This is a genomic window from Telluria sp. ZB4P36 (assembly GCF_059685865.1).
On record NZ_JCASIE010000007.1, the window covers coordinates 1 to 209645 of the forward strand.

Annotated in this window: 194 protein-coding genes, 3 tRNA genes, 1 other RNA gene and 2 pseudogenes; 88 read left to right on the forward strand and 112 right to left on the reverse strand. The window is 66.1% G+C overall.

Annotated features, from left to right (window positions below; all coding sequences use genetic code 11):
* From AC56LK_RS11500 to AC56LK_RS11510, 3 genes are all read right to left on the reverse strand, one after another.
* The coding region (locus tag AC56LK_RS11500; RefSeq protein ID WP_497184649.1) for an IS4 family transposase at positions 1–669 on the reverse strand (669 nt) is incomplete at its 3' end.
* Between the two features lie 147 nt (positions 670–816).
* The gene (locus AC56LK_RS11505; protein ID WP_497184650.1) at positions 817–1254 is read right to left on the reverse strand and encodes a universal stress protein; all 438 of its coding nucleotides are present in this window, start codon (positions 1252–1254) and stop codon (positions 817–819) included.
* A 119-nt stretch (positions 1255–1373) separates the two neighbouring features.
* Positions 1374–2081 (reverse strand): GntR family transcriptional regulator, encoded by a 708-nt coding sequence (locus tag AC56LK_RS11510; protein ID WP_497184651.1) that lies wholly within the window; start codon positions 2079–2081, stop codon positions 1374–1376.
* 180 nt (positions 2082–2261) lie between these two features.
* On the opposite strand from AC56LK_RS11510, the gene AC56LK_RS11515 reads away from it, so the two are divergent.
* Both AC56LK_RS11515 and AC56LK_RS11520 read left to right on the forward strand, forming a co-directional pair.
* Positions 2262–5039, forward strand: a complete 2778-nt coding sequence (locus AC56LK_RS11515) for a glycosyl hydrolase 115 family protein (protein WP_497184652.1) — start codon at positions 2262–2264, stop codon at positions 5037–5039.
* Between the two features lie 25 nt (positions 5040–5064).
* A complete protein-coding gene (locus AC56LK_RS11520; RefSeq protein WP_497184653.1) occupies positions 5065–6444 on the forward strand; it encodes an enolase C-terminal domain-like protein in 1380 nt (459 codons plus the stop codon).
* 7 nt (positions 6445–6451) lie between these two features.
* Here AC56LK_RS11520 and AC56LK_RS11525 read toward each other — a convergent pair whose 3' ends face one another.
* Positions 6452–7933, reverse strand: a complete 1482-nt coding sequence (locus AC56LK_RS11525; protein WP_497184654.1) for an SEL1-like repeat protein — start codon at positions 7931–7933, stop codon at positions 6452–6454.
* Positions 7934–8084: 151 nt separating this feature from the next.
* Positions 8085–8174: transfer RNA gene (locus AC56LK_RS11530), tRNA-Ser, on the reverse strand.
* 152 nt (positions 8175–8326) lie between these two features.
* On the opposite strand from AC56LK_RS11530, the gene AC56LK_RS11535 reads away from it, so the two are divergent.
* Both AC56LK_RS11535 and AC56LK_RS11540 read left to right on the forward strand, forming a co-directional pair.
* Entirely contained in the window at positions 8327–8884 is a 558-nt protein-coding gene (locus AC56LK_RS11535) for a sigma-70 family RNA polymerase sigma factor (RefSeq protein ID WP_497184655.1), read from the forward strand.
* Positions 8881–9573 carry an anti-sigma factor gene (locus tag AC56LK_RS11540; RefSeq protein ID WP_497184656.1) on the forward strand — a complete coding sequence of 231 codons (693 nt, stop codon included), beginning with the start codon at positions 8881–8883 and terminating at the stop codon, positions 9571–9573. Before AC56LK_RS11535 ends, AC56LK_RS11540 begins: the two co-directional genes overlap by 4 nt.
* 3 nt (positions 9574–9576) lie before the next feature.
* Here AC56LK_RS11540 and AC56LK_RS11545 read toward each other — a convergent pair whose 3' ends face one another.
* From AC56LK_RS11545 to AC56LK_RS11565, 5 genes are all read right to left on the reverse strand, one after another.
* Complete coding sequence (locus AC56LK_RS11545; RefSeq protein ID WP_497184657.1) at positions 9577–11211, reverse strand: DUF4394 domain-containing protein; 1635 nt, start codon at positions 11209–11211, stop codon at positions 9577–9579.
* A gap of 346 nt (positions 11212–11557) precedes the next feature.
* A tRNA-Ser gene (locus tag AC56LK_RS11550) sits at positions 11558–11647 on the reverse strand.
* A gap of 105 nt (positions 11648–11752) precedes the next feature.
* Positions 11753–13042 (reverse strand): serine--tRNA ligase, encoded by a 1290-nt coding sequence (serS, locus tag AC56LK_RS11555; RefSeq protein ID WP_497184658.1) that lies wholly within the window; start codon positions 13040–13042, stop codon positions 11753–11755.
* Between the two features lie 86 nt (positions 13043–13128).
* Positions 13129–13326, reverse strand: a complete 198-nt coding sequence (locus AC56LK_RS11560) for a hypothetical protein (protein WP_497184659.1) — start codon at positions 13324–13326, stop codon at positions 13129–13131.
* Between the two features lie 132 nt (positions 13327–13458).
* Complete coding sequence (locus AC56LK_RS11565; RefSeq protein WP_497184660.1) at positions 13459–13965, reverse strand: hypothetical protein; 507 nt, start codon at positions 13963–13965, stop codon at positions 13459–13461.
* Between the two features lie 123 nt (positions 13966–14088).
* Between AC56LK_RS11565 and AC56LK_RS11570 the strand changes: the two genes are divergently transcribed.
* Positions 14089–14445 (forward strand): winged helix-turn-helix domain-containing protein, encoded by a 357-nt coding sequence (locus tag AC56LK_RS11570; RefSeq protein WP_497184661.1) that lies wholly within the window; start codon positions 14089–14091, stop codon positions 14443–14445.
* Here AC56LK_RS11570 and AC56LK_RS11575 read toward each other — a convergent pair.
* The 3 genes from AC56LK_RS11575 to AC56LK_RS11585 all read right to left on the reverse strand — a co-directional run bounded on the left by AC56LK_RS11575 (position 14442) and on the right by AC56LK_RS11585 (position 19003).
* Complete coding sequence (locus AC56LK_RS11575; protein WP_497184662.1) at positions 14442–15743, reverse strand: replication-associated recombination protein A; 1302 nt, start codon at positions 15741–15743, stop codon at positions 14442–14444. The two genes, AC56LK_RS11570 and AC56LK_RS11575, sit on opposite strands and share 4 nt — an antisense overlap.
* Positions 15744–15866: 123 nt before the next feature.
* Entirely contained in the window at positions 15867–16502 is a 636-nt protein-coding gene (gene lolA, locus AC56LK_RS11580; protein WP_497184663.1) for an outer membrane lipoprotein chaperone LolA, read from the reverse strand.
* A gap of 11 nt (positions 16503–16513) precedes the next feature.
* Complete coding sequence (locus AC56LK_RS11585; RefSeq protein WP_497184664.1) at positions 16514–19003, reverse strand: DNA translocase FtsK; 2490 nt, start codon at positions 19001–19003, stop codon at positions 16514–16516.
* A gap of 193 nt (positions 19004–19196) precedes the next feature.
* Between AC56LK_RS11585 and trxB the strand changes: the two genes are divergently transcribed.
* From trxB to AC56LK_RS11610, 5 genes and pseudogenes are all read left to right on the forward strand, one after another.
* Positions 19197–20162: a thioredoxin-disulfide reductase gene (gene trxB / locus AC56LK_RS11590; RefSeq protein WP_497184665.1), complete on the forward strand. Its 966-nt coding sequence runs from the start codon at positions 19197–19199 to the stop codon at positions 20160–20162.
* Between the two features lie 9 nt (positions 20163–20171).
* A complete protein-coding gene (locus AC56LK_RS11595) occupies positions 20172–20840 on the forward strand; it encodes a Smr/MutS family protein (RefSeq protein ID WP_497184666.1) in 669 nt (222 codons plus the stop codon).
* Between the two features lie 112 nt (positions 20841–20952).
* Positions 20953–21096, forward strand: a pseudogene (locus AC56LK_RS11600) (transposase); the annotation flags it as partial.
* 67 nt (positions 21097–21163) lie between these two features.
* Positions 21164–21379 carry a hypothetical protein gene (locus AC56LK_RS11605; RefSeq protein WP_497184835.1) on the forward strand — a complete coding sequence of 72 codons (216 nt, stop codon included), beginning with the start codon at positions 21164–21166 and terminating at the stop codon, positions 21377–21379.
* A gap of 67 nt (positions 21380–21446) precedes the next feature.
* Positions 21447–22052 (forward strand): trimeric intracellular cation channel family protein, encoded by a 606-nt coding sequence (locus AC56LK_RS11610; RefSeq protein ID WP_497184667.1) that lies wholly within the window; start codon positions 21447–21449, stop codon positions 22050–22052.
* 24 nt (positions 22053–22076) lie between these two features.
* On the opposite strand, the gene AC56LK_RS11615 is transcribed toward AC56LK_RS11610, so the two are convergent.
* A complete protein-coding gene (locus tag AC56LK_RS11615) occupies positions 22077–22415 on the reverse strand; it encodes a P-II family nitrogen regulator (RefSeq protein WP_036250489.1) in 339 nt (112 codons plus the stop codon).
* Between the two features lie 40 nt (positions 22416–22455).
* The gene (locus AC56LK_RS11620) at positions 22456–24504 is read right to left on the reverse strand and encodes an NAD(+) synthase (RefSeq protein WP_497184668.1); all 2049 of its coding nucleotides are present in this window, start codon (positions 24502–24504) and stop codon (positions 22456–22458) included.
* A 30-nt stretch (positions 24505–24534) separates the two neighbouring features.
* On the opposite strand from AC56LK_RS11620, the gene AC56LK_RS11625 reads away from it, so the two are divergent.
* Positions 24535–25686 carry a GNAT family N-acetyltransferase gene (locus tag AC56LK_RS11625; RefSeq protein ID WP_497184669.1) on the forward strand — a complete coding sequence of 384 codons (1152 nt, stop codon included), beginning with the start codon at positions 24535–24537 and terminating at the stop codon, positions 25684–25686.
* On the opposite strand, the gene AC56LK_RS11630 is transcribed toward AC56LK_RS11625, so the two are convergent.
* From AC56LK_RS11630 to AC56LK_RS11690, 13 genes are all read right to left on the reverse strand, one after another.
* Positions 25667–26179: a GNAT family N-acetyltransferase gene (locus tag AC56LK_RS11630; protein WP_497184670.1), complete on the reverse strand. Its 513-nt coding sequence runs from the start codon at positions 26177–26179 to the stop codon at positions 25667–25669. The genes AC56LK_RS11625 and AC56LK_RS11630 overlap by 20 nt on opposite strands.
* A 123-nt stretch (positions 26180–26302) precedes the next feature.
* Positions 26303–27091, reverse strand: coding sequence for an RNA-guided endonuclease InsQ/TnpB family protein (locus AC56LK_RS11635; RefSeq protein ID WP_497184671.1), 789 nt, complete (start codon positions 27089–27091; stop codon positions 26303–26305).
* Complete coding sequence (locus AC56LK_RS11640; protein ID WP_497184672.1) at positions 27070–27501, reverse strand: helix-turn-helix domain-containing protein; 432 nt, start codon at positions 27499–27501, stop codon at positions 27070–27072. Before AC56LK_RS11640 ends, AC56LK_RS11635 begins: the two co-directional genes overlap by 22 nt.
* 396 nt (positions 27502–27897) lie before the next feature.
* Positions 27898–28038, reverse strand: coding sequence for a hypothetical protein (locus AC56LK_RS11645; RefSeq protein ID WP_497184673.1), 141 nt, complete (start codon positions 28036–28038; stop codon positions 27898–27900).
* A 115-nt stretch (positions 28039–28153) separates the two neighbouring features.
* On the reverse strand, positions 28154–29083 hold the full coding sequence (locus AC56LK_RS11650; RefSeq protein ID WP_497184674.1) for an ACP S-malonyltransferase: 930 nt from the start codon (positions 29081–29083) through the stop codon (positions 28154–28156).
* 1 nt (position 29084) lies between these two features.
* A complete protein-coding gene (gene mdcB, locus AC56LK_RS11655; RefSeq protein ID WP_497184675.1) occupies positions 29085–29990 on the reverse strand; it encodes a triphosphoribosyl-dephospho-CoA synthase MdcB in 906 nt (301 codons plus the stop codon).
* Positions 29978–30679 carry a malonate decarboxylase holo-[acyl-carrier-protein] synthase gene (mdcG, locus tag AC56LK_RS11660; RefSeq protein WP_497184676.1) on the reverse strand — a complete coding sequence of 234 codons (702 nt, stop codon included), beginning with the start codon at positions 30677–30679 and terminating at the stop codon, positions 29978–29980. Before mdcG ends, mdcB begins: the two co-directional genes overlap by 13 nt.
* Positions 30663–31379: a biotin-independent malonate decarboxylase subunit gamma gene (locus AC56LK_RS11665; RefSeq protein WP_497184677.1), complete on the reverse strand. Its 717-nt coding sequence runs from the start codon at positions 31377–31379 to the stop codon at positions 30663–30665. Before AC56LK_RS11665 ends, mdcG begins: the two co-directional genes overlap by 17 nt.
* Entirely contained in the window at positions 31379–32287 is a 909-nt protein-coding gene (locus tag AC56LK_RS11670; RefSeq protein ID WP_497184678.1) for a biotin-independent malonate decarboxylase subunit beta, read from the reverse strand. The genes AC56LK_RS11665 and AC56LK_RS11670 overlap by 1 nt, the downstream gene beginning before the upstream one ends.
* On the reverse strand, positions 32284–32598 hold the full coding sequence (mdcC, locus tag AC56LK_RS11675) for a malonate decarboxylase acyl carrier protein (protein WP_497184679.1): 315 nt from the start codon (positions 32596–32598) through the stop codon (positions 32284–32286). The genes AC56LK_RS11670 and mdcC overlap by 4 nt, the downstream gene beginning before the upstream one ends.
* A gap of 19 nt (positions 32599–32617) precedes the next feature.
* On the reverse strand, positions 32618–34285 hold the full coding sequence (mdcA, locus tag AC56LK_RS11680) for a malonate decarboxylase subunit alpha (RefSeq protein ID WP_497184680.1): 1668 nt from the start codon (positions 34283–34285) through the stop codon (positions 32618–32620).
* A gap of 28 nt (positions 34286–34313) precedes the next feature.
* On the reverse strand, positions 34314–35747 hold the full coding sequence (locus AC56LK_RS11685) for an SLC13 family permease (protein ID WP_497184681.1): 1434 nt from the start codon (positions 35745–35747) through the stop codon (positions 34314–34316).
* Between the two features lie 222 nt (positions 35748–35969).
* A complete protein-coding gene (locus AC56LK_RS11690; RefSeq protein WP_497184682.1) occupies positions 35970–36884 on the reverse strand; it encodes a LysR family transcriptional regulator in 915 nt (304 codons plus the stop codon).
* Positions 36885–37379: 495 nt separating this feature from the next.
* Here AC56LK_RS11690 and AC56LK_RS11695 point away from each other — a divergent pair, with 495 nt between their 5' ends.
* Together AC56LK_RS11695 and AC56LK_RS11700 are read left to right on the forward strand one after the other, a co-directional pair.
* Positions 37380–38942 carry a DUF4331 domain-containing protein gene (locus tag AC56LK_RS11695; RefSeq protein WP_497184683.1) on the forward strand — a complete coding sequence of 521 codons (1563 nt, stop codon included), beginning with the start codon at positions 37380–37382 and terminating at the stop codon, positions 38940–38942.
* 24 nt (positions 38943–38966) lie between these two features.
* Positions 38967–39542 carry a PEP-CTERM sorting domain-containing protein gene (locus AC56LK_RS11700; RefSeq protein ID WP_497184684.1) on the forward strand — a complete coding sequence of 192 codons (576 nt, stop codon included), beginning with the start codon at positions 38967–38969 and terminating at the stop codon, positions 39540–39542.
* A 74-nt stretch (positions 39543–39616) separates the two neighbouring features.
* On the opposite strand, the gene AC56LK_RS11705 is transcribed toward AC56LK_RS11700, so the two are convergent.
* Positions 39617–40510: a LysR family transcriptional regulator gene (locus AC56LK_RS11705; RefSeq protein ID WP_497184685.1), complete on the reverse strand. Its 894-nt coding sequence runs from the start codon at positions 40508–40510 to the stop codon at positions 39617–39619.
* 274 nt (positions 40511–40784) lie between these two features.
* On the opposite strand from AC56LK_RS11705, the gene AC56LK_RS11710 reads away from it, so the two are divergent.
* The 10 genes from AC56LK_RS11710 (at position 40785) to AC56LK_RS11755 (ending at position 51779) form a co-directional block, all read left to right on the forward strand.
* On the forward strand, positions 40785–43154 hold the full coding sequence (locus AC56LK_RS11710; protein WP_497184686.1) for a TonB-dependent receptor: 2370 nt from the start codon (positions 40785–40787) through the stop codon (positions 43152–43154).
* Between the two features lie 92 nt (positions 43155–43246).
* Entirely contained in the window at positions 43247–44119 is an 873-nt protein-coding gene (locus AC56LK_RS11715; protein ID WP_497184687.1) for an alpha/beta fold hydrolase, read from the forward strand.
* A 21-nt stretch (positions 44120–44140) separates the two neighbouring features.
* The gene (locus AC56LK_RS11720) at positions 44141–45343 is read left to right on the forward strand and encodes a substrate-binding domain-containing protein (RefSeq protein WP_497184688.1); all 1203 of its coding nucleotides are present in this window, start codon (positions 44141–44143) and stop codon (positions 45341–45343) included.
* Position 45344: 1 nt separating this feature from the next.
* Positions 45345–46124 carry an ABC transporter ATP-binding protein gene (locus tag AC56LK_RS11725; RefSeq protein ID WP_497184689.1) on the forward strand — a complete coding sequence of 260 codons (780 nt, stop codon included), beginning with the start codon at positions 45345–45347 and terminating at the stop codon, positions 46122–46124.
* Complete coding sequence (locus AC56LK_RS11730) at positions 46117–46854, forward strand: ABC transporter ATP-binding protein (RefSeq protein WP_497184690.1); 738 nt, start codon at positions 46117–46119, stop codon at positions 46852–46854. The genes AC56LK_RS11725 and AC56LK_RS11730 overlap by 8 nt, the downstream gene beginning before the upstream one ends.
* Positions 46855–46862: 8 nt before the next feature.
* A complete protein-coding gene (locus tag AC56LK_RS11735) occupies positions 46863–47882 on the forward strand; it encodes a branched-chain amino acid ABC transporter permease (protein WP_497184691.1) in 1020 nt (339 codons plus the stop codon).
* A 5-nt stretch (positions 47883–47887) separates the two neighbouring features.
* Positions 47888–48967, forward strand: a complete 1080-nt coding sequence (locus tag AC56LK_RS11740) for a branched-chain amino acid ABC transporter permease (protein WP_497184692.1) — start codon at positions 47888–47890, stop codon at positions 48965–48967.
* A gap of 228 nt (positions 48968–49195) precedes the next feature.
* Positions 49196–49882 carry a choice-of-anchor J domain-containing protein gene (locus AC56LK_RS11745; RefSeq protein WP_497184693.1) on the forward strand — a complete coding sequence of 229 codons (687 nt, stop codon included), beginning with the start codon at positions 49196–49198 and terminating at the stop codon, positions 49880–49882.
* Between the two features lie 27 nt (positions 49883–49909).
* A complete protein-coding gene (locus AC56LK_RS11750) occupies positions 49910–50329 on the forward strand; it encodes a post-PEP-CTERM-1 domain-containing protein (protein ID WP_497184694.1) in 420 nt (139 codons plus the stop codon).
* Positions 50316–51779: a PA domain-containing protein gene (locus AC56LK_RS11755; RefSeq protein ID WP_497184695.1), complete on the forward strand. Its 1464-nt coding sequence runs from the start codon at positions 50316–50318 to the stop codon at positions 51777–51779. The genes AC56LK_RS11750 and AC56LK_RS11755 overlap by 14 nt, the downstream gene beginning before the upstream one ends.
* A gap of 58 nt (positions 51780–51837) precedes the next feature.
* Here the strand turns inward: AC56LK_RS11755 and ppa are convergent, their stop codons facing one another.
* The 5 genes from ppa to hemC form a co-directional block, all read right to left on the reverse strand.
* Positions 51838–52377 (reverse strand): inorganic diphosphatase, encoded by a 540-nt coding sequence (ppa, locus tag AC56LK_RS11760; RefSeq protein ID WP_436106697.1) that lies wholly within the window; start codon positions 52375–52377, stop codon positions 51838–51840.
* 123 nt (positions 52378–52500) lie between these two features.
* The gene (locus tag AC56LK_RS11765; RefSeq protein WP_497184696.1) at positions 52501–53697 is read right to left on the reverse strand and encodes a heme biosynthesis HemY N-terminal domain-containing protein; all 1197 of its coding nucleotides are present in this window, start codon (positions 53695–53697) and stop codon (positions 52501–52503) included.
* A 1-nt stretch (position 53698) separates the two neighbouring features.
* A complete protein-coding gene (locus AC56LK_RS11770; RefSeq protein ID WP_497184697.1) occupies positions 53699–54820 on the reverse strand; it encodes a uroporphyrinogen-III C-methyltransferase in 1122 nt (373 codons plus the stop codon).
* The gene (locus AC56LK_RS11775) at positions 54801–55601 is read right to left on the reverse strand and encodes a uroporphyrinogen-III synthase (protein WP_497184698.1); all 801 of its coding nucleotides are present in this window, start codon (positions 55599–55601) and stop codon (positions 54801–54803) included. Before AC56LK_RS11775 ends, AC56LK_RS11770 begins: the two co-directional genes overlap by 20 nt.
* Positions 55594–56580, reverse strand: coding sequence for a hydroxymethylbilane synthase (gene hemC / locus AC56LK_RS11780; protein WP_497184832.1), 987 nt, complete (start codon positions 56578–56580; stop codon positions 55594–55596). The genes AC56LK_RS11775 and hemC overlap by 8 nt, the downstream gene beginning before the upstream one ends.
* Positions 56581–56759: 179 nt before the next feature.
* On the opposite strand from hemC, the gene ppc reads away from it, so the two are divergent.
* Positions 56760–59567 (forward strand): phosphoenolpyruvate carboxylase, encoded by a 2808-nt coding sequence (ppc, locus tag AC56LK_RS11785; protein WP_497184699.1) that lies wholly within the window; start codon positions 56760–56762, stop codon positions 59565–59567.
* Between the two features lie 48 nt (positions 59568–59615).
* Here the strand turns inward: ppc and AC56LK_RS11790 are convergent, their stop codons facing one another.
* From AC56LK_RS11790 to rpoD, 4 genes are all read right to left on the reverse strand, one after another.
* Positions 59616–61799: a family 10 glycosylhydrolase gene (locus AC56LK_RS11790; RefSeq protein ID WP_497184700.1), complete on the reverse strand. Its 2184-nt coding sequence runs from the start codon at positions 61797–61799 to the stop codon at positions 59616–59618.
* Between the two features lie 232 nt (positions 61800–62031).
* Positions 62032–63636: a methyl-accepting chemotaxis protein gene (locus AC56LK_RS11795; protein ID WP_497184701.1), complete on the reverse strand. Its 1605-nt coding sequence runs from the start codon at positions 63634–63636 to the stop codon at positions 62032–62034.
* Positions 63637–63648: 12 nt separating this feature from the next.
* A complete protein-coding gene (locus AC56LK_RS11800; protein ID WP_497184702.1) occupies positions 63649–64425 on the reverse strand; it encodes a transporter in 777 nt (258 codons plus the stop codon).
* 198 nt (positions 64426–64623) lie between these two features.
* Positions 64624–67329 carry an RNA polymerase sigma factor RpoD gene (gene rpoD, locus AC56LK_RS11805; RefSeq protein ID WP_497184703.1) on the reverse strand — a complete coding sequence of 902 codons (2706 nt, stop codon included), beginning with the start codon at positions 67327–67329 and terminating at the stop codon, positions 64624–64626.
* A 591-nt stretch (positions 67330–67920) separates the two neighbouring features.
* Between rpoD and AC56LK_RS11810 the strand changes: the two genes are divergently transcribed.
* Together AC56LK_RS11810 and AC56LK_RS11815 are read left to right on the forward strand one after the other, a co-directional pair.
* Entirely contained in the window at positions 67921–68436 is a 516-nt protein-coding gene (locus tag AC56LK_RS11810; RefSeq protein WP_497184704.1) for a ProQ/FINO family protein, read from the forward strand.
* Positions 68436–69074 (forward strand): 3'-5' exonuclease, encoded by a 639-nt coding sequence (locus AC56LK_RS11815; protein ID WP_497184705.1) that lies wholly within the window; start codon positions 68436–68438, stop codon positions 69072–69074. The genes AC56LK_RS11810 and AC56LK_RS11815 overlap by 1 nt, the downstream gene beginning before the upstream one ends.
* On the opposite strand, the gene AC56LK_RS11820 is transcribed toward AC56LK_RS11815, so the two are convergent.
* On the reverse strand, positions 69071–69799 hold the full coding sequence (locus tag AC56LK_RS11820; protein ID WP_497184706.1) for a class I SAM-dependent methyltransferase: 729 nt from the start codon (positions 69797–69799) through the stop codon (positions 69071–69073). The two genes, AC56LK_RS11815 and AC56LK_RS11820, sit on opposite strands and share 4 nt — an antisense overlap.
* A 103-nt stretch (positions 69800–69902) precedes the next feature.
* Between AC56LK_RS11820 and AC56LK_RS11825 the strand changes: the two genes are divergently transcribed.
* The 5 genes from AC56LK_RS11825 to AC56LK_RS11845 all read left to right on the forward strand — a co-directional run bounded on the left by AC56LK_RS11825 (position 69903) and on the right by AC56LK_RS11845 (position 76383).
* Positions 69903–70610, forward strand: coding sequence for a c-type cytochrome (locus AC56LK_RS11825; RefSeq protein WP_497184707.1), 708 nt, complete (start codon positions 69903–69905; stop codon positions 70608–70610).
* Entirely contained in the window at positions 70607–71866 is a 1260-nt protein-coding gene (locus AC56LK_RS11830) for a cytochrome c (RefSeq protein WP_497184708.1), read from the forward strand. Before AC56LK_RS11825 ends, AC56LK_RS11830 begins: the two co-directional genes overlap by 4 nt.
* 152 nt (positions 71867–72018) lie before the next feature.
* Positions 72019–74019: a TonB-dependent receptor plug domain-containing protein gene (locus AC56LK_RS11835; RefSeq protein ID WP_497184709.1), complete on the forward strand. Its 2001-nt coding sequence runs from the start codon at positions 72019–72021 to the stop codon at positions 74017–74019.
* Position 74020: 1 nt separating this feature from the next.
* On the forward strand, positions 74021–74521 hold the full coding sequence (locus AC56LK_RS11840) for a YfiR family protein (RefSeq protein WP_497184710.1): 501 nt from the start codon (positions 74021–74023) through the stop codon (positions 74519–74521).
* Entirely contained in the window at positions 74518–76383 is a 1866-nt protein-coding gene (locus tag AC56LK_RS11845) for a putative bifunctional diguanylate cyclase/phosphodiesterase (protein WP_497184711.1), read from the forward strand. The genes AC56LK_RS11840 and AC56LK_RS11845 overlap by 4 nt, the downstream gene beginning before the upstream one ends.
* Here the strand turns inward: AC56LK_RS11845 and AC56LK_RS11850 are convergent.
* Entirely contained in the window at positions 76380–77366 is a 987-nt protein-coding gene (locus AC56LK_RS11850; protein ID WP_497184712.1) for a tripartite tricarboxylate transporter substrate binding protein, read from the reverse strand. The genes AC56LK_RS11845 and AC56LK_RS11850 overlap by 4 nt on opposite strands.
* A 242-nt stretch (positions 77367–77608) precedes the next feature.
* Between AC56LK_RS11850 and AC56LK_RS11855 the strand changes: the two genes are divergently transcribed.
* The 4 genes from AC56LK_RS11855 (at position 77609) to AC56LK_RS11870 (ending at position 82803) form a co-directional block, all read left to right on the forward strand.
* On the forward strand, positions 77609–78301 hold the full coding sequence (locus tag AC56LK_RS11855; RefSeq protein WP_497184713.1) for a response regulator: 693 nt from the start codon (positions 77609–77611) through the stop codon (positions 78299–78301).
* A gap of 13 nt (positions 78302–78314) precedes the next feature.
* Positions 78315–79760 carry a sensor histidine kinase gene (locus tag AC56LK_RS11860; protein WP_497184714.1) on the forward strand — a complete coding sequence of 482 codons (1446 nt, stop codon included), beginning with the start codon at positions 78315–78317 and terminating at the stop codon, positions 79758–79760.
* 98 nt (positions 79761–79858) lie between these two features.
* Positions 79859–81316, forward strand: coding sequence for a CitMHS family transporter (locus tag AC56LK_RS11865; protein ID WP_497184715.1), 1458 nt, complete (start codon positions 79859–79861; stop codon positions 81314–81316).
* Between the two features lie 92 nt (positions 81317–81408).
* Positions 81409–82803, forward strand: a complete 1395-nt coding sequence (locus AC56LK_RS11870; protein ID WP_497184716.1) for a serine hydrolase domain-containing protein — start codon at positions 81409–81411, stop codon at positions 82801–82803.
* A 17-nt stretch (positions 82804–82820) separates the two neighbouring features.
* Here AC56LK_RS11870 and AC56LK_RS11875 read toward each other — a convergent pair whose 3' ends face one another.
* Positions 82821–83714, reverse strand: a complete 894-nt coding sequence (locus AC56LK_RS11875; protein WP_497184717.1) for an EamA family transporter — start codon at positions 83712–83714, stop codon at positions 82821–82823.
* Between the two features lie 158 nt (positions 83715–83872).
* On the opposite strand from AC56LK_RS11875, the gene AC56LK_RS11880 reads away from it, so the two are divergent.
* Positions 83873–84757 (forward strand): LysR family transcriptional regulator, encoded by an 885-nt coding sequence (locus AC56LK_RS11880; RefSeq protein WP_497184718.1) that lies wholly within the window; start codon positions 83873–83875, stop codon positions 84755–84757.
* On the opposite strand, the gene AC56LK_RS11885 is transcribed toward AC56LK_RS11880, so the two are convergent.
* The gene (locus tag AC56LK_RS11885; protein ID WP_497184719.1) at positions 84750–85619 is read right to left on the reverse strand and encodes a PhzF family phenazine biosynthesis protein; all 870 of its coding nucleotides are present in this window, start codon (positions 85617–85619) and stop codon (positions 84750–84752) included. The genes AC56LK_RS11880 and AC56LK_RS11885 overlap by 8 nt on opposite strands.
* A gap of 170 nt (positions 85620–85789) precedes the next feature.
* Between AC56LK_RS11885 and AC56LK_RS11890 the strand changes: the two genes are divergently transcribed.
* On the forward strand, positions 85790–86179 hold the full coding sequence (locus AC56LK_RS11890) for a tautomerase family protein (RefSeq protein ID WP_497184720.1): 390 nt from the start codon (positions 85790–85792) through the stop codon (positions 86177–86179).
* Between the two features lie 35 nt (positions 86180–86214).
* On the opposite strand, the gene AC56LK_RS11895 is transcribed toward AC56LK_RS11890, so the two are convergent.
* Entirely contained in the window at positions 86215–87336 is a 1122-nt protein-coding gene (locus tag AC56LK_RS11895; protein ID WP_497184721.1) for a type IV pilus twitching motility protein PilT, read from the reverse strand.
* An 86-nt stretch (positions 87337–87422) separates the two neighbouring features.
* A complete protein-coding gene (locus AC56LK_RS11900; RefSeq protein ID WP_497184722.1) occupies positions 87423–87896 on the reverse strand; it encodes a DMT family transporter in 474 nt (157 codons plus the stop codon).
* 218 nt (positions 87897–88114) lie between these two features.
* Between AC56LK_RS11900 and AC56LK_RS11905 the strand changes: the two genes are divergently transcribed.
* Positions 88115–88888: a head GIN domain-containing protein gene (locus AC56LK_RS11905; protein WP_497184723.1), complete on the forward strand. Its 774-nt coding sequence runs from the start codon at positions 88115–88117 to the stop codon at positions 88886–88888.
* Between the two features lie 14 nt (positions 88889–88902).
* On the opposite strand, the gene AC56LK_RS11910 is transcribed toward AC56LK_RS11905, so the two are convergent.
* Both AC56LK_RS11910 and AC56LK_RS11915 read right to left on the reverse strand, forming a co-directional pair.
* On the reverse strand, positions 88903–89352 hold the full coding sequence (locus AC56LK_RS11910) for a copper chaperone PCu(A)C (RefSeq protein WP_497184724.1): 450 nt from the start codon (positions 89350–89352) through the stop codon (positions 88903–88905).
* A gap of 37 nt (positions 89353–89389) precedes the next feature.
* Complete coding sequence (locus AC56LK_RS11915; RefSeq protein ID WP_497184725.1) at positions 89390–89932, reverse strand: YaeQ family protein; 543 nt, start codon at positions 89930–89932, stop codon at positions 89390–89392.
* 112 nt (positions 89933–90044) lie between these two features.
* Here AC56LK_RS11915 and AC56LK_RS11920 point away from each other — a divergent pair, with 112 nt between their 5' ends.
* From AC56LK_RS11920 to AC56LK_RS11965, 10 genes are all read left to right on the forward strand, one after another.
* Positions 90045–91076: an NADP-dependent oxidoreductase gene (locus tag AC56LK_RS11920; RefSeq protein WP_497184726.1), complete on the forward strand. Its 1032-nt coding sequence runs from the start codon at positions 90045–90047 to the stop codon at positions 91074–91076.
* Between the two features lie 109 nt (positions 91077–91185).
* Positions 91186–91752 (forward strand): hemerythrin domain-containing protein, encoded by a 567-nt coding sequence (locus AC56LK_RS11925; RefSeq protein ID WP_497184727.1) that lies wholly within the window; start codon positions 91186–91188, stop codon positions 91750–91752.
* 141 nt (positions 91753–91893) lie between these two features.
* Positions 91894–92235, forward strand: coding sequence for a KGG domain-containing protein (locus AC56LK_RS11930; RefSeq protein WP_497184728.1), 342 nt, complete (start codon positions 91894–91896; stop codon positions 92233–92235).
* Positions 92236–92325: 90 nt separating this feature from the next.
* Positions 92326–92880 carry a YgjP-like metallopeptidase domain-containing protein gene (locus tag AC56LK_RS11935; RefSeq protein WP_497184729.1) on the forward strand — a complete coding sequence of 185 codons (555 nt, stop codon included), beginning with the start codon at positions 92326–92328 and terminating at the stop codon, positions 92878–92880.
* A 114-nt stretch (positions 92881–92994) separates the two neighbouring features.
* On the forward strand, positions 92995–94266 hold the full coding sequence (locus tag AC56LK_RS11940) for a hypothetical protein (protein ID WP_497184730.1): 1272 nt from the start codon (positions 92995–92997) through the stop codon (positions 94264–94266).
* An 8-nt stretch (positions 94267–94274) separates the two neighbouring features.
* A complete protein-coding gene (locus AC56LK_RS11945; protein WP_497184731.1) occupies positions 94275–94706 on the forward strand; it encodes a phosphate ABC transporter substrate-binding protein in 432 nt (143 codons plus the stop codon).
* Positions 94707–94711: 5 nt separating this feature from the next.
* Positions 94712–97411, forward strand: coding sequence for a bifunctional diguanylate cyclase/phosphodiesterase (locus AC56LK_RS11950; protein WP_497184732.1), 2700 nt, complete (start codon positions 94712–94714; stop codon positions 97409–97411).
* Positions 97408–98517 carry a GGDEF domain-containing protein gene (locus AC56LK_RS11955; RefSeq protein ID WP_497184733.1) on the forward strand — a complete coding sequence of 370 codons (1110 nt, stop codon included), beginning with the start codon at positions 97408–97410 and terminating at the stop codon, positions 98515–98517. Before AC56LK_RS11950 ends, AC56LK_RS11955 begins: the two co-directional genes overlap by 4 nt.
* Before the next feature lie 109 nt (positions 98518–98626).
* Positions 98627–100474: a glycoside hydrolase family 13 protein gene (locus tag AC56LK_RS11960; protein ID WP_497184734.1), complete on the forward strand. Its 1848-nt coding sequence runs from the start codon at positions 98627–98629 to the stop codon at positions 100472–100474.
* The gene (locus tag AC56LK_RS11965) at positions 100468–101445 is read left to right on the forward strand and encodes a carbohydrate kinase family protein (RefSeq protein WP_497184735.1); all 978 of its coding nucleotides are present in this window, start codon (positions 100468–100470) and stop codon (positions 101443–101445) included. The genes AC56LK_RS11960 and AC56LK_RS11965 overlap by 7 nt, the downstream gene beginning before the upstream one ends.
* On the opposite strand, the gene AC56LK_RS11970 is transcribed toward AC56LK_RS11965, so the two are convergent.
* The 7 genes from AC56LK_RS11970 to AC56LK_RS12000 all read right to left on the reverse strand — a co-directional run bounded on the left by AC56LK_RS11970 (position 101360) and on the right by AC56LK_RS12000 (position 107665).
* The gene (locus AC56LK_RS11970; RefSeq protein ID WP_497184736.1) at positions 101360–102505 is read right to left on the reverse strand and encodes a DUF1501 domain-containing protein; all 1146 of its coding nucleotides are present in this window, start codon (positions 102503–102505) and stop codon (positions 101360–101362) included. The two genes, AC56LK_RS11965 and AC56LK_RS11970, sit on opposite strands and share 86 nt — an antisense overlap.
* Before the next feature lies 1 nt (position 102506).
* Positions 102507–103883, reverse strand: a complete 1377-nt coding sequence (locus tag AC56LK_RS11975) for a DUF1800 domain-containing protein (protein WP_497184737.1) — start codon at positions 103881–103883, stop codon at positions 102507–102509.
* 82 nt (positions 103884–103965) lie between these two features.
* Complete coding sequence (locus tag AC56LK_RS11980; protein ID WP_497184738.1) at positions 103966–104508, reverse strand: LOG family protein; 543 nt, start codon at positions 104506–104508, stop codon at positions 103966–103968.
* A gap of 15 nt (positions 104509–104523) precedes the next feature.
* Positions 104524–105219 (reverse strand): TetR/AcrR family transcriptional regulator, encoded by a 696-nt coding sequence (locus AC56LK_RS11985; RefSeq protein WP_497184739.1) that lies wholly within the window; start codon positions 105217–105219, stop codon positions 104524–104526.
* An 84-nt stretch (positions 105220–105303) separates the two neighbouring features.
* The gene (locus AC56LK_RS11990) at positions 105304–105777 is read right to left on the reverse strand and encodes a phasin family protein (protein WP_497184740.1); all 474 of its coding nucleotides are present in this window, start codon (positions 105775–105777) and stop codon (positions 105304–105306) included.
* A gap of 59 nt (positions 105778–105836) precedes the next feature.
* Positions 105837–106664 carry a response regulator gene (locus AC56LK_RS11995; RefSeq protein ID WP_497184741.1) on the reverse strand — a complete coding sequence of 276 codons (828 nt, stop codon included), beginning with the start codon at positions 106662–106664 and terminating at the stop codon, positions 105837–105839.
* 71 nt (positions 106665–106735) lie between these two features.
* Positions 106736–107665 carry an esterase/lipase family protein gene (locus AC56LK_RS12000; protein ID WP_497184742.1) on the reverse strand — a complete coding sequence of 310 codons (930 nt, stop codon included), beginning with the start codon at positions 107663–107665 and terminating at the stop codon, positions 106736–106738.
* Positions 107666–107927: 262 nt separating this feature from the next.
* Here AC56LK_RS12000 and AC56LK_RS12005 point away from each other — a divergent pair, with 262 nt between their 5' ends.
* The gene (locus AC56LK_RS12005) at positions 107928–108548 is read left to right on the forward strand and encodes a DUF6058 family natural product biosynthesis protein (protein ID WP_497184743.1); all 621 of its coding nucleotides are present in this window, start codon (positions 107928–107930) and stop codon (positions 108546–108548) included.
* A 79-nt stretch (positions 108549–108627) separates the two neighbouring features.
* Here AC56LK_RS12005 and AC56LK_RS12010 read toward each other — a convergent pair whose 3' ends face one another.
* Positions 108628–109389, reverse strand: coding sequence for an RNA methyltransferase (locus AC56LK_RS12010; RefSeq protein WP_497184744.1), 762 nt, complete (start codon positions 109387–109389; stop codon positions 108628–108630).
* A gap of 175 nt (positions 109390–109564) precedes the next feature.
* Here AC56LK_RS12010 and AC56LK_RS12015 point away from each other — a divergent pair, with 175 nt between their 5' ends.
* The 7 genes from AC56LK_RS12015 to AC56LK_RS12045 all read left to right on the forward strand — a co-directional run bounded on the left by AC56LK_RS12015 (position 109565) and on the right by AC56LK_RS12045 (position 115394).
* On the forward strand, positions 109565–110344 hold the full coding sequence (locus tag AC56LK_RS12015) for an inositol monophosphatase family protein (protein ID WP_436108091.1): 780 nt from the start codon (positions 109565–109567) through the stop codon (positions 110342–110344).
* Between the two features lie 245 nt (positions 110345–110589).
* A complete protein-coding gene (locus AC56LK_RS12020) occupies positions 110590–111996 on the forward strand; it encodes a DEAD/DEAH box helicase (protein ID WP_497184745.1) in 1407 nt (468 codons plus the stop codon).
* A 181-nt stretch (positions 111997–112177) separates the two neighbouring features.
* Positions 112178–112648: a MarR family winged helix-turn-helix transcriptional regulator gene (locus tag AC56LK_RS12025; RefSeq protein WP_497184746.1), complete on the forward strand. Its 471-nt coding sequence runs from the start codon at positions 112178–112180 to the stop codon at positions 112646–112648.
* 58 nt (positions 112649–112706) lie between these two features.
* Positions 112707–113513: a hydroxypyruvate isomerase gene (hyi, locus tag AC56LK_RS12030; RefSeq protein WP_497184747.1), complete on the forward strand. Its 807-nt coding sequence runs from the start codon at positions 112707–112709 to the stop codon at positions 113511–113513.
* A 43-nt stretch (positions 113514–113556) separates the two neighbouring features.
* A complete protein-coding gene (locus AC56LK_RS12035; protein ID WP_497184748.1) occupies positions 113557–113922 on the forward strand; it encodes a VOC family protein in 366 nt (121 codons plus the stop codon).
* A gap of 105 nt (positions 113923–114027) precedes the next feature.
* Positions 114028–114885: a hypothetical protein gene (locus AC56LK_RS12040; protein WP_497184749.1), complete on the forward strand. Its 858-nt coding sequence runs from the start codon at positions 114028–114030 to the stop codon at positions 114883–114885.
* Between the two features lie 11 nt (positions 114886–114896).
* On the forward strand, positions 114897–115394 hold the full coding sequence (locus AC56LK_RS12045; RefSeq protein ID WP_497184750.1) for a hypothetical protein: 498 nt from the start codon (positions 114897–114899) through the stop codon (positions 115392–115394).
* Positions 115395–115412: 18 nt separating this feature from the next.
* Here AC56LK_RS12045 and phbB read toward each other — a convergent pair whose 3' ends face one another.
* From phbB to AC56LK_RS12070, 5 genes are all read right to left on the reverse strand, one after another.
* A complete protein-coding gene (gene phbB, locus AC56LK_RS12050; RefSeq protein ID WP_497184751.1) occupies positions 115413–116156 on the reverse strand; it encodes an acetoacetyl-CoA reductase in 744 nt (247 codons plus the stop codon).
* A gap of 121 nt (positions 116157–116277) precedes the next feature.
* Entirely contained in the window at positions 116278–116835 is a 558-nt protein-coding gene (locus AC56LK_RS12055; protein WP_497184752.1) for a hypothetical protein, read from the reverse strand.
* An 85-nt stretch (positions 116836–116920) separates the two neighbouring features.
* Positions 116921–117808 carry a M90 family metallopeptidase gene (locus AC56LK_RS12060; RefSeq protein WP_497184753.1) on the reverse strand — a complete coding sequence of 296 codons (888 nt, stop codon included), beginning with the start codon at positions 117806–117808 and terminating at the stop codon, positions 116921–116923.
* Position 117809: 1 nt separating this feature from the next.
* The gene (locus AC56LK_RS12065) at positions 117810–118577 is read right to left on the reverse strand and encodes a glutathione peroxidase (RefSeq protein WP_497184754.1); all 768 of its coding nucleotides are present in this window, start codon (positions 118575–118577) and stop codon (positions 117810–117812) included.
* Between the two features lie 201 nt (positions 118578–118778).
* Positions 118779–119393, reverse strand: coding sequence for a winged helix-turn-helix domain-containing protein (locus tag AC56LK_RS12070; protein WP_436106760.1), 615 nt, complete (start codon positions 119391–119393; stop codon positions 118779–118781).
* Between the two features lie 408 nt (positions 119394–119801).
* Here AC56LK_RS12070 and AC56LK_RS12075 point away from each other — a divergent pair, with 408 nt between their 5' ends.
* Together AC56LK_RS12075 and AC56LK_RS12080 are read left to right on the forward strand one after the other, a co-directional pair.
* A complete protein-coding gene (locus tag AC56LK_RS12075; RefSeq protein ID WP_497184755.1) occupies positions 119802–120830 on the forward strand; it encodes an OmpA family protein in 1029 nt (342 codons plus the stop codon).
* A 77-nt stretch (positions 120831–120907) separates the two neighbouring features.
* Positions 120908–121858, forward strand: coding sequence for a YihY/virulence factor BrkB family protein (locus AC56LK_RS12080; protein WP_497184756.1), 951 nt, complete (start codon positions 120908–120910; stop codon positions 121856–121858).
* Positions 121859–121998: 140 nt separating this feature from the next.
* Here the strand turns inward: AC56LK_RS12080 and AC56LK_RS12085 are convergent, their stop codons facing one another.
* The 3 genes from AC56LK_RS12085 to AC56LK_RS12095 all read right to left on the reverse strand — a co-directional run bounded on the left by AC56LK_RS12085 (position 121999) and on the right by AC56LK_RS12095 (position 124281).
* Positions 121999–123270: an AI-2E family transporter gene (locus AC56LK_RS12085; protein ID WP_497184757.1), complete on the reverse strand. Its 1272-nt coding sequence runs from the start codon at positions 123268–123270 to the stop codon at positions 121999–122001.
* A 43-nt stretch (positions 123271–123313) separates the two neighbouring features.
* Positions 123314–123631: a BON domain-containing protein gene (locus tag AC56LK_RS12090; protein WP_497184758.1), complete on the reverse strand. Its 318-nt coding sequence runs from the start codon at positions 123629–123631 to the stop codon at positions 123314–123316.
* Positions 123632–123732: 101 nt separating this feature from the next.
* Entirely contained in the window at positions 123733–124281 is a 549-nt protein-coding gene (locus tag AC56LK_RS12095; RefSeq protein WP_497184759.1) for a hypothetical protein, read from the reverse strand.
* 227 nt (positions 124282–124508) lie between these two features.
* On the opposite strand from AC56LK_RS12095, the gene AC56LK_RS12100 reads away from it, so the two are divergent.
* Positions 124509–124973, forward strand: coding sequence for an outer membrane lipoprotein (locus AC56LK_RS12100; protein WP_497184760.1), 465 nt, complete (start codon positions 124509–124511; stop codon positions 124971–124973).
* A 78-nt stretch (positions 124974–125051) separates the two neighbouring features.
* A complete protein-coding gene (locus AC56LK_RS12105) occupies positions 125052–125408 on the forward strand; it encodes a hypothetical protein (RefSeq protein WP_497184761.1) in 357 nt (118 codons plus the stop codon).
* A gap of 18 nt (positions 125409–125426) precedes the next feature.
* On the opposite strand, the gene AC56LK_RS12110 is transcribed toward AC56LK_RS12105, so the two are convergent.
* The 7 genes from AC56LK_RS12110 to AC56LK_RS12140 all read right to left on the reverse strand — a co-directional run bounded on the left by AC56LK_RS12110 (position 125427) and on the right by AC56LK_RS12140 (position 129320).
* On the reverse strand, positions 125427–125966 hold the full coding sequence (locus AC56LK_RS12110) for a hypothetical protein (protein ID WP_497184762.1): 540 nt from the start codon (positions 125964–125966) through the stop codon (positions 125427–125429).
* 169 nt (positions 125967–126135) lie between these two features.
* Positions 126136–126519 (reverse strand): hypothetical protein, encoded by a 384-nt coding sequence (locus AC56LK_RS12115; RefSeq protein WP_497184763.1) that lies wholly within the window; start codon positions 126517–126519, stop codon positions 126136–126138.
* A 24-nt stretch (positions 126520–126543) separates the two neighbouring features.
* On the reverse strand, positions 126544–126930 hold the full coding sequence (locus AC56LK_RS12120) for a phage holin family protein (RefSeq protein WP_497184764.1): 387 nt from the start codon (positions 126928–126930) through the stop codon (positions 126544–126546).
* Positions 126931–126949: 19 nt separating this feature from the next.
* Positions 126950–127303: an ElaB/YgaM/YqjD family protein gene (locus AC56LK_RS12125; protein ID WP_497184765.1), complete on the reverse strand. Its 354-nt coding sequence runs from the start codon at positions 127301–127303 to the stop codon at positions 126950–126952.
* Positions 127304–127345: 42 nt separating this feature from the next.
* Complete coding sequence (locus AC56LK_RS12130; RefSeq protein WP_497184766.1) at positions 127346–127879, reverse strand: ferritin-like domain-containing protein; 534 nt, start codon at positions 127877–127879, stop codon at positions 127346–127348.
* Between the two features lie 25 nt (positions 127880–127904).
* Positions 127905–128846: an OmpA family protein gene (locus AC56LK_RS12135; RefSeq protein ID WP_497184767.1), complete on the reverse strand. Its 942-nt coding sequence runs from the start codon at positions 128844–128846 to the stop codon at positions 127905–127907.
* Positions 128847–128927: 81 nt separating this feature from the next.
* Positions 128928–129320: a DUF4398 domain-containing protein gene (locus AC56LK_RS12140; RefSeq protein ID WP_497184768.1), complete on the reverse strand. Its 393-nt coding sequence runs from the start codon at positions 129318–129320 to the stop codon at positions 128928–128930.
* A 193-nt stretch (positions 129321–129513) separates the two neighbouring features.
* Here AC56LK_RS12140 and AC56LK_RS12145 point away from each other — a divergent pair, with 193 nt between their 5' ends.
* The 3 genes from AC56LK_RS12145 to AC56LK_RS12155 all read left to right on the forward strand — a co-directional run bounded on the left by AC56LK_RS12145 (position 129514) and on the right by AC56LK_RS12155 (position 132248).
* Positions 129514–131589 carry an AsmA family protein gene (locus AC56LK_RS12145; protein WP_497184769.1) on the forward strand — a complete coding sequence of 692 codons (2076 nt, stop codon included), beginning with the start codon at positions 129514–129516 and terminating at the stop codon, positions 131587–131589.
* A gap of 95 nt (positions 131590–131684) precedes the next feature.
* The gene (locus AC56LK_RS12150) at positions 131685–132005 is read left to right on the forward strand and encodes a BON domain-containing protein (protein ID WP_497184770.1); all 321 of its coding nucleotides are present in this window, start codon (positions 131685–131687) and stop codon (positions 132003–132005) included.
* A 21-nt stretch (positions 132006–132026) separates the two neighbouring features.
* Positions 132027–132248, forward strand: coding sequence for a YMGG-like glycine zipper-containing protein (locus tag AC56LK_RS12155; RefSeq protein WP_497184771.1), 222 nt, complete (start codon positions 132027–132029; stop codon positions 132246–132248).
* Between the two features lie 90 nt (positions 132249–132338).
* Here the strand turns inward: AC56LK_RS12155 and AC56LK_RS12160 are convergent, their stop codons facing one another.
* Entirely contained in the window at positions 132339–133067 is a 729-nt protein-coding gene (locus AC56LK_RS12160; RefSeq protein ID WP_497184772.1) for a Crp/Fnr family transcriptional regulator, read from the reverse strand.
* Between the two features lie 219 nt (positions 133068–133286).
* Between AC56LK_RS12160 and AC56LK_RS12165 the strand changes: the two genes are divergently transcribed.
* The 6 genes from AC56LK_RS12165 to AC56LK_RS12190 all read left to right on the forward strand — a co-directional run bounded on the left by AC56LK_RS12165 (position 133287) and on the right by AC56LK_RS12190 (position 139098).
* Positions 133287–134066 carry a glycine zipper 2TM domain-containing protein gene (locus AC56LK_RS12165; RefSeq protein ID WP_497184773.1) on the forward strand — a complete coding sequence of 260 codons (780 nt, stop codon included), beginning with the start codon at positions 133287–133289 and terminating at the stop codon, positions 134064–134066.
* A 184-nt stretch (positions 134067–134250) separates the two neighbouring features.
* Positions 134251–134478 (forward strand): hypothetical protein, encoded by a 228-nt coding sequence (locus AC56LK_RS12170; RefSeq protein ID WP_497184774.1) that lies wholly within the window; start codon positions 134251–134253, stop codon positions 134476–134478.
* Positions 134479–134583: 105 nt separating this feature from the next.
* The gene (locus AC56LK_RS12175) at positions 134584–134730 is read left to right on the forward strand and encodes a lmo0937 family membrane protein (protein WP_020652694.1); all 147 of its coding nucleotides are present in this window, start codon (positions 134584–134586) and stop codon (positions 134728–134730) included.
* Positions 134731–134840: 110 nt separating this feature from the next.
* The gene (locus AC56LK_RS12180) at positions 134841–135509 is read left to right on the forward strand and encodes a YiaD family glycine zipper/OmpA-like lipoprotein (protein WP_497184775.1); all 669 of its coding nucleotides are present in this window, start codon (positions 134841–134843) and stop codon (positions 135507–135509) included.
* A gap of 327 nt (positions 135510–135836) precedes the next feature.
* Positions 135837–138701, forward strand: coding sequence for a TonB-dependent receptor domain-containing protein (locus AC56LK_RS12185; RefSeq protein WP_497184776.1), 2865 nt, complete (start codon positions 135837–135839; stop codon positions 138699–138701).
* Positions 138702–138855: 154 nt separating this feature from the next.
* Positions 138856–139098: an NUDIX hydrolase gene (locus tag AC56LK_RS12190; protein WP_497184777.1), complete on the forward strand. Its 243-nt coding sequence runs from the start codon at positions 138856–138858 to the stop codon at positions 139096–139098.
* Positions 139099–139107: 9 nt separating this feature from the next.
* On the opposite strand, the gene AC56LK_RS12195 is transcribed toward AC56LK_RS12190, so the two are convergent.
* Positions 139108–139944, reverse strand: a complete 837-nt coding sequence (locus AC56LK_RS12195) for a branched-chain amino acid aminotransferase (protein WP_497184778.1) — start codon at positions 139942–139944, stop codon at positions 139108–139110.
* Between the two features lie 126 nt (positions 139945–140070).
* On the opposite strand from AC56LK_RS12195, the gene AC56LK_RS12200 reads away from it, so the two are divergent.
* Positions 140071–142182, forward strand: a complete 2112-nt coding sequence (locus AC56LK_RS12200) for a site-specific recombinase (protein ID WP_497184779.1) — start codon at positions 140071–140073, stop codon at positions 142180–142182.
* The gene (cls, locus tag AC56LK_RS12205; protein WP_497184780.1) at positions 142179–143567 is read left to right on the forward strand and encodes a cardiolipin synthase; all 1389 of its coding nucleotides are present in this window, start codon (positions 142179–142181) and stop codon (positions 143565–143567) included. Before AC56LK_RS12200 ends, cls begins: the two co-directional genes overlap by 4 nt.
* Here cls and AC56LK_RS12210 read toward each other — a convergent pair whose 3' ends face one another.
* Together AC56LK_RS12210 and AC56LK_RS12215 are read right to left on the reverse strand one after the other, a co-directional pair.
* Positions 143568–144404, reverse strand: a complete 837-nt coding sequence (locus AC56LK_RS12210; protein WP_497184781.1) for a metallophosphoesterase family protein — start codon at positions 144402–144404, stop codon at positions 143568–143570. It lies immediately after the preceding gene.
* 37 nt (positions 144405–144441) lie between these two features.
* Positions 144442–145194 carry a phosphatase PAP2 family protein gene (locus tag AC56LK_RS12215; protein ID WP_497184782.1) on the reverse strand — a complete coding sequence of 251 codons (753 nt, stop codon included), beginning with the start codon at positions 145192–145194 and terminating at the stop codon, positions 144442–144444.
* A gap of 142 nt (positions 145195–145336) precedes the next feature.
* Between AC56LK_RS12215 and AC56LK_RS12220 the strand changes: the two genes are divergently transcribed.
* The 3 genes from AC56LK_RS12220 (at position 145337) to AC56LK_RS12230 (ending at position 147827) form a co-directional block, all read left to right on the forward strand.
* Positions 145337–145549, forward strand: coding sequence for a hypothetical protein (locus tag AC56LK_RS12220; protein WP_159695690.1), 213 nt, complete (start codon positions 145337–145339; stop codon positions 145547–145549).
* A 103-nt stretch (positions 145550–145652) separates the two neighbouring features.
* Positions 145653–146666, forward strand: coding sequence for a sulfate ABC transporter substrate-binding protein (locus tag AC56LK_RS12225; RefSeq protein ID WP_497184783.1), 1014 nt, complete (start codon positions 145653–145655; stop codon positions 146664–146666).
* Between the two features lie 138 nt (positions 146667–146804).
* Positions 146805–147827: an SDR family oxidoreductase gene (locus tag AC56LK_RS12230; RefSeq protein WP_497184784.1), complete on the forward strand. Its 1023-nt coding sequence runs from the start codon at positions 146805–146807 to the stop codon at positions 147825–147827.
* On the opposite strand, the gene AC56LK_RS12235 is transcribed toward AC56LK_RS12230, so the two are convergent.
* On the reverse strand, positions 147804–148223 hold the full coding sequence (locus AC56LK_RS12235; protein ID WP_497184785.1) for a hypothetical protein: 420 nt from the start codon (positions 148221–148223) through the stop codon (positions 147804–147806). The genes AC56LK_RS12230 and AC56LK_RS12235 overlap by 24 nt on opposite strands.
* Positions 148224–148311: 88 nt before the next feature.
* The gene (locus AC56LK_RS12240) at positions 148312–149292 is read right to left on the reverse strand and encodes a porin (RefSeq protein ID WP_497184786.1); all 981 of its coding nucleotides are present in this window, start codon (positions 149290–149292) and stop codon (positions 148312–148314) included.
* 406 nt (positions 149293–149698) lie between these two features.
* Here AC56LK_RS12240 and AC56LK_RS12245 point away from each other — a divergent pair.
* Together AC56LK_RS12245 and AC56LK_RS12250 are read left to right on the forward strand one after the other, a co-directional pair.
* Positions 149699–150502, forward strand: a pseudogene (locus tag AC56LK_RS12245) (alpha-amylase family glycosyl hydrolase); the annotation flags it as partial.
* Between the two features lie 37 nt (positions 150503–150539).
* The gene (locus AC56LK_RS12250; RefSeq protein WP_497184787.1) at positions 150540–150809 is read left to right on the forward strand and encodes a hypothetical protein; all 270 of its coding nucleotides are present in this window, start codon (positions 150540–150542) and stop codon (positions 150807–150809) included.
* Between the two features lie 5 nt (positions 150810–150814).
* On the opposite strand, the gene AC56LK_RS12255 is transcribed toward AC56LK_RS12250, so the two are convergent.
* Together AC56LK_RS12255 and AC56LK_RS12260 are read right to left on the reverse strand one after the other, a co-directional pair.
* Positions 150815–151546, reverse strand: coding sequence for a helix-turn-helix domain-containing protein (locus AC56LK_RS12255; RefSeq protein WP_497184788.1), 732 nt, complete (start codon positions 151544–151546; stop codon positions 150815–150817).
* 40 nt (positions 151547–151586) lie between these two features.
* Complete coding sequence (locus AC56LK_RS12260) at positions 151587–153281, reverse strand: diguanylate cyclase domain-containing protein (protein WP_497184789.1); 1695 nt, start codon at positions 153279–153281, stop codon at positions 151587–151589.
* Between the two features lie 220 nt (positions 153282–153501).
* On the opposite strand from AC56LK_RS12260, the gene AC56LK_RS12265 reads away from it, so the two are divergent.
* Positions 153502–154425: a LysR family transcriptional regulator gene (locus AC56LK_RS12265; protein ID WP_497184833.1), complete on the forward strand. Its 924-nt coding sequence runs from the start codon at positions 153502–153504 to the stop codon at positions 154423–154425.
* Here the strand turns inward: AC56LK_RS12265 and AC56LK_RS12270 are convergent.
* The 10 genes from AC56LK_RS12270 to AC56LK_RS12315 form a co-directional block, all read right to left on the reverse strand.
* Complete coding sequence (locus tag AC56LK_RS12270; RefSeq protein WP_497184790.1) at positions 154410–155057, reverse strand: YitT family protein; 648 nt, start codon at positions 155055–155057, stop codon at positions 154410–154412. The genes AC56LK_RS12265 and AC56LK_RS12270 overlap by 16 nt on opposite strands.
* 292 nt (positions 155058–155349) lie before the next feature.
* Entirely contained in the window at positions 155350–157257 is a 1908-nt protein-coding gene (locus AC56LK_RS12275) for a TRAP transporter large permease (RefSeq protein WP_497184791.1), read from the reverse strand.
* Positions 157254–157835 (reverse strand): TRAP transporter small permease subunit, encoded by a 582-nt coding sequence (locus AC56LK_RS12280; protein WP_497184792.1) that lies wholly within the window; start codon positions 157833–157835, stop codon positions 157254–157256. Before AC56LK_RS12280 ends, AC56LK_RS12275 begins: the two co-directional genes overlap by 4 nt.
* A gap of 75 nt (positions 157836–157910) precedes the next feature.
* Positions 157911–159059: a TRAP transporter substrate-binding protein gene (locus AC56LK_RS12285; protein ID WP_497184793.1), complete on the reverse strand. Its 1149-nt coding sequence runs from the start codon at positions 159057–159059 to the stop codon at positions 157911–157913.
* A 487-nt stretch (positions 159060–159546) separates the two neighbouring features.
* On the reverse strand, positions 159547–162045 hold the full coding sequence (locus AC56LK_RS12290) for a hybrid sensor histidine kinase/response regulator (protein WP_497184794.1): 2499 nt from the start codon (positions 162043–162045) through the stop codon (positions 159547–159549).
* A 71-nt stretch (positions 162046–162116) separates the two neighbouring features.
* Positions 162117–163559 carry an HD domain-containing phosphohydrolase gene (locus AC56LK_RS12295; RefSeq protein WP_497184795.1) on the reverse strand — a complete coding sequence of 481 codons (1443 nt, stop codon included), beginning with the start codon at positions 163557–163559 and terminating at the stop codon, positions 162117–162119.
* Between the two features lie 44 nt (positions 163560–163603).
* On the reverse strand, positions 163604–163816 hold the full coding sequence (locus tag AC56LK_RS12300) for a hypothetical protein (protein ID WP_497184796.1): 213 nt from the start codon (positions 163814–163816) through the stop codon (positions 163604–163606).
* A gap of 20 nt (positions 163817–163836) precedes the next feature.
* Entirely contained in the window at positions 163837–165450 is a 1614-nt protein-coding gene (locus AC56LK_RS12305) for a GMC family oxidoreductase (protein ID WP_497184797.1), read from the reverse strand.
* Positions 165451–165471: 21 nt separating this feature from the next.
* Positions 165472–166251, reverse strand: a complete 780-nt coding sequence (locus tag AC56LK_RS12310; protein ID WP_497184798.1) for an SDR family oxidoreductase — start codon at positions 166249–166251, stop codon at positions 165472–165474.
* Positions 166248–166574, reverse strand: a complete 327-nt coding sequence (locus AC56LK_RS12315) for a nuclear transport factor 2 family protein (RefSeq protein WP_497184799.1) — start codon at positions 166572–166574, stop codon at positions 166248–166250. The genes AC56LK_RS12310 and AC56LK_RS12315 overlap by 4 nt, the downstream gene beginning before the upstream one ends.
* Positions 166575–166675: 101 nt before the next feature.
* On the opposite strand from AC56LK_RS12315, the gene AC56LK_RS12320 reads away from it, so the two are divergent.
* Positions 166676–167596 (forward strand): LysR family transcriptional regulator, encoded by a 921-nt coding sequence (locus AC56LK_RS12320; protein WP_497184800.1) that lies wholly within the window; start codon positions 166676–166678, stop codon positions 167594–167596.
* A gap of 14 nt (positions 167597–167610) precedes the next feature.
* On the opposite strand, the gene AC56LK_RS12325 is transcribed toward AC56LK_RS12320, so the two are convergent.
* The 6 genes from AC56LK_RS12325 to AC56LK_RS12350 form a co-directional block, all read right to left on the reverse strand.
* Positions 167611–168390 carry an alpha/beta fold hydrolase gene (locus AC56LK_RS12325; RefSeq protein ID WP_497184801.1) on the reverse strand — a complete coding sequence of 260 codons (780 nt, stop codon included), beginning with the start codon at positions 168388–168390 and terminating at the stop codon, positions 167611–167613.
* A 189-nt stretch (positions 168391–168579) separates the two neighbouring features.
* Complete coding sequence (locus AC56LK_RS12330; protein ID WP_497184802.1) at positions 168580–171018, reverse strand: DUF4214 domain-containing protein; 2439 nt, start codon at positions 171016–171018, stop codon at positions 168580–168582.
* A gap of 266 nt (positions 171019–171284) precedes the next feature.
* On the reverse strand, positions 171285–172076 hold the full coding sequence (locus tag AC56LK_RS12335; protein WP_497184803.1) for a DUF8453 domain-containing protein: 792 nt from the start codon (positions 172074–172076) through the stop codon (positions 171285–171287).
* Between the two features lie 111 nt (positions 172077–172187).
* Entirely contained in the window at positions 172188–172898 is a 711-nt protein-coding gene (locus AC56LK_RS12340; protein ID WP_497184804.1) for a putative phage abortive infection protein, read from the reverse strand.
* Between the two features lie 337 nt (positions 172899–173235).
* Positions 173236–173949: a HEPN domain-containing protein gene (locus AC56LK_RS12345; RefSeq protein ID WP_497184805.1), complete on the reverse strand. Its 714-nt coding sequence runs from the start codon at positions 173947–173949 to the stop codon at positions 173236–173238.
* Between the two features lies 1 nt (position 173950).
* The gene (locus tag AC56LK_RS12350) at positions 173951–175048 is read right to left on the reverse strand and encodes a GmrSD restriction endonuclease domain-containing protein (protein WP_497184806.1); all 1098 of its coding nucleotides are present in this window, start codon (positions 175046–175048) and stop codon (positions 173951–173953) included.
* Positions 175049–175480: 432 nt separating this feature from the next.
* Between AC56LK_RS12350 and AC56LK_RS12355 the strand changes: the two genes are divergently transcribed.
* A complete protein-coding gene (locus AC56LK_RS12355) occupies positions 175481–175837 on the forward strand; it encodes a helix-turn-helix transcriptional regulator (protein ID WP_497184807.1) in 357 nt (118 codons plus the stop codon).
* Here AC56LK_RS12355 and AC56LK_RS12360 read toward each other — a convergent pair.
* Together AC56LK_RS12360 and AC56LK_RS12365 are read right to left on the reverse strand one after the other, a co-directional pair.
* On the reverse strand, positions 175826–176668 hold the full coding sequence (locus AC56LK_RS12360) for a nucleotidyl transferase AbiEii/AbiGii toxin family protein (RefSeq protein WP_497184808.1): 843 nt from the start codon (positions 176666–176668) through the stop codon (positions 175826–175828). The genes AC56LK_RS12355 and AC56LK_RS12360 overlap by 12 nt on opposite strands.
* Positions 176665–177270 (reverse strand): type IV toxin-antitoxin system AbiEi family antitoxin domain-containing protein, encoded by a 606-nt coding sequence (locus tag AC56LK_RS12365; RefSeq protein WP_497184809.1) that lies wholly within the window; start codon positions 177268–177270, stop codon positions 176665–176667. Before AC56LK_RS12365 ends, AC56LK_RS12360 begins: the two co-directional genes overlap by 4 nt.
* 203 nt (positions 177271–177473) lie before the next feature.
* Here AC56LK_RS12365 and AC56LK_RS12370 point away from each other — a divergent pair, with 203 nt between their 5' ends.
* Positions 177474–179210 (forward strand): class I SAM-dependent methyltransferase, encoded by a 1737-nt coding sequence (locus tag AC56LK_RS12370; RefSeq protein ID WP_497184810.1) that lies wholly within the window; start codon positions 177474–177476, stop codon positions 179208–179210.
* A gap of 80 nt (positions 179211–179290) precedes the next feature.
* Here the strand turns inward: AC56LK_RS12370 and AC56LK_RS12375 are convergent, their stop codons facing one another.
* The 6 genes from AC56LK_RS12375 to AC56LK_RS12400 all read right to left on the reverse strand — a co-directional run bounded on the left by AC56LK_RS12375 (position 179291) and on the right by AC56LK_RS12400 (position 186161).
* On the reverse strand, positions 179291–180499 hold the full coding sequence (locus AC56LK_RS12375) for a tyrosine-type recombinase/integrase (RefSeq protein ID WP_497184811.1): 1209 nt from the start codon (positions 180497–180499) through the stop codon (positions 179291–179293).
* Positions 180500–180676: 177 nt separating this feature from the next.
* Positions 180677–180766: transfer RNA gene (locus AC56LK_RS12380), tRNA-Ser, on the reverse strand.
* Between the two features lie 48 nt (positions 180767–180814).
* On the reverse strand, positions 180815–182857 hold the full coding sequence (locus tag AC56LK_RS12385) for a putative bifunctional diguanylate cyclase/phosphodiesterase (RefSeq protein ID WP_497184812.1): 2043 nt from the start codon (positions 182855–182857) through the stop codon (positions 180815–180817).
* 1 nt (position 182858) lies between these two features.
* Positions 182859–184043 carry an EAL and HDOD domain-containing protein gene (locus AC56LK_RS12390; protein WP_497184813.1) on the reverse strand — a complete coding sequence of 395 codons (1185 nt, stop codon included), beginning with the start codon at positions 184041–184043 and terminating at the stop codon, positions 182859–182861.
* A gap of 118 nt (positions 184044–184161) precedes the next feature.
* A complete protein-coding gene (locus AC56LK_RS12395; protein WP_497184814.1) occupies positions 184162–184800 on the reverse strand; it encodes a response regulator transcription factor in 639 nt (212 codons plus the stop codon).
* Positions 184797–186161, reverse strand: a complete 1365-nt coding sequence (locus AC56LK_RS12400; protein WP_497184815.1) for a cache domain-containing protein — start codon at positions 186159–186161, stop codon at positions 184797–184799. The genes AC56LK_RS12395 and AC56LK_RS12400 overlap by 4 nt, the downstream gene beginning before the upstream one ends.
* Before the next feature lie 216 nt (positions 186162–186377).
* Between AC56LK_RS12400 and AC56LK_RS12405 the strand changes: the two genes are divergently transcribed.
* The 4 genes from AC56LK_RS12405 to AC56LK_RS12420 all read left to right on the forward strand — a co-directional run bounded on the left by AC56LK_RS12405 (position 186378) and on the right by AC56LK_RS12420 (position 193882).
* Positions 186378–188444, forward strand: coding sequence for a carbon starvation CstA family protein (locus tag AC56LK_RS12405; protein WP_497184816.1), 2067 nt, complete (start codon positions 186378–186380; stop codon positions 188442–188444).
* Positions 188444–188650, forward strand: a complete 207-nt coding sequence (locus tag AC56LK_RS12410) for a YbdD/YjiX family protein (protein WP_497184817.1) — start codon at positions 188444–188446, stop codon at positions 188648–188650. Before AC56LK_RS12405 ends, AC56LK_RS12410 begins: the two co-directional genes overlap by 1 nt.
* A 179-nt stretch (positions 188651–188829) precedes the next feature.
* Positions 188830–191706 carry a hybrid sensor histidine kinase/response regulator gene (locus AC56LK_RS12415; protein ID WP_497184818.1) on the forward strand — a complete coding sequence of 959 codons (2877 nt, stop codon included), beginning with the start codon at positions 188830–188832 and terminating at the stop codon, positions 191704–191706.
* Between the two features lies 1 nt (position 191707).
* On the forward strand, positions 191708–193882 hold the full coding sequence (locus AC56LK_RS12420) for a putative bifunctional diguanylate cyclase/phosphodiesterase (protein WP_497184819.1): 2175 nt from the start codon (positions 191708–191710) through the stop codon (positions 193880–193882).
* Here the strand turns inward: AC56LK_RS12420 and AC56LK_RS12425 are convergent.
* A complete protein-coding gene (locus AC56LK_RS12425) occupies positions 193839–196271 on the reverse strand; it encodes a penicillin acylase family protein (RefSeq protein WP_497184820.1) in 2433 nt (810 codons plus the stop codon). The two genes, AC56LK_RS12420 and AC56LK_RS12425, sit on opposite strands and share 44 nt — an antisense overlap.
* Positions 196272–196479: 208 nt before the next feature.
* On the opposite strand from AC56LK_RS12425, the gene AC56LK_RS12430 reads away from it, so the two are divergent.
* Positions 196480–196734: a hypothetical protein gene (locus AC56LK_RS12430; protein ID WP_497184821.1), complete on the forward strand. Its 255-nt coding sequence runs from the start codon at positions 196480–196482 to the stop codon at positions 196732–196734.
* Between the two features lies 1 nt (position 196735).
* Here the strand turns inward: AC56LK_RS12430 and AC56LK_RS12435 are convergent, their stop codons facing one another.
* The 8 genes from AC56LK_RS12435 to ubiD form a co-directional block, all read right to left on the reverse strand.
* Positions 196736–197524, reverse strand: a complete 789-nt coding sequence (locus tag AC56LK_RS12435; RefSeq protein ID WP_497184822.1) for a DUF2334 domain-containing protein — start codon at positions 197522–197524, stop codon at positions 196736–196738.
* Positions 197511–198644: a glycosyltransferase gene (locus AC56LK_RS12440; RefSeq protein WP_497184823.1), complete on the reverse strand. Its 1134-nt coding sequence runs from the start codon at positions 198642–198644 to the stop codon at positions 197511–197513. Before AC56LK_RS12440 ends, AC56LK_RS12435 begins: the two co-directional genes overlap by 14 nt.
* Before the next feature lie 103 nt (positions 198645–198747).
* Complete coding sequence (gene recR, locus AC56LK_RS12445) at positions 198748–199338, reverse strand: recombination mediator RecR (protein ID WP_497184824.1); 591 nt, start codon at positions 199336–199338, stop codon at positions 198748–198750.
* Between the two features lie 12 nt (positions 199339–199350).
* Positions 199351–199677 carry a YbaB/EbfC family nucleoid-associated protein gene (locus AC56LK_RS12450; RefSeq protein WP_027866165.1) on the reverse strand — a complete coding sequence of 109 codons (327 nt, stop codon included), beginning with the start codon at positions 199675–199677 and terminating at the stop codon, positions 199351–199353.
* A 43-nt stretch (positions 199678–199720) separates the two neighbouring features.
* Positions 199721–201856, reverse strand: a complete 2136-nt coding sequence (locus tag AC56LK_RS12455; RefSeq protein ID WP_497184825.1) for a DNA polymerase III subunit gamma/tau — start codon at positions 201854–201856, stop codon at positions 199721–199723.
* Positions 201857–201929: 73 nt separating this feature from the next.
* Positions 201930–203384 carry a methyl-accepting chemotaxis protein gene (locus AC56LK_RS12460; RefSeq protein WP_497184826.1) on the reverse strand — a complete coding sequence of 485 codons (1455 nt, stop codon included), beginning with the start codon at positions 203382–203384 and terminating at the stop codon, positions 201930–201932.
* A gap of 193 nt (positions 203385–203577) precedes the next feature.
* Positions 203578–203676: signal recognition particle sRNA small type (gene ffs, locus AC56LK_RS12465), an RNA gene on the reverse strand.
* Between the two features lie 69 nt (positions 203677–203745).
* Complete coding sequence (gene ubiD, locus AC56LK_RS12470; protein ID WP_497184827.1) at positions 203746–205230, reverse strand: 4-hydroxy-3-polyprenylbenzoate decarboxylase; 1485 nt, start codon at positions 205228–205230, stop codon at positions 203746–203748.
* Positions 205231–205804: 574 nt separating this feature from the next.
* On the opposite strand from ubiD, the gene AC56LK_RS12475 reads away from it, so the two are divergent.
* A complete protein-coding gene (locus tag AC56LK_RS12475; RefSeq protein WP_497184828.1) occupies positions 205805–206617 on the forward strand; it encodes a transglycosylase SLT domain-containing protein in 813 nt (270 codons plus the stop codon).
* Positions 206618–206683: 66 nt separating this feature from the next.
* Here AC56LK_RS12475 and AC56LK_RS12480 read toward each other — a convergent pair whose 3' ends face one another.
* Positions 206684–207688, reverse strand: a complete 1005-nt coding sequence (locus AC56LK_RS12480; protein WP_497184829.1) for a helix-turn-helix transcriptional regulator — start codon at positions 207686–207688, stop codon at positions 206684–206686.
* Between the two features lie 193 nt (positions 207689–207881).
* Between AC56LK_RS12480 and AC56LK_RS12485 the strand changes: the two genes are divergently transcribed.
* The gene (locus AC56LK_RS12485; RefSeq protein ID WP_497184830.1) at positions 207882–208949 is read left to right on the forward strand and encodes a DUF4214 domain-containing protein; all 1068 of its coding nucleotides are present in this window, start codon (positions 207882–207884) and stop codon (positions 208947–208949) included.
* A 15-nt stretch (positions 208950–208964) separates the two neighbouring features.
* Entirely contained in the window at positions 208965–209513 is a 549-nt protein-coding gene (locus tag AC56LK_RS12490; RefSeq protein WP_497184831.1) for a DUF4755 domain-containing protein, read from the forward strand.
* 26 nt (positions 209514–209539) lie between these two features.
* Here AC56LK_RS12490 and AC56LK_RS12495 read toward each other — a convergent pair.
* A partial coding sequence (locus AC56LK_RS12495) for a transposase (protein ID WP_497184834.1) occupies positions 209540–209645 on the reverse strand: 106 nt, incomplete at its 5' end.

A 209645-nucleotide genomic window follows, 5' to 3' on the forward strand; every position in this document is an offset into this window, starting at 1 on the left:
AAGGGTTGCCGAGAGATAGGCACGATCGAAGATCGTCAACGATCGATCCGGCACCTTGTGCATCAGTGATTTGGCAAAGCTCAGCTCCGAAATGCCGTAATCACCAAACTCGGCGGCACGGATCAAGTGGGTGTAGGTGTCCATCAAGCAGACTGCGCGTAATTGCGGCCAGGCGCCGTTGCTCTTGTCGTTCGAGCCTCGCCCAAACTTTTCACCGTTGGCTGGTGTGTCAGGCAGCGACCACACCACGCCGTCGACGGCGTAACTGCGCAACCCATGAAACAACCCTTGTTCAGGTATGGCAGTGCTCCCCCAGCAGCTTGCCAGGCGTTCGAACAGCCATGCCATCGGTGCCTCTCCCAAGCGCTCGCGGCCTGCAACCGCGGCACTGGGAACGGGAGCACTAGGCGTCGGCCCATCGGCGAGATCGAGCTGCTGGACGATGTGCCAGATCGGTTCGTTGCGAAACAGGGCCAGGCCGATTACCAGCCACACCATGCGCTCGGCGGGCAAGCGCCGTCGGCGCAATGACACCGTACCGGTCTGTTGCAGAGCTTCGTCGATCCAGGCTGGATCGATCAGGCTGGCGAAGCGCTCGAACTCATGCGGTGTCAGCTCAGCCGTATAGTCCAGGTCAAGTTGGAGAGCCATAATAAAAAACGGATTCATGTTTTGAACATGAATCCGTTTTAGCTCAAGCCACCAAGAGGTCAATGCCTTAAGTGACAGGCATTACCCCGCAGGCCGGCCTTCTGCAGCATGCCTTCGATGAAGCCGATGCCGGTGCCTGCTACGGCCGGCCCTTCCCGTGCTGTGCTAGCGGTGCACCAGCACGGGAATCGCGCTGTGGACCAGCACCTTTTGCGTCTCGCTGCCCAGCAACAATCGCTTCAATCCCCTGCGTCCATGCGAGGCCATGATGATCAGGTCGCACAGGCGGTCGCGCGCGGTGGCGATGATGGCTTCATGCGGCTCGTCCGACACCACCTGCACGCTGCTGCAGGGCACCCCGGCAGCCCGCGCCAGCGCGGCGATCTCGTCCAGCCTGCGCTGCGCCGCCTGGCTGGCGCTTGCCTGGTACTGCTGCCGGGTCTGTTCCAGCATCCCGGTATCGGCAGTGATGGCATGGAAAGCTGGCGTGGCGGTGATGGCGACCAGCTCCGCTCCTGTCTCCCTGGCGAAGTCGATGGCAGCCAGGACGGCGCGCTGCGAGGCCTCCGACCCATCGGTTGGCAATAATATGCGTTTGTACATGGCCGCTCCGGAAGGTGGGACGGCGCCGCACCGCGGCACCGACGATACGCATTAGAGTCTTGCGACAAGCGGCATGTTCCGGTCAGGCGATGGACTTTTCCTGAGGCATGTCAAGCCGATCAGTCTGAACCGGGCGTCCAGTAGTGCGGATATTGCTCGCGCAAGGCGTCGAGTTCCGAGAGCGTGCCGGACAGGTGGCGCCGCAGGGCGGCTTCGGCCGCGGCCGCATCGCCGCGCCCGATCGCGTCGGCGATGTCGGCATGGTCTTTCAATATCGACTCGCTCTTGTTGTTGAGCGGCAAGTGCAGGCGGCGCAGGCGGTCCATGTTGCCGCTGCGGTGGCGCATCAGCCGCCACAGTTCCTCGACGTCGGCAGCAGTATAGAGCTGGCGGTGGAAGGCGTGGTCGACGCGGTTGAAGGACTCGAGGTCGCGCGCCTTCAGTGCCGCCTTCTGCTGGAGCACCAGGCCCTGCAGCGTCTGGCCGAGCGCCGCGTCCTTCTTCTGCGCGAGCGTGCGGACCACTTCGAGTTCGACCGCCAGCCGCAGGAAGTGGGCCTGGCGCGCCGACGCAATGCTGATGCCGCGCACCCGCGTCGCGTGCTGTGGGTAGATGTCGACCAGGCCTTCTTCTTCCAGGCGCATCAGGGCATCACGGATGGGGGTGACGGACAGGTCGAAATGTGCCGACAGTTCGTTGCGCGGCAGTACGGTTCCCGGCTTGAGCATGAGGCTGACGATTTCCTCGCGCAGGTACTCGTAGACCTGGACTGCGGCGTGGCGCGACCGGTCGAGAGTGAACGGTCCGCTGAATACGATGGTTTCCATGTGGTGAAGCCTGAGGCTGACAGTATGATTTTTTTAGAGTTCTCGCGCGGCGCATCAGGGTACCCGGGCAGGACAGGCGCCTGCGATCAGCTTCATGAGCTTTTCCGGATCGGGCAGCCTTACTCCACGCGAACTATCTAGAATGCACTAATACATTAGTCTAGCGCAGAACCAACCTTTATGAACCTTGTTTTTATCGCCATCGGCCTGCTGCTGGCCAGCGGCGCCGTCCAGGCCCGGTCCTTCCCCCTCGACGTGGATGAACGCCTTCCCGTCATCGTCGCCGAGTCCCACCCCACCTTCCGGCTTGCCGGCGACCTGCTGGGCCGCGACCTGCGGGAATTAACGGGGCTGGCGGCCACCCGGACAGACAAGCTCGCGGACTGCCGCGCGCGCTGCATCGTGATCGGCAGCGCCGCGTCGCCGCAGGTCGCGGAGGCGGCGCAGGCGATGGGCGTCGACCTGGCGCCCCTGAACGGCCAGCAGGAACGCTACATCCGGGCCGCCGGCAAACTGGGCGGGCGCGATGTGCTCCTGATTGCCGGCGCCGACCGCCGCGGCGCCGTCTACGGGGTGGTTGACGCGACGCGCGAACTGGGCGTCTCTCCCTGGGAATGGTGGGCCGACGTCAAGCCGGCGCGCCGCAGCGGCCTGGTGCTGGACGGCGCCCGCCGCCTGTCGCCGGCGCCCTCGGTGGCCTGGCGCGGCATCTTCATCAACGACGAGGACTGGGGCCTGCAGCCCTGGGCGGCGAAGACCCATGACCCGGCCAGGGACATCGGCCCGCGTACCTATGCGCGCGTGTTCGAACTGATGTGGCGCCTGAAGGCGAACCTGATCTGGCCGGCGATGCACGACTCGACCCGCGCCTTCTATACGCTGCCGGGCAATGCGCAGGCGGCCGACGACTACGCGATCGCGGTCGGCAGCTCGCACGCCGAACCGATGATGCGCAATAACGTCGGCGAATGGAAGGACGCCTTCGGCGACTTCAACTACTTCAGCAACCGCGCACGCCTGCTCGGCTACTGGCAGGAGCGCATCGACCAGGTCAAGGGCTACGAGAACGTCTACACCCTCGGCCTGCGCGGCAAGCACGATTCGGCCATGGAAGGCGCCACCAGTCCCGCGCACGCCCGCGACACCGTGCAGGAAGTGGTCAAGCTGCAGCGCGACATGTTGGCGCGCAGCCTGGGCAAGCCGGCGGCGCGCATCCCCACCGTGTTCACGATGTACAAGGAGGTGCTGGATTACTACAACGACGGCCTCCAGGTGCCGGACGACGTGGCGCTGGTGTGGCCGGACGATAACTACGGCTACCTGCACCAGCTGGGCACGGCGAAGGAAGGCGCCCGCCCCGGGGGAAACGGCATCTACTACCACATCTCCTACTGGGGGCGCCCGCACGACTACCTGTGGCTGGGCACGACCCATCCGGCCCTGGTGCGCGACCAGCTCGAGCGCGCATGGCAGATGGGGGCGCGGCGCCTGTGGGTGGTCAACGTGGGCGACATCAAGCCCAACGAGTACCTGACCCAGTACTTCCTCGACGCCGCCTTCGACGCGGGCGTACTGCGCCAGGACCCGGCCCGCCACCTGGCCGCCTGGGCCGCCCAGGCCTTCGGCGCCGCACATGGCGAGGAGATCGCCGCCATCCAGCAGGAGTATTACGGGCTGGCCTGGGAGCGCCGCCCGGAATTCATGGGCTGGAGCCAGACCGAACCGACCCGGCCGGTGCGCAGCACCGACTATGTCCGTACCGGCGGCGAGGAAGCCGAGCGGCGCCTGGCGCGCTATGCGGCCCTGGTGGCGAGCGCCGAAGCGCTGGAACAGCGCCTGCCGGCCGGGCTGCGCGACGCTTATTTCCAGCTGGTGCTGTACCCGGTGCGCTCCAGCGCCAGGCTGAACACGCGCATCCTGAAGCTGGACCTGGCCGCCGAATACGCCCGGCAGCAGCGCCCTTCCTCCAACTACCACGTCGGGCTGGCCAGGGAGGCGCATGCGGCGCTGGTGGCCGATACCGCCGCCTATAACGCGCTCGGCAAGGGCAAGTGGGCCCACTTCATGGACATGGCGCCGCGCCGCCTGCCGGTGTTCGCCGAACCCGCCTATCCGACCTGGAGCAAGCTGTCGGTCACGTCCTCGCGCAGCGGCTGCGGCCTGGTCTACCCTGCCCCGCATTCGATGGAGGCGAATGCGCTGGTGCTGCCCGCGGGGCGCAAGGCCAACCGCGCCATCACCCTGGTCAGCTACGGCCGGCAAGACGTCGCCTGGTCGGTCGCCGCCGGCGCCCAAGGCCTGCGTCCGCACCTGCAGGGCGGCAAACTGGATGCGGCCAACGGCTACGAGCAGCGCATCACGCTGGAATACGACGGTGCGGCCAAACCAGTCCTGGCGCTGCAGTGCGGCGACAAGGCGGTGAAACTGAACCTGCAGGTGCAGGCGGCAGGCCAGGCCATGCCGGGCGAACGCGAACGCATCGTCGTCCTGCCGGCCGGCAGCGCGGCAGCCGGCAGCGACTGGGAGCGGCAGCCCGGCCTCGGCACGTCGGGACAGGCCATGCGCGCCCGCCTCGACCTGCCCTCGCGCGACAGTGCGGCTCTCACCAGGGCCACGCCGCTCGAATACCGCTTCCAGACCCGCAGCGAGGGTGGCGCCCTGCTCCGCTTCGTCGCCGTACCGGTGCACGGGCTTAGTTCCGAACACCGGCTGCGCATCGCGGTGCAGCTCGACGACGGCCCGCTGCAGACCTTCGACTACACGACCGTCGGCCGCAGCGACGAATGGAAGCAGAACGTGCTGTCCAACATGGCGGTGCGCACCAGCACCTTCAGCCAGCTCAAGCCCGGCGTGCATGCCCTGCGCGTGTATGCCCTCGATCCGGGCGTCGTACTGGACCGCATCGACGTCGTGATGGACGGCGCCCCGCACTACTACGGCATGCCGCCGTCCGACTGAGCCAGCCCACAACCACTATCCAGCCATGAACACCATGCGTTGCTCCTCGAGCCCCACCATCACCGCCATGCGCGTCATCCCCGTGGCGGGCCGCGACAGCATGCTGCTCAACCTGTGCGGCGCCCATGGCCCCTGGTTCATCCGCAACCTGGTGCTGCTGGAGGCCAGCGACGGCCGCACCGGCATGGGCGAGGTGCCCGGCGGCGACGGCATCCTGAAGGCCTTGCAGAACGCGGTGCCGCTGGTGCTGGGCACCGAGGTGGCCCGTTACCAGCGCACGCTGAATGCCATCCGCGCCAGCAACGGTGCACATGCCGGAACAATGCAGCACCAGGTCAGCTCCGCCGCGGAAGCCGCCGTGCTGCGCCAGCCGCACGAGATCAACCTGCGCCTCGACAACGTGATTACTGCGGTCGAAGCGGCCCTGCTCGACCTGCTGGGCCAGCACCTGGGCGTGCCGGTCTGCGAACTGCTCGGGGCCGGCCAGCAGCGCGACCGGGTGCCGATGCTGGCCTACCTGTTCTACATCGGCGACAGCGGCCGCACCGACCTGGATTACATGCCGCCGCGCGGCGGCGGCGACTGGTACGCCATGCGCCTGCGCGAAGCGCTCACGCCGGAAGCGATCGCGGACCTGGCCGACGCCGCGGCCGAACGCTACGGCTTTCAGGACTTCAAGCTCAAGGGAGGCGTCATGTCGCCGCAGGACGAACTGCTGGCCATCGCCGCGATCAAGCGGCGCCGGCCGGACGCCCGCTGCACCGTCGACCCGAACGGCGCCTGGTCCCTTAGCGAGTCGATCGCGGTCGGCAAGGAGTACGGCCACCTGCTGGCCTATGCCGAGGACCCCTGCGGTGCGGAACAAGGCTATTCGGGCCGCGAGATCATGGCCGAGTTCAAGCGCGCCACCGGGGTGCGCACCGCCACCAACATGGTCGCCACCGACTGGCGCCAGATGGGCCACTCGCACCTGTTGGGCGCGGTCGACATCCCGCTGGCCGACCCGCATTTCTGGACCATGGGGGGCTCGGTGCGCCTGGCCCAGTTGTGCCACGACTGGGGCCTGACCTGGGGCTCGCATTCGAACAACCACTTCGACGTCTCGCTGGCCATGTTCACCCATGCCGCGGCCGCGGCGCCGGGGACCATCACCGCGATCGACACACACTGGATCTGGCAGGAAGGCGCCGAGCGCCTGACGCGCGAGCCGCTGCAGATCGTCGACGGCGCGGTAGCGGTGCCGGACCGGCCGGGCCTCGGCATCGAACCGGACCAGGCCCGGATCGAGGCGGCGCATGCCCTGTACCGGAAAGTGGCCCAGGGCGCGCGCGACGACGCGGTGGCGATGCGCTGCCTGGTGCCGGGCTGGACCTACGATCCGAAGCGGCCGAGCTACGCGCGCTGAGCGACGACTAGCGCGACGGTTTCAGGATGGCCTCGGCCCTGGCGCGGTCCTGGGGCGACAGCTTGCCGTCGATCGCGGCGATGGCCGGGCCGGCGCGCTCGAAGCCGCTGGCCTTGGCGAGGCTGAACCAGACATAGGCCATGCCCAGGTCCTTGTCGCCGCCTTCGCCATTGGTCAGCATGACCGCCAGGTTGAACATGGCCTCGGACTCGCCGCGCATGGCGGCCTGGTTGAACAGCTGGCGCGCGGTGGCGAGGTTCTTCGGCACCTGCTCGCCGGCGTAGAAATACGAGGCCAGCGCGCTCTGCGCTTCGGGCACCAGTTTCAGGGCGGCCTCCTTGTAGTACACGATCGCCTTCTCCTGGCTGACCGGCACCCCTTCACCCAGGTCGTACATGCGGGCCATCGCATACAGGGAGCGTGCATGGCCCGACTTGCCCGCCTGGGCGAACCAGGCGCCCGCCATCTTGATGTCCGGGGCCAGGCCCTCGCCACCGGTGTAGTACAGTTTCGCCAGGTTGAACTGGGCCGGGACGTAGCCTTCTTCCGCCGCTTGCTGGAAGTAGTCACGCGCCTTCTTGCTATCCCGCGGACCGCCGACGCCGGCCTGGGACGCCAGTCCCAGCATATTCAGGGCAGGCACGAAGCCGAAGTCGGCGGCCTTGCCGTACCACTTGCGCGCCGCGGCCGGATCCTTTTTCACGCCGCCGATGCCATGCAGATGGATCCTGGCCAGCAGCAGCGCCGCGTCGATCATGCCGTTCGACGCTTCCGGGTCTTTCGGGTTGAAACGCAGCTTGTCGCGGCGTTCATCGAAGCGTGTGCCGGCAGCCCGGTCGAGCCAGTACAGGGCCTTGTCGGTACTGCGCGGCACGCCCAGGCCTTCCAGGCTCAGCTTGGCCAGCAGGACGGCGGCTTCGGGATAGCCGATCTTGCTGTAGGCGATGTCGAGCTGGGCGGCCGCCTTGTCGTATTCCCTGGCTTCGAGGTGGGCCAGCGCGTTGGCGAAGGACTTGTCCTTGCGGATGATGTGTTCGCGCCCCGAGGCGAACTTGCGGTCGCCGACGGCGCAGGGCCCGGCCGCCACGCTCGAGGCCGCGCCGGTGATGGACGAGGAATCGACCACGTTCGAGGCATCGCCGTAGGGCGCCTTGCTATTGAATTTCTGCAGGGTCGGCGAAGGCATCGGGGTGCCGGTCTCGCTCGTCTCGCCGGGCTCCTGGACTTGTTCGAGCTGCTCGAGGTAGGTGTCCTCATCGTCCTGGGCCGAAAAGTAGGCGCTGTCGAGCGCACATTTCTGCGCCAGGCTTCCCTTGAGGACGCGCCGCTTGGCGGCGAATACCTGCTTGCTTTCCCCGGTGGGAGTCTTGTTGCCGGTGATCTTGACGACCTGGCCGGCCGCTTGCGCTTCGGGGACCGCGGCCGGGGTCTGGGCGGCGGCGGACGACAGGGTGAACAGGATGGCAATGCTGACGCTCGGTTTCAACACGGGGAGATCCTTGCTCGAGAGAGGTGTGGTAGCAAGTGTGCCGTTACTGATAATAAACTTCCATCGATTTTGGGTAGGAATCGGAAGTGATCAGCGGCTTGAGCGATTGCGGAAATGAAAAAGGCTCCCGGTGGGAGCCTTTTTCATTTACTGGCGGAGAGGGTGGGATTCGAACCCACGGTACGGTCACCCGTACGCCTGATTTCGAGTCAGGTACATTCGACCACTCTGCCACCTCTCCTGAATCGGTGCTGCGTGGTCGCGTAAGCGAGGCCGCATTATAGCCGCTGTCTCGCGTTTATGGAAGGTGAAAGCGCTAAAGAATATTGCGCTCCGTGCAGTCATTGTTTTACATTACTATCAACCCATCAAATCCATCAAAACGGAGTCCCGATGAGCACGGCAGGCGAATTCGATTACGAAGCCGCGCTGGCCGGCTGCGCCCGCGGCGAGCAGGCCGCGCTGCGCCGCATCTATGACCGCGACGGCAGCCGGCTGCTGGGCCTTGCGCTGCGCATCGTGCGCCATCGCCAGCTCGCCGAGGACGTCCTGCACGACGCCTTCCTCAACATCTGGACCCGCGCCGCCAGCTTCGACCCGGCACGCGGCGCCGGGCGCGGCTGGATCTACAGCGTGGTGCGCAACCAGGCGCTCAGCCTGGTCCGCAGCGGCGAACGCGAAATCGCCGTCGACGACGAGGTCCTCGACGATCTCGGTGCCGCCGCCGCCCAGGCCGTGGGCATGGACGACACGATCGCCCTGCGCCAGGACCTCGGACGCCTGCACGACTGCCTGGTCGGGCTCGACGCCGCCAAGCGCACCAGCATCCTGTACGCCTACATCGACGGCTGCTCGCACAGCGAGATCGCCGAACGCCTGCAATCGCCGCTCGGTACCGTCAAGGCCTGGATCAAGCGCGGCCTGAGCGCCTTACGGGAGTGCATGGGATGATGGCCGAAGCGAAGCGTGACCCCGAAGAACTGGCCGGCGAATACGTGCTCGGCACCCTGCCCTACGCCCAGCGGCGCGAGGTGGAGAGCGCGCTGCCGCATGATCCGGTGCTGCGCGCGGCAATCGCCGCATGGGAAGCACGGCTGTTGCCGCTGACCCGGCTCGTCGACCCTGAAGAACCATCGCCGCGCCTGTGGCCGCGGATCGAGGCCGCGCTGGCGGCCCAGGCCAGACCCGCTGCTCCGCGGGCGGGCTGGTGGAACCGGCTCGCGCTGTGGCGCGGCGTGGCCGCCGCCGGCTTCGCGGCCGCCGTCGCCATGGCCGTCGTCACCCTGCAGCCCGAGGCGCCGGTGCCGCGCTACATGGTGGTGCTGGCCGCGCCGCAGAACATGTCGCCCGGCTGGGTACTGCAGTCCGCCCGGGACGGCAGGCTGCGGCTGGTCCCCTTGCGCGCCACCGAGGTGCCGGCTGCGCGCTCGCTGCAGTTGTGGACCAAGGCGGACGGCTGGGACAAACCGGTCTCGCTCGGCCTGGTCGAACCGGGCAAGGCGGTCGACGTGCCGCTGCGCGACCTGCCGCCGCTGCAGCCGAACCAGCTGTTCGAGATCACCCTCGAACCGCCGGCCGGCTCGCCGATCGGACGTCCGACCGGCCCGATCCTTTTCATTGGACGGGCGGTCAGGATCTGAGGCCTACCTGAGCGAAATCGCGATGTCGCGCAGGCCCAGGCCGGCGCCGGCCACCGACAGGGCCGGATTCGCGGCTCCCGCAGCCGGCGTCGCCGCGCCCGTCGCCAGGTCCACCCGGTACAGCGAGGATGGGCCGCCGGCCGTCGTGCGCAGCGCAGCCATGGCGATGCCGTTGGCCCCGCCCGCGATGTCGAAGCCGGCGTCGCCCACTGCCGCCACACCCAGCGCCCCCACGTTCACCAGGATGCCGTCGTTCGGCGGATTCTGCAGGGCCAGGCTGTCGCTCTCGATATCGATGTCGAACAACTGGGTCGCTGCCGCGTTCGGGATGCTGTTGGTATAGGCCGCGGCGGTCACCATCGGCATGGCGCCGGCGCGATTGATGGTCCCGTCGGTGGTGGTAGCGCCGGTATCGACATTGATGCGCAAGCTCTGGCCGCGGTCGCTGATGACGCGCAGGCGGTCGGCCACCGGGTTGAAGTCGACCGCGAACATGCTCCCCGTCATGCCGGCATACGGCTGGGTGGTGTCGGCGGCATCAGCGGCCAGGGTCGCCTTGACCGTGGCCACGCCGGTGGCGGCGTCGATCGTCACGATGCGCGCAGCCGAAGTGAGGCCGTACAGCAGGCCGTCACGCGGGCGGATGTCGATGCCCACCAGGGTTTCGTTCGCGTTCAATCCTGCGATCGCCACGTCGCCGCCGAGGACATTGGGCGTGGCGGGCCGGAAGGCCACGATGCGGCCGGCGTCGGTCAGGCCCAGCACGATCGGCGACGGCGTCGCGCGCAGCGCCAATCCGCGCAGGTCCTCGCTCACGCCGAGCGCGCCGGCGGCAGTGGCTGCGTTCGTGGTGGCGGACAGGTTGATCGTATACAGGGTGCGCGCCACGACGGCATAGCCCATGTTGGTGGCGCCGTCGATGTCGAATCCGTTCACGGCGCCGGCATCCACGCCCAGCGCGACCGGCGTGGCCAGGGTGCCGTTGTTCGGAGGGTTCTGCACGTACAGGGTGTCGGTGGCGCTGTCCAGCGCGTACAAAGTGGTACTGCCCGTCCCGGCGAAGGAATTGGTATAGGCCGAGCCCGTGATCGCGCTGGTGGCGGCGCCGCCGTTGATGCCGCCATCGGTCGTGGTGGCGCCGGTATCGACGTTGATGCGCAGGCTCTGCCCGGTATTGCCGACCACGCGCAGGCGGTCGGCCGCCGGGTTGAAGTCGACGCCGAAGTCGGTGCCGGCCAGGGCGGTGTATGGCGCACTGGTGTCGGTGGCGTCGGCGCTGAGCGTGGCCTTGAGGGTAGCGGCGCCGGTCTCGGGGTTGAGGGTATAGATCCGGCCGCTCGTGCCGACCCCGTACAGCAGGCCGTCGGCCGGACGGTAGTCGATGCCGACCAGCTGCTCGCCGGACTGCAGGCCGGTGACGGCAGCCGAGGTGCGGACGGTGCCGGGTGCCTCGCGGTTGAAGGACACGAGGCGGTTGCTGGCGGTGAGGACGACCAGGTCGCCGGCGGTCACGGCGGCCGGCGGCGGGGTCGTGGACGGCGGGGGCAATGCATCGGCCTTATCGCTGCCGCCGCAGGCGGCGAGGATGGCGCTGATGGCGGAGGCAAGGAACAGCCTGGCAAGGGTGTGGTCGGTCATGGTCGCGTCCTATGGCGTGGTGGTTGGAGACTGCTGCCGCCTTCCGGTGCCGGGGCACGGAGCGGATACAGGCACTACGCCGGACGCGGGGGATTGGATGCAGTTTCGTCAAAAATATTTTTTAGACACAGGTGGACGCGCCAGAAATTGGCAGGGCAGTCGCCTTGCGGGTCGCATTTGTTCAGGTCGAGCGCGGGGTAGGACGGGTCGGCGAAGCGGAATCCGTCGGAGAACAGGCTGCCGTTGGTCCGCAAGTCCGCGGCTGCTCAAATGCGCAAGGCCCTCAGGGTCTTGCTCCTCTCCGCCAGCAAATAAAAAGGGCCCCGGTGGGGCCCTTTTTATTTGCTGGCGGAGAGGGTGGGATTCGAACCCACGGTACGGTCACCCGTACGCCTGATTTCGAGTCAGGTACATTCGACCACTCTGCCACCTCTCCTAAATCGGTGTTGCGGTCGCTGCAAGAGACACGCATTATAGCCACGCGCTTGCAAAAACGGAAGAGCAAATTTTTACTGTACGCAAAAATTTGCTCCAATAGAACTTACGCAGTCAGGCGCTCCAGCCCGCCCATGTAGGGACGCAGCACTTCCGGAATCACGACCGAACCATCCGCCTGCTGGTAGTTTTCCAGCACCGCCACCAGGGTGCGGCCCACTGCCAGGCCGGAGCCGTTCAGGGTGTGCAGCAGTTCCGGCTTGCCGGCGGCGTTGCGGAAGCGGGCCTGCATGCGGCGCGCCTGGAAGGCTTCGCAGTTCGACAGCGAGGAGATCTCGCGGTAGGTGTTCTGCGCCGGCAGCCAGACTTCGAGGTCGTAGGTCTTGGCGGCCGAGAAGCCCATGTCGCCGGTACACAGCAGCATGACGCGGTACGGCAGGTCCAGCGAGGTCAGGATGAACTCGGCCTGGCCGACCATCTCTTCCAGCGCGGCATACGAGGCTTCCGGATGCACGACCTGCACCATCTCGACCTTGTCGAACTGGTGCTGGCGGATCATGCCGCGGGTGTCGCGGCCGTAGCTGCCGGCCTCGGAGCGGAAGCACGGGGTGTGTGCGGTCATCTTCAACGGCAGCTGATCGAGCGCCACGATCTCGTCGCGCACCACGTTGGTCAGCGAGACTTCCGAGGTCGGGATCAGGTAGAAATTCTCGCCCTCGCCTTCCGCGCCGCCCTTCTTCACCGAGAACAGGTCGGCTTCGAACTTCGGCAGCTGGCCGGTGCCGCGCAGCGAATCGGCATTGACCATGTACGGGGTGTAGCACTCGGTGTAGCCGTGCCGGCCAGTGTGGGTGTCGAGCATGTACTGGGCCAGCGCGCGGTGCAGGCGCGCCATGCCGCCCTTCATCATCGAGAAGCGCGAACCGGTCAGCTTGGTGGCGGTGTCGAAGTCCAGGCCCAGTTTTTCGCCGATGTCGACGTGGTCCTTCACCTCGAAGTCGACGCTGCGCGGCGTGCCGACCTTGCGCACTTCGACGTTGCCCGATTCGTCGGTACCCTGCGGCGCGCTCTCGTGCGGCAGGTTCGGCAGTGCTTCCATGAAGCGCGCCATGCGTTCCTGCACATCGCCGAGGGCCACTTCGTTGGCCTTCAGTTCGTCGCCCAGGCCGGCCACGTCCGCCATCACGGCGCTGGTGTCCTCGCCTTTGCCCTTCATCATGCCGATCTGCCTGGACAGCGAATTGCGCTTGCCCTGCAGTTCCTCGGTGCGCGTCTGGATCGCTTTGCGCTCCGCTTCGAGGGCGTTGAAGCCGACCACGTCGAGCTGGAACTTGCGGGTCGCCAGGCGCGCGGCGACGGTGTCGATGTCTTTGCGGAGAAGTTGGATGTCAATCATGTCGGGTTGGGCTTGCGTATGTCGAAAACACAATTGTACCAAGCCGACAGCGGTTTTCTCCTGCTTTTACTTGACGAGCTTCTTGATTACTTCAGGCCGGCTTTTTCTGCGACGCTCAGGCGCGGTGCCTTGACGACGACGACGTGGACGGTCGAGTCGATCAGGATTGCCGAATCCTGTTTCACCACGTCGACCGGACGGCCGGCGGCGGTGGCATAGCTGGCGGCCAGGCCCAGTGCGGCGGCGCTCAGGAAGATGGCTTCGAAGTTTTTGCGGATGTTCATGGTGTGCTCCTTGGGGTCAGATGTGATTCGGTATGCTTGAACTTTACCGATCGGACCGAAGCATCGCCATCGGGATGCGATGAAGCGCCGAAAACGCGGGCTGGAATGCGCAAAGCGGGGACCGGGCGCCGCTTAGCGCCGGCCCATCGAGAGCAGCAGCTTGGCCGTGTACAGCACGATCAGCGTGCCCACGAAATCGCCGCTGGCCATGACCAGGAAGCCATGGAGCAGGCCTTCGCGCTGACCCTGCAGCGCGAACCAGAAGTGGTGCAGCGCCGGGCTGGCAATCGAAAACGCGAGCGCGCAGCCGAGCAGGCGCCAGGGGCCGAGGCCGGCGAGCGCGGACCCGATACGGCCGGCGATCAGCAGCCGGTAGGTCAGCCAGGGAGCGAGCGCGGCGAGGATGCCGCCGGCGAAGGAACGGATCGGATCGTCCGGGAAGAAGTAGAAGAAGCAGATGAACCAGGACGCGAACAGGATGCCGAGGGCGCCGGCCTCGGCGAACAACAGCGTGCACAGCAGGCGCACGCCGGCCGGCAGATAGATCCAGCTGATGCCGGCCGCGAATTCGAAACGGGAGAACAGGAGTTCGTTGAGCCCGATGGCGCCGAGGAAAAGGACAGCGGTCCCTGTGGCCATGGCGAACTTCATCTGCATATTGGACATGACCGGAAGCGCGAGCTAGGTTAAGATTTACTACTTTGCAGAAACATTATACCAGTAAATGTTATACCACTTTCATCGCGCATCCGCGGTACAGGCATGAGTAAACCGGCCCGCCCCGCGGACATTTACCTGCGTTTCCTGAATTTGATGGATGCGCTGCGCGCCCTGCCCGCGCTGCCGCCGCTCGACCCGCTCGAGGAGCGCATCCTGGGCGTGGTGGGCCGTGCCCGCCAGCTCGAGGAACGCCTGAGCGTGCGCGACCTGATGGGCCAGGACGAGCTGGGCGCCCCGGCGACCATCCATACCCGCATCAAGTCGATGCGCAGCAAGGGCTGGCTGGTGCTGGCCGACACCGAGGACAGCCGCCGCAAGCAGGTCGACCTGACCCCGGCGGCGCTGGCCTATTTCGATGAAGTCTCGGGGCTGATGCTGAAAGCCACCAAGGAAAACTAGGTGCTGGCCTCGTCGTCGAGGCTGCGCAGGAAGGCCAGCTTCTCGGCGATCTTCGATTCCACCCCGCGCGGCACCGGCTGGTACCAGCCCGGTTCGCGCATCCCCTCCGGCAGGTAGGTCTCGCCGGCCGCATACGCATGCGGCTCGTCGTGGGCGTAGCGGTATGCGTGGCCGTAGCCGAGTTCCTTCATCAGCTTGGTCGGTGCATTGCGCAGGTGGACCGGCACCTCGCGCGACTTGTCCTTCCGGACGAAGGCCATGGCCGCATTGAAGGCGTTGTAGCCGGCATTGCTCTTGGCCGCGATGGCCAGGTAGACCACGGCCTGTCCCAATGCCAGCTCGCCTTCCGGCGACCCGAGGCGCTCGTAGGTGGTCGCGGCGTCGTTCGCGACCTGGAGCGCGCGCGGGTCGGCCAGGCCGATGTCTTCCCACGCCATGCGCACGATACGGCGCGACAGGTACTTGGCGTCGGCGCCGCCGTCCAGCATGCGGCACAGCCAGTACAGCGCCGCATCCGGATGCGAGCCGCGCACCGACTTGTGCAGGGCCGAGATCTGGTCGTAGAAATTGTCGCCGCCCTTGTCGAAACGGCGCGCGTTGAGCGTCAGCGCGTTCTCGACAAACTCCGCGGTGATGGTCGTGATGCCCGAGGTCTCGGCCGAGGTCTTGGTCTGCTCCAGCAGGTTCAGGAAGCGGCGCGCATCGCCATCCGCGTAGCCGACCAGGGTATCGATCGCCACTTCCTCGAAACTCAGGTGCTGCAGTACGCGCGCCGAGGCGCGCTTGAGCAGCTGACGCATCTCGTCGTCGGTCAAGGCCTTCAGCACGTAGACCTGGGAGCGCGACAGCAGCGCCGAGTTGACCTCGAACGAAGGGTTCTCGGTGGTGGCGCCGATCAGGGTCACCAGGCCCGACTCGACGAAGGGCAGCAGCGCATCCTGCTGCGACTTGTTGAAGCGGTGGATCTCGTCGATGAACAGGATGGTGTGCTTGCCCTGCTGCAGATAGTGCTCGGCCTGTTCGACGGCGGCGCGGATATCCTTGACGCCCGACAGCACGGCCGACAGCGCGATGAACTCGCAGTCGAAGGCATAGGCGGTCAGGCGCGCCAGCGTGGTCTTGCCGACGCCGGGCGGACCCCACAGGATCATCGAATGCGGCTTGCCGGACTTGAACACCAGGTTGAGCGGCTTGCCGGGGCCGAGCAGGTGGCTCTGGCCGATGACTTCATCGATGGTGCGCGGACGCAGGGCTTCCGCCAGCGGCGGCGCGGGTTCGGTCTTGAACAGGTCATCCATGACGCGCTCCTGGGAGGGTCAGCGGAAATGGGAAACGAAGAGAATGCTTGTGCATGCGCCTAGTGTAAACGATAGGCGTGCCGGGGGCGGTACGAGGGAAGCTCGTACCGCCCCCGAGAGAATTTACTGGTTGACGACGTCGGCGCCCTTCGGCACTTCGAACCTGAACTGCTGCGCCCCCAGCGCCGGATTACGCTGGAAGCTGGTGAACTTCAGCAGGGACACCTGGCCGAACTGGTCCTTCAGCTCCATCGCCACCGGCACCCCGCCCTTCAGGCCGATGCCGATCTGCTCGAAGGTGGTGTGCTTGGCCTTCGGCACGGCGGTCAGCCATTCGGCGCCGTCGCGTTCACCGGCTTCCGACAGGGTGAAGTTCTTTTCCAGGTCGTTGCTGCCGAACAGGATGGCGGCCGGCGACGAGCCCAGCGCGTTGCCGAGCTTGCGGGTGCTGACCTGGTTCAGGTCCTTGTCGTAGATGTAGAGCGTCTCGCCGTCGGCCTGCAGCAGCTGCTCGTAGGGCTTCTGGTAGGTCCAGATGAACTTGCCGGGGCGGGCAAAGACGAAGCTGCCGCTCGAGACCGGAGCCGCCTTGCCGCTCTTGGACTTGGTGAGCTGCTGCTGGGTGAATTCGCCCTTGGCGGCCTTGGTGCCGGCCACGAAGGATTTGAACTGGTCCAGGGCGCTAGCGTAGGCCGCCCCTGGCATGGCCAGCGTGGCTGCTGCGATGAGTGCTGCGAATCGGTAGGTCGTGAATTGCATGTGCATTCCTCTTATTCGGCGGTCGTGGCAGGCACGAGAATGTCGCGGTTGCCGTTCGACTGCATCGGCGACACCATGCCGTTCTGCTCCATTTGCTCGATCAGGCGGGCAGCGCGGTTGTAGCCGATGCGCAGGTGGCGCTGGACCAGCGAGATCGAGGCCTTGCGGTTCTTGAGCACCACGGCCACGGCCTGGTCGTACAGGGCGTCGGACTCGCCGCCGCCCTCGCCCGCCGGGATGCCCTCTGCATTGCCCTCTTCCAGCGTGCCGCCTTCGAGAATGCCTTCAATATAATTTGGTTCGCCCAGCGACTGCAGATGTTTTACAACTCGATGCACTTCGTCGTCCGAGACGAAGGCGCCGTGCACGCGGATCGGCAGGCCGGTCCCCGGCGGCATGTAGAGCATGTCGCCCATGCCCAGCAGGGTCTCGGCGCCCATCTGGTCGAGAATCGTGCGCGAGTCGATCTTCGACGAGACCTGGAAGGCGATCCGGGTCGGGATGTTCGCCTTGATCAGGCCGGTGATGACGTCGACCGACGGACGCTGGGTGGCCAGAATCAGGTGGATGCCGGCCGCACGCGCCTTCTGGGCGATACGGGCGATCAGTTCTTCCACCTTCTTACCGACGACCATCATCAGGTCGGCCAGCTCGTCGATGATGATGACGATGGTCGGCAGCTTCTCGAGCGGCTCGGGATTGTCCGGCATGATCGAGAACGGGTTCGGGATGTGTTCTTCTCGCTTGGCCGCTTCCATGATCTTGCCGTTGTAGCCGGCCAGGTTACGCACGCCCAGCTTGGACATCAGCTTGTAGCGGCGCTCCATCTCGTTCACCGCCCAGTTCAGGGCGTGGCCGGCCTGGCGCATGTCGGTCACGACCGGCGCCAGCAGGTGCGGGATGCCTTCGTACACCGACATCTCCAGCATCTTCGGGTCGATCAGGATCAGGCGCACGTCGGCCGGGTCGGATTTATACAGGAGCGACAGGATGGTGGCGTTGATGCCGACCGATTTACCCGAACCGGTGGTACCCGCCACCAGCAGGTGGGGCATCTTGGCCAGGTCGGCGCAGACCGGCTTGCCGGCGATGTCCTTGCCCAGGGCGACGGTCAGGGCCGAAGCGCTGTCGCCATACACCTTGGAGCCGACGATCTCCGACAGGCGCACGATCTGGCGCTTCGGGTTCGGCAGCTCGAGCGCCATGTAGTTCTTGCCCGGGATGGTCTCGACCACACGGATCGAGGTCAGGGACAGCGAACGCGCCAGGTCGCGCGCCAGGTTGACGATCTGGCTGCCCTTGACGCCGGTGGCCGGCTCGATCTCGTAGCGGGTCACGACCGGGCCCGGATAGGCGGCGACCACCTTGGCTTCGACGCCGAAGTCGGACAGCTTCTTCTCGATCAGGCGGCTGGTGAATTCCAGGGTTTCGACGGCCACGGTTTCCTGGGCCGGCGGCGCCTCGTCCAGCAGCGCCAGCGGCGGCAGCGGCGAATCGCCGGCCAGCTCGTGGAACAGCGGGGTCTGCATTTCCTTCTGGGCGCGCTCGGATTTCGGCACGCTGGTCATCTGCGGCTCGATCTTGATCGAGGACGCGGCGCTCGCCACCGGCGACGGTGCGGGCATGGCGAGCGAGGCCGGCGTCGACGGCGGCAGAATCACGGGCTCCGGACGCGGCTCCGGACGCGACTCGAGCACCGGCTCGGCCTTGACGATCTGCGGCGGGGCCGGATGCTTCTCGGTGTATTTCTGGCGCTCGTTGACCACCAGTTCGTCGCGCTTGACGGCCGCGGCTTCGCCCTGCTTGCGGTCTTCGTGGTCTTCCATGCGCAGGCGGAACCAGTCGATGCTGTTCTCGACCGACTCGCCGATGCGCTCGGCCACGGCCAGCCAGGACACCTGGAAGAACAGCGAGAAGCCCAGGCCGAACAGCAGCAGGAGCAGCAAGGTCGCGCCGGTGAAACCGAAGGCGACGTGGGCCGAATGGCCGATCAGCTGGCCCAGCACCCCGCCGGCGGCGCGCGGCAGCTCGACGTTCCAGGACCACAGGCGCAGGTATTCGAGGCCCAGGCTGCCGGCCAGCATGATGGCGAAGCCGGTCCAGCGCACGTACATCTCGCCGGCATGCGGCAGGTCGGCCTCGTCCGGCTCGAGCCGGTTGGTCAGGCGGCGCCAGCCCTTCCAGACCCCGCGCAGGAAGATCACGCCCCACCACCAGGCCGAGAAGCCGAAGATGAACAGCAGCAGGTCGGACAGCCAGGCGCCGGCCTTGCCGCCCAGGTTGGCGATCTTGGGGACGGCGTTGGCATGCGACCAGCCCGGGTCGCCCTTGTTGTAACTTAATAATATAAGCACGAAATACAGGAAGGCCACGGCCATGGCCATCCAGCGCGCTTCCGACAGGAGGCGCGACAGCCGGCCAGGCAGGGGCTGGCGGGCGGCCCGCGTGGTTTGTGCGGTGCGGGTATATCCTGAGGTGCTGGCTTGGCTATTCTTGCTCATGCTGGGTACTGCTGAAGTAATCACTATCGACGATCCGCTCATTCTAAGCCATTAACGGCTGGGCTGGCCTACGATTCATGCTCCGGTGCATCATCGTCTATAATCTCATGTTGCAAACGGGTCTTGATTCCTGTGCTACCCGTCCCCAGTTTCCGTCTGTTCATCTGACGATCCATCTTTCTTGAAGCCTTCCATGACTACTTCCAAACACGCCAAAGTCCTGATTCTCGGTTCCGGTCCTGCCGGCTACAGCGCAGCCGTCTACGCCGCGCGCGCCAACCTGAGCCCGATGCTGGTGACCGGCGTCGAACAGGGCGGCCAGCTGATGACCACGACCGATGTCGAGAACTGGCCGGGCGACCCGCTGGGCGTGCAGGGTCCGGAACTGATGCAGCGCCTGCTGCAGCATGCGGAACGCTTCAACACCGAGATCGTGTTCGACCACATCCACACGACATTCCTAGAAGAAAAACCGATCCGCCTGGTCGGCGACGCCCATGAATACACCTGCGACGCCCTGATCATCGCCACGGGCGCCTCCGCCCAGTACCTCGGCCTGCCCTCGGAACAGGCCTTCATGGGCAAGGGCGTGTCGGCGTGCGCCACCTGTGACGGTTTCTTCTACCGCAACCAGGAGGTGGCGGTCATCGGCGGCGGCAATACCGCGGTCGAGGAAGCACTGTATTTGGCCGGCATCGCCTCCAAGGTCACGTTGATCCACCGCCGCGACAAGTTCCGCGCCGAGCCGATCCTGGTCGACCGCCTGATGCACAAGGTCGGCGAAGGCAAGATCGTGTTGGAGCTGAACCACACCCTGGACGAAGTCCTGGGCGACAACAGCGGCGTGACCGGCCTGCGCATCAAGTCGACCGCCGGCGGCGAGTCCAAGGACCTGAGCGTGCACGGCCTGTTCGTGGCGATCGGCCACAAGCCCAACACCGGCATCTTCGAAGGCCAGCTCGAGATGCAGAACGGCTACATCCGGACCAAGTCGGGCCTTGATGGCATGGCGACCGCCACCAGCGTGCCGGGCGTGTTCGCGGCCGGCGACGTGCAGGACCATATCTACCGCCAGGCGATCACCAGCTCGGGCACCGGCTGCATGGCCGCGCTCGACGCGCAGCGCTACCTGGAGGCGCTGGAAGACTCGCCGGCATAAGGGACATCGATGGCGGGGATGAAAGACTTTTCCGAACTGAAGGGCTTGCGCGACAAGCTCAAGGAAGACGAGCGCCTGCGCGCCATCGAGAAGGCCGAGCGCGAGAAGCGCGAGCGTCTTGCCCGCGAACGCGCCGTGGAGTTCCGCGGCGCGATGGAAGGCGTGCACAAGCTGCCGGAATCGGACCGCTACGTCTACCGCCCGGTCTACGTGGCCTCCGACCGCGTCTTCAAGGACCGCACCCCGCGCACCGAGGAAGAAGAAGTCGAAGCCGTCCTGCGCGAATCGCTGTCGGACCTGTTCGACGTCGAGGGCCTGCTCGACGAGGACCCTTCCCTGAGCTACGCCCAGGACGGCGTCGGCCCGGACGTGGTGCGCAAGCTGCGCAGGCGCCACTGGCCGGTGCAGGACGAGCTCGACCTGCACGGCATGAACCGCGACGAGGCGCGCGACGCCCTCACCGATTTCCTGCAGCGCGCCAACCGGCGCGGCGTCCGTTGTGTGCGCATCGTGCACGGCATCGGCTACGGCTCGCCCCAGGGCCAGCCGGTGCTGCGCGGGATCGTCCACAGCTGGCTGGTGCAGAAGAGCGAAGTCGTCGCCTTCTGCGTTGCTGGAAAGAAAGATGGCGGCCACGGTGCGCTGATCGTGCTGCTACGCCCCGCTCTGCTCGAGTAGGGCGGCGCTGCGCCGTGTGCGCATTCGCAGTCGCCGCCTGTCGCGCAAGCTGGAGAGTGCCAAGGTTGCCGCCGGGATCGCGGGCCGGATCCCGAAGGGCGCGCGGCCGCCGGTGTCGCACAACCGGACCACGGCAGGAAAGGCACTGGCGCGCCTGCACGCGCGCATCGCGCGGGTGCGCCACGATTTCCTCCACAAGCTCACTACCCGTCTCTGCCGCGAAAACCAAGCGGTCGTGATCGAGGACTTGAACGTGAAGAGCATGCTCCCCAACGTGCGCCTATCGCGCGCGATCGCCGACACCGGTCGACCTGACCGCACTGGTGGAAGACCTGATGGACGAGGCGCGCGTGGCCTACCCGACGATCCCGTTCCAGCTCACCTGCGACGAAGCGGCCATGGTGAATGCCGGCAGCGGGAGGCTGGGCCTGTACATCGCGCAGCAGATCGTGCGCGAGCACCATGGCGAGATCGCTTATCGCCACGAGGGCAACGAGGTGATCTTCTCGGTGCGCTTGCCGCTGCAGGGCGACACCTGACGTCTGCCCTACCGTAAATGCAGAGCGGCATGGTAGTCTAGCAACAGTCCCCGCTCTTCATTACTGCATGACCCTTATCAAGTTCATCGAAATCATGGCGATCCTGGTCGGCGCCTTCTCGGGCTTCATCGAAGCCCGGCGCAAGCGCATGGACCTGGTGGGTGTCTTCACGGTAGCCTTCATCACCGCTTTCGGCGGCGGTACCCTGCGCGACATCCTGCTCGACCGCCGGCCGCTGTTCTGGGTCATCCACCAGGAATACGCGATCCTGATCTTCGTGCTGGCGCTGGTGGCCTCGCCCCTGATCCGCACCCTGCGCCAGATCGTGTCGGAGCGCCTGATCGTGATCGCCGACGCGGTCGGACTGGGCCTGTTCTCGGTGGCCGGCGTGTCCGCGGCGCTGGCAGCCGGCATGCCGATCTTCATTGCCTCGATGATGGGGGTGATCACCGGGATCTTCGGCGGCGTGCTGCGCGATATCGTGTGCAACGAGGTGCCGATGGTCTTCCGCGACGGGAAGCCCTATGCGATCTGCGCCTTCCTCGGGAACTGGCTGTACCTCCTGATGGGCAAGTACGGCGTCGAGCCCGACTTCGCACTGTGGTCGAGCGCCCTGTTCATCAGCGGGCTGCGGCTGCTGACCTGGAAGTTCGATCTGCGGATGGGGCGCTGAGGCCCCAGCCGCGCTGTCCTGCCTTTACACCGCGTCCGCCCCGGTCTCGCCGGTACGGATACGGATCACCTGCTCGACGTTCTGCACGAAGATCTTGCCGTCGCCGATCTTGCCGGTGCGGGCCGCCTTGATGATGGCGTCGACCACGCCGTCCGCCATGGCGTCATCGACCACCACCTCGATCTTCACCTTCGGCAGGAAGTCCACCACGTATTCGGCGCCGCGATACAGTTCGGTGTGGCCCTTCTGGCGGCCGAAGCCCTTCACTTCGGTGACGGTCAGGCCGGTCACGTTGACCTCGGCCAGCGCTTCGCGCACTTCGTCGAGTTTGAAGGGTTTGATCACGCAGGTAATCTGTTTCATGTTCTTGTCTCTCTAAAAAACAGGGGGCTACGCGCCCCGGTTAGTCCGGAATATTCTTGAGGTCGTCCATCCACACGGTCGCTTCGGAATCCGACGGTGCGCGCCAGTCGCCGCGCGGGGACAGCGAGCCGCCGTTGCCGATCTTCGGCCCGTTCGGCACGCAGGTGCGCTTGAACTGGCTGGTCTTGAAAAAGCGCCACAGGAAGATGCCCAGGTTCTTCTTGATCGCAGCCAGCTCGTACTGGTTGCGTACGTTGGCCGCGTTCGGCCACCTGCCCTGCTCGCGGTCGTGCCAGGCACTCCAGGAGAGGAAGGCCACCTTGCTCGGCTTGAAGCCGTAGCGCAGCGTGTAGTACAAATTAAAATCCTGCAGCTCGTAGGGGCCGATGGTGTTCTCGGTGATCTGGGCCGGCTTGCCGTCCTTGTCCGCGCCCGGCACCAGCTCGGGGCTGATCTCGGTGTCGAGGATCTTGAGCAGCACGTCGGCGCCATTCTCGACCACCGCGCCGGTCTCCGCCACCCAGCGCACCAGGTAGGAGATCAGGGTCTTGGGCACGCTGGCGTTGACGTTGTAGTGCGACATGTGGTCGCCCACGCCGTAGGTGCACCAGCCCAGGGCCAGCTCGGACAGGTCGCCGGTGCCGATCACGATCGCGTTGTGGAAGTTCGCGAGGCGGAACAGGTGGTTGGTGCGCTCGCCCGCCTGCACGTTCTCGAAGGTGATGTCGTATTCCGCCTTGCCTTCCACGTAGGGGTGGCCGAGGTCCTTGAGCATCTGGATGCAGCTCGGGCGGATGTCGATCAGCTGGGCGCTGCAGCCCACTACTGCCATCAGGTCGTTCGCTTGCTTGAGCGTACGTTCACTGGTGGCGAAGCCCGGCATCGTATAAGCGAGGATGTTGGTGCGCGGCAGGCCGAGGCGGTCCATGGCCCGCGCGCAGACCAGCAGCGCATGGGTCGAGTCCAGCCCGCCCGAGACGCCGATGACGACCTTCTTGATGCCGGTGCTCGACAGGCGCTGGATCAGGGCCTGCACCTGGATGTTGTACACCTCGAGGCAGCGCTCGTCGCGGCGCGCGGCGTCGGCCGGCACGTAGGGGAAGCGTTCGACCGTGCGCGCCAGCGGCATCTCGCGGGCCAAGGGCAGCTCGAGCTGGAACTGAACCAGGCGGAACTTCGACACCTCGTCCGCATGGCGGCGCACCGATTGCGCGAAGGTGGTGGCGTGCATGCGCTCGTTCGACAGGCGGTCGAGGTCGACGTCGGCGAAGATCACGTGCGAGTCGTCGCTGAAGCGTTCCGACTCGGCCAGCAGCTCGCCCTTTTCGTAGATCAGCGACTGGCCGTCCCAGGCCATGTCGTTGGTCGATTCGCCGCGGCCGGCCGAGGTGTACAGGTAGGCTGCGAGGCAGCGTGCCGACTGCTGGCTGACCAGCTGGTGGCGGTAGCCGCTTTTCCCCACGACGACGTTCGAGGCCGACAGGTTGACCAGCACCGTGGCGCCGGCCATGGCGGCAAACGAGGACGGCGGGATCGGCACCCAGACGTCTTCGCAGATCTCGACGTGGAAGCGGAACAGCGGCAGGTTCTCGATCTCGAACAGCAGGGCCGGGCCGAAGGGCACGACCGCGCCGAACAGCTCGATCTGGTCGACTGCCGCGCAATCGGCCGCACTGAACTGCCGGGATTCGTAAAACTCGCCATAATTAGGCAGGAAACTCTTGGGCACCACGCCCAGCACGCGGCCATTCGCCACCACCACGGCGCAGTTGAAGAGCTGGTGGTTGACCTTCAGCGGCAGGCCGACGACCAGCGCCAGCGGCAAGGCTGTCGAGGCCTCGATGATCCTGGCCAGGCCGTCGAGGCAGGCGTCGAGCAAGGCGCGCTGGTGGAACAGGTCGTCGCAGCTGTAGGCCGAGATGCCCAGCTCCGGAAAGGCCGCCAGCACGGCGCCCCCGTCGGCGGCCTGGCGCGCCAGGGCCAGGGTCTGCTCGACGTTGAAGGCCGGGTCGGCGATGCGGCAGCGCGGGATGGCCACCGCGACGCGGGCGAAGTGGTGGGTGTAGAGGTTGAAGAATCGCTGGTTCATGGGTGGATCTTTTTAGCGACGGAAGACATTTTGAATTATCGCACGCATATCGTTTCCTCTCTGTCCGAGATTGGCAGGGAGCGCTGGGACGGCCTGGTGAACGCGCAGGACAATCCGACTCCCTTCCTGTCCTACGCCTTCCTGCACGCGCTGCACGAATCCGGCAGCGCGGTGCCGGGAACGGGCTGGCAGCCGCAGTACATCGTTCTGTACGACGGCGAGGAGCTGGCCGCCGCCCTGCCCCTCTACGTCAAGGGCCACTCCTATGGCGAGTACGTGTTCGACTGGGCCTGGGCCGATGCCTACCAGCGGCACGGCCTCGACTATTACCCCAAGCTGCTGTCCGCGATCCCGTTCACGCCGGTCGCGGGGCCGCGCCTGATGGCGGTCGACGCCGCAGCGCGGGCGGCGCTGATCGAGGTGCTGGTGGCCACGCAAGCCGCGGCCGACGTGTCCTCGACCCATGTGCTGTTCCCGCCCGAGGAGCACGCCCACCAGCTGCGGGAAGCCGGCTTCATGCTGCGCAGCGGCGTCCAGTTCCACTGGCTGAACCAGGGCTATGCCAGCTTCGACGAGTTCCTGGCCACGCTCGAGCAGAAGAAGCGCAAGAACATCCGCGCCGAGCGGAGGAAAGTGCGGGAAGCGGGAGTCACTTTACGCCGTGTGCGTGGGCGCGATGCGCTGGACAGCGACTGGGTGCTGTTCAACCGCTGCTACCGCCACACCTACCAAGCGCATCACTCGACGCCCTACCTGAACCTGGATTTCTTCCGGCGCATCGGTACGGCCATGCCGGACAACATCCTGCTCGTCATCGCCTCGCGCGCGGGGCGCGACATCGCGGCCTCGCTGGTGATCCATAACGAGACCACGCTGTTCGGGCGCTACTGGGGCGAACTGGAACACGTGCCCTGCCTGCACTTCGAGGCAGCCTATTACCAGCCGCTCGAGTTCTGCATCGAACAGGGCATCGAGGCCTTCGAGGGCGGCGCCCAGGGCGAGCACAAGATGGCGCGCGGCTTCCTGCCGACCCGCACCTGGTCGGCGCACTGGCTGGCGCATCCTTCGTTTGCCGATGCGATCGAACGCTTCCTGGAGCGCGAGAAAGGCGGGATCGACGACTACATGGATGAGCTGAACGAGCGCAACCCCTTCCGCTCCGCTAGCCCGTCAACTGGCTGAGCGCCGCCTGCAGGCCGCCGGCCGGCAGCACGTAGCGGCCATAGGGTACGCCGTGGATCGGATCGAGGTCGCGGTCGCGCGTGAAGCCCAGGCGGGTGTAGAGGCGCAGCGCCGGCGCCATGATGGGGCTGGTGTGCAGGCCGACCGCCGGCGCGCCGTCGCGGATGGCGCAGCGCAGGCAGGCGGCCACCAGTTGCGGCCCGATGCCGCGGCCGCGGTGGGCAGGGTCGACCACCAGCATCCGGATGAGCGACCAGTCGTCGGGGAAGATCGCACTTCTCGGCTTGCCCGGCCCGACATGCACGACCGCGCCGGCCACCTCTCCGTCGATCTCGGCCACGATCAGGTCAGCCTGGCCGGCCAGGTCCGCCATGCGCGCGAGGCGCTCGCTGAACGTGGGCCAGTCCTCGTAGTCGTGCGCATACTGGTCGAAGGCGGCGCGCGCCACGCGGTTGACGGCGTCGCGGTCGGCCGGCTGGAAGTGTCGGATCATGTGGTCCATCCTATTCGGGTTCTCCTCTGGTCTTGCTTGTGATCGGGACGGCAGGCGAATGAGTATATACCGCTTGCTTCCATTGTTTCATCACCAATTCCGTTCCTCCAGACTTATGCAAAGCTATTCCATACTTAACTTTGCGCTGGATTCCTGCTTCACCGGGGCCGGTTTCGCCTCGCGCTTGCGCGCCAGGCCAGCGCCTTCCCCTCCACAGGCGGACGCGGTGGAACTCACCGCCAAATCTTTCAGGTTGATGGCCGCATTCACGTCGCGGTCGTGTTTCGCGCCGCAGCCCGGACAGGTCCAGTGCCGGACGTCCAGTCCGAGTGTGTCGAGCCGATGCGCGCAGCTGCAGCATAGTTTGCTGCTCGGGTACCAGCGGTCCGCCACGACCACCTGCGCACCACGCCAGGCTGCCTTGTATTCCAGCTGGCGCCGGAACTCATAGGAACCCATGTCGGCGATGGCGCGTGACAACCTCCTGTTGGCCAGCATGCCTTTTACATGCAGGTCCTCAATGCCGATCGTATGGAAGCGTCGCGTGATGCTGGTGGTGAGCTGGTGCAGGCCCTCGCGCCGCACGCTGGCGATCCTGGCATGCAGCCTTGCCAGTTTCATCTTCGCTTTGTGCCGGTTGCGCGAGTTCTTGACCTTGCGTGACAGGCTGCGCGACAGGCGGCGCAGGCGCCCCAGCATTGAGCGCAGCGCCTTCGGGCCTGCAATCGTCTCTCCCGTCGACAGCGTCGCCAGCGACGACACACCCAGGTCGACCCCGACCGCGCCTTGGTTCTCAGCTGGCGGAAGGGATAGGTCAGGAGTATCGACGGTGATGCTGGCGTACCAGTGATCCGCAGTGCGTGAGACGGTGGCCGAAACGATCCTGCCCGTCAAGCGCAGGGCCTCACGCATAGGCACCCACCCGAGTTTGGGGATCCAGAATCTCCTACCTCGACCTGGAACCGGTCGTTGCTGAGCGTAAAACGGTCGTGCTGTCCTTTCCTGCGGAACCGCGGGTAGCGTGCCCGCCGGGCAAAGAAGTTCTTGAAGGCCAGGCCCAGCTGCATGATCGCCAGCTGGGGGGCGTTCTTGGTCACCTCGAGCATCCATGGGAATTGCTGGCGCTTAACGGCATTCAGTTGGCGCCGCAGTGCAGCCTCATTCGGCTTGGGCAGCGACGGGTCGACCTTGCACGCCTCGTACTGCCGCTGCCACTCGGCCAGCGCCCAGTTGTAGGCGAACCGTGCAGTGCCGGCCGCGCGCGCTAGGTACGTGCCCTGTACGTTGTTCGGATCGAGCCTGATGCGGTGGGCAACGAACATTGGATTTCCCTCACATTCATGCCGGCATGGCGGGTAAATTGGTCATATTCCATCAGACCGCTCGATCCCCGGGAAGGTTCACTGCGAGCTGATCGAGCCCGGCTGATTTGCGAACAACCGCTGCGAATTGAATAAATTGAAGCAGTTCTGCGCAAATTCTCCGTCAACTGTTCAAACCCACGCAGGAGAGATTTCGCGCATTTCTCGCCATGGCCGGACAGCTAGAATCGCGGGCTTGCACCTCGCAAGCTACCTATAACGAAAGACCTGAACAACCGGGTCTAAGACGCGCGTTTTCGGCATGCAAAAGGGCCGGATTCGCTCGTCACGAATCCGACCCTTTGCTGGCCAGCCGCGCCGCTTGGGCGGCGCGCCGACGATGTATGTGAGTGCGGCTTAGTTCCAGCCGCCCGCGTTCGAGCGAAACTCGACGTGGAAAGGCTTGGCCAGTTCAGCCTGCTTGCGCAGGACGTTGATGGCGCGGCTGTTGGCGGCGGCCAGCAGCACGCGGGTAGCGGTGTTCAGGAAACTCTTCATGTGCGACTCCTTGTTACGGTTCAGATCGCAATGCGATCCCATGACACCGTTATATAGGCGAGTCGGGTGAATTTCCAATTCCCATCTGCAATACCAGACATGCGTCTGGTGAATGTTATTCGAGACTCCTCCCTAGCCAGGAGCGTATCCCGTCCAGCGTACGGAATTCAGCAACGGAACGGCAAGCGATCTGCGGGTGGCGCGCCTGCAACATGCGCGACAGCGCCGCGCCCGGGCCTAGCTCGAGCGCTACCGTCGCGCCGGCTTCCGCGCAGGAATCCATGCAATCTTTCCAGCGGATCGGCTCGGCGATCTGGCGTGGCAAGTCTGCCATTGCACGCGCGCCATCGTGCACGGGTTCGGCCGAGATGCCGGACAACACCGGGTAACGGAAGGCTGACCAATGCTGGTCTGCCAGCAGCGCGGCAAACGGCGCCACCGCGCCCCGCAGCAGCGGCGTGTGCGAGGCCACCTCGACCGGCAGCACGGTGGCCTTGCCGCCCGCCGCGGCCGCGGCTTCGGCAAGTCCTTCGCCTTCCCCGGCAGGTCCGCCGGCCACCAGGGCGTCGTCGCCGGTGAGGATCGCCGGGTAAAAGCCGAAGCGCTGCAGCAGCGTTTCCACGGTCCCGGGCGGCAAACCGGACAGCGCCACCATGCCCTGGCGCGGCCCGTCCGCCAGGCAGGCGTCCATCATGCGTGCGCGCCCGGCGGCCAGCCTGACCGCGTCAAGGGGATCGAGCGCACCCGCGACGCCGTACGCGGAAAGTTCGCCGATGCTGTAGCCGGCCACCAGCGCGGGCGGCGACGGCAGCTCGCCCAACGCGGTCCACATGGCCAGCGTGGCCGCCACGATCGAGGGCTGGGCTACCCGGTTGGCGAAGCGCTCCGGTCCTTCCAGGGCGGCGCCGAGCAGCCCCGCGAGCATGGGATCGTCGAAGCACCCGTCGAGCATCCGGCTTGCCGCCGGATCGCTGCGCGCCATGTCGAACATGGCCGGGTGCTGGGCACCCTGGCCGGGACACAGGATCACGAGCCGGCCGGCCATGCTATTCCAGCCCTCCGCACACCGACTGCAGCAGGCACACCGCGCCCAGCAGGTCGGCGGCGCCGCCGGGCGACAGGCGCGCCGCGACAAAGCCGCGGTGGCAGGCCAGCGCGCGCGCTTCCCAGTCCGGCGCCGCGCTGCCGCCGCGCGCGATGAAGGCGCGTGCCTGGCGCCGCACCGCCTGCGCGCCGCCAGCGCCGCCGCGGTGGTAGACGTTGGTGTCGCTGATGTGGGCCATCAGGGCGAACAGCGCGTCGATGCGGGCGCGGCGCAGGCCGAGGCCTGCCGCCAGGGCGCGCCGCAGGGCCGGCAGGCCGACGCCGAACACGGACGGGAAGCCGCGCGCGCCTTCCTCGCGTGCGCCGCTGGCGGCATAACGTTCGCGCGCTTCAGTTCCGTGCGACTGCACCTCCACGTCGCCGCTGTGCGCGCCGAGCTCCCTGCCCCAGCAAATCAACAAGGTGGCCTGGATGGCGGCGGGCCGCAAGACCGTGCCCTTGGCCCGGCAGCGGCCGATCGCCGCGCACAGCAGGCCGAGGCAGAAGATCGCGCCGCGGTGGGTATTGATGCCGCCCGTGGCGCGCATCATCCGCGCTTCCGCGGCTATGCCCAGCCCCTTGAGCACGTGGAAAGGCGCGTCCTCCATGCCGGCGCGGGCGATGTCGAAGAAGTAGCGGCGCAGCGCGAACATGCTGCGCATGAAGGTGGCCGCATCCATGTCTGCGTGGCTGCCGTTGTCGACCAGCGATACCAGTCCCGGCTTCGGATACAGCACCAGTTCCGCATACAGGCTGCGCACCGCGAGGCGCGCCAGCTGGCGGCAGAACGGCGTGTCGGTAGCGGCCACGCTTGGCGCCGGGCGCCTACCCAGGCGCGCGGCCGGCCGTACCGCGATCAGTTCAGCCATGCCTGTCCCTCCAGCGTCGCTATCAGTTCGTCCGGCGTGACCAGGGCGATGCGCTCCAGGCCCTTCGCCAGCACCCGCGTGCCCGCCGCGCTGTCGAAGGCGGCGCGCAGTTCTTTCCAGGCCACCGCACGCCCGTCCCCGAACACCACTTCACCGTCGAGCGGCAGCACGGCGGCATGCCGGGCCAGCAGCTCCAGGCCCGCCATCAGCTGCGCGCGGCTCAGGGGGCGCAGCAGCAGGTCGATGTCGGATGCCGGCGTCAGGTAGGGCTGGCCGGTGAGCGCCTCCAGCGCCACCGAGCCATACACGGCCAGCCCGATGCCGGCCTCGGCGGCCTCGGATTCGAGCGCCGCCAGTGCTTGATGCCATTCCGGCGGCACCGCATCGAGTGCGCCGACCAGCGGCAAGGCGCGGGTGCGACGCGTGACGTCGGACAGCTCGACGCGGCAGCCGACCCGCAGTTTGCCTTCGCCTTTGAGATTCCTTCCTGCAGCGGCGCGGCGCGGCGGCAGCGCGAAGCCGATCGCCACTTCGCCGGGCAGGAGATCGGTCTCCGCGCGCCGCACGACCGCCGGCCAGCCGCCCTCGCGCCACAGGTCGAGCGCGTCGACCGCTTCCAGCGGCGCGGCGGCGCGCACCCGGTCCCAGCCGCGGCTGCTCAGCCAGACCAGATCATGACGGGCGAACATGGCTGCCCGTCCTGACCGCTTCCGCGACCGGCTGTGCCATCAGGCGCCCGCCGCGTTCGCGGCCCAGCGCCATGCGCACGTCTTCCACGGGGCTGGCATCCAGCGCCCGCGCCAGTTCGCCCGCCAGGTCCTGCTCCCAGATGCCGTGCAGGCCGCCCATGCGCAGGTAGTTCTCCGGACCCGGCGCGAACACCGGGTTGTCCCTGGCCAGCTCGGTCAGGCGCTCTTCCGGCACCTTGGTGATGCGCGCCATCGCCGGCAGCCCCATCACGCGGATGGTGGCCTCCGGCAGTGCAAAGCAGGCGCTGGCGATCAGGCCGCTCGTGATGAAGCCGCCCGACAGGGCCTGGTCGTACACCAGGCCGACCACGGTATGTCCCTTGCGCCGCGCCAGGTCCACGCACTTGCCGAGATGGGCCATGTAGCTGTTGATGCCCAACATCTCGTCGCGGTGGCGCAGGCGCTGGCCGACGGTGTCGACCAGGATCAGGATCGGGCGGCCCGGATGGTCCTGCACCGTCTTCAGGATCGCCCGGGCCTGGGCCAGCGCGATCTCGATGCCGATCGGGACGTGGCCGGTGGTGCCGATCACGTCGACCGTCCGGCCCTCGACCTGGGCACTGCCGGACAGGAAATTGTCGCGCTCGCCGATCTGAAAACCGCCCGGGAACAGCTGCGCTGCCAGTGTCTGCCATTCCATCATCGTTCTCCCTTGCGCTGTTCCATGCGGTGCAGCGCCGCCAGTTCCAGGAAGGCGACGGCGTCGAGCATCGGCACGCCGGCCGCATCCGGGATGCCGAGCTTGGCCCAGACCTCGACCGGTTCGGCCAAGCCCTCGGCGAGTTCGATGCGGCGCGCCAGCATGTCCTGCTCGGCCAGCAGGTCGTCGAGGGTCAGGCGGCTACCCGCAGTGCGGATCGCGTCGATGGCCCCGATGGCGGCGGCGCGGAAGGCCGCCGTGTCGTCGGGCACCAGCACCTGGCAGTCGCCCATCAGGTAGCGGTGCTTGCCGCCGGTAGTGCGCCAGACCAGGGCGCGGTCGCGCGAGTCGAATTCCTCGACGCCGCTGGCGGTCTCGATCACTTCGGGGCCGGACATCGCCAGCCGTCCTTCTTCCGACATGATCACCGTATTGGCGCAGCGGGCCGAGATGCCCATGCCGCCGAAGCAGCCGTTGGCGCCGCCGACGATCGCCACCACCGGGATGCCGGCCTCGCGCGCATCCAGCATGGCGCGCATCACTTCCGACACTGCGATCAGGCCGGCATTCGCTTCGTGCAGGCGGACCCCGCCCGATTCGAGCAGCAGCAGCACCGCATCGGCCTTTTCGTCGACCGCGCGCCGCAGCATGCCGACCAGCTTGGCGCCGTGCACTTCGCCCACCGCGCCGCCCATGAAGCCACCCTCCTGGGCCGCGCCGAACACCAGCCGGCCGTCCAGGCGCGCGCGTCCGACCACCACGCCGTCATCGAAGGACACGGGCGCATCGAGCTGGGCCAGGTGCGGACTGGCGACACGCGCACTGGGCGGCAGGAATTCCTCGAAGCTGCCGGCATCGAAGATGGCCGGAATGCGCTGGCGCGCCGTCAGTTCCTGGTAGCTGCTCATGGCAATCCTCCCGTCAGCGACTCGACCGCCTGGTCGAGTCGCAGGCTGACCACGGCCGGCGTCGCGCCCATGTCGTTGATGCAGATGCGCGCGTCCGCCAGGCTCCAGCGCTGATGGAAGTCGGCCATCACGGCCTGCCAGGTGGCGCCGAAGCCGACGGCGGCGGTGCGCACCTCGATGTCGCAGGCGCCGTTCAGCGGCGCCGGCTCGATCAGGACCTCGAGGTTGCCCGAGCCGACCACGCCGACCAGCTGGGGCATGCCGGCCAGGGGCCGGGTGCCGCCCTCGAACCTGTATTGAAGCGTTTCCATAGGACTCCTTGTTCCTTGACTACCAGTTCCTGAAGCGTTTCGGCGGATCGTACAGCCCGCCGGATGCGCGCACCAGGCCTTTCATGTTCTTGGCGGCCAGCAGGTCGCGGGTGGCCATGCGCTTGTCGATGCCGAGGTCTTCGGCGCGGCGGATGATGCCGCGGTCGCGCAGGTTTTCGACCATGCGCTTGTCGCGGCCCATGCCCACCGGCGTGTAGCCGGCCACGCCGCGGATCGCCTGTTCGCGTTCTTCGTCGCTGCGGCACAGCAGCAGGTTGGCGATGCCCTCTTCGGTGAGGATGTGGGTGACGTCGTCGCCGTAGATCATCACCGGCGGGATCGCCATGCCGGCCTGTTCGGCCAGCTGCCAGGCGTCCAGCCTTTCGACGAAGGCCGGCGCCATGTGTTCGCGGAAGGTCTCGACCATCTGCACCACCAGCTTTTGCCCGCGCGGGATGGTGTTGCGCCCTTCGCGCGCCTGGCGGCCGGCCTTGAGCCAGGCCGCGCTCGGGTGGCGCCGTCCGCGCGCATCGGCGCCCATGTTCGGGGCGCCGCCGAAGCCGGAGATGCGGCCCAGGGTCGCGGTCGAGGAGTTGCCCTGCAAATCGATCTGCAGGGTCGAGCCGATGAACATGTCGCAGGCATAGTGGCCGGCCGCCTGCGAGAAGGCGCGGTTGCTGCGCATCGAGCCGTCCGGGCCGACGAAGAAGACGTCGGGACGGGCACGGATATAGTTCTCCATGCCCAACTCGGAGCCGAAGGAATGCACCGATTCGACGAAGCCGGCCTCGATCGCCGGGATCAGGGCCGGGTGTGGATTCAGCGCCCAGTGGCGGGCGATCTTGCCCTTCAGGCCGAGCGAGGCGGCGTAGGTCGGCAGCAGCAGCTCGATGGCGGCGGTGTCGAAGCCGATGCCGTGGTTCAGGCGCTCGACTTCGTACTCCGCATAGATGCCCTTGATTGCCATCATCGCCATCAAGACCTGGATTTCCGAGATCTGGGCCGGGTCGCGCGTGAACAGCGGCTCGATGTAGTAGGGCGTAGGCGACTGCACCACGTACTCGACCCAGCCGGACGGGATGTCGACCCGCGGCAGCTTGTCGACCACCTGGTTGACCTGGGCGATCACGATGCCGCTCTTGAAGGCGGTGGCCTCGACGATGGCGGGCGTGTCCTCGGTGTTCGGGCCGGTGTACAGATTGCCCTCGCGGTCGGCCATCTCGGCCGCCACCAGCGCCACGCGCGGGGTCAGGTCGACGAAGTAGCGCGCGAACAGCTCCAGGTAGGTGTGGATCGCCCCGATGTTCAGCTTGCCGGACTGGGCCAGCTTGGCCAGGCGCCCTGCCTGCGGCCCGGAGAAGGAGAAGTCGAGACGCGAGCCGATGCCCTTTTCGAACACGTCGAGGTGCTCGGGCAGCGACAGCACCGACAGCAGCATGTGCAGGTTATTGACGCGTGCCGGATCGACCTTGGTGAGGGCGTTGCCGAGGAAATCGGCCTGCTTCTGGTTGTTCCCTTCCAGGCAGACGCGGTCGCCCGGCTCCAGCACCGCGTGCAGGAGGTCGACGATGTGCGACGCGGCCACCACCTTGCCGCTCAGGGCCGGGCCGAGCGCCGCCCGGGCCCGCGCCAGGCGCTCGCCGCGGTTGCGTTGCTGGGTGGTCCAGCGGCCTTCAACTTCATTCATGTCTTCTCCCAGGGTTGAAACGCGGGACTTACATCACCACGAACAGCAGCCACACCACGACCGGCGCGACCAGGGTGACGATACCGCCATAGATCATCAGCTGTCGCAGGAATACGTCGCGGTCGATGTGCTGGGCACTGGCCAGCACCAGCGCGCCGTTGGTCGAGAACGGGCTGACGTCGACGATGGTGGAGGCGACCGCCATCGCGGCGATGAAGCCGATCGGGTCGACCCCGGTGCCGGAGGCCAGGAAAGGCACGGCCAGCGGGATCAGGGAGCCCAGCACCGCCGTCGAGGACGCGAAGGCCGACACGATGGCGCCCACGAACAGCAGCAGCAAGGCCACCATCAACGGCGAGGTCAGGCTGGCGACGCTGTCGCCGACCCAGGTGATGGTGCCCATCTTCTGCATCACGCCGACATAGGTGCTGACGCCGACGATCAGCATGATCTCGGGCCAGGAGACCTGGCCGATGGCGCGCTTCTGCACCTGCGGCGACAGGATCGAGATCAGGAGGCCGATGCTGATGGCGACGAAGCCGATGTCGAGCTTGTACAGCAGGGTCAGCACGGCCAGGGCGACCAGGCCGACCACGGTGAAGACCTGGTGGAAAGTCGGGCCTTGGTGCAGGCTGCCCTGGGGCAGGCCCGCAACCGCGCCCGCCCCCGCCGCTCCCCCTGCAGGGTCGGTTCCGTTCAGCGCGGCACTGGAGCGCTGGGCGGTCAGCCGCTCTTCGCTGGCCGCTTCGTTCTCGGCATCGCCATAGATTTGCGGACCCTGTGCCGCGACGGCCACCTGGGCACCGAAGGGCGGCACCGGCAGGCCCTCGAAGGAGCCCGACTTCGGCGCCTGCTGGCGCATCAGCTTCATGCCGCCGAAGGCGAAGAACAGCAGCGCCGAGACGGCCAGGTTGACGCCCAGGCTGGTGAAGGCGGTGGTCAGCGGGGAGATCGGCAGCCCGGCCTCCAGCACCACCTTGTTGGTGATGCCGCCGTAGATGCTGATCGGCGAGAAGCCGCCGCCCTGGGCGCCGTGGACCACCATCATGCCCATCATCAGGGGATTGATGTTGTACTTGGCGGCGAAGCCGAGCGCGATCGGGGCGACGATCGCCACCGCCGCCGGGCTGACCGCGCCGACCGAGGTCAGCAGCGCGGTGATGGCGAACATCACCCAGGGAATGGCGGCGATGCGCCCGCCCACGGCGCGCACCGCGAGCCGGACCAGCCAGTCGATGGTGCCGTTGTTCTGGGCCTGGGCGAACAGGAAGGTGATCCCGACCAGGGTCAGGAAGAGTTCGGCGGGAAACCCGGCCATGATGGCCTTGGCCTGCATGCCGGCGACGACCGAGCCGACGAGGAAGGCGCCGACGAAGGCGATGACGCCCATGTTGATGGGCAACGCGGTAGCCAGGACGAACATCAGGGCCAGGACGCAGATTGCGATCATGTGAGAGGACACGGCTTGCTCCTTCAAGACGCGGCGCCGGTATGGTGCGGAACCGCTGGTGATACGTCTCCGAATGCATGCCCTGCCGCCGGTGGACCGCCGTGCCGGGCATGCTCTTTTATTATCTAGTGTGAGACGTAAAGGTAGTCCTGAATCCGGATGCGATCAATTAGGCTCGCCGTCCGATGTTTACTTTGAGCGGAACTATTCGCCGTAAACGTAACCCATCGAGCTTCAAGCCGATCCGTGCTTGAGCATGCGGCAAACCGCCGCCAGCGCCAGCAGGTTCGGGTCGCGTTCGCGTACGCGCAGGAAGCTCAGGCCGATGGTCTGGCGCATGCGGTAGTCGGGCTTCAGGGGAATCAGCTGCACCTTGTCGCCGAAGGCATCGCGCACCCGGCCCGGCAGCAAGGTATAGCCGATACCCGCCGCCACCAGGTTCATCAGTGAGAAGATGTCGCCCACCCGGGTGACGATGGCGGGCGCGAAGCCGGCGATGCGGAAGGCTTCCTGGAAGCCGCCGAAGGTGACGAAGCCGTCGCGCAGGCAGACGAATTTTTCATTGGCGCAATCGCGCAGGTCGACCTCGCTCATGCCGGCATAGGGCGAGCCGTTCGGCGCGGCGAAGAACACCTCGTCCTCGAACAGGGGGATCGATTCGACGTCAGGATCCGGGTCGGGCACGGCGATCAGGGCGGCGTCGATCGCATTCTGCTTGAGCTTGTGCAGCAGGTCGTCGTTCGAGCCGAGCACCAGCTCGGTCTCGAGCTCCTGCTTGCGCAGCTTGATGCCGATGATGACGTTCGGGATGATCCCGGTGGTCAGAGAATACAGCGAGCCGATCTTGAGGTGGTCGGCCGAATAGCCGGCCGCCGAGCGGGTGGCGGCGATCCCGTCCGCCATCAGCCGGATCACGTCGCGGCTGACGCCGGCCAGCACTTGCGCCGCCTCGTTCGGGATCAGGTTGCGTCCCTGCAGGCTGAACAGCTGGCAGCTCATCGCCTCTTCCAGCGAATGCAGGGCCCGGTGCACGCTCACCGCGCTGATGTCGAGCATGCGCGCGGCGGCGTTCAGGTTGCCGCCTTCCATGTAGGCGAGCAGGACCTCGAGCTTGCGGAAGGTTATGTCGTCGCTGATGCGGTTGCGCATGGATTCCCTGAAAGTGGCCGAGTCTGGCGAGGATACGTCCTACTCGGCATGTCGGCAAGCAAGCCGACAGCATTGGCAATTTCAGAAGCCTCATCACGGCCACCAGCCACGCATTCGAGCCATCAGTTATTCACCGGCTGGAACATACTCAATGATTTCTCATTTTTGAATCCGTTCGCCGGAATCCCGCGTACCAGATAAGGCGCATGTTCACCGCAAAAGCACAATCTCGTAGGCAATATACTCAGATTAAATTCAACCACGCATTTCTTTAATTATAGAAATATTTTTATGCTTACACACAGGGTGACTAATGGCCGTCGTATATTCGCCCATTCCGATTTGATTGAATTGTGCACGAAACTAAGCGCTGTAGAATAATTCCACGTTAGCTTGCCAAATTCAGCATTTCGAAGTTGACATTAACGTTCTCGCTGGCAGATGCATGTGCTTAATTGATTTCTGATTCTAAATATTATTCAGAGGAGAATTAACATGGTCACGCAGTTGAAACGTCGGGTTCATCTTCGAAATGTCCTGGCCTCGCTAAGCTGTCCGGTACTCGCCATGCTGGCCGTCATTCCGGCGAATGCATCGAGCCATCGCGAAGCGCCATTCATCACCAGCCAGCCCAAGGTCGACAACACGGACGTCTATGCCTTCAACAGCTATGAGAACGGGCGTTCCGGCTATGTCACTCTGATTGCCAATTACCAGCCTTTGCAGGATGCGTATGGCGCGCCGGAATATTTCAAGATGGATCCCAACGCGATTTACGAGATCCATGTCGACAATAACGGGGATGCCCAGGAAGACCTGACCTTCCAGTTCAAGTTCCAGAACGTCCTCCGGTCGATCGCTTTGCCAATTGGCAACCAAACCGTGCCGATCGCTTTCCCGGCTTCAGGACCGGTAAGCGAGCCGAATGCAAGCTCGCTGAATGTCAATGAAAGATTCACCCTGACCCTGATTCGCGGCGACCGCCGCAGCGGCCTGCCGGCAAGCGTTTCGCGCGTCGGCACCGGCGCGACGACCTTCGACAAGCCGGTCGACAATATCGGCACCAAGACGATCCCGGACTACGCGGCCTATGCGGCCCGGCATGTCTATCCCGTCACGATTCCCGGCTGCTCGACACCGGCCCGGATGTTCGTTGGACAGCGTCAGGAAGGGTTCGCCGTCAACGTCGGGACGATTTTCGACCTGCTGAATGTACCGCTGTCGGTCATTACCGACCCGTCCAAGATCAACGCCGCTCCGAACCCGCTGGCAAGGAAGAACATCACGTCGCTGGCGCTCGAGGTCCACAAGAGCTGCCTGCTCTCCACGCGCACCGCCGACCCGGTGATCGGGGTGTGGGCTTCGGCGAGCGTCCGCCAGAGCCAGCTCGTCAATCCAAACCCTCCACCGGGCTACCAGACGACTGTCAGCTACGGTGGTGCCTTTGTACAGGTATCGCGGCTCGGCATGCCGCTCGTGAACGAAGTCGTCATCGGCCTGCGCGACAAGGACCGATTCAACAGCTCTCTGCCGCGGAACGATGCCCAGTTCGCCGCCTACGTCACGAACCCGACCTTGCCGCGGATAGTCGAGATCGCGCTGGGACTCGCCGCAGGCAGCGCCTCTCCGAGCAACCTGCCGCGCCAGGACCTGGTGACCACCTTCCTGACGGGCATACCGAACGTCAACCGGCCGGTCAACGTGACGCCATCTGAAATGCTGCGCCTGAACACGGCGATCCCCGCCGTGCCCTTCGCCCAACAGAATCGGCTTGGCATTGTGGGCAATGCACTTGCCGGCGGTTCGGACAATGCCGGCTACCCGAACGGACGCCGTCCCAAGGATGATGTGGTCGACATCTCGCTGATCGCGGCAATGGGCGGCCTGTGCGTGGCAAACGGGAACAACAACGCTTTCGGTTTCGGTGCCGAATGCAACCCCGCCAAGGTTCCCCTGGGCGTGACCGCATTCAAGCTGCACGATGCAGTCGACCAGGCGGCCCAGCCTTTCCTGACCGGCTTCCCCTACCTGAACACGCCGCTCCCAGGCGCCCAATAATCCTGTCCGAACGGAGAAACGACAATGCGAAAATTACTGTGTATGCTGGCCGCGATGCTGGCCATGGGCGCAGCGCCGGCCAGCGCCGCCACGATCGACTTCAATACGCCAGGCCTGATCGAGATCGATAACGGCACCGGCCAGGCTACCTACGGCGAGGCGGGCTTCGCGCTCAGGGGCGATGCCGCCGGATTCCTCACGATCGACGGCCTCGGCACTGGCGGGTCGGGCGGGCTGGTGCTGTTCGGCGGGAACTCCATCACCCTCAGCGCGGCGGATGGAACCCTGTTCAACTTCTCTGGCGTGGACGCAGGCCTGTTTGACCCGGGCATGCCGGCGACACTCAGCCTGGTCGGCATCTTCGGCGGCGACACCCAGCTCAACACCATGCTGGCGCTGGGCGAGCTGGCCACCCTGCAGCTGGCGGAGTGGAACGGGTTGAGCGAACTGCGGCTGTCCGCCAGTGCCGATCTGGTCATCGACAACGTGCAGGTCTCGATGGTGCCGGAACCGGACAGCATCGCCATGCTCTTGCTGGGAATTGGCGCACTCTTGGCCCTGCGTTCTAGTCCGGTGCGACGCGCCATCGGCAGGCGCTAGGCTTCCTGCCGGGGCCTCGGCCCCGGCAGCGTATCCGCAGCCGGTCGGCGGCAACGCGACGGGGATCGCCCCCCCTACACGAACAGATCGGGATGGCTTTCCGCGCATTCGCGCAGCAGGTCCCACACGACCTTGACCCGCCGCAGCCGGTACAGGTCGGTCGGCGCCGCCAGCCAAAAGGCGCGCTCGGCCTGGAAGCCGGGCAGCACCCGCACCAGCCGGCCGTTGTCCGGCACCGCGTAGGGCGGGGCCATCATCAAACCCATGCCCAGCGAGGCGGCCTCGAGCTGGGCGGTCATGCCCGAGCAGCACATGCGCCGCCGCGGCGTGAAGCCCAGCTCGTTCAGGTAGGACAGCTCGCGGCTGGCCAGCCGGTCCTGGACGTAATCGACGAAGTCATGGCCGGCCAGGTCGGCCTGGGTGCGGATCGGTGGGCGCCTGGCCAGGTAGTCCGGCGAAGCATACAGGTAGAAGTGAAAGGAGGCCAGCCGGGTCACCATGTAGCGGCCGGTGGTCGGGGCGTCCATGGTGACGCCGAGATCGGCCTCGCGGTTGGCCAGGTTGGCGAAGCTGGGCAGGGCCAGCAGGTCGATCGAGAGGTCGGGGTTCTGCTCCAGCAGCGTGGCCAGCAGCGGCGCCACCACCCGCACCCCGAACACTTCCGGCACGCCCAGCCGCACCACGCCGTGCGCGGCGACCTCGGCCCCGCCGATCTGTTCGGCCGCCGCCAGCGCCGCGCCTTCCATCGCCTCGGCATGCGGCAGCAATGCCTGCCCAACCTCGGTCAGTTCATAACCTTCGCGCGAACGGTCGAACAGGGTCGAGCCGAGCTGCGCCTCGAGACGGTCGATGCGGCGCGCCACGGTCGTGTGCTCCACTTCCAGCCGGCGCGAAGCGCCCGACAGGGTGCCGGCGCGCGCCAGCTCCAGGAAGAAACGCAGGTCGGTCCACTCGGGCAGCGTATTCATCAGGCCACTTGTTCGATATCAAGATGACATATTGTGCACTAGTGCACATTGCCCCTGCAATCATTTGAAGCTTTTTCAATGCGGCAGCGCACAAACGGTGCGTTCTGCATTCCCTCCCCCGTCAGGACACGCACAGCGGCGGTGCAGCGAGCTGTGCATTTTTGCACAAAGGGGTGGGCGATTGTTGACTATCTAACCAAACCCAGGCAAGGCACACTGCTGACCATGCGAAAAACCTGAACGCATGCCGCAATCAAAAAATTAGGAGACATCGATGCGTCTTACCAAAAAGAACCTGCAGCTGTTGAATCGTTCCGCCATTTCCACCGCTGTCCTGCTGGCCATTTATGGGGCTCCGATGGGAGTGGTCCTGGCGCAGGAAAACACCGACACCGCCAGCGGAACCGTCGCCGCCACGTCGACCGAAGACATCAGCAAGGTTGTCGTGACCGCTCGTCGCCGCGCCGAGCTGATCCAGGACGTGCCGGGCGCGGTGACCGCGATCTCCGGCGCCGAGCTGGAAAAGCGTGCGCTTCCCGACCTCACCGCCATCGCCGACATCACCCCGAACACTACCCTGAAAGCCTCGCGCGGTACCAACACCACACTGACCGCCTTCATTCGCGGCGTGGGCCAGCAGGATCCGGTTGCCGGCTACGAGCAAGGCGTCGGCATCTACCTGGACGACATCTACCTGGCCCGTCCACAGGGCGCCCTCACCGACATCTACGACCTCGAGCGCATCGAAGTGCTGCGCGGCCCGCAAGGCACCCTGTATGGCCGCAACACCATCGGAGGCGCGGTCAAGTATGTGACCCGCAAGCTGGCGCCAACGCCCACCTTCGATGCCAAGCTCACGCTCGGCAACTACAGCGAGAAAAACCTGGTGCTGAAGGGAAGCACGCCGATCTCCGACACGTTGCGTATCGGCGCCACCATCGGCACCTTCAATCGCGACGGTTTCGGCCGCAACATCCTGAACGGCCGCGAGAACTACAACAAGGACGTGCTGGCAGGCCGCGTCAGCCTCGAATTCACGCCGAACAGCGACCTCTTCATCCGCTTCGCGACCGACAAGACCCGCGACGATTCCGAAGCGCGCCAGGGCCAGCGCCTGACCCTGGGACCAGCGCCCGGGAATATCCAGCCTGCCGCGGGTGAATACGATACCCGCGCCAACCTGTATTCGGTACGGGGCCACAATCAGCAGGTCACCACCGAGGGCAGCTCGCTGCTGGCCGAATACACGATCGACCCGACCCTGTCGGTCAAGTCGATCACAGCCTACCGTAAGTCGAAGTCTTATGCCCCGATCGACTTCGATTCGCTCGAACAGCCGCTATGGGAAGCGCCGTCCTTCTACAAGGACAACCAGGCCAGCCAGGAATTCCAGCTGACTTACACCGGGAGCAAGCTGCAGGGCGTGGCCGGCGTGTTCTTCATGAGGACCAACGCTTACAACGACTTCGACGTGCTGTACAACGCCGCAGGCGGTCTGTCGCTGCTGACCCACGACGACATCGATTCCAAGACCTGGGCGGTGTTCGCCGACGCCAGCTACAGTCTGACCGATACCTTCAACGTGAGCGTCGGCGGCCGCTTCACCGAAGACGAGCGCCGCGCCGAGATCTTCAAGCGCACCTACCTCGGCCTGGCCGGCTCGCCGCGCCTCGGCAACGCGGGCGCGATCGCCGCCGGTGCGCCGAATACCGACCTCGGCAAGGACCAACTGCAGCGCACCGACAAGAAATTCACCCCGAAACTCGGCTTCGGCTGGAAGTTCGCGCCCGAACACAACCTGTACACCACCTGGTCGAAAGGCTTCAAGGGTGGCATGTTCGACCCGCGCATGGACCTGCTCGCCACCGGCGGCCCGACCAGCGTGGTTTCGCTCGCCAAGCGCCAGGGCGTGGCGCCCGAAGAAGTCAGCAGCATCGAGCTGGGCGTGAAGTCGTCGATGAACGGCGGACGCCTGCAGACCAATGGCGCGGTCTTCTATACCGACTACAAGAACGTGCAGATCCCGGGCTCGATCCCGACCTTCAACGCCAGCGGCCAAGTGAACGGCTTCGCCGGCAGCCTGACGAACGCCGGCAAAGCCAAGATCAAGGGCCTGGAGCTGGAAGCGGTCGCCTACCTCACGAACAACCTGAACCTGAGCGCGATGTACAGCCACATCGACGCCGAGTACAAGGAATGGATCGTGGCCAGCGGCGCCAACCTGGTTAACATCGCGGGCAGCGTCGAGTTCCAGAATACGCCGAAGAATTCGGGCAACATCGCCCTGAACTATGACTGGCCAATGACCGTCATGGGCCGTTCGGGTTCGATGAGCCTGATGAATTCCGCTTCGTACAAGAGCAAGGTGTACCAGACCGAGATTGCCCGTCCTACCGGCGTCGCCAGCCTCAATGCGACCGTCCCGGGCAACCTGATGCTGGCGCAGGACGGCTACGCATTGTGGGATGCGAGCCTGGTGTGGACCAGCAGCGACCGCAAGGTCCAGGTCGGCCTGCACGGCCGTAATCTGACCGACCGCCGCTACAAGACCGCCGGTTACAACTTCTCCGGCTTCTTCAACACCATCACGGCTTTCTACGGCGATCCGCGCACCGTGCGCGCGACCGTGAACGTCAAGTTCTGATCCTCCCCCGCATGGCAAGCCGGGACGCCCACAAGGGCGCCCCGGCTCCCGGCACCACACCCTGGCAGTGACAAGATAATCAAACGGGGCCCATGTCCACTTACTCTGACATCCGCTACGCAAGCGATGACGGCCTGCAGCTGTATGCGCGTGACTACGCATGCAATGCCGCCGAGGCGCGCCAACCGGTTATCTGCATCCACGGCCTGACGCGTAACTCCGCCGACTTCGACGAACTCGCGCCGATCCTCGCCGCCATGGGCCGGCGCACCATCGCGGTCGACGTGCGCGGCCGCGGCCACTCGGCGCGCGACCCGAATCCGGACAACTACAACCCGAACGTCTACGCCGGCGACATCGTCAGGCTGATGGACGAACTGGGGCTGGCGCGCGCGGTCTTCGTCGGCACCTCGATGGGAGGGCTGATCACCATGACCCTGGCGGCGCGCCGGCTCGACCTGGTCGCCGCCGCCATCCTCAACGACATCGGTCCCGTGATGTCGGTACGCGGCCTGCAGCGCATCGCGGGCTATGCAGGCCGCTGCAACGCGGTCGGTTCCTGGGACGAAGCGGCAGGCTACCTGCGCGACATCAACGCCTGCGCCTTCCCCGCCAATTCGGATGAGGAATGGGGCAAGTGGGCGCGCCGCGCGTTTGAACTGAATGATGACGGCCAGCTGGCGCTGCGTTACGATCCGAATATCGCGACCGCGCTCCAGACCGGGAAACTGCGTCCGACTTCGCTGGCCGCGCGCATGGCCTTCCGCCGGCTGGCGCGGCGCCGCCCCACCCTGCTGGTGCGCGGCGCGCTGTCCGACCTGGTCGAGCAGGAACAAGCCGACTGGATGCGCAAGACAGCACCGGAATTGCATTACGCCGAAGTGCCGAACGTCGGCCATGCGCCCATGCTCACCGAGCCGGAAGCGCTGGACGCGATTCGACAGTTCCTGTCCAAGCTACCGTAAAGAGAAACACAAGGAGACCACATGAACCACCTGATCAAGCCCCTGGCCGTGGCGATCGTCGCGGCCTTCGCCGCCGGCGCGGCGCCCACCGCGTACGCACAGGGCAAGGACCTGAAGATCGCCCTCATCGCCGGCAAGACCGGTGCGCTCGAAGCCTATGCCAAGGAAACCGAGACCGGCTTCATGATGGGTCTCGAATACCTCACCGGCGGCACCATGCAGATCAATGGCCGCAAGATCAAGGTCATCGTCAAGGACGACCAGTCCAAGCCGGACCTGGGCCGCACCCTGCTGGCCGAAGCCTACGGCGACGACAAGGTCGACATCGCGGTCGGCACCACCTCGTCGGGCTCGGCCATCGCCATGCTGCCGGTGGCGAAGGAATACAAGAAGGTGCTGATCGTCGAGCCGGCCGTGGCCGATGCGATCACCCAGGAAAAGTGGAACAAGTACATCTTCCGCACCGCGCGCAGCTCGATGCAGGACGCGCTGGCCGCCGCCAGCACCTTCAAGAGCGGCAGCGTGGGCTTCCTGGCCCAGGACTACGCCTTCGGCCGCGACGCCATCGAAGCCGGCAAGGAGGCCCTGAAAACCACCGGCAGCAAGGCGGTGGTCGTGCACGAAGAATATGCCCCGGCCACCACCACCGACTTCACCGCGCCGGCCCAGCGCCTGTTCGACAAGCTGAAGGACAAGCCGCAGCCGCGCGTGCTGCAGATCGTCTGGGCCGGGCCGAACCCGATGAACAAGATCGCCGACATGAAGCCGGAGCGCTTCGGCATCGCGCTGGCCCCGGGCGGCAACATCCTGCCGGTAATGAAGACCTGGAAGAACTTCGCCGGCACCGAAGGCACGATCTATTACTATTACGCCTTCCCGAAGAACAAGATGAACGACTGGCTGGTGACCGAGCACACCAAGCGCTACAAGATGCCGCCCGATATGTTCACCGCCGGCGGCATGGCGGCGGCCGGCGCCGTGCATGCGGCCCTGAGCAAGGCGCCGAATGCGAAGAACGGCGACGAGCTGGTGGCGGCCATGGAGGGCCTGTCCTTCGACACCCCGAAAGGCCGGATGAGCTTCCGCAAGGAAGACCACCAGGCGATCCAGCCGATGTACCACTTCCGCATCAAGAAGGACCAGAAGCACGAATGGGACCTGCTGGAGCTGGTGCGCGAGATTCCGGCATCCGAGCTGCCGCTGCCGGTACGGAACAAGCGCTGACATGACGACACCGAGCACCCAGCCCTCCTTGTCCACCCGCGACCTGACGATCCGCTTCGGCGGCCACGTCGCGGTGAATGCGGTCACGGCGGATTTTTATCCCGGCACCCTGACGGTCATCGTCGGCCCCAACGGGGCCGGCAAGACCACCTACTTCAACCTGGTGTCGGGCCAACTGCCCGCCAGCTCGGGCAGCGTGCTCGTGAACGGCCAGGACGTAACCCGGGCCGGCGCCGCGCGCCGCACCCGGCTCGGGATCGGCCGCGCCTTCCAGCTGACCAATCTGTTCCCGAACCTGACGGTGGCCGAGAACGTGCGGCTGGCGGTGCAGAGCCGCGCCGGCATGGGCCTGAATTTCTTCTCGATCTGGTCCAGCCACAAGGAACTGATCGCGCGCGCCGAGCATTACCTGGAGCGCGTGGCCCTGGTCGGCAAGCGCGACGCCTGGGTGAGCACCCTGTCGCACGGCGACCAGCGCAAGCTGGAGGTGGCGATCCTGCTGGCGCTGGAGCCGGACATCATGATGTTCGACGAGCCGACCGCCGGCATGAGCGTGGACGAAGTGCCGGTGGTGCTCGACCTGATCCATGCGGTCAAGTCCGAGCGCAACAAGACCGTGCTGCTGGTCGAGCACAAGATGGACGTGGTGCGGGCGCTGGCCGACCGCATCATCGTGCTGCACAACGGCACCCTGGTCGCGGACGGCAAGCCCGCTGAAGTCATGCAATCGAAGATCGTACAGGAAGCCTATCTTGGAACACCCGAACCAGCCCATGCCTAATCCGCACGCCGAACCGCTGCTTACATTAAAAGGCGTGCACACCCATATCGGCCAGTACCACATCCTGCAGGGCGTGGACCTGGTGGTGCCGCGCGGCGGCCTGTCCGTCCTGCTGGGCCGCAACGGCGCGGGCAAGACCACGACCCTGCGCACCATCATGGGCCTGTGGAAGGCCAGCGCCGGCACGATCATGTTCGACGGCCGCGACATCAGCAAGATGGCCACGCCCGACATCGCCCGCCTCGGTATCGCCTACGTCCCGGAAAGCATGGCCGTGTTCTCGGACCTGACCGTGCGCGAGAACCTCTACCTGGCCGCCCGCAACGGCCCGCTGGACCAGGTCCGGGTCGACTGGATCTGCGGCTTCTTCCCGGCCCTGAAGAAATTCTGGAACTACCAGGCCGGCAACCTGTCCGGCGGCCAGAAGCAGATGGTGGCGATCGCCCGCGCGATCGTCGAGCCGCGCAAGCTGCTGCTGGTGGACGAACCGACCAAGGGCCTGGCCCCGGCCATCGTCGGCAGCCTGATGGCCGCCTTCCGCGAACTGAAGGACACGAACACCACCATCCTGCTGGTCGAACAGAACTTCAATTTCGTCCGCTCGCTGGGCGACACGGTCGGCGTGATGGACGACGGCCGCGTCGTGCATGCCGGTTCGATGGCCCAGCTTGCCGGCGACGATGAGCTGCAGCAGCGCCTGCTCGGCCTCTCGCTCGATTCACATCAATAGGAACAAGCATGAGCGCAACCGTACCCCTTGCCCAGGACACGCCGCTGCCCAGCGCGCCGCGCGACATCGCGCCGCTGCTGCTGGTGCCGGTGCTGATGCTGGCCATGCTGCCCCTGGTCGGCAGCTTCCCCACCTGGGTCACCCTGACCGTCGCCGGACTGGCGATGGGCATGATGATCTTCATCATGGCCAGCGGCCTGACCCTCGTCTTCGGCCTGATGAGCGTGCTGAACTTCGGCCATGGCGCCTTCGTGTCGGTGGGCGCCTTCTCCGCCACCATGGTCCTGATCCCGATGCGCGGCTGGCTCGAGATGGATTCGCTGATGATCAACCTCGGCGTGCTGGCGCTGGCCGTCACCGTGGCCATGCTGGTCACCGCGCTGATGGGCTGGGCCTTCGAACGGGTGATCATCATGCCGGTCTACGGCCAGCACCTGAAGCAGATCCTGATCACGATGGGCGGCATGATCGTGGCCGAGCAGCTGATTCACGTGATCTGGGGCGCCGAGACCATCGCCCTGCCGCTGCCGACCGCGCTGCGCGGCGCCATCTTCCTGGGCGACGCGGCGATCGAGAAGTACCGGCTGGTCGCGGTGGCGGTCGGCCTGGTGGTCTTCGTCGGCATGTTCCTGACCCTGAACCTCAGCAAGATCGGCCTGCTCATCCGCGCCGGCGTCGAAAACGGCGAGATGGTGGAAAGCCTGGGCTACCGCATCAAGCGCCTGTTCGTCACCGTGTTCGCCGCCGGCTCGGCGCTGGCCGGCCTGGGCGGCGTGCTGTGGGGCCTGTACAAGGAGACGCTGAATGCCGCGATGGGCGGCGAGATCATGGTCATGATCTTCATCGTCATCATCATCGGCGGCCTCGGTTCCGTGGGCGGCTGCTTCATCGGCGCGCTCCTGATGGCACTGGTGACAAACTACGCCGGCTTCCTGGCGCCGAAGGTCGCACTGGTCTCGAACATCATCCTGATGATCGCGATCCTGCTGTGGCGCCCGGCCGGCCTGTACTCGAAAATGCGGGGTTGAACCAGATGCTGCACCGACTTCTTTCCGGCGACCTGCCGCGCAGCCGCACCCTCGCTGCCGCATTGCTCATTATTCTGCTGGGACTGGCCTTCGCGCCCTTCCTGACCACGGGCGCCCGCCCGCTCAATACCGCCGCCACGATCTGCGTCTACATCGTGCTGGTGGCTTCCTATGACCTGCTGCTGGGCTACACGGGCATCGTCTCCTTCGCCCATACCATGTTCTACGGTATCGGCGCCTACGGCGTCGGCCTGGGCCTGTCGCGCGTCGACGATGCCACCTGGAGCGCGGCCCTCGGCGGCCTCGGCCTCGCCCTGCTGCTGGCCCTGGCCCTGGCCCTGGTGGTCGGCCTGTTCGCCCTGCGCGTGCGCGCCATCTTCTACGCCATGATCACGCTGGCCGTCGCGTCCTCGTTCGCCGTGCTGGCCTCGCAGCTGTCCGACTTCACCGGCGGCGAGGACGGCGTCACCTTCAGCGTCCCTGAAGTACTGACGCCCGGCTTCACGCTGGTCGAGAACGAGGTGTTCGGGCGTTCGATCGACGGCAAGTTGCTCAGCTACTACCTGGTGTTCTTCGGCTGCCTGCTGCTGTTCCTGTTCCTGCTGCGCCTGGTTAACTCGCCCTTCGGGCGGGTGCTGCAGGCGATCCGCGAGAACGAGTTCCGCGCCGAGGCCCTGGGCTACCGCACCATGACTTACCGCATCTGGGCCAACTGCCTGGCCGCGCTGGTGGCGGCGCTGGCCGGCGCCCTGATGGCCTTCTGGCTGCGCTACGTCGGTCCCGATACCTCGCTCGGCTTCAAGGTGATGACCGACATCCTGCTGATCGTCGTCATCGGCGGCATGGGCACGATGTACGGCGCGGTGGTGGGCGCGGCGCTGTTCATCATTGCCCAGAACTACCTGCAGGGCTTGATGGCGGCCGGTTCGGAGGCGCTGGCCGGCGTGCCGCTGCTGTCCGCGGCCCTGCATCCGGACCGCTGGATGCTGTGGCTGGGGGTGCTGTTCATCCTGTCGATCTACTTCTTCCCGATCGGGGTCGTGGGCAAGCTAAGGCTGCGCAGTTTCTTGGCGCGGCAGAAGTAAGTCACGCTTCTCAGCAACACCTGGACGGCCTCCCTTTGCGGAGGCCGTTTTCGTTTCCCGATTTAGTTCCCTTCCCGCCCTTGAGCTGGGCCGTCCATCGGCACACCCGCCTTGAATAAAACTCAATGTTTGTTATCTCCTTGCTCATACCATAAAAACAATATGGCCTCGTCGTCAGCCAGGCGCGAGCGGACCATCATTTTTCTGGCTCAGCATTGGAGGGCAATCATGAAACGTCTCATCTCACTCGCCGGCGCGGCGCTCGTCGCGACGGCCACGTGGGCGCCGCTCCCTGCCCACGCGGCCGGCGTCGTCGTGCTCGACGAAGGCTTCGGCAGCCTGGCGAGCCTGTCCGACTGGGCGCAAATCAACCGCAGCATTCCGCCCGGCACCGGCTGGTTCCAGGGCAATACCGACATCTTCCCGGCACAATCCGGCGCCGCCAACTCCTATGCCGGCGTCAACTATCTCAGCGCCGCCAACGGCCTGGGCATGGTCGACAACTGGCTGATCACCCCGACCCTCATGCTGAACGGCCTGAGCACCCTGTCCTTCTTCACCAACCGCGACAGCGAACCCGGCTTCTTCGACCAGCTCGAGGTGCGCTTCAGCTACGGCAGCGGCACCAGTGCCGACGGCTTCGCTACCCTGCTGCTGACCATCGGCGGCGACGCCAGCTTTCCCGCCCAATGGGCGCAATGGACGGCCAGTCTCGATGTCCAAGGAGAAGGACGCTTCGCCTTCCGCTACCTGGGCGACGCCGCCACGCTCGACTACATCGGCCTCGACACCGTCAGGGTCGTGACCGCCGTGCCGGAACCGTCGACCTACCTGATGCTGCTGGCCGGCCTCGGCGCCGTCGGGGCAAGCGCCCGCCGGCTGCGCAAAGCCGCGCAAGCGCCTTCCTCCGACTAGGCGCCCTTACCGTTTCAGGAGAATGCCATGTTCACGCAGAAATTCATGCTCGTCCTGCCGCTCGCCGCGCTGGCCCTGCCCGCCGGCGCCGCACAAGAAGTCCCGACAGTCCCATCGCAACAGGGCATGGTGGTGGTGCGCGATGCCGATACCGGCGAACTGCGCGCGCCGACCCCGGCGGAATCCCGCGCCCTCCATCCGGGCGCCGGCGTATCCGCGGCAGCCGCGGCCGCTCCCGCACCGAGGATGGTCACCGGTCCCGGCGGCAGCCGTTCGGTAAAACTCGGGCGGCGCCACATGGTGTATTCGGTCGTCACCCGCGGCGCCGACGGCAAGCTTGCCGAGCAATGTGTCGACGACGCGCATGCTGCCGAACACGCGGCCAAACACGGCGCCGCCCACCCGGCATCCACCAAACCCGAGGAGCATCGCCATGAGAGCCGCTGAGCTCACCAGACGCCTGCGCCGCCTGGCCGCCGTGCTGACCGCCGTGCTGACCGCCGCGCTGGCCGCCGCACTGGCCGGCGCCGGCGCCGCCCAGGCCGCCGCCACCATCGTGATCGTCAACCAGAACGCGCCGGGCGAAGGCTTCAACGACCCGACCCCGGCCGCGCCGGTCGGCGGCAACACCGGCACCACGCTGGGCGCCCAGCGCCTGATCGCCTTCCAGCGCGCCGCCGGCATCTGGGGGGCCACGCTCGACAGCAGCGTGACGATCCGCATCGGGGCCTCCTTCGAGCCCCTGTCCTGCACGGCCAACGGCGCGGTTCTGGGCGCCGCCGGCGCCTATGAAATCTGGACCGATTTCGAGAACGCCCCGCGCGCCAGTACCTGGTACCCGGCGGCGCTGGCCAGCAAACTGGCGGACGAAGACCTGACGGCGCCGGAAGACCCGCACATCGTCGCGGTCTTCAACTCACGGCTCGGCCTGTTCCCCGATTGCCTGCCCGGCTCGCCCTTCTACCTGGGCCTCGACAACCGGCCCAACGGACAGATCGACCTGGTCACGGTACTGCTGCATGAAATGGCGCACGGACTCGGTTTCCAGACCTTCACCGACGACGAGACCGGCGAGCAGTTCTTCGGCCTGCCCTCGATCTGGGACTATTTCCTGGTGAACAACCGCACCAATATGCCCTGGGTGGCCATGACCGACGAGCAGCGCCGGGTCTCCGCGATCACCTGGCGCGGCCTGTCCTGGAACGGCCCGATCGTGACCGCAGCGGTGCCGCGCGTGCTGGCGCCACGTTCCAACCTGGACATCAGCGGCGCCAATGCCGGGGCCGCCACGGGCGACTATTATGTCGGCGATGCCAGCTTCGGCCCGCCGGTGAGTGCGGCGCCCGTGAGCGGACAGCTGATGCCGGTGGTCGACCAGCCGAACGGCGCCGGGCTGGCCTGCACGCCGCTCAACGCGAACAATGCCCTGGCGGTGCGCAACAACATCGCCCTGGTCGACCGTGGCAGCTGCGATTTCGTCACCAAGGCGCGCAACGTGCAGGCGGCCGGCGCCATCGGCATGCTGGTGGTGGACAACGTGCCCGGCGACGTCATCGGCCTCAGCGGCACCGACCCGGGCATCCGGATTCCATCCTTGCGCATCACGCTGTCCGACGGCGCCGCCATCAAGGCCGCGCTGCAGCAGCGGTCGAGGACGAAATCGGGGGTCATCGCCAGCTTCGGCATCGACCGGACCCAGCTGGCGGGCACCGACCGGCAGCGGCGCATCCTGATGTACACCCCCAGCATTCACTCGCCGGGCTCCACGGTGTCGCACTACACCACCGAAGCCAAGCCGAACCAGCTGATGGAGCCGTCGATCAATGCCGACCTGCGGCATGTGGTCAAGCCGCCGCGCGACCTCAGCTTCCCGCTGCTGCGCGATATCGGCTGGTAGCGGCGAAAAAAAAGCCGGCATCCCCATGAGGACGCCGGCCTTTCCGCAGCAGCGAATCTTATTCCTTGCCCAGGCGCTTGAACGCTTCGACGCCGTTGGTGATCTCGGCCTTGGCGGCTTCCGCATCGGCCCAGCCTTCGATCTTGACCCACTTGCCCGGCTCAAGGTCCTTGTAGTGCTCGAAGAAGTGCTGGATCTGCTGCAGGCGCAGTTCTTCGATGTCGTCCAGCTTCTGGATCTTCTTGTACATCGGCAGGACCTTTTCGACCGGCACCGCGATGACCTTGGCGTCACCGCCGCCGTCGTCGGTCATCTTCAGCACGCCCAGCGCGCGGCAGCGCACCACCACGCCCGGCGGCAGCGGGAACGGGGTGATGACCAGCACGTCGCACGGGTCGCCGTCGTCGGCGATGGTCTGCGGCACGTAGCCGTAGTTGCACGGATAGTGCATGGCGGTACCCATGAAGCGGTCGACGAAGATCGCGCCGCTGTCCTTGTCGACCTCGTACTTGACCGGGTCGGCGTTCATCGGGATCTCGATGATGACGTTGAAGTCGTTCGGCACGTCTTTGCCGGCTGGGACGTTATTCAGGCTCATGGAATTCCTTGGTTGCTGAAGTTTCAATAAAGTGCGTCATTATAGCGAAACCGGCAAGCGGATGTCGCGTCGACGAAGGGGCCGCGCGGGCAGCGCGGCGGCCGCCCGCCGCAGGACGCAGGCTCAGAGAATGCTTGCCAGCGCACACTGCCGATAATGGTTCGCCGCTTCCTGCTCCTGCCCCAGCGCCTCGTGCATCTGGGCCAGCTTCAGGTGCGCCTCGCGCACCATCGCCGCTTCGGTAGCATCCGACAATGCCTGCTCCAGGTAGCGCTGGGCCTTGCCCCACAGCTTCTGCCTGAGGCAGAGCGAGCCCAGGGTCAGGGCCAGCTCGGCGTCCAGCGGACGCTCCTTGAGCCAGGTCTCGCAATGCTCGATCTGCACCAGCAGCGAAGCCGAGCCGGCCGGCCCGGCCGCTTCGCGGTAGGCGCGCACCACGCGTTCGTCCCAGTTCGCCTTGAGCGCTTCCTCGGCGATGGCGCGTGCTTCGTCGTGCAGGCCGCGCGCATTGAAGGCGCCGGCGGCGCGCGCCGCGATGTAGGGCACCTGGCGGTCCGCGGCCGGCACGCCGGCCCAGACGCGGCGGATCGATTCGGCGTCGTGGCCCTGCTCGCCCAGCAGCGCTTCGTAGGCCAGTTCGCGCAGGCGCGTCGACAGGGCCGGATGCAGGGCCTTGCGCTTGTCCAGGATGCGCACCAGGCGCAGCACTTCCGGCCAGTTGCGGGCCTGCTGGTGGGCCTTCATCGACCATTGCAGCGCGTGGATATGGCGCTGGCCGCTGGCGTTGAGTTCGGCGACCGCCTCGAGCGCGGCTTCCGGCTGGTGGTCGTCGACCAGCAGCTCGGTCACCGTCATCAGGCGCGCGGTCTTGAGGGCGTTGTCGTGGGCGATGCCGGCCAGCCAGGCGTCGCGCCTGCTTGGCTCGCGCATGCGGTGCGCGGCGCGGGCGCCGATCAGGGCGGCCAGGCCGGCGTTCTCGGGCAGCTCGGCGGCGCGCATGGCGGCCTTCTCGGCGTGGCCGAAACGGCCTTCGAACAGGGCCTTGAGCGCATCGCGCAAGCCCTTGTTGCCTTCACGCTCGCGCTTGCGCTGGCGGTAGGCGGCCACGCGCTCCGGCATCTTCATGGTGGATTTCAGCGTCCGCACCAGGACATAGACCAGCGCGAACAGCAGCACCAGCACCACCACGAACAGGTTGAGCGACATGTCGAGCCGGTGCGGCGGGTAGAACAGCACCACGTTGCCCGGGTTGAAGCGCGCCGTCACGGCGACGCCGATGGCCGCGGCCATCAGGGCGACTAACCAGAGAAGGAGCCGCATCTTATTGCTTCGCCTTGTAGTTGCGCACCGCGTTCAGGCTCTCGGACAGGGTCGGCATCTCGATCGTCAGGTTGTTGGCCTGCACCTGGCGCAGGGCCGCCTGGACCGATTGGGTGGCGCGGGCGCGCGTGTCGAAATACTTGAGCAGGATTTCCTGCGCACTGTTGAGGTCATCGCGGAAGGTCGCTTCGTTACGCGACAGCAGGGCCAGGCGCGCGTTCAGCAGGCGCAGCTTGAGGTTCTCGCGCACGAAGAAGGATTCGGTCGGCGACAGCATCAGCGCTTCCGGGGTGTCCACGCTGCGCACGCGCACCAGCTGGCGCACGTCGTCCCACATTTCCTGGCTCCAGTTGCGCCAGGTCTGGATCATGCGTTGGCCCAGGCCGAGGTTTTCCGGCGCAGGGGCCGGCTCCGCAGGTTTCTTGCGGGTGCTGCGCACCGGTGCGGCCGGCAGCAGCGGCTTTTCGTCGGACAGCATCGGCAGCGTGTCCACCTGGGCGATCACGTTGTCCAGGCGCAGCGCGACGCCGGCCAGGTCGACCGCCGGCATCGCCTTCAGGCGCTCGATGTCGGCGCCGATCGCGCGGCGGATGTTCAGGAATTGCGGCTTGTCCGAGCGGCCCAGCGAGCGGTCGGCGTTCTGCAGCGCGATCAGGGCGCCCTGCACGTTGCCGGCCAGCTGCAGCTGCTGGCTGGCGGTGTTCAGCACCTGCTCGACCTCGCTCAGCGCCCATTCGTCGCGGTTCTTCGACAGGTCCTGGTAGAGCTGCTCCAGCGCCAGCTGCTGGGTCTGGGCTTCGGACTGGCGGCTTTCCAGCACGCCGACCTTGATCTGCAGCTCCTTGGCCGTGTCCGACACCTCGCGCGCCAGGGCCGCGGTATCGGCGTTGACGGCATTGCCCTTCTGCAGGCTCTGCGCCATGTCGCGGCGCAGGGTGTTGATGCGGTTGTGCGAGGTCCAGGTCTGCACCGCCAGCAGCAGGGCGAGGATAGCGACCGCGGCCGGCAGCGGACGCTGCAGGGCCTGGATCAGTCCCTGCCCCGTGGGCGGGCGCGACGGCGCCTTCTGGACCGTGATGCTACCCGAGGGAATCTGTTCTGGATTATTTTGTTGTTCGTTCATTCTTAGGATTGTATCGCGGCAAAAGGGCTGCAAGTAAGCGTGCGTCGCCTGAACCGGTCAGGGTGATACTGCTGCATCCCAATGCGCGCGCCGTCTCGGCAATGCGCGCATGGGGAACGATCAGGTGTTGCCGGCGCAGGCGGTCCATCCCGGCCTCGGGGTCGAGCTTGCGCACCAGGTCCGCCAGGCCGCGCAGCGCCTCCGAACTCGTGATTATCCAGTCGTTTGGCCCTGCCAGCAAGGCGGACAGCGCGGCCGCCAGCGCATCGTCCAGCGCGGGCACGCTGCGGCGGTAGGCCGCTACCGTCTCCACCTGGGCTCCGGCGGCGCGCAGGGTGTCGGCCATCAGCTCGCGCCCGCTTTCCCCGCGCACGATCAGCACCCGGCGGCCTGCGAATGAGGACAGGTCGAGGCTGGCCAGCAGGTGTTCGGAATCGCTGGCGGCCGGATCGGGCGGGCAATGGATGGTGGTGCTGTCCGGGGTGACGCCATGCCGCGCCAGGGCGGCGCGGCTGCCCTCGCCGACCACGCCGATCGGCACGCCCGCCGGCCAGTCCGTCAAATGGGCAAACGCGGCATCGACCGCATTCGGCGACACGAAGGCAACCAGCGCATAGGACCGCAGTTGCGCCAGCGCGGCGCGCAGGATCGATGTGTCAGCGAGCGGCGCGATCTCGAGCAGGGGCAAGACCACGGCCCGGCGTCCGAGCGCCTCCACGGCCTGCGCCAGCGCCCCTGCCTGGGCGCGCGGCCGGGTGATCACGACTGCCCGCTCAGGCATCCTGGCCTGGCGCGGCGGCAGCGGCGTCGGCTGCGGCAGCCTCTTGCTTGCAGGCTGCGAGGATCGCATGCGCATCCTGGTCCTCCAGCAGGATCGAGACCTGCTCGCCGAGGAATTCCGGATGCTCCCATGAACCCGCCACTTCGGCCTGGGCGGTGCGCTGGCCGTCCGGGGTGGCGACCATCGCGCGCAGGCGCATGGTGGCGCCGCTCACCGTGGCGAAGGCCGCCAGCGGGATCTGGCAGCTGCCGCCGAAGATCTTGGAGACCTTGCGCTCGGCCGCCACGGCGCGCGCGGTGGCGTCGTGGTTCAGCGGCGCCAGCAGCGCACGCAGGTCGACGCCGTCGCTGCGCGTGGCGCCCAGGATCTCGATCGCCATCGCGCCCTGCCCGGCCGCCGGCAAGCTGTCCTCGGGTTCGAGCAGCGCACGGATGCGCTCTGGCAGGCCCAGGCGTTTCAGACCCGCCGCCGCCAGGATGATGGCCGCATACTCGCCGCGGTCCAGCTTGCCCAGGCGGGTGTCGAGGTTGCCGCGCAGCGGCTTGATCACCAGCTGGGGGTAGCGTGCCGCGATCAGGGCCTGGCGGCGCAGGCTGCTGGTGCCGACCACCGCGCCCGGCGGGAGTTCGGCCAGGCTGGCGTAATCGTTCGACACGAAGGCGTCGCGCGGGTCTTCGCGCTCGAGCACGGCGGCCAGCTCGAAACCTTCAGGCAGCTCCATCGGCACGTCCTTGAGCGAGTGCACGGCCAGGTCGGCGCGGCCTTCGGCCATCGCCACCTCGAGCTCCTTCACGAACAGGCCCTTGCCGCCCACCTTCGAAAGTGCACGGTCGAGGATCTGGTCGCCCCGTGTTGTCATTCCGAGAATTTCAACGCTGCACTGCGGATATAATGCAGCGAGGCGGGCGCGCACATGTTCCGCCTGCCACATGGCCAGGCGGCTCTCGCGGGATGCGATAATCAGCTTTGAAGGCGTCAGCTTCGCGGGCGCTTCCTGCGCCGGTTCAGGTACATTCAACACGGTTTCTTTCACTGTCATCTAGCCCACCAGGACGATGCCGGTGTATCCGGCCCTTGCTTAAGATCACAAATTTTAGCATGGGCCCTCTTGCAGACGATGGCCAACCGCCATGGCATTAACACTTACTTGTGGTCGATATGGATAATCAAGCTGCACTAGACAACCCGGCCGTCCAGGCTTCCAGCGACAAGGACGCGCCACTGAAAGAAGACATCCGCCTGCTCGGCCGCCTGCTCGGCGACGTGCTGCGCGAACAGGAAGGCGAAGCCGTGTACGAGGTCGTCGAGACCGTCCGCCAGACCGCGGTGCGCTTCCGCCGCGACGCCGACCCGGTGGCGGGCGAAGAGCTCACCAGCCTGCTGCACCGGCTCACGCGCGACCAGACCATTTCGGTGGTGCGCGCCTTCTCGTACTTTTCGCACCTGGCCAACATCGCCGAAGACCAGCATCACATCCGCCGCCGCCGCGCCCACCTGATGCGCGGCGCCGAGCCGCGCCAGGGCAGCGTCGCCCACGCGCTGTGCAAGCTGCGCGACGCCGGCGTGGCGCAGGACGTGGTCGAGGACTTCTTCAAGGAAGCCCTGATTTCGCCGGTCCTCACCGCCCACCCGACCGAAGTGCAGCGCAAGAGCATCCTCGATGCCGAGCACGACATCGCACGCCTGCTGGCCGAGCGCGACCGCGGCCTGACGCCGAAGGAAATGCAGCGCAACACCCAGCTGCTGCAGGCGCGCATCGCCACGCTGTGGCAGACGCGCATGCTGCGCTATTCCAAGCTGACCGTGGCCGACGAGATCGACAACGCCCTGTCCTACTACCGCATCACCTTCCTGCGCGAGGTGCCCGGCCTGTACGAGGACATCGAGGCCGAGATCGCGGGACGCTACGAGGGTCCGGCCCCGCAGCTGCAGGACGCCTCCTTCCTGCAGATGGGCAGCTGGATCGGCGGCGACCGCGACGGCAACCCGAACGTTAACGCCGACACCATGCGCCATGCGCTGGTGCGCCAGTCGACCACCATCCTCGACTTCTACCTGGAAGAAGTGCACGCGCTCGGCGCGGAACTGTCCACTTCGACGCTGATGGTCGAGGTGACGCCGGAGATGCAGGCGCTGGCCGATGCCTCGACCGACAGCTCGCCGCACCGCAGCGACGAACCCTACCGCCGCGCCCTGATCGGCATCTATGCGCGCCTGGCCGCTACCGCGCGCGAACTGGGCGTCGACCACATCCTGCGCAAGGAAGTCGGCCATGCGCCGCCCTACCTCGATGCCGGCCTGTTCGCGGCCGACCTCGAAGTCATCGCCGCTTCGCTGCGCGCCAACCACGGCGCCATGCTGGTCGCACCGCGCCTGGCCGGCCTGATGCGCGCCGCGCGCATCTTCGGCTTCCACCTGGCCTCGCTCGACATGCGCCAGAGCTCGGACGTGCACGAGCGCGTGCTGGCCGAGCTGTTCGCGCGCGCCGGCGCGGAAAGCGACTACGCGGCCCTGAGCGAAGAGCGCAAGATCGCCCTGCTGCTGGGCGAGCTGGCGCAGCCGCGCCCCCTGTTCTCGCCCTACGAGAGCTATTCGGACGAGACCAATTCCGAACTGGCGATCCTGCGCGCCGCACGCGACATCCGCCTGCGCTACGGCAGCCGGGCGATCCGCAACTACATCATCTCGCACACCGAGACCGTGTCCGACCTGCTGGAGGTCCTGCTGCTGCAGAAGGAAACCGGCCTGATGCGCACGTCCTCGGGTTCGTGCGACGTGATGGTAATCCCGCTGTTCGAGACCATCCCCGACCTCCAGCGTGCCAGCGCGATCATGGACGAGTGGATGTCGATTCCGCTGGTGGCCGGCGTCATCGAGAAGCAGGGCCGGCTGCAGGAAGTCATGCTCGGCTACTCGGACTCGAACAAGGATGGCGGTTTCCTGACCTCGAACTGGGAGCTGTACCAGGCCGAACTGAAGCTGGTCGACGTATTCGCCGCCATGGGCGTCAAGCTGCGCCTGTTCCACGGCCGCGGCGGCACGGTCGGACGCGGCGGCGGCCCGAGCTACGACGCGATCCGCGCCCAGCCGCCGGGCACCGTCAACGGCCAGATCCGCCTGACCGAACAGGGCGAGATCATCGCCTCGAAGTTCTCGAATCCCGAGATCGGCCGGCGCAACCTGGAGCTGCTGGTGGCGGCCACGCTGGAAGCCAGCCTGGTCCCGCACGCGGCCGACGAGGTAAACACCGCCCGCCTGGCGCGCTACGAGGCCGTGATGGCCGAGCTGTCCGAGCGCGCCTACCGCGCCTACCGCAACCTGGTGTACGAGACCCCGGGCTTCACGGATTACTTCTTCACCGCGACGCCGATCGCCGAGATCGCGGAACTGAACCTCGGTTCGCGTCCCGCCTCGCGCAAGTCGACCCGACGCATCGAAGACCTGCGTGCGATCCCCTGGGGCTTCTCCTGGGGCCAGTGCCGCCTGCTGCTGCCGGGCTGGTACGGCTTCGGCACCGCCGTCAGCGGCTGGCTGGCGGACGGTGACCGCGAGGAGCGCCTCGCGCTGCTGCGCGAGATGCACGGCGCGTGGCCGTTCTTTGCGACCCTGCTGTCCAACATGGACATGGTGCTGGCCAAGACCGACCTGGCGATCGCCTCGCGCTATGCGGAGCTGGTGGCCGACGTGGAACTGCGCGAACGGATCTTCCGCCGCATCACGGGGGAGCACGGCGAAACCCTGCGCTGCCTGGAAGCGGTGACGGGCGTGGGCGAACGGCTGGCGGGCAACCCGCTGCTGGCGCGTTCGATCCAGAACCGCTTCGCCTACCTGGACCCGCTGAACCACCTGCAGGTGGAACTGATCCACCGCCGCCGCAAGCTGGGCGACAATGCGGATCCGCGGGTGCACCGCGGGATTCACCTGTCCATCAACGGCGTGGCGGCGGGCCTGCGAAACACGGGCTAAGCACCGTTTGGGTGGGCGGGTCTTCCCGCCCACCCAAGGGACGACCGATCACCCCGCGCAAGCTCCCAGCACACTGCCCTTCTTCAGGAAGGCCGGCACCGCATTCGGCGACACGCAGACCTGCGCCCCCGGATGACTCTGGCTGCCGGTCTTGTTACACACCATCACCTTGCCCTCGCCGCAACGCGCGTCGATCACGTTCACCGTGGCCGTCGCCTGCGCGAAGCAGCTTTCCGGGCTGGCCGCCTGCACCGTGAAGCTGAACGAACCGGCCGCGGTCGGCGCGAAGCTGGTCACCGCGCCGCTGGCCGAGGACGGGCTCCAGCTGAAGGTCGACACGCCGGCGGCATCGCTCGCGCTCAGCATGACGCTCTGCGGGCCGTAGCCCAGCGCGATCGTATTCGCCGGCAGACCGGTCGCCTCACCCGCGGCAGGCGTGACGCTGATCGCCGGCTGCGGCACGTGACCCAGCACCTGCACGATTCCCTCCGCGCTGGCGCTGTTGCCGCCCTTGTCGACGGCGCCGAGCACCACCTTCTGCGCACCGATGTCCGCGCACGAGAACGTGGTGCGCGAGGCGCCCAGCGACTCCACGCCCCAGTTGTCGCTGGTGCCGCCATCGAGGTCGGCGGCCGTGATCGACGCCGTGCCGTTCGCCAGCGTCACCGACACATCGCGGGTGCGCACGGCCGGCGCCTCGAAGTCGTTGCTGACCGTGTTCGCGCGCGCGCTTTCCACGCTCAGGCGGTTCAGCGCGGTCACCGTATAGTAGTAGTACTGCCCCGGCGCGACGCCCTTGTCGGCGAAGACATTGGTGGCGGTGTCGGTCACGCCCAGCAGGTTGGCCGGCGATTCCAGGTCCATCTCGCGCTGTTCCGAGCGGTAGATGGCGTACTTGCGGGTCTTCTCGTACTCGTCGGCGCTGTCGGGCGCCGCGGCCCAGGCCAGCTGCACCGCATTGTTGTCGCCGGCGGCTGCGCTGAGCTGCGCCGGCGCAGCGGGGGCCTGCGTGCCCTTCCACGCCATCACCGGCAGCAGCGCCGGACGCGCATAGGTGCTGTTCTTCAGCGCGCTGCGGTAGCCCAGCGGGTCGGCCTGCAGGAAGGCGTGGCGGAAGTGGATCTGGCCCGAGATGTTCGCTGAGGCGCGGTTCAAGGCGATCTGGTTATTGATCTGGTTCGGATCAAGCCAGCCGGCGGTATTCATCTTGTAGTCGGCCAGGCCGATGTACATGTGGCGCTCGTAGGCGTTGTCGTTCCACCAGGGCACCAGCAGCTTGTAGTCCGATCCCGTCTGGCCGATGTACCAGTAGACCTGCGGCGTCAGGTAGTCGACCCAGCCCTGCTGGATCCACTTGCGGCTGTCGGCGAACATGGCGCTGTAGTGCTGCAGGGCGCCGCTCGAGGTCGGCGAACCGACCGCCGGATCGGTGCTGCTGCGGTAGATGCCCGACGGCGAGATGCCGAACTTCACCCAGGGCTTCACGGCGCGGATGCTGTCGTTGACGCGCGCGACCAGGAGGTTGATGTTGTCGCGGCGCCAGTCGGCCCGCCCCGCAGCCGTATTCGGGAAGCCGCGCGGGTCGGCGTTGTAGGCATCGTCGTCGCCCGTGGTGCCGCTCGGGTAGAAGTAGTCGTCGAAGTGGATACCGTCCACGTCGTAGCGGTTGACGATGTCCATGATGACGTTCACGACGTGGTCGCGCACCGCCGGCAGGCCCGGGTTCAGGATCTTGACCGTGCCGACCGTCAGCATCCATTCCGGATGCGCGCGCGACACGTGGTTGGCCGCGTACATGGCGGTGTTGTTCTGGTTCGAGGCGGTGGCCACGGCGCGGTAGGGATTGATCCAGGCATGGAATTCCATGCCGCGCTTGCGGGTCTCGTCGATCGCGAACTGCAGCGGGTCCCAGGCCGGGCTCGGGGCGCTGCCCTGCTGGTTGGTCAGGTAATAGGACCAGGGCTCGAGGCTGCTCGGGTACAGGGCGTCGGCCTGGCTGCGCACCTGCAGGAAGGCCGCGTTCATGCCGGTCGCCTTGTTGTGGTCGAGGATCGCCTTCAGGGCCGCCTGCTGCTGCGCAGGCGTCTGGGTGCGGTTCGGCCAGTCCAGGCTGATGTGGGTACTGATCCACACGCCGCGCATTTCGCGCTTCGGTGCGACAGTCTGGGCATCGGCATGGGGATAGGAAGCGACGAGCACCGCGGCTGCCGCTGCAAGCAAAAGTTTTTTCATGTTGTCTTTTTTTGCAGGTTGACGTGAACGCACCAGAGGAGCGCCGGTGGCGGTCCCCGGCGCCTCTCCACGCGCCGATGTGTTGCCATCCGCGAAAGAGAGTACGCCCGAGCAATTTTGACAACCAATGAATTTCGCTGTGAACGGCATAACCCGCGTGCATGAGAGCTTGGCGGATTGTGCCGTCAGGGGGAGGTGGGCTGGTGAGGCCCAGCTTGAACGTCCTTGCCGGCTAGTGCGCCGACTGGAGTGCCAGCACCGGGACCGCGGCGCCTTGCGCACGCGAAGGCCCGGCACGCTCGCTGCCCAGCTTGAATACGCCAACGAGATCCGCCAGCTTCGCCGCCTGCGCTTCCAGCGACTCGGCCGCCGCAGCCGCCTGCTCCACCAGCGCCGCGTTCTGCTGCGTCGCCGCGTCGATCTCGCCGACGGCCTGGTTGACCTGGCCGATGCCCGCTTCCTGCTCGCGGCTGGCGGCGCTGATCTCGGCCATGATGTCGCTGACGCGCTGCACGCCCGCGACCACCTCGTCCATGGTGCCGCCGGCCTGGCCGACCAGGCGGTTGCCCTCGCCCACGGTGGACGCGGTGCTGTCGATCAGCACCTTGATCTCCTTGGCCGCCGCGTTCGAACGCTGCGCCAGGGCGCGCACCTCGCTGGCGACCACGGCAAAGCCCCTGCCCTGTTCGCCCGCCCGCGCCGCTTCGACCGCGGCGTTCAGCGCCAGGATATTGGTCTGGAAGGCGATGCCCTCGATGACGCCGATGATGTCGCCGATCTTGCGGGAGGCCTCGTCGATCGCGCCCATGGTCTGCACCACCTCGTTCACCACCGCGCCGCCGCACACCGCGACTTCGCTGGCGGAGGCCGCCAGCTGGCTCGCCTGGCGCGCGTTATCGGCATTCTGGCGCACGGTCGTGGTCAGTTCTTCCATGGACGACGCGGTCTCTTCCAGCGAGGCGGCCTGGTTCTCGGTGCGGCGTGACAGGTCGAGGTTGCCGGCTGCGATTTCCTGCGACGCGGTGCCGATCGAATCGGTGCCGTCGCGCACCGCGCTGACGATGCGGTGCAGGTTGGCGCGCATCGCCTCGAGCGCCCGGCGCAGGCGCGCGGTTTCGGTTCGGTCGCCCTCGGGCACGCGGCTCGCCTCGCCACCGAGATCGCCCTGGGCGATTCGGTCGGCAAACACGATGGCTTCTTCGAGCGGGCGCACGATGGCGCGGATCAGGAAGTAGCCCATCGCGATGGTAGCGGCCATCGCGGCCAGCGCGACCAGTTCGATCTGCAGCGCGGAGGACTCCACCACGGCGTCGCCGCCGGCGCGTGCAGCGTCCGAGTCTTTTTCGATCAGTTCGCTCACCGCTTCCATCCCGTCCTCGAGCTTGCGGAAGCTGTCCATGAAGCCGCCGAAGGCCTGGCGCGCGGCCGCCTGGTCGCTGCCGGCCAGGGCCACCATGCGCGCAGCGCCGGCCAGGTAGGCCTCGACGTCCGGGCGCAACTTGGCGATGGCCGCCTTCACGGCGGGATTGATCTCCTGGCCGTCCAGCGCCGCGATGGTCGCCTTGAAGCTGGCCACGTGCTCGTCGGTGTCGCGCTTGGCGGTCGCGTGTTCCTCGGGGCTGGCAGCCTGCAGCGCGGCCAGCACGTCGGCGCGCAGGGCGTCGTGCATCATGTCGGCCTGCATCTGGTCGCGCAGGGCGGAACCGTTGACGCTGATCGCATCCATCGAGCGGTCGAGCGACGCGACAGAGAGATAGCCGATCAGGCCGACCACGCCGCAGAACAGCAGCGTGACGAAGTAGGACAGGCGCAGTTGGTGCTTGATGCTCAGTTTCATGATGGGTCCGCGTCAGAGCTTGAAGGAGAAGCCGATGGTGAAGGCCGTGTCGGGCGTACGGCTGTTCAGGCCGCGCGACAGCATGGCGTCGAGCTGGACGGTGTCGGACAGGAGATAGGCGCCGCCGACGTCGAAGCTGGCCTGGGTGCCGCCGTGCTCGCCGCGGGCGATCTGCGGCATGGCCACTTCGACGAAGCCGCGCAGGCGTTCGTTGATCGACTTGCCGACCACCACGCCAAGGATGCCGTAGCGGTAGCGGCCGTTCTCGCCGCGTTCGATGCCCACCCCCGGCATGACGCCGAGCGAATAGTCGTCCGGCAGCTCCCATTCGCCGACCACGCGCAGGGAAGGACGCACGCCCTCGCCACGGAAGGCGCGCGAGCCGCTGTCCAGGTCCGCATGCAGCAGGACGCCGACCGACGGCAGGCTGCCGGCGGCATCCATCGCATGCCATTTCAGGCCGAGCGAGGTGTCGGCATAGCCGTGCGTGCTACTGCGCAGGCCAGCCTCGCTGCTGCGCTGGTGCATGCGGCCGTCGGTTTCGGCACGCAGCTCGAAGGACTCGCCGATGCCGTAGCGCAGCAGGGTGGGCGTGGCGAACAGGCGATCACGCACCTGGCCGCTGCGGTCGCGTTCCAGCAGCACGCTGGTTTCCACCTGCAGCCGGTTTCGGCCGACCACATTGCTCGATTCGACGAAGTCGGGACGGTCGGTGGCGATGCTGTCCTGGGCATGTGCCGCAGGAAGGGCGCACAGGGCGAAGGCGGCAAGGAAGACGGCATGCTTCATGAAAGATTCCAAAAAGTTAAGTAGATGCGGGAAGAGATGTTTCCTTTAAGCATGATCCTTTGTTTGCGAACCACACGTCAATATATGCGTGCCACATTGTTTGCAAGAGACAAACAAAGCGTTGTTGCTGGACGGCACCGGGCAAAAAAAATGCCGCTCAGTCAAAACTGAACGGCATTTTTTACCAGACGGTAAAAATTACTGGTTGTGCAGGAAGGTCTTCAGCTTGTCCGAACGCGAAGGCTGGCGCAGCTTGCTCATGGCCTTGGCTTCGATCTGGCGGATACGCTCGCGGGTCACGTCGAACTGCTTGCCCACTTCTTCCAGCGTGTGGTCGTTCGACATCTCGACGCCGTAGCGCATGCGCAGCACCTTGGCTTCGCGCGGGGTCAGCGAGTCCAGCACTTCCTTGATCACGTTGCGCATCGACGCATGCAGTGCGGCGTCCAGCGGGGCCAGGGTGGTGTTGTCCTCGATGAAGTCGCCCAGCTGCGAATCGCCGTCCTCGCCCATCGGGGTTTCCATCGAAATCGGCTCTTTCGCGATCTTCATGATCTCGCGAACCTTGTTCTCCGGCATTTCCATCTTGGCCGCCAGGGTCGGCAGGTCCGGCTCGCTGCCGGTTTCCTGCATGATCTGGCGCGAGATGCGGTTCATCTTGTTGATGGTCTCGATCATGTGCACCGGCACGCGGATGGTACGGGCCATGTCCGCGATCGAGCGCGTGATCGCCTGGCGGATCCACCAGGTCGCATAGGTCGAGAATTTATAACCACGGCGGTACTCGAACTTGTCCACGGCCTTCAGCAGGCCGATATTGCCTTCCTGGATCAGGTCGAGGAATTGCAGGCCGCGGTTGATGTATTTCTTCGCGATCGAGATCACCAGGCGCAGGTTGGCCACCGTCATTTCGCGCTTGGCCTGGCGCGCACGCTTCTCGCCGGCCGCCATCTGCTTGTTGATGCGGCGCAGGTCGGCCAGCGGCAGCGCCACGCGCGCCTGCAGGTCGATCATGCGCTGCTGCAGTTCCTTGATGGCCGGCAGGTTACGGTTTAATACAGCACTATATGGATAAGCGCAGTCGACTTCGCGGTCGCCCCATTGCAGGTCGGTCTCGTTGCCCGGGAAGACCTTGATGAAGTGGGCGCGCGGCATCCCGCAGCGGTTCACGCAGATGTCCAGGACGGCGCGCTCGATGGCGCGCACTTCGTCCATCTGGCCGCGCAGGGTGTCGCACAGCTTTTCCACGATCTTGGCGGTGAAGCGGATGCCCAGCAGCTCGTTCGAGATGATGGTCTGGGCCGCTTCGTACTCGCTTGATCCGTAGCCGACCGTCTTGAAGGCGTGGCCCATGCGGTCGAACTGCTTTTCGATCAGGGCGAACTTCTCCAGCGCGCTCTTGCGCAGCTGGGCCAGCTGCTCGGTCGAGTAACCGGCCGCGCCGCCGCCGACCGCGCCGTCGGTTTCTTCCTCTTCTTCCTCGATCTCTTCTTCGTCCTCGTCGTCCGAGGCGGCAGCGGTGCTGCTCGGCGCCGGGGCCGATTCGTTGAGGTCGACGAAGCCGTCCACCACGTCGTCGATCTTCATCTCGTCGCTGGCGATCTTGTGCGACAGCGCGATGATTTCCGAGATCGTGGTCGGGCAGGCCGAGATCGCCTGCACCATGTCCTTCAGGCCTTCTTCGATGCGCTTGGCGATCTCGATCTCGCCTTCGCGGGTCAGCAGCGACACCGCGCCCATTTCGCGCATGTACATACGGACCGGGTCGGTGGTACGGCCGAAGTCGGAATCGACGGTCGACAGCGCGGTGGCGGCGGCCGCTTCCACTTCGTCGTCGCTGGTGGCGGTCGGCACGTTATCCGACAGCAGCATCATTTCGGCTTCCGGGGCGCGCTCGTAGATGGCGATGCCCATGTCGTTGAAGGTCGCGATGATGCCTTCGATCGCTTCCGGATCGACGATGTTTTCCGGCAGCTGGTCGTTGATCTGGGCGTGGGTCAGGTAGCCGCGCTCCTTGCCCAGGTTGATCAGGTTCTTGATCTGCTGGCGGCGCTTTTCCAGTTCCGTTTCCGAGAAGCCGTTCTCGCCGCCGAGCATGCCCGCCAGGCCCTTGGCCTTGCGCTCGCGCAGCTTCGAGGCCACCTTCATCTCGGCGCGCTCGACCGCGTTCAGTGCCGCGACTTCGTCGTTTTCCGGCACGAACTCGCTCGGCTTGCGGCCGCGGCGGCCCGGGACCTTCACCTGCGGCAGCAGGTAGCCCGAGGTGTCGATCTTGGCCAGCGCGGCGGCATCGGTGGTGGCGCTGACGGCGCCCACGGCGGTGGCGGGTGCCGAAGGGTTGCCAACTGCGGCACTGGCGTCGGTGCGGCGGGTGCGGGTGCGCACGGCCTTCGGCGCGGCCGACGTATCTTCAGCGGCGGCCTGGACGACCGCGGCAACTGGCGCTGCCGGTGCTTCCGCCACGGCAGCCTCGGCCTGCGGCGCTTCCGCCGCGGCGGCTTTCAGGGAGGCCAGCTTCGAGCCGCGCTTGCGCACGACGACCGCCGCGACGTTCGGCACGGCGGCGGTGTAGTCCTCGAAAGGCGCCGGGTCGGCCGCAGGCGCAGCCTCGACCGGCGCTTCGGCCGCTACGGGCGCTTCCGCCACCGGCGCGCTCAGCTCTGCAGCCGGCGCGTCCAGCAGCGCTTCATTGGCGGCTGCCTCCTGGCCGGCCGGCACCCCGTCGGCTTCCAGCGCGGCCTTGGCCACCGCCAGGCGCGAACGGGTTTTCACCACCGTCACCTTGGCCGCCGCTTCCGTTTCCAGGAAGTAGGAGGTCGCGGTTTTCGGCACTGCCAGCTGTGCCGTAGCCTTGGCGGGCGCTTTTTTGGCGGTCAGTGTCAGTGTCTTGGCGGTGTTTTTCATAGTAAAACTCTCTCCAGTCGAGGCGCGCAGCGCGCCTGCGAAGTTCAATGTCAGCGGAATCTCAGCGAAACCCGCGTGCGGGTCCAGTGTGGATCGGTGGCGGAAGCGGCCCTACCTGAGGGCGGACACGCGGACTTCAAGCACGTCTTCCCCAGGGCGGCCGGCGATCCCCATGGGATGGCGGCAGACAAAGGAAAAATGGACGATGTTTAAAATCACGGTATGCATGTCGGAACGAAAAAAAGCCCGTCAGGTGAAACGGGCTTGCATCTCATGTTCAGGGAAGAACAGAAGGAAGGCGATATTATGCCGTATTGCAAGAATTGGTGATAATTGAAATATCCCATATGGGATATCACCACCCTGAATATGACATGAAGCGATTCGCCGATCTCCCGGTATGTCTGCGGCGGCGCAAGCCGCGCGCAAGGCAAGAGGCGGATCATACACGATTTCACGCCCGCACGCCTGCCGCCCATTCGCCACGCCCGTCAAGTAATTCTAAAGATTAATGGAACAAGTACAATACGGCCCGCACTGGTGTCCGGGCGCCGTGCTATCCTTCGCATTCCCGTTCTTACAATGAAGTCAATGAATACCAATACCGCTGCCGAGACCGTCGACACCACCGCTCCTGCCACTCCCGAGACGCCGGATTCGCCATCCGCCGCTCCCGCAGCTGCTCCGGCCTCTCCGGCAGGCGCCACCCCGGCGCCGTCCGCACGCGCCCTGCTCAAGCAGCTCCAGCAGGAATTCCCGGCCTTCCGCGACTGCCTGCCGCTGGCGATCGGCATCGACAAGCAACTGCTGGCACGCATGCCCGACCTGAACCGCAAGGCCATGCGCGCCGCCCTCGGCATCCACACCGGCTCGATGCGCTACCTGCGCGCCATGGAAAAAGCCAAGGTGCGCTACGATCTCGACGGCACCCCGGGCGCCGAAGTGACCGACACCCACCGCCAGCACGCCAAGGAACAGCTGCAGGAGCGCTTCAAGAAGGAAGCCGAGCGCAAGAAGGCCGAGCGCGACGCCGCCGCGGCCGAAGAGGCGAACCGCCAGCGCCAGGAAAAGCTGAAGGCGCTCGCCTCCAAGTTCTCGCGCAACTGATGGTGGAGCCGAGCGTCGTCGACATCGACGAACTGCCTGCGTACGAAGGAATCCGGCTGGCGGACGTGCGCATCGTACGTACGCCGCTCGATGCGGCCGCCGCGCTGGCGGCGCTGTCGCAGGCCGACGTGATCGGCTTCGACACCGAATCCAAGCCCACCTTCTCGAAGGGCGAAGTCTCGACCGGGCCGCACCTGGTGCAGCTTGCCAGCGACGACCTGGCTTACCTGTTCCAGATCGGCAGCGCGGCCAGCGCACAGACGGCGCTGGAAGTACTCAAGCCCCTGCTCGAATCGGACAGCATCCTGAAGGTCGGCTTCGGCCTCGGGGACGATCTGAAACGCCTGCGCACCAAGCTCGGCATCGAGGCACGCAATGTGCTGGACCTGGCAACGGCCATGCGCCGGCGCGGCGAGCGCAACACGCTCGGCGCCAAGACCGCGGTGGCGCGCTTCTTCGGCCGCCGCCTGCAGAAATCGCGCCGCATCACCACCACCAACTGGGCCCTGCCCCAGCTGAGCGAAAAGCAGGTGCTGTACGCGGCCGACGACGCCCACGTGGCCCTGCGCCTGTACCGCTACTGGCGCGCCAATCCGCCGGCGGACGAGGCTATCGTTCCTGCCCGCCGTGCATCCTAACTTCGCTTCCTGACCACGAAATAAGCTTCCGGGCAGACCGCCGTTCCCAGTGCCGGGAAGGGGCTGGCGCTCGCCTTCTTCAGCGCGAAGCGTTCGCCCAGGGCCTTGCGGAACACGCGGTGGTCGAAACCCATATGCTCGTTGTGCACCTCGACCCTAGGGGGCAGGATGCCGACCGGACGGTCCTTCGGCGGCATGCCGAGGGTCGCCATCAGTACGTGCTTCGGCGTCGCGTCGAAGGCGCCATAGCGCCGGCTCATGCGGAACAAGCCCTTGTACAGCGCCGGCAGGCCCACTTCGACCGGCACGCCGAACACGGCTTCGCCGTCTTCCTGCAGCAGGGCCGCCACCTCACCCAGCGAGGCCCCGCGCATCGACAGCGGAATGTGCTCGAAGACCTCGAGGCAGAACAGCAGGTCGGCCTGCCCCTTGGGGATGGTGTCGACGGAGGCATGGAATTCGACCCGGGGCAGGCCTTTCAGCTCGATCCTCGCTTCTTCCAGCAGGTCGGAGCATGGCTCGTAGCAGATGATGACGGCGTTCGGGTAGGCGAGGACCAGGTGCTTGCACAGCTCACCGCTGCCGGCGCCGAAATCCAGCACGCAGCGCACCGATCCGGGGGGCTTCCGGGCGAAGCCGATGGCGCTGTGCAGGCGCTGCTGCTGCAGCCAGCGCTTGATGGGATTGCGGTCCCTGAATACCCCATCCGTATAACTGACACCCATCCTGCGCCCCGGCGGTCCAAAGGGGTGGGAGTATAGCAAGGCCGCGAGCCGTTTCGACGCCATCCGCGTTATCATCCCGGCATTGCTACTGCCGGGTTCACTCATGAGTCGACGTAAGCTGTTCGCTGCCTTGCTGCTCTGCGCCGGTGCGTCGTGCGCCGCGCCTCAAGCCGTTCCGGACACCCTGGCCCAGCGCCTGGTCGCCTGCACCTCCTGCCACGCGCGCGTCGATGCGCGCGGCAATCCGGTGAACGACAGCTACTTCCCGCGCCTTCAGGGCAAGCCGGCCGGCTACCTGTACAACCAGCTGCTCAACTTCCGCGAAGGCCGGCGCCAGTATCCGCTCATGACCTACCTGGTGGACCACCTGCCCGATCCCTACCTGCGCGAGATCGCCGGCCATTTCGCGGCCCTGCCGCCTGCGGCCCATGGCGCCGAGGCACCCACCGTGTCGGCGCAGGTGCTGGAGCGCGGCCGCCAGCTCGCACTCAACGGCGACGGCGCGCGCAAGGTCCCGGCCTGCGTGGCCTGCCACGGCCAGCGCCTGACCGGCGTCGAACCCGCGATCCCCGGCCTGCTCGGCTTGCCGCGCGACTACGTCAACGCGCAGTTCGGCGCCTGGCGCAACAAGGCGCGCCGCGCCCATGCGCCCGACTGCATGGCCGCGATCACGGCGCGCCTGTCGCTCGAGGACGTGAATGCCGTCTCGAGCTGGCTCGCCGCCCAGCCGATCCCCGCCGACCCGCGTCCGGCGCCGGCGATCGTACGCCCCCTCCCCCTTGCCTGCGGCAGCGCCCCGGAGCAGCCATGAAGAAGATCGCATTGGCATTGGCGGCGGTTGCCGTCGCCACCGTGGCCATCGCCTGGCCGCGCGAGGAGTTCGTTGCATCGACCTCGCCCGCCGCCTGGGCCGCGACGCCGGAGAACATCGCGCGCGGCGCCTACCTCGCGCGCGCAGGCGACTGCGTGGCCTGCCATACCGCGCGCGGCGGACCGGAATATGCGGGCGGACGCGCGCTCGACACGCCTTTCGGGCGCCTGGTCGGCCCCAACCTCACGCCGGACCGGGAAACCGGCATCGGCCTGTGGTCCGCCGACGACTTCTGGAACGCCCTGCACAACGGGAAGTCGCGCGACGGCCGCCTGCTCTACCCCGCCTTCCCGTACACGAACTACACCAAGGTCTCGCGCACCGATTCGGACGCCCTGTACGCCTACTTGCGCAGCCTGGCGCCGCAGCGCCGGCGGAACCAGCCGCACGAACTCGACTTCCCCTATGACCAGCAGGCCCTGCTGGCGGGCTGGCGCCTACTCTACTTCAAGCCTGCGGTGTTCACGCCGCAGCCGGCGCGCGACGCCGAATGGAACCGCGGCGCCTACCTGGTCGAGGGGCTGGGCCACTGCAGCGCCTGCCACAGCACGCGCAACCGCCTCGGTGCAACCGGCGACACGCTGTCGGGCGGCCTGATTCCCACCATCGGCTGGTATGCGCCATCGCTCACGGCCAGCGGCGAAGCGGGACTCGGGGACTGGGACCAGGAGCATATCGTCGCGCTGCTGCAGACCGGGGTTTCTCCGCGCGGCTCGGCCACCGGACCGATGGCGGAAGTGGTAGCGCGCAGCCTGCAGCATCTGAACCGGGCCGACGTGGGCGCGATGGCGAGCTATCTGAAATCGCTGCCGTCGACCGAGGCGCCGGCGCAGGACAGCGGCGAGCGCGCCAGCGAGCCGCTACTGGCCGAGGGCCGCCGTCTGTATGGATCGTATTGCGTGGATTGCCATGGGGCCGACGGCAAGGGCAAGGCGCCGGCTTATCCGCCGCTGTCCGGCAATCGGGCGGTGACGCTGACGCCGGCCGTGAATGCGATCCGGATCGTGCTGAATGGCGGCTTCCCGCCGGGAACCGCGGGCAATCCGCGGCCGTATGGTATGCCGCCCTACAGCCATGAGCTGAACGATGCGCAGGTGGCCGCGGTGCTGACCTATGTGCGGGCCAGCTGGGGTAACGCCGCGGCGCCGGTGTCGGTGCCGGATGTGAATCGCTATCGGAGCGTACCGCTGGACTGAAGGCACAGAGAGGCAGGTCGGAGAAGTGTTGTTTTGTGTTTACACAATCAATGCCCATCGTCTGACGTTGTATTTCTTTAGGTTATTATTCGTATATAAAAAGAAATATCACGAATTGTCACAGACCCGCCTGAATCGAGCACCTTCACTCCATGCGCCGACGCTTCCCAGCCACCTGCCCAAGCAATGTGCGACTGCTGACCCAGCTGGCAACTGCCTGGCTGGCGTGCGCCTCCTGCCAGGCCCTTGCTGCGCCGCCGGAGCTGGCTCGGGTCCCGCTGGAAGAGCTGATGGGAATGAAGATGGTGAAGGCTGCTTCCAAGTTCGAGCAACTGGTGGCCGAAGCGCCCGCCGCCGCGAGTGTACTGAGCGCATCCGACATTCGCCTGCACGGCTGGCGCACCCTGGGCGATGCCCTGGCCAGCTTGCCCGGCCTGTATGTCACGGACGATCGCAACTACACCTACCTCGGCGCGCGCGGATTCCTGCGGCCCGGCGACTACAACAGCCGCTTCGTGTTGATGGTCGACGGAATACGCACCAACGATTCGACCTATGACCAGGCCATGCTCGGCAACGAAGGACTGGTCGACATGGACATGGTGCAGCAAATCGAGTTCATTCCTGGCGCCGGCTCGGCCATGTACGGATCGAGTGCGCTGTTTGGCGTGATCAACGTCGTCACGCGCGACGGCTATGCGCTGGCCGGTCCGCGCGCTGCCGCGGCGCTGGGCAGCCGCGGCGAGAGGCGCCTGCGCGCCAGCTACGGCTGGCACGGCCAGCAGGGCGCCGACCTCCTGATGGCGGCCACGGTGCTCACCGGCGACGGCGAAACGCTGCGCTTCCCCGCACTCGGCGGCGAAGCGGTACGGGGGCGCGATGGCGAGCAGGCCCGCCAGTTCCTGATCAAGGCAAGCTATGGCGGGTTTACGCTGTCCGCCAACCATGTCCGCCGGACCAAGGGCCTGGCTACCGGGTCCTACGCTGCCATACCCGATGCCCCGAACCGGACGATCGACGCCCAAGGTGTGGCCCAGCTCGGCTTTGAGCGCATCCTTGCGCCAGGCCTGGCCTTGTCGGCCCAGGCACTCTGGGGACGGGCGGACTACCTCGGCTACTATCATTATCCCGACGCCCAGGACCGTCCGGCCCCGAACGTCGATGGCAGCCGTGCGCGCTGGTACGGGCTGAATCTGCACGCCACCCTCACCCGCGTCGCCGGTCACCAGATCCTGCTCGGGGCCGAGATCCAGCGCGATGCGCGGCGCGACCAGTTCAACTTCGACACCTCTCCCTACCTGAGCCTGCTGGACGACCGCCGCTCGGCCAACCGGCGCGCGGTGTTCGTCGAGGACGAGTGGCGCCTGGGCCCGCAAGTGCTGCTCAACCTCAGCATGCGTCATGACCACCACAGCACCGGCGCCCGCAGCAACAACCCGCGTGCCGCCCTGGTCTACCGCACGCCGCAGGGCGGCACCGCGAAACTGATCTACGGCAAGGCCTTCCGGGTGCCGAACGCCTACGAGATGTACTACCAGGTCCAGGGTGAAGGGGGCCAGCTGGCCAATCCCGGCCTGGCGCCCGAGCGCATCGCCACCACCGAGGCGGTGCTGGAGCAGGCCTTCGGCGCCAGCTGCCTCGCGCGCCTGTCACTGTTCACCTACCACACGCACGACCTGATCTCGCAGCAGGAAGATCCCGACAGCGGCCTGCTGGTGTTCCGCAATGTCGACCGCGCCCAGGCGAACGGCCTGGAAGCCTCGGTCGAGCAGGTGTATGCCAGCATGGCACGGGTCCGCGCCAGCTATACCTGGCAGCGCGCCACCGACGGCGACGGCCAGGCGCTGAAGGCGTCGCCGCGCCAGTTGGCAAAGCTCGACGTCGACCTGCCCCTGTTCGCCACCCGTGCCTGGCTGGGCGGCGAGCTGCGCTGCATGTCGTCCCGTCTTACGGAACACAGCCGTGTCGGTGGCCATTGCGTGGCCAGCCTGACGCTGTCGAGCACGCGCATGGTGCCGGGCGCGGACCTGTCCCTGAGTGTGTACAACCTGGCCGACCGGCGCTATGCCGATCCCGCCGGGCCGGCGTTCGCCCAGGAGGCGCTGCAGCGCCAGCGTCGTACGGCCGTCGCCAAACTGGCCTACAGGTTCTGACATGCTGTCCCGCTCCGCCCGCCTCGCCGGCACGACATTCGGCAGCCTCCTGCTAGCCGTCCTTCCCTGCCGCGCCGAGGTGCGCGATGTCGAACTGAAGGCCGCCTACATCTACAACTTTGCCCAGTTCACCGCCTGGCCCGGCGAGCGCGCCCGCCTTCCGCTGGAGGTGTGCGCCGAGCGCGCCGGCGTGCTGTGGCAGGCGCTGCAGGCCTACAACGGACGCCAGGTCGGCGGGCGCGCCTGGCGCCTGACGGACGCCACCGGACGTCAAGGCGGCCTGGGCTGCGACATCCTGGTGCTCGGACGTACCGCCGAGACCCAGGCCGGCCCTGGCGTGCTGGTGGTGCGCGACGGCGCGCGTCCAGGCGCCTCGCCCTCCGCGATCACGCTGGTCGACGACGACGAGCAGCTGCGTTTCGACATCGATACGCACGAGACGGAACGTGCCGGCCTGCGGATGAGTTCCAAACTGTTGCGGCTCGCCAGGAACGTGCTATGAACAATGCATTCATCCCCCGCGTGCCCGGCATCGCGCGCATGCTCGGCACCGGACAGTTGCTCGCCGCCGTGGTCGGCTTCATCGTTCTCGGCGGGCTGCTGTTGTCGTATCAGTTCGTCACCTTGCGCCAGGGCCTGCAAGCGGACCTCGAGATCCACGCCAAGGTGCTCGGGGAGAATATCTCCGCGCCCTTGATGTTCGGCGACCGCGAGGATGCCAACGATGTCCTGCATGCATTCCTGGCTGACCCACTCCTGGTCGAGGCGGTCGTACACGATGAGTCCGGACGCGAGTTTGCCGCCTTCCGTCGCAGCCCGCTGGCATCCGGCGCGCTGGCGCGGCTGGTGCCCGGATGGCAAGGCACGGCCACGATCCGACGCCCGATTGTCCACCGCGACCGCACCGTCGGCAGCGTGCTGCTGCGCGCCGACACCGGCGCCATTGCGACCGCGCTGCGCAACCATGCGGCCCTGTTCGGCCTGTCCTCGGTCGGTGCCCTGCTGGCCAGTACCCTGTTGTCGCGCCGCAGCCGCCAGCGCGTCGCGCGCGCCGAAGCCGAACTTGCCTATCTCGCCTATACCGATCCGGTGACCGGCCTGCCCAACCGGCGACGAGGGCAGGAAGAGCTCGACGCAGCCCTGCTGCATGCCCGGGCGCGCGGCGAGCGCGTGGGCCTGATGCTGATCGACCTCGACAACTTCAAGCTGATCAACGACAGTGCCGGCCACGCCGCCGGCGACCAGCTGCTGTGCCAGGTCAGCGCCCGTCTGCGCGTGGCGGCGCGCGATGGCGACCTGGTCTGCCGCTTCGGCGGCGACGAATTCATCGTCATCGCCCGGCCGCTTGCGTCGCACGCCCAACTGGCCGACATCGCGGCCGCGTTCAAGGACTGCTTGCGCCGGCCGGTCCAGCTGGACGCCATGGAGGCGACCGTGACAGCCAGCATCGGTACCTGCCTGTTTCCGGACGATGCAGCGAGCGCGGAAGAATTCATGCGTAACGCTGATGCCGCCCTGTACCATGCCAAGGAAAGTGGGCGCAACCGCGTCAGCGAATTTCAGTCTGCCATGATGCATAGCACCCAGCGCCGCGCCCAACTGGAGCGCGACCTGCAGCGCGCCTTGAAGGACGAGGGACTGGCCGTGTTTTACCAGCCCCAGTTCGACTGCGCAAGCAGACAGATCATCGGCGTGGAAGCGCTGCTGCGCTGGATGCACCCCGAGCATGGCTTCGTCCCGCCGGACGAATTCATCCCTATCGCCGAGGAATCAGGGTTGATCGTCGAGATCGGCGAATGGGTCCTGGAACGCGCCTGCGCCGACGTCGTGGCCCTGCGGAAAAAAGTCGACTGCCCGCTGCACGTGGCGGTGAACGTCTCGGCGCGCCAGTTCCGGGAATGCAATTTCGCAAGCAAGGTGGAGCGGATCCTGGAGCGCACCGGCCTTCCTCCGACCTCGCTCGAACTGGAGCTGACCGAGAGCATGGTGATGCAGGATCGCGGCGCCGCCATCACCTTCATGCACGCGATGCGCGCGATGGGTGTCCGTCTTTCGATGGATGACTTCGGCACCGGCTATTCTTCGCTGTCCTACCTGCAGTCCTTTCCGATCAACAGCCTCAAGGTAGACCGCAGTTTCGTGCGACCACTCCCCGAGGCGGGCCAAAGGCTGGTGAGTGCCGTCATCGGCCTGGCACATGACTTCGGCCTGACCGTGGTGGCGGAAGGGGTAGAGAATGGCGCGCAACTGGAGTGGCTGCGCCAGGCTGGTTGTGAATACGCGCAAGGATATTTGCTGGGGCGCCCGATGCCTGTTCTGGCGCTGCAGTCACGGCTGCTCGAGCAGTCTCGATCGGCAGCCTAGCGCTCGCGCACCAGCTTGAACTGCGCGGCCCGTCGGTTGTAATCGGCAATCGACTCCCTGATGTACTGCGTCAATGCCTCGCCGGTCCGCGAAAACGGATACAGCCCCGCTTCCGCCCGCATGCGGGCGAACTCGGGATTCGCTTCCATGCCGGCAAACGCATCAACCCAGCGCCGGTAGTCCGCATCGCTCACCCCCGGTCCCATCCACACCCCGCGAATCACCGGCCACACCACGTCATAGCCCTGCTCGCGCGCCGTCGGCACCTTGGCCAGCGGCCCGGGCAGCCGATGCTCCGACAGCACCGCCAGCACCCGCATCGTGCCGCGGCCCTCGTACAGCAGGGCTTCCGACGCGTCGCCCGAAATCGCCTGTACGTGCCCGGCCTGCATCGCAACGAACTGCTCGCCGCCGCCTTCCAGCGCGACGAAACGCATCTTGCGCGGGTCGACGCCGGCCTTGCTGACCAATAACGCCATCTTCATCCAATCCTGGCTGCCGATGGTGCCCGACATGCCCACCAAGACCCGGCGGGGGTCGCGCCGCAGGGCCTGCAGCAGCTCGCCCAGGGTCTTGTAAGGCGAGCCGGCGGGAACGGCGACCATGCCGTAGTCCGTCCCGAAGGCCGCCACCCAGCGCACGTCGTCGGCGCTGGCCTTGCCGAATTTGCCACGTGCGAGGTTGAGAACCGAGCCGCCGGAAAACGCGACCAGGGTGTTCGGCTCGGCGCGGCGCTGCGAGCCCAGGGTATGCCACGCAACCGCGCCGACGCCGCCCGGCATGTAGCTGAGTTTCAGCCGCGGCACGCCGGGCTGGTCGCGCAGGCCGAGCTGCGCCAGCTTGCAGGTCACGTGCATCGCGCCGCCCGGCTTGGACGGCACCAGGCATTCGGCTTCGGGGGGCTGTCCGGCGGCGACGGCAAAGCCGGCCAGCGCCAGCCAGGCCGGCAGCAGCAAGGACGACAGGGTGCGCAGCATCTTCATGCACCCATGATAGCCCGCAGCGTCGCGCTCCGCTCAAAGAGGAAATTCGAAAGGGAAAGCGCTGCCGGGACGGCGAGCGCGAGGGCCGACTGCTTCATCTTGTCTCCGTTGATCTTGTATACGACCTTGTTTTGGCCCACTGTAAACGGGCCAAGCTTTCAATCAGCTTTCAACCGGCCGCAAAAAAAAACCCGTCGCGTTCGGCCTTTTCGCGGCGCCGGGTTTGGGCTTACACTGGCGCGATGAGAATCCTGCTAGTCGAAGACCACGCCGAACTGTCGCACTGGGTAGCCAAGGCGCTGCGCGACGCCAGGCTCACCGTCGAGTGCGCGGCGACCGGCGCCGACGCCGATGCCCTGCTCCATACCCAGGACTATGCGCTGGTGATCCTGGACCTGACCCTGCCCCGCATGGACGGCCTGGACGTGCTGCGCCGCCTGCGCGCCCGGGGCGGCACGCGCGGCGGCACGCCGGTGCTGATCCTGACCGCGCGCGGCGGCCTGGAAGAAAAGGTGCAAGGACTGAACCTGGGCGCCGACGATTACCTGGCCAAGCCTTTCGAGCTGGCCGAACTCGAGGCGCGCGTGAAGGCGCTGCTGCGCCGGCGCAGCGGCGGCAACGAGGCCCTGGTGCAGCGCTGCGGCCAGCTCAGCTTCGACACGGTCACGCGCATGTTCCACTACTGCGGCGAGGCGCTGGCCCTGACGCCGCGCGAGCATGCGGTGCTGGAAGCGCTGATCGCACGCCCGGGGCGCGCACTGTCGAAGGAAAAGCTGTTCGACGAAGTGTTCGCGCTGGTCGACGACGCCAACCTCGACGCCATCGAACTCTACATCCACCGCATCCGCAAGAAGCTCGAGCGCCAGCCCGAGGGCAATGCCGCCATCGTCACCCTGCGCGGCATCGGCTACCTGCTGCAGGAACGCCAGTCTTGAGCCTGGTCCCGCCATGGCACTGAAGGCCGCCAAGCCGCGCGGCAGCCTGCGCAACCAGCTGCTGCGCTGGCTGATCCTGCCCCTGGTCGTGCTGGTCGGGCTGAACGCGGTGTCGCTGTACGGCGATGCGCTGGAAGCCGCCGACATCGCCTACGACCGCTCGCTGCTGGCGTCGACGCGCGCGCTGGCCGAGCGGGTCTCGGTCCGCGACGGCAAGGTGGTGGCCGACGTGCCCTACGTGGCCCTGGACAGCTTCGAGACCGACACCCTGGGCCGCATCTACTACAAGGTGACGGGGCTGCGCGGCGAGACCGTATCCGGCTTCGGCGACCTGCCGGCGGTGCCGAAGGACGTGCCGCGCTCGGACCTGTATCCGGCCCTGGTGCGCTTCTACCATGCGCAGTACAACGGCGAGCCGGTGCGCATCGCGGCCCTGCTGCAGCCGGTGTTCGACGACAGCATGCGCGGCATCGCCCTGATCCAGGTCGGCGAGACCCTGGATGCGCGCCGCGCCCTGTCGCGCCGCATCCTGCTGAACACCCTGCTGCGCCAGGCCTTGCTGGTGCTGGCGGTGGCGACCCTGGTGTGGTTCGCCGTGCGCCTGGTGTTGCGGCCCCTGATGGACCTGAAGCACGAGGTCGAGACGCGCGCCCTGTCCGACCTCTCCGACGTCGACCCCGACCTGGTGCACAAGGAAGTGCGGCCGCTGGTACTGGCCATGAACGGCGCCATGACGCGCATGCAGGACCTGGTTGCCAGCCAGCGCCGCTTCATCGCCGACGCCTCGCACCAGCTGCGCACCCCGCTGGCCGTGCTCAAGACCCAGGCCGAGCTGGCCCTGCGCGAGGACGATCCGGCCGCCATGCGCGAGATCGTGCGCTCGGTCGCCGGCACCACCGATTCCGCCATCCACCTGGCCAACCGGCTGCTGACGCTGGCGCGCATCGAGCATGGCGGCGGGCGGCTGGCCGCCAATCCGGTCCCGCTGTCGGCCGTGGCGGGCCAGGTGGGCCTCGAGCTGGCCCTGGGCGCGGTGCAGAAAGGGATCGACCTGGCGCTGGACGTCGTCGACGGCGAGGATACGACGGTGACGGGCGACGCCCTGCTGCTGCACGAACTGGTGGCCAACCTGGCCGACAACGCGATCCGCTACACCCCGGCGGGCGGCAAGGTGCAGCTGCGCGTCGGACGGCGCGCGGACGGGGTCCTGCTGGAAGTGCTCGACAGCGGTCCCGGCATCCCGCCGGAGGAACACGACAAGGTATTCACCCCTTTCTATCGCGCCCAGGCGACGCTCGAAGCCAATCCCGGCGGCACCGGCCTGGGACTGGCCATCGTGCGCGACATCGCCGCCATGCACGGCGCCGTCCTGGCGCTGGGCCCGGGCGAGGACGGCCGCGGCCTCAATGTCAATGTACGGTTTCCCGCTGGTCTCCACCCGCATGCGCCCGCGTCCTGAAAGCTAACTGAAAGCCCACGCCGCATATAGTTGGCGCATGGCTGTCATTCAGGCGGCACATAACGACAAGATGCGGAGACACCCGTGAGGAGAATTTCATGCTGACCATCCTGGCTTACTCGATGATCATCGTTTTCATGTTCCTGATCATGACCAAGCGCCTGCCCGCCATGGTCGCGCTGATCGTGGTGCCGATCGCCTTCGGGCTGATCGGCGGCTTCGGCCCGGAGCTCGGGCCCATGATGCTCACCGGGATCAAGAACCTGGCGCCGACCGGCGTCATGCTGATGTTCGCGATCCTCTACTTCGGCGTCATGATCGATGCCGGCCTGTTCGACCCGGTCATCCGGCGCATCGTGAAAGTGGTGCGCGGCGACCCGGTCAAGATCGTGGTCGGCACGGCGGCGCTGGCGATGCTGGTCTCGCTCGACGGCGACGGCGCCACCACCTACATGATCACGGTCGCGGCCATGCTGCCCCTGTACCGGCGCCTCGGCATGAGCCAGCTGGTGCTGGCCTGCGTCATCATGCTGGCCGGCGGCGTCTTCAACATCCTGCCCTGGGGCGGACCGACGGCGCGCGCCGCCAGCGCACTCGGCGTGGACGTGCACGACATCTTCGTGCCGATGGTGCTGCCGATGCTGGCCGGTGTCGCCTGGGTGCTGTTCGTCGCCTACGTGCTGGGCAAGAAGGAACGCAAGCGCATCGGCATGGTGCAGCTGGCTGCGCAGGCGAGCATCAAACAGGCCTCGAACGTCAGCGTGCTGCAGCCCGCCCGCGCCGGGATGGCCGCCGCCGGCGCGATGGACGGGACCACCGGCCAGTGGATCGCGCATGCGGCCGTGAGCGGCCACGCCGGCGCCAGCGTTTGCACCGATGGCGGCGACATGGAACCGGATGTCGCCGTCTCCGATCCGGCCATTGCACGCCCCAAGCTGATCTGGGTGAACGCCCTGCTCACGCTCACCCTGCTGGCACTGCTGGTGATGGGCGCCCTGCCGCTGCCGGTGCTGTTCATGATCTTCTTCGCGATCGCGATCATGGTCAACTACCCCGGGCTGGAAGAGCAGAAGGAGCGCCTCGCCCACCATGCGGTCAACGTGCTGCCGGTGGTGTCGCTGATCTTCGCCGCCGGCATTTTCGTCGGCATCCTGCAAGGCACCAAGCTGGTCGATGCGATCGCCCTCAGCGTCATCGCCGCCGTGCCGGAATGGATGGGGCCCTATCTCGCGGTCGTGACCGGCCTGCTGAGCATCCCGTTCACCTTCTTCATCTCGAACGACGCCTTCTACTTCGGCATCGTGCCGATCCTCGCCAAGGCCGCCGCGGTGTACGGCATCAGCGCCGCGGAGATCGGCCGTGCCTCGCTGATCGGCCAGCCGGTCCACCTGCTCAGCCCATTGGTGGCTTCGACCTACCTGCTGGTCGGCATGGCGAAAATCGAGTTTGGCGACCACCAGCGCTTCACGCTGATCTGGTCGATCACGGCCTCCCTGGTGATGCTGGCGGCGGCCCTGGTCTTCGGTGTGGTCCCGCTGGTCGGAAGCGCCGGCTGATTCACTCAGCGCCGGCCCCGCTTCCCCCCTGCGTGGGGTAAGCGGGGCCAACATCTTTCGCGGGGCGGGGATTAGGCCTAAGATCAGGCCTCATGGACACCTCCCTGCGCGTGCACTCCCTCCTGTACCCCTTCCTCGCCGCCATCCTCCTTGCGATCGCGGCCCCTTCCCATGCCGACCGGGTCGACGACTACATGCGCAGGCAGATGGCGCTCAACCATGTGCCGGGCGCCGCGGTGGCGATCGTCCGCGACGGCAAGATCGTCAAGCTCGGGACCTACGGCCTGGCCAACCTGGAGTGGCAGCAAAAGGTCACGCCGGACACCGCCTTCCAGCTGGCCTCGTCCACCAAGCCGTTCACCGGCCTGCTGCTGATGCGCCTGCAGGAGGCGGGCCGGCTGTCGCTGGACGACAGCGTCGCCAAATACCTGCCGAATGCCCCGCAGGCGTGCCGCCCGATCACGCTGCGCCAGCTGGCGGACCATTCCGCGGGCATTCCCGATCAGGTCAAGGTGGACCCGAACGCCACGCTCGACGACTACGTCGCGGCGGCCGCCGCCCTGCCCCTCGCGCACGCGCCGGGCGCGTCGGCCAGCTACGGGATCGCCGGATACACGGTCCTGGCCAGGGCGATCGAGAGCGCCGCCGGCATGCCCTACCCCCAGGCCCTGAAACACTATGTCACGGGCCCGCTCGGACTGCGCGCCGATTTCGACTACAGCAGCGGCGACCCGGACATGCGCAGCCTGGACCTCGTGCCGAAGCGCGCCGGCGTGTACGACTGGAGCGAGGGCCGCCACCGGGAATTCCGCTTCCATTTCAGCCCGCTCGGCTACGTCGCCGGCGGCCTGCTGGCATCGGCGCAGGACCTGGCGAAGGTGGCGGTCGCGCTCGACAAGGGCAGCTTTTTACGCCGGCCGAGCCTCGAGGCCATGTGGACGCCGTCCCGGCTGGGCAACGGCGAGGCGAACGGCTTCGCGCTGGGCTGGACGGTGCGCGACGTGAACGGCAGGACGGCGGTCGGCCACTCCGGCGGACCAGCCCTGTCGGACATCCTGCACTTCCCCAGGGAGCGCGCCAGCTTTGTCGTGCTGACCAATGGGAAGAAGCTCTATCCCTATCTCGCGCAGGGGGTGTCCGAACTGTTCTACCCGCCGCCGCCGGTCGTGATGCCGGCGGGGATCGCCGACAGCCGCCCCGAGCTCAGCGCCCTGCTGCGCAGGACCCTTGCGGAAGCCGCCGCCGGCAAGGTCGGCGAGGAGCATTTCAGCGAGCGGGCGCGCAAGGACTTCGTCCCGGCGTTCAAGGACTTCCTGCTACCCTTCGTGCGCTCCCTGGCGGCGGTCGACGAGTTCGTGCTGCTGGCCGAAAGCCCGAAGGATGGCGGCATGCGCCGCATCTACCGGGCGCGCCACGGCAAGCGTGCACAAACCTGGGGTTTCGACGTCGACAAGGATGGCAAATTGCTCGGCTTCGGCCCGAAATGAAGCCCGCCAGGCTGCGGCTAGCGCGCGCAGCCGGCTTGCGCACGGCGCCAGAACACCAGGCGCGCGCCAAGGAACATCACCGCAATACCGGACAGGATGCACAGCGTGGCCAGCAGCTTGACGGGGCCGATCGTCTCGCCGTAGACCAGCCAGGAGGTCAGCAGGCCGGCCACAGGAACCATCAGCGACAGCGGCGCGACCTGGCTGACCGGATACCGCTTCATCAGCGAGTTCCAGACCCAGTAGCCGAACAGGGTCGTCACCCAGGCCTGGAAGCCGATCGAGAACATCGCCGTCGCACTCAGCGCCGAGCCCAGGCGGGTAAACGGCGCCGTGCCCTTGGCGCACAGGGTCAGCACGACCAGCGCTGCGGTGGCGAAGGCGCAGCCCCATACCAGGAAGGCGAACATGTCGGCCGGCCTGGCCCGGCGCACGATCACGTTGCAGACGCTCCAGGCAAAGGCCGCCGCCAGGATCAGCAGCATGCCGCCGATGCTCGCGCCGCCCTCGCCGGTCACCAGGATCAGCGCCAGGCCGAGGCCGGCCACGCCCATGCCGAGCCATTGCTGCCGGCCGATGCGTTCGCCCAGTACCAGGCTGGCGAGGCCGATCGTGAAGAAGGCGCTCACTTGCAGCAGCAGCGAAGCCAGCCCGGCCGGCACGCCCGCATGGATGCCCAGGTTGACCAGCCCCCACAGCCCGCCGCCGAACAGCGCGCCGTAGCCGGCCACGTAGCACAGCGGCGTCCTGGGACGCGGCACCAGCAGGATCAGCGGAAACGCGCTCAGGGCGAAACGCGCGCATGCCAGGACGAAGGGGTCGACGTCGGCCAGGCCGAGCCGGATGACCGAGAAATTGGCGCCCCAGATCGCGGTGACGAGGATGCCGAGTAACAGGTGTTTGAGTGCCATCTTGCTTCCTTGGTGACGAGAAGCGCACTGTACGAAGCCGCCGCACCGCGGTCCAATCACTTTTACCCGCCTGCGCTCAGGATTGCTGAGGGCCGGAAAAATGCGGGCAGCCTGTGTAGAATCTGGCGGCCGGCACATCGAACACGGAACGCACCACCATGGATATCCACCAGCTGAAGTCATTGGTCACGATCGCCCGCTGCGGCACCGTCGCGCGCGCGGCCGAGCTGCTGCACCTGAGCCAGCCGGCCATCAGCGCCCACGTCAAGCAGCTCGAAGAGGAATTGCGGGTGCGCCTGTTCGACCGTCACGCCAAAGGCATGAGCCTCACCGCGGCGGGCGAAGCGGTGTTCGGCCACGCCAAGCGCGCCCTGCACGCGGTCGAGGCGATCCGCGACGAGGCCAACACCCTCAACGGCGAGATCGCCGGGGAACTGGTGATCGGCACCGTAAACGACCCGGCTTTTCTCCGCCTGCCCGCCTTCCTGCGCCACCTGCGCGAAGCGGCGCCACAGGTCGCGATCTCGCTGGTGCAGGCGACCTCGGGGGCGGTCTTGAACAACATCGAGGACGGGGTGTTCGACGCCGGTTTCGTCGAAGGCAGGCTGGAAGGCCTGGCGGTCGACGCCATGCACCTGATGCCAGTCGAATTCGTGATCGGCTACCCGGCCGCCTGGCGCGAACGGATCGAAGCCGGCGGCCTGGAAGCCGCCCTCGCCCTGCCCTGGATCGGCACCTCCGACGACTGCTCCTTCCACAAGCTGACCACGGCGCTGTTCGCCGGCCAGGAGCGCAGCTTCGCGCCGGCGCTGCGCACCGACGACGAGAAGCTGCTGCTGGAACTGGTGGGGCAGGAAGCCGGCCTGTCGCTGGTGCGCCGCGACATGCTCGAGGCCTACCCGAAAGGCGACGTATGCGCGCTCGACGGCGTTGCGGTGGAAGCCGGCATGTACTTCGTCAGCGCACAGTCGCCCGCCAAGCCCGGCCTGCTGCGGGTGGCGCAGCGGGCCATCCGGCGCGCCTGGCAAGACCCCGTCACATGACCGTCACCGTGCTGGCCAGCCGCGCGCTGCCACCCGCGTACAGGCCGGTGATCCGCCCCTGCGCCAGCTGCAGCTCGACCGTGATGCGCGAGGGCGAAGGCACCGGCATGAAGGCGCCCTGCCGGATCAGTAGCGTGGAGCGCTTGATTCCCGCCCGGTCGTACAGATAGCAGGCCAGCGGTCCGGCCGCCATGCCCGTCGCCGCCTCCTCGTCGATGCCGTAGTGCGGCGCAAACATGCGGGTGGTGGCATCGAACTCCCCGTCCGTCGTGGCGAACACGTAGTAGCCGATCGCGCCGAAGACGGCGCTGACGGCGGCAATCTCTCCCATGTGCGGCGCCAGGCCGGCCAGCAGCTCTTCCAAGCGCAGGTGGACCAGCACGAAACGGTTGCCGGTGCCGACCACGCAGGGCCGCGCGGCGACCTCATCCGGTCGCAGTCCCAGGCTGGCCAGGATGCGGCCGACGCTCACGCCGGATGGGAATTCCGGCGCATCGACATAGCTTGGCGCCAGCTGCTCCATGAAGGCCGCGCCGTCGCGCAGTACGATGCGGCGGGTGCCGTCGATGGTCTCCTTCGAGGATTCCGGGCCCGCGACCAGGCCGCGCTGCGCCAGTAGTGCAAAGGTGGCGATCGTCGCGTGGCCGCAATGCGCGATCTGGCGGCTGGGCGTGAAGAATTCCAGCTTGATGCCGGCCACCTGCGAGCGCGAGACGAAGGCGGTTTCCGACAGGCCGACCAGGCTAGCGATACGCAACTTTTCCTCCGCCGCCAGGCCGTCGGCGTCCAGCACCACGCCGGCCGGGTTGCCGCCCTGCTGGCCATCCGTGAAGGCGTTCACGATGTTGACGGTATATGCCATGCTCTCCTCCTTGATAAGATCGAGCCGGCACTGTACGGCGGGGCTTGCGGGCACGTCCAATCACCTTTGCCTGCGGGGCATCAGGAATGCTGATGGCAGCCGCGCATTCGTGATTGGCGCGGCGCCAGCAATGCGCCTACGGTAGGCGGACACCAACCAAGGAGAACGCCATGCCCATCCTCACCGTGAAAGTGTCCGGCCGCCCGGACGCCACCCGCACCCGCGCCATCGCCGACCTGCTGCTCGACCTGACCTCGCGCATCCTCAAAAAGAAGCCGGAACTGACCGCGATCGTGATCGACTACGTCGACCCGGCGTGCTGGCTGGTGGCCGGCAAGCCGCTGACGGAACACGGCAGGAGCAGCTTCTACCTCGACATCCGGGTCACCGACGAAACCAATACGAAGGATGAGAAAGCGGCCTACATCCGCGAGGTGTACGCCGGCTTCGAACGGCTGCTGGGGGAGCTGCACGAGGAAAGCTACGTCCACGTGATCGATGCGCGCGCGGACGCCTATGGATACGGCGGCCTGACGCAGGAATACCGTTACCACCATTGAAGCGGGCGCCGGGCGAATGCCCGCGCCGGGGCGGCTCAGACCATGTCGGCGAAGCCCACCCGGTCGGTGGTGGCATTGCGCGCATCGTCCACCCGCACCTTGTGCGCCGCCAGCAGCCCTTCGAGCGAAGCGTTCATGGTGTGGCAGCCCGGATCGCGGCCCGCATTCATGTGGGCGCGGATGGCGCCCACGTCGCCCGATTCCAGCATGCGCATCACGGTGCTGCTGGGTGTCAGGCATTCGGTGGCGAGGTGGTAGCGGTTGCCTTCGACCGAGGGCAGCAGCGCCTGGCACAGCACGCCGCGCAGCGCGTGCGCCAGGGCCTGGGACTGGGCTTCCGAATTGCCGAGCAGGCGCAGCATCTTCTGCAGGCCCAGTTCGGTGGAGCGCGCGTGCAGCGTGGCCAGCACCAGCGGGCCGGATTCGGCCAGCGCCAGCGCTTCCTGCGCGGTCTCGGCGTCGCGGATCTCGCCGATCACGATCACGTCCGGGCGCTCGCGCAGCGCGTCCAGCGCACCCAGGTAGTAGCTTTCGACGTCGCCGTCGACACCCACTTCGCGCTGGGTGACGATGCACTTGCGCTGCGGGATCAGGGTCTCGACCGGGTCTTCGATGGTGATGATGTGGCCCGAGCGCTGCTTGTTGATCTCGTCGATCATCGAGGCGATCGTGGTCGACTTGCCCTGGCAGGTATCGCCGATGATCAGTACCAGGCCGCTGGTCAGGCGCGCGAATTCCTGCTCGTCCTTCCACAGGCCCAGCTCGGACAGCGCCAGCGGCTCCTTCGGGAAGCGGCGGATCACGCAGCCCAGGCGCTTCTTGCCCTGGAAGCTGAAGCAGTTGGCGCGGATGCGCGCCGTGTGCAGGTCGATCGAGCGGTCGAAGGCGCGCAGCGCGATGCGCTCGGCCCAGTTCGGCTCGATGACGTCGAAGAATTCTTCCAGCTCTTCCTTGGTGATCGGCGAATCCGTCACCGCCACCAGGCCCTTGGGCTGGCGCAGCATCAAGGGGCTGTTCTGGTGGATGATGATGTCCGAGAACACCAGCCGCGAATTCAGCAGGTGCAGGATCTGCTCGACCAGGGTCCCGAATACCGGGTGGTCTTCGTTCTCGATGTAGGACAGGGTGGGGATCTGCGAGGACTGGTGATGTTCCATCTGGCCGGCACGGTGAAAGGGTGAATAGTGCCGGTCATTATAAAACCATGCCTCGCCGAAAGATTGCAAAAGTGAAAGAAAATTGCTCAGCGTGACAAGCTTGCAACGATCCGGTCGCCGAACAGGGTAATCGCCACCCCCAGGGCCACCACGCAGGCCCCCAGGACCCTGACGTTGGACACCTTGCGCACTGCCATGTTGACGAGGCCGAAATGGTCGATCGCCATCGAGGTCAGCAACTGGCCGGCGATCACCAGCACGATCAGGCTCAGCAGGCCGATGCGCGGCGCCAGGAACACCGTGCCGAACACGAAGGCCGCACCCAGGAAACCGCCGGCGAACTTCCAGGCCGGCTGGCCGGCCAGGGCCGCGAAGCTCGGCCCCAGCCCGCCGCGCGAGATCGCCACCCCGGCCAGCACGATGGTGCCGCAGCCGAAGGACACCAGGGCGGCGACCACGGAATTGGCGCCGATCGAGGCGGCCAGCTGGGTATTCACGGCTGCCTGGACCGACATGGCCATGCCGACACAGAAGGCCATCAATAAGAGAATCAGGTTCATTGCTTCCTCCACCGGGCGATACCGGGGCAAAAAGCGCACGATTTTAGTGCAATCCGGGCGTTCGGGATAGCTATTCGGCGTGCATGAACGCGGCGCAGCCTGTCACGCCACCGTGCATTCTGGTCCGTGGACTGTGCGCTTCGTCGCATTCGGCGCGCGCCGGACGGGCCGAATGCCTAGGATGGCAACATCGACAGACACTCATCAAGGAGACAAACATGAACAAGACCTCCCTTCCCACCACCGTACTGCGCGGCATCGTCCTGGCTGCCGCTCTCGCCTGCGCCGCAGCCCCGTCCATGGCGACCAGCTGGTCCTGGGGCGGCGAGCAGGTGCAGGGCAGCGGCAACATCAAGCGCCAGGCCCGCCAGGTCTCGCACTTCACCGGCCTGGCCCTCGAAGTGCCGGGCAGGCTCGAGCTGCGCATGGGCGACAGCGAAGGCGTCACGATCGAGACCGACGACAATGTGCTGCCGCTGATCGAGACCGTGGTGGAGAACGGCACCCTCAAGATCCGTCCGACCAAGCGCAACCTGAACCTGCGCACGAAAAACCTCAGGATCGTCGTCAACGCGCGCCAGATCGAGCGCCTGGCGCTGGGCGGTTCGGGTTCGGTGGATGCCGACGCCCTGCGCGCGCCGCGCCTGGACATCGACCTGGGCGGCTCGGGCGAGATCAATGTGCGCAAGCTGGACAGCGAATCGGTGGCGGTGACCCTGGGCGGCAGCGGCGACTTCAAGGCCGGCGGCGGCAATGCGCGCAAGCTGTCGGTATCGATCGGCGGTTCGGGCACCGTGGACATGGGCCGGGTACAGTCGGACAGCGCCAGCATCAGCGTGGCCGGCTCGGGCGAAGCGACCGTGTGGGCGCGCCATGAGCTGAGCATGACCATCGCCGGCTCGGGCGACGTCAATTACTACGGCGATCCGCGCATCAGCAAGTCGATCGTGGGCTCGGGCGACGCGCGCCGGATCGCGGCGGCGCCGCGCTGAGAAGCGGTCGAGAATCAGTGGCCGGTGTGCGCGCTGTGGCTCAGCGGCTTCACCGGCACCTTCACTTTCACGTCCTGGCGCTTGCCGGCCGCATCCTGCACCTGCAGGGTCAGCTCGACGCTCTCCCCTTCCTTCACCTGGCGCTTCAGGTCGAACAGCATCACGTGGTAGCCGCCGCTGGCCAGGTTGACCGGCTTCCCGGCCGGCAGCTCGACCGATTCGACGCGGCGCATGCGCATGGTCTGGCCGTCCATCGCCATCTCGTGCAGCTCGGCGCGGCCGGCCACCTCGGCCTGCACGCCGACCAGGCGCGCGGGCGCCGCCGACTGCAGCTTCATGAAGGCCCCGGTCACCTTCTGTGCCGGGACGGTGGCGCGGATCCACGGTTCGGATACGGTCACTTGAGCGAATGCGGAAGCGGACAGCAGGCCGCTGGCAATCAAGGCGAGGAACTGGCGTTTCATGGCGGAGAATGTGAGGGTGTGAAAGAGGATTATAGCTTTACTGCCCGCCGCGCAGGTATTCGCGCTCGACCAGCACGGTGTCGACGCCGTCGGTCAGCCACACCTGGCCGTCCTGGATGGTGCACTGCAGCTGCATGTTTCGTTTTGCCATCTTCTCGAGCTGGACGCTGGCCTCGTTCGGGATGTTCACCACCGAGACGTTCTTCGCGCGCTCGATCTTGTTGGCGATGCCCTTGAACCAGATGTCGCTGGTGGCGCTGTAGCTGTACACGATCACCTTTTCCGAACGGCCGGCGGCCTTCAGCAGGCGCTTGTCGTCCGGCTGGCCGACTTCGATCCACAGGTCGATGGCGCCGGTGAGGTCTTTCTGCCACAGTGCCGGTTCGTCGACGTCGAACAGGTCCTTGGTGAAGGCGAGCGCCGGGTCGGCGTGCAGCGCGAAGGCCAGCACCCGGATCATCACGCGCTCGTCGGTTTCGGACGGGTGGCGGGCGATGGTCAGGGTGTGGTCGCCGTAGTAGTTGCGGTCCATGTCGGCGATCGACAGGTCGGCCTTGTAGATGGTTGCCTTGAGAGCCATAAGCGGGTAATCGTATGCGTGAGATGTGGATAGCCCGCTATTGTCGCATGCGCCGTACGGGCGTGGACAAGAGACGGTATAGTCACGTTGTCAAGATTATCCGGAGACCGCAATGACCAATGCATTCCCCCCGAACCAGCAGTTCCGCCTCGCCGCCCGCCCGCTCGGCCTGCCGCGCAACGAAGACTGGCAGTTCCACGAAGAAGCCGTGCCCGAGGCGGCAGAGGGCGGCATCGTCGTCAAGGTGCTCTACCTGTCGCTCGACCCTGCCATGCGCGGCTGGATGAACGAGGGCAAGTCCTACATCCGCCCGGTGGCGATCGGCGAGGTGATGCGTGCCGGCGGCGTCGGCATCGTCGTGGCGTCCAGGTCGGAACGCTTCGCGGTCGGCGATTACGTGGCAGGCGGTACCGGCGTGCAGCGCTACTGGTCCGGCGCGGCGGACGACAAAACCGCCGCCTTCACGAAGATCGACCCGCGCGTGGCGCCCCCGGCGGCCTGGCTCAACACCCTCGGCATGCCGGGCATGACCGCCTTCTTCGGCCTGCGCGAGATCGGCCAGCCGAAACCCGGCGAGACCGTGGTGGTGTCGGGCGCGGCCGGCGCGGTCGGCATGACCGTCGGCCAGGTGGCGAAGAAGATGGGCTGCCGGGTGGTCGGCATCGCCGGCGGCCAGGATAAATGCCGCTTCGTGGTCGAGCAGCTCGGCTTCGACGCCTGCATCGACTACAAGGCCGGTTCCGTGCACGCGGGCCTGAAGGAACACTGCCCGCAGGGCGTGGACGTGTATTTCGACAACGTCGGCGGCGACATCCTGGACGCGGTCCTCACCCGCATCAACCTGAAGGCGCGCATCGTGATCTGCGGCGCCATCTCGCAGTACAACGCCACCAGCCAGGTCAAGGGCCCGGCCAACTACCTGTCGCTGCTGGTGAACCGCGCGCGCATGGAAGGCATGGTCGTGTTCGACTACGCGCCGCGCTATGCGGAAGGCGTGGCGACCCTGGCCGGCTGGATGCAGGAAGGCAGCGTCAAGAGCATCGAGTACGTGGTCGAGGGCTTCGAGCACTTCCCCGATGCGCTCCTGATGCTGTTCGAGGGTAAGAACCTGGGCAAGCTGGTGCTCAAGGTGGCAGACGCCTGAGCCACTTGATTCGGGCAGGACACGGCCTATAATCAATGAACTTTTCCCTCGCGGCGCGCGTCTAAATCAATTTGAAGCGATGACGCGCCGATCGCATGGCGAGTTGAACATGGTTCAGTTGTCACACACTAGCGCCGAGCCGCCCGGCGGCATCCTGGCCCAGCTGCGCGCCGACCACGCGCAGATTCGCTCCCTGTTCCACGCGTTCGCCATGCTCGACCGCGAGGACGAAGCGCAGCGCGCCCGCGTGGTCGACGAGCTGTGCGATGCGCTGGTGCTGCATGCCCTGCTCGAAGATGAATTGTTCTACCCGGTGCTGCGTGGCGCGGTCGACGACAGCCTGCTCGAAGACGCGGCCCTGGAGCACGACAGCACGCGCGAACTGGTCGAGCAGCTCGCCTCGCTGTTCCCCGACGACGAGTTCTTCGACGTCAGCGTCGCGGTGCTGGCCGACGAAGTGGAACGCCACGTCGCCTTCGAGGAACACATCCTGTTCCCGGCGCTCGCACGCGCCGGCGCCGACCAGCTCTCCCTGGGGCTGAGCCTGCGCGCGCGCCGCGCCCAGCTCGAATCCGACCTCGCCGCGGCGCCGCCCGCGATCGACGGCTGCGAGCCGCGCGGCCTGCTGCAAGGGGCGACCGGCGGGCTGCGCGAGCGGCGCTCGCGGCCGCGCTAGCGTCGCGCATCGCGATGCCGGTCCCAAGCCGAAGGAACTAAGGCTCCAGCCTCCTCTCTAAACGGCACGAGCGCATCCATACGCGTTCGCGGTTCCGGTTTCGACGGACATCGACACTACAGGGCACACAAGGAGAGCGACATGGCGACAAGTAAAGAGAACGGCAAGGGCAATGCCCAGAAAGGCGGCGCGGGAAGCACCCAGGCGCCCGCCAAGCGCGGTTTCGCGGCAATGGACCAGAACCAGCAGCGTGAAATCGCCAGCAAGGGTGGACAGGCGGCGCACCAGAAAGGCACCGCACACGAGTTCGACTCCGAAGAAGCACGCCGCGCCGGCCAGAAAGGCGGCGAGGCCGTCAGCCGCAACCGCGCCCACATGGCCGACATCGGGCGCAAGGGCGGCGAAAGCCGGCAGTCGGCCCAGCGCGCCGCCGCGGCGGCGGCCAAGAATGCGGGCAACCGCCAGGGCGAAAAGGAAAGCTGAGCCCCCCGACGATGCATCGACACCACGGCGCCCCGGCGCCGTGTTCCCCTCAAGTCCCGAACGCCCGGCGCCGTGTTACATTGCGGCCCCATGCACAAGCTTCCCTACCTCACCGCCTATCCGGACACCCTGCGCGCCCAGGTGGGCCAGCTGATCGACGCCAATCAGCTCGGCACCGTGCTCCTGCAGCGCTATCCCGAGGCGCACGGCATCCGTACCGACAAGGCGCTGTACGCCTACGTGCAGGACCTGAAGGACGACTACCTGCGCCAGGCCGAACCGGTATCGAAGCTTGCTTTCGACAGCAAGATTCACGTGGTACGGCACGCGCTCGGGCTGCACACGGCGATCTCGCGGGTGCAGGGCAATCGTCTCAAGGCCAAGCGCGAGATCCGCATCGCCAGCGTGTTCCGCGACGCCCCGCTGCCCTTCCTGCGCATGATCGCGGTGCACGAACTGGCCCACCTGAAGGAAAAGGAACACGACAAGGCTTTCTACAAGCTGTGCTGCTGGATGGAACCACAATACCACCAGCTCGAGTTCGACCTGCGGCTCTACCTGACCTGGCTCGACCTGGGCGGCAAGCGGATCTGGGGCGCTGCGTCTGAGTCCGTTGCCATCGAACAACAAGAATTGCCAGATTGATTCGTTGCCTTATGCAAACATCTCGACTTTCACTGTCGCGTTGGGTAAAGTCTGAGGTCGTCTCGCCCCTTGCGGGGCCCTCGCTCCCGAGCCGTCCCGGCCGCAACCCGAATCATGACGCACCAGTTTTCTTTCCCCGGCAAACCTGTAGCGGTCGCCCTGCGCGGCGGCACGCTCGCCTTCGGTCTGCTGGCCGGCGCGGCGGCGTCCGCGGCCGTTCCCGATGACACGGCGCCGACCTGGAAATTCTCCGGTTTCGGCACCCTCGGCGTCGCCCATGCCAGCATCCGCAACGCCGACTTCACGTCGACCGTGCTGCACGCCACCGGCGCCGGCCTCAGCGACCGCTGGAGCCCGCACGTGGACAGCCGCCTGGGCGCCCAGCTCGACGTCTCGCAAGGCCGCTGGTCGGGCGTGCTGCAGCTGCTCAGCGAACAGGGCCCGGACGGCAGCTACCGCCCCCGGGTGGAATGGGCCAACCTCAAACACCAGCTTACCCCGGACCTGGCGGTCCGCGCCGGCCGCATCGCGCTGCCGAGCTTCCTCGCGGCCGACTACCGCAAGATCGGCTACGTCCTGCCCTGGGTGCGGACGCCGGTGGAGATGTATGGCCTGCTGCCGGTGTCGAGCAGCGACGGCATCGACGCCACCTGGCGCTGGAGCCGCGGTTCGATGCGCAACACTACCCAGGTATTCTACGGCTACACCGAAACCACCGTGTACAGCGACGTCCACCTGAAGGCGCGCGGCATCGCCGGTCTGTCGCACAGTATCGAGCGGGGCGCGCTGAGCGCCCGCATGTCGGCGCTGACGGCCAGGCTGAGCTCCAACCTCGCCGGCGACATGTATGCCGCGATGCGCGGCTTCGGCCCACAGGGAGCCGCGCTGGCGGAGCAATACGCCATCGAGGACAAGCGCGTGACCATCCTGAGCGCCGGCATCAACTACGATCCGGGCCAGTGGTTCGTGCTGGCCGAGATCGGGCGCACCCACACCCGCTCCACCATTGGACAGACCACATCGATGTATGCCGGCGGCGGCTACCGCTTCGCCAGCCTCACCCCTTTCCTCTCCTACGCCAGGGTGCGCGCCGAGAGTCCCATCAGTGACCCGGGCCTCGACCTGGACGGCCTGTCTGCGCGGCAGCAGGCGCTCGGCGCCTTGCTCAACGCCGGCCTGAATTACAACCTGGCGACGATCCCGGTGCAGTCCTCGGTCAGCACCGGCCTGCGCTGGGACGCAGCCGAGAATGTCGCGTTCAAGGTCCAGTACGACCGGCTGCGTCCGACCGGCGGCTCGCGCGGCACCCTGATCAACAGGGGCAGCGACTTCCGCTCGGGCCAGACCGTCCACGTCGCGAGCATGACGCTCGACTTCGTTTTCTGAGGCGCAGCATGGCCTTGCGCATCCCCGCCCTCCTCGCCGCCGCAGTGCTGGCCTGTGCCGCACCGGCCGCTGTGTCGGCCGAGCTGGTCGTCATCGTGTCGGCGCGCAGCCCGGCGCCGCAGCTCTCCGGCGAGCAAGTCGCGGCCATTTTCCTGGGCCAGGCCGGCCGCCTGCCCGACGGCAGCGAAGTCGTGGCGCTCGACCAGCGTATCGGTTCGGGCGAGCGCAACCAGTTTTACCAGCAGGTCGCCGGCAAGACCCCGGCCCTGCTCAAGGCACACTGGTCGAAGATGCTGTTCACCGGCCGCGGCCAGCCACCGCGCGAAGCGGCCGACGCCGCCAGCGTGCGCCGCATGGTGGCCGACAATCCGTCGATGATCGGCTACATCGACCGTTCCGCCCTGGACAGCAGCGTGCGTCCGGTGCTCGTGCTGCGATGACCGTCATGGACACATCGACCGACATCAGCCCGCCCCGGCCCATGGCCTCGGCGCCGGCACGCAGCCTGCGCTGGCTCGGACGCGGGCTGGAAACCCATATCGCGCTGCCGCTGTTCGCGCTGCTGCTGGTGGCGGCCCTGTGGACCGCCGCCTTCCACATGATCCGCGCCGAGGAGCGCGCCGCGCACGAGGCGGCCCAGGAGGCCACGCGCGAGCTGGCCGACACCTACGAGGCCCAGATGGCGCGCAGCATGAGCGGCATCGACCAGACCCTGCGCGTGCTGCAGTACGCGGTCGAGACCAAGGGCCCCAAGGACGCCCTCGCGGCGCTGGGCGCCAAGGGCCTGCTGCCGCCGGGCCTGGTGTTCCAGGTGGCGATCATCGGCGCCAACGGCCGCGTCCTGGCCAGCAACCCGCGTACCCGCCGCACTGGCGGCGTCTCCAGTGCGCCCTGGTTCGCATGGCACCGCGACAGGGACGGCGACGCGCCCTACGTCAGCACCACGGTCGGCCGCCATGAGCCGCACGTGGTGTTCTCGCGCCGCATCAACGGCAGCGACGGCCTGTTCGCGGGCGTCGCCAGCGTGGCGGTGGATCCGGCCTTCTTTACCAGCGCCTACGAACATTCGCGCCAGGGAGAACGCGGCCTGCTCGGCGTCGCCGGCAGCGACGGCATGACCCGCGCGGTGCGCATCGGCGACCAGGTCTCGTGGGGCAAGCGCATCGACTTCGGCAAGCCCGGCAGCGTGCGCCTGCACTTCAGCCGCATCGACGGCGAGCTGCGCTACACCAGCGAACGCGCGCTGGGCGGCTTCCCGCTGATGGCGGTGGTCGGCCTGTCCGAAGCCGAGCAGATGGCCGAGTTCCACGCGCAACGCCGTGCCTGGCTGCTCGGTGCCAGCGCCGGCACCGCGCTGCTGCTGTTCGTCGTCAGCCTGGTCAGCGCCTGGTCCTGGCAGCTGGCCAAGGCGCGCCGCCGCGAGCGGCTGGCGCAGGAAACCTATGCCGCCGCCTCCGAGGCCAGCCTGGACGCCTTCTTCGTGCTGCGCACCATTCCCGGCGTGCACGGCGGCGTGAGGGACTTCCTGATCGAGACCACCAATACCCGCGCCGAGCAGCTCACCGGCCTGCCCAAGGCGCGCATGGAAGGCAAGCGCATGTCGGTGCTGCTGCCGACCCACCTCGGCATCGGCATCTTCGAAGACCTGTCCGCGGTCGCCACCGACGGCGTGGCGCGCGAGGCCGAATGGCTGGCGCACATGCTGCCCGTCGAGGACCGCTGGCTGCACCGCCAGGTGGTGCCGGTGGAAGGCGGCGTGGTCGCGATCGTGCGCGACATCACCGAGCGCAAGCTGACCGAACAGCGCATCCGCCACCTGGCCCACCATGACGACCTGACCGGCCTGCCGAACCGCAGCCTGCTGCGCGACCGCCTCGGCCAGGCCATCCGCGACGCCGAGCGCAAGGGCCATGCGGTCGGCCTGGCCTTCATCGACCTCGACGGCTTCAAGCTGGTCAACGATGGTCTCGGGCACAATGCCGGCGACGAGCTGCTGAAGGTGGTGGGCGCCCGCATGGGCCGCTGCCTGCGCCGCAATGACACGCTGGCGCGCTTCGGCGGCGACGAATTCGTGATCCTGCTGCCCGAGATCCCGGGCGACCCGCTGGCGATCACGCCGCTGCTGGAAAAGGTGCGCCAGGCCGTCACCGAACCGGTCGAGGTCGGAGGCCAGGAAGTGCAGGTCAGCTGCAGCATGGGCGTGGTGCTCTACCCGCGCGACGGCGAAGACGCCAACACCCTGATGATGAACGCCGACGCGGCGATGTACCGCGCCAAGGAAAACAAGGACAGCTTCCAGTTCTACGCCAGCGAGATGAACGCCAGCGTCGAGGAAAAGCTGGTGCTGCTGGAAGGAATGCGCGCAGCGCTCGAGGCCTGCGTCGATAGCGGCTGCGGCGGGCCCGATTGCCAGTTCCATCTGCTGTACCAGCCGAAAGTGGATTTGCGCAGCGGCCGCCTGTTCGGCGTCGAAGCCCTGATCCGCTGGAAGCACCCGGAACAGGGCGTGATTTCGCCGCTGCGCTTCATCGGCCTGGCCGAAGAGAGCGGCCTGATCGTACCCTTGGGCGAATGGGTGGTGCGCACCGCCTGCGCCCAGGGTGTGGCGTGGCGCGCGGCCGGACTGCCTCCCCTGAGCATCTCGGTCAACGTGTCGGCCCGCCAGTTCGAGGAAAAACGCCTGGTCGAGCGCATCGCCGACGCTCTGCGCGACACCGGTTTGCCGCCTGAGGCGCTCGAAGTCGAAGTGACCGAAAGCTCGATCATGCGCGACCTCGGACGTGCGGTGGACAAGATGCGCGAACTGAAGGCGATGGGCGTGTCGCTCTCGATCGACGATTTCGGCACCGGCTATTCGAGCCTGTCGGCGCTCAAGTCCTTCCCGATCAGCCGCCTGAAGATCGACAAGAGTTTTGTGAGCGACCTGGCCGACAGCCCGGACGACCAGGCCATCGCGATGGCGGTGATTTCGCTCGGCCACAAGCTGAACCTGCGCGTCATCGCCGAGGGCGTCGAGACCGAACAGCAGCGCGCCTTCCTGCGCGCCAACGATTGCGACGAGATGCAAGGCTACCTGTTCAGCCGCCCGGTACCGCCGGAGCAGATTGCCGAACTCCTCGCTTCTTGCCCCCTGGAGCCGGCATGACGCTGTCGCGGCGCCTCGTCGAGCTGCTGTGCGGCACCGAGCCGAAGCTGCGCCGCATGCTGCAGTACTGGGCCGCGACCTGCCTGCTGTACGTGGTCTGCATCGGCCTGATGCTGGTGCAGGTCGACCAGGACATGACCGGCCCGCTGGCGGCTGGCCGGCTGATCGCCTTCGGCAGCTGCGGCGCGTGCGCGTTCTACGTCCTGATCCGCGCCAGCGGACGCCTCACGCTGGCGCCCGACCAGCTTGCGGTGTCGCAAGCGATGTTCTCGCTCATCTGCGGCATGGGCGCCTATGCGATCTCGGGGCCGCTGCGCGCCGCCATGCTGAGCATGACCGTGGTCGTGATCGTGTTCTGCATGTTCGCCGCCAAGCCGCGCCAGACCCTGCTGCTCACGGTCGCCGCCCTGGTCGGCATGGGCGCCACCATGTACTGGATGCAGGCAAGCGACCCGCTGCGCTACCCGCCGATGACCGAGGCGATCACCTTCGGCTACCTGGGCGGCGCCCTGCTCTCCACCGCCGTACTGAGCGGCGAGATGAGCAAGCTGCGTTCGCGCCTGAAGCGCCAGCGCCGCGAACTCAGCGACGCGCTGGACACCATCCGCGTGCTGGCCACGGTGGACGAACTGACTTCGCTGGTGAACCGCCGCCGCATGAACGAGCTGCTCGAGGCCGAAGAACGGCGCCAGCCCGGCGTCGGCGAGGGCGGCAAACTGAGTTGCATCGCCCTGCTCGACATCGACTTCTTCAAGCAGGTCAACGACCAGTACGGCCACGCCGTCGGCGATGCCGTGCTGCGCAGCTTCTCGACCACGGCGCGCGCCTGCCTGCGCGACAATGACGTGCTGGCACGCTGGGGCGGCGAGGAATTCCTGCTGCTGCTGCCGGACGCCGCCCCGGAGGACGCGCAGCTGGTGCTGGCAAGGATGGCCGAGCACGTGCACGCCATGCCCGTGCCGGGCCTGCAGGGCCGCCGCATCAGCTTCTCGGCAGGCCTCGCCACGCGCCGCGTCGGCGAACCGTTCTCCGATGTAATCCACCGCGCCGATAAGGCGCTGTACCAGGCCAAGGCCGCCGGACGCGACCGGATCGTGCTAGCCTGAATGGCCCGCAGAACACGAAGTAAAACTACACGCAGGGGCAGGAACCTCGTTGCATGGCGTAGTTACTTCTGTTACTTTACTACATCGACAACTTTTCGATGGAGGCCAGGTGCTCAGGTGTATCTTCGCGATCGCGGCCGCGGTGACGGCTGCCTGGGCCAGCGCGGCCCCCTACCGGATCCAGCACGTGGAGCCGCCCAACTGGTGGGTCGGCATGCAGCGGCCCGATCTCCAGCTGATGGTGCATGGCGAGAAGATCGCCGAGCTGGCGCCGGCCCTTGCTTCCGCCTATCCGGGTGTGCGCATCACCGGCGTCGAGCGCAGCGACAACCCGAATTACCTGTTCGTGAACCTGGCCATCGGCAAGGACGCCCGGCCCGGCGAGCTTCAGCTGGCGTTCCGGCGCGGGAAGTACACGGTGGCCAGCCACCGCTACCGGCTGGAGGCCCGCCGTCCGGGGTCGGCACAGCGGCGCAGCTTCGGCGCCAGCGATGCGATCTACCTGCTGGTGCCGGACCGCTTCGCCAGCGCGACACCGGCGAACGACCAGGCCGGGATGCGCGAAGGCGCCGACCGCGCCAACCCGGTCAGGCGCCATGGCGGCGACCTGGCCGGCATGCGCGGCCGGCTCGACTACATCCGCGACCTCGGCTTCACCATGGTCTGGCCTACACCCCTGCTCGAGAACGATCAGCCCAGCTATTCCTATCACGGCTATGCGCTGACCGATTACTACCGGATCGACCCGCGCTTCGGCAGCAATGAGGAATTCCGCGACTACGTGGCCGCGGCCAATACGCGCGGCCTGGGCGTGATCAAGGACATCGTGCTGAACCACATCGGCGCCAGCCACTGGTGGATGCGCGACCTGCCGGCGCGCGACTGGATCAACCACGGCAGCAGCTTCCGGCCCACCAACAACCAGCACACCGTGGCCCAGGACATCCACGCCGCGCCGGAAGAAAAGGCGCGCTTCTTCGATGGTTGGTTCGTCGAGACCATGCCCGACCTGAACCAGCGCAACCGGCTGGTGGCGCGCTACCTGATCCAGAATACGCTGTGGTGGATCGAATATGCGGGCCTGTCCGGCATCCGCGAGGACACCTATTCGTATTCCGATCCGGCCTTCCTGAACGAATGGAACCGCGCCGTGGCCGCCGAGTACCCGCACATGAACGTGGTCGGCGAAGAGATGGACGCGCGGCCGCACATGGTGGCCTACTGGCAGAAGGGCGTCGTCAACCGCGACGGCTACCGTTCCGAGCTGCCGACCGTGATGGACTTCCCACTGAGCGACACCGCCGCGGAGGCGCTGGCCGAGCCGGAGTCGCATAACAAGGGCCTGATCCGGATCTACGAGATCATCGCGGCCGACTACCTGTACGCCGACCCGATGCGGCTGATGGTCTTCCCGGACAACCACGATCGCCCGCGCATCCTGGCCCAGGTCGACAACAAGGTCGAGCTGGCGAAGGCCAACCTGATCCTGATGGCCACCACCCGCGGCATCCCGCAGGTGTTCTACGGCACCGAAGTGCTGATCGGCAGCCCGAAACAGCGCGACGACGGCCTGCTGCGCGCCGACATGCCGGGCGGATGGGATGGCGACCGCGTGGACGCCTTCAGCGGCGCCGGCCTGTCGCCGGCGCAGCGCGACATGCAGGGCTTCGTGCGCACCCTCTTCAACTGGCGCAAGACCAGTTCCGCCGTCACGCAGGGCAAGCTGACCCACTACCTGCCGCGCGACGGCAGCTACGTCTACTTCCGCCATGACGGCAAGCAGACCGTGATGGTGGTGCTCAACAAGAATGCGGCCGGCACCCGGCTCGACCTGGACCGCTTCGCCGGCATGATCAAGGGCGCCCGCAGCGCCACCAACGTGCTGACCGGCGCCCCGGTGGACTTGCGCGCGCCCCTGGCGCTGCCGGCCATGACCTCACTGGTGCTCGCATGGTGAGGGCGCAGGGACGGCGGGTACTGGTGACGGGCGGGGTCGGCATCGACACCATCGTCCATGTGCCCGCGCTGCCGCTGGCGATGGCCGATTCGATCCATGTGCCGCCCGTGACCGACTACGTGGCGCACACCGGCAACGGCGTGGCGCTCGGGCTGCTCGCCCTTGGCCACCGCCCGCTGCTCCTCGACTTCATCGGCCAGGACCCGCAGGCGGAGCTGATCCATGCCCGTTACCGCGAGCGCGGCCTGGCCTTCGACTACCTGGTCCACGAGAGCGGCACCCGGCGCAGCGTCAACCTGGTCGGCCCCGACGGGCGCCGGCTCTCGCTGTACGACGGGCGCCATCCCGACAGCCTGCGCATGCCGCGCGCGTTCTACCTGCCGCGCATGCGCGAAGCCGAACACGTCCACCTGAGCATCATGCCCTGGGCGGCGGAGCTGTTCGACGACGCAGCACTGCTCGGCCTGCCGGTGTCGACCGACCTGCACGACTGGGACGGCAGCAATCCCTATTACCACCCCTTCGCCCGGTGTTCCGACATCGTGTTCCTGAGCGCCGCGGTGCTGGGCGACGGCGTATTCGAGGCGATGCGCGCCATCATGCGCGACGGACGGGCGCAGGTGGTCGTGGCGACCGCCGGGGCCGGCGGCAGCTATTGCCTGCGCCGCGGCGACGATACGATACGGCATACCGCCTGCGCCGTCGTCGACGGACCGGTGGTCGACAGCAACGGCGCGGGCGACGCCTTCTCCTCCACCTTCCTGCACGCCTGGTTCGAGGGCGCGCCGATCGAGGCCTGCATGCGCGCCGGGGCCATTGGCGGCGCCTTCGCCTGCCGCTTCCACGGCACGGCGGAGCGCAGCCTGGGCCTGGAAGAACTGGCGCTCAGGCTTTCAGCAGGCGCGGCAGGGGCTTGCCCTGCACCAGATGCGGGAACAGTGCCCGCGCCGTCTTCTCCGGGTCGACCCTGAAGGCTTCGGCGCAGGTTTGCGCGATCAGCGTCTCGAGGGCCAGCGTGGGCCGCAGGTCGCGCCCCTCGAACAGGTCGGCGGGGGCCAGGCCCGGCCAGTCGGCCAGCACGCGGCCGCCCTGCACCGCCCCGCCCACCAGCATGGCCGCCGCGCCGGTGCCGTGGTCGGTGCCGCCGGTGCCGTTGGCGGCCGCGGTGCGCCCGAATTCGGTGGCGACCAGGATCACCGTCTGCTCCCACGCCGCGCCCAGACCTTGGCGCAGGCCGCCGACCAGTCCGTCCAGGTTGCGCAGCTGGGTCGCCAGCCGGCCGTTCTGGCCGCTGTGGGTGTCCCAGCCGCCGGTCTCGATCATCGCGATGCGCGGGCCGTCCGCCCGGCCGAGGAAGTTGGCCGCCATGCGCCCGGTTTCCAGCGCGTTCTGGCGCTTGCCGCCTTCCATGCCGCCGGCCATGTTGCGGGCTTCCAGCGCCGCCGACCACAGGGCGTGCAGCTGGGCGTCGTCGGCATACAGCCCCTCGACGCGCAGCATCAGGTCGTCGTTGGCCTCGGGCAGGTTGGATGCCGCATACGAGGGCACCGCCACCGCCCCGCGCAGGGACATCGGCACGGTCGGCGCGAAGGCGATCGCCGCCTTCCCCGGACGCGACAGCAGGCTCACCAAGCGGTTCATCCAGCCGTCCTTCAGCTGGTAGGGCGCCTTGCCGCCGGTTTCCAGCACGTTCTGGCCGTCGAAGTGCGAGCGCTCGCGGTAGGAGGACGCGACCGCGTGGAAGAAGCTGGCCTGGCCGGTCCGGTACAGCGTGGCGAGCTCGCCCAGCGAAGGATGCAGCGCGAAGCTCCCGTCGAGCTTTGCCGCCGTCGCCGGATCGATCGCGAGGCCGCCGCGCAGGCCGGCATAGGCCGGGTCCGCATAGGGGATCAGCGTATTCAGGCCGTCGGCCGCGCCGCGCTGGAGGATGAAGACGAAGCGGCGTTCGGTGGCGGCCTGCGCGAAGCTGATGCGCGGTGCGGCCAGCAGCGCGCCGGCGGCGGCGAGGAATTGGCGTCGGTCGAGGGTCATCTTATCTCCGCAGGAATTCGGGGGAAGCGAGCAGCAGCGCCAGCGCGGTGGCCGGGCTCTCGGCCCGGGCGATCGCGGTGCGCGTCTTGTCGCCCAGGCTGCCCGGCAGGATGCGCGGGGCCAGCGCCCGCGCGTCGACGCCGGCGCCGGCCTGCGAGGCCAGGCGCTGCGCCAGTTCGACCCGGCGCAGCAGCGCGTCGGGCGCGGCCCAGGCGGCCGCGGTGTCGCCCCAGCCCGCCGGCGAGCCGGGCCGCCAGACGGGCTGGCCCAGCTGGTTCAAGAGGTTCGCCACCTGGTTCGGGGGCAGCTCGCGCCGTCCCAGCGCGCGCATGCCGGACACCGTCCACTCCCAGGGCGACTTGAACTTGGCGCCGCCCGCGGCCCAGGTTTCCGGCGCCGTCACCAGCACCTGGTACAGGACGGACAGCTTGCCGCCGCTCGCCAGGTAACTGTCGGCCAGGCGCCGCACCAGGCCTGGTGGCGGCTCGTCGGCGACGAAGTGGCGCGCCAGCTTGGCGGCGATGTGGGTGGCGGTGGCGGGTGCGGCGGCCAGGTCGCGCAGGATCGCGCGGGCCTGCTCCTCGCCGCCGTCGGCATAGCTGCGGCCGAGCACCGTGCGCACGCCCGGTTCGTGCAGTCCGGCCACGAAGCGGAAGGTGGCCGGCGCTTCATCTTCCTCCCCGTCGCCCGGCAGCGTCCAGCCCGTGAGTGCGCGCGCCAGCTCGGTCACGTCGTCCTGGGTATAGCCGCTGCGTACGCCAAGGGTATGCAGTTCGAGGATCTCGCGCGCCAGGTTCTCGTTCAGGCCCTGCCCATTGCCCTGGCCCCGGGCGCGGCGCCGGCTGGCGCGCAGTCCGGCCGGACTGTTCGGGCCGGTGGAGCGGGCCTGGTCCAGGTAGAGCAGCATCGCCGGGTGGCGCACCACGGCCAGCAATAGGTCTTCGAAGCGGCCCAGCACATGGGGGCGGATCGCATCGGCCTCGAAGCCGCCGGCCAGCCCGATCATCAGCTGCTTGTCGACGGAAACCGCAAAATGGTTGGCCCAGAAGTGGACCAGGCGCTCGACGAACGGCGTGTCGGTCTGCAGGGCGCTGGCGGCGCGCGCGCCGACCGCCGCCTGGTAAATTTGGCGGCTATCGCGCAGGTAGGCTTCGCGGATGCCGCTCTTCTGGTCCTCGGGCGCGGCGCGCACGGCGCGCTGCTGCTGCGCCCAGGCCGAGGCCAGGACGCTGCTGCGCGGCAGCCGCTTCCAGGGGGCGGGCAAGGCCTCCCAGGCGTCGAGCTGGGCCAGCAACCAGCGGCGCGGGTCGGCCGGCACGGGATCGGCCGGGCGGGCGCCGAGGCCGAAGCGGTTCAGAGCAATCGATTCAGGTGTCATGGGTCCCTTCGGCGCTGCGCGTATGGTTAAAAACGGGTCGCTACCCCTATTCCGCTGAGCAGTACGAAAAGTTCCCGTAGTTTTACACGGGCGCGCGCAGGCGCCGGATCAGCGCATCCGGGTCGGCATCGACCTGCATCAGGTTCAAGTGCTCGGGCCGCACGAAACCTTCCTCGCACTGGTGGCGCACGAAGCCCACCAGGCCGTCCCAGAAGCCGTTCGCGTTGAGCAGCCCGACCGGCTTGGCATGGATGCCCAGCTGGGCCCAGGTCAGCATCTCGAACAGTTCTTCCAGCGTGCCCATCCCGCCCGGCATGGCGATGAAGCCTTCCGACAGCTCGGCCATCATGGCCTTCCGTTCGTGCATGTCCTTCACCACGAACAGCCGGGTCAGCCCGGCGTGGCCGACTTCACGCTCGACCAGGGCCTTCGGGATCACGCCGGTGGCTTCGCCGCCCAGGCGCAGCACTTCGTCGGCGATCACGCCCATCAGGCCGACCTTGCCGCCGCCGTAGACCAGGCCGATGTTGTGTTCCACCAGGGCGGCGGCCAGGCCGCGCGCGGCCCCGGTATAGATCGGGTTGACGCCGTGCGAGGCGCCGCAGTAGACGGCAAGGCTTTTCATGTGTGCGCTCGGGTATTACAGGAAATCGGCGCCGGGCCTGGCCTCGGTGGACAGCTTCTTGAGGTATTCCTCGGACAGCTTCTCGAACAGCAGGCGGGTGTCGCCGCGCAGGTAGGGGCCGACCATCGACAGGACCTGGTAGCAGCCGCGCGCGAGCGCGTCGGCGATGGCCTGCTGCTCGCTGTACTTGCGCGGGTTGCGCACGTATTCATAGGACAGCCAGTAGGTGGCGACGACCACCATATTGGTCGCCATCGCGCCGATCTGCTGGTCGCCCGCTTCGAGCGAGCCTTCGCTGCGCAGGTCCTCGCACAGCTGGCGCGCCACCTTGATCTTGTGGGCCAGGATCGCCTTGAAGTGCAGCTCGAGCTTGCGGTTGCGCGACAGCAGGTCGTTCAGGTCGCGGTAGAAGAAACGGTAGCGCCAGATCAGCTCGAACATCAGGTGCAGGTAGAGCCAGACGTCCTCCATGTTCGAACGGCGCCCGGCCGGCACGGTCAGGATGCGTTCGATCTCCGCTTCGAACTGGACGAAGATCGAGTTGACGATGTCGTCCTTGTTACGGAAATGATAGTACAGGTTGCCGGGCGAGATATTCATCTCCTCGGCAATGACCGTCGTCGTGATGTTCGGCTCGCCGAACTCGTTGAACAGCCTGAGCGAGAGCTCGAGGATGCGTTCGCGGGTCCGGCGCGGAGCTTTTTGTTGCATGAAGGGCGAAGTTTGTGCTCAGTTGTGTTCCAAGCCGCGAGGATAACACCAAATGCTGTCAATGAGACAGCATTCCGGGGGCGTTCAGGCCCCGTCGTCTTCCTCGGGCTCGGCCGCCTTCGGCGCAGGCCGCGTGCGCTTCTTGGGTACCGTGGCTGCGGGCAGGCGCGTGCCCAGCTCCGCCAGCATCTTTTCGAGCTCGTCGACGCGGCGCCGCAGCGCCTCGACCTCGGTGGACGCGGGCACGCCGATGGTGGCCAGGGCGCGCGCCACGCGCTCCTCGAACACCTGTTCCAGCTTGCCCCAGGAGCCGCTGCTGCGCCGGGTTGCGCGCTCGGCGGCGCGCGCCACCGTGCCGGTGGCTTCCTCGACTTCGCGCGCACGCCGGGCCAGCACGCTGCCGTCGCGCACCAGGCGCGTGAACGAGCGCCCACCCTCGCCTTCTTCCTGCGCCTTGGCGAAGGCGCCGAGGCCTGCCTGCCAGATCTGCTGGGCCGAGGTGCGCACGGCGCGCGCCAGCGCCTCGTCGTCGTCCGCTGCAGGGAGTTTCTTGCTCATGACTGTTCCTGGTGATCTCCGTGCGGTCGATTCTAGGCGCGCACGGTAGAACGGAGATTCTAAAGCACCCGGCGGCTGCGTTGCAGCGCCAGCGCCTCGCGGATCCGCGCGCGCAGGCTGGCCGCCGACACCGGCTTGGCGTAATGGGCCTCGGCCACGCCGGAACGCAGCGCCGACTCGATCTCGGCCAGGTCCTGCTGGCCGGTCAGCATCAGGCGCACGGTGCGCGGATGGCGCGCGGCGACCTGGGCCAGCACCTCGGTGCCGCTCATGCCGGGCATGGCCTGGTCGCACAGGATGACCTCGACCGCTTCGCGTTCGAGCAGCGCCAATGCTTCCGGCCCGGAAGCTGCGCTCAGCACGCGCACCGGCTCGTCGCCGAGCATGTCGGCCAGCACGGCCAGCATGAAGGGATCGTCGTCGACCAGCAGCACGGTCGGCTGGGCGGGCTGCGCGGCGGGGACCGGGGCGGCCGGTGGCAATGTCGGCACCGGGCCCGGGCTGGACGGGGATGCTGGCGCGGCAGCGGGCAGGAAGGCCTCGAGCTCGGCCACGAAGCTTTCCGGCTCGATCGGCTTGCTGATGTAGCCGTCGAAGCCGGCGTCCAGCACCTTCTCGCGGTCGCCCGCCATCGCCAGCGCGGTCACGGCCAGCACCGGGACCCCGGCCAGGCTCGGCTCGGCCTTCAAGGTGGCCAGTACCGCAAAGCCGTTCATGCCGGGCAGGTTGACGTCGCAGGCGATCAGGTCGGGCGGCTCGGCGCGGGCGGCGGCGACGCCGCGCAGGCCGTCGGGTGCGCTGACGGCGGTATGTCCGTAGGCGGTGAGCAGAAACGCCATCAGCTCAACGTTCGCGGGATTGTCTTCGATGATGAGGATGCGGGCCAAGTCGGCGCTCCAGTTGCGGCGTTGCCATCACTCTAACACGGGGCCCGTCAATACAGACGCAAGCGTGCATGCTACGAGGTGGTGGCGATCTCGCGCATCACGGCATCGAGCACGCGCGGATTGCGGCCCAGCGCCACGTGGCCGACGCCCCCGAACGCCAGGTTGCGCGCGCCCGGCAGTTCGCTCGAGGTCTGGGGCGCGATGATGTTGTCGTGGTGCGACCAGATCGAGGTGACCAGGGCGCGCGCCGCCGCGTCCTCGCCGCCGGCCAGGGCCCGCAGCCAGGCGCATTCGGGCGGCTCGGCCTGCGCCGCCCTGCGCATCTGGGCGGCGTTCAGTCCCAGCCCGAAGGCGGCCAGGCAGGTGCCGTGGTGCGGCGTGCCGAGCGTGATCACGCGCGCCACCTTGCCGGTGCCGCAGGCGCGCATCCAGGCGCGCGCCACCAGCCCGCCCATGCTGTGCGCGACGATGACCACCTTGTCCGCGCCGGCCGCCGTGCGCAGCGCCTCCACCGCGCGCTCGACCAGCGGCGCGTAGCCGTCGATGCCGCCCATCAGGGGCTCGAGGTCGACCGAGGCATGGCTGATGCGCGCGGCGTCCAGGCGCGGCAGCAGGTGCGACCAGTAGCCGCTGTTGCAGCCATAGCCGTGCAGCAGCAGGACCGGCGGCGCGTGCGAGCCGGGATGGATGCGGGTACGGGGTGCGGCGCGCGGCATCGTCCACGAGGACTGCAGCATGCTGGCGCTGAACTCTTCGGCGAACATGCGCAGGCGCGCCACAGGACCGAGCCGGTATGCCTCCGGCGTGGGACTGGCGTAGCGCGCGCTCATGAAAAAGTTGTTGGCATTGATGAGCAGGCGCACCAGCACCACGCTGCCCAGTCCCAGGGCCAGGCCCAGCCAGCGGCTGGCGCCCAAGATCTCGACCGCGGCCAGGCCGATGCCCAGCGCGGCCAGGGCCTGCACGAGCAGCAGCAACTGGAGCAGGCGGCGCGCGCTCATCGCCCCGGCCTCAGGCCGCCAGCCGGGCCGCCGGCCGGCCCGTGAGCGAGCTCGCCAGGCCGCTCGCCAGTCTCGCAGCGAGGGCGTAGGTCGTCAGCTGCGGATTGGCGCCGAGCGAGGTCGGGAACGTCGCGCAGGCGCTCCGCGTCGGGTCCGGTGTTCTCGACTGCCCCCTGTCCCGCCATGCCGATCTCCGCGACGAAAAGCGCCATCCTAGCGCAGGCACTCCGTCTGCTCAAGCGGCCGGGTAGAATGCATGCCCATGGAACTCATCGATTACCTCAACACGCATCTCCTCACCCGCGAATTGTTGCTGGCGGCAAGCGGCATCACCTCGGCACGGCTCGAGGAACTGGTCGCCGGCGGCTGCATGCCGCAGCCGTCGTATCGGATCCAGCTGGCTATCCGCTGCACCTCCTTCTTCGGCGAGCACGGCGACGAGCAAGCGATCGCGTACTACGCCACCGGTTATCCGTCATGGATCGGCATCCTGGAAGCGACCCAGGAAGAGCCGTACGCGGTCTTCTCACGCCGCTACCGGGCGGCCCTGGCAGCCCTACCATTGACGACAGACGATCCGAAACTCGGCGCCGGACTCGATGCGCACCTCAAGGATGAATGGGGCCACTTCCTGGCCGGAACCTACGGCCTGTGTACGCGTTCCGGCCTGCCGGAAGACATTGCCGCCAAGGAGCTGGCGATTTGCGTCATCAAGGAACTCACGGGAGATGGGCAGGCTGCGCCTGATGTGGAGCGGCTGCGCCAGGCCGTGGAGTTGCTCGACCGCGTCAGCAGTCCGTTCGCGCCGCACGAGCGCGCGCGCAGCTCGCGCCACCGCTACGTCGATGCGATGCGCCTGAAGTACGGGCTGCAGGCGACTTGACCCAGCGGTTTGCCGTGGGGAACATGGATGCAGAGGATATTTGCATCGACTGCCCTGCAGGCAAATATTCCATGCACGCCTACTTTTTCGGCGCGTGCTGGAGGATCTCGCGTGCGATCCCGCGCAGGATGTTGACCTCTTCGGTCTCGAGCTGGGTGCGCGAAAACAGGCGCTTCAGGCGCGGCATCAGCTTCTTCGGGTTGTTCGCATTGAGGAAGCCGATCGCCACCAGCGCTTCTTCCAGGTGGGCATACATGCCCTCGATCTGGGCGATGCCGGCGGCATCGCCGTGGAAGCCGACGCCGCGTTCCTCGACGGTGTCGCCGGTTGCCGCCAGCCGGCATTCGTAGGCCAGCACCTGGGCGGCCTGCGACAGGTTCAGCGAAGAATAGTCGGGATTCGAGGGAATGTTGATCAGGACGTTGCAGCCTTCGACGATCTGGTTCGGCAGGCCGACCCGCTCGTTGCCGAGAATGAGGGCGGGCGCCAGATCGCCCTGCCCGGCCGCATGGGCCGCGAAGGCGCGCGGCGTCCACACCGGCGGCGAGAACTCGCGCAGGCGTGCCGACACCGCCGCGGCGAAATTGCAGCCCTCCAGTGCTTCGCCGATGGTCCCGACGATGCGCGCCCCGGCCAGGACGTCGCCGGCGCCGCTGGCGAAGGCCACCGCTTCCGGGTCGTGCAGCGGGTCCTCGCAGCGCGGCGCCACCAGCACCAGCTCGCTGAAGCCCATCGTCTTGATGGCGCGCGCCACCGAGCCGACATTGCCTGCGCGGCTGGTCTCGACCAGCACAAAACGGAGCCTTTTGAAGAGAGATGTGTTGATTTCGGTCGGGTTCATTTAAAATAGCGCCATCGCGCGGTGCGGGCGCTTAATATTCCGGAGAAGGTAGTCCGGGATTTTAACGGGTTCGGCACCGCTTTGCTCTTTGTCATTCTCAATTCAGCAGACCGTTCACGGCGCATCGCAGCGTGGTGGGCGTTCGCGTTTTTTCCACGGAAAGCTCATGCACCCAATGCTCAACACGGCCATCAAGGCCGCCCGCCGCGCCGCCACCGTCATCAACCGCGCGTCCTTCGATCTCGATCGCATCACCATTTCTGAAAAAAATCACAACGATTTCGTCACCGACATCGACCAGGCGGCCGAACAGGCGATCGTGGAAACGCTGCTGAAGGCCTACCCGGACCACGCCATCCTGGCGGAGGAAAGCGGTGCGTCGAAGAACCTGAATGACGAGAGCGAATACGTGTGGATCATCGACCCGATCGACGGCACCACCAACTTCCTGCACGGCTACCCCAACTACTGCATCTCGATCGCCCTGCAGCAGCGCGGCGTGACCACCCAGGCCCTGGTCTACGACCCGGTGCGCAACGACCTGTTCACCGCCACCAAGGGCGCGGGTTCCTACCTCAACGACAAGCGCATCCGCGTGCGCAACCATGACCGCATCGGCAAGGCACTGTTGTCCTCGGGCCACGGTCCGGACCCGCGCGCGCTGGCCGAATACCTGCGCATGTACGAAGTCGTCGCCTCGCGCTGCCACGGCGTGCGCAGCGCCGGTTCGGCGGCGCTGGAACTGGCCAACGTGGCCGCCGGCCGCATCGACGGCTACTTCGAGAAGGGCCTGAAGGTCTGGGACATCGCGGCGGGCGCCCTGCTGGTGACCGAAGCGGGCGGCATCGTCGGCGAATTCAACGGCGAATCGGACTACCTGCACAAGGGCGACATCATCGCCGCCGGCCCGAAGGTGTTCGGCCAAATGGTGCCCCTCATGTCGGCTTTCGCGTAATCGCGTAGAATACGCCCCGTGCTTCCGGAGTGTCGCAGGACACTCCGCTTCACCGGCTGGAAAGTCCCGGTCATAAACTTTCCATAGAGAAACCTTTCCTCTATAATCCCGGCTGCCCCGTTCGTGCTCTGTGCGCGGCAGCGTCCGGGCGGCAGCGCTCACAAAGCCTTGCCCGCCTCCGCATGACTAACCCGATTTCCTGGACTGGCGCCATGTGGCGACGGGCCGCCCTTTATTGAGAGTTTATGTCTTTTTCCACACTTGGTTTGTCCGACGCGATCGTTCGCGCGGTGACTGAACAGGGTTATACCTCGCCGACGCCGATCCAGGCCCAGGCCATCCCCGCCGTCCTGAATGGCGGCGACCTGCTGGCCGGCGCCCAGACCGGCACCGGCAAGACCGCCGGCTTCACCCTGCCGATCCTGCAACGCCTGTCGACCGATGCGGTCGGCAGCGCGCTGAAAAGCAAGACCACCCCACGCGCCATCCGCGCCCTGGTGCTGACCCCGACCCGCGAACTCGCGGCCCAGGTCGAGGAAAGCGTGCGCCTGTACGGCAAGTACACCAACCTGAATTCGGCCGTGATCTTCGGCGGCGTCGGCATCAACCCGCAGATCAAGCTGCTCAAGCACGGCGTCGACGTGCTGGTCGCGACTCCGGGCCGCCTGCTCGACCACGCCGGCCAGCGCACCGTCGACCTGTCGAAGGTCGAGATCCTGATCCTGGACGAAGCCGACCGCATGCTCGACATGGGCTTCATCCACGACATCAAGAAAGTGCTGGCCCTGCTGCCGCCGAAGCGCCAGAACCTGCTGTTCTCGGCCACCTTCTCGGACGACATCAAGGCGCTGGCCGACAAGCTGCTGAACAATCCGCACTCGATCGAGGTGGCACGCCGCAACTCGACCGTGGAAGTGATCGCGCAGAAGATCCACCCGGTCGACCGCGACAAGAAGCACCCGATGCTGTCGCACCTGATCAAGGAAAACGACTGGCACCAGGTGCTGGTCTTCACGCGCACCAAGCACGGCGCCAACAAGCTGGTGGAACAGCTGGGCCGTGACGGCATCGGCGCGATGGCGATCCACGGCAACAAGAGCCAGACGGCGCGCACCAAGGCGCTGGCCGAGTTCAAGGACGGCAGCCTGCAGGTACTGGTGGCGACCGACATCGCGGCGCGCGGCATCGACATCGACCAGCTGCCGCACGTGGTGAACTACGACCTGCCGAACATCCCGGAAGACTACGTGCACCGCATTGGCCGTACCGGCCGTGCCGGCGCGACCGGTGAAGCCGTGTCGCTGGTGTGCGTGGACGAGCACCAGATGCTGAAGGACATCGAGAAGCTGATCAAGCAGACCCTGCCGCGTCACGTGATCCCCGGCTTCGAGCCGGACCCGACCGCCAAGGCACAGCCGATCCAGCTGCGCAGCGGCGCCCCGGGCCACGCCAACCGTGGCGGCGGCCGTCCGGGCGGCAACCGCGGCGGCCAGGGCCAGCCCCGCAGCGCTAGCGCCAATGGCGGCGGTGGCAACGGTGGCCGTCCGGCCGCCAACGGCAGCCGCCCTGCCGGCGCCAACGGCGGCAACCGTAACGGCAGCAGCGCCAGCCGCGGCCCGCGCACGGGTTCCGCCCCACGCCGCGACCGCTAACAGCGCCGGGCAGCCAAGGCTGCCCTCCCCCCATGAGGGTCAGCGTCGAATTGATTCGACCCTGACCCTCATTGCATTTAAATGAGCTCATCCACAATATTTGATTACTCAAGTACTTGCCAAAGGTCGACTTTCAGCATATATTTGAGTAATCAACTACCAATCAAAGGCTGAGCTTGCCATGACTGACATGAACGACACCACGCTCGACACCGGTGCACCCCTCGACAGCCCGACCAGCGAGTTCTGCCTGCGCATGTCGCGGGCATGGGCGGCCCTGTCGCGGCGGCTGGACAGTTCCCTGGGGGCCTTGCACGGGATAAGTTTTGCTGACTATCAGTTGCTGCTGAACTTGCAGCGGGCGCCGGGCGGGCGCCTGCGGCGGGTCGACCTGGCGGAAAAGCTGGGACTGACCGCGTCCGGCGTCACCCGTTCGCTGCTGCCGCTGGAAAAGATCGGCCTGGTCGGCCGCCAGAGCGATCCGCGCGACGCCAGGGTCGGCTACGCCATCATCACACCCGCCGGCAACGAGCTGGTCACGAATGCCGGCGTGGTGGTGCACAACGTCAGCCGCATGCTGCTGGGCGCACCCTCGCGGGCGCAGATCGAGTCGACCTCGAGCCTGCTGGCCCAGCTCGGCGGCAGCCAGTAAGCACTGCCACGCCAGGATCGGCTAGGATGACGGATCGCCACAGCACGACACCATCCGCATGCCGAGATTCGCCGCCAACCTGAGCCTGATGTTCAACGAGCTCCCTTTCCTCGACCGCTTCGCGGCCGCGCGCGCGGCCGGTTTCGATGCGGTCGAGTTCCTGTTCCCGTATGCCTTCGAGCCGGAGCAGATCACGGCCCGCCTGCAGCGCTACGGGCTGGAGCTGGTGCTGCACAACCTGCCGGCCGGCGACTGGGCCGCGGGCGAGCGCGGCCTGGCCTGCGACCCGCGCCGCACGGCAGAGTTCGAGGACGGGGTCGCCCTGGCCATCGATTACGCACTGGAACTCGGCGTCCGCCGCCTGCACTGCCTGGCCGGCAAGCTGCCGCCCAGGGTCTCGCGGGAACGCGTCCACGCGGCCTATGTCGCCAACCTGCGCCACGCCGCCGCGCAATGCCAGGCGCAGGGAATCGCGCTGCTGATCGAACCGATCAACGACCGCGACATCCCCGGCTACTTCCTGACCGGGACGCGCCAGGCGGCCGCCGTCATCGAGGAGGTGGGCGCGCCCAACCTCCACCTGCAATACGACATCTATCACATGCAGCGCATGGAGGGCGAGCTGGCCGACACCATGCGCGCCCGCCTGCCGCTGATCCGCCACATCCAGCTGGCCGACGTGCCGGGCCGGCACCAGCCGGGTACCGGCGAGATCAATTTCCCCTACCTGTTCCGCCTGCTGGACGAGCTCGGCTACGAGGGCTGGATCGGCTGCGAATACCTGCCTGAGGGCGAGACCCGCTCCTCGCTCGGCTGGCTCGAGCAGGAGCGCCGCAGGTCTGCCGGGACGCTGGACAGGGCCTGAGCAATCAGGCAACATCATTGCTTTATCCTGCCGAGGAGCGAGCATGATTCAGGGATTGCGTACCGTCATTTACCCCGTCACCAACCTGGCTGAAGGCCGCGCCTGGTACGAGCAGGTCCTCGGCCGCGCGCCCTACTTCGACGAAGTCTTCTATGTCGGCTTCGAGGTCGGCGGCTTCGAACTGGGCCTGATCCCGGACGGCCAGCCCGGCAGTGCCGGCGCCACCGCCTACTGGGGCACGCAGGACATCGACGCCGAGCTGGCGCGCCTGATCGCGCTGGGTGCGGAAGTGGACGCGCCGGTGGCCGACGTCGGCGGCGGCATCCGCGTCGCCACGGTGCGCGACCCGTATGGCAACCTGTTCGGCGTGATCCAGAATCCCCATTTCGACCGCGCCAAAGTCGAGTAAAAGGCATTCTCTTTTCGCGCAATTGACCATCAGCAAGGCTCTTGCAGACGGAGTTTGAAACAATGGGCACTTTCGGGCCGCCTCCTGCGGCCGGAAGGGACCCACATGCTGCAACATCTCTCGATCCGCCTGTTCCTCGTATGTGCGCTGCTGCTGGCCGGCTGCGGCACGACCGGCGGCGGTCCGGTCAGCCTGCAGGAAGTGCGCGAATTCGCCGACGCCTCGGCGCGCCTGGGCGGCTACGCCGAACTGGCGCGCCGCTACCGCGACACCTACGAGCGCGAACAGCCCTATTTGTCCCCCGCCACCGACAAGATGGCGCGCGAAAACGACGCCAAGCGCAAGGCGGTGTTCGAAGACTTCGTCGCGATCCAGAAGACCCTGGTGCTCTACATGCAGACCCTGAGCCTGCTCGCCGGCGATGCGCGCTACGACCTGTCCGAGCGCATCGACGACCTCGGCAATGGCCTGAAGGCGAACACCGAGTCCGGCCTGCAGCAGCGCCATATCACGGCGTATACCGGCCTGACCCGCCTGCTGACCCGGGTGATCGCCTCGGGCTACCAGAACCGCAGCGTGGAAACCATGGTGCGCGATGGCGATGCCGACGTGCAGACCCTGCTCGACGCCATGATCTCGCTCACCCGCCTCTACTACAAGACCAACGAGAATGAGAAGAAAACGATCCTCGGCATCTTCGACGTCGAGATTCCTTTCTCGACGCGCAATTCGGACCGCATGCTGGTCACGCTCGCCAAGGTGCATTACCTGAACAAGGCCACCGAGTACAAGCTCGTCGACCGCCGCTACGAGCTGGCCCTGCAGGGTCTGACCAAGGTGGCGCTGGGGCACCAGAAAATGCGCGAGAACCTCGGCAAGCTGTCGAACGATGAAGTCCGGCGCCTGCTGGCCAACTACGGACGCGACCTGCGCACCATCCGCGACGGGCTGTCCGGCGACTGACAGGAGAGCACATGACTACCACCCCGCCCCCTTCCAGCGCGGACGCCGCCGCCGGCGCCCTGTCCAGCACCGAGAAGATCGTCGAACTGGCCGACCAGCTGTCGGCCTGCGCCGACCAGCTCCACGAACGCGTGATGACCGAGATCCGCAGCTACGCCGGCAAGCCGGTGCCCGAGCATGTCCAGGCCAGCGCCCGCGCCCTGTTCGAGGACGAAGTGCTGCTGCGCCAGCGCGCCAACGGCCTGTACGCCGATGCCGCCACCTTCATCGTCAAGGGCCTGGGCAAGCAGCAGGCCCAGCTCGTCAAGCTCACCGCCGACGCCGCGGAAAAGATCCGCAAGATCGCCGTGGTCGGCGAAGTCGGCGGCCTGGTCGGCGGCCTGCTGGGCCTGGCCGGCGCCGCCGCGACCGGGCAACCAGTGGCCATCCTCGCCGCCATCCAGAAGCTCGAGAAACACGGCAAGGCGCTGAATGCGCTCAAGCCGAAGCCGCCGGCCAAGGACGGCTGAACACCGCGCCTGGGCCGCTCAGCACATATGCTGTCCGCCATTGATCGCCAGGTTGGCGCCGGTGACGAAACCGGCGTCTTCCGACACCAGCCAGGACACCATGGCCGCCACTTCGCCGGGCTGGCCCAGGCGCCCGACCGGGATCTGCGGCAGGATGCGTTCGTGCAGCACCTGGGGCGGCAGGTCGTGCACCATGCGGGTCTCGAGGTGGCCCGGCGAGACGGTATTGACGGTGACGCCGTGACGCGCGGTTTCCAGCGCCAGCGCCTTGCTCAGCCCGTGCAGGCCGGCCTTGGCGGCGGCATAGTTGGCCTGGTCGGGCGCGCCCTGCTGTGCGCTGACCGAACCGATGTTCACGATGCGGCCCCAGCGCTGGGCGATCATCGGTTCGATCGCATGGCGCGCCATGTTGAAGGCGCCGTCGAGGTTGACGCCCATGACCGCATGCCAGTCGTCCAGGCCCATCCTGCGCATGCTGCGGTCGCGCGTCAGTCCGGCATTATTGACCAGCACGTCGATGCGGCCCGTATGCGCGAGCAGGCGCTGCAGGGCACGCGCCGCGCCGTCGAAATCGGCAACGTCGGCCTCGACCGCGATGAAATCCATGCCGTCGCGGCGGTGGCTGGCCAGCCATTCGTGGTGGTGGTGGTTGGAGGGTGAAAAGGTGGCGGCGACGGTGAAGCCGTCGAGATGCAGGCGACGGCACAATGCCGTGCCGAGTCCGCCCATGCCCCCGGTGACGAGGGCGACGCGTTTGCTCATGAGGAATCCCCTGGACGTGGTTGTCCGCATCCGCCAGGCCGCGCCTGCCGCGATGCGAACTACCGAGTGTAGGGAAGCGTCCCCTGCGGCTCGTTGAGCAGGATCAAGCCTGCACCTGGGCTCAGGCGATGAGCTGGGGGCGGCTGCCGGGATCGAAGTCGGCCCAGTCGCCGTCGACGATATTGCCTTCGGCGCGCTCGATGTGGTGGGCGCCGAGCTGGCGCAGCACGTCGACCGCACGGTCGGCCAGGCCGGCGTCGTCGAAGGCGACCGCCACCAGCATGCCGGCTTCGCGCGGCGGCACCCGGTTCTCATTGCTGCCTTCTTCGGACTCGCCGCGTTCCTTCATCTTCGAAAAGCTGAACAGCGAGCCGACGTGGCCGCCGACCAGGCCGCCGACGATCGGTCCCAGCGGTCCGGTGACGGGCGAGGTGGCCGCCCCGATGGCCGCGCCGACCGCGCCGCCGGTGGCGATGCCCTCCATCACGCCTTTCGGCGTCTCCTTGGCGCCGGGCGACTGCAGATGATCGCCGCCGATCGGGGTCTGGTCGTGCTGGCCCGGCTGGCTCAGGTAGAACCCGCTGATCCGGCCGGCGTCGAAACCTGCGTCGGCCAGCGCGCGGCGCGCGCGGTCGACGTCATCCTGAAGCTGGAAACGCCCTGCAATAATGGTGGACATATCGATTTCTCCTGGATCGTGGTAACTCGACTATGCCCGGTGCGCGCGCCTTCCTCTGTACGCACGCGCACGCAGCGTGCCTCCCTCAGCGCCACTGGCCGTACACCAGCCCGGTGCCGAAGGCATCGTCGAACACCGGCCGCGGTTCGGCCACCCAGTGGCGCGGATCCACGCGGAAGTATTTCAGGAATTCCTCGTACAGGTCGGGGTGGCGGGCCGCCAGCTCCCACGGCTGTTCGAAGAAGCTTTCGGTGGCGACCGCGAAGAACTCGGCCGGATTGCTGGCGCCATAGTGGTCGAGCACGCCCTGCTGTCCCCACATCGCATCGCGCTGCAGCGCAGCATAGTTGCGCGACAGGACGTCGGACCAGCTGCGGTAGCGCTCGGTGCTGCCCAGGTAGGGGGCGCCGTTGGTGCTGCCCGATTCGCTGTCGAGCTGGTGGGCGAACTCGTGCAGCACCACATTGTGATGCGCGGAGTCGTCCATCCCGGCGCGCCGCACATGGTCCCAGGACAGGATCACGCGGCCGTCGCCCCAGGACTCTCCCAGCAGGTCCTGGCGCTGCTCGGTGACGACGCCGGCGGCATCGACCTCGCGGCGCGGCACCAGGAAGGCGCCGGGATAGACCAGCACCGCGTGCAGCGAAGGATAGAGCGTGGCCGGGCTGGCATCGCCGGCGCGGCCCAGCACCAGCATGCAGGCCTGGCCGGCGATAGTGACGCGCATCTCGTCGGTGATCTCGAGCCCGGCGCAGCCGACGAAGGCCTTCTCGTGCAGGAACTGCTGGACCAGGCGCTGCAGGCGCTTCTGGTGCGCGAGGTCCATGCCCGCATACTGGGCCACGTTGCGCTCGAGGATGGCGCGCTGCGTCGGCGCCAGCGGACGGGCGAGCGCACGGCGCAGCCGCAGCTTCGGCCACAGCCATGCCGCCAGCAACCCGGCCGCCACCAGACCGGCGATGAGTGCTTCCATCTCAAGTTTCCCGTGACGATGCGAGCCAGTCCTGCACCTCGTCGGCGCCGCCGACCAGTTTGCCGCCGACGAAGACCTGCGGCCAGGTGAGGCGGCCGGTCAGGCCGCGCAGCACGCTGGTCGTGATCTTCTGGTCTTCCGATATATCGGTGAACACGATGCCATTCTCCTCCAGCTGCGCCTTGGCGCGCGCACAATGCGGACAGCCGGGCCGCGAGAACATGACGACCGGCTCGGGAATCTTCGCATCGGGGTTGATATGGCTCAGCATCGTGTCGGCGTCCGAGACCTCGAACGGGTCCCCTTCACGCTCCGGCTCGATGAAGATTTTGTCGATCACGCCGTCCTTGACCAGCATCGAGTAGCGCCACGAGCGCTTGCCGAAGCCGAGATCGCGCTTGTCGACCAGCATGCCCATGCCTTCGGTGAAGTCGCCATTCCCGTCCGGGATGACGGTAATGTTGGCGGCATCCTGCCCGGCCTTCCACTGGTTCATCACGAAGGCGTCGTTGACGGAGATACAGACGATGTCGTCCACGCCGTTCTGGCGCAGCACGGGCGCCAGCTCGTTGTAGCGCGGCAGGTGGGTCGAGGAGCAGGTCGGCGTGAAGGCCCCGGGCAGCGAGAACACGACCACGGTCTTGCCCTTGAACAGCTCATCGCTGCTGATGTCCTGCCACCGGTCGCCGGGGCGGGCCTTGAAAGTCACCCGCGGTACCGCCCTGCCCTGCAGGGCCTCGGCGGTCGGTAATGGTGCGCTGCTTGGCATCGGTCTTCCTTTCCTGAAGCGGCAGCCTCGGCCGCGTTGGGAGGGAGGTAAGGACTATTGAGCGGATTTCAACGCAACTGCTGCAAATAATTGTTCGCCTGAAAAAACAAAGCCGCGCCAAGGGCGCGGCTGAATGACGACAGCGATCGTCTGGACCGGCAGCTGCCGCGGGTCTCTACCGCGGCGGGCCGGGGCGCGCTATCAGGCGCGTTCCTTGGCGGTCTGGCCCGGTGGCGGGCCGAACAGTGCTGCGACCAGCGGATCGCGGGTGACCGGGCTGCGGTTCACGCGGATCGCATAGTGGGTGTCGTCCGCCAGGATGTGGAAGTGGCGGCCGCTGCCGGCCATGTTCTGCTCGCGCAGGCCCGGGCGCTCCTTGCGCGGGGCGGCGCCTTCGCGCTTCGGCTGGCAGATCGCGGCCAGGAAGGCCTTGACGCGGTCCTGGTCCGGGCAGATCTGGTACACGGCCTTGCCCAGGTAGGTGGCGGTGCCTTCGATGTAGCGGGCCAGTTCGATGACGCCGGCTTCGCGCAGGTCGCGGATGTACTTGCGGGCGCCCGACGGCGAGAACTTCAGGAACCAGGCGATTTCGTCGGCCAGCATTTCGTGGGTCGACAGTTCGTTGATCAGCTTCTGCATGTTTTCGATCCGGCGCTGGGTGGCCGAGGTCGAACGGACACGTTCGATCGGCGCCAGCGAAATCGGGGCGCGCTCGGTCGGCTGCGGGGGAACGCGTTCGATCAGCGCAGAGTTGCTGGAAGTGTGCACCGCGCCGATGTCGCCTTGCACCGCGTTGTGATGGGTCGTTGCATGCATATGGTGAGCTCCGTTATAGAGTGAGACTGTGTGGTCCGGGTCGCTGTGTGTCGTCTGACACCCTGACAACATCTCGGTTCCGCTTAACTGGCCTCAAGATTGCCTGCGTCAGCCCACCCGGTCTGTGCGCCATCCAACATTCGAGATCATTCCTGCAAGCATTTTTGATAAAGCCGCTGGCCTGATTTCTCCGGCAATGCGTCTTTCCCACCCTCAAAAAAAGCGCACCAAAACGGTGCGCACTGTTGAGCTCCTGTGACTTTCTTGTCACTGTTGTAAAATCGCACATGACAGACCCGCTAGGTGCGCTACCGCACCGAGATTGTGGAACTTGCACTGTTATTCTTTATCCAACATCTGTGTCAAGGCATGCGATGTCAACAACCCTTCACCTTATGGGAGTCACCTGTGAATAATACGAAGAAGATCGCCCTGGCCGCTGCACTGCTGTGCATGGCTGGCACCACCATGGCCCAAGAAATCAATCCGTCGTGGTATATCCAGCCGAGCGCAATCCTGGCCAAGCCGGACGCACGCATGGGCGTGGCGGACCGTGACTGGGGCGGCGGCCTGAAGTTCGGCAAGGCCGTGGCGCCTATGTGGGACATCCAGTTCGGCGGCAGCCAGGTCCGCTTCGAAGACGGTCCTGCACGCTACCGCCAGACCCTGCTGGGCGCCGACGCCCTGCTGATGTTCTCGCGCAGCGACTTCCGTCCCTTCGTCCTCCTCGGCCTGGGCCTCGAACGCGACAAGGTGCAGAACCCGCTGCGCAATGTCGGCAAGAACTCCCCTTACCTGACCGCCGGCATCGGTTACCAGGCGACGCTGACCCCGCAGTGGTCGCTGCAGTTCGACGTGCGCGCCGTGCGCGGTTTCCTGCGTGACCACGAACAGTTCGGCACCCGCCGCATCAACAACAAGTACATGAGCATCGGCCTGAACTACGCGTTCAACCCGCCGCCAGTGGCCGCCGCACCGGCCCCGGCACCGGCTCCGGTCATGGAAGCCCCGGCTCCGGCCCCGGCACCGGTCGCACCTCCGCCACCGCCGGCACGCTTCGAGAAGGTCACCCTGGAAGCGACCAAGCTGTTCGAGTTCGACAGGTCCGACCTCATCATGCCGTCGCCGAAACTGGACGAGATCGCAGCCGCCCTGCAAGCCGACACCAGCATCACCGACGTCGACGTCACCGGCTACACCGACCGCCTGGGCTCGGAAAAGTACAACCTGAAGCTGTCGGAGCGCCGCGCCAATTCCGTGCGTGACTACCTGGTCAGCAAGGGCGTGGACGGCAACCGCCTGAAGGCCTACGGCAAGGGCGAAGCCAACCCGCTGGTCCAGTGCACCGAGAAGAACCGCAAGGCCCTGATCGACTGCCTGGAGCCGAACCGCCGCGTCGAAGTCGAACAGATCACCGTCGAGAAGCGCGTTCAATAAGCTAACGGTATAGCGGAGCATCACGCACCGTGTGAATCGAGGGGGCTGCGGCCCCCTTTTCAATTGGAGGATGGGACATGGCTGTCAAAGATTGGCTACCGTATTCACGCCAGCTGGCGGACGTGATGCGCTGCGCGGTGATGGAGTGGCTGGACCATCGCGCTTCCAGCAAGGGCGCCGCGCTCGCCTTCTACACCCTGTTTTCGCTGGCGCCGGTACTGGTGCTGGTGATCGCCGTCGCCGGCTTCTTCTACGGCGCCGAAGCGGCCCAGGGCCAGTTGCTGACGCAGTTGCGCGGCCTCGTCGGGCCACAGGGGGCCGAGACGATCCAGACCATCCTGGCCGGGGCCCGCAACAAGGACAGCGGCTTCTTCGCCACCATCGTGGCGACCGTGCTGTTGCTGATCGGCGCGACCACCGTCTTTTCCGAGCTGAAGGACAGCCTGGACGAGATCTGGAACGTGCCTCCGCCAAAGAACGCCGGCTTCTGGAACCTGGTGCGCACCCGCCTGCTTTCCTTCGGCCTGATCCTGGTGCTCGGCTTCCTGCTGATGGTGTCGCTGGTGGTCAGCGCCGCGCTGGCGGTGGTCGAAGAGTACATCGGCGGCATGTGGAAGGAAGCGGCCGTCATCATGGGATGGGTCGCCTGGGCGGTCAGCTTCCTGGTCATCGCCACCCTGTTCGGCGTGATCTACAAGCTGCTGCCGCGCATCAAGCTGTCCTGGCATGACGTCATCATCGGCGCGCTCGGTACGGCGGCGATGTTCACGCTCGGGAAATTCGGCATCGGACTCTACATCGGCAACAGCGGCACCGCCGACAGCTTCGGTGCGGCCGGCTCGCTGATCGCCTTGCTGCTGTGGGTTTATTACTCGGCGCAGATCTTCTTCCTCGGGGCCGAGTTCGCCCGCCAGTATGCCCTCAAGATGGGTAGCCTGAAGCACAAGCCGAAGGAGGAAACCGGGGACAAGAAGAAGGATGAGCCGCCCCAGCCGAGCGCCACCTGGAAGAACGGCCGCGCCAGCTGACTGTAGGGTGGGCGGGGGAAAACAGTCCAGTGGATTGTTTTCCCGCCCACGCGGTGATAGCTGTAGGTTGACATACCGCGACTGCGCTGGCGTCCGTTGACCGCGTGGGCGGCATAGCCGCCCACGCTACGGTAATCCTGCTACTCGCCCAGCAGTTCCGCCAGCACTTCCATCCCCTCGACCCGCTCGGCCACCACCTTCAGCACCACCACCACCGGCACGCCGAGCAGCAGTCCCCACATCCCCCACAGCCAGCCCCAGAACAGCAGGCTCACGAACACGGCCGCCGGGTTCATCTTGGCGATCTTGCCGGTCATCCAGGTCGTCACGACCATGCCCACCAGGGTCGCGATCCCGAGCGAAGAACCGGCCACCAGGATGACCATGCGCAGCGATTCGAACTGGAAGAAGGCCACCGCCCCGGTCGCGATGGTGATCAGGAGCGGCCCGAAATACGGGATGACGTGGGCGACGCCGGCAAAGGCGGCCCAGGCGCCGGCATTCTCGAGACCGATGTAGCGCAGCGCCGCCCAGGTCAGCAGGGCCAGCAAGACATTGGTCACCAGCAGCATGAACATGTAGTTCTGGATCGCGTTGTTCATGTCGTCCAGGATGTGCACGGTCACTTTCTTGCGCGTCAGCGAAGGGCCGGTCAGCTTGACCAGCTTGCGCTTGAAGGTGTCGCCGGCGAGCAGCAGGAAGAACACCAGGAACACCACCATGGTCGCCTGCGACAGGAAGGTCGCCAGGCTCACCGAGCCGGCCAGCACCCAGTCCATCACGCGGATGCTGCTGCCGGTGGCGGGCGCCGGCGGCACGTTCTGGGTGCGCTTCTGGATGGCGCGGCGCTGGTCGCCCCCGGTGGCGTTGGAGGCGGCGCGTTCGATCTCGGCAGCCGCCGCCTGGACCTGCTGGATGGTCGAGCGCTGGCCGCTGCTGTTGGTCAGGATGCGCGTGACCTTGGTCGTGAGGGTCGGCAGTTCGTCGATGATGTTGAAGAATTCGTCCTGCAGCCGGTACAGGGTGCCGCCCATCGCGCCCAGGATGAGCACGGTCACCAGGGTGGCGCCGATGACGCGGCGGACGTGCCAGCGTTCGAGCCAGCGCACCACCGGATTCAGGGTGTAGGCGATGAAGATGCCGAGCAGGAGCGGCACGAAGAATTTCTGCGCCCATTGCAGTGCGAAGATACAGGCAATGGTGGCGAGGATGCAGAGCGAGAGCCCGCGGGCATTGACGTGGATCGGCAGCCGCAGGCCGCCCGCGTGGATTGCGAGCTCGTCGCCTGCGTGCTCGATGTCGGCGCCGGGTCCCTGCTGGACCGGCGCCACCGGGACGGTATTGTCAGGCACGTCTGCAGCCTGGGCAGCTTGAGCAGCAGGTTCGGCTGGTTCGGATGGTGCAAGCTGCATGGATCGTGCCTTGACAAGGGAGCCGGGCCGCCCCGGTGCGGGATTACTTGACGCGGATGTCGTTCTTCACCGAGCTTACACCTTGTACGCCGCGTGCGATTTCCACGGCGCGCTGGGCGTCACGCGGTTCGGCCACGAAGCCGGACAGCTGGACGTCGCCCTTGTAGGTTTCGACGTTCACTTCGGTTGCCTTGACGGTCGGGTCGGCAGCGAAGGCGGCCTTCACCTTGGTGGTGATCACAGCGTCGTCGACGTACTCGCCGGCCGTCTTCGAGGTCGGGTTCGACGAAGCGCAGCCAACGGCGGTGAGGGCGACGGCGGCAGCGAAAGTGGCGGTGACGAGGCGTTGTGCGATTTTCATGATAGCTCCTTGATTAAAAACTGCGAAAGACTGCTGATGGTCAAACAACTAAAGAAGCCCGGTGCGGGCAAGTGGGCGGTACCGGCACGCCGGCCCGCAATTCATTTACGGAACGCGGTCTTGGCGGCGTTGACGCACTGGTCCTTGACGGCGCCGGCATAGGCGTCGCATTTCTCGATGGCGACACGGTATTCGGCAGCCAGCTTGTCCTCGCGTGCATCCTGGCGCGCTTCGATGCTCTTGCGGTCGGCCTTGGCGTCGGCCTGGGCGGCGATCAGGGTCGCCTTGGCCTGCTCCAGGCAGACGTCGCGGTCGTTGCCGGTCACGGCGGCGCAGCGCACCTTGTCGCGGTCGAAGTTCGCCGACGCGATGCGCATGCGGGCCTGGGTATAGGCCGACAAGGTGTTCTTGTAGGCGGCTTCCGCTTCTTCCTCGACCCGCACGCGCGCCGCACGGGCTTCGGCCATGCACAGGTCGTGCGGGTTGCCGGCGATCTGGTCGCACCTGGCCTTGGCCCCCTTGTAGTTCACCTCGGCCGTGGCCTTGGCTTGTTCGTACACGGTCTTTGCGTCCGGCAGCACCTGTGCTCGCGCCGAACCGGCCCAGGCGAGCGCGGCGCCGATGAGCAGGAAAGCATGGGATGTTTTCATTTTTTATTCTCCATTTGTCAACACGCTAATGACGTTTTACACGTGGCTGGACGAGGTATCTGTTCGGTGCCGAACACATCAGCCATACAACAACAGGGCTGCAACAACTCATCGGTATACGAAGCACCCGCGCGGCTCGATACGCTGGGCAAGGACCGTTAGTCAACGCACAGACCCCTTACGCGGCAGTGACTAAGCTGGCATCATACTTTTGTCAGGAGAACAACATGAACGCAACCCGTACCCTTGCTGTTGCTGTGCTGGCTTCGAGCGCCCTCCTCACCGGCTGCGCGAGTACTTCGTCGGATCCTTACGCGCAAAACAATGGCTACAATAGTGGCTACAACAACGTCTCGATGGGCTACGGCACGATCGAGTCGATCCAGGTGGCGCAGGGCGGCAACCGCACCAGCGGCGCCGGCGCCATCCTGGGCGGCGTGGTCGGTGCACTGGCCGGCAACCAGGTCGGCAGCGGCAGCGGCCGCACCGCGGCCACCGTCGCGGGCGGCGTGGCTGGCGCGGCGGTCGGCAACAGCGTCGAGCGTAACCGCCAGGCCGGCGGTGCCGAGGCGTACCAGATCAACGTGCGCATGGATAACGGCGAGTACCGCACCGTGACCCAGGACAGCGTCTACGACCTGCGCGTGGGTAACCGCGTGCGCATCGTCGACGGCCGCGTCTACCGCTATTGATCGTTCGCTGGCCGCGAACGGGGGAAAGGCGGACAGCCGACCGTTCGCGGCCATCCTGGTTTCTCGTTGGAGGACAGCATGCGACATCTATCCACCGTGTTGCGCGGGGCATGTGCCTGCCTGCTCGGTACTACCCTGCTTGCCCACGCCCAGACCAGCAGCGACGCCCTCGTCGATCCCGTCGCCGCCAGGCAGCAGGCCCGCGAGATCGCCCAAGGCGACCCGGCGCGCTGGTACCGTGAAGATACGAGCCGCCAGGCCCGGCTGCGTAGCCTGCACAAGGAAATCGGTGCGGCCTTGCAGGAAGCGAAGAATGCCTGCAAGAAGGTGACGGCTGCCGAGCGCAGCACCTGCCTGCAGGCGGCCCGCGCAAGCTACCAACGCGATATGGCGCAAGCCAAGGCGCAGGTGGATGGCCAGGGGCAAACGCCCTGAGCCGTCCGGAAACGCCCGTCAGCCCTTTTCCTTGTTGATCTGCTGCAGCAGCTTGAATGCTTCGCGCTCGATCATCGGTTCAGCATCTGCAAGCTCCTTGCTCGCCTTGACATAGGCAGCCCGCTTGCGCTCCTTCTTTTCTTCCGGCGGCACCACCGGCTTCATGCCGGGCATCATGATCTGCGAGCCGCTGTTGTACTTCTTGTGGATGACCTGCTTGCCGTAAGGGGTCTGGTAGAAGCGGGTCATCTCGGTCGCGGTATCGGCGGAAATCACCTGGCTCAGGGGTGCCGCCAGGCGCTGGTACACCAGCGCCGGCGGCGTTCTGTCGAGCTTGGCAAACACGGCCTTGCGCTGCGCTTCACTCTGGTAGCGGCTGCGCGCGGCAACGCCGCGCACGACCTTTTCGACCTGCATGGCGCCAAGCAGGTCCTGCACGGCTTTTACGTGCGCGGGACCGGACACCGCGGCTGATGCCGCCGGCGCCGTGCTCGCGGCGAATGCAGGGCTGACGAAGACCAGCGAAAGACCCAATGCGGCCTGGACTACAAACTTCATGGCTTCCCTTTCGGATGTGGATGTCGAATCAGTGTACGGAATTTTCTGTTCTCACAGCAAGCACTCAATATCCAGGCGCCTTGGGCACAAAAAAAACGGCGTGCAATCAATGATTGCGACGCCGCTCAAGCCCCACCATATTCTGTCGTGTTGCTGTTATCCGGCTGCTTCAGGCTTGTCCCGCCTGCGCACGCCGCTTATGTACATACCACCCGACGACACCGAGCAAAATTGCGGCAGCGCCAGCCTGCTTGCCGAGTCGGCGATGGCGGATAAAGTCGAATGCCGCCATACCGTAGGGCATGAGCGCCGACACATTGGTGCCGGTCGGCCGCAACAAGGCATCGGCTCGCACGCGCAGCGCATGGGTTGCGTGGTCGAGTGCACCATGCAGCATCACGTCGGGCCGCGCCGCATGCCGGATCTGTGCCCGCGCCTGCGCCACACTCGTGCGGAAATACTCGCCTTCGCGCAGCAGTTCCTGCTTGCGCTTGACCGGATCGATGCTGTGCTTGTGGCCGGCCAATCCGGTCGTTCCATCTTCATTGTGCATGTTTCCCCTCCTTCGTGTCGCCGCTTAGCGCAGCATGTCGCGGTCGTTCTTCAGTTCCTTCATGGTTGCCGGGAAGGAGAGCTTGTCCTGCTTCAGCAGCGCCAGGCCCTTCGCCACCAGGATGCCCGTGATGACCAGGAAGACGACGAACAGGATCAGCAGGATCTTCCAGCCCATCTCGTCCCATGCCAGCGCGACGATGGTGGCGGTGCCGTAGGCGATGGCGAACCAGATCGCCAGCACGGCCGCACCGAACAGGGCCACCAGCTCGATCAGGTGGTTGCGCACCTCGGACAGTTCGAGCGCGGCCAGTTCGACACGCGACACGGCCAGGCCGAACAGGCTCTTCATCAGGCTCGAGATCCCGCCCATGAGGCCGGGGTTGTGCACGACGGTGTCGTCATTTTGCATGGCAATCCCCCGGCGGCGCTTATTGCTTACGGCTGAGGAGGACGCCGAGCAGCACGCCCACGCCGGCGGCGACCGCCAGGATGCGGTAGGGGTTGTCCTTCACGTAGACATCGGCCTCGTGCGCCAGTTCGCGGCCCCGTTCCATGGCCTCGTCCTGGTAGTGGCCGGCGCGGCCGAGGGCGCGGTCGAGCAGTTCCATGCCGCGGCTGCGCAGCTCCTCGGCCTTGTCGCCCGTGAGTGCGGCGGCGGCGCTCAGCATCGACTGGGCGTCGCGCACCAGCGCCTTGACATCCGACGATGCCTCGGATGCCTTGCTGTCGAACTGGTGGGCATGGGCCTGGGACTTGTAGGTGCTGCGGGTGGTGTCGTACATGGTCTACTCCGTAGTGTTGTGGTTGTTGGATGATGCCTGTCTTCAGGCAAGCAGGTCGCGCATGTCGTCCGCGTGTTCTTCTTCGACCGACATGATGTCGACCAGCAGCGCGCGCGTGGTCGGGTCCTTGTCGCCGATCGCCAGGATCATCTGGCGGTAGGACTCGATCGCCACGCGTTCGGCGATCAGGTCGGCGCGGATCATCGCCTGCACGTCGTCGGAATCGTCGTACTCGGCATGGCTGCGCGCGGTCAGCGTGGCCGGGTTGAAGTTGGGCGATCCGTTCAGCTGCACGATGCGCTCGGCGATGCGGTCGGCGTGGTCTTGCTCCTGCTGGGCGTGCTCGAGGAACTCGGCCTTGATGTGGCCGGTGTTCGGTCCGCTGACCGTGTAGTAATGGCGCTTGTAGCGCAGGATGCACAGCAGTTCGGTGGCCAGCGCGTCGTTGAGCATCGCGATGACCGCCTCGCGGTCGGCCTGGTAACCCTCGGTGACGGCGCCGTCATCGAGGTTGGCCGCCGCGCGGCGGATCGCCGCGACGTCGAAACCATGCGCCAGGTGTTTCGTTTCTTCCATGACTGTTCCTCTTTCAAATTCCGGCTCAGCGCCCCGTGCTGCGCGGCGGGATCTGCGCATTCTCGTTCGACAGCACGATCTCGACACGGCGGTTGCGCTGGCGGTTGGACGCGGTATCGTTCGGTGCCACCGGGAAGGCCTCGCCGTAGGCCTTCATGGCGATGCGGTCACGCGGCACACCCAGCGAGCCCAGCGCCGAGGCCACGGCTTCGGCACGGCGCTGCGACAGTTCCTGGTTGTGCGAGGAGCTGCCGGTACTATCCGTAAACCCTTCGACCAGCACGGTACGGTTCGGGTTCTGCGCCATGACGTCGGCCAGTTTGCGCAAGGTCGACATCCCATTCGGCGTCAGGCTGGCCTGGTTGGTCGCGAACAGCACGTCGCCGATCGTCACGATATAGCCGCGCTCGGTCTTGACGGCCTGCAGCTCGACCAGCAGCGCTTCCAGCACGGCGGCGCGCTGGGTCAGGGCGGCGTTCTGCTCCTGGGCGGCGGCGGCCTGCATCTGGGCCGTCTGGGCCTGCTGCTGGGCGGCCTGGGCCTGCATCTGGGCCTGGGCGGCCTGGGTCTGGGCGGCTTCGGCCTCGCGCTTGGCGCGGTCGGCTTCCGCGGTACGGGCGGCCAGGCGGACCTGGTCGCGCTCGCGCGAGGCATTCGCGATGTCGGCTTCCGCCCCCTTGGCCTTGGCCACTTCCAGCGCGGTCGCGATGCGCTGCTTGGCCACGTAGGCAAGGCGGTCGACGTCGTTCAGGCTTTCGCGGCGCGCGGCCGCGGCATTGGCCTGGTCGAGGGCATCGCTGGCCTGCTTGAATTCGAGCGGTGCGTACTGGGACACCTGGGGGTTATTGTTTGCGGCAACGAAATCGGCGCGCGCCTGGTCCAGCGTCGGCGTCGTCATCGGGGCGGTGGCGCAGGCCGTGGCCAGCACGGCGGCGGCCAGCAGCGACATCGTGGAACGGGTTTTCATGTGCTTGTCCTTTTTCCTGGGCGCCGCGTCCAGCGCGGCGGTCAACGAAGGGAACTTCTTCTTGGATCCGGTGCCGCTTGCTTACTGCTGGTTGGCGCGGTCGACTTCCTGGCGCAGTACGCGCAGGTCTTCGTCCAGGGCATTGGCGGCGGCGGTGGCCTTGGCCGAATTGGCCTTGCTCTGCGCCAGCTTGGCGTCGGCCTGGGCCTGGATCGCCAGCTCACGGGCCAGCTTGTAGTCCTTGGCGGCCAGCGCCTGGTTGGCGCGCATCATCTTGTCGCGTGCGATCGTGATCTCCGCCGGGGCCAGTTCGGCGGCGCCGGCCGAGACCGCGTTCTCCACCGCATTGCGCGAGACCGCGACGTCGGCGGTGGCGGGCGCCTGCTGCGGGCTGGTGCAGGCGGCCAGGGCCAGCATGCCGGCCGCGGCAGCCACCGACGTCAACAGACGGCTCATCGTATGTTCTTGGTCCATTGCTTCTTCTCCTGTTGATGAGGAAATGTCCTTGATAACGTTATAAACCTGTTATGCCCTGCCTTCGGTTCGCTGCCGCACATTGCCCGGCCCGCAGCGCTCTGCTCAATGGCAGAGCGTTAGGCAACGCACATTGGCGCCGTCCGCCTTTGCGCTAAGCTGGACTGAACCCACCTACCAGCGAAAGTCCGCCATGGCCGAGACCGACAAGCAGGCGGCGCCGGGCCGTCATCCGGCGCGCCGCAAGACCCTGATCCTGAGCATACTTGGCATCCTGGTCGCCATCCCGGTGATCGCGATCGTCTTCATCCTCACCTTCGACTGGAACCGCGCCCGCCCCTGGATCAACACCCGGGTCAGCGAAGCCATCGAGCGTCCCTTCGAGATCCGCGGCAACCTGCACGTCGAATGGGAGCGCCCCGCCGAGACCATGGCGCCCTCCGAGCGTACCTGGCGCGACCACATTCCCTGGCCGCACCTGATCGCCAACGATACCCACATCGGCAACCCGGCCGGCATGCCGGCGCAGGACTCGGGCAGCGCGCGCCAGTTCTCGTTCTCGCTGAATCCCTTCGCCCTGCTCTCGCGTACCATCAACATCCCGCTGCTGCGCTTCGACGGCCCGCGCGTCGACCTGCTGCGCCTCGACGAGCAGCGCAACAACTGGACGTTCAAGAAGAAGGAAGAGAAGTCGCGCTGGACGCTCGACCTCGAGCGCGTGGTGCTGACCGACGGAATCGTGCACATCAAGGATGCGGTGACCAAGGCCGACGTGACGGCGCGCGTGCGCACGCTGGAGCGCGACCCGCGCTACGGCGTCGGCTGGACCCTCGACGGCACTTATAACGGCGCCAAGGTCGAGGGCGGCGGTAAGGCCGGCGCGGTGCTGTCGCTCAAGCAGCAGGCCACGCCCTACCCGATCCAGGCCGATATGCGCTCGGGCAAGACCCGGATCGCGGTCGAGGGCACGGTGACGCGTCCGTCCAGGCTGGCGGCGCTCGACCTCAAGCTCGAGCTGGCCGGCCCCAGCATGGACCAGCTGTACAACTTCACCGGCGTGGTGCTGCCGACCACCGGACCGTTCTCGACCTCGGGGCGCCTGACCGGCACCCTGGGCGAGGAACGCGAAGGCAAGCGTTCGGCACGCTGGGTGTACGACGGCTTCAAGGGCAAGGTCGGCTCCTCGGACATCGGCGGGCGCCTCGAGTACGCCACCGGCGGGGTTCGGCCCAAGCTGTCGGGCAAGGTCCGCTCGCAGAAGCTGGTGTTCACCGACCTGGCGCCGCTGATCGGCGCCGATTCCAACGCCGCCAAGAAAGAGCGCAATGCCGACGCGCTGCAGCCGAGCGGCAAGGTGTTGCCGGTCGAAGAATTCAAGACGGAACGCTGGAACAAGCTGGATGCCGACGTGCACTTCGCCGCCGACCGCATCATCCGCGATACGGCCTTCCCGATCAGCAAGCTGTCGACCCACCTGAAGATGAACAACGCGGTGCTGAACCTTGAGCCGCTGGAGTTCGCGATGGCGGGCGGCACGGTCCGCTCGAACATCCGCCTCGACGGCCGCGGCCGCACAGGACCGAAGGCCATCAAGGCCCAGGCCAAGGTCACCGCGCGCAAGATCGAGATCAAGAAACTGTTCCCGAAGATCGAGCAGCTGCAGGCTTCGGTCGGCAGCATCAGCGGCGACGCCAACCTCACCGCCCAGGGCAATTCGGTGGCGAGCCTGCTGGCGGGCTCGAACGGCGAACTGAAGACCCTGATTAACCAAGGCCAGGTGAGCAAGATGCTGCTGGAAATGATGGGCCTGAACGTGGCCAACGTCGTCATCACCAAGCTGTTCGGCGACAAGCAGGTGCAGCTCAACTGCATGGCCACCGATTTCGCCGTCACCAACGGCATCGCGCGCACCCGCTACTTCGTGGTGGACACGGACGAGGCCCTGATCAACGTCGCCGGCACCATCAACCTGGCCAATGAACAGCTGGACATGCGCATCGATCCGAAGACCAAGGGCTTGCGCCTGTTCTCGCTGCGCTCGCCGTTCTACGTGCGCGGACCCTTCAGCCAACCGGACGTGTCGGTGGACAAGGGCGTGCTGGCGATGAAGGCCGGCAGCGCGATTGCGCTGGCCGCCGTCGCGCCGGTCGCTGCCCTGCTTCCGCTGATCAATACCGGGCCGGGCGAGAACAGCGACTGCGCGCGGCTGCTGGCGCAGTCCCGTGAAAAGCCGAGCGCCCCGCCGCCTGGCAAGACCCAGCGGCCTTGAGCTCGAGAATATTTTCGCGGCACTGTGAGTTGTCGAACATACCAGTTCCAGTGGAAACAATATCCTGTGTACATGGACTCGACGAACACTGCGGCATGAAGCAAAGAGGAAAGCAATTCGGTATCACCACCGCCCTCGCGCTCATGCTGGCCCTTGGCCAGGTCGCAGGATGTGCGATGTCGGGCGGCGGACCGGTGGCGCAAGCCATCGACGATGCCACCATCACCGCCGGCGTCAGGACTGCCCTCGGGCGCGATCCTTCGCTGAAGGTGTCCGAACTCGTTGTCGAGACCGTGCAAGGCGTTGTGCAGCTGAGTGGATTCGTCAACTCGGCGGACAGTGTGGCGGCCGCGGCATCGGTTGCCCGGACCGTGAAGGGCGTGAAATCAGTCAGGAATGACCTGCGCTTGAAATAACCCACCGTAAAGGAGATCAACATGAAAACCATCAAACAACTGGTAGTGACCGCAACCCTGGCAACCGCCGCCCTCGGCCTGACCGGCTGCGCCGGCATGTCGCAGCAAGACAAGGCCACCGCGGTCGGCGCCGGCGCCGGTGCCGTGATCGGCGGCGCCCTGACCGGCGGCAGCGCAGTCGGCACCGTCGGCGGCGCAGCCGTGGGCGGCGTGGTCGGCAACCAGGTTGGCAAGACCAACTAAGACGATTTTTCTAGCAGCGACACAACCGAGCCTGGCGATGCCAGGCTCTTTTGTTTGTGGGGTATAGGGTGGAACGGCCTTGCTGTCCCCCTACAGCAAGCCAATGACCGGCTGGGTACCGGCTTCCTTGACGATCTCATAACAGGTGCACGACGCCGCCGCCAGACGGTCCGGGTCGAGGATCTCGATATTCCCGCGGCTGTAGTTGATCAGCCCCTGCTGCTGCAGCGCGCTGGCGGCCTTGGTGACGCCGACGCGGCGCACGCCGAGTGCATGCGCGAGGAATTCATGGGTCAGGTGGAATTTATCGGACTGCAGGCGGTCGCGCGTGACCAGCAGCGAGCGCGCCAGGCGCGCCTCCAGCACATGGAAGCGGCTGCAGACGGCGATCTGGATGGCCTGGGCCAGCAAGGTGTCCGTGTAGCGGTACAGCACGCGCTGCAGCGAGGGGTTGCGCGCCACCTCGATGCGGAAGCGCTTGCTGTCCATGCGGCTGGCGCTGCCGGCGCGCTGGACGATGGCGCGCACCTGGGCCGTATCGTGACCCAGCGCCACCGTGGCGCCGACCATGCCCTCGCGCCCGACCAGGCCGACCTCGAGCGTCATGCGGCCCTCGGCCACGCCCATCAGCGAGATCAGGCAATCGTGCGGAAAATAGATGTAGCGCAGCGGGTCGCCGGCCTCGGACAGCACCTCGCCGACGGCGACGGTCACCGGGTCGAGCAAGGGCAGGACCTGGGCCAGCTCCTGGGGCGGCAGAGCGGCCAGCAGGAGGTTGCTGTTGTGTTCGGCAATCGGCGGCGGTACGGCAAAGTTCATTGGATTCTCGTGTGAGGATTGCATGACCCAAACCGTCTGTCGGATACATTTGCAAACAATTTAAGTCAGCGTAACCGCGCCCCTCCGCCCTAGTATGTACGGTGACGCACGGAACCGCTTGTTGTTCCTGAGGACAATCTACTAATGAACAGGCCGCTCGTACCGCAATGCGACCACGCAGGATACGGGCCCGACAAGACCACGCCGAAAGGACGCACCATGAATACTTCCCCCAACCCATCCGCACGCGGACGCATGCACCCGCTGATGATCCTGGCCGCGCTCGCGGTCCTGCTGTTCTGCCTGGTCGGCACCGCCGCCATCCTGGGATGGATTCCGTCTTCCGTGGGCGGCAACAGCGAGCGCAAGCTGAACGAAGCCGACCGCATCGCGCTGGCCTCGACCCTGCCCCCGGGCGCACCGCAGCCGGGCATGCTCGCGGCCGCACCCGCCCAGCCGCTGGCGCCGGCCTACGTCCAGGCACCGGACGGCTCCGGCTACGTGAACGCTGCGCCCCAGCAGGTGCAGCCGGCCGTGCCGGCCCAGTCCTATGCGCCGGCGGCCGGCTATGCCGTGGCGCCGGCCCGCGTCTATGAAGAACCGGTCAGCAAGCCGTCCAGGAAGGCCGTCCAGGTAGCGGCCGCCGACACCGGCCGCAACTGGTGCTCGAATTGCGGCAACGTGGAATCGGTCCGCACCATCAAGCAGCGTGCGCAGGGCAGCGGCCTGGGCGCGGCCGGCGGCGCCGTCATCGGCGGCCTGCTGGGCAACCAGATCGGCGACGGCACCGGCCGCACCATCGCCACCGCGGCGGGCGCCATCGGCGGCGCCGTGGTCGGCAACCAGGTCGAAGGCAATATGAAGGCCACCACCAGCTACGAAATCCGCGTCCGCCTCGACGACGGCACACTGCGCACCTTCCGCCAAAGCAGCGCGCCGGCATGGCGCAGCGGTGACCGCGTGCGCATCGTCAAGGGCCGCCTGCGCTCGGTTGCCTGAGTATTTCTCGCTCCCGTAAAGCCGGAGTACCGCAAGGATTCCGGCTTTGTATCATTTGAAAAACTTTCTTAGATGCAATGTGCGGCAGCGCACGGAATAATGGATGAGCTACCCCGACAATGGATCCACGCTAGCAAGTGCATGCGTACGGTGCAAAAAACAACCACTTCAGGGGGAACGCATCATGAACAGCATGGCATGGATCGGCATCATCGTTTGGGGCGTCGTCGTTGCAGCTTTCGGCCTGCTGTCGGCACACCCGCCGGGCGACACGGCGGCGGGCGGCCTGCAGCCGCAGGATGTGGTGTTCCTGGTGGCAGGCGGCCTGGTGACCTGCCTGATCGGGGTGACCGGCCTGCTGGGTTTCATGGGCTGGATCCCGGGCTTGCGCAAGGAAAGCGGCCACGCCTGATTTTTCATGTGCGATAAGTACGGCATCGTACAGAGGCCAGCAGTAGGCGGCGGCACACTGGAATCACGACGCCGAAGCGCGTGATTCCAGGGAAGGAGCATCATCATGCTGTACACAATTGCCGTTATACTCATTGTCTTGTGGCTGCTCGGACTGGTGACTTCGTACACCATCGGCGGCTTCATCCACATCCTGCTGGTCGTTGCCGTGATCATGATCCTGGTGCGCCTGATCAGTGGACGAGGAATATAGTTGTTGCAGTTTTTTCGCAAGACCCAATCCGTTTCGCAGTCGTGCCTGCATTCGATGTCGCGGGCATGACCGCGAAGCGGATTTTTGCTTTTTTTAAGGAGACCACCACCATGTATACCAAACTGACCAAATCCGTCATCGCCGCTTCCCTCGTTGCCTTCACCGCCACCGGCTGCGCCGACATGTCCGCGACCCAGCGCGGCACCGCGCAGGGCGCCGGCATCGGCGCCGCCCTGGGCGGCATCGTCGGCGCCAGCACCAGCGGCGGCGGCGGCAAGCGCACCGCAGGCGGCGCGGCAATCGGTGCCGCTGCCGGCGCCGTGATCGGCAACATCTGGTCCAAGCGCATGGAAGCACAGAAGCAGGCGATGGAACAGGCGACCCGCGGCACCGGGGTGCAGGTCAGCCAGACCTCGGACAACCGCCTGAAGCTCGACATCCCGAGCGACGTCTCGTTCGATACCGGCCGTGCCGACATCAAGTCGAACTTCCAGCCGGTGCTCGACCGCTTCGCCTCCACGCTGCAGGAAAACCCGGCCACCACCGTGGTCATCATCGGTCACACCGACAATACCGGCACCGATTCGATCAACCAGCCGCTGTCGGTCGACCGCGCGGCGCGCACCCGCGACTACCTCGCCAACCGCGGCGTGAACCCGAACCGCGTCACGATCGAAGGCCGCGGCTCGCGCGAACCGATCGCGTCGAACAGCGACGCCTCGAGCCGCGCACGCAACCGCCGCGTCGAAATCTACGTCGCGGAACGCGGTCAAGGCTGATCGGGGCGAACCAGGGTGTGAGAATTCACACCCCGTCTATACGAGGGCCGGGTTTCCCGGCCCTTTTTCTTTGTCAATGAATTAGTTTTTCTTATTCATATTTACAAAATCCATAAGCCTACCGCTGTTTTCCATACCTAGCACTCATGGGTGTCGCAATTATCAAACAATTTACCAATCCGATTTGACTTTTGTCTAGCTGAAATGCTTTGATGTCGCCCTCCAGTGAATATTCACGAATATTCACAGTGCGGAGATGTGATCAACAAGGTAAGACGCCGCCCCGCTCGCGGACCGCGGTTGTGTTTCAGAAGTTTCGGAGATATTTTGTCTAAGCAGCAGCAACTCGTAGTAAAGCGCAGCGTCATCGCTGTCGCCGTGGCACTGGCCTCGACCAGCGCCGCATTTGCCCAGCAAGCCGCGGAAGCCTCGGTCCAGAAAGTCTTTGTGACCGGTTCCAACATCAAGCGCGCCGACAAGGAAGGTTCGTCGCCGGTCGCCACCATCAATGCCAAGCAGATCGCCGCCACCGGCGCCAACACCGTGTCGGAACTGCTGCACTCGATCCCGGCCTTCGGCTCGGGCACCTCGAACGACATCACCGACGGCAGCTTCTCGAAGGGCGCCTCGACCGCCTCGCTGCGCGGCCTCGGTTCCTCGTCGACCCTGATCCTGCTGAACGGCCGCCGCATCACCGCCTCGGCCTACGCCGACCCGAACCAGGGCAAGTCGGCCGTGTACGACCTGAACACGATCCCGGTCTCGGCGATCGAACGCGTCGAGATCTTCAAGGACGGCGCCTCGGCCGTCTACGGCTCCGATGCGATCGCAGGCGTGATCAACTTCATCACCAAGAGCAACTACCAGGGCAAGGAAATCACCGCCTCGGCCAGCGCCAACGACAACCTCGAGTTCGCACGCCGCAACGTGTCGGGCGTGTTCGGCTTCGGCGACCTGGAAGCGGACCGCTACAACGCCTTCCTGACCTTCGACCTGTCCTCGCGCGACCAGACCGGCATCCGCGATGCCCGCGACGTCAAGCAGCACATGTACGCCGACATCAACGCGCGCCTGAACGAATACGGCAGCTATCTGTCGAACCAGCCCTTCTTCTTCCGCGAGCGCACCGCCGGCGCGCGCAACTTCGCCACCACCCTGGCGACCGGCGCGGACATCATCAACCGTACCGGCTGCGATGCTTCGCAGCAGATCACCGGCAACCGCGACAAGCACAACCTGTCGGCCACCTCGATGCTGAACGGCCGCCGCTTCTGCAACTACGACGTCTGGAACAACTACGAGGCGCAGAGCAAGGGTAACGACGCCAACCTGCTGGGCAAGCTCGCCTTCCAGGTGACGCCGCACATCACCGCCTTCGTCGAAGCCGGCTACACCCGCACCGAGCGCGAATACGCCGGCAACTCCTCGACCATCCTGTCGACCTCGCCGACCACCGTGTTCCGCGCCAACGGCACCGCCAGCGACTACCAGCTGATCCTGCCGGCCGGCCATCCGGACAATCCATGGACCAGCTCGCGCGCGGCAGTCGGCTACCGCTTCACCGGCGTCGACGGCGGCTCGAAGAACGTCAACCAGTCGGGCCGCCTGCTGGCCGGCCTGAAGGGCAGCAGCGGCCGCTTCGACTGGGAAACCGCCCTGCTGCTGAACCGCAGCGAGCGTACCGAAACCATGAAGGGCATGCTGTACCGCCCGACCATCGACCGCATCGTCACCGAGGGCCGCACCCTGGCCCAGACCGCGGCTGACGCCGGCGCTGACCGCAACGTGGTGAACGAGGGCTATGCCCAGGTCAGCCAGTTCGACGCCAAGGCATCGACCACGATCGGCCAGCTGCCAGGGGGCGACATCGGCATGGCCTTCGGCGGCGAAATCCGCCAGGAGAAGCTGGCCCTGACCCCGGACTATGAAACGCAAGTCGGCAACATCATCGGCCTGGCCAACTCACTGGTCAACGGCAAGCGCATGGTCAAGTCGGCCTTCGTCGAACTGCGCACCCCGTTCACGAAGAACTTCGAAATGGACTTCGCCGGCCGCTACGACAAGTACCCGCTTGAATCCAGCTTCGTGCCGAAAGTCGGCGCCAAGTTCTTCGTCAACGACAAGCTGAGCTTCCGTTCGTCCTACGCCGAAGGCTTCCGCGCCCCGGCCCTGTCGCAGATCGCCGAAGGCGGCGTGCAGTCGTTCTCGACCGTCGTCGATACCGTGCGCTGCCCGGACGGCAAGAACCCGCTTCCAGGCGGCGACTCGGCCGATTGCTCGCGCCGCATTTCCTCGCGTTCGAAGGCCAACCCGGACCTGAAGCCGGAAACCTCGAAGAGCTTCTCGTTCGGCGCGATCATCGCCCCGACCCGCAACCTCGACATCCTGGTGGACTACTACAAGATCCGCAAGGAAGACGAAACCGCCCTGCTGTCGGCCGGCTACGTCATCGACCACCCGGACCTGTACCCGGGCCTGGCCATCCGTGACACCAACCCGGTGAACCAGCTGACCGGCGCCAACGGCCAGCCGGTCCCGGGCACCGGTCCGCTCACCGCCGTGAACCGCTACTACGTGAACCAGGGCGCAACCGAGACCTCGGGCCTGGACTTCGAAGTGGCGCACCGCCTGAACCTGGGCGACAAGGGCCGCCTGACCACCAGGTTCGACTGGTCCTACGCGCTGACTTTCAAGCGTTCGGAGCGTCCGGGCGAAGTGGAAGCCAACGTCGTCGGCACCGCCGGCGGCTATTCGGACTGGGCGATCACCGTGGGCGACATCCCGCGTCACCGCGCCAGCCTGTCGACCAACTGGTCGCGCGGCGTGCACTCGCTGACTGGTTCGGTGGACTTCGTCTCGCCGGTCTCGCTGCTGCGCCGTACCGACAACGACGTCACCTACCCGGTGCCCTACTGCCACTACGGCAAGGGCCAGCCGGCCGGCGCCTACAGCCTGGGCGGCCTCGAGAAGTTCAGCAACTGGGTGAGCGATTGCTCGGTGCCGGAATGGACCACGTTCAACGTCGCGTACTCGTACACCGGCTTCAAGAACTGGACCCTGTCGGCCAACATCAAGAACATCTTCGACACCGCGGCGCCCTACGACCCGCGTTACCCGACCGAGGGTTTCAACACCCAGCTGCACAATGCAATGGGCCGTTACTTCCGCGTGAGCGCGAACTACAAGTTCTGATCGAGCTGGTAGTTTGATGAAAGCCGCCTGGTGTGAACCGGGCGCTTTTTTTTTCGGCCGGACGCTATAGTGGCTGGGCGCCGCCGATCCGGGCGAGCGGGTACGCGCCGAACTGTGCGAGGAGACCGGCTTTCGCGGCCACGGCCTGCGCAAGGTGATCGCATTCTTCCCGAACCCCTCCTCGCTGACCGAGACGGTGCACTGCTACCTGGGCGAATACGGGGAGCGCGACCGCCAGGGCATAGGGGGCGGCAAGGAAGAGGAAGGCGAGGACATCGAGGTCCTCGAGATGGATGTGGACGAGGCCTTCAGGCAGGTCAAGGAAGGCGGCATCGTCGATGCCAAGACGGTGATCCTGCTGCAGTTCCTGCGCGAGGAACTGCAGCAAGCCACATGAGGACCCGCCTCAGGTGGTTTCGGTAAACGCCAGGTACAACTCGCGCGCACGGCGCGCCACCGGGCCCGCTTCCAGCGTACGGTCTTCGTAGCGGGTGCACGGCGTCACCTTGCCGTAGTTGCCGGTGCTGAAGATTTCGCGTGCCGTGACCAGCTCTTCCGGTCCGACGCTGCGCTCTTCCACGTGCACGCCTTCCGACCCCAAGAGCGCGATCACGCGCGCGCGGGTGATGCCGGCCAGGAAGGTCCCGTTCAGCTTCGGCGTCACCACGGCGCCGTCGGCGGCCACGATGAACAGGTTCGAGGAGGCGAACTCGGCGACGTTGCCGGCGGCATCGAGCACGATCGCCTGGTCGAAACCGCGCGCCTTGGCTTCGCGCATGGCGCGGGTCGAGTTGGCGTACAGGGCCGAAGCCTTGGCGTCAGTCGGCGCCATGGTCGGCTGCGGGCGGCGCATGGTCGACAGGCAGGCCGAGAAACCGGTAAAGGGCGGCAGCGGCGCGTCGAACAGCGTCAGCGCGAACTGGCTGGCCTCGGGCACCGGGATCAGGAAGCCCTCGGTGCCGAACACCAGCGGGCGGATGTAGAGCTCGGCGTCCGCCGGGAACTTCGCCACGCCTTCGCGCACCAGCGCTTCCATCTCGTCCACGCTCAGCGGGCAGCGCAGGCCCAGTTTCTCGCTCGATGCGATCACGCGCTCCAGGTGCGGGCGCAGATCGGGCAGCTTGCCGCGCATGGCGCGCGCGCCGTCGAAGACCGAGGAACCCAGCCACAGGCTGTGGTCCATCGCGCCGTACAGTGGAACATTGCCCTCAGTCCATTGGCCGTTGTAATAAGTCAGGTACATGCATCCCTCGTTTTCATATGACACAGCCCCTCAGTGTAACGCTTTCAGCGGGTTCATTGTTCGGTAGCGAACCATGGAATAACGATGCCTCGCGTACACTACGGCTTTCCAGAGTCAACAATGCCCATGCTTGCAATCCTAGAACGGATCGATCCCGACAGCGACCGCATCGACCTGCTGGTCGACCTGGTCGATTGCCTGCGCCCGCGTCACCGCTGGGTCTGGCAAAAGGCGGACGATCCGGCACAGGCCGTGCGCACCCTCACCCAGCTCCTCAAGGGAAATCCGGCGCAGGCCTGGGCCCTGCGGCGCTACATCACGACCCTGCTCGAGCAGCGCCGCCATACCAGCCTGTACAGCGACATCGGCATCCTCTCGAACGATGGTTTCGTTACCGAACTCAAGCGGCGGGTGACCTACCGCTTCCTGCCGCCCGCCCTGAACGACCTGTATCTGTCGGATGCGCTCGACCAGGTCCTGTACGACGAGGACGACCATGTTTGGATCCGCATGGTGCCGAATGCCGACTGGATGGAGCTGTTCGACGTCATCGCCGAGGCCCCGCCGCCCCAAGACGCAACGCCCGACCGCGCGCGCTACGTCACCCTGATGGGCCTGCTCGATGCGATCCGCACCCTGTCCTGCCGCATCTGCGCGCTGGGACTGGAACCGCGCCTGGTGCACAGCTACAGCGAGATCGAGGATTTCGACTCGCCCTTCCTGATGCAGAACATCGAGGTCAACCACTACCTCGACGAGTACGGGCGCTACCTCGACGGCAAGATCGAGCAGCCGGAGCCGGCCCGCCACCTGCTGGTAATGCTCGACCAGTGCACCGAGGTGGTGCTCAAGATCCGCCGCGGCGCACAGAGCAGCGGCACCAGCGTGGCACTGACCTATTTGCTGGTGGCCTTGCAGCAAAGCATCGACCGCCTGCACAAGCTGCTCTACCTGGTGGACGTCAGCGGCGAACTGCCGAGCGCGCCGTCGGTGGACCTGGAGGCGGTGGCCAGTTCGGTGGCGACGCCGGCCGGACTGGTGACCAGCGACCGCCGCCTGGCGGCCATCGCCCTGGCCGAAGAATTGATCGAGGCCCACAACACCAAGTACCGCGTGCGCGGCCTGCTGCGCGACAATGTCGACCTGCTGGCGCGCAACGTCACCGAGAATGCCAGCCGCACCGGCGAGCACTACATCGCCGAGACCCGGCGCGCCCTGCGCCATATGTTCGTGGCCGCCTCCGGCGCCGGCTTCATCGTCGGCTTCATGGCGATGTTCAAGATCATGCTGGGCTACCTGCACGCGGCCCCGCTGGTCGAGGCTTTCCTGTTCAGCATGAACTACTCGCTGGGCTTCATCCTGATCTACGTGCTGCATTTCACAGTGGCGACCAAGCAGCCGGCCATGACGGCCCAGCACATCGCCGCCTCGCTGCAGAAGGCGGACAACGGCCGCGGGCTCGACGTCGACAGCCTCGCCACCCTGGTCACCAAGGTGTTCCGGACCCAGATCGTCGCCGTGCTCGGCAACGTGGTCCTGGCCTTCCCGGTGGCCTGGCTGATCGCGGTCGGCTACAAGATGATCAACGGCAGCCACATGGTCGATCCGGCCAAGGCCCGGCACCTGCTGGCCGACATCGATCCCTTCCACGGTCCGGCCCTGTTCTACGCGGCGGTCGCCGGCGTCTGGCTGTTCGTGGCCGGCCTGATCTCCGGCTACTACGACAACAAGGCCCTGTACACCCGCATGGGCCAGCGCGTGCGCCAGCTGCGCGGCCTGCGCCGGCTGCTGGGCCGCGCGCGCCTCGAACGTTTTTCCGCCTACGTCGAAGACAACCTCGGCAGCCTGATGGGTAACTTCTTCTTCGGCCTCATGCTGGGCATGACCGGCTTCGTCGGCTTCCTGCTGGGCCTGCCGCTCGACATCCGCCACGTTACCTTTTCGACCGCGAACTTCGCCACGGCCCTGGTCGGCCTCGACTATGCGATGTCTTGGACCGCGATCGGCACTGCCTCGCTGGGGGTGGCCCTGATCGGCACGGTCAACCTGCTGGTCAGCTTCGGGCTGGCGCTGTGGGTGGCGATGCGCGCCCGCAAAATCCGTTTCAAGCGTGGCATCCTGCTGGTGCAGGCCCTCGGCCGGCGCCTGCTGACCGCACCGGTCGAATTCTTCCTCGGTCCCAAAGACCTTCCCCGGCTGGCCAACGACAGTGAACTCATCATGAGGGACACGAAATGAACAACAAGCGCCTGAGCAGCTTCCTGGCCTTCCTCGCCTTCGTCTGCGTGGTCGCCTCGTGCAAGACCCTGCCGAACGCCGACCACCTGCCCGAGAATCCGTCCAAGGCGACGCCGGCGGTGGCAACCCCGCGCGGCATGCTGGATACGAAACGGGCGGCCGAGCTCCTGCGCAAGCGCTGGGCCAATGCCTCGCCCGACCTGAAGCAGCTGGCGGTGCTGGAGGAACAGGCCACCGGCGCCCCCCTGATCCCCGGCAACAAGGTCACCCTGCTGTTCGACGGCCCGGCCACCATGCGCGACATGATGGCCGCCGTACGGGAGGCCAAGAACTCGATCAACCTGGAGACCTATATCTTCGACCAGGACCCGGTCGGCCTGCAGTTCGCCGAGCTCCTGATGGAAAAACAGCGCCAGGGCGTGGTCGTCAACATCATCGCCGACGGGGTCGGCACCCTGGCCACGCCCAAGGAATTCTTCGAGCGCCTGCGCGCGGCCGGCGTCAAGGTCCTGATCTTCAATCCGGTGAACCCGCTGCAGCGCCCCGGCACCTGGCAGCTGAACAACCGCGACCACCGCAAGATCATGGTGGTGGACGGCAAGATCGGCTTCACGGGCGGCATCAACATCAGCGAGACCTATGCCAACAGCTCGCTGTTCCGCTCACGCAAGAAGCCGAGCGCCGTCAACAGCGAGGAGGTCGGCTGGCGCGACACCCACATCCGCATCGAAGGTCCGGCCGTGGCCGCCCTGCAGTACGCCTTCATCGACAACTGGGTGCGCCAGGATGCGGGCGAACTGCCGCCGGCCGAGTACTTCCCGCGCCTGGCGCCGGCCGGCGACAAGGTGATGCGGGTGCTGGCCACGGCCCCGGACCGCGATTCGGAGATCTACAAGTCGCTGATGGTGGCGATGAACGAGGCCAAGAGCTCGATCCACATCACCTCGGCCTATTTCGTGCCCGACCAGCAGATCGTCGACGCCCTGGTCGCCGCGGCCAGGCGCGGGGTGGACGTCAAGCTGGTGCTGCCGGCCGTGTCGGACCATGACCTGATCATGTACGCCGGCCAGGCCTTCTACGACCAGCTCCTGAAGGGCGGCGTGAAGATCTACCAGCTGCAGGTGGCGGTGCTGCATGCCAAGACGGCGGTGATCGACGGCATCTGGTCGACCATCGGTTCGGCCAACATCGACCGGCGCAGCTTCATCCACAACTACGAGCTGAACGTGGTGGTGCTCGACCCGGCCTTCGGGCACGACATGGAGGCGGCCTTCAACGAAGACCTGCGCAGCTCCAAGCAGGTGACGCTGGAGGCGTGGCGCAACCGGCCGTGGAAGGACCGGCTGCGCGAATTCATGGGACGCCTGGCCGAATACTGGATCTGATTACAGCCCCGCCGCCATCAGGCCATCGTTGTGCGGGGTCCAGACATTCCCCGCGCGCAGGAACTTGTCGGTGTCGACCAGCTCGAAGTGCCCGTGCACCACGTCCCAGCCATAGCGGTCGATCTCGACCCTGTCCGGCTCGACCCGCAGCACATTGAAGGAATTCACCTCGCCGCGCCCGCGGGTGGAGGTCGCGGTGCCCGCCTGCACCACCAGCGCCGCATACTCGCTCATCTGGTAACGCGCCGCCGTGCTGCCCGCATGGCTGGCATGCATGTGGCCGCCCATCAGGATGTCGACCCCGCACTCCGAGAAGGCTTCGATCGCGCGCGGGGCGCGGTTGACCAGGTCCTGCTCCTCGAAATGGTCGGGCAGGTCGAAGGGGTGGTGGGCCACGATGATGCGCGTGACCGAGGGCGCTACCCCCGCCAGCTGCTTCCTTACCGTCGCCAGCTGGTCGCGGCTCACCTTGCCGTCCTTGATCGTGAACGAACGCGCCGTGTTGACGCCGACCACGGCGATCTCGTCGTCGAGGTAGAACGGGTCGAGGTCGTCCGTGATGTAGCGCTTGTAGCGGGCCAAAGGCTTCACGAAGCGGCGGAACACGTTGTACAGCGAGATGTCGTGGTTGCCCGGCACGATGATCTGCGGGCCCGGCAGCGTGTCGAGGTAGGCGCGCGCCTCCTCGAACTGTTCCGCCCTGGCGCGCTGGGTCAGGTCGCCCGAGACGACCAGCACGTCCGGATCGATGCGTTCGATCAGTTCGCGCAAGGGGGCGAGCAGCGTATGGTCGACGCGGCCGAAATGCAGGTCCGACAGGTGTACGAGTGTGCGCATCGCTTTCCCGGTTCTCTTGGTTGGATCAGTCCATGGCTCAGATGTCCTGGGGCTCGACGGCCTCGCCGGCGCGGCGGGCGCGCGCCCGGTTGCGGCGATTGAGGGTGGCGGCGCCGGTGATGCAGATCGCCAGCCAGCCGCAGCCTTCCGCCGCGGCGGCCAGCACGTCCGATAGGTAATGGACTCCAAGATACATCCTCGAGAACGCGACCGTCGCCACCATGGCCGCCGCCAGCACGAAAGGCAGCACCCTGCCCGCCCAGGACCGCGCATGGCGCGCCGCATAGCAGGCGATGAAGCCGTACAGCACCGTCGCGCCCATCGCGTGGCCGCTGGGGAAGCTGTAGGTGCTCAGCTCCAGCAGGGGTTCGGCGAAATGCGGCCGCGCCCGCTCGAAGGTGTGCTTCAGCAAGACATTGAGGATCTGGCCGCCGGGCACGCTGGCCACCAGGGCCACGGTCCAGTAGCGGTGCCCGTTCCGGAACAGCCAGATGCCGGCCACCAGCGCCATGCCCAGGATGCCGGGCGTGCTGTGCAGGTGGGTGAGCGCCAACAACACCTGGCGCAGGCCGTCGTTGACGCGGGCATGCGCATGCAGCCAGTTGGCCACTTCCACGTCGAGCTGGGTGATGGGCGCGCCGGCGACCACGGCGCCGGCCATCCGGGCGAAGAGCGCAGTGGCGAGCAGCAGCATCGCCAGGCCGGCGGTCAGATGGAGTCCGTACTCGCCTTCGGGGGAAAGACGGGCGGCGGCAAAGCGGTGGAGACGGGGAAAAATGTCGTTCGGCATGCGTGTCGTTCGGGGTTGCGCGGATTGGCGAAAAAACCACATCCATAAAAATTTACTGTACATCCACACAGTACCTGTAGATTTATACAGTGGTTGTGATATTCTTTACTCACTCCAACGAATTTAATAAAAGGAAAACACCATGACCACTCTGAACAGCTCCTTCGGCCTGGAATATGCACCTGTCCCTTTTATGGTCCGCATCGGCCGTCGCGAAGTCCTGATCACCCGTGATTTCCGCAAGCGCTTCTATGCGGTGAATCCGATCATCGAATGCGACACCGGCATCGAACCGGGTCACCTCGAAGTGCTGCTGTTCAAGCGCTGGCTGCTGATCCTGTCGAAGGCGCACTGAAGCGCCCAGCAAAAACCGCATAATGTTAAGCGAATAAATTCGTTCCTTCAGGGGGAACTGAGCCGTAGTCTAGAGGCTCCAAACTGCCCTCTGAAAGAACGACATGCTTCGCAAAACCTTCCTTCGCTCGCTGGCCGCGATCTCGCTGCTGGCTCCGCTGCTGGGCCAATCTGCCGCAGCAGCCGATGTTACCCTGCTTAACGTCTCGTACGATCCGACGCGCGAACTTTACCAGGACGTCGATGCCGCCTTTGCCCGCCACTGGAAGGCCAAGACCGGCGACAGCGTCACGGTCAAGCAATCGCACGGCGGTTCGGGCAAGCAGGCGCGCGCCGTCATCGATGGCCTGTCGGCCGACGTCGTCACGCTCGCCTTGGCCTACGACATCGATGCTATCAGCGAACGAGGTTTGATCGCGCCCGGCTGGCAAGGGCGCCTGGCGCACCGCAGCTCGCCTTACACCTCGACCATCGTGTTCCTGGTGCGCAAGGGTAATCCGAAAAAGATCCGCGACTGGGGCGATTTGATCAAGCCGGGCGTGGCCGTCATCACGCCGAACCCGAAGACCTCGGGCGGTGCGCGCTGGAACCACCTGGCCGCCTACGGCTACGCGCTGCGCCAGCCGGGCGGTTCGCCGAGCACGGCCAAGGATTACCTGGCCAAACTCTACAAGAACGTGCCGGTGCTCGACTCCGGCGCCCGCGGCGCCACCACGACCTTCGTCGAGCGCGGCATCGGCGACGTGCTGCTGGCCTGGGAAAACGAAGCCCTGCTGGCCCTGCGCGAACTCGGCCCGGACAAGTTCGAGATCGTCGCGCCGTCGCTGAGCATCCTGGCCGAGCCGCCGGTGGCCGTGGTCGACAAGAACGTCGACAAGCGCGGCACCCGCCAGGTGGCCCAGGCCTACCTCGAGTTCCTGTACACCGACGAAGCCCAGGACATCATCGCCAAGAACTACTACCGTCCGGCGGTGGACAAGTTCGCGAAGAAGTACGCCTCGCAGTTCCCGAACGTCAAGCTGTTCCCGATCAGCGAGCTGGGCGGCTGGACGCAGGCGCAAAAGGCCCACTTCGCCGATGGCGGGCTGTTCGACCAGATCTACCAGCCGGGCAAGTAAGACCGCCTTCATTCCCACAAGCAAGCGAAAACCCCCATTTTGCCAGCCGGGCTAGGATAGTGATCGTTCATTAACCTGGCCTGTCCCTGCGGCCGGACGCCGCGGGCAGTCCTCTTCACCCTTGAAAAGGATCACGTCATGGCAATCAGACTCAGGAAACTTCACGACCAGGTCATGGTCATCACCGGCGCCACCAGCGGCATCGGCCTGACCACCGCCCGCATGGCCGCCGCGCGCGGCGCCCGCCTGGTGCTGGCCGCGCGCAGCAAGGAGGCGCTCGACGAGCTGGCAAGCGAGCTGCGCGGCAAGGGCGTCATGGTCGAGACCGTGGCTGCCGACGTCGGCAACATGGGCGAAGTCGAGAAGATCGGCGAGAAGGCCATCGCGCGCTTCGGCCGCATCGATACCTGGGTCAACAATGCCGGCATCTCGGTGTTCGGCCGCCTCGAAGAAGTCAAGCCGGAAGACCACCACCGCCTGTTCCAGACCAACTTCTGGGGCACGGTGAACGGTTCGCTGGAAGCGGTGCGGCGCATGAAGCACCGCGGCGGCGGCGCCATCATCAATATCGGCAGCGAGCTGTCGGAGCGTTCCATCCCGATGCAGGGCATGTACGCGTCCTCGAAGCACGCGGTGAAAGGCTTCACCGACGCGCTGCGCATGGAAATGGAAAAGGAAAACGCGCCGCTGCAGGTGACCCTGGTGCGCCCGGCCGCGATCGACACCATGTTCGCGGTACACGCGCGCAACTACATGGACAAGGAACCCGCCCTGCCGCCCCCGGTCTACGCACCGGAAGTGGTGGCCGACGCCATCCTGTACTGCGCCGAACATCCGAAGCGCGACGCCTATGCCGGCGGCGCCTCGAAGATGATCGCGGCCGGCTCCAAGCTGATGCCGGCCCTGTTCGACCGCTACATGAATGCCACCCTGTTCAAGCAGCAGAAGTCGGACCGACCGACGGCGCCGAACCGCCGCGACGCGCTCTACAAGCCGGATCCGTCGACCGAACTGCGCCAGCGCCAGGGCATGCCGCAGAACGTGCATGAGCGCAGCCTGTACACCAGCACCAGCCTGCGCTCCTCGCCCCTGGTGACCGCCCTGGTGGGCGGCGGGGCCTTGCTGGCCGCCTTCAGCCTATCGCGGCGGCTTGCTCGTTAAGAACTCGGTGTCCTCCTCGGTCAGCGGCAGGTCGGGGATGGACACGATCTGGTCGGTGTCGATGTCGGCGCCGTCCTTGCCGACGTAGTCGCGTCCGGCAGCGGCGCGTTCGCCGGTGCCGCCCATGTCGCTGTCGCCCGAGAAATCGGCGTCGCCGACATCCGGGCCGGCAGTGCCGCCGGCGTGGCTCCGCTCCAGGTCCGAGGTGGTGCCGCGGTCGAAGTCGAGGGTCTGCTCGGGATCGAGCGCGTCGGAGAAACCGGGACCGCCGACCACGTCGCTGCCGGTGTCGGAGATATCGCTCGGGCCGAGCGCATCGATGCCATGGCCCTTGCCGAGACTGCGGTCCGGACGTTCCGGGAAGTTATCCGGATCAAGTGTGCTTGTGCCTGTCATGTTGCCTCCAAAAACGTGTTTTAAGCATGGGAACAGGCTACCTTTTTTTGCAGCATGGCGTCGCCGCGCAGGGCCGCTACCGGACCTCTCAAAACGCGCGCCGCATCCCGAGGTTGATCGCCCCGCCGCCGCCGCTGCGCACGCTGGCATTCTGCAGGCCGCTCTGCTGCCGGATGTGCGAATACGCGGCATAAAAGTCGAGCTTGCGCGAGACCGCATAGGTGGCGCCGATCGCGATCTGGCGCGCGTCGCGGTTGGCCGGGTCGCGGTCGTTCTTGCGGATGTAGGAAGCCAGCAGCGTGGTCGCATGGCTGATTGGTACCGCCACGCCGGCCAGCACGTCGCGGCTGTCGGTCGAGGTGGTCGAGCTGATGCCGGCGCCGTAGGGGTTGTCCGGGTTGAACAGCGGCGAACTGCCCCAGCCGCGGCTGGCGCTGTAGGCCGCATACGCGGTGCCCCATTGGAAGCGCATGTTGGCGGCGACGATGGAATTCTTTGCCGCCATGCTGATGTCGACCGGGTTGATGCGGGTCACCTTGGCGACGTTGCGGTTCTGGTGCGCCGCGCGGATGGTGAAGGGGCCGAGGTTGAAGCCCACCGTCATGCCCCAGGCGCGGCCCGAGGGGGAACCGTCGAAGTCGCCCTTGCCCCAGGACGAGCCGGCCGTGAAGCCGTTGAATTCGCTTTGATAGGTGACGCTGTCGCCCAGCCGGCGCACATCGCCGGCGCCGCCGACGGCGCTGCCGGCCAGGCCGCCGTGGAAGGGATCGCCGACGTCGCTCAGGGCCAGGAATTCGAGGTTGTACTGGCGGCCCACGGTAAGCGTCTTCGATGCCCCCGCCCTGCGCTGATCCGCCTCATATGCGGTTTCCAGTGTGAAAATCGCCGGCGCATCCTCGGCACGACCGGCGCCGGGCTCGCGCCTTGCCGGCGTCCCCCTGGCGCTCTCCCTGACTTCCTTGGCAACCTCGCCCGTGCCGGCGCTCCCCGCGGGGACCGCTGCATTCTGGGCCGAGGCGCACGCCGCGCCCGCTCCGAGCACGGCACATGCGACGATGGACATCTTCATGGCGTCATTCCCTCTTTGAAGCCATCATTCCCTTAATTGGCGAGCTGATCTGTCTATTACTTCACATAAAACCGCAGTAGCGGATCAGGCCAAAAGGGGGCGGGACTTCGTACAAATCGAACTTTCCCGCTTACCTAAGGTTCTACACCGTAGAATGAGCGGACACAAGAGGCTTGAACAAAACCTGAGTAGACCCATGCGATTCCTAGCCCACTCCCTGCCCGTACTTGCCCTGGCGTTAAGCGCCCTCGCCGCCCCACCCGCACTGGCCCAGCAGGCCGCGAGCGCGCCCATGGCCCATCCGGTATGGTCGCGCAGCGCGAATATCTACGAGGTCAATATCCGCCAGTACACGAAGGAAGGGACTTTCAATGCCTTCGCCAGGCATTTGCCGCGCCTGCGCAAGATGGGCGTGGACATCCTATGGCTGATGCCGGTGCAGCCGATCGGCGTCAAGAACCGCAAGGGCACGCTCGGCAGCTACTATGCGGTGCGCGACTACACGGCCGTGAATCCGGAGTTCGGCACGATGGACGACTTCAAGCGCCTCGTGAAGCAGGCCCAGGGCATGGGCATGCGCGTCATCATCGACTGGGTCGCCAACCACACCGCCTTCGACAACCCGTGGACGGTCCGGCACAAGGACTGGTACCTGAAGGATGCCAAGGGCGAGCTGTTCCCGGTGACCTATACCGAGGGCGCGGAACCCGAGTACTGGACCGACGTCACGGGCCTGGACTGGAAGCAGCCCGGCCTGTGGACCGGCATGCGCGAGGCGATGGCGTTCTGGGTGCGCGAGACCGGCATCGACGGTTTCCGCTGCGACGTGGCCGCCAAGGTGCCGACCGCGTTCTGGGAACAGACGCGCGCCGAACTGGAGCGCATCAAGCCGGTGTTCATGCTGGCCGAAGCCTGGCAGCCCGAGCTGCACAGGCGCGCCTTCGACATGAGCTACGGCTGGGATACGCTGACCGTGTTCAAGGACATCGCCAAGGGCAAGGCCGACGCCAGGGCATTGCGGGCGCTGTTCGAGAAGCCGCCGGTGGCCTATCCGGAGCACGCCTACCGGATGCGCTTCACCAGCAACCACGACGAGAATTCCTGGCATGGCAGCGACGCCGAACATTACGGGCCGGCCTTCAAGGCGATGGCGGTGCTGGCGGCGGCGCTGCCGGGCATGCCGCTGATCTACGGCGGACAGGAGGCGGGACTCGACAAGCGGCTGGAATTCTTCGAGAAGGACGATCGTGTGGCGCGAGCATGCGAACGAGGGACTGTACACCTTGCTGCTGAAGCTCAAGCACGAGAACCCGGCACTGTGGAACGGGCAGTATGGCGGGGCGATGCGGGTGCTGGAGACAGGGAACGACAAGGTGTTCGCGTTCCGGCGCGAGAAAAACGGGAACGTGGTTGCGGTCACGGTGAACCTGTCCGGGGTGGCGCAAGACTATGCGGTGGACGGGCGCAAGGCCTCGCTCGCGCCGTGGGACTATCGCCTGGCGGCGTCCGGGAACTAGCCGGGCTACCTGCGCAAACCCGCAAACACCGCCGGCTCCCACTCCCGCAAGGCCAGCAGCAAGCCTGTCCCGCGCCGTTGCGGCAGCGGCGCGGCCAGGCTCTCTTCGTGCAGCTGCGCGAAGCGCGCCCGCAGCTGGCGCAGCTCGCCCTGCAGCTTGGCGCGCGCGCTTTCCGTCAGCATGCCGTGCACGAAGTCGAGCGCGTCGCCCGGCTGGCCGAAGGCGCTGTCGATAAACCCGGGCATGCCCTGCTCGCGGAAGTACCGGCGGATCGGCCCGCCCGGCAGCCAGTCGAAGTCGCGCGCCACGTTGAGGCGGATGCGGTTGCCGGGCAGGAGGGTGATCAGGTCCAGCCGGTCGAGGCGCAGCAGCAGCTGCACGCACTCGGCCTCGCTCAGGCGGTAGGCCTGCAGCATCTCGGCCATGGTCCAATGGTTCAGGGCGCACACCGCCACCAGCAGCAGGCGCGCGTCCGATACCAGCTCGCGTTCCTGGGCCGGGCCGAGGGTGCGCAGGCGCTGGTGGCCCTGCCCCGCCTCCTGCGCCAGCTCGGCCAGGGTCAGTCCCACCAGGGAGCAGATCTCGACCAGGCGGTCGAGCGTGAACTGCTCGGTGGCGAACAGGCGCTTGACGCTCGGTTCGGACAGGCCGAGCGCCTCGGCGACGTCGCGGTAGGTCTTGTCCTGCTGTTTGAGCTCGCGCTTGAGCGTGGCGATGAGTTGGGTGATCTCGGACATAGCGGCGATGGTAGCAGCGCCGCGCCCTCATGGGCAAGGGTCAGAGCGGAGCCGCCAGCGCGACGCCGTTCTTGCCGGTGCGCTTGACCGCGTACATCGCGTGGTCGGCGCGCGCCAGCCAGCCGTCGACGTCGAGCGGGTCGTCCGGGCGATGCAGGGCGATGCCGATGCTGGCGCCCACCCTCACGCCGGCGCTGTGCAGGATGAAGGGCTCGGCGAGGCGCTCGAGCAGCTTGCGCGCGGTGTCCTCGGCATCGGCGGCGTCGCTCAGCATCTCCAGCACCACCACGAATTCGTCGCCGGCCAGGCGCGCCACCATGTCGGTCTTGCGCACGCCCATCAGCAAGCGCTCGCCGAACTGGCGCAGCAGCTCGTCGCCTTCGTCGTGGCCGTGACTGTCGTTGACCGCCTTGAAGCCGTCCATGTCGAGGAACAGCAGCGCGCACGGGCGTCCGACCCGGCGCGCGCGGCTCATCGCCTCGGGCAGCGCTTCCAGCAGCGCGCGGCGGTTCGGCAGGCCGGTGAGCACGTCGCGCAGCAGCAGCGCCTGCAACTCGGCGGTGCGCTCGGCCACGGCCAGCTCGAGGCGCTCGTTCAGGGCCAGCAGGGCCTGGCGGTGCGCGGTCTCGCTGTGCACCAGCTCGCGCATCGTGCTCGACAGGATCCGGGTCTCGAGGAAGCCGTCCACCTGCGGGATCGGCGGCGCTTCCCTGCCGGCGCGGGTGGCCTCGGTGGCGCGCTCGATCGCCGCGCCCAGCACCGCCATCGGGCGCGTCAGGCGGCGCGCCATCAGCGCCGCCAGGCCGGCCAGCAGCAGCGCCAGCAAGGCGCTCCAGCCGAGCATGCGCAGCTTCAGGTCGGCCGTGCCTTCCAGCGCCCGGTCCTCGGTCTGGCGCACCAGCACGGTCCAGCGCAGCGAGGTCGGGTCGAGCACGTCGCCGGTCCGGCTGTAGCCGGTCAGGTAGGCGCGGCCATCCGGCCAGACTTCGCGCAGCGAGCCGGTCATGCCCTTCTGCGCCAGGCGCAGGCTGGTGGTGTCCACTTTGGTCTCGACCATCGATTGCGGGCCGAGCATGACGGTGCCGTCGTCGCGGATCACCAGGATCTCGGCGCCGTATTCGCGCAGCGCCGGCGTGAGCAGCTGGCGCGCATGGCGGCGCGCCCATTCCCAGCTCAGGTGCAGGCCGAGCACGGCGACCGGCTTGCCGCCCTGGTCGAGGATGGGGCCGGACACGTCGACGAAGCGCCACGGATCGGGTTTGCGCGGCAGGACCTTCTCGAGGAGCAGCGCGGGATGGTAGTCGGAAGCATGGACGCCGCGCATGCCGACGGTGAACCAGGGCCGCTTGCTGACGTTGGCGCCTTCCAGCATGCGGCTGGTGGCGGCGGCCACCTTGCCGTCGAGGTCGGCGATGCCGATCCAGGCGTAGTCGGGGAAGGTGCGCTGCAGGCTTTCGAGCACCTCGCGCGACTGCTCGGCATTCCTGGCATAGCGCACCGCCGGCAGCTCGGCCAGCAGCCGGGTGTCGCCGGTGGCCTGCTCGACCACCTTGTTCAGCGAATCGCGCATCTGCCAGGACAGCTGCTGCAGCCGCAGCTGGGCTTCCTCGCGCGCCTGGCGCACGGCGAAATGGTTGACCAGCACCAGCTGGAGCGCGACCGTCAGCGCGACCGTGGCGCAGACCGCCAGGGTAATCACGCTGGACAGGCGCATTTTTCCGAAGATCCCGCTCATGGTCGAATCATAGCCACGCGATTAAATAATCGCACATTGTAACGACTTTCCTGCAAATAAATAAATACATCCAGGCATCATTTGTTGCCCATAAGACCAATTCGTGGTGTTTGCAACAGTTCAAATTTGGGACGGCGAGCGATCAGTTAATCCAAACCGAACGGATGGGCTACACTCGGCAGTATTATTCCTTGGTGGATAACAATCGATGAGCACGCAGATGGATCGCTTCCAGGAGATGCGCATTTTCACACGCATCGTCGAGCGGCGCAGCTTCACGCTGGCGGCCGAAGACCTGCAACTGCCGCGCGCCACCGTCACCAACGCCATCAAGCGCCTGGAGGCGCGCCTGGCGACCCGCCTGCTGGAACGCACCACGCGGGTGGTGGCGCCGACGCTCGACGGGCAGGCCTATTACGAACGCTGCGTGCGCCTGCTGGCAGAACTGGCGGAAATGGAGAGCGTTTTCAGCCGCACCGAGCCGGCCGGCCTGCTGCGCGTGAACCTGCAGCCGTCCCTGGCCAAGCAGGTGCTGGCGCCGGCCCTGCCCGCCTTCCTGGCGCGCTACCCGGGCATCGTGCTGCAGATCGGGGAAGGCGACCGCCTGGTCGACCTGGTGCGCGAGGGGATCGATTGCGTGCTGCGCGCCGGGAACCTGCAGGACTCGTCGATGGTGGCGCAGGAGGTGGCGCGGCTCACCCAGGTCACGGTCGCCAGCCCCGCCTACCTCGACCGCCACGGCCGCCCTGGCAGGCTCGACGAACTCGATCGTCACCATGCGGTGCACTTCATCTCGTCGAGCACCGGCCGGCCCTACCCGCTCGAGTTCAGCGTGGACGGCGAGCTGCGCCAGGTGGTGCTGCCGGCATCGGTCAGCGTGAGCGGCGCCGACATGTATGCGGCGACGGCCATCGCGGGCCTGGGCATCGCGCAGGTGCCGCGCTACCGCATCGAGGACGCGCTGCGCGCAGGCCGGCTCGAGATCGTGCTGCCGGCGCTGGCGCCGCCCGCCTTGCCGGTCTCGGTGCTGTATCCGCAAAGCCGGCAGCTGTCGCCGCGGGTGCGCGTGTTCGTCGACTGGATCAAGGAAGTCTTCGCGCAAGCCGCCGGACTCCAGGCGCCTGCGCTTCAGTTACCGAAGTAGCGTCCCGGGCGGTGCCAGGCCATGACCATGCTGCTCATGGCGATCGCGCTCAGCGAGGACCAGCCGACCAGCTCCGGCGTGACGATCGCCAGCGCCGCCAGCAGGATCACGCCGTCGATCAGGACCTGGGTGCGGCCGGCATTGATGCCGTACTTCTTTTGCAGCCACAGGGTGACGATGCCGGTGCCGCCGACGCCGGCGCCATGGCGCGCCAGCGCCAGGATGCCCATGCCGCAGAAGGTGCCGCCGCCGAGTGCGGCGACCATCGGGTGGATATGGCCGATCACCAGGCCGTTCGGCAGCAGCTTGAGCAGCGCCATGATCAGCACGCTGCCGACCAGGGATTTGGCGGTGAAGCGCGCGCCCATGAACAGGTAGCCGAACAGGAAGAACGGCAGGTTGATGAGCATGAACAGGACACCGACCGTGTGCTCGGTGGTGTACGAGAGCAGCAGCGCAATGCCGGCCACGCCGCCGGTGATCAGGCTCGCGGCCTGCAGCAGCAGGACGCCCATGACGACGAACAGCACGCCGACGGCGATCCCGTAGACGTCGTCGAACAGGGTGTGCGGCTTGATCGAGGCCACGCTCTTGACCTGTGCGGGCCGGGATTGCAGGCTGCCCTGCATCATCGCGCCACCTCGCCACCAGACGAACGCGGTGCGCCGCCGTCAAATCGGTGAGAGGTCGAACCGGGCAGGAGATGATGCTTCATGTTCCTCACAATGCGTGAACAAGGTCGGGCCAGCGCTGCCGGATGATGGCACTCGTGATGACAACATCCGGGAACGTGGAAGGTACTGCAGCGTATAGCCCGCCATTATTACCGATGTTGCAGCGCAATGACACTTCGCGTTCCGCATGTCTGCCATTCGCGAAACGCATAACTTTGTGAAGAGACAAGAGTCTTGTGCATGACGGCGCCTATTTGTACAGCACCTCGGGCAGCCACATGCCGATCGCCGGGAAGGTATAAAGCAGGATGATCCCCAGGATCTGCAGCCCCATGAAGGGCAGCATGCCGAGGAAAATCTGGTTCAGGGTAACGTGCGGCGGCGACACCCCCTTCAGGTAGAAGGCCGACATCGCCACCGGCGGCGACAGGAAGGCCGTCTGCAGGTTCATCGCCACCAGCAGGCCGAAGAACAGCGGGTCGATGTTGAAGTGGGCCAGCAAGGGCACGAAGATCGGCATGAAGATCACGATGATCTCGGTCCACTCGAGCGGCCAGCCGAGCAGGAAGATCACCACCTGGGCCAGGATCATGAACTGCACCGGGGTCAGGTCCATGCCGAGCACCCAGTTGTTGATGATCTCCTGCCCGCCCAGCAGCGCGAAGGCGGCCGAGAAGATGCTGGAGCCGACGAACAGCCAGCACACCATGGCCGTGGTCTTGGTCGCCAGGTGGGCCGAGTCGCGCAGCAGGGCGTAATTGAAGCGCCGGTAGGCGATCGCCAGGATCAGCCCACCGAAGGCGCCCATCGCCGCCGCCTCGGTCGGCGTGGCCAGGCCGAACACGATGCTGCCCAGGACCGCCAGGATCAGGATCGCCAGCGGGAACAGGGAGCCGAGCAGCATCTTGAAGATCTCGAGCCGCGCGAAGGTGAACAGCAAATAAAAGCCGAGCAGCGCGGCGGCGACGACCGCCAGCGTGATCCAGAAGGCCTTGGGCGCCGGCTTGGCGACCGGATCGGCGGAAGCCGGCGTGGGAATGGCTTGCGTGGCTGCCGGCGCCGGCGGCGCCGCCGCGGCCGGCGCGCCCCCTTCGACAGGCGGTTCGGCCAGCGCGCCCTCGACCGGCGGCTCTTCCAGGCCGCCGGCATCGCCACCGGACGCGGAATCGAGGTCCTGCTGGGCGCCCATCTCGACCAGTTCGGTGGCGGGTGCTTCCGGTGCGGTCACCATGCGATAGCCGAGGCCCATGATGGCGGCAAAGGCCAGGGCCGGCAGCAGGGCGACGAACAGGTTCGATGCCAGGGTGCGCTGCGGCGCGCCCGCGCCCTTGAAGGCGCGCACCAGGCCTGGCACCGCCCGCTTGTCGTAGGCCCCGGGAATGGCCTGGGTGTAGGCCGGCAGCGCCACGATGCGCTCCTCCGCGGGCAGCGGCGGCGCCAGCGACGGCCGCAGCTTGGCGACGATCAGCACATAGCCGACGTACAGCCCGGCCAGCATGATCCCCGGGAAGAAGGCGCCCGCATACAGCTTGACCACCGAGACCCCGGCCGTCGCGCCGTACACGATCAGGAGCACCGAGGGCGGAATCAGGATGCCCAGGCAGCCGCCCGCCGTGATGCAGCCGGCCGACAGCTTGGTGCTGTAGCCGGCCTTCAGCATGGCCGGCATCGCCAGCAGGCCCATGAGGGTAACCACCGCCCCGACAATGCCGGTGGCGGTGGCGAAGATGGCGCAGGTGACGATGGTGGCCACCGCCAGCGAGCCGGGCACGCGCGCCATCGCCAGGTGCAGGCTCTTGAACAGGCGCTCGATCAGGTTGGCGCGCTCCACCAGGTAGCCCATGAAGATGAACAGCGGGATCGAGATCAGCACGTCGTTGGCCATCACCGAATAGGCCCGCTGCACCATCAGGTCGAGGGTGAGCTGGGTTGCCTGGCCGGGGTCCTGGCTGTGGAAGGCGAACCAAGCGAACATCACGCCCATGCCCATCAGGGTGAACGCAGTGGGGAAGCCGAGCATGATGGCGACCACCACCAGCGCCAGCATCAGCAGGCCGAGATGGCCGTTGCTCATCTCGGCAGGCGCCGGCATCAGGATGAACAGGCCGATGACGATCGCGATCAGGATCGACAGGCCGAACCAGATTTCCTTCCTCATGGCGCCTCCTTCGGGGCCGAGACTTGCGCCTTGAGCTGGTCGACGTCGACCTCTTCGACATCGGGCTCGCGCGGGGGCCAGGCGCCGTTCTTCAGGCAGACCACGCAGCGCACGATCTCCACGAAGCCCTGCACCAGGAGCAGCACGCCGGCAAAGGGAATCACCATCTTGAAGGGATACAGCGGCGGGCCGTTGGCGGTGAGCGTGGAGTGCTCCTTGATGGCCAGCGACTCGGCGGCATAGGTGGTGCCGGCCCAGACCAGGGCGACCACGCCGGGAATGAAGAAGACGAAGTACAGGATCAGGTCGAGGCCGGCCTGCAGGCGCGGCGGGAAGAACGAATACAGCACGTCGCCGCGCACGTGGCCGTTCTTGGCCAGGGTGTAGGCGCCGGCCATCATGAAGGCGGCGCCGTACATCATGATCATCAGGTCGAAGGCCCAGGGATTGGGCGTGTTCAGGACATAGCGCGAGAAGACTTCCCAGGTGATGAGGAAGGTGAGCGCGACGATCAGCCAGGAGAAGGCCTGCCCTACCCAGCTGCTGACCCGGTCGACAAAAAACAAGACGTTTTGCATGGAGCTGCTCCGGTCGAACGAACAGGCCCATCCCCCGTCATGAGGAATGGGCACATGGTAAGCTACGGTTGTCGCTCAGGCCTTCTTGGCCGGCGCCTTGCGGCCGAAGTAGTGGTTGTAGGCCATGCGGCGCGGGTTGTTGGTGTCCATGTCCCACTTCATCGCGCGCTCGGCGAAGGCGCGCATCGAGGCCTCGACCTTCTTGAACAGCGGATTGTCGGCGCCCTTCTTGGCCACCACCTGGTCCCACACCGCGAGCTGGGCCTGCAGCACCGAGTCCGGCGTCTTGTAGAACTTGACCCCGTTCTGGGCCTGCATGCCGGCATAGTCCTTGGAATAGCGGTCGACCGCCTTCCACGACATGTCGGCAGATGCCGCCTCGACCGCATTCTCGATGATCGACCGCATCATGGCCGGCAGCGCGTCGTACTTGGTCTTGTTGAAGGTGATCTCGAAGGTCTCGGAGCTCTGGTGGAAGCTTTGCAGCATGCAGATCTTCGACACGTCCGGGAAGCCGAGCACGCGGTCGGAGCTGGCGTTGTTGAATTCGGCGCCGTCCAGCAGGCCGCGGTCCATGGCCGGGACGATCTCGCCGGCCGGCAGCGCATTCACCGCGGCGCCCATGGCCGTGAACAGGTCGATCGCCAGGCCATTGGTGCGGAACTTCAGGCCCTTCAGGTCTTCGACCTTGCTGATCGGTTTCTTGAACCAGCCCAGCGGCTGGGTCGGCATCGGGCCGGTAAGGAAGGACACGACGTTGGCGCCGATGCCCTTGTACAGCTCGGCCAGCAGCGCCTTGCCGCCGCCGTACTTGTGCCAGGCCAGCACCATGTTGGCGTCCATGCCGAAGGCCGGGCCGGAGGTCCACAGCGCGATCGCGCTCTGCTTGCCGTAGTTGTAGCCCATGACGCCGTGGCCGCCGTCGAGGGTGCCCTTGGAGACGGCGTCGAGCAGGCCGAAGGCGGGAACGACGGCGCCGGCCGGCAGCACTTCGATTTTCAGCTCGCCGCCGGTCATGTCGTTGACCTTCTTGGCGAAGTCGAGCGCGTATTCGTGGAAGATATCCTTGCTGGGCCAGGTGCTCTGGAAGCGCATCTGCTTCGGGGTCTGGGCTGTTGCGACCATCGGGACCGCGAGGGCTCCGGCGGTGCCGGCGGCTGCGGTGCCGAGGAACTTACGGCGGGTGGATGCTGGCTTCTTTACATCGTCGTCACGCTGCTTCATCGTCTGTCTCCGGTTTGGTTTTTCTACACGATTGAATGGCTGCACGTACAACTGCTGGGTTTAGCTGGACTTCTCCTTCTATTAAATATTTGCTACGCCTTCCCGCAGGATGTTCTCGTTTCCTTACGGATTGCTTACGCGGGGCTTACGGAGGATCGTTCGGTTTTGTTGTTGTGTCAAGAGCACGCTGAAGCTCCCGCTCCGGCTCCCCGGCGTCGGGCTTTTCGGTACACTGGATCTGCCTTGCAAGGAGACCAGCGTGGAGCATGTCGTATTGTTGGGCGATTCGGTGTTCGATAACGCCGCCTACGTCGCAGTTGGCTGCGACGTCAGCTCCCAGCTGCGCTCGCGCCTCGGTCCCCGCCACCGCGTCTCCCTGCTGGCGCATGACGGCGACGTCCTTGCGGACATGGCGCAACAGGTCCTTCGCCTCGACCAGCTGGAAGCGCCGGCCACCTGGTACGGTGCGGCGCCATGGATCTGGCGCCTAGATGGCCAACTGCGCCAGGATGGACGCAAGCTTCGTGGTATCGATGGGCTTGACAAGGTGATGGTCGAATCCTGCGGCCAGCGATCGTTCGCGGTCCTTGTCCTGGCCGTAGCCGGTGACCGCGACCAGCACTGCCCCGGCGGTTTCCGGACTGCTGCGCAACTGCTTCGCCAGTTCGTTGCCGTCGATCTCAGGCAGGCCGATATCGAGCAGGCAGACCTGCGGCACTTCCTCCCTGGCGCGCGCCAGCGCCTGGCGCGCATCGTGCTCGACCATGACCCGATGGCCCGAGGCTTCCAGCAGCATGGCCAGCATCGCTGCCGCATCCACGTTGTCGTCCACCACCAGGATGCGCAGGCCGGGCGCCGCCGTCGACAGGCCGCCGACGCCGGCATCGTCCTCTCCCGCCCGGCCTTCGGGCAACTGCAGGCGCGGCAGGCAGACGGTGAACTTGCTGCCCAGGCCAAGGCCGCCGCTTTCGCATGTCACCGAGCCGTGGTGCAGCTCGACCAGGCTCTTGACGAGTGCCAGTCCAAGGCCCAGCCCGCCCATTGACCGGTCCGAGGAGCGTTCGGCTTGCGCAAAGAGGTCGAATGCCCGGGCGACCAGGTCGGGCGCCATGCCGATCCCGTTATCCGAGATCGCGATCGACACCTGCGCGCCGCGCACCTCGGTCTCGAGAAGGATCGTGCCGCCTTCACGTGTGTACTTGGCCGCGTTGTTGAGGATATTGGCCAGCACCTGGACCAGCCGCTTGCGGTCTCCCTGTACCATCGTCGTATCCGGCGTCAGGCGCAATTCCAGATGGTGGCGACGCGCCCGCACCAGCGGCGTCACCTGCTCCACCGCGTCGGCCACGATGTGAGCGACGTCCATCGGCGCATTGTCCAGCTCGACCAGCCCGCGCGTCACGCGCGATACGTCGAGCAGGTCGTCCACCAGGCTGGTCATGTGCCTGACCTGGCGGCCGATGATCTGGCTGGTGTGGCGCACGCGCCCCTCGTCGAGCCTGGACATCTGCAGCAGCTCGGCGGCCGCGCTGATGGGCGCCAGCGGATTGCGCAGTTCATGCGCCAGCATCGCCAGGAACTCGTCCTTCCTGCGGTCGGCCTGCCGCAGGCGCTCGCCGCTTTCACGCAAGGCCTCCTCGTCCGCCTTGCGCTTCGTGATGTCGATGGCCGTGCCGATGATGCGGATGCATTCGCCGGCGTCGTTGAACACGCCCCGCCCTTTGGCGGCAACCCAGCGTATGATCCCGTCTTCCTTGCCGATGGTCCGGTATTCGGCCTCGTACTGGCGACGCAGGTGCGGATCGGCGGCGGCGTCGAACGAAGCGAGCGTGCGTTCACGGTCGTCCGGGTGCAGCCCGTCATAGTAGTCCGACAGCGCGACCGGACGATCCGCCGATATGCCGAACATGGCCTTCACACGTGCGGGCCAGTACATGCTCCCGTTGACAAGGTCGACGTCCCACTCGCCGACATCCGCGGCATCGATCGCCAGCCGCAGCTGCTCTTCCCGCTCCTTCAGTGCGGCCTCGACCAGTTTACGGTCGTGCACGTCGGTGGAGGTGCCGAACCACATCGCGATGTGTCCTGAATGCGGGTCGCGGTAGGACTCGGCACGCACCAGGAACCAGCGGTACTCGCCCGAGGCCGAGCGGATCCGGTGTTCGACACTGAAATGCCCCCCGCCTTCCCTGGCGCGGGCCCAGGCTTCCATCGTGAGCGCGTGGTCATCCGGATGCACGAAGCCGTCGGTCACATCCTCGGGCGTGATGCTGTCCAGGGCAATGCCGGTGTAGGCGGACCACTGCTTGTTGAAATACACGGCACGACCGCTGTCGTCGATGATCCAGATGATCTGCGGGATGGAATCGGCCATCAGGCGGAATCGCAGTTCGCTCGCACGCAGTTTTTCCTCGGTCAGGCGCTGCGCCTCGGTGCGCGCCGCCACCCGCTGCTCGAGCGTGTCGTTCGCTTCGCGCAGCCGCCGGTTGGCGATCTCGATTTCCAGCGCCTGGTCGTCGATCGTCGACGCCATCCGCGCGCTGCGGTCCTTCGACCTGACGAATTCGGTAACGTCTTCCACCCGGTGGATGATGTGGCGCACTTCGCCGTCCGCACCGAAGACCGGCGTGTTGATCGGACTCCAGTGGCGCTCTTCGAAGCGAAGTCCGTCCGGCCCGGCCACCGGCAGGTCGTATTTTTGGATGGCCATGGTGTCGGCGCGCTTGTTGCGCAGGACGCGCTCGAGGGAAGCCCGGAGTTTCGCCACGCCGCTGGCGGAGGGATCGTCCGGATTGTCCGGGAACACATCGAATATGTTACGGCCGAGGATGTTCTCGCGGATGGTCTTGGTGGCTTTCAGGTAGGCCCGGTTGACCGCCACGATGCTGAAGTCCTTCGCCAGCACCAGATAGGGAGATGGCGTGGCATCGAACAGTGCGCTGAAATCCGGATCGGCGGGTGATGGGTGAGACGTGTTCGAAACCATGCCTGCAATACCTGCCCTGTGAACTGTAACGCCTCCATATTACCGCGATTTAACGTTTGCCCTTGGAGAACCTAGATGAGGCCGAGCGTCAATCCTTTCAGTGTCGCGGCGGTCCGTGTCGAACACGCGAGTTTTCGGAAGATGCTCTCGACATGGGTGCGCACCGTCGACGGGCTGATCTGCAGCTCGCGCGCCACTTCCTTGTTGCTTTCCCCAAGGCTGATGCGGCGCAGGACCGCCGCTTCGCGCTCGGACAGCAGCTTCCTGCGCGGCGCCGCAGGTTCGGCCGCACTCGGGCGTTGGCCGCCCGCGGCCGCCAGCACGAATTGCACAGCCTGGCCATCGAAGCGGCCCGCCGCCGTGTCGGCGGCCAGGATCTGCTCCGCTTCCGGGGCGCTGCAGGCGGCACGCCAGGGACGCGGCATGCGCAAGGCCGCATAGGCCGCCGCCGCGGCCAGTATCCGTTGCGGCATGGCCAGCGACCCGGCGTCGAACTCGCGGTAATAGCCGCTGCCGTCGAGCCTTTCGTAGACGTGGGAGGCCAGCGTCGCCTCGGCGCGCAGGGAGGGCACCTGGATGCCGGCGCGCGCCGTCCAGTACGGGACCAGGCGCACTTTCTCCCAGTCGGCCGTGCCGAGCTTGCCGTCACGCTGCCAGACCGCGTTGGGCACGGCGGCGCGGCCGATGCCGTGGATGAGCGCCGCGCGACCCAGGCAGTGCTGCTGGGCAGCGGGCAAGCCCACCAGTTCGGCGGCGCGCCCGGCCAGGTCGGCCACGCGGCGCGAATATCCCAGCAGCCAGGGCAGCTTCAGCTCGATCATGTCGGCCACGATGGTCAGGGACACACGCTCGGCCAGGGCGGGAATCTCGGCCGGACAGGGCGGCGCATCGACCGCCGCGAGCCAGGACGTGGCGTTCTCCGCCAGCAGGCGCACCAGGCCGGCCGGATACTTCCTGTCGGCGCGCGCTGCGATCAGCCGCAGGGCCTCGTCCAGGCCATGGGCCCGCGCCAGGATATCGAGATCGCTCGCCAGGTTGGTGTAGTACACCAGGCGCGGTATCTGCGGATCGGCCAGGCGCTCCGGCATGCCGCCGCCATCGAAGTGCTCCCACACGCGCCGCAGGCCGGTATCGACTTCGACCGGCAAGGCCAACGCCTGCGCGATCGCGCTCGAGACTTCGCAATGGATGCGGGCGAGCGGCGCCACGCTGGTAAAGCTCATCCGGTTGTCGGGCGGCAGGGTGTGCGTGAGCATCGCCTCCCTGCCCCCGACGTCGTCCCCCAGCAGGGTGGAAAAGCCGCTGGCGTTGGCGGTGCAGCCCGACCAGCGCAGCAGGGTCACCAGCCGCACATGGGCGCAGGCCCCCGCCTCGGCGCCGTCCGCCAGCGCCAGGCGCTCGGCCAGCAGGGCGGCGCGCATCGACTGGTCGGTAGGCTGGCCCATGCTCAGGTCGCCCACCATGGCCAGGACCTGGACGGCTTCCTCGACGGTGACGGTATGGTCTTCTTGCATTTTCGAACTGTAGATCAGAAGCCGGTGCAGGGCAACACCGGCCTTCACCGCCTGTCGCGCCGGGGGTTGAGGGCCTCGAGCAGGCGCACGTCCATCCGGTGGTTCGCGAGGTGATAGCTCGCGGATGCCGGATTTGCCCGCGCCTTGCCCAGTTCCTGCCGCATGTCCCTGCGCAGCGCTTCGAGCAGCTGCGTCCTTTCATGCGGCAGCAGGCTGGCGGCGTGGATCTCCATCGGCTCTAGGTGAACATCCAGCATGGCCCTGCCCTCCTCCGTGTTCAGATGCGATGCCGGGCCTTGATGAGGTCCGCCGCCCGCTCGCCGATGACCACGCATGGCGCCATCGTGTTACCGGTGGTGATGCGCGGCATGATCGAGGCGTCGGCGATGCGCAGGCCGTCGATGCCGTAGACCTGCAGCTTCCCGTCCACCACCGACATCGCGTCCCGCCCCATCTTGGCGGTACAGGACTGGTGCCAATAGGTGACCGCGGCATTGCGCAGGTAGTGCTCCATCGCTTCGCGGCCAAGTTTACCGGGCATGCTTTCGCCCTTGACCAGCCGTCCGAACGCGCCCGCGTTGCCCAGCGCACGGCACATCTCGACGCTCGCGTGGGCGGCCCGCATGTCGTCGGGGTCGGACAGCGTATTGGCACGGATGATCATCGCATCGTCCGCCTCGGGTCCGGACAGCAGCAGCTCGCCGCGGCTCTTCGGATGCGCCAGTCCCGCGAACATGGTCCAGCCATGCCGGGGCACCCCGCGCGCCGCATTTTCAAGGCTCGGCACCGGGAATTCGACCTGGCAATGCAGCATGTCAGGGGCGTCCAGGGACGGATCGCTCTTCCAGTACAGGGTCGCTTCGGATCCGCCGTTGCCGACCTGCTGGGGCTCCGCATACTCCCAGATGCAGCCGAAGGAGACGTGGTCCTGGTGGTTCTGGCCCACACCCGGCAGGTGCTGGCGCACGGCGATGCCGTGCCGCCGCAGTTCCTTCTCGGGCCCGATACCGGACTGCATCAGCAGCTTCGGCGTGTTCACGGCGCCCTGCGACAGGATCACTTCACGGGTACTGCCGAAGCACAGCCTGCGTCCGTCGAGGATGACTTCGACTCCGGTGACCCTGTTGCCTTCGAAGCTGAGCTTCGACACCAGCGCGCCGGTCAGTACGGTCAGGTTGGGCTGGGCCATCTTCGGGTAGGTGTAGGACCGGAACACGGACAGGCGCTTGCCGTCGCGGATACGCAGGTCGTTGATCGCGGCGCCGCCGTCTCCCTCCATCATCGCCCCGTTCGGGCTGTCGAAGGTCGGAATGCCGAGCGAGCGCGCGGCTTCCAGCATCAGCGTCGCCGTCGGCTGCGGCTGGTGCGCAGGCGCCACGTAGACCGGCCCGCCCTGCCCGCGCCGCTGCGGGTCCGCCGGGCCATGCCAGTCCTCGATGCGGCGATAGATCTCCAGCACCGACGCGTAGTTCCAGGCGGCGTCGCCCGCCTGATCGGCGAAGTAGTTCCAGTCGCTGCTGTGCCCACGGGCCCACACCATCACGTTGATGCTGGAGCCGCCGCCCAGGACCTTCCCCATGTTCATCGGGATCGACCGCCCGTTCAGATGCGGGTTCGGCTCCGCCATGAAACCCCAGTCGCGCTCCGTGCCCAGGTTGAGCGGCCATTGCCCCGGCTCGATGACGCTCGCGACCTCGTCGCTGCCGCCGGCTTCCAGCAGCAGGACGTGGACGCCGGGATTCCCGGCCAGCCGGGCGGCTACGACCGAACCCGAGGAGCCGGCGCCGCAGACGATGAAGTCGTAGTGGCTTTTCAGCGTGAGGTATTGGGTGGCCTGGTTGCGGCGGACTGCGTCCGCGAATGCGCGTTCGGTGTGTGAAGCATTGTTCATGTTGGATTCATTCATCTTGGATTAGACAGTCGGGATGGTGCCGCCATCGATCACGAGCTCGGCGCCATGGACCGAGGCCGCCAGCGGCGACAGCAGAAACGCCACCAACTCGGCCACTTCCTCCGGCCTGCCCGGACGGCCGATCGGGATGCCGCCCAGCGAGGCCATGAGCTGGCGCCTGGCCTCGTCTTCGCTGCCTTCACGGTGCGCCGCCATGCGCTCGATCAGGGCCTGTGCGGCCGTGGTTTCGATGAAGCCGGGCGCCACGCTGTTCACGCGGACGCCCTGCGGCCCGAACTCATTGGCCAGCGATTTGCTGTAGTTGGCAAGAGCGGCCTTGGCGGCGGCGTAGGCCACGGTGGATTCGAACAGGGGCAGGCGCCGCTGGATCGAGGTGATGTGGACGATGGCGCCGCTGCGCCGTTCGAGCATCGCCGGCAGGAAGGCGCGGTCGAGCCGCACGGCCGACATCAGGTTGACTTGGAGAGCCGCCTCCCACATGGCGTCGGTCAGCGCGAGCGCGCCGCCGCTGGGCGCGGACGATCCGCCCACGTTATTCACCAGGAAATCGAGGTGGCCGTATTCCTGTATGACGGTGTCGGCGACATAGGCGGCACCTGCGGCAGTGCCGACGTCCGCCTCCAGGTAGCGGACCCCGGCCAGCGCTTGCGGCGGCCGGCTGCGTGCCGTCACGATCACGCTTGCGCCGTCCTGCGCCAGCCTGCGGACGATGGCCTCGCCCATGCCCTTGGTGCCGCCGGTGACGAGCGCATGCTTGCCCTTGAATGGATAGGCGCTCATGGCTTGATCTCCAGCGACTCGATCGCCCCGGAGCGGAGCTGGAAGTGGAAGTTCAGCGTGATCGGGCTGCCGGGGAAGTTGCCCCTCACGGTGGCGCGCAGCCTGTGCTGGCCACCGATCTCTTCGATGCTGGCGGGTTCGATCGTAGACTGGTAGCGGGTGCCTGTGTCGCGCGCCCAGGCCGCGATCTGGTCGCGGCCGCGGCGTCCTTCGCCTTCGTCGTGAACGACGGCGTCGGGAGTGAAACAGGCCGCCAGGCGTTCCGGCGCCTGCGCGTTTGCTGCCTCGACGTAGCCTGCAATAGCTTGCGGTAATGTGTTCATGTCAGCCTCCTTGGTTGGTGCAAGCCAGTGTAGATTCAGGCATCATTGAGAAAAACCACATGAATGGACATGCTTTATGAACCAATGGTTCAAATAAATCGATGAGCTCCCTCGACCTGATCCGACTCTTCCTTGCCGTTGCGGACGAGCGCAGTTTCACGCAGGCCGCCAGGCGGCTGGACATTACCGCGACCGCCGTCAGCAAAGGCGTGCGGGCGCTCGAGAAAAAGCATGGCGTCCAGCTATTCGTCCGGACCACCCGGAGCGTCGCCTTGACGGATGCCGGTACCAGCCTGCTGGCGGCCCTCAAGCCGGCCGTGGGCCAGATCGAGGATGCGTTCGACGAGCTGGCGCGCTTTCGGAGCCGTCCGGCCGGCCGCCTGCGGCTGACCGCGCCGCGCAGCTTCGGCTTCCTGCTCGCCCGCTTCCTGGTGCCCCGCATGCGCGCCGCCTACCCCGACATCAGCTTCGACCTGTCGCTCGACGACGGCCTGGTCGACCTGGTGGCATCCGGCTTCGATGCCGGCATCCGGCTCGGGCAAGCGGTCGCACAAGACATGGTCGCCGTCCGCCTCAGCCGCCCCCTGTCATGGTCGATCGTGGCGGCGCCCGGCTACCTCGAGCAACATGGAGAGCCCGAGCAGCCGCAGGACCTGCTGCGGCACCAGACCCTGCGCTATCGCTTCTCCACCTCGAACCGCTTGCCGCCGTGGAGGTTGAGCGGCCCCGATGGAGAGCTCCTGCTCGACCCGGATGCCCTGCTGACCGCCAACGACACCCAGATGCTCGCCGAGTGGGCGCGCCAGGGCATGGGGTTCGCCTGGCTGCCGGACCTCGAGATCGGGGAAGACGTGCGGCACGGACGCCTGCTGCGGGTATTGACGCGCTTCGTTCCCGAGACGTCCGGGCTGTTCCTCTACTTCCCGGTGCGTACCCAGAACCAGCCCAAGATGCGGGCGCTGATCGAACAGGTAACGCGGCTTGCGGAAGAAGGCGCGCTCGATGCCAGCTGCGCGCCCTAGCCGCCCGATGAGGCTTACTTGGTTGACGCGACGGCGTCGAGGATCACCTTCGCCACCTCGGCTGGGCGCGATTGCTGCGGCACGTGGCTGGACGGCAGCTCGGTGGTTTTCGCGTTGATCTTCTTCGCCATCGCGCGCAGCAGGCTGGGGTCGATCATGCGGTCGCGGGAGGCGACGATGAACCACGAGGGCTTGGTGGTCCAGGCCGCGTTGCTGACCTTGTCGGCGAAGGCCTTGGCCTGGATCGGACCCTGGGTGGCGGTCATGACGGCGGCCTGCGCCGCCGGTACGTCCTGGGCGAAGTCTTCGCGCATCGCGGCATCGGGCAGGCTCAGGAAACCTTCGGCGTCGGCGACGAAGCGCTTGATGCCGGGAGCTGCAGGGTAGCCCTCGCCGGTGTCGGCGGTGGACTTGCCGGCATCCGGTGCGAAGGCGGCGACGTACACCAGGCTGCCGACCTTGTCGTGCTGGCCCGCTTCGGTGATCACGGTGCCGCCCCAGGAGTGGCCCACCAGCACCACCTTGCCCGGCTGGGCCGCGATGGCGCGGCGGGTCGCGGCGACGTCGTCGGCCAGGGAGGTGAGCGGGTTCTGGACGGCGGTGACCTTGACGCCCTTGGCCTGCAGCAGGGGGATGACCCTGGACCAGTCGGAACCGTCGGCGAAGGCTCCGTGCACGATGACGACGGAAGGCTTGGCGCTGCCGTCGACCGTTGCGGCGCTGGCATGGGTGGCGACGGCGGCGAAGGCGGCAGTGGCGGCGAGCAGGCGCAGCGAAGTCTGGATGGTGGTCATGGTGTTCTCCCTGGTGTGGTGGTTAAGTGAGTCCAGTGTAGGGAGAAGCTTGTCAGGGCGGTATCGGTCGAATAACCGATGCGGGATGCGGCTCGGTAGTGCGGCACCCTTCATTCAATCGGACTATCGACTTCGATCATCGATACAGCCTGTCCATGTCCAAGCCGGCCATGGAGTTCGATCATTTACCTAAGGACCAAGCGGCGCCGGCATCGGATATTTGAATCGCACGGCACTAAAACGTGCAGCACTGCCCATCATGTTGAACAACAGGATGGCCGGCTTGCCGCCAAGGGAAACGGGCACGCCACCATGCATGTATTTCGATCCGGACGGCATCAGGGCCTGGAGAGAAGCCGAGTGGTCAGCGACTTGGCCGCTGCAATTGGCGAGGAAGAGCCTGGGCTTGGCGCCGTTGATCTCATCGCCACGCAGCACGAGGTCGGCACAACCATCGCCGTTGAGGTCATAAGGGTAGCTGTGGATGTACGAGGCGCCCGTGAACTGAAGCGCGTTTCCGAACCACTTCGCTGTCGCGTCCTCGAACTGCAGCTTGCCCTTGTTGAGCAGGAGCTGCGTTGCGGATCCGTACACTGGTCCGTAGTAATGGTGCGTGATCAGCAGATCGGCCAAGCCATCCGCGTTGAAGTCCGCAGTAGCGATCTGTTTGACAGTCAGGCTGCCGCAATCGGCCTTCTGCCAGCATCCCTGTTTGGCGAAAGGCCCATTCGGCAATGCAATTGGCGCGCTGGCTGCGAAGCTCCCATGCGCATCCTGTTTCAGCACCATCGTATGGATCTGGTTCAGCTCCGGCGCAACTTCCGCCGCGCTGTAGGAATACAGGCTGCCGAGCACCAGTTCGTCGATGCCGTCATTGTCGAGATCAACCCCGAGCGCGGCGGTGACCGGGAAGTCGGCGCTCTTGAAGTGACCATTCATCGCCGCGGATCCTTGCCCGACGTATGCCGGCAGGCGTCCATCCAGTTTTGCGGCGGTGCCGTCCTTGCCGAACTCGACCAAATAGCTTGGCCCGAACGTAAAGTCCCCGATGAAGGCGACAGGCGAGGATCTGTCGCGCAGTTTGAGCGCTGCGCCGCCATGCACCCAGGAGTTGCTTCCTGCCAGTCCGGCGTTGTTCGGAACCGGGACGAGCTTGTAGCCTTGCGCTCCCGTGGAAATCAAGGCGTAGGTCGGCTCCCCTGTATTTCCATCACCATCCGGCCCGTTACCGCCGAGTACCACGTCCAGGCGGCCGTCGCCATTGAAGTCGGCAAGCATCTTCTCCGACTCGACTTGGTACATGGTGGGGATCCCACCAGCGACGAGCGTTGTGGACACGTCTTCAAAGCGGGTGCCGGTCCATTTCAAGAGATTCTGCGGTCCCTGGCGGTATCGGTCCAGGCCAGTACGGCTGAAATCCCAATAGGTATTGCCGAGCATGAGGACATCGCCTTGTCCGCCTGTCTGCAACTGTTGAATGCTCGTCACGAGCGAATAGTGTGTGTCGACCTTGCCGCCGACGAACACGTCCTGAAGCAGCTCTACATAGTCGCTGAACACAGGCGCTCGCGCCGCAACGAGACGGAAGCTGCCGTTCCTCTGGATCTGCCAGCGTGCATCAGCATAGTGATGCTGCCCGATGGTGAGCAGATCCATTCGCAGCACACCCGACGATGCATCGTACCTGGCCACGGCCGGCTGGCTGGTGGCCACTGGCGTGCCGAGTGGCGCGAGCGTGCCGTCACCGAGTATGCGCATCGGGAACGGACCGAAGGTCCCGTCTTCGGTCTGCACCGCCTGGATGACGATGATCTGGTTGTCGGAGTCGGCCTGCGGATATCCGCTCAACAGCGGTTTGGCCGGCAGCACCAATTGCGCGGCCCCCTGCAATGCCTCAGGACTTGGCGCGATGTCCGTTAACTGGGCAGGCTGCCTGAAAATCGATGGCGCGACCGGGCCAGTGCTGCTCCCATAAGGGTAGAAGGCAATGCCCCGGCGCACCTCAGGCGCTACGTTGCTCTTGTTCTCCTGGCTTTCGCTGAAAAAACTCAGCAAACCAGGCCGCGAGAGCCCCTTTCGCATCGCTTCCAGCCAATAGTCGAATCCGGCCTGATCCGGACTGCGATGCAAGACATTCTGATAGACCAGATCAACGAACTGCCGGTCGTCGACACTGCCATACTTCGCCTTGAATTCGGCCGACGCGACAAACTGCGCGGAGACCTGATCAAGCGTATTGCCGCTTGCCAGGGAGCTGATCCAGAATCCGAGCCCCGACTGATCGGGTTTTCGGTTGAATGCGGCCTGGTAGAGCCGATAGGCCTTACCGGGAATTCCTTCTTCATCGAATGAAATCAAACGGTCGGCAAACTCGAGCGTCAATGTCGACGCCGGATAGCTAGTAATGCTCCCGTCCGCCAGTCGGGTGACAGCGATGCTGCCGTCAAGGGCCCGGGCGATGCTGTGCTCAAACCGGTAAGCCCGTATCGTCACGCTGTGGAGCGACGCCGCTGTGCTCGCGCTAAGGGAACCGGCTGTTCTGGTCGAAATCGCGGCGCTTTGATGTTCGGCCTGCCCACCGCAGGCGCCAAGAATGGCTAGGGCAGCAAGCTGGGAAATTTTTTTCATTGGTTTTGCGAGCGGCGCGTGTCAACGCGAACATTGTTATGGACTTGAGAACAGTTGATCGATACTGATACTATGTCTGTCCGGCAACATTGTCAATGTAATCGCAGCTTCGTTGAGGAGACGAAAAAAAAGCCCCAAGGTATGGGGCTCTTGTTCAGCATGCTTGGCGGAAGCGGTGTCCGGCGAACTCTACTATGAAAAATTACATGCATGCCCCGTCTACCCACAGGCGTACCCACTACAAATGCGACTACAAGGCATGATAGTTAATTGCTTGCCTCGGCTTGGCGATCGTGTGAACTATATATGTCAACGCCAAGTCGCTCATTTGGAGTGACAACCTTCTCAATCGTTGCACGAAGAGACCTTAGTTCTGAGGTTATGCCATTGAAGCGATCACCTCCAAGCTGACTAATACCCTTGTACTGAACAAAATCGACAACAAATGAATTCGTGTAACGGCGCCCTTCAACGTCTTCATAATCAATTAAGATATTTAAGTATGGCACAAATATATCTTGACCAATTTCTCGAGCGAGATCTAGAAAGCTGAATACAAAGCTCGACAATTCTTGTCCGACGCCTAACGACTCAATTCCGTGATCAATCATCGCCAATTTTTTGAACGGCTTGATTATTGGACAACTATTGATTGTCGCCAAAGTTCCGTCGCGATTTAAAAAGGTAAACCGTATTTTCCTAGCAATTCCTCTCCCTGAATTTTTTACTCTCGCATCCATAAAGTGAATACCGGCCAGACTATTTATTAATGCAAGAGAAACATTAGGTTGTATGCTTTCCCGATGTAGTGCAGCAATTTGTTCAGTCTGCGCGGCTCGAAGCCTCCACGTTTCGAGTGCAAGCACAAAAGTTAAAAGAGTTATAACCACGGTGGCCGCTGCCGTAACCCATGCTGACAATGTATCTGGGGAAAACGTACTGTATCTAGGTATAGCATTGCCGACAAAAACGCCTGCAACAAAAGCTAGCGATGCTCCACAAATACCAATGAGCACCAAGAAAATTTTGATTCTATCCAACCCAAGTGTGGCAGCCATAGCTCTATGATTTTCTATTGATCTCAGGGCAGTCGTTAAACTTCAATCGCATGCAATAATCCACATATTTTATCTTCTGGGTTAGGTTTATCAACAATTCCGAAGGACCTCTCATTTCAAAAAACTCAGATATTCGGCCACGGCACGATTTGTCCCATACGCGCCAGACGTGACTTCAAAGCGTACGCCTATGCCATTATGTGGCACTCTAATTCGCGCAAAATAATGCCTTAAAAATTCTTCGTCAACATGGAAGTCAATCGCATCTAACATACGTGTCGCCAAATCAAATCGCAAAGGCAGGTGCTCCAACACCTCGTATTTAATTAACAAAGCTTGAAATTTCCCACTGTCCACTACTTCGTGCTGACAATTTAAAAACAACAGTGCGAGTTCATGGGCAGACAGTTGAGAACGTATGATTGCTGTGTATTCATTGGCCTGACTTGTGCTGAGGATCTCCCCATGGTTCCGGTCAATGAGTCGTAGAATCTGATACAAGTTTCTGAAGTAGTGACCGAGCACATAGTTGTGTTTATCTTGCAGGTCTTCTTTATATACCTTTACAAGCGCATGCTGACCAGTCTTAGCCAAGTTATTCAGAGTCAATAAAATGGCCTTGAAAACGCTTCTACCTTCCACATCTTCTGGCGGAGAGTATTTTATTTGACCGATTTCAATAGTCGTTTTATACGCAGCAAATGAGCGGTTACGATCACCTAACATTGACTTATTAAAGCGCAACTGCTGAACGATGTTATTATGCAAAGCCAGCATATTAAATAATGTTGTTTCAAAAGCTTGCAATTTGGAGGCGCGCAACGATATTCTTTGCAAAATAACTGTTGCAGACAACCCAATTAACGTACCCAAAGTCAAAATTGGATTGAGAACACCTCCAAAAAAATCGCCAAAAGTTCCTAAGTATGGCTTATCACCCCCTGCGTGCCCGTATAATTAACATAAAGAAGGACCATCATAAGTACTAAGACTGCGACAATTACGTAAAAAAGGATGACGATAAGCGTCTTAGTACCGCTATCAAGTCGATTCCTTTCATCATTACCGAGGATTTTGAAAAGCCAATTATGCATTTAAGCTGGCAAGCTAGAGCCGAGAGTTAATGTAAACATTTGCAAAAAAGGGCTGCACCTATGTTTCAGCACATGTTAATTTGCCAATCTACATCCAATAATGTTGATTTCACTTGCAAGTATAGAACACGATCAAGTGCCTCAATAAAGTTCTTTAAACCATCAATTCGGGCTAATACGTCCATAATGCTTACTCCAGGTAGAGTCGCCGAATGAGCTAATGCAGTTCTTAAGCCTGCAATCGATTCTAACAACGCAATTACATCGCGACGTAACTGTCTATTCAACACTCCTTTTGGATCCCCAACTCCGATTCTTCGAAGAACGCGTTCGATGTTCTTTACTGAAGGATACCGATAATCACCGTAAATATGCTCTCCACCGAAATGGTTTAATGGCTGAGCGCCCGTCAACAAAACGGAATCGGGAGAACTAAACCATTTATCAATACATTGAAGCACTTCATGTTCGCCGGTTCGCGCTACTATCTTAATTGCTACGGAGTTAAGTCCAAGCTTCTCAGAAATCAAGTGAGACCTAAGTGCGGCAGGTAATTTTGATGTATCTGGAGCCGCGTGACTATATGTGTTCGCAACTCCGTCAAGAGCATCAACGAAATAATTTTCGAACTCAGCATGAGCCAAGAAAATCGCTGCTGCGATAGCGTAATCACGCAAGTCACTAGAAATACTTGGGTCGTCGGCGCACTGAAGCTTTGTCTTTACGGTATCGAGTTCAACATTAACACGTTGCCGATGTTTGCTAATGACATAGGCCATTTTAAGCAGCGAATAGCTTTTTCATTGCACCAACTCGGATACGCAGCTGTCCTTCATCACTTGTTGCCTGTCCTATTGCCCTCCGGAAGTTTTCGTCTTTCCTCATGACCGAAACCAAACCAGCATGGATCTGCTTAGGCGTTTTAAATCGTAGCCCCTCCATGACAGTTTGACGAACTCCTAGCATTTCCCCGTCATATAAAGCTGAGTTGAACCGGCTTTCGACATTTCCCTTTTCGTCGTAGATCTTAAAGGCAAATTCACCAAACACTTCACGAACTTTATTGAGTGTGGAAACAAATGACTCTTCTAGATAGCTCTTTTGCTGATCACTTAAATGGCGGCTTTGCTCGGCGTATGTATTAATGAAACCGGCCAGCGGCTTACGATATGCCTCATAATTTTCAGACAACGCCCAATAGCGCAGAATTAACTCTTCCGCCTTCATTCGCTTGTCATCTTTGATATCAAGTGCCTGTGCAAATTTTGTTTCATTGGCGACTTTTGTCGCAAGAGTAATAAGATCTCCGTAATAAATACCATGACGAAGCTCCTGTGGAGTGAGCTTCACTGCCCCAGTATTTAGTCGCTCAAACACATCGAACTTAACTTGTGGATGCGTGTCTTTCAAAATTACAATACACCTTAAGGTTCGATTCCGAATGTGCCGCTGGAATCGTGGATCTAACTCATGAAATCGGAGCCCCTCTAACTCCGGATAGGCGGTAAGCCCTTTAAGTGTGAACTCATTCTTGAGATACCGCGCTATAGATGTCAGTCGATGATTACCATCAATTACCGCCAGTGTTTCGTTGCTTTCTTGATTTAGATAAATAACTGGAATCGGACACTGGATAATCAGAGACTCAATCAAGCGCGAAGCTTGAGTATCTTTCCATACATATTTTCTCTGGAACTCCGGAATAAATACTGTTTTGTTCTCTAAACGTTCCACCACAGTGTCTACAGTGAAGTCATAAGTTTCCGTATGAAGCTTGCGCTGCTCTGGAGGAATACTCAAAATGCCCTCGGCAAAGTCCTGCTGATCGAGCGCACCAGGGAACAGAATGTCTGCCAACGTTGAAGAAGATTTTGCCATATAAATTTGTGTGAATTATCGTTAGGAAATTATACTCTGAGGAAATTGATGCGTCACTACGAGATGTTGATATAGACTTAGAATCCATCAGGCAACAAGTAACCGCATGCAATATGGGTACTTGTTGCGTTTTAGCGTGCGCGTGAGCTTCCCCGAGTTCTAGTACAACGTTAACGTTTTAAGACAGCAGTCTATCCTGCCCGAAGAACCGAACTCCAAGAAGCAGTCTTCAACGCGTTCGATCCGCATATGAACGGTGCCGACACCGGAATTTGCGCAATACCTCAGCAGTCACCCGAAGGCAAACTGCCGTTCAGCATCTCCACCAGATGACCCTGCCAGACGCGCTTGCGCAACTGAAGCGACGCGATACTGAATGAATTGGCCGACGCGGCCATAAGACCACTTCTCACATCCACACTGGAGGCATACATGGATCAGCAAGCGATTGACACCGTTATCGAGCGTCGCGCATCGTGCAACTGTGCCGACATTCGATTCATCAGACTGAAGGAGGTGATGGCGATCTGCGGAAAGTCGCGCAGCAGTGTCTACGACGCGATTATGAGGGGCGCGTTTCCGAAGCCGGTGAAGCTCCAGGGTCGATCAACGGCATGGATCAAGAGCGAAGTCGAGCAGTGGGCGGTGCAGTGCATTCGCGCTAGCCGTCGAGAATGCAATTCCTTGCTTGCCGCGGCGCCGAAGAGAGGTGCCGGTGTCATATCGAACGAATGCAGCTCAGATACGGCCTTCCACCTAGCCCCGGAGCACCTGTGGTCAGTCGACTAAACCAAAGAGACGGCGCAGCGCGGCCGTCACTTCCGTCAGGCCCGGCGCTTTAAGTTTGCTTTTCGAGAGGAAGGCTTGCCACTGCTGCTGTTTGAATGGACTATCCGCAAAAGCGTCAGATAGTCCAAGGGGCGCTCCCTTCGGCACCTCAGTTCTTCGGCGGACAAACGTCGCTTGAATCGCCTGAGGAAGAATGGTCTCATCGATCTCAGCATAGGTTGCAAGGAACCAAAGGTCGAAGTAATCTTTCAGGCGGGTATTCGCCATGCCCAAGCTAACGATCGCTTCGTACTTTTCAGCGATCACGGTGTACACGGGATACGCACGCAGCGATGGTGGCGGTACATCCTCTAGAAGTGCGGGAAACTGCACCAGCTCTGCTGCTGGCGTCACAGCATCGCCGTATCCAACGTCGATCTGCACCAAGCAGCGCGCACCGTCCAGTGTGCCGAGCAGTGTAACTCGCACGCCTTCATAGTTGGCTTCCTTGCGAATCCGCGCCGCCTGCACGCTGCCCTGGTCGAAGACCATCCCGTCATCGGATGGCTGAACACAGACCTGCTGAAAGACCTCGATCAGGTCGTCAAGCTCGGAAGGTCCGAAGCCAAGCAAGTCGATGTCCCGGGTTGGCCGGTGCGGCTGGTCGAACCACAGGTCGAAGAGGAGCGCCCCCTTCAGCAGGAACTGATCGGCCCAGGGCGACACACTCAAACGGTATAGCAGCCGCTCGAGCGAATACCGCGTCAGGATCAGGTTGAAGTCCATCCTGTCGGCCCGAGCGCGGTTCAGAAGCCGTGCGCGAACCGATGCAGCACGATTCGCTGCTTTCATGCCGCCCCCACAGCTTCCAGATACGGACGCATGACGTTTGCTACCCTGCAGATCTCCGCATAGCGCCACAGTTCGTCCATTGTCGCCCGCTTACCGTTCCAGGCTTCGCGCAGGGCTTCGAGCGCAACATCGAGGCCAATCTTGTTGCGGAACTTGAAACAGTCAGCAACCGTCTTCGCCACGCTGAACACGCGCACCTGGGCGCCAGCAAGGTCTGCAATGTCAACGCCCTCGGTCATCGCCGGTCCCGACATGCGGACTACCCGCAGCGGCGGATAATCGAAACGCGGAGCACGAGCCTTGTGCGGGATGGCGAGCCAGACGTCGGATGACTGCTGCGTGGTCAGCTCATGAAAACGCAGCGCGGAAAGCAGGCATAGCACCCCACTTCCGCTGCGTGTCGTTACCTCGGCAAAGCTCTCGTACTCGGACGCAGACCGGTCGGGCAATGTGTACAGGCCTCGGCCGAGTTTGAGCAGACGGCCTTCGTCGGTCAACGAGGCCAGCAGTGCGCGCGATGCACCGGCATCGTCCACGTCTCGTGTACGCAGTATGCCTTTGGACCGGGCAAGCTCAAGAATTCGTTCAGCTTGTTGACTCATGAAGCCAGTCTACACAAAACATCGGCACTTATCCATATTTGCCGACATTTTGTTCAAAATCTCCTGTTCTGGAGTGCCTGAACGGGATGCAGACTGGAGGCATCGAATCCATTGGATTTGCATACGATTGCAAACAGATCGATTGCTCTACGGCAGCATGCTTCGGCATACAATTGATGAGTCGACAAAACATACCGAAGGTCATGCAGACCATTCCTCACTACGATCAGAACGCCGAGCAGCTCGCTTCCCAGTACGAATCGCTGACCTTCGAGCATGTGCACCCTGCCCTGCTGGATCTGCTACCACCGCCCGGCGCGACGATTCTGGACGTCGGCGCCGGTTCCGGAAGGGACGCTGCCTGGTTTGCGGCCAAAGGATACGATGTCGTCGCCGCCGAGCCCTCGGAAGCGATGCGTACGCTGGCGCGCCAGCGCCACCCTTCGCCACGCATTCACTGGGTGGCTGACAGCCTGCCGGACCTGGCCCAGGTACGCCGGCTGGGACTTAGCTTCGATCTAATCCTGCTCTCTGCGGTCTGGATGCACGTTCCACCGGCTGCACGCCAGCGTGCCCTGCGAAAGCTCGCGACGCTGCTGTCGCCAAATGGACGCATCGCCATCAGCCTTCGCATCGGCCCACCGGATACCGATCGCGCCATGTACGAGGTGACGCTGCCGGAGCTGACGGCGATGGCCCAGCAGTTCGGCCTCAGGCTGGTGCGCACCGACGACAGCCCAGACAGGCTGGGTCGGCCGGGCATTTCGTGGACGACGGCGGTCCTTGGCCTACCGGATGATGGCTTGGGCGCACTTCCGCTTCTACGCCACTTGATCCTCACCGACGGGAAGTCATCGACCTACAAGATTGCACTGCTACGTATCCTCGCCAGGATCGCCGATACCGCGGCCGGAGCTGCCCGCCACGAACCGGACTTCGTTGTCCTGCCAATGGGCCTGGTGGCGCTCTTTTGGCTACGCATGTACAAGCCGCTCATCGAGGGTGGGCTTCCTCAAATGCCGCCCAACCGGGCCGGGAACGCACCGGGATTCGTGACCAACAACTTTACGGCCTTGCGTCCGATTCGCCCGGTGGACCTCCGTGCGGGGATGGCGTTCTACGACGACACAGCGCGGCACCTTCACGGCAGCCTGTGGGAGATCTCCAGGCTGATACGCGAAATGCCGGTCAAGTACCTGCGCTGGCCGGCGAGCGACGAGAACATCTTCCACATCAGGCACCAACGCCGTACATCGACCCCATCGAGCCTGCGCATCGATGACCCTTTCCTGTGGAGCTTCGGCGAATTTCATGTTCCGCTCCAGATCTGGGATGCGCTCAGCCACTACAACGTGTGGGTCGAGCCGGTCCTCGTTGCGGAATGGGTGCGCCTGATGGAGTCCTACGCGGGGCAACCTGGCCCGGCACTCGGCCAGACTGCATATTCGCTACTTGCCTGGGCAGATCCCGAGCGCGACACCAGCTTTGCGCGTGCCGCCGTCGAACGGCTTCGCACGCGGGGCAAGTCCATCTACTGCGTCTGGTCGGGCCAGCGCCTACGGGATGACTACGACATCGACCATTGCTTTCCTTTTGCTGCATGGCCCTGCGGAGATGCCTGGAACTTGATGCCCGCATCGAAGCGGATCAACAACGAGAAGTCGAACCGCCTGGTCACCCAGACCGGACTGGAACGCGCCAGCGATCGGATCACCGAATGGTGGGAAGAGGCCTTCCTGTCGGCGGGATGCGAGGCGCGTCACCGCTTCTTCCTCGAAGCCGAGCAAACCCTGCCGATGCTGGAGACTGCCGCTTCTCTGGCAGACCTGATCGATGCGATGAAAGTACAGCGCATTCGCTTGGCAAAGGATCAGGGTTTGCGCCCATGGGAACCAGGCGCAATCAAGGAGCAGCTTGTACTTACCCCAGACTGCACTTGACTGGCAACGCGGCGCAGCTGATTACGTCATGACGTAATCCTCCAGAGTTTCGGAAGCCACTCAGCTGCGTTCTTGCGCGACTAACTCGCAGCGGTTTGGTCGGTCGCGCAATAGTCGGCCCATGCCTGCATCACGATCACACGCTTGTCGAGCAGGTCTCCGCGCCTGTATGCCGCCTCCACCCTGTCCGGCAGCTTGTGCGCCAGTGCGTGTTCACATACCTCACGCGGGAACGAGTTGCCCTCCCACTCCGCGCACCAGTCGCGGAACGTCGAACGGAAACCGTGAACAGTAATGTCACTGCGCTCCATTCGCCGCAGAACGGCCGTCAGACTCATGTCTGACAGCGTCGTCTTCGCGTCACGTCCTGGAAAAACAAAGCCCCCACGGCGCTCCAGCGCACGCAGGAGGACTATCGAACCGGTGGACAGCGGCACGCGGTGCTCCTTCCCTGCCTTCATGCGCCCGGCGGGGATCGTCCACAGCTTCGCTCCGAGGTCGATCTCATCCCAGGTCGCGCCGCGCACCTCACCCGACCGGCACGCCGTCAGGATCACGAACTCGATCGCCCGAGCCGAGACACCTTCGCGTTGCCGCAGCTCCGTCATGAAGCTGCCCACTTCACGCCATGGCAGCGCGGGATGGTTCTTCACCGGTGCGATCTTGTTCGGATTGGCGAGCAGGTTTTCCAGGTGCCCGCGCCAGCGCGCAGGATTTACGTCATGACGTAATTTGCGCGTGGCCGCCCAGTCCAGGATGCTCTCGATGCGTCCGCGCAGGCGTGTCGCGGTCTCACTTTTCGTTTTCCAGATAGGGCTGAGCACCTTCACGATCAGGTCCGTGTCCACGTCGGCCACCGGCAGCGACCCGATGACAGGACTGGCATACATGGCGAGCGTCGTCTCCCATTGCGCCGCATGTTTGGCGCTTTTCCAACTGCCACGGTGCGCGTCGATGTACGATGCAGCGCATTCGTCGAAGTTCACGCGCTTGGCCTGGCGCTGCGCATGCTCGGCTCGGGCTCTATCCCGTACCTCCAGCGGGTCGCGCTTATCCAGCAGAAGCAGGCGGCATTCGCGCGCCTTCTCACGCGCCAGCGCCAGATCGACGGTGATGCATGATCCAAGTCCCATCTCGCGGCGCCGTCCGGCGAGATCGTAGCGAAAGATCCAGCTCTTCGATCCGCTTCTGGACACCTGCAGCCATAATCCGCCGCCGTCGCCGTAGAGCCCTGGGCGCGTCACAGAACGCACCTTGATCGCAGAAAGCTTGTTGATCGTGTAGCTCATCGGTGTACCCACCTTTCGACCACATTCGTCACTCTCAAACCTACCCACCGCCCTACCCATTCCGAAGAGCGGGATGCAGGTAGATTCTAGTGGACGTCGATGGACACCGATTTTGACATTTCTCCTATGAGGAGACGAAAAAAAGCCCCAACTTGTGGGGCTCTTGTTCAGTATGCTTGGCGGAAGCGGTGAGATTCGAACTCACGAACGGGTTCCCCCGTCGGCAGTTTTCAAGACTGCTGCCTTCAACCACTCGGCCACGCTTCCTGTGAGGAACCGGCATTATACATAATTCATCAATGCCGGCGAAGTCAATCAGGCCACCAGCAGCCAGTTCTCCCGCAAGCACCGCTCGAAATCGACGGCCGGCAGCGGCTTGCTGTACAGGTAGCCCTGCACCTCGTCGCACCCCGACGCACGCAGGAAGGCCAGCTGCTCCAGCGTCTCCACCCCTTCCGCGATCACGCGCAGGCCAAGCTGCTGCGCCATGCTGATGATGGTCCCGGCAATCGCGCAGTCGCTCGCATCCTCCGGGATCCCGGTCGTGAACGAGCGGTCGATCTTCAAGGTATCGATCGGGAAGCGCTTCAGGTAGGACAGGCTCGAATAGCCGGTGCCGAAATCGTCGAGCGACAGCGCCACGCCCAGTTGATGGATGCGGTCCATGATCGCGGTGACGCGCTCGAAGTCGTGCATCAGCGTGCTCTCGGTGATCTCCAGCTCCAGCCAGGACGGATCCAGCTGGTAGCGTGCCAGCGTGTCCGCCACCCGCGCCGGGAGCGAGGCCGTGAATTCGCGCGCCGACACGTTCACCGCCAGGCGCAGCGGCGCCACGCCGGCGCGCTGCCAGATCGCGGCCTGGGCGCAGGCCTGCTCCAGCACCCACTCGCCCACCTGCACGATCAGGCCGGTGCTCTCGGCCAGCGGAATGAATTCGCTCGGGGGCACCACCCCGCGGGTCGGGTGCAGCCAGCGCACCAAAGCCTCGGCGCCGACGATGCGGTCGCTGCCGATCTCGAACTTCGGCTGGTAGTACAGGATCAGTTCACCGTTGCCCAGGGCCTGGCGCAGCCCGGATTCGATGCGCATGCGCTCCTGCATGCCCTCGTTCATGTCCTGGCTGTAGAAGGCCACGCTGCGGTCGGGGTTGGCCGCGGCCTGCTTGGCGCGCTCCATCGCGATGTCGGCAAGGCCGAGCAGGGTCTCGGCTTCGCTGCCGTCCTGCGGGTAGACGCTGATGCCGATGCTGGCGCCCACGCGCAGGTCGTGGCCGCCGATCAGGAAAGGCGCATCGAGCGAGGCCTGCAGCTTCTGCGCCACCGTGGTGGCCTCGAAGTGCTGGCGGATATCGAACAGGCCGACCGCGAATTCGTCGCCCGACAGGCGCGCCACCACGTCCTCGTCGCGCAGGGTGTCGCGCAGGCGCTGGGCGACCTGGCGCAGCAGCTCGTCGCCGATGCGGCGGCCCAGCGTGTCGTTGATGCGCTTGAAGCGGTTCAGGTCGACGAACAGCACGCAGCCGGCGGCCTCGTTGCGCTGCGCGACCATCAGGGCCTGGTCGACCAGGCGCGCGAACAGGGTGCGGTTCGGCAGGCCGGTAAGTTCGTCGTAGTAGGCCAGGTGGTGCAGCTGTTCCTCGGCCTGCTTGCGCTCGGTGATGTCGGTCAGGTAGGCGATCAGGCCGATCGGGCGCTCGGCCAGGTCGCGCAGCGGCGACAGCGACAGGCTGGCCCAGAACACCTCGCCCGATTTCTTGCGGCGCCGGACTTCCATCATGCGCCCGCCCCCTTCCGCGAAGCTGTCGTGGAAGCCTTCGTCCTCGTCGGCGTACAGGAACAGGATGTTGCGGCCGATCGCTTCCAGCGCGCTGTAGCCGAACAGTTCCTCGGCGCCGCGGTTCCAGCTGGTGATGTAGCCCATCTGGTCCATGGTCAGCACCGACTCATGGATCTGGTCGAGGATCTGCGACTGGTGCGCCAGCTGGGCTTCCATCTGGGCGTAGGCATGGGTCGAGCGCACCGCCAGCGAATGCACCTGCAGCAGCGAGGCGGTCAGGTGCGCCAGGGCGGCCAGCTGGCGCGCGTCCTCGGCCGAATAGGCGTCGCGCCCCGCCACTTCGTAGACGCCGAACTGCTCCGAGGTGCCGGCCGCCACCTGGCGCAGCAGCGGGCCGGCACAGGTGGGGGTGGCGACGCCGGCGCCCGGCAGGAAGCGCCCCGACGGGCTGGCCAGCAGCGCGGCCGCGACGCGGCCCAGTTCTTCGTGCAGGGCCTCGCCGCGCAGGCGCAGGACGGCATCGCAGACAGCGCCCGTACCGTCGGCAAAATTCAGGGATGCGTCAACCGGTACGAGCTGCATGTCAGACATTCCGTCCTACCTGGATGGCCCAGTGATAGGCGTTCAACTGGCTGTTCCACCAGCCGGCGGCATCGATGCCCGCTTCCTCGAGCGTCTCGCGCGAGGGGTGGGCTTCCGTCAGGCGCAGCCAGCGCCCCAGGGTGCCGCTGCGCGCCAGCAGGGCTTGCGACACGTGCTGCGGCAGGTGCAGCTCGGCGACGATGTCCGGCATCGGCATGTGCAGCAGCCGGTCGAGCAGCGAGAACACGCCGGTCATGAAGGCCAGGTCGCAGTCGTCGCGCTCGCCCCCGTCCTGCTTGCACAGCGCTTCCAGCTGGGCGCCGCGGCGGGCCGCCAGCGGCAGCAGCAGGTTGGGCAGGCCGTCGGCCTGCTGGCGCGCGTACAGCAGCAGCTGCAGCCAGCGCTGCAGCTGGCGCCGGCCGAGCAGGCTGATGGCCTGGTTGAAGCTGGTGATCTGGGTGCTGACCGCGAAGGCGGCCGAGTTGACCAGCTTGAGCAGGTGATAGGACAGGGTCGGATCCTGCTTGAGCTGTTGTTCGATCTCGCGCGAATCGGCGTCGCGCGACAGCAGTCCGAGCAGGGTCAGGATGCGGCGGCGCGAGCTGCCGTCCGGGGTGTCGCTGCCGGCCGAAGCCGGATCGCAGGGGTAGTCGCCGCTGAACCAGTCGAAACCAAGCATCTCGCATTCGGCGAACACGGCGGCGCTGTCGACGCGGCGTGCGAGGTGCGGTCCGAACAGCGCAGCGAGACGCCCTGCCGGCACCGGATCGCGCCTGCAGTCGCGCGCCAGCGTGCGCAGCGCAGGCGGCGGCTTGACGCCGGCCGGCGGCGTGCCGTCGAGCCAGAGACGGTAGCCAAGTTCGTGCAGTTCGGTGAGGCGGCGCGCCACGCCGTCCTGCGCCAGCGAAGCTGCAGCGACGGCGAAGCCGATGCGGTTGGCCGGCATCAGGGCCAGCACAGGCGGTGTGAGGACAGCGGGATCGTCGAGCATCAGCAGGCCGTCGAGCGGGGCGATCGCGGCCAGCAGGTCGGGCGTGCCGAACAGGGCCTGCAGGCGCTGGCCCAGCTCAGGGCCGGGCTCAGGGCTGGGCTCGATGCACAGGCACAGCGCCACCCACTCGTTCTGCCCATTGGCGACCGGGTCGATTGCTACCAGCGGAAACGCATTGTTGTCCGGCGCGGCCATGGGGTGGGCTTTCTGGGGCTCTCGAGGAGCTCTGGTTGATTATTCAATCAATCTTATTCGAGCGTTTATCAGAAAGCAATATCTTTGTTTCTTTAAAGATACTTCACGTACATACTCATCAATAACCGCGGTTCGCCGCGCGCTCCACTGCGAAACGGATCAGTTCGGCCTGGCCCTCGATGCCGAGCTTGCGCTTGATGTTAAGGCGGTGGGTTTCGACGGTCCGTACCGACAGGTCGAGGGCGCGCGCGATCTGCTTGTTCGATTGGCCGTCGGCGATATGGTTCAGCACCTCCTCCTCGCGCCCGGTCAGCACATTGCCGGGCGCCGCCGGACTGGCCAGCTGGCGCGCCAGCGCGGCGCTGTAATAGATGCCGCCGCCCATCACGGTATCGATCGCCAGCACGATGTCCTTGCCCGGCGCGTCCTTCAGCACGTAGCCGCGTGCGCCGGCCTGGATCGCCTGGGTCACGTATTCCGGCTTGTCGTGCATCGACAGGATCAGCACTGCGATGCCGGGATAGTGCTCCAGCAGGCGCGCGGTGGCCTCGATGCCGCTGCCGCCCTTCATGTTCACGTCCATCAGCACCAGGTCGGGCCGGCAGGCGCCCGCCTGCTCGATGGCTTCCTGGCTGGAACCGGCCTCGCCCACCACGCGCAGGCGCGGCGCCGCTTCCAGGCGCGCGCGCAGGCCGTCGCGCACCAGGGGGTGGTCGTCCACCAGGAGGATGCGAATTTCCTGTCCTTCGTCGCTCATGTCTGCTCCTTCAAATCGATACTGGCCAGCACGCGGGTGCCGAGCGGAGATGATGCGATCGCCAGCGTGCCGCCGATGGCTTCCATCCGCTCCATCATGTTGCGCAGGCCGATGCCGCGCTGCGGGTGGCGGGCGATGCCCTGGGCATCGAAGCCGCCGCCGTCGTCGGCGATGCTCAGGGTGAGGCAGCGGCCGCGCCGCGCAAGCAGCATCTCGACCTGGCGCGCGCCGGCATGGCGCTCGGCATTCGTCAATGCTTCCTGGGCGATGCGAAACAGCACCGTGCCCGCCATCTCGGGCAGCGCGTCGACTTCGCCCTCGGCGCGGAAGCGCACCGGGGTGCCGGTGTGGTGTCCGAATTCGCTGGCCAGATGGTCGAGCGCCGGCGCCAGGCCCAGGTCGTCCAGCAGCGCCGGGCGCAGGTCGTGCGAAATGCGCCGCACCTCGCCCAGCACCGACTTGAGCTGGTCCACAGTGCGCTCGAGCGCACCGCGCGCGGCCTGCTGTTGCGCGGCGTCGCCGCCCAGGCGGATGATGCCTGCTTCGAGCTGCAGCTTGACCGAGACCAGCGCCTGGCTGATCCCGTCGTGCAGGTCGCGCGACAGGCGCGCGCGCTCTTCTTCCTGCGACTCGACCACGCGCTGGGCCAGCGCCTTGAGCTTGGCGTCGGCCACCCGCAGCTCGCGCAGGTTGAGCACCAGGCCGCCGCTGGCCACCGCCACCGAGGCCAGGATCGCGAGACCGGCGATCCACAGCAGGGTCTCGTCGATGTTGCGCGACTGCTGGGCATCCACCTGGGCCAGCGCGGCCTCGACGTCGTCGAGGTAGATCCCGGTGCCCATCATCCAGCCCCAGTGCGCCACCGGCACCACGTAGCCGAGCTTCGGCGCGGAACGGTGCGAGGACGGCTTGGACCAGGTGTAGCGGTGGAAGCCGCCGCCGGCGCGGGCGCGCTCGATCAGGCGCTGGATGGTCGGCACGCCCTGCGCATCGCGCCAGTTCCACATCTCGGTGCCGACCAGCTCCGGCTGGCGCGGATGCATCAGGCTGCGCCCCTGCATGTCGTACACGAAGAAGTAGCCGTCGTCGCCGAAGCTCAGTGAGCCGAGGATGCGCTTGGCCTCCTCCAGCGTCGCCGGGTCGCTGCGGCCCGAGCGGACCAGGTGGCCGATCGACTGCGTGGCCAGGGCCACGTAGTGGCGCAGCTCGGCCTCCTTGCTCGCCAGGTAGGCGCGCTGGATGGTGGCGCGCTGCTGCTGGGCGAGTTCGACGGCCTGGTGGCGTACGAACAGGGCGATCGCACACAGGGCCACGATCAGCGGGCCGATCGCCAGCACGATGAGCTTTTGCCTCAGGCGCATCCTGTTTCTCCCAATAAATCAGTCCAGCATTTTAAGGCGGAACGCGCCTCGCCGCTGCGGTCATCCGCTACGTAGTACTACGCAGGGACTGCGTAATGGTGCGCTTGTGGCGCTGATAATGGTGCAACATACTTGCCGGTACGCTGTCCAAAAATCCGCCGGCCGATTCGTCGTGCCCGGTTAAAAAAGTAGTCAATCCATCCTCGGAGGAGCACCATGAAAAGCATGTCGAGCGCGCTCGGCTGGATCGCATTGTCGGTCCTGGGCGCATTTTCGCTCGGGTACATCGCGGTCAAGCAAGGCGAAACCATCAACGCCATCTGGATCGTCGCAGCCGCGGTCTGCGTCTACCTGATCGCCTACCGCTTCTACAGCCGGTTCATCGCCTACAAGGCGCTGGGCCTGGACCCGAAGCGCCAGACCCCCGCCTACAAGTACAACGATGGCCTGGACTACGTCCCGACCAACAAGTACGTGCTGTACGGCCACCATTTCGCCGCGATCGCCGGCGCCGGCCCCCTGGTCGGCCCGGTGCTGGCGGCCCAGATGGGCTATTTGCCGGGCATGATGTGGATCCTTGCCGGCGTCGTCTTCGCCGGCGCCGTCCAGGACTTCATCGTGCTGTTCATGTCCACGCGCCGCGACGGCCGTTCGCTCGGCGACCTGATCAAGTCCGAAATGGGCGACATCCCCGGCCTGATCGCCCTGCTCGGCACCTTCATGATCATGGTGATCATCCTGGCCGTGCTGGCGCTGATCGTGGTGAAGGCGCTGACCCACTCGCCGTGGGGCAGCTTCACCGTGATGGCCACCATCCCGATCGCGCTGTTCATGGGCCTGTACTCGCGCTACGTGCGCGTCGGCCGCATCGGCGAGGTCTCGATCATCGGCTTCGTGCTGCTGATGCTGGCCATCATCGGCGGCCAGTGGGTGCACGAGTCGCCGACCCTGTCGCCGATGTTCGACTTCACCGGCACCCAGCTGACCTGGATGCTGATCGGCTACGGCTTCGTCGCCTCGGTCATCCCGGTGTGGCTGCTGCTGGCGCCGCGCGACTACCTGTCCACCTTCCTCAAGATCGGCACCATCGTGGCGCTGGCGATCGGCATCGTGATCGTCGCTCCGGACCTGCGCATGCCGGCCACCACCAGGTTCCTCGACGGTTCCGGTCCGGTATGGTCGGGCAACCTGTTCCCCTTCCTGTTCATCACCATCGCCTGCGGCGCGGTGTCGGGCTTCCACGCGCTGATCTCCTCGGGCACCACGCCAAAGATGATCGAGAACGAGACCCACGCCCGTTTCATCGGCTACGGCGGCATGCTGATGGAATCCTTCGTCGCCATCATGGCGCTGGTGGCGGCGTCCACCATCGACCCGGGCGTCTACTTCGCGATGAACAGCCCGGCCGCGGTGCTGGGCACCACCGCGCAGTCGGCCGCGGCGGCGGTGTCGCAGATGGGCTTCGTGATCACTCCCGAGTCGCTCGAGCAGATGGCCCGCGACGTCGGCGAGAACACCATCATCTCGCGCGCCGGCGGCGCCCCGACCCTGGCCGTGGGCATGGCCCACATCCTGTCGAACGTGGTCGGCGGCCAGGCCATGATGGCCTTCTGGTACCACTTCGCGATCCTGTTCGAAGCCCTGTTCATCCTGACCGCGGTGGACGCGGGCACCCGCGCCGGCCGCTTCATGCTGCAGGACCTGCTGGGCGCCTTCGCCCCGTCGCTGAAGCGCACCGAATCGCTGCCGGCCAACCTGCTGGCGACCGGCCTGTGCGTGGCCGCCTGGGGCTACTTCCTGTACCAGGGCGTGGTCGATCCGCTGGGCGGCATCAACACCCTGTGGCCGCTGTTCGGCATCGCCAACCAGATGCTGGCCGGGATCGCGCTGATGCTGGGCACCTGCGTGCTGTACAAGATGAAGCGCGCGCAGTACGCCTGGATCACGGTGGTGCCGACCCTCTGGCTGCTGGCCTGCACCCTGACCGCCGGCTGGCAGAAGATCTTCGCGGCCGATCCGAAGGTCGGTTTCATCGCCCACGCCAACAAGTTCCAGGCCGCGCACGACGCCGGCACGGTGCTGGCGCCGGCCAAGACGATCGAGCAGATGGAGCGCATCATCTTCAACGACTACATCAATGCGACGCTGGCCGGCTTCTTCATGTTCGTGGTGCTGGCGGTGCTGGTGTACGGCGTGCGCACCGTGCTGGCGGCGCGAGCCAGCAACAACCCGACCGCGAAGGAGACGCCGTACGTCGCCATGCCAACCCCGCAGGTGCAGTGATGTTCGGCGCGCTGCTGGAGGCAGGCAAGGAAGCAGGCAAGTACCTCGGGCAGAGCATGCGCCTGATGGTCGGCCTGCCCGAGTACGACACCTACCTGGCGCACATGGAGCTTAACCACCCGGACCAGACGCCGATGACGTACGAGGAGTTTTTCCGCGAACGGCAGGAGGCGCGGTATGGGGGAAAACGGGCTACCTGCTGTTGAAGTCTGTTGAATGAAAGAGGGGCGCTGCGGCGCCCCTCCTGTTTTTGTGCACGTTGACGTCCGTCAACGCTCCCCCTCCCCCTTGAACGTATATTTTTTTCTTGCGGGAATTTGCATTCCGCAAAGGAAGCCCTGCGTCGTCCGGCGTGGGGCCGTTCCGCCGTGCCTGCGGGATCAGAATGCCGAACTTCGAGCGCTCCAGCCTGAACCAGAAGCTGACCATCATCTCGCTGCTCTCGACCGCGACCGCCCTGATATTCGTGTTCGGGGCCTTTGCGGTGACCTCGGTGGCGAACCACCGCAAGGACGAGGCGATGCAGCTGTCGACCTTCGCCCAGGTGATCGCGGCCAGCAGCGCCGACTACCTGCTGCTGCGCGACGGCGCACGCGCCCGCAACGCCCTGGGCGCGCTGGCAGCCAAGAGCGACATCTCGTCGGCCGTCCTGTACGACCGCAACGGCAAGCCCTTCGCCCAGTACGTCACCGTCAGCGACAGCGCCACCGAAGACCTGGCCCCACCGGCCGCGCTGGACGATGTCGACGCCGAGACCCTGGCCGGCGCCAACGCCGCCGGCCAGGGCCTGCTGTCGCGCCGCATGCGCCTGTACCAGCCGGTGATGGCGGGCGAGCTGCAGGTCGGCGTGGTGATGATCGAGACCGACCTGGTCGCGACCTGGATCGACATCCTCGCCGGCCTGGCCGTGATGGGGCTGGCGATGTGCGCCTCGCTGATCGTGTCGGTGGCCATGGCCAGCCGCTTCAAGCGCAGCATCGCCGAACCGGTGACCAAGTTGATCCAGGCCGCGCAAAAGGTCTCCGCCAGCCAGAACTACAGCCTGCGCATCGCCCACCAGCGCACCGACGAGCTGGGCCAGCTGATCGACAGCTTCAACACCATGATGGCCCAGATCGAGGACCGCGGCGCGGCCCTGCTGCACCACCGCGACGAGCTGGAACGCCAGGTCGGCGTGCGCACCGAACAGCTGGAGAAGGCCAAGAACGCCGCCGAAGCGGCCAGCCGCGCGAAAAGCGCCTTCCTGGCCACCATGAGCCACGAGATCCGGACCCCGATGAACGGCGTGCTGGGGATGACCGAAATGCTGCTGGCGACCGGATTGAGCGACGCCCAGCGCAACTACACCACCTTGGTCAAGCGCTCGGGCGAGCACCTGCTGGTGATCATCAACGACATCCTCGACTTTTCCAAGATCGAGGCCGGCAAGCTGACCATCGAGTACATCAACTTCAACCTGTGGGACCTGCTGGACGACATCCACAACGTGTACACGCCGCAGGCGGCCGGCAAGGGGATCGGCTTCGACTTCGACATCGCCAACGACATCCCGGTGGCGATCTGCGGCGACCCGAACCGGCTGCGCCAGATCATGGCCAACCTGCTCGGCAACGCCATCAAGTTCACCGAGGAAGGCCGCATCCTGGCGCGGGTGCGGGTAGCCGGCGAGGATACCCAGTCCGTGATGCTGCGCTTCGAGGTGCACGACACCGGCATCGGCATCTCGCGCGAAGCGCGGGCGCGCCTGTTCGAGGCCTTCTCGCAGGCCGACGATTCCACCACCCGCCGCTATGGCGGCACCGGCCTCGGCCTGGCGATCTCGAAGCAGCTGGTGGAGCTGATGGGCGGCGCCATCGGCGTCGACAACGCCCCCACGCGCGGCTCGATCTTCTGGTTCACGGTCAGCTTCGACAAGCGCCGCGTGGATCCCGATGCGCCGGACGCGCCCGGCCGCCGCCAGCACCCGCTGGAAGGCCTGCGCGTGCTGGTGGTGGACGAGCAGGAGGAAAGCCGCGAAGAACTGGCCCAGCAGCTGCAAGCCTGGTGCGCCAGCTGCGACAGCGCGGCCAGCGCGGCGGCGGGCTATGAACGCCTGCTGAGCGCGGCCCGGGCCGGCCGTCCCTACGATGCGGCGGTCCTCGACATGGAGCTGACCCACACCAGCGGCCTGGCGCTGGCGGCCTCGATCAAGGCCGATGCCGGGGCGCGCGCCACCCACCTGGTGCTGGTCAGTCCGGAACGCCTGGCGGCCGATCCGATCCAGCGCCGCGCCGCCGGGGTCGCCTACCAGCTGGTCAAGCCGGCCCGCGCGGCCGACCTGTACGCCTGCCTGGCCGCCTGCGCGGCGCGCCTGCACGGCCCCGCCGCCACGACCTTGCCGGCGCCCGGCACGGCGGCGCTCCAGGCCCGTGTCCCCGCCAGTCCCGCCACCACGGCCCGCCCGGCCGCGCGTGCCCGCGCACGGCGCGTGTTGCTGGCCGAGGACAACCCGGTCAACGTCGAAGTCGCGAAGGCGATGCTGGAAAGCCTGGGCATCGAGGCGCATTGCGCGCGCAACGGCCAGGAGGCGCTGCAGGCGGTGCGCGCCGGCGGCTTCGACGCCGTGCTGATGGATTGCCAGATGCCGGTCATGGATGGCTTCGCGGCCACCGCCGCGATCCGCCGCCACGAGCGCGAAGCGGGCCGCGCACGCACCATGCCGGTCATCGCGATTACCGCCAACGCCTTGCAGGGCGACCGCGAGGCTTGCCTGGCCGCCGGCATGGACGACTACTTGTCCAAGCCCTTCACCCAGCAGCAGCTGGCCGCCGTGATCGGGCGCTGGGTCGCGGTGCCGCTGGCCGCCACCAGCCACCACCTCGATGCGCCGCCGCGCCTGCCGCGCGAGACGGTCGAGGTGATCCAGCGCGAGGCCGTCAACCGGGTGGCGCTCGACCACATCCGCGCGCTCAGCCGCGACGGCGGCGATGCGCTGGTGCAGAAGGTCATCGCCGCCTATGTGGGCGACACGCCGCGCCACCTGGCGACCTTGCGCGAGGCGGTCGAGGGCTTGGATGCGGGCAGCCTGCGCCGCGTCGCCCACTGCCTGAAGTCGGCCAGCGCCAACGTCGGCGCCGCGCGCCTGGCGACGCTGTGCAAGGAACTCGAACAGCTCGGACGCGCCGACTCGGTCATCGGCGCCGACCGCATCCTCGCCGACATGGAACACGAATTCCAGACCGTGCGCCATTCGCTCCACGCCATGCTTGAAAAGGAAACCTGAGATGCCCTCCTCTCCCCCAAAGCGCGGAACGGTCCTGGTCGCCGACGACGACCCGGTGATGCGCATGCTGATGCTCGAGATGCTGGCCCAGGTCGGGCTGGACGCGATCGAGGCGGCCGACGGCGCGCTTGCTGTCGAACTGGCGCACAGCCGCTCGCCCGACCTGATCCTGATGGACGTCGAGATGCCGCGCATGGACGGTTTCGCAGCCTGCGAGGCGATCCGCCGCGCGGAATCCGACGGAACCGGCGTGCCGATCGTGATGGTCACCGGCGGCGACGACCTGGAAGCGGTCACGCGCGCCTACGAGGCCGGCGCCACCGATTTCGTGTCCAAGCCGATCAACTGGCCGATCCTCGGCCACCGCGTGCTCTACGTGCTGCGCGCCAGCGACGCCATCGCGCGCCTGCGCATCGCCGATGCCCAGAACCGCGCGGTGCTGGCGGCCATTCCGGACACCTTTTTCCGGCTCGACCGCGACGGCTTCTACCTCGACTACGAGCCGGGCCACGAAAGGCCGGGCCACGAAAGGCCGGGCCGCGAAAGGCCGGGCCGCGGCCGCGCCATGTCCCAACCCCACGCGCAAGCCTGTGTCGGCAAGCACGTCACCGACGTGCTGCCGCCCGAGACCGCCGGGCGCATGCTGGAACAGATGCGCACCGTGCTCGCCACCCAGCAGGTGCGCTCGGTCGAATACGAACTCGAACACTGCGGCGAGGTCCAGCATTTCGAGGCGCGGCTGGTCGCCACCAGCGATGCGCAGGTGCTCGGCCTGGTGCGCGACATCAGCGAACGCAAGCGCGCCGAAGAGCAGATCAGGCGTCTCGCCTACTGCGACAGCCTGACCGGCATCCCGAACCGCCAGGCTTTCCTGGAGACGCTGGAGCGCGAGCTGCAGCGCTCCAAGATCGGCAACAAGAAGTTCGCGGTGCTGTTCATGGACCTCGACGCCTTCAAGCGCATCAACGACACGCTCGGCCACAACGCCGGCGACGCCCTGCTCAAGATGGTGTCCGAGCGCCTGCGCGAGACCACCCGCCCGAGCGACCTGGTGTCGCGCGGCGACGGCTCCAACGGCAGCAAGCCGGAGCACACGACCAACCTGGCGCGCCTGGGCGGCGACGAGTTCACCATCCTGATTCCCGACCTCGAACGGGTCGAGCATGCGCTCAATGTTGCTACCAGAGTCAAGGAGGCCATGCGGCGGCCCTTCCTGATCGAGGGCAACGAGATCTTCGTCACCGCCAGCATCGGCATCTCGCTGTTCCCGGAAGACGGCGACGATTGCGGCTCGCTGCTCAAGTTCGCCGACACCGCGATGTACCACGCCAAGAATTGCGGCAAGAACAACGCGAAGCTGTACAGCTCCTCGCTGACGATGCAGATCATGAGTCACGTGAAGCTCGAGGTCGGGCTGCGCAAGGCCTTGCAGAACGACGAACTGTACCTGGTCTACCAGCCGCAGCGCGACGTGCGCAGCTCGGAAATCGTCGGGGTCGAGGCGCTGGTGCGCTGGCGCCATCCGGAACGCGGGCTGGTGCCGCCGACCGAATTCATCCCGCTGGCCGAGGAGACCGGCCTGATCGTGCCGATCGGCGAATGGGTGCTGCGCACCGCCTGCCGCCAGGCCAGGTCCTGGCAGCGCCACGCCCAGCGCACGCTGCGCATGGCGGTCAACCTGTCGGCCAAGCAGTTCAAGGACGAGAACCTGTCGCAAATGGTGCACTCGGCCCTGCTGGATGCCGGCCTGGAGCCGCGCCTGCTGGAACTGGAGCTGACCGAGGGCACGCTGATGGACGATGCGCGCGCCACCCTGGTCACGCTGGAACGGCTGCGCGGCATCGGCGTCTACCTGTCGATCGACGACTTCGGCACCGGCTATTCGTCGATGAACTATCTGAAACGCTTCGACGTGCGCGCGCTGAAGATCGACCGCAGCTTCATCAACGGCCTGCCCCAGGATTCGGAAAACGCGGCCATCACGCGCGCCATCATCGCGATGGCGCACGGCCTCAAGATGGTGGTGGTGGCCGAGGGCGTCGAGACCGGCGAACAGCTGCTGCTGCTCGAGCAGTATGGCTGCGACATGGTGCAGGGCTACTACCTGGGGCACCCGTCGAGTGCCGAGGCGATTAGCGGGATGCTGCAGGCCCCCTTGCTGCTGCCGGAGAAGTAGGCAGGAAACGCAGCGTATGCTTCGCCGCCCCCGGCAGCAGCGGCACCGGCTTCGCCTCCACCCACTCCGCGTGCCCCGACAGGAAGTACGGCGACAGCGGGTGCCCGCTCTGCCCGCCCGGCATGTTGTACAGGCCTTCCTCCTCGCGCCCCGGCGACACCGTCATGCGCTCCGACTGCCCGAACTTCGGCCCGGCCACGCGCGGCATGTTGGAATCGCCGGCCAGCTGGTCGGCCGGCGCCCCCAGCAGTGGCTTGAGAAGCGGCACCGCCATGCTGATGGGGTGGGCGATCGCGGCGCGGTTGCGCCGGCCCCAGGTGGCGTTCGCGAGCGGCTCCCCGTCCTTGGTCAAGTCCTGGATCACGCGGTCGATGGCGGCCAGCTCGAGCGCACGCCAGTCGGCATGGCCGGGCGGCAGCCAGCCGGCGGGCCGGGCGTCGAGCAGACGCGCCACCACCTCGGGCCAGCGGGTGGTGGAGGTGGCCAGCGTGGTCTTCGGCTCGAGCGCGTCGATGGCCTGGTTGGCACGGCCGAACAGCTGCTCGTTCAGGGCCCACATATAGTTGCGCGCCAGCCGGTAGCCGACCGAATCGATGCCGGCGCGGCCGTTCCAGCTGGTCGCGAGCAGGCGGCGGAACTCGGCGCGCTGCGGCTGCCCTGCCAGCGCCCGGGAATCGAGCGCGCGCAATGCACGTTCACGCCAGGGCGCGATGAACAGGGCGCGGTCGTCGAGCGCCACCTCGTGGACCCGGCGCAGGTCCAGCGTCGAGCCGAGCGCGCGCAGGCCCCCGGCCAACTGGCGGTTGCGCGCGCCGATGTCGAAGCCGCCGTCGCCGATCAGGGCGGCCCCGTCACCCATCAGCTGGCGGCTGTTGGCGGTCGTGAGCTGGCCGTCGGCCGGATTCACCACCCGCGGATAGCGCTGCGGCGCCAGCAGCGCCTTCCAGGTCGGCACGCCCTCTTCCAGCGGGAAAGTGCTCGCCAGCGGCGCCGTGGCGCGCTGCGGCAGCAGGCCGGCGATGGTCCAGCCGATGTTGCCGGCCGCGTCGCCCGCCACGAAATTCTGCGCCGGGATGCCGTCGATCGCGGCGATCGCCAGGGCCTCGTCGACGCTCCCTGCCGTCTCCAGCGCCATGTGCCTGAGGTTGATGGCGGCCGGGTCGTGCGCGATCCAGTGCACCGCGTACTGGCGCCCGCCGGCCGTGTAGATCGGGCCCAGCGAGGTTTCGCGCACCACGAAGCGCTCGGCCGGCGCGCCCTTCGCAGCGATCATCTCGACGTAGCTCACCGGGGTCTCCCAGCCGGCCGGCGTGCGCACCTGTCCCGGACGCGCCGGGTCGAGGCCGAGCGCCACCAGGTCGACCAGGTCGGCATAGCTGTTGGTGAAGGCCCAGGCCACCTGCCCGTTGCTGCCGACGATGATGCTCGGCGGCGCACCAGGCAAGGAAACGCCGGCCAGCCGGCGCTGCCCGCCCCCGGGGTCGGGAAAGCGCAAGGCCAGGCGATACCAGATATTCGGCAGTTGCAGGCCGAGGTGCATGTCGTCCGAGACGATGGCACCGCCGCCGGCGCTGCGGCTACCGGCCACCGCGTAGTTGTTGCTGCCGACCGAGTCGGCGAAGGCGGCGCCCGCCAGTTCGACGGGCTTGTCGGCCGGCGCACCCCACCAGGCCGGCGCCTTCGGAGGGATCGGGGCAAGGGCCGGGCTTGCCGCGCCGGCATCGAGGGTCGCGTCCCAGCGGCTCGCCTCGGGCAGCAGGAAAGCCAGCTGCGCCGGGTCGCTGTGCGCCCGCAGCCAGCCGCGCGCCAGTTCGCGCGGCGCCTGGTTGCCCTGCAGGTCGATGTACATCGCCCAGATCACCAGCAGCGAATCGGCGGCGCTCCAGGGCCGGGCTTCGGTGCCGGTCAGCAAGTATTCGAAGGGTTTGGCCTGCAGTGCGCGCAAGCCGTCGTTGACGCCGGCGACATAGCGGTCCAGCAGGGCGCGATCGGCTGCCGGCAGGCGTCCCAGGGCCAGCCGGGCACGGGCGCGGAAACGGTGCAGGCGGCGCGAACGGTCGAGCGGCAGTGCGCGCGGACCGAACAGCTCGGCCAGCTCGCCGGCGGCGGTACGGCGCAGCAGGTCCATCTGGAAGAAGCGTTCCTGGGCGTGGACGAAACCGGTGGCATAGGCGACGTCGGCGCGGCTGGCGCCGCTGATCAGGGGGACGCCGGCGGCATCGCGCGCCACCGTCACCTCGGCCTGCAGGCCGGGGACCTCGCGCTTGCCGTCGAGCTGGGCCAGGCTGGCGCGCAGGGCCAGCCACCCGGCAAGCAGGGCCAGGACGACGAGCGCCAGCAAGCCGGCCAGTCCACGCAGGGTCCAGGTCTTCCATCGGCGCTGTCGCATCTCGGTTTCTCCCCCTTTTTTGCGCGTATCTTGCCAGAAATTAGTCTGCCCCGGCGACCCGATCTTGTCATGTCCGGGGCGGACCGGGGTCATGCACGATTGATATATGCCCGACGCATCCCCAAAGCAGTTCTATACTGGAAGCAGGCCGCCAGAAAGGCGGGCAAAGGAGTTCATCATGCAAATGGCAAAGTGTGCGGTAGTGGCAATGACCTTGACGCTCGCGGCCTGCAGCACGCCGCAGCAGCGCGCCGAGCGCATGCAGGCGGAAATGGCCGAGCTGATGACCATCTACGGTCCGGCCTGTTCACGGCTGGGTTACGCGGAGAACAGCGACCAGTGGCGCCACTGCGTGCTGCAGCTCAGTACGCGCGAGGAACTACGCCACTCCGGTCCTTCGTACTACGGCGGTTTCGGCCCACGTCATTGGCGGGCCGGCGGCTATTGGGGACCTTACTGGTAAATCAGTGGTAAGCAAGCATCGCGCGCAGGCGCCGCGCGAACCCAGCCTTGGTCATGGCCGTGTGGGTGGCGAGCAGGGCCTCGACCGTGGCCTGCGCATGGCGCAGCAGCCGCGGATGGCGCACGTCCGGCGGATGCAGGCCCAGGCGGATGAGCGGACGGCGCGCCAGCGCCAGCGCGAGCAGGTCCGCCAGCAGCGGCGAAGCCAGCCGTCCGCTGCGGTTGCGCGCGGCATAGACCAGCGACGGTGACAGCAGCGCGCCGCCGCTGCCGCCGGCACCACCATGGAGCAGGTAAAAGCGCTTCCAGGTCGTGGTGTAGTCGAAGTCGAAGCCGTGCAGGGCTTCCCAGGCCCCCTCCCCCATCAGCCATGCCGGCGGCACGAAGCCGCGCACCGGCCAGCCGCGCTCGGCGAACCAGTCGAGCCCGCGCTGGATGCGGCGCGCCGCTTCGATGGCGGGCAGGGCCGCGAACTCGCCTTCGATGCTGTAGCTGCCGCGCAGGAAGCGCTCGCCCAGGCCGGGACCGCGCGGCGCCGTATCGAGGTGAGTGAATCCGTGCAGCACCAGTTCGTCGCCGCGCGCCAGGGCCCGTTCGAGCCCGGCTTCCATGCGGGCGGCATCGCCGCCGGCGCGGTGGTACTGGGGCACCACGAGCCAGCTCAGCGGCAGGTCGGCCACCGCGCGCAAGGCTTCGGCAAGACGCACGCATTCGTCCCAGGTAACCGGGGCGACGTCGTGGATCGAGACGCACAGGACCGGCCGTTCGTCCGGGGCGTCAGTCGGGCACACAGAGGCGCTCCAGCGCGCGCTGCGCACCCTGGCGCGAGGCGAGCAGGCTGCCGTAGCGGTGCATCAGTTGCGGAAAGACCTGGCTCCAGTCGTAGTGCTCGTGCGCCTTGCGGCGCGCATTGGCGCCCAGGCGCGCCAGGTCGCGGCCGTAGATCGCCTCGATGGCGCCGGCCAGGCTGTCGGCGTCGTTCGGGCGCGCCAGGATGCCGGTCTGCTCGTCCACCAGCTCGGCCACGCCGCCGCCGCCCGTCCCCACCACCGGCAAGCCGCAGGCCATCGCCTCGAGCACGATCAGGCCGAAGGTTTCGCAGTCGCCCGGATGCACCAGCAGGTCGCAGCTCGCCAGCAGGCCGGCCAGCGTGCGCTGGTCGCGCTGGAAGGGCATAAAGCTCAGCTGCGCATGCCGGGCCAGCTGTGCCCCGCCGCCGACCAGCAGCAGGTGGTAGGGCTTGCCCAGCTTGCGCACGGCCTCGATCAGGACAGGCAGCTTCTTGTCGGCGGTGAAGCGGCCGGCATAGACCAGCAGCCGGGTGTCTTCCGGCAGGCCGAGCTCGGCCCGCAGGCTGTCGCGGCGGCGGCGCGGGTGGAATATCTCGCTGTCGATGCCGAGCGGCTGGTGCAGGGCGTGGGTGACGCCCATGTCGGCCAGCTGGTGCACCATCAGGCGGCTGGGCGCGAGCACGGTGTCGAACTCGCGGTACAGGTGCGCCAGGTATTTGCAGCTGCCGTGGGAGATGGTGTCGCCGAAGCGGTTCTGCACCAGGCGCGGCAGATCGGAATGGTAGAAGGCGATGGCCGGGATGCCGAGCTGCTGGCGCAGGCGCAGCGCCGCCCAGGCGCTGTGGCCGGCGTCGCCCGCCTCGATCAGGTCGGGCTCGGCCGCGCGCAGGCGCCGCGCCGCCGCCGCCACCGAGACCGGCATGCGGTAGCCGTGGAGACCGGGCAAGGGCAGCGCCGGCACCCGCACCAGGCTGGGCGCCTCGTCGTCGCCGACATTGGGACTGAAGATGGTATGCCGTGCCCAGCCATACCGCGCAAGCCAGCGTGCCTTGGCGTTCAGGTAGGTGCTGACGCCGCCGCCCTCGGCGGCATAGAACATCGTGATGTCGACAAGATGCATGTAGGGATCCGCTGAAAGTGCCACGATAGCAGCGGTCCACCGGCCAGGTTTGCGCGCACGCAGGCTCAGGGCACCCTGCTACCGGGTCGTCGTGTCAGGGGAATTATGCGCTGCGGCGATCGAGCATGGCGCGCGCTATCGTGCCGGCATCGACATACTCGAGCTCGCCGCCGACGGGCACGCCGCGCGCCAGCCGGCTGACCTTCAGCCCGCGCGCCTTCAGCATTTCGCTGATGTAATGGGCGGTCGCTTCGCCCTCGTTGGTGAAGTTGGTTGCCAGCACCACTTCGCCGACCACGCCATCGGTGGCGCGCCCGACCAGCTTGTCGAGGTGCAGGTCGCGCGGACCGATGCCGTCCAGCGGCGACAGCCGTCCCATCAGCACGAAGTACAGGCCCTTGAAGGTCAGGGTCTGCTCGATCATCATCTGGTCGGCGGGGGTTTCGACGATGCACAGCAGGCCGCGGTCGCGCGCCTCGTCGGCGCACAGCTCGCACACTTCGGTGTCGGAAAATGTATTGCACATGGCGCAGTGGTGCACCGTGTCCACGGCCTGGTAGAGCGCCCGCGACAGCATGGCCGCGCCTTCGCGGTCATGCTGCAGCAGGTGGAAGGCCATGCGTTGCGCCGACTTCGGACCAATGCCGGGCAGGCGCCGCAGCGCCTCGGTCAGGAAGTCGAGCGACTTGGACATGCGCGCCTTTCCTTAGAACGGCATCTTGAAGCCCGGCGGCAGCGGCATGCCGGCGGTCAGGCCGCTCATCTTCTCGGCGGACGTGGCTTCGGCCTTGCGCACGGCGTCGTTGAACGCGGCCGCGACCAGGTCTTCCAGCATGTCGCGGTCGTCGCCCAGCAGCGAAGGGTCGATGGTGACGCGCTTGACGTCGTTCTTGCAGGTCATCACGACCTTGACCAGGCCCGCGCCCGACTGGCCTTCGACTTCGATCTGAGCCAGCTGCTCCTGCGCCTTCTTCATGTTGTCCTGCATGGCTTGCGCCTGTTTCATCAAGCCTGCGAGCTGGTTTTTCATCATGGTCGGTTTCTCCAATAGTGCCAAAGTGGGTTATTCAAATAGGTCAGGCTGCCGCCGGCTTCACCGAACCGGGCACGACGAAGGCGTCGAACCTGCGTTCCATCGCCTGCACGAAGGGATCGGCGGCGACCAGGGCTTCGGCCTGGCGCTGGCGCTCCTCGCGCGCGGCCTTGGCTTCGGCCGCGGCCGTGTACCAGACCGGGCCGATCTCGGTATCGAGGCTGACGCGCACCGCCGGGAAGCGTTCCTGCAGCGCGGCGGTCAGCTTCTCGCTGTTGCCGCTGGCGCGCAGGGTGTCGACCGGCACGCGCAGGCGGAAGGTCGCGGCCTGTTCGTGGGCAATACACTCGATCAGCTCGGTCTGCAGGGCCAGCTGCTGGGACACGCCGCGCAGCGGCAGGCCGGCGGCCAGCGCCGGCCAGTTGCCGTCCCAGCCGATGGCCGGCACCGGCGTGACGACGTAGGCATGCGGCGGCGCGGCCGGGGCCCGCATCTGCGCGGGCGCGCTAGCCGCATGCGGCAAGCCCGTCACGACCGCGGGCGCATCGGCGGCAACGGCGGTGTCGTCGGAAAATTCGGTGACCCAGGAAGGCGGCTCGTCTTCGGACGGCGCCTGCTGCATGCGCGCCTGCGGCGGCTGCGCCTGCATCTGCGGCGGCTGGACGGCCTGCGGCTGGGATTGCTCCCATGGCGGCGTGCCGCCCGCTGCCGGACGGCTGGCCGGAGCGGTCTGCAGCGCGGCCGAGGGACCCGGCGCCGGCGGCGGCGCGGCCGGTGCCGGTGCGGCCGGCGCCGGTGCAGGTGGGGCTTCGGTGCGCGGCCTGGCGCCGCCGCCATTCCGGCCGCCGGATGCGGCGCGGGCCGCTTCCAGCGCCGCATTGATCGCGGCGCGCGCCGAGGTCATGGCAGGGGCCGGGGCCGAGGGCGCTGCGGGAGCCGCCGCCTGGGCCGGAGGCGGCGCAGCGGGCCTTGCAGGCGCCACCGCCGCATGGCTGGCCGCGGCCACCGCCGCCGCCCGTGCCGCCGGGGCCGCGCCCGGCGCCGCCGCCGCCGGCGCCGCCACCTGCTCGGCGCCGCCCTGACCCGGACGGAAGGCCAGCATGCGCAGCAGCGTCATGGTGAAGCCGGCGTATTCGTCCGGCGCCAGGCCGATCTCGTTGCGGCCATGGACCGCGATCTGGTAATACAGCTGCACTTCCTGGGCGTCGAAGGCCTGGGCCAGGCGCAGGATGTCGTTCAGTTCCGGCAAGTCTTGCGGCACCGCCGCCGGCACCGACTGGGCCAGCGCGATCCGGTGCAGCAGGGTGCCGAGGTCTTGCAGCGCGCCGTTGTACGACAGGCTGCGGCTGGCCATTTCGTCGGCCACCGCCATCAGGTCGGCGCCGTCCTGGGCCAGCAGCGCATCCAGCAGGCGCACCAGGTAGGACTGGTCGAGCGCGCCCAGCATGCCCTGCACGGCATCCAGGGTCACCTGGCCGGCGGCATAGGCGATCGCCTGGTCGGTCAGCGACAGCGCGTCGCGCATCGAGCCGTGCGCGCCCTGCGCCAGCAGGCGCAGGGCCGGCTGCTCGAAGCTCACGCCTTCCTGGCCGAGGATGTTCTCCAGGTGGCCGACGATGTGGCCCGGCGGCATCTGCTTGAGGTTGAACTGGAGGCAGCGCGACAGCACCGTGACCGGGATCTTCTGCGGGTCGGTGGTCGCCAGGATGAACTTGATGTGGGGCGGCGGTTCCTCGAGCGTCTTGAGCATCGCGTTGAACGCGTGGTTGGTGAGCATGTGCACCTCGTCGATCATGTAGACCTTGAAGCGTGCATTGCTCGGCGCGTACACCGCCTGCTCCAGCAGCTGGGCCATCTCGTCGACGCCGCGGTTCGATGCCGCATCCATCTCGATGTAGTCGACGAAGCGGCCGGCATCGATCGCACGGCAGGCTTCGCACACGCCGCAGGGCTCGGCGGTGACGCCGCCCTGCCCGTCCGGGCCGACGCAGTTGAGCGACTTTGCCAGGATACGCGACAGCGTCGTCTTGCCGACCCCGCGCGTCCCCGTGAACAGGTAGGCGTGGTGCAGGCGGCCCGTTTTCAACGCATGGGTCAGGGCACGGACGACGTGCTCCTGGCCGACCAGCGTTTCGAAGTTCTTGGGACGGTATTTGCGGGCGAGGACTTGATAGGACATGCCGCGATTTTACCGCAGTTGGCGCGTGCGGCGCATATTCGCGGCCGTGCCCGGCTACAACATTTGCCCGGGCTTAGCCGATGCCGAGAGCGGGCCGGTCCGCGTGCCGGCCAAGCTGGAACACGCTGACAACCTCGGCCAGGTGACGCGCCTGCGCTTCCAGCGAGCCGGCCGCGCTGGCAGCCTGCTCGACCAGCCCGGCGTTGTCGCGCGTCGCCGCATCCATCTCGTGCATGGCGTCACCGATCGCGGCGATCCCGGCGGCCTGCTCCCGGCTTGCGCTGCTGATGCCCGCGATTAAGGCGGACACCTGGTGCACGCTGTCCACCACCTGCTCCATGGTCGCGCCGGCCTGGCGCACCAGCTGGCTGCCGGCTTCCACCTGGGACACCGATTCGCCGATCAGCGCCTTGATCTCGCGCGCCGCCGTCGCCGATCGCTGCGCCAGGTTGCGTACCTCGCCGGCCACGACCGCGAAACCGCGCCCCTGCTCGCCGGCCCGGGCCGCTTCCACGGCCGCGTTCAAGGCCAGGATATTGGTCTGGAAGGCGATGCCGTCGATGACGGTGATGATGTCGGCGATCCTGCGCGACGAGGCATCGATGGCTTCCATGCGCTGCACCGCCCTGGCCACCACCTCGCCGCCCTGGGCGGCGACTTGCGATGCGCTGCCGGCCAGCTGGTTGGCCGCGTTGGCACGCTCGGCGTTCTGCTGGACGGTACCGGTCAGCTCGGCCATCGAGCGGACGGTAGCATGGATCGATTCGGCCTGGGCACTGGTGCGGGTCGCCAGTTCGGCATTGCCGGCAGCGAGCTGCACCGAGGTGGCGCTGGTCGTCTGCACGCTGCGCTGGACGCTGGCCAGGGCGCCCTCGAGCAGCCGCACCACGTCGCGCAGGGCGCGTCCGCTGGTGCTGCGTGCCGGCAGCGCGGCGGCGCGCAGGTCGATCCGGCCGCCTTCGTTCGCCATCGCGGCCACGCTCACGCGCAACTCGGCGGACTGCAGGGCTTCGCGGCGCAGCACCTGGGCCAGGAAGCACAGCACCGCGGCCTCGGCCACGACATAGGCGGAATGCACCAGCACGATGCCGAAGCCCGGCTCGCTCAGGCAGCGCACGCCGAAGCCCAGCTCCTGCAGGTAGGTAAATGAGAAGTGATGGAGCGGCACGACGATCGCGGCCGCGACGATCACGGCCCAGTCGCGGTAGCACAGCAGGAAGGCCAGCAGCACGAAAATTCCGAAATGCAACTCGGTGCGGCCGGCGGCCTGGTGGATGTGCAGGGCACAGAACACCATCATCGCCACCGCCACCATGACGCGCGACAGGCGGGTGCCGCCATGCAGGGCGATCGCCACGGTCGGCAGCAGCGCGGCCGGCAAGCCGACCAGGAAGGCCCAGCGCAGGGTGTCGTGCAGGCCGGACAGCGCCAGCCCGAGGGCGAACAAGCCCCACAGGATCCCGCACATCAGGTAATCGGCCCGCACATGGCTCGCCTTCAGCACGCCGTCGACACTCTGCTTTTCCACGCTTCGCCCCCTGTTGATTTATCAAGATCAACATTGGAACAGAATCGACAATTTCCATGTGGAAATTCGATTAAATTAACGATTCAAATGCGGTTCGGGCGCAGTAAACGCGACGAATTACCGGATTTGCGGCAATTATGGATTGAAGAGGGCAAGGAGGAATGCTTGACGCGTGAAACGCGAGGAAGAGTAAAGAGGCGAGCCTGATCTGCGGCACTTGCGGTGAACGGCTTTGGCTGCTTCGTTCCCGACCTGACCAGGTAAACCATGCCGCAATGCGCAGGGGCCCGCCAGCGGCCATTATACCCCATGACGGGAAATAGGGGAACCGAGGCGCCGGCTCCCCAGGCAGTGGACAGGATCAGATGCCCAGCTGTCCCCAGATGTCGTCGACGCGCGCCTTCACTGCCGGCGTCATGGCGATCGGGACGCCCCACTCCCGGTTGGTTTCGCCCGGCCATTTATTGGTGGCGTCGATGCCCATCTTGCTGCCGAGGCCGCTGATCGGCGAAGCGAAGTCGAGGTAGTCGATCGGGGTGTTGTCGACCATGACCGTGTCGCGGGTCGGGTCGACCCGGGTCGTGATGGCCCAGATGACCTCTTTCCAGTCGCGCACGTCGACGTCCTCGTCCACCACCACGATGAACTTGGTGTACATGAACTGGCGCAGGAAACTCCAGACCCCGAACATGACGCGCTTGGCGTGGCCGGCGTACTGTTTCTTCATCTGCACCACCGCCATGCGGTAGCTGCAGCCTTCCGGCGGCAGGTAGAAATCGGTGATCTCGCTGAACTGCTTCTGCAGCAGCGGGATGAAGACTTCGTTCAGGGCCACGCCCAGCACAGCCGGTTCGTCGGGCGGCTTGCCGGTATAGGTCGAGTGATAGATGGGATCGCGGCGCATCGTGATGCGGTCGATCGTGAACACCGGGAAGCTGTCCTGCTCATTGTAGTAGCCGGTATGGTCGCCATAGGGGCCTTCGAGTGCGTGCTCGAAGCCGGACGGGTGGTTCGCGTCCGGGTAGATATGCCCTTCCAGCACGATCTCGGCGGATGCCGGCACCCGCAGCTCGCTGCCGATGGCTTTCGCCAGCACGGTGCGCTGGCCGCGCAGCAGGCCGGCGAACTGGTATTCGGACAGGCTGTCCGGCACCGGCGTGACGGCGCCCAGGATGGTGGCGGGGTCGGCGCCCAGCGCCACCGCGACCGGATACGGCTTGCCGGGATTGGCCAGCGCGTGTTCGCGGAAATCGAGGGCGCCGCCGCGGTGCGCCAGCCAGCGCATGATCACCTTGTTCCGGCCCAGCACCTGCTGGCGGTAGATGCCCAGGTTCTGGCGCTTCTTGTGCGGCCCCTTGGTGATCACCAGGCCCCAGGTGATCAGGGGCGCGATGTCGCCCGGCCAGCAGTGCTGGATCGGCAGCCGGGCCAGGTCGACGTCCTGCCCTTCCCAGACGATCTCCTGGCACGACGCGCCGCGCACCTCTTTCGGCGCCATGTCCCACACCGCCTTGACCAGCGAGCCCAGGCCCATGATGTCCTTGAAGCCCTTGGGCGGCTCCGGCTCCTTCAGGCGCGCCAGCACATGGCCGATCTGGCGCAGTTCGCCCAGGTCTTCCGCACCCATGCCGAGCGCCACCCGGCGCGGGGTGCCGAACAGGTTGCCGAGCACCGGGATCGTGTGGCCGGTCGGCTTTTCGAACAGCAGCGCGGGCCCTTCGGCGCGCAGCGTACGGTCGCAGATCTCCGTCATCTCGAGGTGGGGCGACACCGGTACGCCAACGTGTTTCAGCTCGCCCATTTTCTCGAGCTGCGCCATAAAGTCCCGCAAATCTGAATATTTCATCAAGTTTTGATCGTTATCTCGTCAGTAGAAGCTTGTTCAAGGCACCATGCCAAGTAGTTGATTTAGCAAGCCTTTCTAAAATTTCGGCTTGGCAATCAGAACTAAAAGTAATAAGAGCGGATCGTGCTAGGGTTGACTTGGTATAAAGGACCCACTAGAATCCGTCCTACTTGATGAGGCAGGCAATCGTTTCGACATGATTTTAGCTGTTCTCATGCATTCACGGGGTCGGGGCCCCACATGACATTTTGAGGAGTGTTTTCACTGGGCGTCTGCCCAAACCCCCGAGACAGTTGTTGAGCCACTGGTTCCACCCGCACGGGTTTCAAAGCAGCCAGCTGTAGCAAAGCAATGACGGCGTTAGTCGGCCGCACCGCGGCGACCTACGATATTTCTGATGCACGGCATTCAGTTACCCAACACAGCGCGTCTTCCTAGACAGCCGTGACAGGACGCTTTTTGCCGCGACAAGGGGAATTCGATGATCCATCGTTTCATCACGAGCGCAAGGCTCGTGCAATCCATGGCCAGCCAGCCAGTCACGTTGTCTTCCGTGAGCAAAGCGGCACGCGGTATGTTCAACACCGCACGCAACACCCTGACCGTATTCGGTCTCTCGGCAATCGCGATGCTCGCGCTGCTCTACACCAACGAAGACGTCGCCAAGCGCGTCTCGGACATGCTCCATCCCGAGCCTGAAGTCGTCGCCGTGGCCCCTGCCGTCCCGGCGCCTGCGCTCGCGGAAGTCGCCGAAGCGATCGAAGCGCCCCATGCCGGCGCCCAGCACCTCGGCGACAGCAAGCAGCAGCAATGGGTTACCTCCTGGCTGAGCAAGCGCTACCGCGTCGCCAGCGACGCCGCCAACATGCTGGTCTCGACCGCCTACATGACGGCGCACGAGGTCAAGCTCGACCCGCTCCTGATCCTGGCGGTGATGGCGATCGAATCCGGGCTGAACCCCTTCGCCGAAAGCCCGATGGGCGCCAAGGGCCTGATGCAGGTCATGGCCAAGGTCCATCACGACAAGTTCGAACAGGTCGGCGGCCAGGAAGCCGCCCTGAATCCGGTCGCCAACATCAAGGTCGGCGCCCTGATCCTGAAGGATTACGTCAAGCGCACCGGTTCCGTCGAAGGCGGCCTGAAGACCTATGTCGGCGCCGCCGACATGGAAAGCGATTCCGGCTATGGCGCCAAGGTGCTGGCCGAGTACAAGCGCCTGAAGCAGGTCGCCAAGGGCCACAAGGTGCCGACCACCAACCCGCGCCCACTGCCGGAAACGACCGTGGTCAAGCAGGCTCCCGCAGCGGCACCGGTTGACGCCCCTGTCGTCACCCCGGCGCCGGCCAAGGCCGAGAGCCACGGTTCGGAAGCGCTGGCGACCCTGTAAGGCGTCGCGATCCGCTCCTCACCGCCACCGCCCAGCGGTGGTTTTTTTTGCCTTTTGTCGGCGCCTTCACGCGCATGGATGCGGCAGGATCCCGGCTTCCATCAGCGCGCGCGACAGGCTGGTCTTGTTGGCAACGTCCAGCTTGCGGTACGCACTGCTGAGCTGATTGCGTACCGTGCTCGGCGACAGCCCCAGCTGCCTGGCAATCTCCTTGTATTGCAGGCCCCGGGCGGCCAGCGCGGCGCTGCGCAGTTCTGCCGGCGTGAGCGTCGATGCCGCCGACGCACGCCGCGCTACCGACAAATTGAGCACGCTGCCTTCGACCCTGGTGCGTATGGCGAGCCGCCGGCCCAGGTAGCTCTGCGCACGATCCGAGCGCAAGGCCGCGACCAGCCGCTCGGGCAGCATCGGCGGTGACCACTGCGGCCACTCTTCCTGCAGCAGGCCGATCGCGTCGTCGTGCGCAAAATACACTTTCCCGCTCAGGTCGCTGATCACGCTGGTCGAAGGTGCCTGTGCGGCATGCACCGCCAGCCGCTCATTGATCTGGCGCGCCTGGATGATGTGCGGCAGCGCCAGGTCGGCCAGCGCGACAGCATCGTCGCTGAAGCGGGCGCGCCGGGACGCGCGCCAGAACGAGATCGCGGTAACCCGCCCCGGGAGGTTGCGATCCGAGACGAAGGTCAGCGAATGGGCCGTCTCGAACTTGCGGCAATAGGCAAGCACGGCACGGTCGTGCGTGCTGCTGGCGATGTCGGTTGCCACGCTCTTTCCGCGCTTACTGAAGGTGGCGCTCAGTGCCGGATCACGGGTCGTGACCTGACCGTCGCGGGTGATGATTTCCTCGCCCAGCATGCTCTGGCGCTCGGCAAGCCGCTCGGCCGGCACATTGTGCAGGTGGACGCCGGTCGGGATGAGCCGGTCGCCGAAGATTCCCAGGTCGCCGATCAGGGCCGCGTCGAATGTCAGGGCGCGCTTGATCTCCTTGATCATTTCTTCTTTGCACTCGACCTGCCCTGTATGCTGGGCAATCTCGTACAGGCTCAGTATCAAGCTGGCATGCTGATTCATCGCAATAACAAGAAGCAAATCTTGCACGGTGATTAAAGGTCGCCATGCTAGGCCTATGTTGAAAAACATGCAATTCATGGCGCATGCCTTAGTACATTCGTTCCATGGATTAATAGATTGGTAACACGGGATAATTCATGCATACCCTCCCAGCTTCCGGCTGGCGAACCGTCCAACCCTCCTTGGAATAGCCATGAATCTGTCCCGTATCTCTTTTTCCGTGCTTGCGAGCTTGGCCCTGAGCGCCTGCGGCGGACCCGAAGCGCCCCCGGGCGTCGGCATGCAATCCGGCAGGTCGCTCGCGACCACCACCGCCGCGACCGGTGTGACGACCTTCAACGGAAAGCGCGCGAACTACACCATCGCCAAGACCGCGAACGGCGTCAGCGTTACCGACCTGGTCGGACAGGAAGGGGTGGTGAACCTGGTCGCTCCCAAGCGCCTGCTGTTCACCGACATCGCCATCGCCTTCGATATCGATGGCACGGCGGGAAAGGCATACCGCATCTACCAGGCGGCGTTCAACCGGACGCCCGACTACGATGGCCTCGGCTTCTGGATCGACCAGATGGACAAGGGCATGTCGCTCGACACCGTCGCCGCGGGCTTCGTCAGCTCGCAGGAGTTCGCCGCGCTGTACGGCGCCCGCCCCACCAATGCGGAGATGATCGCGAAGTTCTACCAGAACGTCTTGCATCGCGCGCCCGACCAGGCAGGCTACGATTATTGGGTGAGCGTGCTGGACAAGGGGCTGGCGAGCCCGTCAAGCGTCCTGGCCGGGTTCGGCGAAAGCCCGGAAAACAAGGATCTGCTTGCGCCCGTGATCGGCAGCGGCTTCTATTACACCGCCTACAAGCCGGCGGTCCCGCTTCCGGTCTTGACCGTCGCCACCCTGGCGGCCTGCCCCGATGCCAATGCGGTCCAGTCCGGGGAGTTTTACCAGTGCATGGTGGGGACAATCAAGGGCAAGTCCACGTTCGGCAACGCCGAATGCACGCTGAGCATTGCCGCGGACGGCAAGATCAGCCTGGCTTCGGGCACGAACACCAGGTCGCTGCAAGCGCCCTACCGCTTCCCGGTCTACTCGAAGGTCTCGGTCAGCGCCTCCGACACCTTCTTCATGGTGATCGACACCCGTGATGTCGCCATGGCCCACCTCGATTTCAAGGCGACCTCCCCGAAATATGCCGCGATGTCTTCGGCCCTCACGTCCGGCATCGAAGCGAGTATCGACGGCCTGAGCTGCAAATTCCCCCTCTGATCGCGGACGGCAAGCATGAAAAAATACCTGTTCCCCGCCCTTCTCGCCTTTGTCGGACTCAATACCCTGGGCTCCTTTTCCTCCGCAACGTCCAAGCTGTTCGGCTTCGGACTGCTGGCATGGGCCGCATGGCTGCTGATCAAGGCGACGAAGGGTCCCGGCAAGCCGACAGCCGACAACTCCCTGAGGGATCGCCTGTCGGGTTTTCGTTACAATCATTTCCATGAGAAATCCGGCATCGCCCTCGACTCGTCCAGGCAGGAGGTCCACCTGATCTCCAATGGCGAATACAAGGTTTATCCATTCGCGCACATCCGCTCATGGGAAACCAATATCGCCTCCGGCGGCATGATCAGGTCCTCGCCTTCGGTCACGGCGGGGATGGTGGCGGTGGCCGAGAATCTACGGCAGCAGCGTGAAAACCGGGCGAATACCGGCCTCTTTCTCCAGGTCAGGGATGTGGACCACCCCAAATGGCATATCGAGTTCCCTGCCAGGGATGTCCAGCGCCAGTTGGAAAGGTGGATGGAAATCCTGCGCCAGGAAGTGAACGAAGCGGCGTAAGCGGCGCCAGCAGCAAAAAAAAAGGTTCATCGCACTTTCCCGGGGAACGCATCCTTGATTTTCAGGAAGAAGTAGGATGCGTCTTGAAATCCGTAGGCCATGCGCTTGATGACCTTGATGCGATTGTTGACG

What these genes read in the sequence shown, in the direction of transcription:
- AC56LK_RS12310 (WP_497184798.1), bottom strand. Translation starts at nt 166,251, where the DNA reads ATGAGCGCCTATCCATTCAAGGGCAAGCATGCGCTCGTCACCGGCGGC.
- AC56LK_RS12175 (WP_020652694.1), top strand. Translation starts at nt 134,584, where the DNA reads ATGCTGTACACAATTGCCGTTATACTCATTGTCTTGTGGCTGCTCGGA.
- AC56LK_RS12210 (WP_497184781.1), bottom strand. Translation starts at nt 144,404, where the DNA reads ATGCGCACACTCGTACACCTGTCGGACCTGCATTTCGGCCGCGTCGAC.
- AC56LK_RS11705 (WP_497184685.1), bottom strand. Translation starts at nt 40,510, where the DNA reads ATGAATACGCTGCCCGAGTGGACCGACCTGCGTTTCTTCCTGGAGCTG.
- AC56LK_RS11520 (WP_497184653.1), top strand. Translation starts at nt 5,065, where the DNA reads ATGAACACCATGCGTTGCTCCTCGAGCCCCACCATCACCGCCATGCGC.
- AC56LK_RS12450 (WP_027866165.1), bottom strand. Translation starts at nt 199,677, where the DNA reads ATGATGAAAAACCAGCTCGCAGGCTTGATGAAACAGGCGCAAGCCATG.
- AC56LK_RS12155 (WP_497184771.1), top strand. Translation starts at nt 132,027, where the DNA reads ATGAAAACCATCAAACAACTGGTAGTGACCGCAACCCTGGCAACCGCC.
- AC56LK_RS11885 (WP_497184719.1), bottom strand. Translation starts at nt 85,619, where the DNA reads ATGGCATATACCGTCAACATCGTGAACGCCTTCACGGATGGCCAGCAG.
- AC56LK_RS11855 (WP_497184713.1), top strand. Translation starts at nt 77,609, where the DNA reads ATGAGAATCCTGCTAGTCGAAGACCACGCCGAACTGTCGCACTGGGTA.
- mdcC (WP_497184679.1), bottom strand. Translation starts at nt 32,598, where the DNA reads ATGGAAACGCTTCAATACAGGTTCGAGGGCGGCACCCGGCCCCTGGCC.
- trxB (WP_497184665.1), top strand. Translation starts at nt 19,197, where the DNA reads ATGACTACTTCCAAACACGCCAAAGTCCTGATTCTCGGTTCCGGTCCT.
- AC56LK_RS12430 (WP_497184821.1), top strand. Translation starts at nt 196,480, where the DNA reads ATGACCTTGACGCTCGCGGCCTGCAGCACGCCGCAGCAGCGCGCCGAG.
- AC56LK_RS12255 (WP_497184788.1), bottom strand. Translation starts at nt 151,546, where the DNA reads ATGTCCGAGATCACCCAACTCATCGCCACGCTCAAGCGCGAGCTCAAA.
- AC56LK_RS11965 (WP_497184735.1), top strand. Translation starts at nt 100,468, where the DNA reads ATGGTGAGGGCGCAGGGACGGCGGGTACTGGTGACGGGCGGGGTCGGC.
- AC56LK_RS11955 (WP_497184733.1), top strand. Translation starts at nt 97,408, where the DNA reads ATGACGCTGTCGCGGCGCCTCGTCGAGCTGCTGTGCGGCACCGAGCCG.
- AC56LK_RS11770 (WP_497184697.1), bottom strand. Translation starts at nt 54,820, where the DNA reads ATGAACGAACAACAAAATAATCCAGAACAGATTCCCTCGGGTAGCATC.
- AC56LK_RS11985 (WP_497184739.1), bottom strand. Translation starts at nt 105,219, where the DNA reads ATGCAACAAAAAGCTCCGCGCCGGACCCGCGAACGCATCCTCGAGCTC.
- AC56LK_RS11925 (WP_497184727.1), top strand. Translation starts at nt 91,186, where the DNA reads ATGGTTCAGTTGTCACACACTAGCGCCGAGCCGCCCGGCGGCATCCTG.
- AC56LK_RS11755 (WP_497184695.1), top strand. Translation starts at nt 50,316, where the DNA reads ATGAGAGCCGCTGAGCTCACCAGACGCCTGCGCCGCCTGGCCGCCGTG.
- AC56LK_RS12385 (WP_497184812.1), bottom strand. Translation starts at nt 182,857, where the DNA reads ATGCAGCTCGTACCGGTTGACGCATCCCTGAATTTTGCCGACGGTACG.
- AC56LK_RS11840 (WP_497184710.1), top strand. Translation starts at nt 74,021, where the DNA reads ATGCTGTCCCGCTCCGCCCGCCTCGCCGGCACGACATTCGGCAGCCTC.
- AC56LK_RS11565 (WP_497184660.1), bottom strand. Translation starts at nt 13,965, where the DNA reads ATGGCCACAGGGACCGCTGTCCTTTTCCTCGGCGCCATCGGGCTCAAC.
- AC56LK_RS11535 (WP_497184655.1), top strand. Translation starts at nt 8,327, where the DNA reads ATGAGCACGGCAGGCGAATTCGATTACGAAGCCGCGCTGGCCGGCTGC.
- AC56LK_RS11715 (WP_497184687.1), top strand. Translation starts at nt 43,247, where the DNA reads ATGTCCACTTACTCTGACATCCGCTACGCAAGCGATGACGGCCTGCAG.
- AC56LK_RS12345 (WP_497184805.1), bottom strand. Translation starts at nt 173,949, where the DNA reads ATGGCCTATGTCATTAGCAAACATCGGCAACGTGTTAATGTTGAACTC.
- AC56LK_RS12270 (WP_497184790.1), bottom strand. Translation starts at nt 155,057, where the DNA reads ATGATGCAGGGCAGCCTGCAATCCCGGCCCGCACAGGTCAAGAGCGTG.
- AC56LK_RS11505 (WP_497184650.1), bottom strand. Translation starts at nt 1,254, where the DNA reads ATGTACAAACGCATATTATTGCCAACCGATGGGTCGGAGGCCTCGCAG.
- AC56LK_RS12025 (WP_497184746.1), top strand. Translation starts at nt 112,178, where the DNA reads ATGACTGACATGAACGACACCACGCTCGACACCGGTGCACCCCTCGAC.
- rpoD (WP_497184703.1), bottom strand. Translation starts at nt 67,329, where the DNA reads ATGAAAAACACCGCCAAGACACTGACACTGACCGCCAAAAAAGCGCCC.
- AC56LK_RS11920 (WP_497184726.1), top strand. Translation starts at nt 90,045, where the DNA reads ATGACCAATGCATTCCCCCCGAACCAGCAGTTCCGCCTCGCCGCCCGC.
- AC56LK_RS11510 (WP_497184651.1), bottom strand. Translation starts at nt 2,081, where the DNA reads ATGGAAACCATCGTATTCAGCGGACCGTTCACTCTCGACCGGTCGCGC.
- AC56LK_RS12265 (WP_497184833.1), top strand. Translation starts at nt 153,502, where the DNA reads ATGGATCGCTTCCAGGAGATGCGCATTTTCACACGCATCGTCGAGCGG.
- AC56LK_RS11725 (WP_497184689.1), top strand. Translation starts at nt 45,345, where the DNA reads ATGACGACACCGAGCACCCAGCCCTCCTTGTCCACCCGCGACCTGACG.
- AC56LK_RS12070 (WP_436106760.1), bottom strand. Translation starts at nt 119,393, where the DNA reads ATGCATGCAACGACCCATCACAACGCGGTGCAAGGCGACATCGGCGCG.
- AC56LK_RS12355 (WP_497184807.1), top strand. Translation starts at nt 175,481, where the DNA reads ATGGATCAGCAAGCGATTGACACCGTTATCGAGCGTCGCGCATCGTGC.
- AC56LK_RS11795 (WP_497184701.1), bottom strand. Translation starts at nt 63,636, where the DNA reads ATGAAACTGAGCATCAAGCACCAACTGCGCCTGTCCTACTTCGTCACG.
- ppa (WP_436106697.1), bottom strand. Translation starts at nt 52,377, where the DNA reads ATGAGCCTGAATAACGTCCCAGCCGGCAAAGACGTGCCGAACGACTTC.
- AC56LK_RS12145 (WP_497184769.1), top strand. Translation starts at nt 129,514, where the DNA reads ATGGCCGAGACCGACAAGCAGGCGGCGCCGGGCCGTCATCCGGCGCGC.
- AC56LK_RS12165 (WP_497184773.1), top strand. Translation starts at nt 133,287, where the DNA reads ATGAATACTTCCCCCAACCCATCCGCACGCGGACGCATGCACCCGCTG.
- AC56LK_RS12120 (WP_497184764.1), bottom strand. Translation starts at nt 126,930, where the DNA reads ATGCAAAATGACGACACCGTCGTGCACAACCCCGGCCTCATGGGCGGG.
- AC56LK_RS12315 (WP_497184799.1), bottom strand. Translation starts at nt 166,574, where the DNA reads ATGAACACATTACCGCAAGCTATTGCAGGCTACGTCGAGGCAGCAAAC.
- mdcG (WP_497184676.1), bottom strand. Translation starts at nt 30,679, where the DNA reads ATGTTCGCCCGTCATGATCTGGTCTGGCTGAGCAGCCGCGGCTGGGAC.
- AC56LK_RS11570 (WP_497184661.1), top strand. Translation starts at nt 14,089, where the DNA reads ATGAGTAAACCGGCCCGCCCCGCGGACATTTACCTGCGTTTCCTGAAT.
- AC56LK_RS12230 (WP_497184784.1), top strand. Translation starts at nt 146,805, where the DNA reads ATGGCAATCAGACTCAGGAAACTTCACGACCAGGTCATGGTCATCACC.
- AC56LK_RS11830 (WP_497184708.1), top strand. Translation starts at nt 70,607, where the DNA reads ATGAAGAAGATCGCATTGGCATTGGCGGCGGTTGCCGTCGCCACCGTG.
- AC56LK_RS12490 (WP_497184831.1), top strand. Translation starts at nt 208,965, where the DNA reads ATGAAAAAATACCTGTTCCCCGCCCTTCTCGCCTTTGTCGGACTCAAT.
- AC56LK_RS11915 (WP_497184725.1), bottom strand. Translation starts at nt 89,932, where the DNA reads ATGGCTCTCAAGGCAACCATCTACAAGGCCGACCTGTCGATCGCCGAC.
- AC56LK_RS11835 (WP_497184709.1), top strand. Translation starts at nt 72,019, where the DNA reads ATGCGCCGACGCTTCCCAGCCACCTGCCCAAGCAATGTGCGACTGCTG.
- AC56LK_RS12035 (WP_497184748.1), top strand. Translation starts at nt 113,557, where the DNA reads ATGATTCAGGGATTGCGTACCGTCATTTACCCCGTCACCAACCTGGCT.
- AC56LK_RS11815 (WP_497184705.1), top strand. Translation starts at nt 68,436, where the DNA reads ATGGTGGAGCCGAGCGTCGTCGACATCGACGAACTGCCTGCGTACGAA.
- AC56LK_RS12005 (WP_497184743.1), top strand. Translation starts at nt 107,928, where the DNA reads ATGGAACTCATCGATTACCTCAACACGCATCTCCTCACCCGCGAATTG.
- AC56LK_RS11670 (WP_497184678.1), bottom strand. Translation starts at nt 32,287, where the DNA reads ATGAGCAGCTACCAGGAACTGACGGCGCGCCAGCGCATTCCGGCCATC.
- AC56LK_RS12045 (WP_497184750.1), top strand. Translation starts at nt 114,897, where the DNA reads ATGACTACCACCCCGCCCCCTTCCAGCGCGGACGCCGCCGCCGGCGCC.
- AC56LK_RS11745 (WP_497184693.1), top strand. Translation starts at nt 49,196, where the DNA reads ATGAAACGTCTCATCTCACTCGCCGGCGCGGCGCTCGTCGCGACGGCC.
- AC56LK_RS11900 (WP_497184722.1), bottom strand. Translation starts at nt 87,896, where the DNA reads ATGAACCTGATTCTCTTATTGATGGCCTTCTGTGTCGGCATGGCCATG.
- AC56LK_RS11775 (WP_497184698.1), bottom strand. Translation starts at nt 55,601, where the DNA reads ATGCCTGAGCGGGCAGTCGTGATCACCCGGCCGCGCGCCCAGGCAGGG.
- hyi (WP_497184747.1), top strand. Translation starts at nt 112,707, where the DNA reads ATGCCGAGATTCGCCGCCAACCTGAGCCTGATGTTCAACGAGCTCCCT.
- AC56LK_RS12320 (WP_497184800.1), top strand. Translation starts at nt 166,676, where the DNA reads ATGAGCTCCCTCGACCTGATCCGACTCTTCCTTGCCGTTGCGGACGAG.
- AC56LK_RS12260 (WP_497184789.1), bottom strand. Translation starts at nt 153,281, where the DNA reads ATGAGCGGGATCTTCGGAAAAATGCGCCTGTCCAGCGTGATTACCCTG.
- AC56LK_RS11980 (WP_497184738.1), bottom strand. Translation starts at nt 104,508, where the DNA reads ATGAAAAGCCTTGCCGTCTACTGCGGCGCCTCGCACGGCGTCAACCCG.
- AC56LK_RS12060 (WP_497184753.1), bottom strand. Translation starts at nt 117,808, where the DNA reads ATGGAAGCACTCATCGCCGGTCTGGTGGCGGCCGGGTTGCTGGCGGCA.
- AC56LK_RS12010 (WP_497184744.1), bottom strand. Translation starts at nt 109,389, where the DNA reads ATGAACCCGACCGAAATCAACACATCTCTCTTCAAAAGGCTCCGTTTT.
- AC56LK_RS11585 (WP_497184664.1), bottom strand. Translation starts at nt 19,003, where the DNA reads ATGAGCAAGAATAGCCAAGCCAGCACCTCAGGATATACCCGCACCGCA.
- AC56LK_RS12330 (WP_497184802.1), bottom strand. Translation starts at nt 171,018, where the DNA reads ATGAAAAAAATTTCCCAGCTTGCTGCCCTAGCCATTCTTGGCGCCTGC.
- ppc (WP_497184699.1), top strand. Translation starts at nt 56,760, where the DNA reads ATGGATAATCAAGCTGCACTAGACAACCCGGCCGTCCAGGCTTCCAGC.
- AC56LK_RS12105 (WP_497184761.1), top strand. Translation starts at nt 125,052, where the DNA reads ATGCGACATCTATCCACCGTGTTGCGCGGGGCATGTGCCTGCCTGCTC.
- AC56LK_RS12400 (WP_497184815.1), bottom strand. Translation starts at nt 186,161, where the DNA reads ATGCGCCTGAGGCAAAAGCTCATCGTGCTGGCGATCGGCCCGCTGATC.
- AC56LK_RS12195 (WP_497184778.1), bottom strand. Translation starts at nt 139,944, where the DNA reads ATGTACCTGACTTATTACAACGGCCAATGGACTGAGGGCAATGTTCCA.
- ubiD (WP_497184827.1), bottom strand. Translation starts at nt 205,230, where the DNA reads ATGAAATATTCAGATTTGCGGGACTTTATGGCGCAGCTCGAGAAAATG.
- AC56LK_RS12150 (WP_497184770.1), top strand. Translation starts at nt 131,685, where the DNA reads ATGAAGCAAAGAGGAAAGCAATTCGGTATCACCACCGCCCTCGCGCTC.
- AC56LK_RS11515 (WP_497184652.1), top strand. Translation starts at nt 2,262, where the DNA reads ATGAACCTTGTTTTTATCGCCATCGGCCTGCTGCTGGCCAGCGGCGCC.
- AC56LK_RS12110 (WP_497184762.1), bottom strand. Translation starts at nt 125,966, where the DNA reads ATGAAGTTTGTAGTCCAGGCCGCATTGGGTCTTTCGCTGGTCTTCGTC.
- AC56LK_RS12275 (WP_497184791.1), bottom strand. Translation starts at nt 157,257, where the DNA reads ATGAGGAAGGAAATCTGGTTCGGCCTGTCGATCCTGATCGCGATCGTC.
- AC56LK_RS11895 (WP_497184721.1), bottom strand. Translation starts at nt 87,336, where the DNA reads ATGGAACATCACCAGTCCTCGCAGATCCCCACCCTGTCCTACATCGAG.
- AC56LK_RS12440 (WP_497184823.1), bottom strand. Translation starts at nt 198,644, where the DNA reads ATGCATCTTGTCGACATCACGATGTTCTATGCCGCCGAGGGCGGCGGC.
- AC56LK_RS11845 (WP_497184711.1), top strand. Translation starts at nt 74,518, where the DNA reads ATGAACAATGCATTCATCCCCCGCGTGCCCGGCATCGCGCGCATGCTC.
- AC56LK_RS11710 (WP_497184686.1), top strand. Translation starts at nt 40,785, where the DNA reads ATGCGTCTTACCAAAAAGAACCTGCAGCTGTTGAATCGTTCCGCCATT.
- AC56LK_RS11645 (WP_497184673.1), bottom strand. Translation starts at nt 28,038, where the DNA reads ATGAAGAGTTTCCTGAACACCGCTACCCGCGTGCTGCTGGCCGCCGCC.
- AC56LK_RS11695 (WP_497184683.1), top strand. Translation starts at nt 37,380, where the DNA reads ATGGTCACGCAGTTGAAACGTCGGGTTCATCTTCGAAATGTCCTGGCC.
- AC56LK_RS11610 (WP_497184667.1), top strand. Translation starts at nt 21,447, where the DNA reads ATGACCCTTATCAAGTTCATCGAAATCATGGCGATCCTGGTCGGCGCC.
- AC56LK_RS11650 (WP_497184674.1), bottom strand. Translation starts at nt 29,083, where the DNA reads ATGGCCGGCCGGCTCGTGATCCTGTGTCCCGGCCAGGGTGCCCAGCAC.
- AC56LK_RS12160 (WP_497184772.1), bottom strand. Translation starts at nt 133,067, where the DNA reads ATGAACTTTGCCGTACCGCCGCCGATTGCCGAACACAACAGCAACCTC.
- AC56LK_RS11865 (WP_497184715.1), top strand. Translation starts at nt 79,859, where the DNA reads ATGCTGACCATCCTGGCTTACTCGATGATCATCGTTTTCATGTTCCTG.
- AC56LK_RS12360 (WP_497184808.1), bottom strand. Translation starts at nt 176,668, where the DNA reads ATGAAAGCAGCGAATCGTGCTGCATCGGTTCGCGCACGGCTTCTGAAC.
- AC56LK_RS12325 (WP_497184801.1), bottom strand. Translation starts at nt 168,390, where the DNA reads ATGACCACCATCCAGACTTCGCTGCGCCTGCTCGCCGCCACTGCCGCC.
- AC56LK_RS11700 (WP_497184684.1), top strand. Translation starts at nt 38,967, where the DNA reads ATGCGAAAATTACTGTGTATGCTGGCCGCGATGCTGGCCATGGGCGCA.
- AC56LK_RS12285 (WP_497184793.1), bottom strand. Translation starts at nt 159,059, where the DNA reads ATGAAGCAGCGTGACGACGATGTAAAGAAGCCAGCATCCACCCGCCGT.
- AC56LK_RS12290 (WP_497184794.1), bottom strand. Translation starts at nt 162,045, where the DNA reads ATGGTTTCGAACACGTCTCACCCATCACCCGCCGATCCGGATTTCAGC.
- AC56LK_RS12395 (WP_497184814.1), bottom strand. Translation starts at nt 184,800, where the DNA reads ATGAGCGACGAAGGACAGGAAATTCGCATCCTCCTGGTGGACGACCAC.
- AC56LK_RS11800 (WP_497184702.1), bottom strand. Translation starts at nt 64,425, where the DNA reads ATGAAGCATGCCGTCTTCCTTGCCGCCTTCGCCCTGTGCGCCCTTCCT.
- AC56LK_RS11560 (WP_497184659.1), bottom strand. Translation starts at nt 13,326, where the DNA reads ATGAACATCCGCAAAAACTTCGAAGCCATCTTCCTGAGCGCCGCCGCA.
- lolA (WP_497184663.1), bottom strand. Translation starts at nt 16,502, where the DNA reads ATGCAATTCACGACCTACCGATTCGCAGCACTCATCGCAGCAGCCACG.
- AC56LK_RS11875 (WP_497184717.1), bottom strand. Translation starts at nt 83,714, where the DNA reads ATGGCACTCAAACACCTGTTACTCGGCATCCTCGTCACCGCGATCTGG.
- AC56LK_RS12215 (WP_497184782.1), bottom strand. Translation starts at nt 145,194, where the DNA reads ATGCCGAACGACATTTTTCCCCGTCTCCACCGCTTTGCCGCCGCCCGT.
- AC56LK_RS12085 (WP_497184757.1), bottom strand. Translation starts at nt 123,270, where the DNA reads ATGCAGCTTGCACCATCCGAACCAGCCGAACCTGCTGCTCAAGCTGCC.
- AC56LK_RS11615 (WP_036250489.1), bottom strand. Translation starts at nt 22,415, where the DNA reads ATGAAACAGATTACCTGCGTGATCAAACCCTTCAAACTCGACGAAGTG.
- AC56LK_RS12140 (WP_497184768.1), bottom strand. Translation starts at nt 129,320, where the DNA reads ATGGACCAAGAACATACGATGAGCCGTCTGTTGACGTCGGTGGCTGCC.
- AC56LK_RS11720 (WP_497184688.1), top strand. Translation starts at nt 44,141, where the DNA reads ATGAACCACCTGATCAAGCCCCTGGCCGTGGCGATCGTCGCGGCCTTC.
- AC56LK_RS12020 (WP_497184745.1), top strand. Translation starts at nt 110,590, where the DNA reads ATGTCTTTTTCCACACTTGGTTTGTCCGACGCGATCGTTCGCGCGGTG.
- AC56LK_RS11910 (WP_497184724.1), bottom strand. Translation starts at nt 89,352, where the DNA reads ATGAAACGCCAGTTCCTCGCCTTGATTGCCAGCGGCCTGCTGTCCGCT.
- AC56LK_RS12425 (WP_497184820.1), bottom strand. Translation starts at nt 196,271, where the DNA reads ATGCGACAGCGCCGATGGAAGACCTGGACCCTGCGTGGACTGGCCGGC.
- cls (WP_497184780.1), top strand. Translation starts at nt 142,179, where the DNA reads ATGAACAACAAGCGCCTGAGCAGCTTCCTGGCCTTCCTCGCCTTCGTC.
- AC56LK_RS12475 (WP_497184828.1), top strand. Translation starts at nt 205,805, where the DNA reads ATGTTCAACACCGCACGCAACACCCTGACCGTATTCGGTCTCTCGGCA.
- AC56LK_RS12040 (WP_497184749.1), top strand. Translation starts at nt 114,028, where the DNA reads ATGCTGCAACATCTCTCGATCCGCCTGTTCCTCGTATGTGCGCTGCTG.
- AC56LK_RS11730 (WP_497184690.1), top strand. Translation starts at nt 46,117, where the DNA reads ATGCCTAATCCGCACGCCGAACCGCTGCTTACATTAAAAGGCGTGCAC.
- AC56LK_RS12095 (WP_497184759.1), bottom strand. Translation starts at nt 124,281, where the DNA reads ATGAAAACATCCCATGCTTTCCTGCTCATCGGCGCCGCGCTCGCCTGG.
- AC56LK_RS12305 (WP_497184797.1), bottom strand. Translation starts at nt 165,450, where the DNA reads ATGAACAATGCTTCACACACCGAACGCGCATTCGCGGACGCAGTCCGC.
- AC56LK_RS12300 (WP_497184796.1), bottom strand. Translation starts at nt 163,816, where the DNA reads ATGCTGGATGTTCACCTAGAGCCGATGGAGATCCACGCCGCCAGCCTG.
- AC56LK_RS12015 (WP_436108091.1), top strand. Translation starts at nt 109,565, where the DNA reads ATGCTCAACACGGCCATCAAGGCCGCCCGCCGCGCCGCCACCGTCATC.
- AC56LK_RS11790 (WP_497184700.1), bottom strand. Translation starts at nt 61,799, where the DNA reads ATGAAAAAACTTTTGCTTGCAGCGGCAGCCGCGGTGCTCGTCGCTTCC.
- AC56LK_RS12350 (WP_497184806.1), bottom strand. Translation starts at nt 175,048, where the DNA reads ATGGCAAAATCTTCTTCAACGTTGGCAGACATTCTGTTCCCTGGTGCG.
- AC56LK_RS12410 (WP_497184817.1), top strand. Translation starts at nt 188,444, where the DNA reads ATGTTCGGCGCGCTGCTGGAGGCAGGCAAGGAAGCAGGCAAGTACCTC.
- AC56LK_RS12100 (WP_497184760.1), top strand. Translation starts at nt 124,509, where the DNA reads ATGAACGCAACCCGTACCCTTGCTGTTGCTGTGCTGGCTTCGAGCGCC.
- AC56LK_RS11870 (WP_497184716.1), top strand. Translation starts at nt 81,409, where the DNA reads ATGGACACCTCCCTGCGCGTGCACTCCCTCCTGTACCCCTTCCTCGCC.
- AC56LK_RS12125 (WP_497184765.1), bottom strand. Translation starts at nt 127,303, where the DNA reads ATGTACGACACCACCCGCAGCACCTACAAGTCCCAGGCCCATGCCCAC.
- AC56LK_RS12365 (WP_497184809.1), bottom strand. Translation starts at nt 177,270, where the DNA reads ATGAGTCAACAAGCTGAACGAATTCTTGAGCTTGCCCGGTCCAAAGGC.
- AC56LK_RS11930 (WP_497184728.1), top strand. Translation starts at nt 91,894, where the DNA reads ATGGCGACAAGTAAAGAGAACGGCAAGGGCAATGCCCAGAAAGGCGGC.
- AC56LK_RS11630 (WP_497184670.1), bottom strand. Translation starts at nt 26,179, where the DNA reads ATGATCCGACACTTCCAGCCGGCCGACCGCGACGCCGTCAACCGCGTG.
- AC56LK_RS11860 (WP_497184714.1), top strand. Translation starts at nt 78,315, where the DNA reads ATGGCACTGAAGGCCGCCAAGCCGCGCGGCAGCCTGCGCAACCAGCTG.
- AC56LK_RS12090 (WP_497184758.1), bottom strand. Translation starts at nt 123,631, where the DNA reads ATGAAAATCGCACAACGCCTCGTCACCGCCACTTTCGCTGCCGCCGTC.
- AC56LK_RS11575 (WP_497184662.1), bottom strand. Translation starts at nt 15,743, where the DNA reads ATGGATGACCTGTTCAAGACCGAACCCGCGCCGCCGCTGGCGGAAGCC.
- AC56LK_RS11970 (WP_497184736.1), bottom strand. Translation starts at nt 102,505, where the DNA reads ATGACCCTCGACCGACGCCAATTCCTCGCCGCCGCCGGCGCGCTGCTG.
- AC56LK_RS11640 (WP_497184672.1), bottom strand. Translation starts at nt 27,501, where the DNA reads ATGTTCGTTGCCCACCGCATCAGGCTCGATCCGAACAACGTACAGGGC.
- AC56LK_RS11940 (WP_497184730.1), top strand. Translation starts at nt 92,995, where the DNA reads ATGACGCACCAGTTTTCTTTCCCCGGCAAACCTGTAGCGGTCGCCCTG.
- AC56LK_RS12080 (WP_497184756.1), top strand. Translation starts at nt 120,908, where the DNA reads ATGGCTGTCAAAGATTGGCTACCGTATTCACGCCAGCTGGCGGACGTG.
- serS (WP_497184658.1), bottom strand. Translation starts at nt 13,042, where the DNA reads ATGATTGACATCCAACTTCTCCGCAAAGACATCGACACCGTCGCCGCG.
- AC56LK_RS11990 (WP_497184740.1), bottom strand. Translation starts at nt 105,777, where the DNA reads ATGAGCAAGAAACTCCCTGCAGCGGACGACGACGAGGCGCTGGCGCGC.
- AC56LK_RS11595 (WP_497184666.1), top strand. Translation starts at nt 20,172, where the DNA reads ATGGCGGGGATGAAAGACTTTTCCGAACTGAAGGGCTTGCGCGACAAG.
- AC56LK_RS11950 (WP_497184732.1), top strand. Translation starts at nt 94,712, where the DNA reads ATGGACACATCGACCGACATCAGCCCGCCCCGGCCCATGGCCTCGGCG.
- AC56LK_RS11935 (WP_497184729.1), top strand. Translation starts at nt 92,326, where the DNA reads ATGCACAAGCTTCCCTACCTCACCGCCTATCCGGACACCCTGCGCGCC.
- AC56LK_RS12480 (WP_497184829.1), bottom strand. Translation starts at nt 207,688, where the DNA reads ATGAATCAGCATGCCAGCTTGATACTGAGCCTGTACGAGATTGCCCAG.
- AC56LK_RS11635 (WP_497184671.1), bottom strand. Translation starts at nt 27,091, where the DNA reads ATGCGTGAGGCCCTGCGCTTGACGGGCAGGATCGTTTCGGCCACCGTC.
- AC56LK_RS12065 (WP_497184754.1), bottom strand. Translation starts at nt 118,577, where the DNA reads ATGCCAAGCAGCGCACCATTACCGACCGCCGAGGCCCTGCAGGGCAGG.
- AC56LK_RS12280 (WP_497184792.1), bottom strand. Translation starts at nt 157,835, where the DNA reads ATGCAAAACGTCTTGTTTTTTGTCGACCGGGTCAGCAGCTGGGTAGGG.
- AC56LK_RS12000 (WP_497184742.1), bottom strand. Translation starts at nt 107,665, where the DNA reads ATGAGCGCGCGCCGCCTGCTCCAGTTGCTGCTGCTCGTGCAGGCCCTG.
- AC56LK_RS12370 (WP_497184810.1), top strand. Translation starts at nt 177,474, where the DNA reads ATGCAGACCATTCCTCACTACGATCAGAACGCCGAGCAGCTCGCTTCC.
- recR (WP_497184824.1), bottom strand. Translation starts at nt 199,338, where the DNA reads ATGTCCAAGTCGCTCGACTTCCTGACCGAGGCGCTGCGGCGCCTGCCC.
- AC56LK_RS11820 (WP_497184706.1), bottom strand. Translation starts at nt 69,799, where the DNA reads ATGGGTGTCAGTTATACGGATGGGGTATTCAGGGACCGCAATCCCATC.
- AC56LK_RS12200 (WP_497184779.1), top strand. Translation starts at nt 140,071, where the DNA reads ATGCTTGCAATCCTAGAACGGATCGATCCCGACAGCGACCGCATCGAC.
- AC56LK_RS12170 (WP_497184774.1), top strand. Translation starts at nt 134,251, where the DNA reads ATGAACAGCATGGCATGGATCGGCATCATCGTTTGGGGCGTCGTCGTT.
- AC56LK_RS11810 (WP_497184704.1), top strand. Translation starts at nt 67,921, where the DNA reads ATGAATACCAATACCGCTGCCGAGACCGTCGACACCACCGCTCCTGCC.
- AC56LK_RS11880 (WP_497184718.1), top strand. Translation starts at nt 83,873, where the DNA reads ATGGATATCCACCAGCTGAAGTCATTGGTCACGATCGCCCGCTGCGGC.
- AC56LK_RS12130 (WP_497184766.1), bottom strand. Translation starts at nt 127,879, where the DNA reads ATGGAAGAAACGAAACACCTGGCGCATGGTTTCGACGTCGCGGCGATC.
- mdcA (WP_497184680.1), bottom strand. Translation starts at nt 34,285, where the DNA reads ATGAATGAAGTTGAAGGCCGCTGGACCACCCAGCAACGCAACCGCGGC.
- AC56LK_RS12485 (WP_497184830.1), top strand. Translation starts at nt 207,882, where the DNA reads ATGAATCTGTCCCGTATCTCTTTTTCCGTGCTTGCGAGCTTGGCCCTG.
- AC56LK_RS12295 (WP_497184795.1), bottom strand. Translation starts at nt 163,559, where the DNA reads ATGCAAGAAGACCATACCGTCACCGTCGAGGAAGCCGTCCAGGTCCTG.
- AC56LK_RS12180 (WP_497184775.1), top strand. Translation starts at nt 134,841, where the DNA reads ATGTATACCAAACTGACCAAATCCGTCATCGCCGCTTCCCTCGTTGCC.
- phbB (WP_497184751.1), bottom strand. Translation starts at nt 116,156, where the DNA reads ATGAGCAAACGCGTCGCCCTCGTCACCGGGGGCATGGGCGGACTCGGC.
- AC56LK_RS11665 (WP_497184677.1), bottom strand. Translation starts at nt 31,379, where the DNA reads ATGGAATGGCAGACACTGGCAGCGCAGCTGTTCCCGGGCGGTTTTCAG.
- AC56LK_RS11890 (WP_497184720.1), top strand. Translation starts at nt 85,790, where the DNA reads ATGCCCATCCTCACCGTGAAAGTGTCCGGCCGCCCGGACGCCACCCGC.
- AC56LK_RS11945 (WP_497184731.1), top strand. Translation starts at nt 94,275, where the DNA reads ATGGCCTTGCGCATCCCCGCCCTCCTCGCCGCCGCAGTGCTGGCCTGT.
- AC56LK_RS12375 (WP_497184811.1), bottom strand. Translation starts at nt 180,499, where the DNA reads ATGAGCTACACGATCAACAAGCTTTCTGCGATCAAGGTGCGTTCTGTG.
- AC56LK_RS12235 (WP_497184785.1), bottom strand. Translation starts at nt 148,223, where the DNA reads ATGACAGGCACAAGCACACTTGATCCGGATAACTTCCCGGAACGTCCG.
- AC56LK_RS12055 (WP_497184752.1), bottom strand. Translation starts at nt 116,835, where the DNA reads ATGTCCACCATTATTGCAGGGCGTTTCCAGCTTCAGGATGACGTCGAC.
- AC56LK_RS12390 (WP_497184813.1), bottom strand. Translation starts at nt 184,043, where the DNA reads ATGGCCGCGCCGGACAACAATGCGTTTCCGCTGGTAGCAATCGACCCG.
- AC56LK_RS12135 (WP_497184767.1), bottom strand. Translation starts at nt 128,846, where the DNA reads ATGAAAACCCGTTCCACGATGTCGCTGCTGGCCGCCGCCGTGCTGGCC.
- AC56LK_RS11750 (WP_497184694.1), top strand. Translation starts at nt 49,910, where the DNA reads ATGTTCACGCAGAAATTCATGCTCGTCCTGCCGCTCGCCGCGCTGGCC.
- AC56LK_RS11825 (WP_497184707.1), top strand. Translation starts at nt 69,903, where the DNA reads ATGAGTCGACGTAAGCTGTTCGCTGCCTTGCTGCTCTGCGCCGGTGCG.
- AC56LK_RS12220 (WP_159695690.1), top strand. Translation starts at nt 145,337, where the DNA reads ATGACCACTCTGAACAGCTCCTTCGGCCTGGAATATGCACCTGTCCCT.
- AC56LK_RS12115 (WP_497184763.1), bottom strand. Translation starts at nt 126,519, where the DNA reads ATGCACAATGAAGATGGAACGACCGGATTGGCCGGCCACAAGCACAGC.
- AC56LK_RS12455 (WP_497184825.1), bottom strand. Translation starts at nt 201,856, where the DNA reads ATGTCCTATCAAGTCCTCGCCCGCAAATACCGTCCCAAGAACTTCGAA.
- AC56LK_RS12405 (WP_497184816.1), top strand. Translation starts at nt 186,378, where the DNA reads ATGAAAAGCATGTCGAGCGCGCTCGGCTGGATCGCATTGTCGGTCCTG.
- AC56LK_RS12335 (WP_497184803.1), bottom strand. Translation starts at nt 172,076, where the DNA reads ATGGCTGCCACACTTGGGTTGGATAGAATCAAAATTTTCTTGGTGCTC.
- AC56LK_RS12240 (WP_497184786.1), bottom strand. Translation starts at nt 149,292, where the DNA reads ATGAAGATGTCCATCGTCGCATGTGCCGTGCTCGGAGCGGGCGCGGCG.
- AC56LK_RS11735 (WP_497184691.1), top strand. Translation starts at nt 46,863, where the DNA reads ATGAGCGCAACCGTACCCCTTGCCCAGGACACGCCGCTGCCCAGCGCG.
- AC56LK_RS11765 (WP_497184696.1), bottom strand. Translation starts at nt 53,697, where the DNA reads ATGCGGCTCCTTCTCTGGTTAGTCGCCCTGATGGCCGCGGCCATCGGC.
- AC56LK_RS12415 (WP_497184818.1), top strand. Translation starts at nt 188,830, where the DNA reads ATGCCGAACTTCGAGCGCTCCAGCCTGAACCAGAAGCTGACCATCATC.
- AC56LK_RS11740 (WP_497184692.1), top strand. Translation starts at nt 47,888, where the DNA reads ATGCTGCACCGACTTCTTTCCGGCGACCTGCCGCGCAGCCGCACCCTC.
- AC56LK_RS11905 (WP_497184723.1), top strand. Translation starts at nt 88,115, where the DNA reads ATGAACAAGACCTCCCTTCCCACCACCGTACTGCGCGGCATCGTCCTG.
- AC56LK_RS11975 (WP_497184737.1), bottom strand. Translation starts at nt 103,883, where the DNA reads ATGACACCTGAATCGATTGCTCTGAACCGCTTCGGCCTCGGCGCCCGC.
- mdcB (WP_497184675.1), bottom strand. Translation starts at nt 29,990, where the DNA reads ATGGCTGAACTGATCGCGGTACGGCCGGCCGCGCGCCTGGGTAGGCGC.
- AC56LK_RS11620 (WP_497184668.1), bottom strand. Translation starts at nt 24,504, where the DNA reads ATGAACCAGCGATTCTTCAACCTCTACACCCACCACTTCGCCCGCGTC.
- AC56LK_RS11690 (WP_497184682.1), bottom strand. Translation starts at nt 36,884, where the DNA reads ATGCGCAACCGCATCAGCGACGACATAACCTTCCGCAAGCTCGAGGTC.
- AC56LK_RS11850 (WP_497184712.1), bottom strand. Translation starts at nt 77,366, where the DNA reads ATGAAGATGCTGCGCACCCTGTCGTCCTTGCTGCTGCCGGCCTGGCTG.
- AC56LK_RS11545 (WP_497184657.1), bottom strand. Translation starts at nt 11,211, where the DNA reads ATGACCGACCACACCCTTGCCAGGCTGTTCCTTGCCTCCGCCATCAGC.
- AC56LK_RS12420 (WP_497184819.1), top strand. Translation starts at nt 191,708, where the DNA reads ATGCCCTCCTCTCCCCCAAAGCGCGGAACGGTCCTGGTCGCCGACGAC.
- AC56LK_RS11540 (WP_497184656.1), top strand. Translation starts at nt 8,881, where the DNA reads ATGATGGCCGAAGCGAAGCGTGACCCCGAAGAACTGGCCGGCGAATAC.
- AC56LK_RS12225 (WP_497184783.1), top strand. Translation starts at nt 145,653, where the DNA reads ATGCTTCGCAAAACCTTCCTTCGCTCGCTGGCCGCGATCTCGCTGCTG.